This window comes from Halotia branconii CENA392 (assembly GCF_029953635.1).
In the GTDB taxonomy this organism is placed as follows: Bacteria; Cyanobacteriota; Cyanobacteriia; order Cyanobacteriales; family Nostocaceae; genus Halotia; species Halotia branconii.
The window spans coordinates 6,055,508-6,286,193 of the sequence record NZ_CP124543.1; the positions used below are offsets into that span (position 1 = coordinate 6,055,508).

The window sequence follows — 230,686 nt, forward strand, 5'->3', positions numbered from 1 at the left end:
CGGCGGTATCGCCGCCTATAAAGTTTGTGAGGTGGTTTCGAGATTATTTAAAACGGGGGTAGAAATCCGCGTCATTCTCACCCGTTCAGCCCAAGAATTTATCACGCCTCTAACTTTAGCCACTTTATCTCGTCATTGTGCCTATACAGATGATAGTTTCTGGCAGCCAATTCATTCTCGTCCTTTGCATATTGAATTGGGTGAATGGGCAGATTTATTATTAATTGCTCCTTTAACAGCGAATACATTAGCCAAGTTAACTTATGGAATGGCTGATAATTTGCTGACAAATACTGTCCTCGCTTCTACTTGTCCTGTACTGTTAGCGCCAGCCATGAATACAGATATGTGGGAACAATCAACGGTGCAGCGTAACTGGCAGCAAATATTAACTGATCGCAGATATCATGGCATGAATACAGCATCGGGTTTATTAGCTTGCGATCGCATCGGTGCTGGCAGAATGGCAGAACCCCCGGAAATTGTCGCATATATTCAATCGCTATTGCATACCCAAGGAGTCCGAGATTTAGCTGGTAAGCAAGTATTAATTAGTGCTGGGGGAACACGAGAGTATTTTGATCCTGTGAGGTTTATTGGTAATCCGTCTACGGGGAAGATGGGATTAGCTTTAGCACAAGCTGCGTTGCATCGCGGCGCTGGCGTGACCTTAGTACATGTCCCGGCTAACTGGGATGTACCATTGGGAGTACAAGCAATTCCTGTCAACACTGCTGAGGAAATGCAGCAAGTTATGCGGTCATATTTACCCAATGCTGATGTAATTTTTATGTCAGCTGCCGTTGCCGATGTCAAACCTAGAAATTACAGTCGAGAAAAATTACCCAAGCGATCGCTTCCCCAAACCTTACCCCTAGAACCTGTACCAGATATTATCGCTCAATTAGCACAACTCAAACAACCCCATCAGTGTTTAATTGGTTTTGCCGCGCAAACAGGAGATATTATCACACCAGCGATGGAAAAGTTGCAAAGTAAAAATTTGGATATGATTGTTGCTAATCCTATCGATCTACCTGATAGTGGTTTTGGTAGTGACAATAATCAAGCGATCGTTTTAGATAAGCAAAGGCGAAAGATAGAAATTTCCCATTGTTCTAAGCTACTTATGGCACATCATTTATTTGATTTTATCAAAGGAAATAGGAAAAACTCAGCCGCCACTTGAAGCTCAAGCGCTGGTTCGTCAACTAAAGTTGTTGCTAAAACTTATACACGAGCAATTTGCAGTTGATACCATTTCATCAGAACAAGGAGGAAAAATTCCCGCCATTGCCTTAACAGCGTATGCGGGAGAAATCAATCAGCAACAAGCGATCGCCGCGGGATTTCAACTTCACGTTGCCAAACCCATTGATCCAGAAAGTTTGGTAGCGATCATTGTTGAGTTAACTCAGATGACAAAAAAGTTATCGCCGCTTAACGGTGCTGCGTCGGGTTTCGCGTTTTTCGTCTTCTCGACGACGGCGATCGCGCCAATCTGCTAGCGTCAAATAACCAACACCACCAGTAACTGCTAATAGCAGCACCAAGGCAACTAAAGCCAAAATGCTCAGGAATGGACTTTCCACAATTCCTCTATAATCCGTTGCGTCCCCAAACTACCATTGCAATCGACCAAGTGAATACAACTAACAGTGATACCCAACCCAATGTCAAAATCGCCATAGTCCTAGTTTTTAAATAATTACAACACGTCTCTAATATTTATCATACTAGGAATAAGGAATAGGGAATGGTGGGTAGAGAATTTTTGTCGTACTTGATGTCCGGCTTTTTAGGCAAATGAGTTAAAGGAGGCACAAATTGAAGGTAAAAGACACAAGGGCAGATAAGTGACTCTCATTTAGTGTTGTTTCAGGTAAACTGAAGAAACACTAGTTAGACATTTATAGCAATTAATGCAATGGCTCTGTTCGTCATCATAAACTTGCATTTATTACATGGGATATTAGCACTTGATACTGTTGAACTTTAATCAAATGCTCAAAAAATAACCCTGTACTCTTTTTTTGAGAGAAGATGAGGTTAAATGTTTGTGTGGAATAAAGCACAGAATTACTAAAAAAATCAATAAAAGGGAACAGGGAACGGGCAACAGGCAACAGAAAAGCCAAGCTGCCCACAAGGGGAAGCTAGTCTCGTGGACGGGTTTCCCGACTTGAGACAACTGCCGTTAGCGTAGCGGTAGCGAGCTTGCGATAGCGAAGCGGTAGCGACGCAGGAGCGTCGCGTCACCCGAAGGGCGTTGGGATTTAAAACCATTATTTGGGGCTACTTTTTTCTTCTGTTAAAAGTTCCCTCTTGCCTGTTCCCGCCCCGTAAAGCCTACGGCATAGCTACGCTTAAGGCGCAGCCTCTCGAAGAGAAGGGGCTTAATTAAAACATTAAACATTTTTATTTAATCTTGCACCAAGCAGCTTGCTTGCTTCGAGAAAACATGACTTTCCAAGTTGTATTGCTTCAAATAGTCGATAATACCACAGTAGCGCTCTCTCGGCTGTTGCAGCTTTGGTTTATTAAATTGACTGCACAAGTGATAGATATTATCCGACATTATCAATCTCAGTTAATTAAATTCTTGGGAGCATTACTGTCCAGTAATGACAATGAAAAGCAGCAATTTCAATCTAACTCATTAGATGTTACTGTTGCGGATAATCAAGACCAATGGCGCTATCAAGCCATTGTCGAAGACCAAACCGAATTAATTTGCCGCTATTTGCCAGATACCACCATTCTTTATGTGAATGATGCCTACTGTCGTTATTTTGGCATAGATCGGGACGAACTGATTGGTAAAAGCTATACACCTGTGATTTTTGAAGCCGATCGCACCGAAGTTACCCGTTTGGTCAATTCCATGAATTGCAGCAATCCGCAAGTTACCATTGAAAACCGAGTGATTGTAAATGAACAAGTACGCTGGACGCAATGGCACAATCACTGCTTTTATGACGAACATGGACAGGCGGTAGAATGTCAATCTGTCGGACGAGATATTACTCGACTCAAAGAAATTGAAACTGAGTTACGAGAAAGTGAAGGACGCTACCGTACCCTAATCGAAACGATTCCGCAGCTTGTTTGGGTAGCACAGGCAGATGGGGTAACAAGGATTGACTATAACCAACGCTGGTTTGATTACACTGGGCAAACCCCAGAAGCAGTAATGGGCAAGGGTTGGTTATCCGTTATGCATCCGGATGACGTGGAATCTACACTAAACCATTGGCCGAATGCAGTTGCAGCCGGAACGAGTTATGAAGCAGAATACCGATTGCGGCGGGCAGATGGAGTGTATGTTTGGCATTTGAGCAAGGCAGAGCCAGTCCAGAATCAACAGGGACAAATTGTTCGCTGGTATGGTACTTGTACCGATATTAGCGAACGAAAACGCTACGAAGCTGAGCATCAGCAAGCTGAGGCGGCATTACAACAGCTAAATGAAACATTAGAACTGCGAATTGCTCAGCGCACGGCTGAACTCATTACTGTCAACGAGACATTAAGACAAGAAATTCAAGAACGTCAACAAGCTGAAGCTCTATTAAAATCCAGTGAAGAACGATTCCGACGGGCGATCGTAGAGGCTCCTTTTCCCATTTTCATCCATGCGGAAGAAGGTGAAATCCTTCAAATGAGTCAAGCAATTTTAGATATTACAGGATATTCTTCAGATGAGATTCATACGATTGCTGACTGGACAGAGCGAGCCTATGGCGAACGTCAACGTGATATTTTGGCGCAAATCAACCGCCTTTACAAATTAAACAGGCGGATTAATGAAGGAGAGTTTGAGGTCAGAACAAAGAGTGGTAAGACTCGGACTTGGCTGTTTAGCTCTGCTCCGTTGGGTCGTTTGAATGGTACACGACTGGTAATTTCAATGGCAGCTGATATTACAGAGCGCAAGCAAGCAAAAGTAGCTCTTGCCAACAGAATCAAGCAACAGGCAGCAGTTGCTCAACTGAGTCAAGTTGCTTTATCGGGTCTAGATTTAACAGCCTTATTTGACCAGACAACTCGACTGGTTGCTGATAGTTTGGCTGTAGAGTACTGTAAAGTGCTGGAACTGCTGCCTAATGGTCGTTCTCTGCTTTTGCGTTCAGGGGTGGGTTGGCAAGCCGATTTGGTAGGACAGGCGACAGTGAGTAGTGATCGCACCTCTCAAGCAGGATATACTTTATTGTCTGACAATCCTGTAATTGTTAAAGATTTACGAGTAGAAACTCGATTTAACAGCCCTCCTTTGCTCATCGAACACGGTGTGATTAGTAGTATGAGCATGATTATTCAAGGGCAAGATAACCGCCCGTTCGGAGTACTCGGAGTGCATTCCAAGCAACATCGAGATTTTACGCAAGACGATATTAATTTCTTACAGGCTGTTTCTAACTTGTTAGCAACTGCTATCCAACGCAAGCAAACTGAGCAAAAACTATATCAACTCAATCTTACTTTAGAACAGCGTGTACAAGACCGTACCCAGGCACTAGAGGCAGCTAATCAAGAATTAGAAGCGTTTTCCTATTCAGTTGCCCATGACCTACGCGCGCCTCTACGGGCAATTCAGGGGTTCGCTCAAGTGCTGATTGAAGATTATGATGCTGCCTTGGATGATTTAGGTCAAGAATACATTCACCGCATGGCAACTTCTGCTGAACATTTAGATATCCTAATTCAAGATTTGCTCACCTATAGCCGTTTAGGACGGACTGAAGTTCATTTACAACGGGTCAGTGTTGCCGCTGTCTTGGAAGGAGTTTTGGCTGATTTGCAGCCAACATTGCAATTTAAACAGCCGAAGATAAAAATAGATTCAAATTTACCAGTTGTTTATGCTCAACGCAGTGTTCTCAAGCAAGTATTGAGCAACTTAATTGACAATGCCTTCAAGTTTGTAGCGTTAGATTTAGAGCCTCAGATTCGGATTTGGGCAGAACGACAAGAGTTGTTGGGTAGTGACTCACAAGTGAATCCGCAGCGAGTCAGAATTTGGGTTGAAGATAACGGCATCGGCATAGACCCCAAGCATCAAGAGCGAATTTTCAAGGCGTTTGAACGGTTGCATGGAGTAGAAGCTTATCCGGGAACGGGTATAGGATTGGCGATCGTCAAGCGAGGTATTGAGCGTTTGGGTGGACAAGTTGGGGTAGAGTCAACACTCAACCAGGGAAGTCGGTTTTGGATTGAGCTAGCTTTGGGTTAATACCAATTTTTTATGAATCTGCATAGAATTTGATCCCCCATAACCCCTTAAAAAAGTGGGATTTAGGGGGATGAGATCATTTATGTGTACACGGTAGTTACTAATACCACTTCACGAAATTATGGATACAAATTACTTTTCTTACTCCCCCTGCCTCTGGTCACTGAGTTTCGACACTTCGACAGGCTCAGTGCAGCGCTGCGCGGTAGTTGAGCGTAGTCGAAACTCAACTACCGCGTAGCCGAAGTGCTGCTTCCCCTGCTTGCCCAAATGTATCAACTTTAAAGTGAAACGGTATAAGGGGAGGGTTCAAAATAATGTGCGGCTTCACAGAGAATTGGTATTACATGCATTGCGATGAAAAAATTTTCATTTAGACCGCCTTCTAAATAATTACATTAGCGAGTCTGCAAGCGTCATTACGAATTACGAATTATGCACAATACATTTCAATAAAGAAGTTTTTCTAAGATCATGCTGCATTTGATAGTCAGTTCTAGCAAATTCTATTTGTAAGATTAAGCGATCTTGATGAGTAGGTGAAATTCCTTTGTGAAAGCAAAGTGGGTCTTCGGCAAATCCAAAACCAGCTTGTCCACAAATTTCTACCAAAGATTCCCGACCATAATAATTGATAATATCTTGGTCTGTTTCTCGTTTACGTAGCCATAGATGTGAACTAGTTTTTTGGTTATGACTTTTACGAACACATACATGAGGGCCACTTTGATGATTTACGTTAGTTAAATAAAAGAAAAATTTGATAAAGCAATAATCATCTACATCGTAGTGAAAAAATTGAGCAGCTTGACTTTGTTCACGGTAAGTCATCTTTCCTGCGAAACTCCACCACATTTTATTTCCCTGGTGTACTGGTTGAGCATCTAAATATTTAGCAGCTATTGCTAATAGTTTTGGATCGTGTTGGAGTTTTTTAATGGCTGGACAAAATAAAGCTGTGTTGAAATAATGACCTGTAATAAAATGTTTACCAGATTGAGTTTGTGCTTTTGCCTTTTGATGATAATAAAAACCATACTCTAGCTTTTGATTACCATAACAAGGAGTAGAGTGAGCAAATTGAACTATTTCTTGAACAAAACTTTGAGGTAGATTAATACCTAAATATAGTCCTTCGTTTTTGAGACTATTCACAGCATCGTCTATATTTACATCTGCAAAACACGAATTATTTTCATTAAGCAGTGATAAATATGATTTGATTGAGCGTTTAGAGAAATATTTAACTAGCGATCGCACAATCCGAAATCGGGCAGTTTTACGCATTAAAAGCCATCGAGGATTTTTAGTCAGTCCTTTATGACATTCATGAGAAATATCATAAATTTTTGCAAAGGCCCTATGAAAATAATTATTAAACAAACTTATCAGCATAAAACTCCTGAGATGAAAACAGCAGTATGCGATCGCCACTTTGTCGTACGTAAGTATAAATATGTAAGTTATGTGATTAAATGCTAATCGATCACAATTAATTAGGCTACCGTATCACAGTAAATTTACTGTTTCTTTGTACGAAAGATTATTTTTTTAAAGAGTTAAAAATATGAATTTTTGTTGGAACCAATCAGATGAATCACCACAAAGTTACTTAGATATTTATAGAAAGTCTTGTAGACTGTTGACAGTCAACACTTAGCAACCTTTATCAATAATGATTAAAAGTGTAGGATAAAAGCTATGTCCTGTAGATTGAAAATTTTAGTAGTTACTATAGGTAAAACTTTATGTCAGTCTCACGGCAGCTAGAGCGCTTTGGAAACCACCTGATTATTGGTATTTCTGGGACTACTTTAAGTGATGAAGATAAACGTCTACTGAGTGAATTGCAGCCAATAGGGGTGATTTTTTTTGCTAAAAACTTTTTGGATGGAACTCCTTATCAGGTTTGGTTGGATAAATTCAAGGATTTGAATGACCAAATCCGAGAATATGCCGAACGTGACTCCATGTTTATGACTCTAGATCATGAAGGAGGGCGTGTAGTTCGCACACCGCAACCAATTACCCGATTTCCTCACGCTTTGTTGTTGCGATCGCGATCGCGTGAAGTTGCAAAAGCTACAGCAATAGAGCTAAAATCACTGGGGATTAATTTATCTTGGGCTCCTGTAGCAGATATTTTTTCTCATCCTCAAAATCCTGTTATTGGGGCGCGGGCTTTTGGTAATACTCCTGAAGCTGCTATTTTAGGTGTGCGTGAATATTTTCTCGGACTTCAAGAGTCAGGAATTTTGGGATGTGCTAAGCATTTCCCTGGACACGGAGACACTAGTAAAGATTCTCATATTGAATTACCAACACTCAATCTCACTTTAGATGACCTGCGAAATCGAGAACTTATACCCTTTCAAGCGCTGATAAAAGCCCAAATACCTTTAATCATGACAGCGCATATCTTGTTTCCTCAGATAGATCCTCAGTTACCTGCAACCCTTTCCCAAAATATTCTCAAAAATATACTACGGGAAGAACTTGGTTTTGAGGGAGTAATCGTATCTGATGACTTGGATATGAAAGCTGTATCAGATATGTTTATGAATAAAGGGACTGTAGCCCAAGCGTTTCATGCTGGCTGTGATTTGTTTATCGTTTCGCGCAATATTAATTCTTCATCTATTGAACGAACTTATAAAATTGCTGAAGATTTCGCCGATTCTTTGAGCGATGGTAGTTTAGACGAATCTGTAGTGTCAGCAGCTAAAGACAGAATCGAAAAATTACTAGCAGTCACACCGCAATATATTGTTTATCCTCTCGATAAAAATACATTACTACAACATGGAGAATTAGCGATCGCTTGTGCTTTTTAAGTAAAAAAAAGAGAGGACTAATACCATTTCATGAAATATTTGAAACAGATGATTGGTCTTTAATTCTTTCCCCCTGCCCCCTGCTCCCTGCTCCCCTGCTTGCCCAAATGTATCAACTTTAAAGTAAAACGGTATAAGGGTCATGAATTGTACCATCAGGCATAATAGTCTCTCTGAGCTTTGCATAAGTTATTTTTGTTTCATGGAGGTTCGCGTTACTTAAGTTTGCCTTAGTTAAGTTTGCCCAAGTAAGGTCTGCGCCAGTTAAATTCACCTCAGTTAAATTAGCCTCTAACAATATTGCTCCACATAATTTTGCTGCTGTGAGATTTGCTCTAGCTAAATTGGCTTCAATTAAGGATGCTTCAATTAATGTCGCTTCAGTCAAATCTGCTTCTCTGAAATCTACATCACACAAAGAAGCTCCCCAAAGTTTACAACCACTGCATTGCACTCTCCACAAAAAAGCTCTACACAAATTTGCGTGCGTTAAATCGGCATTCATCAAATTAGCTTCCGATAAAGAGGCTTCATATAAATTAGCTCCCTGTAGACTCGCTTGTGTTAAATTCGCTTGATTGAGATTAGCACCAGTGAGAATAGAACCACATAAATTAGCCTCTTGTAAATCTGCTTCTATCAAGTTGACACCACTTAAATCGATTCCTCTCAAGTCAATACCACTTAAATCACAGCCACTAAAATCCCGACGCTGACAAAATTTATCTTTGATTTGACTCAATATTAATTCTTGTTTGTCAGCATAATTTCTCATGGTATTTACCTCAGAGTGTAAATAATTGCAAAAGTCAATTTTGAGATTTACTGTATATCGAGAGTACACCCCAAACGACAATTAGTGGAGTCAAAAATCAGAAATAAATTGAGAAAAAACTACTTAAGTAACGGAAAACGAACTTAGTAAGTAGTTTGCCCAACAAAAAACGCTGACATAAGTCAGGAAAAATTGATAATGTAAAAAAATGTCATTTTTAAATATCAATGGCTAATAGGGTATAAAATATAAGACTCATATTTGATTTTTGAAAAAATTCAGTACGCCTCAAAGAGCCTTGTTCCCTGTTCCCTGCCTATCGCGCTTGCGCTGCGCTTCTGTGCGAGACGCTTTGCGAACGCGCACCACACAAGTAATTTCACCAAATAAAACCGGATTTTTATATAAGATTAATTACTCATTACTAATAAATAGTAAACTTTAATTTTCCAGAAAAAAATTTGCATTAAAGATTCCCAAAAACCAAAAGATTAGAGAAGGTTCAGTTGAGATACCTGTAAGTGTGATTCGTTCTGAATAAACTCATAATTTGGGAAAATTTCCAGCTTGAATATATGAAAGTTTGATTTTACAAATGATTTAGGATTACTATGTATATTAGCAGCAATATAAGTCTAATTTATGTAATAAATCTGACATTTTAACCTTAGGTAGCGCAAACAAGTAAAAGCTACATTGCGGAAAGTAAACAACTATTTCATCAAATGGTAGACGCATTTCCCTCCCTAATGTGGATGTTGGACACACATTAACTCTGTTATTACTTCGATAGAACTTGCCGGAGTTTAAAGGTCGTACAGTGGAGGAAAAAATGTGTCCTAGTTGCTTCCAAGGGGTACATCCCGATGATTTACAGCGTTATTTTGATACTTATATAAATGCGTTTAACGCTCGTCAAGAATTTAAAATGGAGTATCGGCTTCAACGTTTTGACGGCGAATATCGTTGGATTTTAGATATAGGAATGCCGCGTTTTACCTCAGAAGGCAATTTTCTGGGTTATATCGGCTCAAGTATTGATATTAACGATCGCAAACAAGCAGAAGCAGAACGTGAACTTATGTTAGCGCGATCGCAGCAACACGCCAAACAATTGCATGGGTTGACTGAGGCAGCATTGGCAATTAATTCAGTATTCTCTATTGAAGAAGTTATAAAAATAATTACAGAACAGGCACGGGCTATTATCGGCGCACACCAATCTGTTACCAGTATAACAGTAGATCAAAACTGGGCAGAGTCGATTAGTTGCATTTCCCTTTCAGAACGATATACTGCATGGAAAAATTATTTAGAAAAGCTTAATGGTTCGTGCATTAATGACTACCTTTGTCAGATGAATGCTTCTGTGCGGATGACTCAAGCTGAACTCGAAGCTTATCCTTTGTGGCAGGGTTTTGGGCAAGAAGCCGACAAGCATCCACCCATGCGGGGATGGCTAGCTGCACCATTAATTGCGCGAGATGGTCATAACATCGGACTAATTCAATTAAGCGATAAATATGAAGGCGAGTTTACTGAAGAAGACGAAGCTATTATTGTCCAGTTAGCTCAAATGGCATCAATAGCAATTGAAAATACTAGACTTTACGCAGCAGAACAGCAAGCACGTACTCAAGCCGAAGAAGCAAACAGCATTAAAGACCAGTTTCTTGCTGTGCTTTCCCACGAGTTGCGCTCCCCACTGAATCCTATTTTGGGTTGGTCTAAGCTACTCCAAAGTCGGAAATTTGATGCTTCAAAAACAGCAGCAGCCTTATCAACCATTGAGCGAAATGCCAAGTTACAGGCTCAGTTGATTGAAGATTTGCTGGATGTGTCGCATATTCTTCAAGGGAAGTTGACATTAAATGTGAATATAGTCGATTTGGTATCAACCATTTCTAGTGCTTTGGAGACAGTACGTTTAGCCGCTGAAGCAAAATCTATTGATGTCAAATTTTCGACTTTTCCCCAGTTGAAACCGCAATATTTTGATTTAAATGTTGAATCTATTGATCATCAAAAGCAATCTCCCGATTCCACATTCTTAGTAATAGGCGACCCTAATCGCTTACAGCAAGTTATTTGGAATTTACTTTCTAACGCTGTTAAATTCACACCCCCAGGTGGGAAAGTGCAAGTTTACCTAGAGCGTAATGATTCTCATATTCAAATCCGAGTCATGGATACAGGTAAAGGCATTGACTCTAACTTTTTACCATACGTATTTGATTACTTTCGCCAAGCAGATAGTGCTACTACCAGAAAATTTGGGGGATTAGGGTTAGGACTGGCGATCGTGCGACAATTAGTAGAACTCCACGGAGGTATAGTCCTGGTAGAAAGTCCAGGTGAAGGGCAAGGAGCAACATTTACAATCCAGTTGCCACTTTTACCAATAAAAGGTGAAACACCAGAAGGGCAAAAAGAAGCAGAAATAGACTTTAACTTGCGTAGCCTTCAAGGAATGAAAATCTTAGTTGTGGATGATGATATTGATTCACGAGACTTTATCAGTTTTGTGCTGCAAGAAGAGGGTGCAGAGGTAATATCAGTCTCGTCGGCTATTGAGGCATTGGAAACCTTATCAAATTTCTTACCAGATGTGCTGTTAAGCGATATTGGTATGCCAGAAATGGATGGCTATATGCTGATTCGCCAAATTAGAGCTGGGACACCAAATGAAGGCGGACAAATTCCCGCGATCGCTTTAACGGCTTATGCTGGAGAATATAATCACCAACAAGCAATTTCCGCAGGTTTTCAGATGCATGTTACTAAGCCAGCAGAACCATCTGAGCTAATTGCAGCTGTTAACAAACTGACGAAAAAGTCAATGGTTAGTAGTTAGTAGTTAGTTGTCAGTTGTCAGTAGTGTTTTTTTTCTTGCCCCCCTGCCCCTCTGCCCCTCTGCCCCTCTGCCTCCCCTGCTTCCCCCAGGGCTGTTTCATTACACAAGACGAAGCAGTTTGTCAATATCATGAGAGAGAAATCTGTGAGCAGTTGTGATGGAAGTATGACCATTTCGGCGGAGGATGTTGAGAGCGATTGCGCGAATGATGGAAAGATTTGCCGGAGCATTGCCCATACGGATTGTCGAACTATCTTCTTTCAACACAACATCTTTCAACGGCAGTCGCCTCAAGTCGGGAAACCCGCCCACGGCGCTGCCTCCCCAATGGAGGCAATTTTCGATACCCCAATGAGCGCGAATACCGAAAGCAAATTCCTTTGCTGTCCGAATCAGACTGCTAATATAACAGACAATTTCATGATATTTTTTACCTTTTCTCGTACCAATTCTTTCAACCCTAATTAAAGATTGTATTCCTGTCCATTCTGGGTCAATTCCATTGATATCATGAAAAACTTCGACAGTACGTGTTGTCAATCTATCTCTAGTCTTTTCTGTCTCAACTATACGAGAAGTTGGTTTTCTGGTGCTAGCAATGTGTTGAATATGGCGATGTAGTTTAGGTTGATTATCTTTCACAGCAATGACGTAATCATTACCGCCCTCTATAATTATTTGGCAAGTTTTTTTTGGCAATGTAAAGAATCGAAACTGAATACCACACCTTCTAGACCCAATGCTGCGATTAGCTCTTGTACAACGAGTATTTCACTTTTTTGCTGATTCTCAAATTTACCCATGCCAACAACTAGCCCTCTTTTACCAGCAAATACTGATACTATACTGACAAAATTCTGATGAGATGAATTGTAGTTTTGCACTGTACCCTTAATACTTTTCCCATCTGTAGCACACCATTCTGCTGACTCTAAATTTACATAATCTTTTGCCCATTTATGAAATTTTTCCGCAAGTTTATCAAACTCTACTCCCATCACTACTCGTCGGATTGTTGAATATGAGGGAACTCCATGTTTTTGAATGCTAAATTTCTCTATTAATACTCGACGATGCCGTTTGACAAAATCGGGAACACCCACGATATCCCATATATCCATTCATTGTTCCCATGATGACAAACAGCAATACTAACCATAGTGGATGTCTTCGTCCATCAGTCGTTCTCAAGTCTTCGACTTGCTTCAATTGTTCAATCAGAGCTGCACCCATGATTTTTATCCCCCTCAACACTTGCCATTTTACCTGTTTTAGGGAATGAAACAGCCCTGCTGTATAGCCGGGTAGGTCTTTGAGAACTTGAGTATTAATGGTTTTGAAAAGACGTTCTACAATACCACCTTCGGGTAGGCGATCGCGTAGTTCACACTGAAAATCTAGTTTCTTACCAATAGCTTTGAGATGTTTTGAATTAAAATCTTTGCCACCATCTGTAAAAAAATATTGATAAGGAAGTCCGTATATATCCCAAAACTGTCCATCTCGTGTTACCACTGTCATCCACGATCCCGAACCGGGATTTCTAACTTTTGTCTTCTTTGTATGCTGTTCTATTAAAGGAGCTAAAATTCTATAAACAGTAGCTTGATGAGGATGATCTCCTGGTTTAAGTTTAAGATCTACCCTTGCGTGGCGCTATAGACTGTTGCGACATTATTCGCGAAAAACGACATATAATCTGCGAATGTACATGTATGACCGAAAGCAGGCGATCGCACATTCCAGACCTGTCAAAATTGGTAATGCGATCGTCTTAAATCTTAACATCGCTTGCATATCTTCTGCGATCGCATACTGAAGTTAATATACTGTGGTTGATAGTCGATCTAAATAATGCCTAAGAAAATTAGGGAGTTAAAACAATGGTTACGCCAAGTAGGTTTTACTAAACTCCCAGGAAAAGGAAGCCATACTAACTGGATATATCCCTTATATGCTGGAAAGCTAACGGTTTCAGGAAAGATAGTTCGGACGCTAAACCCTACCAAGAAAAGGATGTGCAACAAGCTATAAAAGAGGTAGAGTCCAAACAACAGCAACAGAAGCAGGAAGATGAGTAACTTTAAGTATCAAATGTTAATTCAATGGTCTGTTGAAGATAACTGCTTCTTAGTTGGATTCCCTGATTTTCCCGGACAGCGTTGGCGCACTCATGGCGATACTTATGAGGAAGTTGTGGCGAACGGCATTGAAGCGTTAGAATCCCTAATTATGGCTTACGAAGCCACAAATGAACCGCTTCCACAGCCAACAGTTTATCAAGTTGCGTAATTGAGTCTGTTACTATACGTATCAGAATTGGTGATGCGATCACTCTTACTGTATGAGTGTAAAGGGATGGGTAGTGCGATCGCACATTCAAAACCTGTCAGAATCGGTAATGCGATCGCTCTTACTGTAGTGTAAAGAGATGAGTAGTGCGATCGCACATTCAAGACCTGTCAGAATCGGTAATGCGATCGCGATTACTGGATTAGTTTAAAGGCATGGAGAGTGCGATCGCACCTTCAAACCCTGTCAGAATTGGTAATGCGATCGCACATTCAAAACCTGTCAAAATTGGTAATGCGATCGCACATTCAAAACCTGTCAGAATCGGTAATGCGATCGCTCTTACTGTAGTGTAAAGAGATGAGTAGTGCGATCGCACATTCAAGACCTGTCAGAATCGGTAATGCGATCGCGATTACTGGATTAGTTTAAAGGCATGGAGAGTGCGATCGCACCTTCAAACCCTGTCAGAATTGGTAATGCGATCGCACATTCAAGACCTGTCAAAATTGGTAATGCGATCGCTCTTACTGTATGAGTGTAAAGAGATGGGGAGTGCGATCGCCTAAACATAGCTTGCATATCTCTCAGATTTATTCTCCATCTTCCACCGCACCTAATGCTTTAAGGGTAGCTTTGTCAGCTTCGGTTAAGCCTTTAACACCTGTGATGTTCATACGTTCATAAGGGCGATCGCTAAGTGTTTTGATACAATCGCCTGTTTTTATATCCCAAAACTTAATTGTGCCATCACCACTACTACTAGCAAGCGTTTTACGATCTGGACTAAAATTAACTGAAGTGATCCACTGTGTATGTCCCTGTAAAATTTTTAGGCATTTACCACTGTTGACATCCCAAAGTCTTATAGTATTGTCAAAACTACCACTAGCAAGCATTTCATCTTCTGCACTTAAGGCAATGGAGTGTACCCCTATACTCTCATGCTGCAAAGTCTTTAAACATTGCCTACTATTGAGATCCCATAACCTAATCATCGCTTCATCACCGCTACTGGCAAGAAACTGACTATTTGAGCTAAAAACAACTGAACGCACCCAATTTGTATGTCCTTTTAGAGTCATTTGGCATGAGCCAGTGTGAATATGCCATAATCTTACAGTTTGATCTAAGCCACCACTGACCAAGAATTGACCGTCTGGACTAAAGGCAATTGATAAGACTCCACCGTTAAGTCCTTGAAAAGTTTTAAAACACTCACCTGTTAAAGTATTCCAGAGCTTTACAGTACCGTCACCACTGCTACTGGCAAGAAACTGACAATCTGGACTGAAGATAACTGAACGAACCCAATCATGATGTCCTTGCATAATTTTTAGACACTCACCAGTATCGGATTTCCACAACCTTACTGTTCTGTCATGACCACCACTAGCAATCATTTTGCTGTCAGAACTAAAAGCTACTGAACGTATCAAGTCAGTTTGTTCTTGGGTAAGTTTCAAGCATTTACCTGTCTTGACATCCCATATTTTTACTATTTGATCATTGCCACCGCTAACAAGACTTTGACCATCTGGACTAAAAGCGATTGAACGTACAGCATTGTTATATCCCTGAAAAATTCTCAAACATTCTCCTGTATCCACATTCCAAAACCTAAGTGTTTGGTCTCTACTGCCACTAGCAAGAGTTTTACCATTTGAGCTAAAAGCCACTGACCAAACTGAACTTGTGTGTCCTAGCAATGTTTTCAGGCATTTTCCAGTATGAAAATTCCATAACTTCACCGTTTGATCTCCACCACCACTAGCAAGAGTCTGACCATCAGGACTAAAGACCACTGAGTTGATCCAAATATCATGCGCGTGTAAAGTTTTCAGACATTCTCCAGTATTGACATTCCATAACCTGATTGTTTTATCGGCACTGCCACTGGCAAGTATCTGATTATCTGGACTAAAAGCAACAGACTCTACAAGATAGTTATGCCCGTGTAAAATTTTCAGACATTCTCCAGTATTGACGTTCCATAACCTGATTGTTTTATCGCTGCTGCCACTGGCAAGTATCTGATTATCTGAACTAAAGCTAACAGAGAGAACGGTTTTTGTATGTCCTGTTAGAGTTTTCAAACATTCTCCTGTATGTATATCCCAAAGTCTTATTATTTTGTTAGTACTGCCACTAGCAAGAATTTTGCCATTTGGACTAAAACTAACTGAACGTAACCAACTGTCATTTTCAGTTAACGTTTTTAAGCATTTACCGTTATGAAGATCCCATATTTTTATTCTGTGATCGTAACCACCAGTAGCAAGAATTTTTTCTATGGGGCTGAAAGAAACTGACCAGACTGCGGTTTGATGTCCTTCAAGAGTTAAAATTTCTTTTCCTGTTGACACATGCCATAAGTGAACTATGCCATCTGATTCATGACCTGTAGCTAAAAGGCTTGAATCTGGATTAAATGCAACAGACAAAATAGAACCAAAAGTTTCAGCAAATAGAGAATTTATCAGATTGGCTTGTGCAAAAGTGACATCACGTAAGCTGGCATAAGTCAAATCAGCACTATTAATTACCACACATGAAAAATCTTTTCCTTCTAATGCTCCCTTATCAACTTTCACCGCCAACGTTGCCGCATTCCCGCCAACATAACCTGCTTCATCTTCAGTTTTACCCCGCGTCGCTTCAATAACCTTAATAAGGGACTCATTATTAGCTAACATCGGCAGAAGTAAATCCATTACTGCTTTCGTGAGTGGTGCTTTACCAAATGTCTCTCTCAACTTATCCAAAGATTCACTTCTAAATTCCTTCAGTAGTGCGATCGCCTCACCACTCCCTTGACGCGAAAAATAACCAGACCAAGTATAATCAACAGGGGCGACAGTTTTATCTACAAGCGATCGCCCCTGTGCCAATTCCGTAAAATCACTCGCCAAAGCCCCCAACTCTGCGGCAAATTTATACGCTACAAAAAACTCTAACAGCGACCTATGCGCCGGAGTATAATCACCATCAGCATTGCGGACAAGCATCGTCTGCGCCATCATGTCATAATGCCAGTGGTCTAAATCTTTCTCTTCTTGAACACTAGAACCAAATAAGCGGCGTATGCGTTCTGGGAACAGCCGATAATTCAGGCTCATTTGGTCATTAGATAGCATTTCCCAAGAAAGTTCGCACAAAAAGTACAGTTTATCTGCCAAAGAAGTAAAAGTACGTTCTGCTTTGATATCGCGTTCCATCTTGCGCCGCACTGCATATAAATAAACCCGTGACATATCCACAGGTTTACCCGCTTCAATATCTGGCAATGCTTCCAAGATTAAATCGGTCATTACTGGACGACGGGCTAAGTCTAATAATTGCGGATTACTCAAGACTTGTTCAACTGTCGCGGCTTCAGCTTGGTATGACAAACAGGCGCGAATTTGCTCATCGTTGAATTTTTCCAATTCCAAAACTTCAAATTGCGGTGTTTCCCCGGTTAATTTTTTAGTTGATGCTTGCAATTCTGCATTGAGTAAAGCACGTCCTTCTTTCGCCTCTGGAAAATGCTCAGTCCGACAGGTGAGAATAACTTTAGCACCGGGAACTACCACCTTTGCCAGTTCCCAAAAGTTGTTAATCATCTGTTGACGATCAACTTTTGCTGCCATTTCGTCAAAGCCATCGAAAATTAGCAGCAATTTACCCATGCGGTTAAGTTGGTCAAAAACTTCGCTGTTGATGCGAATATTATGTTGGGTAAAAAAGAATCCTGCCAAAACATTCTCCACATTTATCGCTTTGGCAAAGTCACGCAAGGTAATTACTAAAGGAAGACGAGGACGTTCAACACCGCGTTTTTGAGCATCGCGGTAACGTTGCAGTGCAGTCCAAGCATAGTGAAAGACAAACCAAGTTTTACCTGTACCAAATTCTCCCAAAATGGAAATATGCTCTTTTGCGGGGTCATCAAGCCATAAATCGATATAACCATCAATCCAGCCGTCTTCTGCTTCATATCGACTCACCCCAATTCGCCGTTTGCTAATTGGGTCAATTTCTTCTTTTGTACAAGCAAGAGGTACATATTTAGTATCAATTTTCCGGCGTTTGATTTCTGCTTCTAACCTGTCGAGATAGGCATTAAAATTTGCATCCAAGTCAATCAGTTCGTCAAAAGTGAAACAATCAAGGCGATGATTTTCTTCCTTTTTGACTTCATCCCTTGCAGCGCGGGAAATGCGGCGGGTAGTTACTAACCATCCTTCATCAGTTTTTTGCGCCTCAACAGAGGAACGCAACGCCATGACATCACTCAGTCCCACTTCTCCAGCCACACCACGGATCAGAATGCGGTCATAACTGCGACGTACTGGGATGTTAATTATCCATTCAAAATATTCTTCTGCCCAGATTTCATATTTTTCAAAGTCATAGCCCAAGGTTTCAAACCATCCTCGCATTTGTTGAGCTAAGGCTATAGCCCTACATTGATTTTCATTTACACTTCCTGGTAATGCAGGATAATTCTGTGCTGCTAACCTAGCTATTTCTGTGCGAATACCTTCCAGAGTCGGTAATCTATCCAATTGTTCTTGGATACTCGCAATTCTGTTATGCAGAGAACCGATTTTCTGGTTCATCAACACATCAGCAGGTGTGCGGCTACGTTTCGCCACTTCGATAAATACCGTCGCAAATTCAGCTACCTCTCGCCTGACATCAAGCTCTAAACTTCTAATATCATCGCCCAATGCAAAGGCATCGAGAAAAGCATCAACCTCAGACAGCAGAATTGCAGGGTTATTGTGGTCTAATGCTGTGCGAAAAGCTTGTTTAATTGCTTCTTGTCGAAATAATTCCAGTAATGGTTTTGGTTTGCCAACACCGTACTCCACTAAGGCATAGGCGTAAACACCACTAAAATCAGCTGGTGGATGCTCTGGATCTAGGTTAAATTGCTGGAGTAATTTAATTACTGTCTCACTCCGCAGAATTTTTTCTTTAATCAAAGGATTGGCAATGCTAGTTATGGCGTTAAAAACCAGATCCAGATTAATCAAGCTCATGAGGAGACTCCGAAAGCACAGAGCTATATTGCTAACTAAGGGTTAATTACTATTAAAAATGAAGTATTGCTAAAAAAAGTTTTATTTTATACTTTTTCAATCATTCTCGGAAGAATATAGTCAGGTAATTCTGGCAGTTTGCGGATTGATTAGATTAAGACTTAATCGCTTTTTTAGTCTGAGTGACGATTTTGTCCAAAGTAGGGAGTACCTAAAGCATTAGGCGGTGTAGATTTGCCCATAAATCCAGCTAATGCCAATAAAGCGATCGCATAAGGTAGCATGACTAAAAATTGGTAAGGTACATTTGCCCCTAATGCCTGGATTCGCAGTTGTAAAGCTTCTGTAGCCCCAAACAGCAAACAAGCTAAAGCACTACCTATAGGATGCCATCTGCCAAAAATTAATGCTGCGATCGCAATAAATCCTTTACCTGCACTCATCCCTTCGGCAAAAAATCTTACCTGTACCAGAGCTAAATAAGCACCTCCTAAACTTGCAAGAGTGCCACTAATTATCACAGCGATATAACGGACAAATAATACGGAAATTCCTGCCGTGTCAGCAGCTTGAGGAGATTCACCTACTGCCCGCAATGTCAGTCCAAAGCTAGTTTTAAACAAAATGTATGTAGTTAAAATAACTAAGATAAATAACAAATATACTAAAAAATCCTTCTGAAATATTAGTGGACCGATTAGAGGAATGTTGGCTAAACCAGGAATAATAATTGTCCCAATTCCAGGTAACTGCTGCGTACTACTGCCACTAAACACTAACCGAGCCAAAAACGATGTTAATCCAGCTGCAACAAGATTAATTGCTAGCCCAGATACCAATTGATCGACACGCAAAGTTACACATAAAAAAGCATGAAGTAGTCCGACTAATCCCCCAGCAATTAAGGATGCAAGGATACCAAGCCAGGGATTATTAGTGTAGAAAGTAGCCACAGCGCTAGTAAAAGTACCAGTAAGCAACATTCCTTCTAAGGCGATATTTAACACTCCTGATCGTTCCGAGTACAATCCTCCAAGAGCTGCAAATGTTAAGGGAACGGCTAGACGTAAAGTAGCTATTAAGTAATCAGAAAAGAAGTTGAGATGATTCATAAAGTTATTTTTTAATGCAGAGGTTCGCAGCAGAAAGTGCAAAGTTTCGCAGAGTTTTCTTTGTGTTCCTCTGGGTTAAACCTTCGCGTTCCTTTGCGTTTTTACTCTTATCTCTCTTTCGACTGCAAGACTAATAGCAATAAATAACACCATAAACCCTTGAATTGCGTAAACTACAGTTATCGGCACACCTGCGCTACGCTGCATCACATTCGCACCACTGCGAAGCGCTGCAAAAAACAAAGAAGTCAAGACTACACCGATAACACTACCACGACTTAAAAAAGCGATCGCAATAGCATCAAATCCATAACCGGGGGAAACTTGTTCAAATAGCCGATATTTCAACCCCATCACCTCACAACTCCCAGCTAACCCAGCTAAACCACCTGAACAAGCCATAACCAGCATGATGGTACGTTCAACAGATATGTGGGCATAACGGGCGGCAATCGGGTTAAATCCCACTGCCGTAATTTGATAACCTAGAGGCGATCGCACTAATAATACCCATAAAATGCCTGCGGTAATTAAACCGAATAAAATCCCAGCATGGGCAAGGCTTTGGGGTAATATTATCGGCAAACGGGCTGTTTTAGCAATTAATGGCGAATAAGGACTAGGCGCATCTGTTGCCATTAATGGATTTTGTACAAGGTAGCTAACTAAATTCACAGCGATATAGTTGAGCAACAATGTAGTAATTACCTCATTCACTCCGCGCATGGCTTTGAGATAACCAGGAATCCAACCCCAAACTGCACCAAAAAAAAATCCTGCCAAAAGTGCTAAGGGGATATGAATCACCGCAGGTAATCCTTGCACATATAACCCAATTAAAGTACTTCCCAATGCACCTAGATAAATTTGTCCTTCTCCACCGATATTAAATTGCCCAGCCCGCAACGCCACTAACACGCCTAAACTAGCGAACAATAGCGGTGTCATTTTGGTGAGGGTGTTACCAAATCCAAAGTAGGTAGAGAGAGATTCTTGAAATAAAATGCTGTATGCGGTGATGGGATTTGCCCCAGCCATTAGCATGAGGATAGCACCAACAATGAGGGCAGAAACAATCGCAATTAGCGGTGATAGTAGGGGTAGCAATCTAGGATGAATCCGATTAATTAGTGTCAGCACGAGCCTAACCCAATAGAACGCTTGCACTGAGGCATAACTAGGAATTTATGTGGTGGTGTTTCCAGCTTGAAAAATCTGCTCGGCGGTTAAATTCAATTCCGGGAAAGTAGGTGAGATAATGCGATCGCTCCCACGGAACTGTCTGACTTGGTATTCGCCCTCAACTAGTGAATAAATCGATATTGTAGGCTCTTTGGAATTGCCAATGAACGATTTGCCTGCCAGAGCTAGGTAATCTACAATCCAATACTCTAGAATACCAACTTCTTCATACACACCACGCTTAGTATAATAGTCAGTACGCCAATTGGTACTAACTACCTCAATCACCAAAGGAATTGATGCGGACTGAGTAACAGTAGATTCTTTTTTCCACAAAGGTTCATTTACCAGATTGGAGCGATTGATTATTAATACATCTGGAGAATAACCGGATTCATTTTCAGGTGGTTTTACGAGTGCTGTTTTTGGTATGAAGTAAGGAAGTTTAAGCCGATCATATTCGATTGGAATTTTTGTAGCTAAAAATCCTGTGATCTCTTCATGATCGCCCAATAGTTGTGTCATTTCTACAATTACTCCATCATGCAGTTCATATCGCCCCCCGTCAGGTTTCCACTGTACAAATTCTTCAAAGGTTACTAGCTTGGTTTTAGGTAAAGCTTGAGTCATAGAGTCACCTTTATGAATTTTTTCTGTTTTTAGTGTTGTTGCTAATATAACCTGAGTTTGGAATAAGCTGAAACCTTGATTCTGGCGTTAGTTTGGAAAGCCAGAAAACCTTATTATCTTGTCTTAGCAATTAAGATTAAGTCCTTAATCCGAACTGAGGTTAATTAATTCCCCCAGCCATCAACAAACCAATATCTTCCACCTTCGCCGTGGCTGCATCCAAAATAGCCACAAACTCACCTCTGTAGATTACGGCAATGCGATCGCTCATGGCCATCACTTCTTCTAATTCAGTAGAAATATACAAAATTCCGGCTCCGCGATCGCGTTCTGTTAAGATTCGAGACTGGACGGCTACTGTCGCCCCGACATCTAACCCCCTGGTGGGTTGCATAGCAATAATTAAAGCTGGTGCTTGCGCTAGTTCTCGCGCTAAAACTACTTTTTGTTGATTTCCTCCCGAAAGCTGACTTACCTTGACATCAATCCCATTCGCCCGAATATCAAACTCTTGCATTGCAACTTGGGCATGATTAGCGATCGCTTCTTGTTGTAACAAAAAACGGCGACAAAATGGTAGATATTTAAAAGCTTTTAAAATCAAATTTTGAGCGATGCTAAATTGCAACACCAATCCCATTGTTTGCCTATCTTCTGGAATATAGCCTACTAAAGAATTTCTGTGCGTAAACTCAATTTTACCCTGCTTAATAGTCTGCAAAAGAGCGATGTCTGCGACGGGCTTTGCCAACGCATCAGCTAATTCTCGCTGTCCATTGCCATCGACACCAGCAATTCCTAAAATTTCTCCCGCCCGTAGTTCAAAAGATACATTATTTACAGCAGGAATATTTCTTTGATTAGTAACTTGTAAATTTTGCACCGACAGGATGATTTCTCCTGGTAATGTAACATTTTTATTTAACTGTAAAGCTACTTGCCGTCCTACCATCAATGTTGCTAATTGCTGAGGTGTCGCCGATGAAGTTGATGTTGTTGTTACTACCTTTCCCTGGCGCAAAACTGTGACTGAATCACAAAGATTCATTACCTCTTCTAATTTATGACTAATAAAAATGATTGCATTTCCTGCGGCTGCCAATTGACGCAAGATAACAATTAATGATTCTACTTCTGGCGGTGTCAAAACTGCTGTAGGTTCATCAAGAATCAACAACTTTGCTCGACGATAGAGAACTTTGAGAATTTCTACCCGTTGTTGTGTCCCAACAGACAAACTTTCAACTTTGGCAGTGGGGTCAATTTCTAATCCATAAACTTGGGATAATGCGGCGATTTCTTGCTGTTTATCTTGTAAATTTAGCCACCAAGTTTTCTGCGTTCCTAAGATGATATTTTCTGTAACAGTCAAGTTTGGCACAAGCATGAAGTGTTGGTGAATCATCCCAATGCCTAATTTCATTGCCTTATTTGGTGAGGTAATTTTCATTGGTTGCTCTTGGAGATAAATTTCACCAGCATCGGGTTGATAAAGTCCACTAATAATATTCATTAAAGTACTCTTACCTGCACCATTTTCCCCTAATATTGCATGGATAGTTCCAGATGCAACAGAGAGATTGATATTGTCGTTAGCAATAAAAGACCCAAAGCGTTTAGTAATATTGTTTAAGCGTAAATAGTTCATGTTTGCAAAACTGATAGCTCGTAGTGAAAACTTTAGTCTTTAAAATGTCGGCTAAAGTCTTCACCACAAAAGTTTTTTAGTATAGTCTGCTAAACCTATTACAGTACAGTACAGCGTAAACAAACCACCTGTTTTAAAAATCGCCAAAAAACTTGCCCTATAAGCTTTTTGACTTCTGCCCTGCGGTACTATGTTGTTTTCTTCACGCAACGCGTATCCTTACCAGCCTCTTTGCAGTCTTCAAAAACGATTTTTTTATTAACAATCTCTTGCTTTGCATTCAATGCCTTTTGCTTAACCACTTCCGGCACAATTGCCCCAAATTTACCTAAAAATAATATATCTGGTCTTTCTAAACCAATTGTATATATTTGTCCTTTGATTTGTTTTTGTTTGACTAGTTCTGCTATGTAAACTATAGCTAAATCTAAGCGTTTCACTGCGCTAGTTAAAATAGCTTTTGGTGCAACATCTAATTGATCCTTAGTGTTACCAAAAGCATATACTCCTTTTTCGGCTGCTGTTTGTAAGACTGCGGCTGAAGCATTATCTAACCATTGATAGATGACATCAGCACCAGAAGAAATTAACGCTAGAGTTGCTTCCTTAGCTTTGGCAACATCATTCCAATCACCCGTAAAAGTAGAAGTAATTTGGATATTTGGTTTAACAGACTTTGCCCCTAATTCAAATCCCCGCAGTTCTCCCTCGGTAGCAGGAAACTTCTCTCCAGCAATATAAGCTAATTTATTAGATTTAGTCATAGAAGCACCGATTATGCCACATAAATAACTAGCTTGTAGGTGATCTATTCGTAAAGAAGCAATATTCTCAGCTTTGAGATTACCATTTACTCCCACAAAAAATGTGTTGGGGAATTGTGAGGCGACTTGTTCAATTGCAGCATCAAATTGTCCGCCATGCGCGAAGATGAGATTGTAGCCTTTACGAGCAAAATCTGTTAATACTTCTGTTTGATCTGCTTGTGCTACTTTTTCTACATAGGCGGTTTCTGCACCTAGCTTTTGTTTTGCTAGATTGATTCCTTCATAACCAGATTGATTCCAGCCTTTATCGGTAATTGTACCAGGCAGAGCGATCGCTATTTTAAACCCTTCAGTACCACCCGTTGGTGTCGTCGGCTGATTACTGCAAGCTTGCACCACTAAGCTAGTAGTAAACGCGGCTGAACCAAACAAGATAAATTCACGCCGACTAAAGTTTGTTGTCATACCTTACCTTCAAATAGATAGTTATTTTAGTTATTTCAACACTCTAAAGTCGTAGGTGGTTTTTTGGAAATAATTTCTCTTGAATTTCTCAATCAAGGCACAAAAATCTATCTTCTCAAATAAGTTATCTTGACAGCGCAGGGATAATTGGAGTGTTATTTGTTACCGTTTTTTAGCGCTTGTGTTATTTTGAAGTCTTAATCACTTCATTTGTGCAGTATAGGCTTGTAACAAATAGCACTAAAAAAAAGCTATAAAGCTACCATTGAAGGGGAACAAAAATTTCCGCACTCAAGTATGGATATTCGCGTACCAGAATGTGTTCGTCCAGTGTTAGCTGATTATTTATTGTCACTAAAAACCGAACTCCCTAATCTGATAGATGCTTGTTATATTCACGGTTCTATTGCACTTGATGCATTCAATCGACACTTTAGTGATATTGATTTTATTACCATTCTCGCGCGACGAGCTACAGCACAAGAAGTAGAAAAACTCAAAGCGGTTCATCAGCAGGTAGAAATGCTTTACCCCGAATGGAAACTAGAAGGAAGCTATTTACAATGGGAAGACTTAGGGCGGGAGCAACAAGAAATTGTCCCCTATCCCTATTACCATGACGGCGTTCTGCGTTCTGCTGGTTATCATGATGTGAACCTTGTCACTTGGTGGGTGTTGAAGCATCGAGGTATTTCCATTATGGGACTTTCACCACAGACCCTTGCATTTACAGTCGATGGGAATCTGCTGCGGACAAATATTCAGGAAAATCTCAACAGCTATTGGGTGAGTTGGACACGTCAGCCAAACAAAATAGCATATTTAGTAACGGATAGTGGTATTCAGTGGGCTGTGCTTGGCATTCTCAGACTGTTTTACACGTTGAGGGAGCATGATATCACCTCAAAAACCGAGGCTGGTCGATATGCATTGGTGCATCTTCCAACACAATGGCATCGGCTGATTACTGAAGCAATTAACCTCCGCTCAAATCGGCACGGCTCCTGCTACCGTAGTAGAGTGAATCGGGCTATTGAGGCAGTACGTTTTTTGCGATACGTAATTAATGTATGTAACAAGCAAGCGCCGTGAAATATCTCACCCCCGTTCTGGAGGCGTTACGCTTTATATAAGGAAATAAATTTAGTTAAGACCCCAAAATGTCCTCACCACAAATCCCATCCTATGCTTGTGACAACTCTCTAGACCAGCCTTTATCCACTCTGCCGTCTTGGAAAATCAAACTGCTGTATGACGGTCAATGTCCCTTGTGTCTGCGTGAGGTTAACTTTTTGAAGAACCGGGACGCGGGTCGCGGGCTGGTGGCGTTTGTAGATATTGCAGCTGATGACTACAATCCCCAAGCGCATGGCAATGTTGACTATGAAACTGCAATGGGGCGTATTCATGCTGTGTTGCCAGACGGAACGCTAGTTAAAAATGTTGAGGTTTTCCGTCGCATTTATGAAATTCTGGGGATGGGTTGGGTCTATGCTGCAACTTCCTTACCAGTTATTGGTGCTATTGCCGACTTCCTATATAGGGTTTGGGCAGATTGGCGACTTTTCCTCACCCGACGACCAGATTTAGCGACTATTGTACAGGAGCGTTCTTCTCGACAAGCTTGCCAGACCCAAAACCGTTGTCGCTTAATAGATGGAGATGACTAAACCCAGTTTCACAATAAACTTGTCCGTAAATTTATAACTCAGTCTGTACAAGGGTTTTAAAGGATGCTTATATGTCATCGCTCAACATAGCAATCAGAGTTTGTGATAGTTGATGATAGTTTTTTCAATAAACTTAACCCGATCGCTTAAGCCAGCAGATCGCGCCTTGGCTCTTGCTTTGGCAACTAGATTGGGGTCTTTTTCAATACCAACAGCCTGGATATTATAACGTTTTGCCAGAGCGATCACGCTGTTTCCTAACCCAGCAGCCAGTTCTAAAACTGTTTCATCAGCAATACCTTCGCCAAAAAAAGAGTATGAAGAGAGAGGGCGCTTTGTAGTAGAGTTGTTGTCTTCCCAAACGACAACTCAAAAGCTACAATTCGCCCATGTTGGACATCCTATCACTGTTACAATGCCTGCTACCGCAGATCAACGCTACGACGATGCGCCGAATGAACCAGATCATCATGGCCATGTTAGCAATGAGCGGCCGAGCCACCATGTTGGGAATTTCTCGTTGGACAGACATTGGTGGTAGTTATCGGACAATGTTGAGATTTTTTCATACAGTAATACCTTGGGCAACATTGTTTTGGCTGTTTTTTCGTAAACATTTATGGCGAAAGGATGAAGTATATTTGCTTGCCGGAGATGAAGTTGTAGTCAGCAAGTCGGGTAAACAGACTTATGGGTTGGATAGATTCTTCTCTAGCCTAGTAAACAAACCTATATCAGGGCTATCTTTCTTTGTCTTGTCGTTAGTAAGTGTTGAGCAAAGACAGTCATTTCCGATTCAAATAGAACAAGTAATCAAGAGTAATACTAAAACAAATATTCAGTTGTCAAGCGAAAAAATAAAAACCAAAGAAAAACGTGGACGTGGACGACCAAAAGGGAGTAAAAACAAAAATAAAACCGAAGTGATATTCACATCTGAACTATTGCTAATTAAAAAGATGATTAATTCACTATTCAAGTTAGTAGCTAATTTTATTCCCCTAACATACTTGGTAGTAGATGGTCATTTTGGTAACAACAACGCTTTACAGATGGCACGACAAGTGAACTTGCACATAATTTCCAAGTTGCGCCACGATTCAGCATTATATATCCCTTATGAAAATCCTGACTATCATAAACGCTCTCGTCGTAAATACGGTGACAAACTAGACTATAGTAATATACCTGACAAATATTTATCTAAAAGTAGCATTGAGGATGAGATTCAAAGTGATATTTATCAAGCCACTCTCCTTCACAAAGAATTTGCCCAAGCTCTAAATGTAGTGATTTTAGTCAAAACCAATCTTAAGACTAATGTTCGTAGCCATGTAGTTCTATTCTCCAGTGACCTGGAATTATCATTTGAAAAAATAATTGATTATTACAAACTCCGCTTTCAAATCGAGTTTAACTTCCGTGATGCAAAGCAGTTTTGGGGGTTGGAAGATTTTATGAATCTGAGGCAAACTGCGGTAACTAACGCTGCTAATTTCGCATTTTTTATGGTTAATTTATCTCATCATCTTCTCGCTGATTTTCGCCTCATTAATCCCGGCTCCGGCATTATTGACCTTAAGGCTCATTATCGTGGCTTTCGATATATCCATGAAATTTTAAAAATGCTTCCAGAAATCCCTGAGCCTATTTTATTAAACCAGATTTTTGCCAAGCTTACTTCTTTAGGACGCATTCATCCCGTTTCTACGGGCGTTGAACCCTCGTAATTTGGCAGAGGTATTGATCAGGTAGTTTTATAAGCCCAGAGCAAAACATTAGCTTTTATTCTGGTCGGCGATCGCTACTCGATAAGTCAAACCGCAATTGCTCGTACAGCACAACTTCTATGCAGAAGGACGACAGGTCATGACCCCTTCTTTCTGCGTGTTAGCATTGGTTTTACTGCCCATAGCTCGAATCTTTATTGTTGGTTCATAGCCGGGATAACAACGCACCAAAACAGTATCTTCAGATCGAGTCACGTACAGAACATAAACTGGTTTGCCTCCTAATACGGCAGTTACAAGACTGGGGGGAAGGGGGGCAGTTGCAACAATTGTTGAGTGCTTAAAAGAGTGTATATCTAACATTTGAGATAGAACAGATTTTGACTCAAAAAACTGCAAGCATACCAGTACTAACGCCGTAATCATGATTAGTACAACAGAGAATTTAGCGGATCGTTTGAACATGGTTTAGTTTATATCAAGGGTTTGGTATAGATGTGTCAGGTAGCCAGAAACATAGGGTTTTGTAGCAGACTAATTTTTAGTAATATTCGCCGAGTGAAGATGCCATTGACGTTGCTGTTTAGTAGAGCCAGGAACATTGTTGACTCGCCGCAGCACATAGCTACCGTGAAATCGCTGCAAAGTTCCATTAGTGGTGATAGCAGTAACAGTGACCGGAATCTTAATGTATAATGAGCCTGCTGCTCCCTCTAATTGACCCGGTTTTTCAACCTCTACAGCAACGGATGCGGTGTCGGCAAAACCCTGCTTAAACTGCTCAAATGACTGCTTACTAGCAGTACCACTTCCCTCCCAAGCCGAGTAGGCTTGTTTATAGTCTTGACGATTGATAGCAGTGTAATAGTCACGGATAACTTGGACTGCTTGCTGCTGAAGTGGCTTGTCACCAGTAGCGTTTTGTGTAAGAAAGACTGGTGGTGAGGTCGGACTGGATGTGACCAACGGATTTGCAATCGCTGGGGTATTTGCGGGAGGTTGTTGTGATGTGGTAGAGGAATTACAGGCTGTAATCGCGATCGCGAGTAGCATTGATCCAATAATCATACTTTTCTGTTTTAAGCATATACATAAAGAGCAGTATCAACAAATATCTCATCTACGCTCATTTGTGCGATTGGGGCTGATGCTGGAAATGTGGTAGTTTGATATTTTTGAAAATACTGGGGTAATCAAAAGCATGATAAAGCTTCCCTGTCAGAACATCCCGTTCGCCTAGCGCGATCAGCCGAAACATCCCCACGGCGATCGCCGCACCCATTGGCGGAGCAATTGCATAAATCCATTGATGATGCCAATTTCCACTCACCAGTGCTGGAGCGAAACTCCGCGCTGGATTGAGACTGGTTCCCGAAATTGGAGCTTCTTGCCACACCATCCCCGCAATTAACAGCCAAACTACCAAAGGTGTCCAACGCATCAGCCGATGATGACTGACAAAGATAAAAATTGTCAACACCAAGAGAAATGTAATCGTGACTTCTGATAAAAATACAATCCACAGTGGGTAATTCCATCCGGGCAGCGTCATGCCGTTACTAACACTTTTGGCATAATCTCCCCATAAAGTCACAAGCAATAACACAGCAGCGATCGCTCCGAGAAATTGTCCAATTACAAAGCCAACAAAATCTCTCAGGTGCATTTTGCCGTGTATCCAAAATGCGAGTGATACAGAAGGATTGATGTGAGAGCCACTCAGTTTGCCAATCGGCGAAACAGCTACAATCGCTCCACTTCCAGCAAAAATTAGTCCCGTAATCAGCCGCCGAATGCTGGAATCAGGTACAAGCTGTTCTATTGGCAAACCATGCCCAAAGTTCAAGACAATTGCACTCAAACCGATGAAAATATTGAAAGCGGCTCCCAAAAATTCTGCAAAGTATTCGCGCCAATGCCACTGATGGCGATCGCTATTATGCATAGCTGGTAAATTTTGTCAAAGAGCTTGCGTTAACGCCGATCGATTAACTAAAAGAGCAATTGATCACAAACTCATAAAACCTCCTCTGGTTGCTGGATTGTTTTTAATGCCCATCCGCTAATCCAACATCCCCATCCATCTATAAATATGATGAGAATAGCTGTTACATAAAAGAGTAAACCCCAACCTTCCGCAGAAACTTGAGGAATATGAGCAGGACCAATAGCTATCAAATGAATATAGATTGAGAAAAAGATAGAACCGATCATTGCACTTAGCAACAGCCAGATACCAAGGCGGTAGAACCATGTCCAGAGTAAAACGGTGGCAATGATGGGAGCGATAAAAATCACAACTACGACAAACGAACTTTGAAGCGGGGATAGAGGGACTGGAATTTTAATATGGGCTAAACCATGCAATGCATTTGCGATCTCGTGCATCACCACGATCGCAGTTCCATATTGAGCAATTTTCATGGGTTATCTCCTGATTAGAAATAATTACTGAGGCTCGTCCAAAATTGAACTGTAAGCTTGCGGTTCTTGAATGCGGTGTTGGGCATATTTCCGTCGAGCCTTGACTATTTCCTGATAAACTTTTTTACGAGCTAAATTGACACTACCTAATGGTGCGTGTTCTGGGAGGGTATGCCAAGCCATGAACGATAGACCTTCATCCAGTCGCTTTCGCTCCTCGAAGTCAAATTTCTGAGCGGGAATTTTGATGGTTGCAAGCTTGATAAACGGTGAGTCTTCCTCTTTCCACTCCTGCATCGGATCTTCAATTGGAGTTTTTTCATCGTTAACATATAGCTGCACTAAAAAGTCAAAGGTTGCATCTTTACCTTTTTCTGTGAGGTATTCCACAACTGCTTCGCGCAGGTAAGTCTCAGAAGTCGGGGGCGAACTAGGAATATCTTGCTGATCAGGTTTGACAGAAAACTTGATGGATTGAGAGCCAAGTTGATAGGGAGTTGTACTCCAATATTGAATTAGCAGTGGATTTGCAACTTGTTTGCTCGTGATTGCTTTGAGGACTTCAAACGTGGGTTGTAGCGATCGCAGTTCTTCTTCATTCGCCTGACCGACGCTTGCTTTCGTCAAGTTAGCAAACCCTTGGGCATCGCGCACAAAGAACACCGGATGATTAATCAGCAAAAAGTCTTGAGTTTCTTGCTCATCATCGAGAACTTTTTCACCTTCTACCTGTAAAAGTTTAATAGCAAGCGCGCGAACATCGGGATCGAGGTCTGAGGCGAGTTGACCGCGCTTTTGTGCTGGGGAAGCGTTGGATAGTCTCATCCAAATTGGGTAGGTTTTGGGTTGGGCAAAAACACCGACTCGCAAAGATTCGGGAATATTATCTTCAACTTTGAACTCTCCCCAAACCAAGCCGTGACTTTTAGGATGGTCTTTTCGCAAATCTGGACTTTTCTCGGCTTGAACTTTGAGATCTATATCCAGGATGGTATCAGTAGCCGCTTCTTGAGCAGTAGTGGATAAATAAGATATACTCATGGTTTTTTTTCTTTATAATGCAAGATTAATGAATTATGGGGATTTGCCTGTTTCCTGTTCCCCGTTCCCTGTTCCCTTTTAAAGCTAAGGAGTATCAAAAGACTTTCTCTGGTTGCTGGATTGTTTTCAATGCCCACGCACTAACCCAACAGCCCAATACATCGGCAATTACTATCACAATGGCTGTAATTTGGAATAGCATTCCCCAACCTGTAAAGGCAACTTGAGAAACATGATCGGGACTAATTACAAGGAAATGATTGTAGATGCCAAAAAGCAGCGATCCAGCTATTGAACTCAGCAACAGCCAGCTACCGAGGCGGTAAAACTGCGTCCAAAGTAAAACGGCGGCAATGATGGGAGCAAGAAAAATTACAATCGCCACAAACGAACTTTGAAGCCCAGAAAGGGCAACTGGAATTTCTATATGTGCTAAACCATGCAGTCCGTTGGCGATCGCATGAACAACCGCGATCGCTGTTCCATACTGAGCAATTTTCATCTTGCTTCTACCTCAAATTATTAACAAAATTTAGGGTTTGAGTTCCCTACAATTAGGTGCAGCACATTTTGTATCGGGGTAAAATCCCCATTACAAAAAGTAATTGCGTTAGCCAGTCCACAAGCTTGATTGCGAATTGTTATGAGTTAGTTGGTAAGTACTTTCTGTGCTGGCTTTGCAACTTTACCTGCTTTAATTAAATCTGCTGCTTTTTCGCCGATCATAATGGCTGGCGCGTTTGTATGTCCTGTATTGAGAGTTGGCATGATCGAAGCATCGACAACCCGCAACCCTTCAACTCCATAAACCCGCAGTTGGGGGTCTACAACTGCCATTAGGTCAGTACCCATTTTACAAGTGCCGATGGGATGAAATACCGTGCCGCAATTTGCCCGGATGTATGCTTCCAAAGCTACATCGTCAGTGACATCAGCGCCTGGAGCTACTTCTCGACCGCGAAATTCATCAAAAGCACTGGTGTGGAACAATTGGCGCATTAACTTAATCCCTTCGATAAACTTCTGCACATCGGATTGACTTTGCAGATAGTTTAGGCGAATCATCGGTGTGTCTTTGGGATCGCAAGAGCGTAAACTGACACTGCCAATGTTTTCAGGATGAACTAAAGCAATCAGACCCGTGAAACCCAAACCAGAGTTAGGATAGCCAGGAGGTGCCCACATAATTGGGCCAAAGATTAATTCTAAATCTGGTGCAGCCTCGTGATTGTTCTTGCTATGTACAAACAATCCAATTTCAGCACAGCCATTGCTGGTCTTTGCCGTATGTAAATCACAAGTTGCTTCGTAGGGAACAGGGATGAGAATGTGATCTTGCAGGTTTTGACCCACACCGGGTAAATGAGCCACCACAGAAATTCCCATTGCCTGTAATTGTGCTTTATCGCCAATGCCAGAAAGCATGAGCAGCTTGGGCGAGTCAAAGGAACCCGCACTGACAATCACTTCTTGATTAACTCTGACCTGATGCAGCATTCCCTCATGCAAATATTCCACCCCAACGGCGCGAGTGCTTTCAAACAACAACCGCGTCACTAACACACTTGTTTGCACCGTTAAATTCGGACGAGTTAAAATCGGCACGAGAAATGCCGCAGCCGTACTGTGCCGTTTGCCGTCTTTGACCGTTAGCTGAATCGGCCCTACTCCTTCTTGCTTGATGCCGTTGAAATCAGGATTGTAATCGTACCCTAATGCCACGGCTGCATCAACAAATCGTTGAGAGATGGGAGCAGGGGAGATGATATCAGTAATGCTCAACTCTCCATCTACGCCATGATATGCGTCAAATCCGCGTTGCTGGTGTTCGGATTTTTTAAAGTAAGGCAATACATCCTGGTACGACCAACCAGGATTTCCTAGTTCCTGCCAGCGATCGTAATCGTGAGCATTGCCCCGGATATACACTAAGAAATTAATCGAACTGCTGCCTCCCAAAACTTTGCCACGAGGACAAAAAATTTGGCGATCGCCCAGATACGGTTCAGGTTCAGAAAAGTATCCCCAGTCCACCTCAGTTCCAGGTAGGGTTGTGCAGTCCAACGGAATTTGAATTTCTGGTTTTGTATCTGGATTGCCTGCTTCGAGCAATAATACAGTTGTGTCAGGGTCTTCAGTCAAACGGTTAGCAACTACGCAGCCTGCTGAACCCGCACCAATTACAATGTAATCATACTGAGTCATGATAGTTTCTCCTTCTTCGTTGTCTGTATTGGATTAACGTGAGTTCAATGAGTACTGTTTTAACTACCTTGTACACACAAGTCTTTTAAAGTTGTTATGTAAGACAGAGAAAGTTATTTTTTGCGCTTCGATGCAATAAAGGTGCAAGGCAATACAATAAAGATGTAAAGCGATGCAATAAAAATGTAAAGCGATGCAGTAAAAATGCAAGGCGATGCAATAAAAATGTAAAGCGATGCAGTAAAAATGCAAGGCAATACAACAAAGATGTAAGGCGATGCAATAAAAATGCAAGTCAAAGTGAGTTAAAGCTTTAAAGCCTGTCGCGATCGCTTGTCTGACTTATCTTGGTTATGCGGTCTGTGGAAGTATCTTAACGATGAAAAATGCTGGAAAGAACAGCAGTACAAATTTTGGATTTTAGATTTGAGATTTTGGATTAAAAGACTTAATTACAAAGTTGTTTCACAAATTCAAAACAATACTTTCTCTGCCAATTTGGTGTAAGAAATTGAATATCGTTTCTTGATTCTGAGAATATAGAAATTGCTCTCACTTTGTCACATCCCCTGTGATAAGTTTTTCTACTAGCAATAGGGATAGGGGTTAACTTACTCTTAGGGCTAGAAATAACCTATCCTTAAGAGCAGGTATTTTAGACAATTATAGAAAAGCACAGTCAATGATTTGTAATAATTTTTATTTTACAAAATATTGCAATTTTATGGATAATCTTTTTGCTAAAGCAGACAAATTTAAGCTGTTCAAGATACTAGACTTAATTGGACGCTTTTCATCCCAAAAAATTAGAGAAGAATAGAACTCTATTGCTGGTGCAGAAGTCAAAAGTGCAAATGTTTGGCTAGCAATGCGTTCGTCATCAAAACTTAGAAAGTAGACAGTATCATCAAAGACAATAACTTTATCATCCATTTTACCAACCAACCGAAAATCTAGTTTTTTATAAAGTCCACAAATTGCAATCTTCCAGGGAGCGAATGTGTACGAACCAACTCCAAATATAGAAAAGCGGAAACTGTTTTGATAAATTTTGCTTTTTCTATTATCTAAATATTTTGAATGAGTCTCTAAATATTTCCAAGTTCTAGGAGCTAAGTCTCTGATTTCCTCAGTTTTCTCGCCAATATAACTTTGCGTGACTAAAACATATCGCTTAACGCTTTTTGTGCGATTATTAGCGATATCAGAACCTTTAACTAAAGGAAACAGATAAGTCTCCTCAATATCAACAACTTCTCCTAGTCCGTTGATAAAGGTATCGTTAACTTTACAAAGTTCCATTACACTAGAACAATCATGCTTAATCCCAGAGCGCCATTTTAATCCCATCTTCGGATTATGTAAATCTTGCAGTCTATCGAAAGACATCACATCTCGAATCTGAGTATTATTACGATAACCTATTCGATAATAAGTATCAGAATTAAGACTATCGAAGACATTACAAAAGTAGTTTTGCGAAGTCGAGTCAAATTTACAAAACAGAAGACAAGCATCAACAGTTGCATTAAAATATTTTTTTGCATCTATTTTGTAAGTTGCACAGTAAGCAAGATTTAAACTTTGTGAATAAAGGTAATTTAATATTTTTCTAGCAACAGAAGTTTTGCATAACATCGCCAGATAAGCTTCATGCTTTTGCAGACATTGAATTGAATGAATCAACATCCACTCAGAAATATCAAAATTGCTCTTGCCTGTAACTGCATCTAAACCTTTGTGATTCTGAAAATTAGTTTTTTGGGGCAAGTTATTACCACTAATTACACCTTGTTGAGAGTTAGTCACCCAAGGAAAGTTTCCTAGTACCAAGATTTTTCCACTAAACTCATCCCTCAATGATGACCAATCAAACTCAAAAAAATTTCCTTGCTGAACTTGGATTCTCTCATCATTTAAAAGCTGATGATTATTGACAATCTCTTGTATGTAGTCTTGATTGATTTCCAATCCAATGATTTTGCTTGCCGATGGAAACGAATATGCAGCAGCTTGAATAAAGTTACCAATACCACAAGTTGGCTCAACAATCATATCAGGACTTACACCAAGTTCTAGTAATTTATGGCAAATTTTTTCAGCTAACTCTAATGGAGTCTGAAAGTCTCCATACTCTGTTTTCAGCTTTGGAGTAACCTGAATCATAAGTTTGCTCTATAAACAGCAACTACACCTGCTTCTTGCCCAGCACGCTCAATGACTCTTCCATATTGTAGCCGCCATTGCAAAGCATTGGAAATCGTTAAAAATCCTTGAATTGGAGGATTCGCAAGTATTTCATCCGTAATGTTTGCTGCTTCAATTTCATCAACAGGCAAGTTTCGATCCAGCATAAATGCAATCAAATCATCTTTATTTCCTTCATTGTCCAAAATATTACGAATTCCGCGAGTCATCTGAAAATCTGCTGTTCTTTCAGCAGCCACAAAAATCGTGTGTAAAATACTTAAAGTTGCTGTTCGGCTTGTGCTGTTGTCTGCCTTGTCGTAAACAAAAATAATTAACGAATATCCAAGACCAAAAATCTTTTGTCGTGCAGATTTAAAAGGACATGACGACTGAGGTTGTCTAATGCTGGTTACTTTTACGTCAACAAGCAAACCGGGAAAATCGATTCCACTGGCTGAATTGCCTTCCAAAAACTCATATTTTCCTTTGAGATAAAGTCTAAACTTCTGCTCTAAATATGTTCCAACAGCTTTACCATCTGTAACACCGTAAAGAATTGGTTCTGGATGCTGAGACTCGGCTGCTGAAAAGATTGCTGCTTCAGAGCATAGGGTTTCTAACGTCAAGATTGGCATAGGCGGTTGAATTATTAAAGTGTAATAATACCGCGCTTGAGGGCAACAATCATTGCTTGAGTGCGATCGCCTACTCCCAATTTACTCAAAATATTTTTCACATGGAATTTCACCGTACCCTCAGCGATCGCCAAAACAGTGCTAATCTCTAAGTTACTCTTGCCCGTTGCCATCAAGCGCAATACTTCCAATTCGCGATCGCTTAGTTCTGGACTCCGCAATCTTTCTGCTAGTTTTGCACCCACGGCGGGAGGAATGTACTGCTGACCATTGTGAACTGCCCGAATTGCTGTCAGTAGTTCATCTGGTTCTGCATCCTTTAATACATAGCCTTTTGCACCTGCCCGCAGTCCGCGATAGATGTCTTCGTCGCTGTCGTAGGTTGTCAGGACAACGATTCGAGCCTCGGCAAACTCAGCGCAAATAGTAGCGATCGCATCTACACCACTGAGTTCCGGCATCCGCAAATCCATTAATGTGACATCGGGTTGATGTTGGCGGAAAAATTCTACTGCTTCGTAGCCGTTGCAGGCTTGCCCTATCACAGTCATATCCGGTTGATAGTCGAGTACGGCTGCTAGACCTTCTCGCATAAATGGATGGTCGTCAGCGATTAAAATGCTGATTGCAGAGGAGTTAGAAGGGTGCGTCATCGGGTTTGTACCCTCACTGTGATTTCTGTCCTTTGTTTTTTTATCTCACGCAAAGGAAGAACTAAGGGAACTCCAGAAAATAATTTCGCTCCTTGAAAACGGCTTTCTCTTCCCCCTGCCTTAAAATTATTGGGGCGGAGTAAATATTTCGAGGGTTAAACTTGTAAAATCCGATGGGTCGTAATGGCGAATAGCACGTTGTAATAAAGTATCATTACTTAGCCAATCCATTGTCAAAAAAAACATCCTTCCACTTTCTACAGATTGCGGAAAACTGACACTCACCCCGTCGTTCAAGTTTAAAATAAGGTTATTCTCCGATAGTTCATGAAGTTGAATCCATGAAGTTGTAGTTTCTGGGTATACTGTCCAATCAGGTGTCATTTTTATAAGTGTTCCTTGCCAGTTACCGTTTGAGTTATTCATCTCGGAAACAGGAGAACTTTCAGCAAAGCTGTTTAAGTTTTCTACCAGAACTGTAATGCGCTGTAAAGAGCCGCTTTCATTGTATCTGGCAATCGCAGTCGCACGCCTATCTTCATCTCTTAAACATGTATCGAAAAAAAAGGGGATGCCTGGTTCTACTCTTTTAGACCCCCAGGAAAAGCAAGTATCTAAAAATAATCCATTCGTTATTGGTTTTAAGTAGGGGCCAAAAGTCTTAGACTCTTTAGTGCCATCGGCATAAATATAATGATTTTGATGAGAAATTTCACTACAATCATCGTTGGCACGAAAACTTCTAATACATTGCAAAGATTCTCTAAATTGTTCCTTTATGTAATATCTAGTCCAAGTTCCATACAAGTCTTGTGAATAATATCGACAGAATTGGCTCCAATTTTGCAGTTGTAAGTTCATAAACTGACTTATCCCATCAAACTCAGAATCACCTCACCTATTCTTACTTTTTTTGGATGTTTTTGGACAACCGCACCACTTGTCTTGATTTACATTAGACTTCTTGCATAAATATCTTTTTGTCTCACGCAAAGGCGAGGCAGCGCGTTGGGCGGGTTCCCCGACTTGAAGCGACTGCCGTTGCAAAGGCGCAAAGAAAAGAGCGCAAGTAACGACTTTTGCAAGAGGTCTATTAAAAGGTTCTGCCGCTACTTTTACGCGAACAACTATTTTTTGTCCAAAGTCCAATTAAAAATTGCATTTGGAAGTCCCTAAATTATTTGTACCTTCACTGTGATTTCTGTCCCTTGTCCCAGATGGCTGACAATTGTTAATTCTGCTCCAATGCGTTGGGCGCGTTCGGTCATTCCCAGTAATCCGAAGCCGCGACCTACGGATAAACTTTGGCTTTCAAAGCCTTGACCATTATCTTTGATTTGCAAGATGAATTGCGATGATTCATAGCGTAATTCAATGCAAATTTCGCTGCCATTAGCATACTTAAAGGCGTTGGTTAATGCTTCTTGCCCGATGCGAAATAAATTAGTTTCTACCTCTTTGGCTAAAGCATAAGGTTCGCCGATCGCTTGACAAACGACCTGGACTGAGGTGAGAGAAAACATTTCATCTGCAAGGCGATCAAGGGCGCTATGTAAATCCCCTTCTTCTAATATCTGCGGGCGGAGTGCTTCTACCGAGCGACGGGCATCGGCTAGCCCGGAACGCGCCAAAGTGCGCCCCGTTTTTAGGTGTGACTGGGCGGCATCTGGGTCGAGGGTAAGGCGTTGGGAGGCAGCATCTAAGTGAACGATGATACTAGTAAAAGCTTGGGCTAGAGTATCGTGTATTTCTCTAGCCATACGGTTGCGTTCTTGCAAAATTGATGCTTCTTCGGCGCGTTGGCGTTCGCGGAGTGCAGCGTTGCGCTGTTCGCTAATGTCTGCAATCAAACCATAGTATCCTCTCACTTGACCATTGGCATCGACATCGGGGATATAGGTAGCACTGATATGTTTTTTGCCCGATGAATAATTAAGTTCTGTCTCATAGGTTGTAATCTGTCCCTCTAGTGCTTGCTTGACATAAGGCTCAACAACTTGATAAGCTGCTTCACCCAAAATTTCACGTTTATGTTTGCCAACAATTTCATCTCGACTACGCCCAAACCAATCCTCACAGGTCTGGTTGACAAACCGATAGCATTGATTAGCATCTGTATAAAAGATACATACTGGTAAAGCATCGGTAATTAGTCTTAATTCCTGTTCTCGATGGCGCAGTGCGGCTTCGCTTGTTTGTAAAGCTGCCGTTCGTTGGGCTACTTGTTGCTCTAAGGTGCGGTTGTAGTCGGCTAACAGTTGCTCTGCTTGTTTGCGCTCGGTGATATCTTGAAAAGCAGCGATCGCATAAACCACTTTACCCTGTTCGTCAAAAACGGGAGTTCCCCAACCTTCAACGGGAATAGTTGCATTGTCTTGGCGAATTTCTAAATCGTCAATTCTGGTGCGATCGCCTTTTAACGCCCGCATCACTGGTAGGTTTTCAATGGGATATGGTTGGTCTGTTCTTGCTAGATAAAGTTGATAAACTTCTGCAAGTTGCTCTGCTGTTGCACCAGGTACAATCCCTTTGCCTAATAGCTCAATTGCCTGTTGATTGGCGTAGTAAGGGCGACCTAGTATATCTACAACTCCAATTCCTACGGGAACCGCTTCTAAAAACTGGCTCATCTGACTTTCATTAGCGCGTAACTTGGAGTAGAGTTTGGCATTTTCAATGGCGATCGCGGCTTGGGTGGATAATAAATGTAAAACTTGCGATCGCGTAGCGTCTCCTTCGGAGAATCGCTCTGGTGTAAATGCTCCAGTTGCCAATTTATTTTCTAAATACAATACGCCGACTAGTTTACTTTTATTTAGTAGTGGCAAACATAAGATTGATTGAGTTTGATTCTGTTGAATATATGGCTCGTTGATAAAATTACCTTCACGAGTGGCATCATTTAAAATCACAGATTCATGAGTCCGCAGTACATAATTAATAATTGATTCAGGTAAGCGATTTGCTATTGGAATCGATTGCAGCACTCGCGTAGCACAGATATGTTCGCTATCATTGAGTTCGCAAGCAGCTTCAATTGCCCATTCTCCTAAATTTTCCAAAATCAAAAATCCAGTTTGTGCGCCAGCATTTTCAATTAAAATTTTCATCAAAGAATTGAGCAATGGTTCTAATTCAATTTCACTCGAAATTGCTTGTGAGGCTTTGAGTACTGCCGCTAAATCAAAAGCAATGGGCGAACTGTTAGAGGTAGTTTTGGAAACTTTAGGAATTGTTTGAGAAGTCGTGTTTAATGACTGAGAAAAAAACTGCGGATATCGGGTTTCTAAATCTCTGACTTTGGCAGTTGCTCCCCAACGTTCGTAACAGTAATGAGCTTCTTTGATGTAGGTTTGGGCAATTTTTTCTCGACCTCGTACCAAATAATGTTTTGCAGCCAATTCATAAGCTAAAGCTTCTTCTTGGATATATTCATTTTGCTTGGCTGTTTGAATTGCTTGTTCGTATAATTCTTCTGTCTCAAACAACTGACCCAAAACTCTTGCTGTCTCTGCTTCTACCAAATAATATTTATGCAAATAATTCATTGGCGCATAATCTGCCCAGTGTTTAACTTTCTCTTGATTAAGGGCAACTTTTGTGAGGATTTCTGACTGTATTTGAACGTTGCTTTCTGGATATATTGCTAGTCTTGTCAGCGAGTCATAAAGGTAGTACAAAGGAACAGAGGGTGTCGCTCTTACTTGGAGCAAATAACTTGACGCTAAAGTTGAGTTCTCAACTGCCTGATCGTACTCAGCAAATAAATAGCAGAGGATAAGTTTATTGAAATACACCAAAAAGATTGCAAATCCATCTTTTTCATGTTGTGTCGGTCTATTCTCTTCATTGTATAGTTTGCCAACCAGACGGGTTGGATTGACCGAGCCTCCGAGCAAATTTAAAATAGACTGCTGAAGTATTTCAGCCCAGTTGAGTGCTGCTTTCTGTTTGAATTGACGGATTGTTTGACTGAATAACTTCATCTCGCGTTCAACCTCAACAAGTTCCTTTCCAACGACAAAGGATTGGAGGCAATAAGTGTGAGCGCAATAAGCAGCAAACTCTATATCTCCAGTTTCTATTCCGCTTTCATAGGCTGCTAGTAATGGCGGCAATATTTCTCTAATATGTTCTTTTCTATGGATGATGAAGATATTTACAAACATCAACGTCCTAGCTTTGAGTGAATAAGTATTTGGCTGTGACAACTGTTTGAGAGCCAGCTGTCCAAACTGATAGCCAAACTCTATGTTTTTGACCATGTCACAAAGAATTAATCCACACAAGGCATAGGCAACGGGGGAGGTAAACGCATTACCATATTGGATCGACAAATTGACCTGTTTAGATGCCAGCAGAGGCATTAAATCGGGAGCCGCAATATAAGCAGCAACGGTGATACTGGATAGGATTCGCATCGCCGCCAACTTTTGTGGCTCGGTCATTTGGGGCAAACTGCTCAAGTCCTGAATTTGTTTATCTCTTAAGAGGAATGCGATCGCATCTAGTTCATGGCGAATATCTGACTGACTTGGCTGTTCGGGAAAACTAATCCCTAGTTGCTGCAAAACTTGCAATGCTGTATCGATTGCTTTCAACGGCTGGTTTTGTGCGATATAGGTTTGAATCTTGACTTCGTAAACTTTTACGGTGTCGAGAACTGTTTTTGCTGATTGCAAAGCGATGGCTACCCAAGACTCTACCTGCTCAAACTCACCACACAAATAGGCGATTTCTGTCGTAGCTGAACATATTTCTAACGTCAGGTGATAGTTTGTTTGCCAGCTTGTAGCAGCTAGCCATGCTCTGCCTGTGGCTAAATATTTTTTGGCGACATTATAGGCGATCGCTGTTTTTGCTTTCTGACCTGCAACTAAATTTAATCTGGCAATTTCATGACGTTCGGATTCCTCTGTAACCAGCTCAATGCCATGATTGAGATGATCGACAATTTCAAACAGTCGCTCTGATAATTGCTCGATTGAGGTTTTTTCTAGCAGACTGCGACCGATTTGTAAATGCACAACTTGTTTATGTGCCTCATCGATTAAAGCGTAGGCGGCTTGCTGGACGCGATCGTGCAAAAATTTATATTCCTGAACTAACAAGTTTTCATCTAATTCAGACAGAGGTTGAATTAATCCATCTTGTATAGCTGCGAATAAATCCCTAAAAACTAATTGAGGTGATTTTTCACAAACAATTGCTAATGTATCTAAATTAAATTCAGCCCCTACACAAGCTGCTAACTTCAGAATTTGTTGTGTAGTATCTGGCAGTTTCTTTAATTTAACCAGCATCAATTCTACAACATTCTCTGTGATATTTTGAGATTGAATTTTAGGAATACTCCACTGCCAACTTAAGTTTTCAGCATCAAAAGTCAACAAATTTTCACTATATAACATTCTCAAAAATTCATTGACAAAAAAAGGATTGCCCTCAGTTTTACGCAGCACTAATTCAGTTAAATAACGAACATTATCAGGATTGTGATGTAGCGTCTCGGCAATCAATTGACTTAACGGTTCTAGCGTTAAAGGTGTCAAGGTAATTTCTTGAATAACTGCTCCTTGTTTTCGCAGTTTCTCTAGTGTTAATGTTAGTAGATGCGTTGAATGTACTTCATTATCTCGATAGGCTCCGATTAAAAATAGAGCTTGGGTTTGCTCGTCTAGCAGCATCAATTCGATTAACTTCAGCGTTGCTGAGTCTATCCACTGCAAATCATCGAGAAAAATCACTAAGGGATGTTCCTGAGAACTAAACACCCGCACAAACGATTGAAAGACACGATTAAAGCGATTCTGAGCTTCTGTTGCACCAACTTCCGGTACAGGCGGCTGTTTGCCAATAATTAACTCAACTTCTGGAATAACATCAATGATAATTTGGCCATTGCTTCCCAAAGCTGCGAGCAGATGCGATCGCCACTGTTGTATTTGCTCCTCTGACTCGCCCAGGAGTTGCCGTACTAGTTTTTGCAGAGCATCGGCGATCGCACTATAGGGAATATCGCGCTGAAATTGATCGAATTTACCCCAGATAAAATAACCGCATTTTTGGGTAATTGGTTTATAAATTTCCTGCACTAATACTGATTTCCCAATTCCCGGATAGCCAGATACCAACATCATTTCTACTGGGAATTTTGAGTTACTATTTTGTTCCCGTGCAGAAATATTTTCTGAAGTAGCAACGCGCTCAAAAGCAGCTATCAACATTGCAACTTCTTTGTTTCTTCCATACAGTTTTTGCGGAATTTGAAACCGATCCCGAACGTCTTGCAAACCCAATTCAATGCTATCAATTCTACCGATTGCTGTTAATTTTTCGGCACAAATTTCTAAATCCGCCTTAATTCCCCAAGCACTTTGATAGCGATCCTCGGCATTTTTCGCCATCAGTTTCATCACAATATCCGAAATCACTTGCGGTATTTTTTCCCTGTTCCCCGTTTCCTGTTCCCTATTCCCTAATGCCACAGGCATTTTAGCAATATGACAATGGACTAGTTCCAGGATGTCAGTTGTGGGAAATGGTAGCTGTCCGGTTAGCAGTTCGTAGAAGGTGACACCCAGCGAATAGAAATCCGTGCGGTAATCGAGCAACCGATTCATTCTCCCGGTTTGCTCTGGAGACAGGTAGGGGAGGGTTCCTTTTAAAGCATAGTGACTTTTGAAAGTCGGATTCGTACGATTAAAACGGGTAGCAATTCCAAAGTCAATGATTTTGACAACACCAGTATCGGGATTGAGGACAATATTGCCAGGGTTGATATCCTGATGAATGACATTCGCTGCATGGATTCTGCCCAAAATGTCTGTAATCTCGATGGCAAGCTGGAGGAAAGTGGATAAAGGCATAGGGTAGAAAGCCTCTGGACGCTTGTGCATCCATTGTTCCAGCGACTCTCCACCAAAATCTTCTAAGAGAATTACCAGGGTGCGTTGATATTCCTGCTGGCTGTATGCTTTAATTACTCCTTTCACGTTCAAAGAGCGAGTAATTTCATATTCTTGCCTGTAGCGGATCAGTTCTTGAGTAGAAGGATAATCTTGTTTGAGCATCTTAACGATGAGCGATCGCTTATCTTGCAAACTGATACCGCGATATACTAAAGATGTCGAACTCTTATAAATTTTGCTTTGGATGGCAACTTCAGGTAGGGCAATCATAGAACTCGCTCCAGATGAGTATCATGAGCCGCAACAGCAATTATAACTTTTTACTGTTTGTAATTTGGTTTATCCATCTAATGCAACTCAAATTTATCAAGAATATAAGCACAGTCAAGTCCAGTGTAAGTATTAGTCATAGTTGCGATGAACATTTTTCCTCATTTTATTTTTTTCAATTTCTGCCTGTTTCTCTATATGCCTTTTTTATGCTAACGATAACAATGCTAAAAACTGGTCATAATTAATTCCAATTAATCTTTTTGCTTCCTGAGGATGTGATTCAATTCTTGCCAAAGGATTTATTATCTTATCTACATATAATTTTTACTCCGTTTTTGATTATCTTACTTTGTTTATATTAAGGATAAGTCTAAACACCTCTTGTTTAAGAGTTTCGCACCGGTAACTAATCTAAACTCCAGTACATAACAATGCTGATTCGTAGTTCAATTCTGGCACTGCTACTAATTTCTGCTACAAGCAGCTCAAATTTTACTCAATTTTCAGATCGGGTTTCAGGTAAAATAAAAACCTCTACCACTGCATTTTTCAATGCTCCAAAAACTAAACCTACTGATGATTTAGTGGTCAACTTAGCAGACAACAATATGGCTTTTAATCTCAATTCTTATCAATGGAAAAACCGCCTCTTGCTGGTGTTTGCCCCTTCAAAAACTAGTGACTTGTACTGGCAGCAAATGCAACTATTTCAAGAGCAAAAAGCTGGTTTTTCAGAGCGAGATTTAGTTTTAGTTGAAATGTTTACAGAAGGTGCAGGCCGTGCAGGAGACAAAACACTTGATCAGGCAGATGTTGCTCAAATGCAAAAACAGTTCAACATTGCTCCCCAAGAGTTCCGGACAATTCTTATAGGTAAAGATGGTACATCGAAACGAAGTGATAGTCAACCTGTCAAGTCAGAGGTGATCTTTCAAGAAATTGATGCGATGCCAATGCGTCAACAAGAAATGCGCGATAGCCAATAGCTCCAGCACTTAATTTAAGATGTTGATTCTTTCGTTAACATCTCTGGTGCTTCTTTACTCTCAACAGTTTTACTAGAAAAACCAGATGGAGAAAAATTATCTAAACCATCGGCGATATCTTTAATAAAACCAGCTATAGGCACTGCAATTACTAATCCCAATAATCCGCCGAGATAAGTTCCTACTAGTAAGGCAGTCAATACCCATATAGGCCTAAGTCCTGTTAAATTTCCTAAAAGACGAGGTGCGATCGCTTGGTCAATTAATTGATCTATAATGACAGCTATTACTACAATCTTTAGTGCTAACCAGAAATTATGTGAAGCTATTATTAAAGTTATTATAGTAATACTAACAATATCACCGAAGGGAATTAAACTACAAAGCCCAATTCCTAAACCAAATATTAAAGCAAACTGAATCTGAAAAAGTAAGAAAACAAGTGTTAATGAAAATCCCATTAATGAAGCTAAAGTTACCTGACCAATCAAGTAATTTTGAAAGTTTTCTTGAATAGATTGGCTGACGTGTTGGGCAAAACTCCAAGGTAACTTTTTAAATATCCCTTCCCAAAGCCTAGGGCCATCTAATAAGAGATAAAAAGTAAAAACTATTGTGATTAATGCATCAGATAAACTATCAATAGCTTCTATAATAATGCCAACAAGATTATCAGCCCAATTTTGCAATTCATCAGGTAGTCGCTCTGTAATTTGATTGATGATATGGCTAAAATTAACTTTTACTCCGTGGCTAATAGCCCAATCATCCAAAATCTTGATTTTTTGATTACTAGAATTAATCCACTGAGGAAGTATTTTAGTGATTTCGTTAAGTTGCTCTAACACAATGGGCAGTAATATGATACCCAAAGCAACTAAAATCATTAAAGCTGAGATAAAAACTAATCCTACTGCATAGCCCCGTTTAATTCCCCGGTGTCGAAGAACTTTAACAGGGTAATTTAAAATGAATGCTAGCAAAGTTGCTAATACAAAGATTGTCACTATGGGTTTAAAATATGCAAAAAAACGAAATGCTAGCCAACCATTGAGAAAGATTAGAGGAAATAGCAACGTAAAAATTAACCATTTAAGTAATTGACTCAGAGATAAATTTATCATTAATTGAAAAGTATATTATTGAATATATATTTGATTTAAAAAAGACTAATTTAATCAATTTCAAGCTTTCATCGAAAGCGACGGAAAATTCCATTCCCTTGTGGGTGGAATTTTTGATTTTTTGCCTACTACTCTGTCAAGCCAACTTTGCTGGGTTAATGGGAAAAAAGTCCAGTTCTTTTCTCCCCCTGCCTCCTCTGCTTCCCCTGCTCCCCCTGCTTGCCTCCACCCGTCATTGTTCGGTTGACAGACCACTACTTATACCTCTGCAAAAGCTGAAAACTGCTCCTCATTAATCCTACCTGCTTCATACAAAGTGTGAATAATTTCCGAGATAGTCAAAACTGCATGACCACGATAACCTTTGTCTAATAACCTCTTGTTTACTCCTTGTTCATGATCAATAAATACTACAATATCGTAAATATTTAATCCTGCTGATTGTAATTTCTCTGCACCTTCTATGACACTTTTACCACTAATGAGAATATCATCAATCACAACTATCGTTTCACCGGGATGAAAATCTCCCTCAATTACCCTGCGCGTTCCATGTGCTTTGACCTCTTTTCGAGGAAAAATCATCGGGCAATGAAGACGCAAAGCTAAACCAGTAGCAGTTGGTAAAGAACCATAAGGAATACCTGCTAATCGGTCAAAACTCAGGTTTTGCAAAATCTTTTCATAAGCATTGAGGACTTGATTAAAAATTTGAGGGTTAGAAATTATTTTGCGGAGGTCAATATAATAAGGAAAGATAGCTCCTGACGCTTGCACAAATTCACCAAACATAATGCAACCAAGGTCATAAAGTTGCAAAATCAAATCATGTTGGGGATGCTGATTTAACAAACAAACATCAGGTAACCACACAGAACAAGTAGAAGCATCACGGATAATTTTGGTTCTGGCTTGATTAATTTCTGCCCGTAAAGATTGAATTTCCTCAGATAGTTTGGGGCTTGCCAACATATCTTGAGGAACAGGAATTAATAAACCATCACCGTTATTATTTAAACCTGCTCCTAAAATGTCGTTTAAATTACCGCCTTCAGCCCAAATACTACGCGCTAAGATCATGCGTTCAGGTGCAACTGCCCGAATCAGCGCCAAAATATCAGGATTTGTAGTCCCTACTTCTAAACCTACTTGTTCGGGAGTTCCCCAATTTTTTGATTCTTTTACTACCTGCAAATAAAGAGGAGATTCATTTGTAGGATATTGTTGTAAAACTTCTGCCTTTGGATTAGAAGTACAACATAAAATAAATACCGCTTTGTCGGGATACACTAAAAACGGTGCGACGTGATCTTGTCCTGTATAAGGACTAAGAGTAATTGCATCTATACGCCATTCGTTAAATACAGTTCGGGCGAAGATAGTACTAGTATTTAAATCACTATGTTTCGCATCTAAAATGATTGGAATATGATTTGGAACGGCTGCTAAAGTTTTTTGTAATAGTTCTAGACCTGTAATACCTAATGCTTCATAAAAACCAAGTGTTGGTTTATAAGCACAAACAAAATCAGCAGTTTCGGTAATAATAAATTGCAACCACTTTTCTAAACTGGAGATGACATCTTGAGATTCGTAATTGGCAGGCATCATCTCTGGATTCGGATCAAGCCCTACAAAAAGTAGGCTTTGATTTTTCAAAATGTTATTGTATAATTTATCAAAAAAACTCATATTTTTTATATATTCCAAATTGGAAATTAATTAACTCTTTCCATCATGATTAATTTACCAAAACATTGACTCTGTAAGTTGCTCACCTCCGGCTTTACGTCCTAACAAAGAGTGAACAATCACAAATAAAATAACCATTGGTACTGAAGCGAAATGTACAATTCGCAGGGCTTGCCAACTACCAAACATATCCACAATCCAGGAAAATTGAGCAGGTTTGTACATGCCTATACCTGTCAGTAACGCTAAGAGCAAGATAGGAATAATAGCAGTATAGACGATACGATGCCAAGCATAAATTAGGCGTTGGGAATTTTGACTTTTTTGTAATGCCTTGATGTCATTCGCACCTACAAAGCGATGTCGCCAACGTTGAGTTATGAAAACATAAATTCCATACCATAAAAGATTTAAAGAAAATATCCACATGGCTGCAAAATGCCAGTGTCTGCCTCCTGCCAACCAACCTCCTAATGTAAATATGGGAGGAATGTGTAAACCTGCACGTCCACCAAACACAGGGTTGGCATTATAAATTTGTAGCCCGCTAGTGAGCATAAAAAACAAGCTCACAATATTAACAAAATGAAAAATTTTTGCTCCTATTGCTTGAGTTGGTAACTTTCGAGGTTTTGAGGAGGCGGTTGGAGTCATGATCAGTTTGGCTGTTTATCTTGAGGAAATAGTCCAGCAATGTTGAAATTAGGTATTGCTTATCCTTATTTTCCCATCCTCTGATTCAGTTGCAACTTAGAATGCGGCAGTGTCGCTCGAAACATTTTTTTCTCTGATATCTCTGCGCCTCTGTGGTTCCATAAATTATTTTGAAACCATAGCGGTCTTGGGGGTCTCCCCCATAAGCGACTGCTGCACAGAGTACACAGAGAAGTCAGAGTGGCAGTTAAAAAAGGGGTTTTTGACCGAAAGAGCTAAGATCCAGGCTTAGGAGTAGTATTTTCAGACCCAGCGGTAACAATCACTAAGTTATCCGGCTGAATTAACTCTTTGATTGCTTGTTGCACTTGAGCCATAGTAACTGCTTGAATGCGTTCGGGAAACTTGCGGATTTCCGTTCGTGGCAGCCCGAAAACAGCATTACTCAAGATGATACTAGATACATCACTAGGACTGGCTAACTCTACAGGGTAACTGCTAGTAATTGAGCGTTTAGCTGTGTTCAACTCTGCTTCAGTTACTCCTTGTTCTCGCAACTGTTTAAGTAATGCAATGGTGCTGACGATCGCTTTTTGGGCATCCCCAGGAGCAGTCTGCATCTGAATCAAGAAGGGGCCAGGATTAATTCCGGCTGCAAAGCCACTATAAATCCCATAAGTTAGACCCAGGCGATCGCGGATCTCCGTACCTAAACGACTAGACAAGGTATCGCCACCTAAAATCTGATTCAGTACCAGTGCTGCATAAAAACGCGGATCTGTCCGGGAAATACCGTTGTAGCCAATATATGTAACAGCTTCAGCTTTGCCAGGAATTTCTCTATTAACACGGGTTGAGGTTTCTGGTAATGGCACTTTAGGTAAGTTAAGCACAGGTGGCTTACCCGTAGCTTGCCAATTACTAAAAGAGTTACTGAGCAAGATTTTCACCAGAATTGGATTAAAATCACCAACTAAGGCGATCGTTGTGGTGTCTGGTCGGTAATGTTGTTTATAGAAGCCAAGCAAATCGTCACGAGTAATACTCTTTAAGCTTTCAACTGTGGGAAAGCTGTGAAAAGGATGATTTTCTGGATAGATTGCTTGCTGGAATACTTTCCTTCCTAATCCACTTGGATCATCTAATTGAACTTGTAGACTTGTCAACGCTCGTTGACGGCTTAGTTCTAACTGTTCTTTGGGGAAAGTCGCATTTTGCAGCACATCTGCCAAAGTTTGAACCAACGTTGGTAAGTTGGCTGACAGACTGTTACCACTAACGTTAACTCCCTCACGGCTAGCGCTGAAGTCTAGACTAGATCCCTGGTCTTCTAAAGTTTTCGCTAGTTCTAAAGCATTTTTAGTCTGCGTTCCGTTAATTAAGTTGGTCGCAGTCAAACTTGCTAATCCTGCTTTTTGATTCCCATCAAATTCACTTCCCGCGTCAACTTGTCCGCTGAGGTTAATCGTGGGAACACTGTGGTCAGGTAGTAGGAGAACTTGCAAGCCATTTGCTAAAGTGAACTGTTCTGGAAGTGGTTGCTTGGTGGAATCTGTAGTTGATGTCGTGGATGGGAGATATTTAGCAAGTTCTGCGGGGTCTACAGGTTTACCAGGGCTGAAATTTTCCACAGTACGCCCAGAACCAGCGCTGGAAGTTCCTGGTTGACCATCTGGTTGGGTCGGCTCAAAAAAGCCAATGGTTTGTTTAGCAGGATCAAGGTAAATTTTGGCGACTCGTTGCACTTGTTCTGGAGTGACTTTAGCGATCGCTGCTAAATATTGTTCAATAAAACGATAATCTCCTGTAACAGTTTGGTTATATCCCAACTGGCTAGCTTGACTAGTAATATCTTGATTGCCCAGTATAAAAGAAGCTTGTAGTTGTGTTTTCGCTCTGTTCAATTCTTCTGGACTAACTGGCTGCTGTTGCAGTTTTGTCAAAGCTTGCTGGAGTACTTGAGAAATTTTGGCTAATTCTTGACCTGGAGCTGCTGTGGCATTAATTTCATACCAACCCGGTTCAATTAGTTCGGCTGCACCGCCCTCAACTGAACTAGCGAGTCCTGATTCTACCAAAGCCTGATATAGTCTAGAACTGCGTCCACCTGTCAAGATCGCATCCATGACATCAATTGCTGGCACATCGGGATGCTTAATATCTGGTAAGGGATATACAGCTTGCAGTAAGGCTGCACTTCCAGGTTGTTTGAGGACAATAGGAGTTTTTTTAGTTTCAGCAGTAGAAGTAGAGACGGGAGTAGTATTTCTAGTCGCAGCTGTCTTCGGGCGTTTTGGCAGTTTCCCATAAATGTCTTTGACAACTTTTAATACAGGTTCTGTGGCAAAATCTCCTGTAATTATCAGAGTGGCATTTTCTGGACTGTAGTAAGTTTGGTAATAATTCCGTACTTGTTCTACAGTGAACTGTTCAACGTCTGCTTTGGTTCCTCCCACAGGTAAACCGTAAGCTCGGTTGGGGAAAGCAGCTCGCATCACCGCGCGACTCAAACGATAGCTTGGTGAATTTTCATACCCTTGTAACTCGGAAATTACTACCCGCTTTTCACTCGCTAGTTGCTCAGGGTTAATTAAAGCATTTTCCATGCGATCAGCTTCTAAAGTCAACAATGCTGTCAGTTTGTCTTGCTGTACTGTACCGAAGTAAGCTGTTTGGTCATAGCTGGTAAAAGCATTGAACTGACTACCTAAAGCACTGAAAAGTCGCCCAAACTGCACTGGGCGGTCAGTTGTGCCTTTGAACATCAAATGTTCTAGCTGGTGGGAAATGCCATTTTCACCTTTAATTTCGTTGCGTGAGCCAACTTTATACCAAACCTGCACACTGACTACTGGCGCAGTATGAATTTCTTTAGTTAACACAGTTAAACCGTTGTCCAATACAGTTTTTTGTACTCCTTTAGTGAGTGAAAGACCAGACACAGGTGCAACTGCTGTTGGTGTTGGTGTGGCTGCATTGAGCAAATCGCCTGAAAACGGCACAACACTCAACAAAAGGCTGAGAACAAGTCCTATAAGCATATATGAGCGTAACTTCATAAGCAGTTTAAAACTCAAAGTTGTCAAACATAATTCCTAAGACTGATGCAAAATTTAAATTTTCCACGGCTAGGAAATATTAGCACCATAAGGCGATCGCACCACTTCATTTATTCAGTTTAATCAGCGATCACCTTTGTGGACTGGTAACTATTGAATACTAACGATTGATATCATGTTCGGTAAAAGGCTTATCATTAAGACCGCAGGGGGGCAGGGAGCAGGGAGCAGGGGGAAAGAGATTTTTAATATTTTTGCATAGATGCCCGGAATCATAATTAATCAAGCGAACATGATATGAAAAGCAGTTACAATAAATGACATCACTATTTGGTTGCAACTATTACGATGAGACGTGAAGTGCGACGGCGCAGGGGATGGATTGCTCATCAACGAATTATTGCCCGCAGCGAAACTGTAAAAGCCAAAACCGGAATGCAACCAGCCTCTACAGATCTGATTCGTAGTCTTAGAGAGGACGAGGGGCGACGTGAAATACAAATTGCCTGTACAATCTAAATTTAATCCCTCTTTAATCACTATAGGGAGAGAAAAATACTGCCCCCAACCTGAACCTTAAACAAAATCATCAATTGAGCGATCGCATTCTAGTTTTCTCATTTAAGTTTAATTGTTGAGAAATTACCAAAGAACAAGGTTTAGGGATTATTCTTTCCCAAAAGTAACAAAAGAGGGTTAATGAATGATCGCCTTTACAAACTGGTAACTATTGAATACCAAATAATGTGGATTTGATCAGATCTAAAAATTGAGGATGTAATGATAGCCTGAAGGTATTCATAGGTGTTTTTTATGTGAATAGAGTTTTACCTGATGAGTGTCATAATTCCTGATGAAATCCTCCGAGCATCAAACATGACTGAGGATGAACTGAAATTAGAAATTGCCATCTTGCTTTATCAGCAAGGTAAAATTAGCAGTGGCAAAGTTCGAGCCTGGACAGGAATTACAGTACTTGACTTCCAGCATGAACTAGCTAAACGCGGTTTATACATCAACTATGATACAGAGGACTTCCAATCTGATGTGCAGACACTGCAATCAATGGGTTTGCTGTGATGAGGGTTAAGACCTTATTTTGCCGTTGTTGGATACTTTATGTCCGCCATCTGTGACGCGGAATCCAGCCTATGACTTCTTTGGCAAGTTGAGTGTTAATCAGAGCTTTGTAAGGTTCTATTTCATACTCGTAACCACCGCGCCAATCCACTTCCGGCAGTAGAAATTGAACCAATTCAAGACTTGTTCGATGCGCCGAGGAAATATCAGGAGCGCACAACAACAAGGTTACATGGCCGGGATGGGAACAGTGTAAGGCGCACCGTGCAGCTTCAGCTGCGTCTTGAACATCCAGAAAAGCGCCGTATTCCCAAAATGGATTCCACTCAAAATCGGGATTGGCTCGGCGATTGGAAATAATGAAATCGTAAGTTTCTTGATTAAATACACCCGGTGGTCGTAGACAAATAGTTGATATACCTGTGCTATTAGTAAAATATCGGCACATTTCTTCACCCAGCCGCTTGGAAATAGCATAAGGAGTCGCTGGATAACAAGGATGATTGTCATCCAAGGGAAGATAATCAGGTTTTCTCTCACCTTTGAAGATTCCCAAGGCATCAACACTACTGAAGAAAACAATACGTTTAAGTTGTGCCTCTGCTGCCGCACTGAGAATGTGCCAAGTGCCTTGAAGATTAACTGCCATGATTTCATCCGGTGTTTCTTCTGCGCTTCCAAGGAGGGCTGCTAGATGAACTACTGCATCGCAACCAACAAGTGCAGAACGGATTTCGTTAGGATTAAGAATATTATGACCACTTGCAATGTCAAAGCCAATCACTTCACATCCGTCGGCACGCAAAACTTTTTCTACAACCGAACCAATCATTCCTTCATTGCCTGTCACTAATACCTTCATTACAGTGATTATTTTTCCTCTGCACAGTCCAATTTAATGAGCGATCGCCTTTATATAATAGTAATTATTGAATACTAACTATAAATAAAATTACCGCTTAATTTGCTTAGGGAAGTTAGGCACTAACAAAGATTGTTCTAATTCACCTTGTTCATTATAAAATGTCATTTTACCTTGTTCGTTACATAACCATACTTCCAAAGCTTGAACTGCTAAATATAAATTTTTTTTAAACTCTATTTCATCCAAAGTGTTACCACTGGATTTAACTTCTATACATATTTCCGGCGCAATGGAGGCTGATACTTCATCTTCGATTTGAGCAAACCGTTCCTCAGAACACCAGACAACATCAGCAACTTTCACCCCCTCTGATGTATTGATAGCGCATTCAGGCATCACTTCCCCTGTATGCAATAAAGATTCTAATAAACGTTGGATTCTTCCTTGATAAAAAGAATGTTTAATTTTTACGGGACTCATTACAATTTGACCCCATTTATTTAATTCAATTTTGAAGGGCAAATCTTGTAATTGTTTATATTCACAAACTTCTTCCCATTTCATAGTTAATATTTGTTAAAAGTTCTTGATTGAATTTTAACTGATCTATCAATGGAGTTCAGCACTTTTAAATCTCTTGCAAAGACGCAAATTTGTTTCCTTCCTTTGCGCCTTTGCGTCTTTACATGAGGCTAAACTTCAACATCTAAAGTACGCACCAAAAAAGCCCACTTATCTGCGGCTTCCTCGATAATCTTAGCAGTAGGTTTACCTGCACCATGTCCCGCCTTTGTCTCAATTCTAATTAACACTGGTGCATCACCTACATGAGCAGCTTGCAATGCAGCGGCAAATTTGAAACTGTGAGCAGGGACAACGCGATCGTCATGATCGGCTGTAGTAATTAATGTTGCTGGATAAGCTGTACCTGATTTGAGGTTGTGTAATGGCGAATATGCATACAACGTTAGAAACTCTTCTGGATGATCTGCTGAACCATATTCGGAAGTCCAAGCCCAGCCGATGGTAAATTTATGAAACCGTAACATATCCATGACACCTACAGCTGGTAAAGCTGCACCAAATAAATCAGGACGCTGAGTCATGCAAGCACCCACTAATAAGCCACCGTTACTACCACCTGCGATCGCTAGTTTTGCAGGTTTTGTATACTTATTAGCAATTAGCCACTCAGCAGCAGTGATAAAGTCATCAAATACATTTTGTTTTTTCTGCTTCATTCCTGCCTGATGCCATTCTTCACCATACTCTCCACCGCCACGTATATTAGGTACGGCATAAACACCGCCCATTTCCAACCATACCAACATACTCACAGCAAAATTAGGAGTAATTGAAATATTAAAACCACCATAGGCATAAAGATAAGTAGGATTATTTCCATCTAATTTAATCCCCTTTTTGTGAGTCATAAACATGGGTACTTCAGTACCATCTTTACTACGGTAGAATATTTGATTAGTCTCATAATCATCAGAATTAAAATCTACCTTTGGCTGACGAAAAATTTCACTTTTACCCGTTACCATGTCATAGCGATAAATGGTATTTGGTATGATGAAACTAGTGAAACCATAAAAAGTTTCAGTATCATCGCGTTTGCCACCAAAGCCATCAACTGAACCAAGTCCCGGCAATTCTACATCACGTACAAATGCACCTGTTAAATCAAAAATTTTAATTTGGCTACGAGCATCTTGAAGATAATCAGCAATAAATTGGTTGTTAAGGATGTTGACACTTTCTAAAGTTGCCGCTGATTGGGGGATAATTTCTTTCCACATTTCCTTGGCAGAGTTTTGAATATCAATCGCAATAACTCTACCCCGCGGTGCATCTAAATCTGTGCGAAAATAAAATACACTATCATCGTAGTCAATAAAACTATAATTGGCTTCAAATTGATTAATTAGTTCTACAACTTCAGAATTATGATTAGATAAGTCTTTGTAAAAAACTAAATTTTTCGGGTCAGTTCCCAGCCAAACGGAAATAATTAGATAGCGTCCATCTTCAGTAACATCGCCACTAAAACCCCATTCTTTTTCGTCAGGACGATGGTAAATTAGAATATCATCAGTTTGGTCTGTACCTAATCGGTGATAGTAAAGCTTTTGATAATAGTTGACATCTTCTAATTTAGTTTTTTCATTTGGCTCATCATAACGACTGTAGAAAAAACCTTGATGATCATGCGTCCATGATGCACTAGAAAATTTAATCCACTTTAGATGATCTGGTAAGTCTTCTCCTGTTTCAATATCGCGCACTTTCCATTCTTGCCAGTCAGAACCAGAACTAGATAAACCGTATGCTAAAAGTTTTCCGTTATCACTGATAGACAATCCTGATAAGGCAATAGTGCCATCTGCTGATAGTTTATTGGGGTCGAGTAAAATTCTAGATTCAGCGTCAAGAGTTTTTAAAGTGTAGAGGACATTTTGATTTTGCAGCCCATCATTTTTGAAGTAAAAATAATTATCGCCTTCTTTAAATGGGATGCCATATTTTTCATAATTCCAAAGTTTGGTCAGGCGCTGTTTAATTCTCTCCCTGGCAGTAATTTCATTTAGGTAGGCAAAAGTAACTTTATTTTCTGCTTCAACCCAGGTTTTTGTTTCTTCCGAGTCAGGATCTTCTAACCAACGGTAAGGATCTTTAACTACAGTACCGTGATAATTATCAACTTGCTCAATCTTATGGCTGAGTGGGTAGGTGAAGTTTTTTTCAGAATTAGACATGGTTACGAGTCAAAAACACTTATTAACATACTATAAATATATAAGATTGCCACCAATTGATACCACCGAAATATTTTGTGGTCGCTAGCAATTTTTAGTTAAGTCATTAAAACGTTTTTGATGCTCATTTGCAGAAATACCATGATAAACAGTAATTAGAAATTCAAATCATCAAAATTTGTCTTCACCAGAACTGAGATGTAAAAGAGTTATAGTTTGACTTCTAGAAGGAAAAGCTATTTCAATTTGGCGAATTGGAACTTTACGAACTCTTGGAGTTTTCTGAGCTATTTGACCTCGTACTAAAAAATTTTTGCCATTTGAGTTTTTCCAAAATTGGTAACTACCATTTTTCAAAGGATAAAATTTATCTGTAATAACTATAAATAGACGAAGACGATTAGCTGGTAATATATTTTATAAGAACCTTTTTCACCTGGAACTAACTGATAAATTTTGCCAGTAGGAAGGGCAAATTTAATCGTTTTATCTGTTTTGTTTACAATTATATATTTAATACTAACTGTCGGTTGATTAGGGTTTTGAGGTTCTTGACAAGGTGCAGCAAAATCACCACATAGCTTTTCACCTGCTTGAAAAGACTTGATTTTTCGTTGTAAATCCTAGTTTTTGTGAATTGAAAAAACTTTTGAACTCTCTGCGGGAGAGGGAACTCTTAACGGGCAATGGGCTCCCCACCTCTACGGTGTACACAGAAGTCTTAAAATCCTATCTAAAACTGGGTTTTGAACTATGCAATAAATCTCTCCAAGCCCTGTCCGCAGCGAGGAGGAACGACGTTCACGAAGTGTTCCCGTAGGGTAGCAATCGCAAAAACCACGAGATTATGCGATTACTTCGCTGCGCTCGTAATGACAACTTAAGGGGCTTAAGGGGTCGAAACCCTTGTAGATAGTACTTGTGTGTACACCGTAGCTCCCCACCTAGAGTACCAAGTTCCCTCGGCGAATTACTAGTGACCGACTGGTGCTTTTGCTCGTGCATTACCCTTACCTAGAAACAGTAACAGAGGTAATGAACAAAGAAATGCCGTTCCTACAACTCGAAAGATATCTGCATAAGACAAAACAGCAGCTTGAGTATTAACTGTTTGACTTAATAAAGCAAGTGCTTGTTGTTGTGCTGTTGTCGTATCCATTCCCTGGCTTTGAAGGAATCCGCCTAGTGCATCGAGACGTTGATTAGTTTCTGGGTCATAAGGAGTAAGTTTGGCTAAGAGGACGGCTCGATGAAAAGCCTGTCTTCGATCTAGTAAAGTAGTGAGTAGGGCAATGCCGATGCTACCGCCTAGTTGTCGTGTCAGGTTATAAAAACCAGAGCCAGCAGAAATATCTTGTTTAGGTAGTCCTCCTAAAGTTGCTAAACTTAAAGGCAGAAACATTAATACAGTAAAAGCTCCTCGCCATACTAAAGGCCAAAACAAATCATCTGTACCGCTTTGTGGGGTAATTGCTGCCAGTTGAAACATGACTCCAGATGTTCCTACAGCACCAATTGCAATTAAAAACCTAGCATCAACTTTGGTTGAGACTTTTCCTAATATAACCATCACGATCGCAGATGCTAAAGCCCCAGGTGCTAATAACAGTCCTGTTTGTGTAGCGGTAAAGTGCAGCACACTCTGAGCAAATATCGGTATCGCAAAAAGTGCGCCATAAAGCCCCATCCCTACCAATGCGGAAAGAAGACTTCCTGCGGCTAAAGAACGGTGACGTAGAACTCTCAAATCTACAGCAGGGTGAGCTGTTGTCATCTCTTGCCAAATAAACAGCCCGAAACCAATAATGCTAGTAATAAGCAAAGTGGTAATAAAGCTGGAAGAAAACCAATCGTCTTGTTCACCTTCCTCTAATAAGGTTTGCACAGAGCCTATAGCAACAATTAAAAATAAAATTCCCCACCAATCAACAGCCTGATTTTGCGCCTTAGTCTTATCGCCATCCTTGGGCAGAAACAAAAAAGACATTGCTACTGCTAAGATTCCGAAAGGAATGTTAACAAAGAAAATCCAGCGCCACCCTAAACCATCTACTAAAAAACCTCCCAAGGTGGGGCCAATGGCCGGGCCAGCAATTACTCCTACTCCAAAGACTGCTTGAGCCAGTCCTTGTTCAGCAGGAGGAAAAGTCTCAAACAAAATTGCTTGTGCTTTCGCTAACAACCCACCACCGCATAAACCTTGAACAATTCGGGAAATAACTAGCATCGGTAGATTTAAGGAAAGCCCACATAATACCGAGGCAATTGTAAAACCGACTAACGAGAAAATAAAGTAAGTTTTGCGCCCAAAGTAATCTCCTAACCATGCAGACAAAGGAATTAAGACGACGTTGGCGATGGAATATCCTGTAACAACCCAGCCTACTTCACTAACAGTTGCACCAAGAGTAGCTTGAATGTCAGTTAAAGCAACGTTCACAATACTGGTATCAATTACTTCTAAAATCGCACCCAAGGAAGCAGTGAAAGCGATCGCCCACTTCAAATATCCTTGCACATAACCAGTTGGGTTAATAGAAGATTGTTTATTAGTGGTAGCCATTTTTACTAAAAATAGTTAAGAGAAAGATAGCCTGAGATTTAAGCACGACTTGAAAGCAAAAACTATAGCGGCTCTCGGTTGTATGCAATACACTCCAGTAATCAAAAGGGGCTAGGAATTAGAGGCTAGGGGGTAGAGTGGTGTATTTCATTTATCAGAAAACCGCTATATATTTAATTAGCATACGCTACTGTAGCGTATCGTATATAATAGGTCAAGAGTATCTTTCCTGAGGTTGAAAAGTTTGCCAGCAAATTGTCAAAATGACATTGCTTAGAGATGATAGTTTCATGAGTAAGCAGATTCACAGCATTTCTGGACGACCACGTAGTATCCATGCCGACCAAGCTATTCTGCAAGCGACCCTAGACTTGCTAGCGGAGGTAGGATATCAAAGCATGAGTATAGAAGCGATCGCTGCTCGTGCAAAAGTGGGAAAAACAACGATCTATAGGCGTTATACTTCTAAAGAAGAAATAGTTGCAGATGCGATCGAAAGTTTGAGAGAGGATTTATCAACACCAGATACTGGAAGCTTTTGGGGAGATATGGATATTCTCATTGAGAATGCTGGTAAAAAAATCAATAGTCCTCTTGGTCGACAAACACTTGCTTTAATCATTAGTACAGCATCTAGCAACCCTCAGTTTGCCGAAGTTTACTGGAAAAGATATACGCAAGTCCGACGTGAAGCATTTGCTAAAGTCCTAGAACGTGCCAAATTTAGAGGTGAAATTCACAAGGATGCAGATATTGACCTAATTATTGACCTTGTAAGTGGGTCTTTATATTACGCACTTATTTTCAAACTCACAACAGAGCCAGTAGAAGCTTATATGCACCGAACTATGGATCTTCTCCTTAAAGGCATAAGTACTGGTTAATTAAGGTTTTATGGATAGGATATATCCATTTTTTTCCTACCAAAGCATATTACATACAATTAAGCAGCACTACATTGGTAAGCTGAGATTGTAGTGATTTCCTATAACAGGCATTAATTGCGATCGCTACTTCCACAGTTCAACAGGCAGAATTATAGTATAGGGCGGCAATGCAAAAACTCATTTTCAATGGCAGAGATGGCTTTAGAGCGCAGGCCCTATTTCTTGGTAAGGAAATTAACCTACAAAGATTGGAAAATTATGACTGCTTGGCGACTATGCCACTAATGGTTACAGTTGGTGAACAGGGCTGTGCAGTATTGCTGGATTATGGTGCAGTTGTTTTGTTTAACCTTGAGCCTGTAGAAAAAACAGCTTTCTTGACCGAACTATCATCTGTAGTCAGCGAATCTTTTGCCAACCCAGAGACGGAAGAAGTGGAAGTTCATCTCAACGTGGTACAGAGTGAGCGAGTCAAAGAAGGAAAAATTTTTCTGCATGAATTTAGTATTGAACGCTTGCAGATAGTAGCTGATATACTTGCTAAGAGTGTAGTGCTGTCTCATTACGAAACTAGCATAGCCACTGTATTTGATCAAATTGAACCGTTTGCAGCGAGTCTCCAGCGTGAAAACAGAAGTAGAAGCCAGAGTCGGGAATTACTGCGTCAACTTGGTACTACCTTATTAGTTCAACATAAGATAGTCGGTCGAGTAGAAATTATCGATAAGCCGGAGTTACTCTGGGAATCTCCTCAGCTAGAAAATTTATATCTGCGCTTGGAAGATGAATACGAAATTCGTGAGCGTCATAACGCTTTAGAACGCAAACTAGAGCTAATTTCTCAAACTGCCCAAACGGTGCTGGAGTTCATGCAGCATAGCAGTAGCCAGCGAGTAGAGTGGTATGTGGTAATTCTGATTTTGGTGGAGATTCTGCTGTCATTGTACGACATTATTTTTAAACGCTAATGCTAAATTGAGATTTTGTCATGCGATCGCTCTTGAATACCTTTGTCAATTTACGAGACTTGGAAACAAGCACTTTAGAAATACCAAGCTAGAACACAAAGTTACTAGTATCATTCATTGCCTGTAATGTAACATTGTCCAACTGAATAAATGGTCTAAAAACTGCCGTACCCATGAGACCATCACGATCAATTTGGAGAATGGTACTGTTAATATTGCTACTTTGTACCAGTCGTACATAACCATCAGCGATCGCATCACTGCCGTTATAACCACCAGTGACCAGACTATCTAGTAACTGTGTCAGTACAATTTTGTCGCTACCAACAGTAAAATCGGTAATGCGATGACCGACTTCTCGAATACTGGTGTAGACAAACTCATCATTGCCAGCACCTCCTGTAATTATTTTGCTACCAGTACCACCGACAATGCGATCGCTGTCAGTAGTGCCAATTAATGGATCGCGACTGCCATTACCGTTAATAATACTTAATTGGTCGAAAATTGTCACAGTAGCAGTAGCTTGAGATGTATCGATGTCATAGTTATTATCAGTAGCCAAAGTTAGATTCACAGTTTCGTCGTTTTCTGTGAAGTCGTCAGCCACTGGATTAATAGTAATATCGACAAAGGATTCACCAACGGCGAGACTAGCGATACCAGTGATTTGGTCGTAGTCATTACCATTGTTAGCAGTACCAGCAACAGTATATTTAATAGCTAGTGCTGTATTGATGTCGCCAGTGCGACTAATGCGAAATCTTGCTGAGTCATTTTCAATCTCGACAGCGTTGGCATCAATAGCAGTAATGCTGACTGTAGATTTACTGGGAGGATTAGTATTTAATGCCCACAATTCCGGACCAGATATACCATTATCAGCAGTGAAATAGAGGATACCGTTGACGTATGTTAGGTTGGGAGGTATATCGTAGTATATCCTGTCGTTATAGTAGACAAAAGAGCTACCAGACCCTGGCTTGAGGTCATTCACCAAAACAGTACCTTCTGATGTACCGTCGCTCTTCCACAACTCTGCACCGTGTATACCATCGTCTGCAACGAAGTAGAGTGTACCGTTGACATCTGTGAGATTGGAAGTATAGTAAATATAAGTGTTATAGTCTACAAAAGAACTATCAGACCCAGTATTAATATCTTTGACTAAGACAGTACCTGCTTCTGTGCCATCGCTTTTCCACAACTCTGCACCGTGTATACCATCGTCCGCAATGAAGTAGAGTGTGCCGTTGACATCTGTGAAATTAGAAGTAAAGTTCAAGTTAGAATATACGTCTAATAAGTTTGAAAAAGAACTGCCAGACCCAGTATTAATATCTTTGACTAGAACAGTACCAGATTCTGTACCATTGCTTTTCCACAACTCTGCACCGTGTATACCATCATTGGCAATAAAGTAGAGTGTACCGTTGACATCCGTCAGGTCAGGATCGAAAATATACAATCTAGTAGAGTCTTGAAACTTAGAAACAAAGGAGACATACTTGACCAAGACAGTACCCGCTTGTGTACCATCGCTTTTCCACAATCCTGTCTGATCGGCGAAATAAAGTGTATCGTTAACGTTAGTCAGGTTGGATGCACTAATATCTTTGAGCGAGACAGTACCCGCTTGTGTACCATCACTTTTCCATAATTGAGTTTTATTGTTATTGGAAACAGTGAAATAGAGAGTGCCGTTAACATTGGTTAGTTGAGAGAAATTGCCGTTAATAACAGACCCATCAGGGCTGATGTCTATGTCTTTAACTAGAACTGTACCTGCTTGGGTACCATCGGTCTTCCACAACTCAAAGTAACCGTGGGTACTATCATTAGCCCGGAAGTAGAGAATACCATTGACATCAGTCAGTTGAGAAGGACTAGAACTACCAGATCCAGGATAGATGTCTTTGACTAGGACTGTGCCATTTTCAGTGCCATCGCTTTTCCAAAGTTCAGTACCGTTGATGCTATCGTCAGCAGTAAAGTACAAGATGCTGTTAATACTGATTAAGTTGGAGGGGTAAGAATAGTATCGTTCATAACGATCATATTCAGGGTTAATGTCTTTGACCAAGACAGTTCCTTCTGATGTACCATCACTTTTCCATAATTCTCCACCATGAATGTTGTCATTAGCAGTGAAATAAAGCTTACCGTTAACTTCAGTTAGGTTAGAAGGAATTATTATCGGATATTCATTATCATCATAATAATTACCAGGGCGGATATCCTTAACCAAATATGGTTGAGCTACTTCTGCGGTACTGGCATTGTCAGTTATGGTGACAGTAGCAGACCTCTTGGATGTATCCAGAGCATAGTTAGATAAAGTAAACAGTGTAAGAGTGACAGTTTCAGTTCCTTCTTTGTAGACATCATTGACTGGGGTAACGTTGAAGTCTACAAAGGATTCACCTGCGGCAATGGTTATAGTCTCGGTGAGTTGATTGTAATCGCTACCATTGTCAGCAGTACCACTAACAATGTATTTAACTGTTAAGGCAGTACTGATATCGCCAGTGCGGCTGATGCGGAAAACCGCTGGATTGTTATTAGTCTCGGCGGCTTCAGCATCAATCGCAGTCAAACTGACAATAGGGCTAGCTACAGAAGATGTAATATTTAATGCCCATAACTCTTTGCCGTGGATACCATCGTCAGCACTGAAATAGAGAATACCGTTGATGTAAGTCAAGTCGGTAGGATATGAGTTGCTAGACCCAGGATTAATATCTTCGACTAGGACTGTACCAGCGGTTGTGCCATCGCTTTTCCAAAGTTCAGTACCGTTGATGCTATTAGTGGCGACAAAATAAAGGATACCATCGACATTTGTCAGGTTGGAGGGTTCAGAACTACCAGACCCAGAATTAATATCTTTGACTAAAACTGTACCAGCTGTTGTGCCATCGCTTTTCCAAAGTTCAGTACCATTAATGCCGTTATCAGCAATAAAGTACAGGATATTATTAATACTAATTAAGTTGGCTGGGTTAGAACTCCCAGATCCAGAATTGATGTCTTTGACTAGGACTGTACCAGCTGTTGTGCCATCACTTTTCCACAACTCTGTACCGCTAGTACCATCGTCAGCAATGAAATAAAGAATACCGTTGACATCAGTCAGGTAGAAGTTGGGTTCTTCGTAGTAATCATAATTAGTATTACTATTGTAGAAATTCTTAAGTAGGACTGCACCCTCTAGTGTGCTGTCACTTTTCCACAATTTATAATTATTAGAGCCGATACCCCCGCCAGTCACAAAGTAAACTGTGTCATTGATGCTCAGCTGTTCCAACGGAAAAGAGTTTACGTCTGTTATAAGGACAGTACCTTCTTCTGTACCATCGGTTTTCCACAACGAATTCTCTATATTTTCTATGGAGGTTGTGAAATACAGGATACTGTCGGGGCCGATGGATGATAGAAAGAAGGACGCAAGTAAACCGCCTAAATAAGGAGATAAATCTTTTACTAAGACAGTACCCTCTGTTGTGCCATTGCTTTTCCACAACTCTATACTGGTACGACCTTGCTTAACAATAAAATAAACAGTGCCGTTAACATTAGTTAGTTCTCCCAGAGGACTATAGCCATAGTAAGAGCCAAAATTATCCTTAATTTCGGTAGTACCAAAAGTAGTACCATTACTTTTCCATAACCCGAAATCAAGACCATTACCGGCAAAAAAATAAAGAGTGTCATTTACATTTGTGAGATCGTAAGGTCTGGAATATTCACCATAAGTAGAAATGTCTTTAAGAAGGACAGTACCGCTATTAGTGCCATCACTCTGCCACACCTCGTAACCGTGGATGCCGTCATCAGCAACGAAATAAAGAGTGTTATTGACGTTGATGAGTTGGTTGAGAGAGGAACTATTAGACCCACTGTTAATGTCTTTTACCAAGTATGGTTGAGCCAATACTGCTCCATACGCCGCCAAGGTTGCCAATTCAAAGGCAAGTTCAGTAGTACTATTTGCTGTTTTTACCTCCAGTTCCCAGTCTCCCCCTAATGCGCTACTACCTGTGCGGTTCTCTGATGCCAAAACTGTAGCCCCTGTCAATTCGCTTAGGCGATGCACAAACGCTTGGCCTAACTGTGTTTGAGCAACATCGCAACCATATAACAATATCTGTGCATCAATACTTAAAGCCTCAGTCCAATGCATCAATTGACTAGCATAATGGTTGAGAGTATGTTGCCCTAGTTCTGTGTTCCCCAGGTACACTCGTCCCGGTGCGCCGTGGGAGATGATATGTAAGCTAGCAATTCTAATTCGCCCTGCCAGTATTTCGCTAATTTGCTCTACTCCATCTCGTGCAGCATTCAAAATAACAACTTCTGTATTCGGTAATACCCCTGCAACTAGACTTTGGTAGTCCTCAACTGTAGGGTCAATGAATACTAAGCAGCTTTTAGCGTTTTGTCTGTTGAAAAGTGGTGTTTGAGTGTTTTCCATTACGTGATCTCAACTTCAGAGAAAAATAATTAACACTGATATCTTTGCTTTATAGGACTTATGCAATAACTCTATGAAACGCGTAAGTCCTGTTTTATTAGTAATTGTTAACGCAATCAGTTTTAAAGCTACTAATTAAAAAAGTGGTAAGTTGTTCTAACTTGTGAACGAAATATTTATTAACAAAAGTATATTAAACAGCAATAACCTATCAGTTAAATTGCTGATATCTAAGTATTTAAAATAAGTGACTAATGCTGAAAAAGCAATGTAAAAATTTTGAGTGACAAAATATTTATATCTGCTTCACATAGATAAAGGAATCATGAAGAGACAAGCGTAGTTTTTCACTTAAGCAAGGAAATGGGTCTAAAAAGCTTCAAATATCAACTATCCATTAAATTGGTTAATACTTCCTCAATTGCTTATTGGAATCATCGTATTGCCTATTTACGTAAGGAGCGATCGCAGATCATTAGTTAAAATGTCTGTAAATTAATTCTTTGAAATCATTTATCTTTTGTGAATGTCCTCTACCCTCACATTTGCTAAATAAGCCATGCAAAACACAGACACAACCTTAAAGCTTCGCCTGTGGACAGTTGAAGAATACCACCGGATGGCTGAGGCGGGGATTTTTGGTGCAGATGAACGAGTAGAACTCCTTGAAGGAAACATTATCTGGATGATTGCGAAAGGAACAGCCCATCGTTCAGCAGTGGGAAGGACAGATTATTTGCTAAAAAACCGTTTAGGAAATCGGGCTTGGGTATCAATTCAAGAACCTATAAAGTTAAATGAACAATCTGAACCAGAGCCGGATATTGCTGTCGTTAAAGTAGACCCACTAGACTACGCAGACCACCATCCTACCCCGCCTGAAGTTTATCTGATTATTGAGGTAGCAAATAGCAGTTTGAAATTAGACTGCGAAACTAAGGCAAAAGCCTACTCAAAAGCGGGAATTGCAGATTATTGGGTGCTAGATGTTGTTAATCGGCAATTACATGTGTTTCGGGAACCAACTCAGGATGGCTATCAAAGCCAAGTAGTTTTGAAAGAAAATGCAACTATCTCACCTTTAGAGTTTCCCGATTTGCGGATTGTGGTTTTAGAAATGTTACCACCAATGCATCAGCCTCAAAATACATGAATAGGGGCATATATCTAGCATATATCTATCTATATGTACGCCCCTACAGATAATTTATTTGTGACCAAGTTTTTTGTAAATATCAGCCTCTGTTACTGTTCCAAGGCCCCCAGATAGCGAAGGTAATACCGGGAGTTTGGATGTTGACAAACATAGTCTTACCATCAGGCGAGAAACAGGCTCCAGCAAACTCATTAGTATTTAAGGCATTACGTGCAAAATTATAGAGTTCGCCATCAGGAGTTACTCCTCTTAAGAACTGCTCATCATCTCCATCTTCACAGAGAATAAGATCACCAAAAGGTGCAATGACTATATTGTCGGGGCTGTCAAGTTCGTCTACAGATGTAGATTCTACAAATAGTTCGATTGTCTCTTTTTCGGGAATGTAGCGCCAGACTTGACCTAGCCCTAAAGCACCACCACTCGTACAACAAAAGTAAATTTCACCATTGCCGTACCAGATACCTTCTCCACGGACAAACTGGGCTGCTCCCTTTTCAAAACCTTCAATTCTTACAGTATCTTCAGGTGGATTAGGATTAGTAATCGTTACCCATTCCACTTTCATCGGCTTACGCAAGGGAAAACCTTCACCTGTCATCGCCTGGGGCATATTCTTGATTTTTAGAGCTTGCAAAATGCCCCCAGCTTTGAGATTACCTGGTTGTTTGGGGATAAAACGGTAGAAAAGACTACTTCCGTTATCTTCTGTCTCATAGACAATGCCTGTTTTGGGGTCTACAGCCACAGCTTCGTGATTAAAGCGTCCCATAGCGATTAGAGGTTCAGGCTGTACAGGAGAAGTGGCGCTAGCTGGAACCTCAAAATTATAACCGTGGAAAGTTGAAACATTATTAGCGGGATTTGCTGGGTTATTTGTAGTCGGTGTAGAAGTGTTTTCTTCACAGCTAATCCATGAACCCCAAGGAGTTAGTCCACCTGCACAGTTACGATAGGTTCCACTTAAAGAAGTAAAGTGTTTGATTAGCTGACGATTAGACCCAACAACCAGCGTTGTTGTACCACCTTTGCAAAGGGGATCGTAGGGTCTTGGCCCGATGACTTGTGTACCCGAACCAGGGCTAAGTTCGTGGTTGCGGACTAAAATTACTGTGTTTCTTGGCCCACGGAAAGCCGCCATACCATCATGACCACCAGCAACTAAAGTGCCATCGTTCATGAGATCGCCTGTTAAAGAAAAAGTCCGATACTGAAATCCGCGTGGTAAATCTAACAAGCCATTCGGGTCTGGTACAAGTGACCCATATCCTCTACCAAGTTTTTGACCAAAAGCTTTTCTGGCAAGCAGACCTTCTAAAGGAGATGCCATCAAAGTACCAGCAGCGCTCGCACCCGCTATTGCAAAGAATTTACGTCTTGAAAAACTCATGAGGATATTTTGGTTACTTAAATAAATGCTGAGAAGAAAATATTTTATTTTGATTAAACTTAGGTAATGTTTTATTTAATGTGTGGTTAATTAACTAAATTAGTCTTTTGAAATTTTTTCAAAAGACTAATTTATTGAGATATTGAGGCATATAAAGCAATTAATTAGTTTTAAGTATTGGATTATAAAAAAATCCTGAAAACTTCGTTCATATTTTATTCGTTTATTTATACCTTAAAAGGTAAAAATGACTGTTAAAAAAAGATCAACAAGAATAATGCGGCGTTATTAAACAATATTCTGTTTAAGATAAGTTAAAGATTTATTTAACTCAATAAAATATAATATTTATTACGCAAACTAGATATTTTATTTGTGATTTCTCAAAAAAATAAGCATACTTTCAAGGAATTAAATTGAATTTAATGATAGAATCTCCTCAGATGTTTATTAAACATGAATCAAGTCACGTATAGACCAATCTTTATCAACGTCTGATGTATCTGGCTAGATGAAGTGACTAGCTTATATTTAATAGGCTATACATCTTTATTATATGCCTGATTTAGATACATAAATTTTCTTGATTTCGCCTTTTTGAGGCACAATTCAGTATGACATCAAATACTGATAAAAAGTTTACTGAAACATTAAAATCTACTGCTGTTTTCAAAAAAAATGAAAAGCATTTGTAATCAAATCAAAGCCACAGTAGCGATCGCTGCTATGACCTCTATTACTTTAGTTAACATTCCTAGTGCTGATGCAGCTTCTTTTGAGCTTACTTGGTTAGGAGATCAAAGTTATTCGGCTAAAGGAAAGTTCAGCTATGATGATAGTTTTTCAGGAAATATTGTTACCCAAGATCAACTGACTGATTTCGCTATTTCCTTTTTTAATCCAGAGGGGAATTTATTACAAAATTTTCAATACGATTTTCCCAATTCCAACAGTAATTTCAATTTCAACTTTGACACAGTTACCAAGACTGTTCTACAAAGTGATAATTTTGACACACCTAATGGCTTCGATTTAGGAAGTAATTTTGCCACAGATGTAACAGGTTTCTTCTTCTATACTTATGCAAATGCTGAAGAAGGATTATCAGAGGCTAAGATCTTCTTAAAAGATGACCTTTCGCCAGAAGTATGTGATACATATCCAAACTGTAGATTGGATGTTGGAGGTCAATTAACAGCAGTTGCTGTTCCTGAACCTGGAGCAATTTTAGGTTTGTTGGTAGTTGGTTCTTTGAGCCGAGTATTGAAGAAGAAGCTAGCATTATAATTCGTAATTCGTACCTCGGCTTCGCTCGACAACCTAATTCGTAATTAAGAGAGTAAAATTTATATCAATTGCAATTACGAATTAATTTGACGTTTTTTTGATAGTTGTTATCAGGCTAGTAGTTTAGATATGTAGGACTTCTATTTGATTTTTGAAAAAAACTCGGTATATTCTTATGTTTCTCCCCTGTTCTTTGTTCTCTGCCTCTAGGAATGATTCACCAAATCAAACCGGATTACTATACTTGCTGGATAGATAATTAGGTTGAAAATAAACGCTCAAATCAATTGATAGCAAAGGGCGATCGCCATACAATTAAGTAAGGGCGTGTTTCGATGCAAACAAGTTAGATGAATGCTGATGAGTTTTTCAACCAAGGGTTAGATAAAAATTTATGTGAAGATTACCAAGGAGCTATAACCAGTTATACTCAGGTAATTCAGCTGAATCCTAACTATGTAGAAGCCTACTATAATCGAGGTATTATTCTCAGCAACGTATTAGAAGATTACCACGGTGCGATCGCTGATTTCAATCGGGCAATAGAAATTAATCCCAATTTTGCTGAGGCTTACTACAACAGGGCTAACGCACGTTACTTTTTAGCAAATTATCACGGAGCGATCGCTGATCATCATCAAGCATTACAAATTAATCCCAACTTCGCCCAAGCTTATCATAGTCGAGGTAATGCCTATTTTCTTCTGGGAAACTATGACAAAGCGATCGCCGATTATTATCAAACCATAGAGCTGAGCATCAACTTAGCTGATTATATACATCTTGATATAGCCACAGCATTTTATCATCGAGGTGTTACTCATTTAGATATGGGGAATAATCTAGGAGCGATCGCAGATTTTCAGCAAGCTTTACAGTGGTATCCTCATTTTTCTGAAGCTTATACTATTCGTGGTCATGCTTACTATAATTTAGGAGAATATCACCAAGCAATCGCTGATCACAATCGCGCATTACAATTAGATCCTAATCTGATTGAGGCTTACCATAACCGGGGTCATGCTCGTTATGCTTTAGGAGATTATCAAGGTGCAATTGCAGATTATAATCAAACATTAGAAATTAGCCCAGACTTCACAACAGCTTACTACAATCGGGGTTTAATTTATTCTTATCTAAAAGACTATCAAAAAGCTATTGAAGACTTTAATCAAGTTCTGCAACTAAATCCTGATGATGCCCAAGCATATTACGAACGGGGTTTAGTTCGAGAAAGTCTAGGCGATTATTACCAAGCAATTGAGGATTACAATCAAGCATTACAGATTAATCCCAATTTAGCTTTAGTTTATGGCTTTCGGGCTACGGCTCATCGCTATTTAGGCAATTATCAAGCGGCAATTGAGGATAGCAATAAATTACTACAACTCAATCCTAATCTAGCTGAAGGATATTGCGATCGCGCTACAGCTTATCGTTGCTTAGGAGATTATCATCAAGCAATTGCAGATTACAATCAAGCATTGCAGATTAATCCCCATTTAGTAGAAGCTTATTACGGTCGGGGTATTACCCGCGAAGCTCTCATAGATTATGCAACAGCAGTAGAAGATTACACCCAAGCCATACAACTGTTTCCTGACTTTTCTTTAGCTTACTGCAACCGTGGTAATGTTCTGCGTCTTTTAGGAGCCGAACAAAGAGCCTTTGCAGATTACAATCAAGCATTACAGATTAATCCCAACTTAGCCGAAGCCTATTACAACAGAGGTTCTCTGCATTACGCTTTAGAAAATTATCAAAGTGCAGTAGAAGATTACACCTTAGCGCTACAAATAAACCCCCACTTTGCCACATTTTACAGCGATCGCGCTCATACTCGCTATGCCCAAAAAGACTATCAAGGGGCGATAGAAGATTATAATCAAGCAATTGCCATTGACCCTAGCGTTGCTGAAGATTGGTACAATCGGGGTCGTAGTCATTTTATGTTAGGAGACTTTAAAAAAGCATTGGCTGATTTAACCCAAGCGTTACAGCGTCAGCCTCATTGGGCTTGCGCTTACATGCTGCGGGCTGATATTCGCCGTAGCCTCCAAGACTATCCAGGAGCAATTGCTGATTTCCAAGAATCTGCTGCTCTTTATTCTCAAGCAGGAAATACCCAGCATTACCGTCAAATTATCACAGCGATCGCCGAACTTCAGCGATCGCTCATGTTTGATTCTGCAAATAATTTCTTTTAATACATAATTTCACAAGAGTAGTATTTTTGCCATAAAAATTAAACAGAAGTAGGGTTAAAAGTGTCGGGGATGGAGACATCTTCATAAACATCATTTAGATAACAAGAAAAATTTAGACTGGCCAACTCTAATTTTTGATTGGCTCTATAGCCATAAAGCTCCCATCTGCCCTCTGCATTATGCCGGAAACAATCAACACGTTGACGATTTTGACTGATTAAGACATATTCTTGCAACGTTTCTAATTCTTGATAATCACTAAATTTATCACCCCTATCTAAAGCTTCAGTGGAGGGTGATAGAACTTCAATAATTAAGCTAGGATAGCGTTTGAAATATTCAAAACTTGTATCTCGTTGGTCGCAAGTCACCATGATATCAGGATAGTAAAAAATATTCAGAGATTCGATGCGTACTTTCATGTCAGCAACATAAACACGACAACCAGTTCCGCGAATGTGATTTCTGAGTAGGGTAACTAAGTTAGTGGTAATTGTGACATGAGCATCACTTGCCCCTGCTATTGTATAAATCTGTCCTTGGATATATTCATGTTTAATCAGGCTAGATTTTTCAGTTTCCAGGTATTCTTCTGGTGAAAGATCAGGGTGAGATTGGCTTAGAGTCATACAACTAGCGATCGCACAAGGCTAAGTATAATTCAACGACACTATATATTTAAATACTTCTTCTCATCACACCACAAATCACACTAATCAAATCAACTGGTTCGACAGGTTTGGAAATATGGCGTTGGAATCCTGCTTTTATTGCTTGTTGTTCATTCATTTCTCCAGCATAAGCAGTTAAAGCGATCGCTGGAATATTTCCTCCCTGATCTGGTGGAAGATTTCTAATCTGCTGTATCAATATATAGCCGTTTATTTGTGGCATTCCAATATCGCTCAACAATAAATCAGGTTGAAACTGCCTCAAAGCGGCGAGTGCTTCAGTTGCAGAATCTGCCATGACTACCTCTGCTCCTTCTTGTTCCAGCAAAAAAGCAAAAAACTCGCGGCTATCAGCATCATCATCTACTACCAAAATCTTCATACCATTTAAGCCTAAAGCTTGCTCCACCGACTCACGGACTTGATTTGTCTGCTCTGGAATTAGCAATAGTGGTAGCTTCACCTCAAAAGTTGCTCCTAGTCCTTTTCCCAGACTTTCAGCCTGAATCGTACCACCATGTAACTCAACTAATTGACGCACAATTGCTAGTCCTAATCCCAACCCACCAAACTTTCTGGTTGTCGTGCTATCAGCTTGACGGAAATAATCAAATACATAAGGGAGAAACTGGGGAAGAATACCTTCACCATTATCGCTAACTGTAATTTTAGCTACCGAGTCTAAGCGTTCTAGGCGAATTTCTACTTGCCCCCCTGACGGTGTAAATTTAATGGCATTCGAGAGCAAATTCCAAACGATTTGCTGTAAGCGGCTAGAATCGCCAGCAACTTGCCCTATATTTGGTTGTAGGATCGTCTGTATTTGAATTGACTTTGCATCAGCCGCTAACCGAACTGTTTCCATCGCGTCGCTAATTATTGATGCTAAATTAACTGGGGTAATATTAAGATTGAGTTTGCCTTGCAGAATGCGAGATACATCCAATAAATCTTCAATTAATTGAGCTTGTAACTTAGCATTACGCTCGATAGTTTTTAACGCTTCTGTTGTCTTTATGGGATCTAAATTTTGGGACTGAAGTAAGCGTGACCATCCCAAAATTGGGTTTAGGGGTGTACGCAATTCATGGGACAAAACTGCCAGAAATTCATCTTTAACTCGGTTGGCAGTTTCTGCTGCACTTCTTGCTGTTTGTTCTGCTTCGTACAGGCGGGTACGAGCGATCGCCTGGGCGCATTGTTGTGCCAACGATAAAATAAACACTTGTTGCTTTCCATCCAAGTACTGCGGTTCAATAAAACCAAAAGACATGCCACCGACTGCCCGACCTTCAACCATCAACGGCACGGAAATCCAAGCATCGAATTGGTGCTGTTCATAGTGTTTTGTTAAATGTGGATAACGGATGGCTCGTGTTTGTGATGGTTCTGCCCAAATGGGCTGTCCAGTTCGTACCGCTTCTGCTAAAGGCACAGGCTCATTAATAGAAAACCGCTGCCAAGCTTTGATTTGCTCAGGTTCACAGCCTACGGCTCGAACAACTTCAAGCTCAGTGCCAGTCTCATTGACTAAAGCAACAAGGGCAAAATCAGCACTCAAAGCTGCAATTCCTTGATCTACGATTACATCTGCCACCTGAAGAGGAGTTAAAGATTCCGAAAAAGCAGCCGTCACAGACTGAAGCCGAGTCATGTGTTCAGCAGATTGCTCTGCGGCTTGTTGCGACTGCTGGGCTTCTCGATAGAGGCGGGTATTATCAATGGCGATCGCGGCTCGATGGGTAATGTCTTCGGCCAAAGTCACATCTGCTTCATTATAATGGCGATCGGATTCAGCCGTCACAAAGGAAATTGCCCCTAAAATCTGCCCACGGGCAATCAACGGTGAAACAATGGCAGATTTTAAACCTAGTTCGCGCAACATTCGCAGATGTTCAGCATCTTGAGCCACCATTACCAATGCCGCATCAGGAATTTCAGATCCCATTTCGGTTTTCCCGGTTCGCAGCACGTTAGGCACTCCCTCCAACTCGTCAATTTGTCTGGGATATTGTCGATGAAGTTTCCAGCCCAATTCCGCTTTCGTTGGATCACGATGAGCAACAGCAACCCGATGAATAAATTGATTATCTTCTAACAAATCGATCGCACACCAATCGGCAAAAAACGGCACTATTAAATTCGCAACACTTGTCAGAGTGTATTCATAATCCAAGGAAGATGCTAGCGCTGTGCTGACTTCTGCGAGAAATGCCCAACGCCGCTGGTCTGCTTCTGCTTTTAAACGGGCATTTTGCTCTTGAACTTGCTGCCGTACCAATTGCACACGTTCCGCTTCTACTTGTTTGCGTTCAGTGATGTCGTGCATCACAACGACTGCCCCTTGGTTTTCACCCTGGCTATTGGCGATCGCCTGTCCACTAGCAAGCAGCGTCTTCGCTTTTCCGTGTTTGGGCGCAATCACCATTTCCACATTCTTGATTGTCTGTCCCTGTAACGCTCGAAATAACGGAATCTCGTTTTTAGACATCCGCGTTTTGCCATCGGATAAATACAGGTCGTAGAACTCTGCCCACTCATCGGGCGGTAGTGGTTGTTCTGGCAAGCCATGAAATTCTCGCGCTGCTCGATTAAATAAAGTCAAAATCCCCTCGGCATTACACGCCACAATTCCTGCTTGCACATTATCAAGCAGCACTCTCAGTAATTCCTGTTCTTTTTGCTTAGCTGCTTCGGCTTGTTGCTTCTGTGCAATTTCCAATTGCACAATTTTATGAGCTGCTGATCGCATTTCTAGTTCATCCATCACCACTGCGGCAAGATCGGCCAAAACAGCTTTTTGCTCATCAGTTAAGGCATTACGCGGTTGTGTATCTAACAAACACAGAGTGCCTAAGTTGAAGTTATCTTGAGTAATTAATGGCGCGCCAGCATAGAACCGTAGACCGGGTTCATTTTGTACAAATGGATTATAAGCGAGACGACTGTCTTGTTTAGTATCGGGAATGATTAATATCTCGTTAGATAATAGCGCCAAACTGCAAATAGTTTCATCTCGCTGCACCTCGCTCACATCAAAGCCATAGGAAGACTTGAACCAACCTCTCGATTCATCAACCAGAGAAACCAGGGCGATCGGCATATTAAATAAACGCGCTGCCAAGGAGGTGATACGATCAAACGCAACTTCCGGTGGGGTGTCAAGAATATTATATCGCCGCAATGCCTCTAGCCGTTCTACCTCATTTGCAGGTAAAACGGCGGTTGTTACAATCGGTTTAGGGGAAGTGTCAGTCATGGACTTTGAGCAAATGAGCGAGTAAAAGCTAGAAATGCAACGTGAATGATATTATTATTACTCGACTTCAAAGATGCCTGACTAATCCAGCCTCAGTAGAGCTTAATGAAGATTTCCCCGAACAGGTATCAGACTGATAACTGAATTAGTTGTGGCTGGGCAAATTAACCTTCAATCGTTTAAACATTGCTTGTCGCGCTTGTACAGCCAGTTCGTCATTTAAAGGTTGTAAAGTGATAGGCTGCTGATATTTGAGACGCAATGCTGTTTGAATTAACCAATCAGCGACAAAGGGATTTTTGGGTAACAATGGCCCGTGGGAATAAGTAGCGATCGCATTTTGATAAAATGCTCCTTCTGTCCCATCTTCACCGTTATTGCCTAAGCCGTACACCACACGCCCCAATGCTTCTACTTTGCCTAGTTTGGTGCGTCCGCCATGATTTTCAAAACCCACTAGATAAGGTTTGCTACCTGTCATCTCTGTTAAATCTTGTGCCAAGCGGGAAGCTGTAACTTCAATTACCAAGTTGCCAATACAGCGTTTAGTATTTTCACCAGGATGAATAGAAACTAAATCGAGTATTCCCAAACCTTCAATTCGCTGTCCTAATCCTGGTTCATAATAATGTCCTAGTAATTGGGGAGAACCACAGGTAAAGACTCCTGGTGTGCCATTTTCAATTTTCTCCCGCATGGCATCGGCTTTGGCTCCTTGCAAATCACGCATGACAATTTCTTGCTGGCGGTCTTGTGCGCCACCACCAACGATGACATCTACGGTTTTAATATCTGCGGCTGTGGCGTTTTGATCTAGAGGTAAAACTTTGACAGTGTATCCCCGCCACTGAGCGCGACGTTCTATAGTAATCACATTACCGCGATCGCCATAAGTACTCATCAGCGTTGGATATAGCCAACCGATTGTTAATTCTAAATTTTGAGAACTCATAAATAACTCTTGATTAATCAATAATAATTTTTATCAGCTTATAGTGAAATAACTCTCTAGGGAGACTCCTTCGTGTACGTTTGATCCAGATTATGGAGATTTGCGATCGCACTAATAACTATTTACTCAAATATTATATTGGCTGTTTGCAAAGTAATATTAAGAACATACAGCAAATTTCATTTGATGAGGTACATTACGCTCGTCTCTAATTCCTAGTCCTTAGCCCCTCTCTTCTTAAAAGACGTACTATACGCAACCGAGAAACTTTGTAAATCTATCAATCACTTGATGATCGAGGAACGAGAAAGAGCCGATAACGATTCACCGTGGAAAGAAATATTAGAAGCTTACTTTCCCCAAGCCATGCAGTTTTTCTTTCCCCAAACAGCCGCACTCATCAACTGGGAACGTACCCACGAGTTTCTTGATAAGGAATTTCAACAAATAGCACCCAAAGCTGAACTTGGTAGAAGATACGCAGATAAATTAGTCAAAGTTTGGCAAATTCAAGGAGAGGAAATTTGGCTGTTGATTCATGTAGAAATCCAAGCTAAATCAGAAGATAACTTTGCCCAAAGGATGTTTTCTTACAGTCTGCGAATTTTTGACAAATTTGCTCAACCAGCTATTAGCTTGGCAATTTTATGTGATGCAGACTCGGCATGGCGACCAAATCAATACAGTTATAATTATCCTGATTGCGGTCTGCATTTTAGATTTGGTACTGTCAAACTGCTGAATTATCAAAATCAGTGGACAGAATTAGAAGCAAGCGATAATCCTTTTGCAACAGTGGTAATGGCACACTTAAAGACACAGCAAACCACTAAACAACCAAAAGAGCGAAAAATCTGGAAATTTAGCCCTTCGGCTCCGCTCAGGGCTAACGGTGAGCGAAGTCGAACCGTTAGCCTAATTCGGCGATTGTACGAACAAGGACTACAAGAAAAGGATATCCGTAACCTCTATCGTTTTATTGATTGGGTTATGATTTTACCAAAAGTGTTAGAAGCAGAATTTTGGCAGGAGTTTAAGGTATTTGAAGAGCAGTGCTTTGCGCGGGTTCCCCGCGTTGTAGCAACTGCGGAGCAGGAGCGTACCAGGAGCGTACCATGAGTTACATTACCACAGGTGAGCGCATTGGCTACGAGAGAGGAAAACAAGAAGGAAAACAAGAAGGAAAACTGGAACAGGCACAAGCCTTAATACTAAGGTTACTGCAAAAAAGGGTGGGAGATTTACCCGCAGAAGTTCAAGAACAAATCCAAAGCCTTTCGCTAGAACAGTTAGAAACACTAGCCGAAGCTTTATTAGATTTTAAGGAGTTCGCTGATTTAATCAACTGGCTACAAGCAAATCATCTAGTTTAGTCAATTGATTTGACCCCCACTAATTGTCTTTAATTTTTAATTAATTTGACTCCCCATTTCCTAACTTAAAGAATTTTTCGACCAGTCAAAATTTCTCGCACTTCTAGCATGGCTGAATAGGTGGGCAGAATGTGCAGAGTTTCGTTATTTGGTGTATGTTCTAATGCAGTAGCAATCGCTTGTTTTAAGTCTGCTTCAACAATTAAATTTAATGTACTTTCAGGAGACTTTTGGCTATAACGCAGACGCAGTGCCATATCATAGACGCGATCGCCACTAACTACTAAGGTTCCTCCGCGTTCGACTAATTTTTCTGTATCGACATCCCAAATCCACGATACATCAGTGCCATCGGGTGTGCGATCGTTCAGTACTAGTAATGTGGTTTTATCGGTGCTTTGAGTAACTACCCGAATTGTTTCGTTTGTCCCTACAGGATTTTTAGATAACAAAATCCGCACTCGTTTACCATTAATGACCAAGTCTTCTGCACGACCAAACGCAGCTTGAAAATTATTAATAGTATCTCTAATTATCTCCTCATCAATTCCTAATTCTTGAGCCGCAGTTACAGCCGCTAAAGTATTATATTTGTTGTACAAACCAACGAGAATTTGTGACCATTCACTACTTTCTAGAGTCGGTTTACTTTTACTAAAACCACATTTAGGACAAGTAAAATCTCCCAAATGGGACAAGTAAACACCTTGATAATCTAAAGAATGCCCACAACTAGGACAATAAATAGAATCGACGGCGTGAGGAATTGCTTCTAAATATTGTGCTGGTTCATTCAAACCAAAGAATAATACTCGTTGGGGTAACTGTTGACCGAGATAAGACAAAGTCGGGTCATCAGCATTAGGAATAACCACCGTTTCTAGTGGGAGAGTAGAGATTACCTTTGTCCAGCGCTTACTAATTGTGTCTACTTCTCCATACCTGTCGAGTTGGTCACGGAATAAGTTTAAACACAGGATAATTCGCGGCTGTAGTGGTTGCAGTACTTTGGGTACGATATTTTCATCAACTTCTAAAATGGCATAATCAACATCCAGTGTTCCCACTAAGTCGGTGCTTTCTAGTAATGCTGTCATCAAGCCATTTTCGAGATTTGCACCTGTAGCATTATGGGCAACGCGGTAGCCTTGACGCTCTAATATTGTTTTTAATAGCAGCGATGTAGTCGTTTTGCCATTAGTCCCAGCAACTAGAATTATCCCGTTTTTCACTTGCTGACTCAACAATTGTAAAAGCCGGGGTTCGATGCGACGGGCAATTGAGCCTGGTAATACACTAGCAGCACCGAGGCGCAGCGATCGCACGATAAACGTCACGTTTTTTGCCGCTGACACCGCAAAACCCAGTCTTAGTCTATCTATAAGTTTTATTGTCTTTCCCACATCCGTACCTTAGTCTGCTAGTAACTGCTAATTAATTAATCTATATTCGCAAATTTAATTTAGTGAGTGTAGCGAATCCTAATCATACTTGCAAGAACACTTCCCGCTTTCGAGAGATAATCCCAGTAGGCGTTATCTTAAAAAATAGTGTGTGGGCTTAATTATATATCTAGCCCAGTTTGCTAAATTCAGCACAACCTCACGACCAGTAGTAGCTTGCAAGGTTCCTTTTGATGAATACCATAAAGTCTGATTTTTTACATAAACAAATTACTAACTGGCGAAAGTTGGTGTTTAAGTGCCTATTACTGCTTGCTTTTTTGTTCATTACAAGTACCCAGCCGGTCTTTGCTGGTATTAATGATGATGTATTTGATGGCAATATTTTTGTAGTTTATGCTGGTAATGGTTCTCTCGTGCCTCCCAGAGAAACGCTATCACAAGCTTTAGCGGCACATAAACCCGTATTTTTGGCATTCTACGTGGATGATAGCAGCGATTGCAAAAAATATGCCATTTCCATTTCCCAGGTACAAGAATTTTACGGTCGCGCAGCAGAGATTATCCCTATCAATGTTGATACTATCCCCCCTAAACAGACATATAACCCTACAGAACCAGGATATTACTATTCTGGGGCTGTTCCTCAGGTTGTGATGTTTAATCAATCAGGTGAGGTAGTTTTAAACAAGAAGGGTCAAATACCTTATGAGGAGATTGACGATAAATTTCGGGAAGTATTCGACTTGTTACCCCGCACAGAATCAGTGCAGTTAAAGCGGCGTGCCTTTAACGAGTTCAGTAGTGAGTTAGCTAAATAACTCTTGAGGTAGACCAATTGGGTCTACCTTGATTTTTCGTGCTACCTGTTACTGCATTCGCCGGGATGCCAAGAGATAATATTTAAATATCTGCCTTATTTTAAGTGAGGAAGTTAATTCATAGTCAAAAATCTATAGTTCTTATCAAATGACTATTGATAATTGACTATTGACCAATGACTAATTAGAGTGTGTTCTGATGTCAAAGGTTTACACTACAGAAGAACTAATCCAAATTTTGGCGGCTGAACGTCAAGCTTGCCTCAAAGGAAAACGGCTAAAATTAGAAATCACAGTTTCTGGCAATCCTGTAATTGACCAGTTTCTCCAAACTGATGGGCTGCAACAGTTTACCGCCTATCAAGATTTTAAAGCTGCCATTCATGACTATCAAAAGGACAATCAAGTTTCAGGCATTGTTTGGCGGGAGGTAAGCGTCAAAGGTAAAAACTTGCGTTATCCCGAAGTAGATAGCGAATTAATTGCTTTAACTAGCGACTTAGAAATATTAAAAACTGCGAAAAACTCTATTTTAGAATTTTGGTATAAAGTAACTAAAAATATGGACTTATATTTGAGTTTTAATAATAATAAACAATACCAACAAATTGTCAAACCTGATGTAGAAAGAATTGTTCAAAGAACAGAATGGGCAAGTTTATGGAAGTGGGAGAATGCTAACTTTTTGGAAATTATTTTGCAGCTAGGATGGGGTCAACCAGAAGAAGCATTTTATAAAAGAGGTAGACCGCGGTCAGGTAGTGAGTATATTCATGCAGTGAATCCTGGTAATCGTCCTATTGGGTGAGTCGAGAATCAATTGCTTTATTTGATGAGTATACCAGCGGAGTCTGGAGTATAACGCCAGTTGCTTGGTTTGGGAAACCCTACCGCAGCACTGGACTTATACCGTTTCACTTTAAAGTTGATACATTTGGGCAAGCAGGGGAAGCAGGGGAAGCAGCACTTCGGCTACGCGGTAGTTGAGCGCAGTCGAAACTCAGTGACCGGAGGCAGGGGGAGTAAGAAAAGTAATTTGTATCAATAATTTCGTGAAATGGTATTACTTATTCTTTATTCTTTGCCCCGAAGGGGTTAGGTAATAGCAGCCATAAGAAATAAGGTGTACCAATCAGGGCGGTGACTAATCCAGAGGGTATTTCTTTTGGTGCTAAAACTACCCGCCCTAAAGTATCTGCTAAAACGACTAAAATAGCACCTAAAATTGCTGTTAGCGGTACTAACTGGCGGTGACGATAGCCGATTGTCAATCTTGCTGCATGAGGAGCTATCAAACCGACGAAGCTGATGGTTCCCACTGTTGATACTGCTGCACCCGCTAAAGCAACTGCTACTGTAACGCAGATAGCGCGGGCTGTTTGCAATCGCATTCCCAAGGTACGAGGTAAGTCTTCTCCTAATGCCATCAAATCGATTTTACGGGCAATTACCCAAGCTATGGGTAACAAAATTAACGGAAATATAATTAGCCGTCCGACTTCATCCCACTGACGAGCGTAGGTGCTTCCAGATAGCCAAACCAAGGCTTGGACTACTCGCAGCTTGGCGGCAACGATCATTAAGTTAATACCCGCAGCACAAAACGCCGAAACTGCAATACCCACTAAAGCCAGCCGTGTCGGTACTATTCCCCGTTGCCAAGCAGCTAAATATACAATGCCGAAAGCTGCAAACGCACCAATGAAAGCTGCTATTGACACCGCTTCTTGGGGGGCATTGGGGATGATAATCATTACTAACAATGCCGCAAAACCAGCACCGGAAGTAATGCCGACAATCTCAGGACCCGCAAGGGGATTTCTTACTGTTCCCTGTAATAACAAACCACTTACTGCTAATGCTGCTCCTGCTAGGGAACCAACTAAAAGACGCGGTAATCGAAGTTGAAATAAAACTTTTTGAGTAAAGGTATTTCCACCACCTTTAAATGTATCAATTAATTGGGTAAAACTAAAGTTAATATTGCCAAATAATAAACCAGCAATGAAAGCGAGTAACAAGCAAAAAATTGCCGTTGACAATACAACTGGGTAATAAAAAGCCGATTTTGATTGAATTTTGATGCTTTCGTTTCCATTACTTTTATTTAGTATTTGCTGAGAACGAGCTAACCAAATTAAAAATGGCGCACCAATCAAAGCGGTAATACTACCAGCTGGTAATTCACTTAAATTAGTTGTCAGTGCCATTGCTACCGTATCCGCAGCTAGCAGCATGACTGCACCCCAAATTGCTGTTAATGGTAGTAATAAAAAGTGTCTGCGACATCCCATTAATTTCACTAAATGGGGAGCTACTAAACCGACAAAACCGATAGAACCTACCACACTCACCGCTACAGATGCTAAAAACACTGCCACCACAGTACTGCTCAGACGATTAAACTGCACTCTCGAACCAAGGGTAAGCGCTAAATCATCTTCCAATAAAAGCGCATCTAGCTGTTTTGCCATCAAAAGGGCGATCGCCATCCCAATTAATATCCTTGGGACTGCATAAATCGTACTATCCCAATTTGTTTGGATTAAAGAACCAGCACCCCAGAAAAATAAATCGCGGGTTTCATTTTCGTAAAATAGTTGCAAAGCTGCACTTATTGCTGCCAATGTTAAAGAAACTGCGACACCTGCAAGAGTTAAGCGAATTGGCGTTATCTTTCCGGCAGCAGCGATCGCATATACTAAAAAAGCTGCCAGCAATCCACCTGTCAACGCTACCAACACAGGTGAAAGTGCAAATAATTCTGGTGCAAAAATTACTGTGGCTGTTACTGCTAGATAAGCACCCGCATTTACCCCCAAAGTCGCTGGAGAAGCCAAGGGGTTACGAGTCACGGTTTGTAATAATACCCCCGCCATTCCCAAAGCCGCACCCACGATAACAGTAATAGTGGCACGGGGTAAACGTAGATAACGCACAATGTTATCGGCATTGCTATTATTAGATGAGAAAATTGCCTTAATTACTGTATTAAAACTTAATTTTGCTTGTCCTTGGGTAATGTGGATAAAAAATAATAGGAATAGTAAAGTTATTCCTACAGTTAAAATTAAGAAAGTATTTCCTTTAAATTTGGACATAGGGAGTAGGGATAAATAATGTTATTTTCCTGCTACTTAAAAATTATCTGTATCTATTTATTTTTAGGAGCATCCCACTTTTTTGAATGTCATTGCAAGCGAAGCGAAGCAATCGCAAAATCCTCCAACTAAGAGCGAGTCGATGCGATTGCTTCGTCGTTCCTCCTCGCAATGACAGTTATTATCTCATTGGAAAATAAAAACTGGGATGCACCCTTTATTTTTTCTGTGAACCCAAGGCTATGAGTAATTCATCTTTTCCTCAAAAGCAGTTACTACTTTATTTACTAAAATTTCTGCGGACAAAGGGCCACCAAATACCCAAGTATCTGATGCAATTGGATAAAGTCGATTTTCTTTGACAAACTGCAAACCTTTCCACACCGGATTATTTTGTAATTGCTGCCAATGACTATTGTTATTTGTAGTAATATAAATAAAGTTTGCTGCTTCTACTTTTGGTAATGCCTCTATCCAAACTGTATTAAATCCAAATGAGTCAAATTTACCTGACCAAGCATTCTCTAAACCAATTTGTTGGAGAATTTGTATCACCATTGCATCATCTGTAAATAACCGCAACTGTGGCGCACTATCACTAAATTGACCTAAGAGAAATTTTCTATTTGCTATTTTTAAATCACTTATTTTTTTTTCAGCTTGTGTGAAAGTGGTCTGTATTTTTTCTAATACTGCTTTTCCTTGCTTCTCACGCTTCACAGTGTCAGCAATTTTGATAAATGTCTGCTGCATTTCTGACAATTGATTTATACTACTATCTGCTGACGGATAAGGGTTAAATAACAAAGTTGGAGCTATAGAAGCGAGAGTATCGTAAATTACTTGATGCCGCAATTCCACACCGATGATTAAATCGGGTTCTAGTTGAGCTATGGCTTCTAAATTTGGTTCGGCTCGCGTACCTATATCCGCTACAGATGCAGCTAATTGAGGCTGTATATCGACAAATTTTTGATAACCATTAATATCTGCTACCCCAACGGGCTGAATCCCTAAAGCCAGCAAATCTTCTACATACACCCATTCTAAAGCAACAATGCGAGATGGTGTTTTTGCTGATATAGATTTATCTTTCGAGGAAACAGAAGAATTATGATAGTTATTTTTGCAAGCAACTGTGAAAGCAGACATGATCATTGCAGTTAGAAAAAAGCGCCTGCTGTATCCGTTCATCCGGCTTTCCTCTGAGTTGCTAGTCTGTAATCGCAAGGTAAACAAATTGGATAACCGTTAATGGGATGGGGTATAACGGTCATGTCTACGTTAAATACTTGCTGAATATTACTGGTTGTCATCACTTCTTTGGGACTTCCGCTAGCAACTACCTTGCCTTGGGAAATCATAATTAAGTTATCGCTATAAGCCGCAGCTTGGTTTAAATCGTGGAGTACCCAGCCTACAGTAATTCCATGTTCTTGATTTAACTGCCTTACTAAAGCTAAAACATCTAATTGATGGCGGATATCCAGAAAAGTTGTTGGTTCATCTAGCAATAATACGCGGGTTTGTTGGGCGATCGCCATTGCAATCCAAGCTCGTTGACGCTCTCCTCCCGAAAGGGTATCAACAGCCCTTGATGCAAGGCTAGATAGTCCCGTAACCGTCAGCGCCCATTCTATCGCCGCCCTATCTTTTGCGGAAAGTCTGCCCAGTAAATTTTGATGAGGATAGCGTCCGTAACCGATCAATTCTTTAACGGTGATTGCTGGTGGAATCTCTGAGGTTTGAGGTAGCATTGCCAACTGTTGCGCTAACTGTTTTGTAGGCATTTTAGCAATGTTGCGACCGTTGATATAAACTACACCCTGGCTTGGTGCTAATAATCTAGCTAGAGTCCGCAATACCGTACTTTTTCCCGAACCATTTGGCCCTAATAAAGCCGTAATTTCACCTCCATGCAGCGTGATAGAGAGGTCAGAAACAATGATTGTGCGGTTATAAGCAATTTTCAGGTTATGAGCATCAATTGCTACCAATTTTTAACCTCCAATCTAATGATATAGTTTAGCAATTACAAGTTGCTTTTTCAGGTTGCCAGAAAGAAAACAACCTTATTAATAGCTAACCTAATTGAGAATCATTTTGTCAAGTAGTCATCAGAGTATTGAGAAAGTTTGGCATTAGATGCAGATAATTCACCTACTTTATATAAAGCATTATTAACTTTGCCATAGGCAGCGGCATGAGGGCGATCGCCATCGTCAGCGTAGCCATAAGTTAACAACCTGTTGCGATTCAAGCACAATTTAGTAAATTGGGGTGCAAACAAGTTAAATATTTCAAATCTGCCTTGCATTTCGGGAAAACGACTTTGATAATTTAAAATCGTCTCTCGCACTTGCAACCAAAAACTTTGTTCTGGATAGTTATGGTAATCTGCTAAGAGGTGAGAAAGATAGCGATGGTGACAGATAAATAACCCAGCAAAGATAAACTGACACAAGCCTTCTGGGGGTTCTGTAAGCAATACTGTTTTTAATTCTTCAGGTAAAGATGCTAGTTCCGGTAAGGGATGACGACTGATATTTACATCATCGACAAAATCTTTCATCGCCAAGCGGTGAGGAATACAATTCTTAAGTACCAAAATAGTGTTTTCCCCGTGGGGAGAGAACACCACACCATAGCGATAGAGATAGTGAAGTAGAGGTGGCAAGATGATGTTAAACAAACGAGATAGCCATACTTCTAAACTCAGCCCGGAACATTCTACCAACTGAGAAATAAAGGGTTTACCACTACCATCAACGTGCAGTAAAGCCGCTAAGGTAATCGGGCGTTCATCAAATTCAGTATAAGATAATACGCTTTCTCGCCACAGACAGCCTAACATTTCCTTGTATTGGTAAGGTGCGCCGGAAAATTGGCTATAGTAGGGATGGTCGTAATTGATACTGGCAATTTCTCCAGGAAGGATAAAGCGACATTCATCTTTAAGGAAAGAGTCGCGATCGTAAATTGATTTAATCCATTCGGTTACTTGGGGAGCAACTACAGTTCTTTCACCGGGTAGACCGCGATAAACTAAAGTATTTAAAATACTCAATGGCAATTTGACGTAGCATTTATGGGGATTAGTGATATTTGCAAAGGTACGGATGGATTGTTGGGGTAGATATTTATCATCGCTTTCACCGAGGGGAACAATGGCTTTGGTAGCGATTTCGCAAGCGAATAGGGGGATAATAATATTCTTCCACTGCCATCCATGAACTGGTAAGAAATAATAATTTTCTGAATCGAGATTTTGTGATTTTAAGACAGATATAAATTTCGTGAGGATTGCTTCTCCTAATTCTGCTTGCATCAAAGTTTGGTAATCTAATTCTTTGATAGCTTGAAAGTGAGCGCGATCGCGTTTCACCGCAATCCAAAATAGATTTACTGGTTGTTTTTGTTCTGGTGCATAAGCTAGGTAATCATCATAACCAAAACCGATACGTCCTTTATTAAAAGTAATCCAAGGATGTCCTTGCATTTCTCCTTCTAAATGAGGATAATCTAACTGTGTCAAGTCAATATCTTGAGTTGCTTGTTTAAACTGAATGTGGGTATCTGCCAGTAAAGTATTACTTAACTCTTTAATGAGGTGAGCAGTAGTTTCCGCTGTCATTCCTACAGCAATATGAATATCCAAAACAAATTGTAAGGGATTTGCAGCACTCAACCATTCCTTACCTTGATAACGCTGTAAAGAAGTAGGAATGACATGATAAGAATCAAACAAACGTTTTTTAGCTTGGAAACGATAAGCAATACCTCCAGGTAAAGAAAGATGGTAAATTGTCAAATCTGGCTTTTCTTCCCAAATTTCCGGTTGAATAATTTCCTCATACATAAATTCAGAAAGCATTTTTGCAAGTAAATTCTTACCTACAATTTGCCAAGTCTCTGGTTGTAATGCCTGATTTAAAGTTGATAAAGAATCCATGATAGTCTTTCCTATTTTATGAGATATTTTTCTGCAAAAACGCGCCCTTATTTTTGTGTGAGAAAAACATATAGTAATTCAATTTGATTTCTAAAGACTAAGGATGATGACTAATTTTAGAAAAAGTAAAACAAGACTTGCGAAAAACTGCTAACCGGACAAAGATTAAATTAACGCTACCAATTATCCCAGCCACTAAAAATGGCACAGCTAAACTATAAGTGTTGACTAATGCTGAAGCCATCAAGGGTGCTGCGAGATGTCCAAAATTCGCAAAGGAAGTTGTCAGGCTGTAATTAAAATGCAGACGATTAGAAGCACTACTATTAAACAATTGCAATTCTAAAGCTGCTTGTGTCACCGCAAGACAAAATCCGTAAATTACCCGCGCCAAAATTAAAACAAAAATATTTTGTGTCCAACCTTGAAAAAATAAACTAGTAACTAACAAGCATATTCCTCCTAAGTAAATAGACGGTAAAGCCTTGGGTTGACAAGCTTTGCGGATATAGGGTAAAGCGGCGATCGCCATAATACTGGGTATCAAAAACAGCAAGCTACTGGCAAGCAGATTAATGTTAAAGAAGTTGGTTGTGACGTATTCTGTAAAGTAAGGACGCACTAAATTATTTGCTAATTGAAAAGTGAGAATTGCCATCCCGATAGCAACGATAAAACTCAATTGATTGCTAGCTATGGGAGCATTTTCAATATTTTGTTTATCTTTTTTTCGGGTAAAAACACCTTGCAAAATATAGATGCAAATAATTAGTTGTACAACATCCGCAACTGCAATTAGATAAAACAACCTTAAAGGTGTTGCAAAGTTCACCATTCCCGCACCAGCAACGGTTGCAGCGATAATTGCACCGTGAAATACGGCTTGGTAAATTCCTGTAGCTGTCGCGCGCTTTGCTTCACCTGCTAGTTGGATAATCAAAGGATAAACTAATAGGTAACTGCTTTTAAACAGCAATAAAATGATGGTATAAACAAGGAACTGGGAAGCATTGTTGCTTGTCCCCATCAAAGCAGTCATTATTGCCGTACCGGCTTGACCGATGTAGAGTAGATATTTAACTTCGATATTGCGGGATAAAATACCCCATATCGGCGCACACAGCACTACAGTTAAGCGACAGATAAAGATGTAATATCCTGTATAAGCTAAATCTTCAACACCAAATACCTTGCGAAAAAACTGAGGATAAAAGGGTGAAAGTAATACCTCGTTAAATACCGCCAGGAATACGCATAAAAATAGTGCAAAAGATACCATGCTTTGGCGATGTCTCATGCTGCTATTCCAAACTGCTGAAAGATATTCTGGCGTTTTACCGGATAAACTGTTTCTCCTGCCAAAGTATTTATAATTACAGAGTTGCGATAACAGCCCAATCCTAAATCTGGGGAACCAATACCGTGAGTATGTAATTCTGCATTTTGAACAAAAATCCGGTTAGGAATATCTTTTGTTAAACCGAGGTGATAATCAAAGTTGATGTTGTAGCGTCCTTTTTCATCCCACTGCATCAAATCGCGGATATTTGCAATACAGTTTGGTACAGCATGACGATATCCCGTAGCGAGAATAATACAGTCAGTTTCATGACTAAATCGTTCGTCTTGATGGGAATGACGATAGGTAAGACGATAGCGGTTATTTGTAGTTTCGACTTCTTTAACCTCTACTCCAGATCTTAACTTGATATTGGGATAATTTTCAGCGACGGAACGCTCGTAAAGCAAGTCATATATTTTGTTAATGGTACTAAAACTAATACCTTTATAAAGTAAGTCTTGCTTTTTGATTAAATCGTCTCGCTTCTGGGGAGATAGACTGTAGAAATAATGGATATAGTCAGGAGAAAAATGCTCTAACCCTAGCTTAGAATATTCCATTGGCAAGAAGCCCGAAGAACGAGTACACCAATTAATTTCATATTGGTAGTTTTCCTGTTCTTGTAAGAGTTCGTAAAAAATTTCAGCCGCACTTTGTCCAGAACCAATTACTGTAACGGATTTTGATTGACGGAGAATTTCTCGTCTATCTAAAAATTCTGCTGAGTGAAAAAGACTCTCCGATTTCATATTTTGGAAACAAGCAGGTATTTGAGGAACAGAACCAACTCCTAAAACCAAATTTTTACAGTCATAGGTTAAACTAGTATTATTTTTGATATCTTGAGTTTTGACGGCAAATAACTGAGATTCTTCTTGCCAGTTTATACTTTCTACTTGCTGTCCAAAACAACAACTTGATAACTGTTCTGCTACCCATTGACAGTAATGATTGTATTCCCGTCGAGGAATATGAAATTCTTCCCAAAAGTAAAATTGATAAAGACGAGATTTAGCTTTTAAATAGCTAAGAAAGCTAAACTTATTGCTAGGTTCAGCCATCGTCACTAAATCTGCTAAAAATGGCACTTGAATGGAACTTCCCTCAATTAATAAACCAGGATGCCATTGAAACTTGGTTTTTTGTTCGATAAACAAAGACTTAATTTTAGTTACAGGTTCTAACAGTGCTGCTAAACCTAAATTAAAAGGTCCAATCCCCACACCAATTAAATCATAAACACGATCTTGCATTACTTCCATTTCTCCATAAAATGTTGACGTTCGCAAAACATCAAAGCCGCATTTTTATCCGGTAATAAAATTTCTCTTTGAAACACAAAGCCACATTTTTCAAAAACATGAATCATTTTTTGATTGCGAATATCTGGTTCTGCAATAATTTTTTGAGTTGCAGAATATTGAAACTGAAAAAACGTCATGGCACGTAACAAAGGTAAAGCATAACCCTTACCTAAAAAGTAGCGATCGCCAATTAACAAATGAATACCTTGGTCGCTGTTTTCTGCTGAATAATAACCGGATATAACATCATCAATTGTCCAGTATGACTCCCAATAACTCATGGGAACACCATCTATAAAACCAATGTAAAGATTTTGATGTTTATCCGCTAAAGCCTTTTGCAAATACTGCTGAATTTTATCTTTATTAAATCCTAATTTCCAAAAAGTAATTACATAATCTTGATTCATCCATTTGTGAATTTTATCTAGATCTGCCGATAAATTGGCCGGACGAAAAGCAATAACTTTATTAAGTTTTACATCCAGCTTTTGGTAAACGTAATTATCAGTAGTTGATGTCATTTGAGCGGTATATCTTTGTCGTTTATGTTTATCTACTTTTTAATTAGCAATAAAGGATTGTCAATATTCACATAAACAGATTGAGTGGCAACAGAACCCACTAACTCATCCATATCGTGAAAGCGAGTTAGAAGATTTGCTTTACAACGTAATTTAGGTTCAAACAGCAAATTTTCCAGTAGTTTTGTAGATTTTGGAGCTAAATCTATATATTCTTCTAACTTGTTTCGTAACTCTTTGAGCAATAACTTTTCATCCACAAGTCCCGCTACTCCAAAAGCATTAATTAACCCAAACAAATTGTTAATGAACAGGTAATAACCCAAACGTTCATCTACCACAGCGTCGTCACAAATAGTTTCACTCTTGTCACTAATACCCGGTAAAATATTATCTAATAACTGATGACAAGAGCGACGATAATAATATCCTTGATTATCTCGATAAAATAAACATTTGGGATAACCATTCTCTAACTGCAACACGCTATTTTGTTGATGCGCTTCTAAACCAACACCATAGGTAAAATACAGCCACAAAATAGGTTCTAAATAAACCTGTAAATAATCTCTAAACCAGTTTAAACTAACTTCCTCAGTAGAACGCGATTCTTGTTGCGCTAATTGCTGAATAACATTCTTTAAACGCGAACCATCATCAAAAATAGCATCCTGACATAAAGCAATTAAACAAGTTGCATCAGTTTCAGGATGATCTAAAAATGGATTTTCTCTTAAAATTGTGGAGAAACCGTTAATAGGTACACCATCAATTTGAATTGTAATATAAGCTGGGTCACGAATTACATGAAAATTCGGAAACTTTTGACGTAATTTTTTACCTATCTTACCCGCTAAAATTTGATAAACTTCTACACTTCTTGCTAATTCTTTATACAAATTTATTCGCAGAGAATTAGTAATTTTCACATTTAATGACAGCTTCAGCATAAATGCCGATTGTGGATGATAAACTGTGCGGATTGAAGTTGTAGGTTGATATACTTTACCTTGCTCACCCAAGTCTTGCAATAATCCCCGATTAATTAACTTTTGAATTTCCGGTTTATTAAGTAAATAGTTTGCTTCCCAAGGATGAATTGGTAATAAAGAATATTCATCTATTTGACAATATTTTTGCTTAAATTCTTCATCAATTGTTAGATCTTGAATTAATTCCGCTTTAATCAATGCTGTAGCTGTTTGTGATAGTGCAGAACCTTCCACAGTAATCGATTGATGAGCGCGAAAATAATGCAGTGGAAAATTACCTTTTAATTCTGGGGAATAAGTAACTAACTCCTGCTCAGAAAAACCTTGACGGCTTTTTGGTGTTGGATGTAAATGATGTCCAAAAACTAACGCTTGTTCTGTGTTAATAAAAGAGTTATTGAATTGATAAAGTGATTCTTTATCTTGTTTTCTCTCCCGAACAAATTTTTCAATATGACTATAGCTTTGAATCACTCTTGATAACAGTTCATCTTGATGGCTGTTACTACCACTATTTAAAGCTAACTCCTTAGTAAGCAAAGCTACTAAAGTCACATAATCTAATTCTAATAAATTACCCGTACTTGGTTGATAAAATAGTGGAAATGAAAATACATGTCTACCCGTGAGTGACCAATATTTAATTCCAATTAATAATCTTAAACATTGTTTTTTTAAGATGCAGCAAAATAGTGAATTAGCACCCGTTCGACTGAGAACTTCTGTAAATGCTATATCAGTACTTGCAACTGCCTTTGTGATCAGTTTACCAGTGTTCGTTTCTCGCAAATAGCAATTTAAGAAACTTTGAATCGTAGCTCGTTCTGCAATCTCTTTATCAGTAAGCTCTTGTGTTTGTAAACTTACTTCAAGTTTGGTAATTGTGTCTGACATCATAATTGTTACATTTGTTAATTTAAATTGGATTTTTTCTCAGACTTTGTACTTAAAAAACATCAGTCTTAAGCATTTTAAAAATTAGCTTTTTGAGTTTTGAAATTTCTTAATTTTGCGCTAAAATTAGCTATGTGTTTCTGCGATTTATTTCATTTACTACAAATTATCGCCAATTTCTTGAATCGCTTGCAAAATTTTCTTAATATCTACAAGACTTGTGCGGGGATTGAGTAAAGTAAATTTCAAATACGTCAATTCACTAATTTTGGTTTGTGCTAATACAGCTATGCCTTGCTGCATCAACTGCATCCGAATTTGACTGTTAATTTGATTTACTCTTTCACAATCGAAAGCTGTTAAAGCTTGACTGGGAAGATAACGAAAAACTACAGCATTAATCGTCGGATAATTTGCTAATTCTAACTTTGGTTGATTTTTAATTAAGCTTGCTGTTTCCTGAGCTAATTCGATTGTGCTATCAATCATCCGAGCGAATTTTTTCTTCCCTAAGTTACGAAGGGAAACGAACAATTTCAAAGCATCAAAACGTCGAGTCGTTTGCACGGATTTAGTGACTAAATCCGGTATTCCAGCATCTTGATTAGTTTGGGGATTGAGATAATCAGCGTGTAACTTAATTAATTCAAAATTTTTACGCTCCTTAACCAAAAAAGCCCCACAACTGATTGGTTGGTAAAACAGTTTATGAAAATCAACGGTAATAGAATCAGCAGTCCAAATACCATCTAATTTGTGTTTATGCTTATCGCTCAATATCAATGCACCACCATAAGCTGCATCCAGATGGAACCATAACCCATATTTTCGCGCACAATCTGCTAATTCTGGCAATGGATCTATACTGCCAAAATCCGTAGTTCCTACTGTTCCAACTAGCGCTATGGGTAACGAATCTTCTGACTGTAATTCTGCTAACTTGCGCTCTACAACATCAGCATCAAGGCAATAATTACTATCTGTCTTTACCATGACAACCGCTTGCTGTCCCAGTCCCAGCAATGAAGCAGCTTGACTAATTGTAAAATGCGACACATCAGAACAGAGAATGCGAAAGCGCTGAAATTCTGGAGGTAATCCTTGCTGTTGAATTGACCAACTCAATCTATGAAAAGCAAAAGCATCTCTAGCTAGTAATAAGCCCATAAAGTTAGACTGAGTACCGCCACTAGTAAATACACCATCAGCTTTGGTCTGATAACCAAATATTTTACACAGCCAATCGATTAACCTTTGTTCTAATAAAGTTGCAGCCGGACTCTGATCCCAAGAATCCATCGATTGATTGCTAGCACTAATTAAGACCTCCGCAGCCAGAGATGGTAAGAGGGGGGGACAGTGTAGGTGAGCAATACAAGCCGGATGGGAAATAATTGCGGAGTGATTGAGAATATTCTCACCTATGTTTGTAAGAATATTTTGCAATTGCTGGCCAAATTCTGGACAAGGTTCGATAGTTGCGAGGATTTTTGCTAAATCTTGGGGATTAACACCGCTATAGGGTTGGTTTTGACTGGCAAAAGCCTCAATTATTGCTTCTTGAGCGATCGCCATCGCTTGTTTGTATGCAGCTATACTCTGGGAAGAGTTAGTTAAAAAATAGCTGTCAAAGTTGTCTAAGTCCTCCACAACAGAGGAATTTACTGATTGCATTACCATTAGGATGCTTGGGAAAGAATGGGTAATAACTGTTGCTCTGCTGCTTTTACAGATGCTTGGAAAATCTCGCTGATGCTATCAATTTGTTCGGGAGTAACGATCAAAGGAGGTAAGAAACGAACCACACTACCAAATCTACCGCCAATTTCAATAATTAAACCCCGACGCAGACATTCGGCTTGAATGCAACTCGCTAATTGGGGATAAGTCGGATAATTTCCGCGAAAGTCCTTTTCTGCTAGGGGATTGACGATTTCTACACCAATCATTAACCCTCTTCCCCGGACTTCACCCATACAGCAAGATTCATTTTGAATTTGACGCAGATGTTCTAAAAGGCGATCGCCCACTATATCTGAATGTTCTGCAAGGCGATTTTCCAAAATATATCGCAACGTTGCACCCCCTGCTGCCATAGCTAGTTGATTTCCCCGAAATGTCCCAGCATGAGCGCCAGGAGTCCATTTATCTAGTTTTTTATGATATAGAACAACTGATAATGGTAAACTGCCACCTATTGCCTTCGATAACAGCAACACATCTGGAATTATCCCCGAATGCTCAAAAGCATAAAGTTTTCCGGTTCGTCCCAAACCAGTCTGAATTTCATCGACAATTAAGGGTATCTGACATTCGCAGGTGATGCGGCGAATCTCTCGCATCCAGTCATCGGGAGCGGGAATTACTCCCCCCTCTCCCTGAACAACTTCTAAAATCATTCCGGCTGGAGTAACAATGCCGCTTTCTGGATCGTTGAGAATCGACTCTATATAACGACTACTTATTTGATGTCCTGCTTCACCACCAAAACCAAAAGGACAACGATAATGATATGGATAAGGCAAAAAATGCACATCTGGCATTAACCCGGCGATCGCCTGCTTGGGTTCAAGATTACCAGTCAAGCTCAAAGCCCCATGAGTCATACCATGATAGCCACCATGAAATGATAATATACTGCGTCGTCCAGTAGCAGTTTTCACTAATTTCATCGCCGCTTCCACTGCATCAGCTCCCGATGGCCCGCAAAACTGGATTTTGGCATTCCGGGCAAATTCTGCGGGTAAACTAGCAAATAATTCTTCCACAAATGCATCTTTAACTGGAGTGGTCAAATCTAAAGTATGCAAAGGTAAATTCGCATCTAGACTATCTCTAATAGCATCAAGTACAACAGGGTGATTATGTCCCAAAGCTAAAGTTCCAGCACCCGCTAGACAGTCAAAATAAGTATGACCATCAACATCTTTGATATAAATTCCCTTGGCTTCTCTAATCGCCATAGAGATACGACGAGGATAGCTTCTAGCATTAGATTCCCGGATTTGTTGACGTTCTAGATAATGTTTTGATGCTGTTCCTGGTATTTCATAATAATTCTCAATTTTTGATTCTGCACGGCTAATTCCAGACACTAATGGTAAAACGACATTCTCGCCATAACAACGATGCGAACCTTTTTCTTGTGGTTGCATTTTAAATACCTCTTGATGCCTTTGACAATAAATCAATCAACTTTTTGAAAAAATTCTCAATTTTTTTAGAGGCTTTTAGAAATAAAAACAGTTACTTACAGAGCTAGGGTTAAGTCTAAGATCCAAGCTCACCAGTCTACTGAATATTTAACGCTCAAAGTTCTACCTCTAGCAGCACTATAGGAACTATCATTAGCTTGCAATTGAGAAACCACAGGAAAATATTGATTATCCAAAAGATTTTCAACGCCAATTTGCAAAGTTCCCGTACCAATTTGAATGCTGCTAATGTAGTCTAGGACAAAATAGCTATCTACAGGTCTTCTGCCAAAACTGGTATTATTTGTAAACAAATCTCGGTTTCCTGAGAATAAAGCTTGCAGACGATTACTCCATCCCGGTAAAGTTTCATTTTCTACATAAGCCGTTAACTTCAATGGGGGAATCCTAAATCCATCCAAAGCGCCGTAGTTACCATCATTATTAAGATCAATTTCACCTCCAATAAAGGTAAATGTTCCGCCCAAAGCAAAGCTCGGACTGGGTTTTACATCAACTGCCGCTTCCACACCATATATTCTTTCTGGTGCGCGGATAATTGTTCCTGGAGCTGTAAAGGTAGTACCCAATTCTGATTCGTTGTAGAAAGCAGATAAAGATGCTTGAACTTGATTCCATCTACCCCGCAAACCGATTTCGTAACTATCTACTTTTTGCGGTTCCGGACGTAATGTTTCTACAGAAAATCCTGGTGGTGCATTGCGAAGGGCTAAACCAATATCCGAAAGGGAAAATCCTTGAGAAAAGTTAGCAAATACACTTACATTATCAGTAATTGAGTATACTGCTCCAGCATTAAATAAAATTGCATCAAAATTAAGATCGCCACCCTGAATATTAACATCAGGGTTGGCTAATGTGCTAAAGTCATTAACACTAACGTCGGAGTTTTCGTAACGTACACCGCCATTTAAAACCAACTTTTCGCTAACATTCCAATTTAACTGAGCGAATACACCTAGACTACTTAAATCTAAAGGTGGAACCCAAGTACGTTCGTTATTTTTACTAAAAACCAATCCTCCACTTGCATCAAAAACAGCTCCATCAAAGGTAGAGACAATTTGAGATGTTTCTTCTTTAAAATAATCTGCACCCCAGAGTAATTTGACTTTTTCCCCATCAAATAAAGGAGTTTCAATCTGCAATCGTCCTCCATATTTTTCTGAATCTACTTCTGATTGAATAATTTCGTTACCCAAACTAGCAAATTCTCGACCATCAAAAGGGAAAAATCTGGTCAGATAATTTCGATAATATACTTGAGCCTGGACTTTACTATTTAATAAATTGTCATGATTGTATTGTAAATTCAACAGTGTGTTTTCGTTACCTGGAAGTTCGTCTAAACTCAGTCCTTCAATAGCACGAGCCTTCTGTCTTCCCGGTATAGAATTTACAGTTGGATCGCTAGCAATATCCGTATCTTGTTTTTCATCAAAGCGGTTAAACGTCAATTGCAGACGTTGATAATCGTCAAAATTGACACCTAATTTTCCGAATAAATTAATACTTCTAGCATCCGCAAAACCACCTTGAGCATTGGGATCAGAAGGAATTTTGTCTCCTTGTGCATCAAAAAAACTACCAGTGTTCGTAAATGAAATATTGCCCGTAAAATCAACCTTATCTTCGTTAACAGAAATTGTATGTTGAAAATTCGTGCTGAAACTATCTTCTTCCAATTCTCCCAAAGCTGCATTTACACCAAATTCTGTTTTTGAAGTCAATCTATTTGTATCGGCTTGTCGGGTAATAATATTAATTACACCACCCGTTGCACCATCACCATAAATCGCACTCGGACCGCGTACAACTTCTACACGTTCGATTGCAGAGGGATCAATTGTTTTCAAATCTCGGAAAGCATTGCGACTTGTAGACTGAGGAACCCCATCAATTAAAACTAAAGTATTGCGTCCCCGCAAAGATAATCCAAAATTACTACCACTTTGAGTAGGGGGTGCTAAACCGGGTACTGATTTACCAAGAATTTCAATTAAATTACGCGATAATCTAGTTTGCTGTTCAACTTCCGAACGATTGATAACGGTTATCGAACGCGGTACTTTTTGAATATCTTGCTCCGTTCGGGTTGCAGTTACTACCAGTTCAATTGGCTGGTTATTATCTGTCTCTGTTTGAGAAGTGGTAGGCTTCTGTGATGTTTGTGATTCTTGTTGTGGTGGAGTTGGAGTTGGTTTTTCTGGTGTTTGAGCAGTAGATGCTGTTGGCTTTAACCCAAAAATTAAACCCGTACTACTATCAAATAACTCAACTTGCGGTGAAGCTGTTTCTCCAATTACTTTTACTTGAATCGTGTTTGCATCTTTATTGATAACTTCTATCTCACTAATTCCCTGTATCGGCTTTAATTTAGTAAATGCATTTCCTTCAGACACGCTGAGTTGTGCGTTAGGAATTTCTGCAATAAAATTATTACCCTGACTACGATTTACAACTTGCAAATTTTGAGCCAAGTTTGTCTCTAAAATTATTTCTATACCTTGATTCGTTTGATTTAACTTTACCCCAGTTACTTTTATGACTTGAGGTAATGACTGGGCAAATTCGCGGGAACTATTAGTTAAATTGAAATTACTTACAGTTTTTTTCGTTTCTTCAATTTCAGCAAGTATTGCTTCAGCTTGAGCAAGATTATTTCCCAATGCTCCAACTAAACTAGTAAGTACAATAATTTGCAGTAATTGCTGTAGCTTCATTCTTTCCTCACATCACAAGATGAATTAAATAATTAAATGTTTAAAAACAATAACGAGTTGCAATTAGATACTACAGAAATATCCTTGACAAGCAGAATCGAACTTGCAGAAACAAAAGTGCAATTTTCTCAAAACAGTATGAATTTTCTGGAAAAAACTTCTATGACATTTACAGCAAATTGTCCCTAGTTAGGAATATTTATCAATTACTAAAAATAACATTACACTAAATTAATATTCAAAGTCTTATTGGAAACGGACTGTTTTTTATTCCAAAAGTACTTTTTTCTCTTTTGTGGTAGCGTAAGTTCGCGGACAAATACCAAATTTTTTGCGAAAAGCGGCACTAAAAGACGGTAAGCTAGCATAACCAACGCCGTAAGCAACTTGAGTTACACCCATTTGAGTTTCAGTCAATAACAACCTGGCTTGTTCCATGCGATAATCGTGCAAATATCCAAAAGCAGTAGTATCAAAACAAGCACGAAACCCTTGCTTAAGTTGGCGTTGATTCAAACCTACCTTACGGGCTAATTCTGGTAACGAAGGCGGATTTTCAAAATTACAACGTAAAATTTCTCTAGCATGATGAATTCGCTCAATGTCATTTGCACCAATAACTTTTGATGTCGAACATCTAGACTCATGCTCTGACAATACTTCTTGCAAACGTATAGAAATTAATTCTAACGCTTTACTTTCTAAATAAATTCGTTGAATTATACCTTGATAGGGACAATTTAAAATTTGATGCAAGCAAAGCTGCATTTGAGCTGTAGTTTTACCAGAATGAAAATAAAATTTTTCGTCTGTTCCTTGCAAAAGTTGGTTTAATTCTGAAGGTATTTTTTGATGATAATCACATAAGTAACTTCCTAAAATATTAGGTTCAATATGTATATCAACTTTGAGAGTTGGAGTATTTGCAGACCATTCCTGAGTTCCACTTAAACAAGGTCCTATTGCAAAGAAATTTTCTCCCGCTTGATGGTAACTTCCATCTACTAACTTGCGCTTTCCGTTGAGGTGGAAAGCAAATTCAGGTAAAAATTTTTGAGAATGGATTGATTCAACAATATTATCTATAAGTTCCAATTTATGAATATAAATAGATAAACCAGAATGCAGAAAAAATTGTTGTTGATAACCCTTACCTAGCTGATTAGAAAAACTCAAAATGTGTTCGTGGTTGTTCAAACAGCTTGTATTGTTTAATTTTTGTTGCTCTTCTTGCCAGAAATCTTCCCAATTGTTACTTGAGATAGTAATTGTCATATTGGTTTTATATATTCCTACATTATGTAAACTTAAGAAAATTAGATTTTATTTTAAAGCTAAAGCTTTGTAGAGCGTAGTATTGCTACGTCTTCATGTTTGGTAGTGAACTCACAGATGCATATAAGCTGTTAAACATTTAATTTGCACATTGATTGAGGCGGCAGGGGAGAGGGTTTGCAGCTTTTATTACCATGATGCAATTTAAATGACGATTAGCTGATTCAAGTCAACAAAATGCCAAACCAATATTGATTCAATTAGTCTCGACGAGTCGCTATAGCCAAAGATGTACCCTTTACCTGTCGCACTTTATCCATCACTGCGACAATTTTTCCGTGATTCACTGCCTCATCTGCATTCAACACCACGATTAAAGGCTGTGCGAGTTTTGCTTTTGCTTTTACTTCTGCTTCCAATCCCTCTAAACTAATTGGCTGCTTATTCAAAAATAACTTTCCAGCTTTATCTACTGTCAGCGTGACTCGTGCCGATTCAGTTGCACGCTTAGCAGAAGATGCTTGGGGTAAATTGACGGGTAAACCTTCTTCACGAGTTAGAAACAGCGTTGACATTATAAAAAATGTCAAAATCGCAAATATCACATCTATCATCGGTACAATACTAATCTGTGTTGGTATATCCGCTTCATCTGGTAGACGCATAATCAATATTTCCTCGTTCGTAATTATGACGGTAGATTAATTCCAACTCTCCACCGTATTCTGGAATTAATGCCATCTGTTTTTGTTACATTGCTCGAAATGCATTAGCAAACATAAGTGTGAAAATTGCCACAACCAATTCAGCAGCAGTATCACGACTATGCCACCTGCTAAGAACAGATTATTTGTTCCCATTTACAATTCTCAAGTACATTAATGATAATAACTACTAACTTCTACACAGGTAGATGATAATAGTTATCAACTAACTTAGAACAAATGAGAATCTATGTCAATCATTCTAAGTATACAAAATTAATGGCAGATTAAATCTAAAGGTATTTTAACCTGCTAAAGTAGTATACTTAGTAGCTGTATCTGTAAACGCCATACGCTGTTAAAAGCAGACATATCAATAGTTTGAACATTTTAATACTAAAAAATATATTTGCTGTAACAATGTCATTTAAGCTTTGAGTCAAAGGTATCTGCAAATCAGCAATTGCTATAAATTGTTAAGTAATTATCTAGAAAAATTGATTGACTTCTAGCCTAAATTATTTTAAAATTCCAAATTAATGCAAATCTATATCAATTAATGATTTGAAACTATGAGCTTTTCAAGCACGGCTCTACAGCACCGGGAAAGAGAATTAAAAGCTTTAAGACTTTTTCTCACGTGCAGTTTAATCGGATCACTGATATTTCATGTAGTGTTGCTGGCTTCCGGTATTGGCAGATATTTATTCAACAATAGGTCTGAAGTTGAGGATGAACTTGTTGAAATAACTCTTCTCGATACTCCTCCTGACGAAATTGCAGCAACAGAGGAAGTAAAACCAAAGCCAGAACCCTTACCGGAGAAAAAATTTCCAGTTATTGATACGAGTAAACCCCAACGCAACTTAGACACTACTGCGAACCAGTCTCGCGTTAGTGCTGGAAGTTCAGCAATCTCAAAATTAAAACCGATACCGACACAAGGCAAAGTCGCTGTACAAACACCACCTGTTGTAGAACAACCGATTCCCAAACCAGACATTAAACCATTCAAACAATTTAAACAAGTCGAACCATTATCACCTGCACCTGCATCTGCTGTGCGGGAAAAGCCCATTATCCCAGAATCAAAACCTGAAAAACCCGAACCCGTTGCTCAAAACAACAATCAACCACCAATACCTCAACCGAAACCAGAAACTAGGACACCACGAAAGTTCTTGACTCCCGTGACTCCTTTAGTACAACCATCTCAACCAACTCCACAAGACAGCGAAGATTTAAAAGATTTGCTCGCACAATCAAGAGATTTTAAAAGCACACCACGGGAATTTTCAACTCCTGTCACTCCTGCGATAGAATCACCAGCATCTAAACTCGATGCAAATTTAAAACGTTCCCTAACACAGGAAAGAAGCTCTAGAAGAACAGCGCGAGATTTTTCAAATCCGGTGGCTCCTTCGAGCCAATCATCAGCACCAACCCAACAAGACAGCACAGAGTTAAACAATACTCTTTCAGGAATTAGAGAAAGCCGAGACAATTCCAAACTTAGTAGCAACAATACGGCATTATCTTCACCTGATACTTCTAATATTGGCGAAAGTAGCGATAATGCTCCTAGAAGAAGACGGAGAAGTTTTGCAGGTAATATTGCAACTGCACCTAATACCGTAGATACTGGAACTAGTGGCGGCTTGGGTAACGATACGGGTGATTTAGTTGGTGATGGTGATGGACGTGCCGCTTGTCGTAAATGCGACAAGGTTTACCCAGATTGGGCAAAACGCCAAGGAATTGAAGGGAAAATAACTGTAGCTGTTGATACTGATGCCCAAGGTAATGTTATTAACGTGCGATTACTTAGTTCTAGTGGAAACAGCAGATTGGATAAGGAACATCTGGAGTTAGCACGTAACTGGAAACTCAAACCTAGTTCCAACGGAAGACAAAGTGTAAGAATTGTTACTAAATACGAAATTCACTGAAATTAACTTCTGTCTGTATTTCTGCTAGCGATCGCCAACTTCCTAGATGTATATCTATTTTAATATTGCTGTCAACTGCCCCATCCAAAAATTTTATTTCAGTTGGGCTTGATCTACAACTTTCGGTTGGGCTTCACCTACAATTTGCGCTCCTGATTCACCTAAAACTCTCGAATAGAAAATGCCTGCCAATATTGCACCCAAAATAGGAGCTACCCAAAACATCCATAGTTGCCCGACTAATTCTACACCTGCAAAAAGAGCTGGCCCCGTACTACGAGCAGGATTAACCGATGTATTAGTTATCGGAATGCTAATTAAATGAATCAGTGTTAGTGATAGACCAATAGCAATAGGTGCAAAACCTTTAGGCGCACGACCATCAGTTGCACCTAAGATCACAACTAAAAAAATGAAGGTAAGTACCACTTCTGTAATAAAACAGGCAATAAATGAATAACCTGCGGGAGAATGAACTCCATAACCATTGGTTGCGAGTGGATTGGAACCAGAAAGTGTAAATCCTGATTTACCAGTGGCAATTAAATAGACAAGACCAGCTGCTACTATTGCGCCTAATACCTGAGAAACTATATATGGAAGTAGATCAGAGCTAGGAAAACGTTTTCCTGACCAAAGTCCAAATGATACAGCTGGATTAAGATGACAACCTGAAATATGAGCAATGGCATAAGCCATAGTCATTACTGTTAGACCAAACGCCAGAGAAACACCTACAAAACCAATTCCTAATTCATTGGCGTTTGCATCAGGAAATGCCGCTGCAAAAACAGCACTGCCGCATCCACCAAGTACTAGCACAAATGTTCCAATGAACTCTGCAATACATCGGGTAAAAAGTGGTATTTTCACCATATTTATCAAATATTTCCTTAAAATTGTTTTGAGCCTAAGTATACCAGATAATTCGGCAACCAAATAAGCTTAAAAGCTCATAATATAAACCATGTAAAAGCTATTGAATTTCTTCATATAGTAGTGATGCTGCAAGGTGGCTTACCAATTCCTCAACCAACAACCATTGCTTACGAAGTTTAAGTTTTGTTTGTAAAGTGGACAATGCCAACCTACAAACAAAACTTAAAAAAAATCAACGTATAACTACTATTAAATTGCTTGCAGCTGACAAAGCAACAAACCAAACCACTGATTGGCATCAGTCCAGACATGACGCGGTATTAAACCCCATGCTGTTAGTTGCTGCTGTATAGTATTAAGGTCAAATTTGCGGGAAACTTCAGTGAGGATAGTCTCGCTTGCTGCAAAATTAACGGTGAGGTTAAGAGATTTCAATTGCACAGTTTGCGATCGCAAGCTTCGTAGATGCATTTCTATTTGATGCTCTGTTTGATTATAAAACGCCCAGTGTTCAAACTGCGTTGTGTCAAAATTCCCTTCAAACCGTCGATTTAAATGATCTAACATATTAATGTTAAAAGCTGCTGTTACGCCTTGGCGATCGTTATAAGCTGGTGACAAAATATGTTTGGGTTTTTGCAAGTCTATACCTAATAAAAAATATTCTCCTACTTGCAAAGCATTTGTAATTTGGGAAAAGAAAACATCACATTGTTGAGGCTGGAGATTACCTAAAGTGCTACCGATAAAACAAATCATCCTACTGGATAATTGCGTTGGTAAAAGTTGTGCTAAAGCTAATTCGTAAGTTCCAGCTAGTGCATGAACTTGTAGTGAAGGATAATCTGCTAGTAATTGCCTGGCACTACTTTCTAGTATGCCTGCACTGACATCAATTGGCAGATAGCGTAGGGGGTAGCCTAATTGTTGATAAGCATTTAAGAGGATACGGGTTTTGGTGGAACTACCACTACCAAGTTCTACCAATTCACAAGCACCAGTTATCTTGGCAATTTCACCAGCATACTGCTGTAATATTGATGTTTCTGTGCGCGTCAGATAATATTCTGGTAACTCACAAATTTGCTCAAATAACTCGGAACCACGGTCATCATAGAAGTACCAGGGAGGTAGGGATTTGGGTGTTTGAGTTAACCCTTTAATTACATCACTCCCAGCACTCGACGCAACTATTCGAGTTGCTTCTATTAAACGCTCTATCTGCAAGCGTTTTTCAATATTGTCTTGAGAGGTCTTGCTGATAGCAGCTTTAGACATTGACATTCAACCTCCAGATGTTCGGTGTAATAGGTTTCTTTTCAGGACTAATACCGTTTCACTTTAAAGTTGATACATTTGGGCAAGCAGGGGAAGCAGCACTTCGGCTACGCGGTAGTTGAGCGCAGTCGAAACTCAGTGACCGGAGGCAGGGGGAGTAAGAAAAGTAATTTGTATCAATAATTTCGTGAAATGGTATAACCTTTACTTCAGTCAGTGAAACACATAGCGATCGCTGATAAAATCAAGCCTGAGCTAGATTACTATAGTTTGGTAGCTATATTTACGGATTTAATCATTAAAACAGTGCCGATTGTTTTTTAATCAGCACTCAACAATTGTGCTACTAGCACAGCGAAACCCGGCGAAAATTTGGCGCACACTGGGATGATACCAGTTGCGAAAACTCGAACGCAGCGCCCAAGGGCGAGTTGCCCAACTACCACCTTTTAAAACACGGTGCTTTTGGTCAAAATAAACTTGCGAGTAACCGATGTAAGGATAACTTTGAAAACCTTTGTAGCCACTAAACCAAGAAGCTGTCCATTCCCAGACGTTGCCTAAAGTATCGTACAAGCCGTAGGCACTTTGTCCAGCCGGGTAAGCATTTACTGGTGTGGTTTTGCCAATGAGGCGATCGCAGTTACAATTTTGTGATTGAGCTGTTGGCGCTGCATCTCCCCAAGGAAAGGTGCGGCGACGATTAGCTTTAACATCCCAACTAGCGGCTTTTTCCCATTCGGCCTCTGTGGGTAATCGCTTGCCTACAAACCGCGAATATGCCTCGGCTTCGTACCAACTGACACCATAAACTGGATGATCATCCCAAACACGATTGCTAGACCAATAAAGCGGTTGTGTCACCTGCTCTGTTTGTAGCCATTGCCACCCAACTTTTGACCACCAGCGCGGATCTTGATAGCCTCCTGCCTCTATAAATGAATGATACTGCCCACAAGTCACAGGATAGCGGTCAATATAGTAAGTGTCTAAATATACTTTTGACGCGAAGCGCTCGTTATCTAAAGCATCAATTGAGTCATTACCTTGTTCAAATTCACCCGCTGGAATTTGAATCATCTCTTCAAAATTATGAAGAGTTTTTTGAGGAGCGATCGCTAAGGGTAAACTTGGAGTAATAGAGTAATCAAGAAATTGCCATTCTTGATTATTGACTTTTGATTTTTGAATATTAATCAATTCCAATACAAAACTAATAATCTCAAAGTGTTGGCTTTCATGCTGGATTAAAAACCGCCAAAGACGCTCTTGCTGTTCAATATCAGCAATCTCCAGACATTCTAAAACTTTTCCTCGAACTATATTGAGGTAATCATAAGTTTCCTCCAGGTTTGGTAATTGAACACGTTCTGATTTGGGTAAACCATCAGCCGCAAATAACTTACGGTATTGGGGAAATAAACAAGGTAAATTTGCACTATGTTCCAACAACCATAAAGACTCGGTGTAGGCAATATGCCCTAAATGCCAGCCAACGGGACTAAAATCAGGGTGAGGCTGACTACGAAATGTAGTTTCGTCCATACCCTCAAATAGCACCATAGTTTTGAGACGACATTCTCCTAAGGCTTGATAAATAGCCTCTTTAATATTAGATTTGCTCAACTTGGATATCACAATCTTCTCCCACACTGATAATGCTATTTTCTGGACAAGCAGTCCAATTACCAACAAATAGTGGCTCAGAGGCAATAATTGTAGATTTAGGGAAAGTCGGATGATCTCGTAGCCAGTACAACGAAGGCGCAGGTGAAGTACTAGCAAAGCGGGAAGCAATCAACCGATTTCCGTCGCTAAAAATTATATTTGCTGAGACTTCTACTTGATGGCGTTTTGCCATGTCTGATAGCGTTATTAATGTCATGCGTAAAGCATCTTCTGGAGGTCGATGTTGATTGATTTGTGCTTGAGAAAGTAACAACGCAAAGATATGTTCTGAATCAGTATTACCATTAATATTTTCGTAAAAATCAGGAGTTAAAGTACTGCGAATTTTTCGATGTAATGTTTGCCGAAAATTCTGGATGTAGCCATTGTGAATAAATAGCTGTTTTTGATAATTAAACGGCTGACAATTAGCAAAATCTAATGCTTGTCCGGCTGTTGCGCTGCGAACATAAGCCAGCACACATTTTGACTCAACATAGCGGCTAAGATGAGGTAAATTTATGTCATTCCAAATAGGTAACGTATTTTTATACGTAAAAGGTTGAGTATCTTTTTGACTATGATACCAACCCACACCAAAGCCATCTGCATTTACCACCCCAGAAGTCATTTCGCGGGGTTGGTAACTCTGAACTATCAGAGAATGTTCTGGTTTATATAAAAGATGTTCCAGAGAAACAGGTGAGCCTAGGTAGGCAAGTAAACGGCACATGATAGAGGTTATTAGCTCCCAATTGTTATAGAATAGGCTTTGAACGTAGGGCATGGGGCATTGGGCATTGGGCATGGGGAATAGACAGTTATCAGTTTTCATTGTTCACTGTTCACTGCCCTCTGTTCCCTGTTCCCTACCCACACCAAAAGACTTTTTTAGTAAACCCTATTTAACAAATTTATCGGCGGTTAATTATACTTTCTTGTCAACAACTGCCGTCGTAGCAAATCTAATGCTGTACTTGCACTTACATGACGAATTAAAGTACGTCCCCGCATTATTCCAAACCGATATTCAAAACTTGCTACTTCGTCTTTTGGCCCAGCTAAACCGATATAAACTAAACCCACTGGCTTGGTGTCTGTTCCCCCATTTGGGCCAGCAATACCAGTGATGCTTAATCCCCAAGTAGTTGCAAGGCGCGTTTTTACCCCAACTGCCATTTGTTCGGCAACAGTAGCACTTACTGCCCCAAATTGATCTAAATCTTCAGGGTTAACCCCCAATAGTCCAACTTTCACTGAGTTGTCATAAGATATTACCCCACCCCAAAAGTAATCAGAACTTCCAGAGATTTCAGTCAACATTTGTCCTAGTCCGCCACCAGTACAAGATTCTGCAACTGATAGCGTTTCTTTGCTTGTTCGTAACAACTGACCAACCACAGAAGCCAGAGTGTCATGATCTGCACCGTAATAATTCAGTCCAGCAATTTCTTTGATTTGTTTCTCAATTGGCGAAATCAAAGCTTCTGCTGCGGTTTCTGAAGCAGCTTTTGCCGAAATTCTTAGTCTGACTTCCCCTTTACCTGCGTAAGGCGCTACTGTGGGGTTGGGCAAGTTGAAATAGGGCGCAACTTTTTCTGCCAAAGCAGATTCACCAATGCCCCAAAACTTTAAACTCCGGCTGTAAATAATTTCTTTACCCCAGCCTTGGCTTTTGAGAAAAGGTACTGCTGTTTCTTCCCACATCCGATGCATTTCTGATGGTACACCGGGAAAAGTGAAAATTGTGACTTGGGGACGCGGTTGCCAGATGATACCGGGTGCTGTGCCGATAGGATTAGGTAAAATTTCTGCACCTTGGGGAATCAAGGCTTGTTTGCGGTTACTTGGTGTCATCACCCGACCGCGTTGGGTAAATTTTTGAGTTATATCTTCAATGATTTCTAGACGTTCTACTAAAGGGACATTAAAAAAATCAGCGATAGTTTCACATGTCAGATCATCTGGTGTGGGGCCAAGTCCACCAGTAAAAATGAGAATTTGCGCTCTGGAAATAGCAATTTCTATTACTTGCTTCAGTCGTTCTGGGTTATCTCCAACTACTGTCTGATAGTAGTGAGGAATACCTAGCTGTGCTAACTGCTGGGCGATAAATTGAGCATTACTGTTGAGGATATCTCCCAGCAGCATTTCTGTACCAACACAAATAATTTCTGCACTCATCGGAAGCAAGCGTTATCAATTATGAGTTATCAATTAAATTTAACGCTTAAACTGTTAACTTCTCTGATTTGCAAATCCTTAAGATTGTCTAGAAAGTTTCCAAACGCGCCAAATTGCATAACCTAATAGTGAAGTTGTACCACAAGCATAAACAATACCACTGGGGATGCCAGCGATCGCTAATGCTAAACTTCCCACCCACAAAGTCAAAGAGTAAATGAACAAAACCGTCCATCGATGAGATAAACCCGCCTTTAACAATCGGTGGTGTAGGTGGCGTTTATCCGCGACAAAAGGCGATTCACCACGAAAAATTCGGGCTAAAATCACTGCTGACATATCTACAATTGGCACTGCCAAAATTACATAAGGCAAAATGACGGCGGTAAAAGCAGGAATTTTTACCAGACCAATTACACCCACAGATGCTAAGGTGAATCCCATAAAATAAGAGCCGCCATCTCCCATAAAGATTTGGGCAGGGTTGAAATTGTAGCGGAGAAATCCCAGCGATGCGCCAGCTAAGGCCGCAGCAATTAAGGCCGCTTCTGGTTGATGCATTAATAAAGACACAAACAGCATCACTACGGCAGCAATTCCCGATACTCCAGCAGCTAAACCGTCTAAACCATCAATCCAGTTAATGGCGTTGACCATTCCTACCAACCAGATAATCGTAATCGGCAAACTTAGCCAGTCGAGATCAACTATCCCGACTGTGGGAATGCTAATGAAATCTATACTTACGCCTGCTTTCCACGCGCCAGCTGCCACAACTATTTGCATCAGCAGGCGTTTGAAGGCAGACAAATTTAATAAATCGTCTGCTAAACCAATTAAAAAAAAGCCAAGACCACCTAAGGTGACACCCCAAATTTGCCATTCTTTGTCAGGAGGTAGATTGGCAAATCCACCCAACCACCAAACAATCATCAAAGAGATGATAGTACCTGCAAAGATAGAAACTCCTCCCAAGCGTACCATTGGGAGTTGGTGGACTTTGCGATCGCCTGGTTGATCGACACGTCCACTTTTTATACCAATGTTTCTGACATCAGGAGTAGTCCAAAGAACGACTACTGCGGCAACAAGGAAGGCGATCAGATGATAAATCTGAGGAAGCATTTGTATCTTTAAATAAGTAGTTGGCTAAGAAAAAATGTGTGGGAGGAAGCTTTCTACCTAATATCTACTATATTTTAGATTTTGATCAGTAGGCTGTAGTGGTGGTCAGATCCCCGACTTCTTAAACAAGTCGGGGATCTGGCTCTCGCAACTTTGTCAAACTAGTGCTGGTACAGGAATTTCCAAGTGGGGGTACAAGGGAAAGCGATCGCACAATGCAGCGACTCGTCGCCGACAATCTTGAGCAATTGTTTCTGAATCTGGAGTTAACAGGCGATCGGCAATAATATCACCAATCTCGGTAAATTCTATTTTTCCCAATCCTCTTGTAGTCATTGCTGGAGAACCCAGACGCAGACCACTAGTTACAAAAGGCGACTGCGGATCAAAGGGAACAGTATTTTTGTTGGCGGTAATATTCACTTCGCTCATCAACTGATCTGCTTGCTTACCTGTCAGTCCAATAGACTGTAAATCTACTAACATTAAATGGTTATCAGTTCCATTAGATACCAGCTTTAAACCGCGGTTTTGTAGTTGACTTGCTAAGGCACGAGCATTATCAATCACTTGAGCTGAATAAGTTTTAAACTCTGGCTTGAGAGCTTCACCAAATGCTACTGCTTTACCAGCAATCACATGTTCTAAAGGCCCACCTTGAGTACCAGGAAAAACTGCTTTATCTAGCTTTTTACCAAGTTCCGCATCGCCAGTCAAAATTAATCCTCCTCTGGGACCACGGAGAGTTTTATGAGTAGTTGTTGTAACTACATCACAGTGAGGAATGGGATCAGGATGCAAACCGCTAGCAACTAAACCAGCGATATGGGCAATATCCGCCAATAAATAAGCACCAATCTCATCAGCAATACTACGGAATTTAACGAAGTCAATTATCCTGGGATAAGCCGAATAACCACAAATCAACAGCTTCGGACGTTCTTTTAGTGCCAGTTCTCGAATTTGGTCATAATCGAGTTGTTCTGTTTGTTGGCTAACGCCGTAGTGACAAACTTGGAACCACTTCCCTGAGACATTCACAGGCGAACCGTGGGTAAGATGTCCTCCGTGAGACAAATCCATCCCCATGATTTTGTCTCCAGGTTCTAATAAAGTCAGGAAAACTGCAAAATTGGCCTGTGCGCCGGAGTGGGGTTGGACGTTTGCATGAGCAGCACCAAATAGCTGTTTGACTCGGTCAATTGCGATCTGCTCGACTTGATCAATAAATTCACAACCGCCATAGTAGCGTTTCCCAGGCAATCCCTCAGCATATTTATTTGTCAATACTGAGCCTTGAGCAGCTAGTACAGCAGCAGAGGTAAAGTTTTCACTAGCAATCAACTCCAAATGGTCGCGTTGACGTTGGAGTTCTTGATTGAGTAATTGCGCGATCGCGGGGTCTGAGTTAGTCAAAAAGTCTGAATTAGTCTTAGTCACTGACAATTATCCTAAGGAAAGTTTTTACAATAGTTGATTTTGGCTGTTTAAACACTTAACCATAACAGCCCATATTTTGCTATTTAAATGCCAAAACGATAACGGTGTTAATAATCATAATTTATCAAGTTTGATCGCCCCATCGTCAATTTGATTAGTATGCAATGGATACAACTAGCTGTACATGCTCAACTCTGGTGCAAAGTTTATGTATGACTTTTTACTAAAGAATCTAATCATATAAGATACACAACATACAATAAATAATAGATGAAGGTTTTGTTGACGATTTTTAATTGCTCTCCCCATTGTTGCCCAAAAGAGAGTCAAAATAAACTCGCAGGTGTTTTTTGCGATCGCCAATTTCCATAACTCCCATCTACAGCGTCACTCCAACCCACTGAAAGTCACTTTTGGGAAGAATATAAAGCATATCTTCCCTTGACAAAATACGGGTAATAATGAGGATTTATCAGGAGGGATTCAGATGCTAGTCATTCTAACGGACAATCAAATTTTTGCCCCTGAGCAGGTTTGCCAGTCGTGCTTACTTGCTGATGGTAGCGGTCAACCCCGTTGGCGTAAAGGTCAACTGTACTGCGGCCAAGCCATCCGCAAACTTACAGAACAACAGCCAGCCCAGTATGAGTGTATGATGGGTTTCCGCATCGCCAATATAGAATAATCACATTTACGAGCAAGACCAAGTAACTGCGTTATCCTAGGCTCAAGTAACTCTCTAAATTTAGCTACAGGAGAACGCATAATGACTTGGCGTGGGTCTACAACAATTAAAGATAGAATTTTTGCTTGTTTACCTTATTTGCTTCCGATAATTGAGGTTTTTGCCTTCGGTCAATTTTTAATAGCACAATTTCCACCTCTATTGGTGCTATTTCTGCCTCTGATGCCACTGCTGAGAATTTATTACGGTGTTCGTTATGCCGGATTGATAATTTTCTTTGCTTTGTTCTTATTAGTAGTGAGAAACGAAAAAATCAGTCACTTTATTCGTTTCAACACCATGCAGGCCATTCTTTTGGATATTGTGATCTTTTTGTTCAGTATCCTAACTGATGTCGTTGGCCTAATTCCCAGTGGTGGTTTTGCCATCCAAACTTTATCTACAACAATTTTTCTCGGAATTTTAGCAGCAGTTGTATATTCGGTTATCCAGTCCTTAATGGGGCGTTATGCAGAAATTCCGGCAATTTCTGATGCAGTCTATATGCAAGTGCGCTAATGCTTAATAAGCTGCTACTGTGTTCTCTAAACGACCGATGCCTTCAATTTCAACGCGGATGCGATCGCCTCGATGCAATGGGCCAACACCTAATGGCGTACCAGTTAAAACTACATCTCCAGGTAGCAATGTCATCACCTGACTAATATAAGACACCAAAACATCAGGAGAAAACACCATCTGATCAATATAGGCAGATTGCACTGGATCAGCATCTTCATTCAAAAAAGTTTGCAATCTAGCTCCTGGATTTAATTCTCGGACGATCCAAGGGCCTAAGGGGCAGAACGTATCAAAACCTTTGGCTCTAGTCCATTGACCATCTTTTTGTTGTAAATCCCGCGCTGTCACATCATTAGCGATGGTATAGCCCCAGATTTTAGTTTGGGCTTCTTCTGGTGTGCAATTAAAGACGCGATCGCCAATTACTAATGCTAACTCACCTTCGTAGTCTACACGTTGCGACTGGAGAGGATACTTAATTTCGGTCTCTGAGGCAATCACAGCTGTAGGTGGTTTGAGAAACAGTAACGGCTCACTAGGAACTGAAGTTCCCATTTCAGCCGCATGGTCGGCATAATTCTTACCCACCGCCACAATTTTTGAAGGAGCGCAGGGAGAAAGAATTTGGTAGTTATCTGGTTCTAAATTTAAATCTGTGGGTTGCCCTTGTAACCAGGGCGGAGCATCCAGTACCTGTACACTCAGGGATAGTTGTAGCAACCCATAGTAAATCTTTCCTTCTAAATTTTGAACTCGCACATAGCGCTGCGCCATAACCTTGATTAATATCCTTTTGTCTGCGATTAAAAGCTGATAGCGGGAACACAATGTTTAGTTCATAGTGGAGGTTCTAAAAACCAATAGCTATAAACTCCATTTGGTTAGCATACCCTTTGGGTAAGCGGATAAATTGATCAATTTGCTGCTGTTCACCTCAATTAAAGATGCAAATTTTGGCAGATTAGGCTAATGATCCAAATTGAAAACTGGTAAGATTATAATTCCTTGTTGCTTCAGATGTTGATTAATACTGATATTTTCTCCTAAATATTTTGTATAAATTAATACCAGCAACCATTTTTGTCCATAAGGATACTTAAAATCATGTCCACAGTTTACGAAACAATGTACATTCTGCGTCCTGACCTAGGAGACGAACAAGTAGAGCAAGCAATTGCAAAATATCAGAATTTGCTCCAAGAGCAGGGTGCCCAAGAGATGCAAATTCAAAATCGTGGTAAGCGCCGTCTTGCTTATGAAATAAAAAAACATCGGGATGGCATCTACATCCAGATGAACTACACCAGCCCTGGAAATGCCATTGCAATTATGGAACGTGCAATGCGTTTGAGCGAAGAAGTGATTCGCTATATGACAATTAAGCAACAACTTCCAAGCGAAGAAAAAGCAGAAAGCCCTGCTGTACCTGCACCTATACCTGCTTAAAAAAGTTATCAGTTATCAGTGAAGAATGAGATGTTTATTTTTGGGTTTAAATCCCCTACAATACGCCTTGATAATTGTTCACTGTTAACTGTTTACTGTTAAGGCAAGTCTTGAATAACCAATGCTGATGCACCGAGACTCAGTGAATCAGCACTGCAAAAAAAAGATATAAGAAAAAGTTCTTCACCTTAAACAGACTAGCAATTTTGAGTTTTTTAGCTTCAATATTCAGTACTGATTAAAATAAATCTAAAAAATTTTTTACCTTTGACCTTTTTTATGGCTTGATTGGGAATGCTAAATTAACAAGTACTTGCCAAAAGCAGTACTATCGCAGTTATACCTAAAATTTGGACAAGATACGTCAATGGGAGCTGTAAGCTACTGTGAGCCAAACTGACACACCCGACATTCAAGCTCTCTCTACGGAAGTATCACAACTTCGCCAAGAGTTGCAACTTCGTGATCAATTAGTGCAACAGTTATCTCAAGAACTCTTCCGTTTGGTGAAGGGTAACACTAGTTTTATACCTCAGCGCTCTGAGCCTGAACTCGATATGAGTCAGCTGCAAGCGTTGCGAGAACAGTTGCAAGCTGTCGAACAGCAAGTAACATTTTATCAAGAACAAATTACTACTCGTGATGCCGAAATTTATCAGTTACGGCAGTCAGTCCAAGAATTAACCGATCGCAGTCGGATGTTGGAGCAAGTAGTACAAGAGTTACCTCAAATTTATCGGCGTAAATTTGAGGAACGTATGACTCCTGTGAGAGAAAAAGTGGCAACCCTACAACGGGAAAACCGTCAACTTCAGGCAGAACTGCAAAGTGTAAGTTATCGATTAGCACTTAAAACCCGCAATTCCAGCCACAGTGGTATTGACTTACCTAATTTTCCTCGCCCCATATCTAATCAAAATAATATTTCTACGGTGTAAATATTTATCGTTAAGTCAGAGCAGTTCGCCTCAGCGTTGCCCCAGACTAGTGATCTGTCAACCCAAAAATGACGAGTTGAGGCAGGCAAGGGGAGCAGGGGAAGCAGCACTTCGGCTACGCGATAGTTGAATCTCGACTTCGCTCGATTGCCGCGCAGTCGAAACTCAGTGACCGGAAGCAGGGGGCGAAAAGAACTGGACTTTTTCCCATTAACCCAGCAAACTCATCTTTACAGACTACTAGGCAGAAGGAAAGATAATTTGAGCTAACTTCACTTTTTGTTACGTACTTTGGTAGATTTACGTAACTATTTGTAAACGTAAGCAGTTGTATTATAAATAACTTTCAATTAAACAAGTATGCTGATGCTGTTCAGCAATCATAAGACAATATTTTTGTCTATTCCTGATATTGGATTTAGCTGCGTAGCATCAGCATCAATATCGGAGGGTGTTTAACCTCCTAAAACTTTAATCCGTCACCGATATAACTGGTGCAGTTTGGGTAGCAAAAAAGTGAAATTTGCTCTAGCCATATTCTACTGCACCTGCTTTAGCTAACATCAGCGTCCAATAGCCAGATTAGTTTATCTGTCATTGATACTGCCGTGCTGCAAAGCGATTGTTTTTGTATCCGAGAAATCCAGTCTTTTACGAGAAACAGCGATCGCTGATGACGAGAAAAAACTCTCATTGATTGTGAAGAATTGTAAAGATTTTTCTGGTTCACCAAATGTTTCTCTGTAAAAGTTAAAAAGTTAGCTTGCTAAGGCTAGACTGCGATCGTTGACGTTAGTGAAGATATCCTCGTAAGTGTTAAAAATTTCAAACACTGAATCTAATTGTGTCAGTTCCAAAATTAACCGCACAGGGGCTTGCACATTGCAAAGTACCAAGCGACAGCCAATTTGACGTGCAGTTGTTAACCCTTTGACTAATGGGACTAATCCAGAACTATCCATAAAATCCACATCTGTCAGATCAATAACCCAGAGTTGATGAGGCTGGGGTACTATATCAACCATCTGTTCGCTCAAAGCCATACCGCCCTCTAGATTTATGCTTCCTTGGGGCTTAAATAAAACCACTTGCAATTCTTGTGAGATAGCCATGTATTTAAGTCGGTAGTTGAAACATCTAACAAAAACAAAAATTCGACATCAATCACTGATGAGGTTTCAGTCGCAAGATGACTGTTTCATTCTCAGATTTAAGAATTTACAGCCATGCTATTGAGACGTTGCGAACCAGTATTCATGCCGTATAATTTATGTTAACTTTCATAAATATAGGCATAAACGCTTAAGAATTTCAGTATCAAACGTATCTTTTACTAGATTTTTATATTTATCTGGGATATTTATAAACTTTTTATAAATGTATTTTGCTTTAGAGTCTTAAGTATGCATTTGTGTTATTAATCGATTAAAAGGTGGTCGTCAATACTCATTAAGTAATAGATCATCTAAATCATAAGATATACGTAAACAACTTCACACCACTTGCGGTATGAAGTTTTTGGGCATAGGGCATAGGGCATAGGGCATAGGGCATAGGGCATAGGGCATAGGGCATAGGCAGTTATCAGTTTTCACTGGTCACTGTTAACTGATTTAACCACCCATGAAGGAATAGAGTTTGCCGCCGCTTTAAATAACCGCTTGATTGACACCCCAGCCAGAAACGAGCCAAGATATAGTAAAGGTAAAAAATTGTAAAGGCGGCGGTGCGGGATGTCTCTTGATCTGATTTCACTAGAGAACATCCAGGAATTTGCTCATCAGTACGGCTACTGGGCAATTTTTCTGGGAATTTTGCTAGAAAATTTAGGCATTCCTCTTCCTGGAGAAACTGTTACCTTAGTGGGTGGGTTTCTAGCTGGTAGTGATGAACTGAGTTACTGGTTAGTTCTTAGTGATGCTATTGCAGGTGCAGTAATTGGTGGTACTTGTGGTTATTGGATTGGTAAGCTTGGTGGTTGGCCTTTTCTACTACAAGTAGGTAAACTCTTTCGGATTTCCGAAGAGCGATTGTTAAGTATCAAAGAACAATTTAGTCAAAACGCTGCTAAAGCTGTATTTTTCGGACGATTTTTTGCATTACTACGAATTTTTGCTGCACCACTAGCTGGTATAGCCGAAATGCCTTTTGGAAAATTCTTTTTGTATAACTTAGCAGGAGCAACTACTTGGGCTAGTGCGATGGTGACATTAGCTTTCTTTGCTGGCAGAGTTGTCTCTCTAGAACAGTTAGTTGGGTGGGTGAGTCAATTTGCGATCGCAGCATTACTGATTCTAGTGGCGTTGATTGTTATACCTGTATGGTGGGAATCTCGCCAAGTCAAGCGTGCAACGGGAGAATAGTTAAAAATAGAGACGCGATATACGCGTCTCTATTTTTAACCCCTAATCTGCTGTGCCCAAATACGAGTAGGTAGTCCCCAAACGTAAATAAAACCCTCAGCGGCTTTATGGTCAAATTGATCTTCAGAACCGTAAGTAGCCAAGTCAGGACTATAAAGTGAGTTGTCACCCCAACGCCCAACTATGGAAGCGTTACCTTTAAAAAGTTTGACTCGCACGGTTCCCGATACTCGTTCTTGTGTCTTTTGGATAAATGCATCCAGTGCATTTTTGAGTGGGCTGTACCACAAACCGTTGTAGACAATTTGAGTGTAAGTTTCTTCAATACCTCGTTTGTAGTGGCTGACATCTGCTGTTAACGTCAAGCTTTCTAAATCCCGGTGTGCTTGAATTAGCACTAACATAGCTGGTGATTCATAGATTTCTCTGGATTTAATACCTACCAAGCGGTTTTCTATCATGTCTATTCGCCCAATGCCATGATTTCCCGCTAGCTGATTGAGTTGTTCAATTAGTTCAACTGGCTTTTGGGATATACCGTTAAGAGTGGTAGGAATACCGCTGTTAAACCCAATTTCGATATACTCTGGTTCGTTGGGAGTGTCGGCGATCGCTTTGGTCATTTCATAAATTTCTTCTGGTGGTTCAACTGCTGGATCTTCCAACACACCAGCTTCTATGCTACGACCAAGCAAATTTTTATCGATACTGTAGGGAGAAGATTTTTTAACCGGTGAGGGGATACCAAACTTTTCACCATAAGCGATGGTTTCTTCTCGACTCATTCCCCATTCCCGCGCGGGTGCGAGGATCTTCAATTTGGGGTTTAAGGCGGTAACAGAGACATCAAAACGAACTTGATCGTTACCTTTGCCAGTGCAACCATGAGCGATCGCATCAGCACCGTATTTTTGGGCAGTTTCTACTAAAATTTTGGCAATTAGTGGGCGTGCAAGAGCAGTTCCTAAGGGATAGCGATTTTCATAAAGGGCATTGGCTTGAATCGCACAAAAGGCATAATCTTTCACAAAGCTGTCTTTCACATCCGCCACTAGGGATTCACTTGCACCCGATTTCAAAGCTTTTTCTCGGATTGGTTCTAACTCATCTCCCTGACCTAAATCTGCTGCTAGAGTAATCACCTCTTCTACACCCCATTCATGCTTGAGGTAAGGGATGCAAACAGAAGTATCAACTCCGCCAGAGTATGCCAGAACAACCTTTTTGGCGCGACCCATTAATTTCTCCATTTAGGAAAACAAAGAATGAGTCATTATTATATCTAACTAATACACGTATATTTTCTTGAGACGTGATCGATTCGGCAATTTGGCTGACACTGTACAACACGACTGACTCTGAGTTAATCACCTAGAACTTACGCACTCGTGACGAAAAACTAAGCCTTTGCGATTACTTCGCTGCGTCTGTGTGGTAGCTTACGGCAAGCCCTTCGGTCTACGACTTTCCATTACCTGTGCGTAAGTCCTAATTATATATAAGTAACAATTTCTAGTTATTGATCAAATTTTCTCAGCCTTAGCTATGACAGTAATTTCACAGTCAACCCAATTTTGTTTAACCGTTTGTTTTATATTCCTTAACCTTTTGTAGTTGATTGAGAGCTTATTAAATTTAAGGGAGTTTACGTAACTATTTATTTTCTATTTTTGGAGTATTTACTGATGAAATTCGCTCAAAATCTGGGTATTGCTGCCGTTACTGCTATTTCTGTCGCTGTTGTTGGCGCTAACCCAACACAAGCTGCTGTGATTAATTATGATTTTATCGTGAATGCGATATCAGGCGATAATCCGGGTCAATATTACGGTTCTTTGAGCTATGACGATTCGACTTTAATCAAGACAGGCGAAGAAACCTTAGGAACTAACAATGGATTAACTATTGGGTTTAACTACTTGGGCAATGACTATACAGAGAGAGATGACTTGGATTATGATTCATTTCCTGTAATTAGCTTTCAAGATGGCAAACTTTCAGGACTTAGCTATTTGGTTGAAGATCAGTTTTTTATAAGTAACAATCTAGAAGATCCAGATGTGGGAGGAGCAAATTTTTATAGCATTGTCAGTGCTGATTTGACTTCCGCGACACAGGTAGGTAGTGTAACTTACTCCAAAGTACCAGAACCCATGACTGTAAGTGGTACGCTAGTCGCTGGTACTATCGGGATGTGGTTGAAACGTAAGAAAAAAGCATCCACAGTGGCAAAATAAAGGCAATTCTTTTTAACGACAGTAATTAATGGCTGGTCGCCACATATCACTTGCCATATCCTGACCTATATAGTACACTTGTACTTACAAGAGAAATCCTGATTGAATCATTCCCCACTTTACCAGTGGGGTTTTTATTTTAACGTATTTCTTTCCCTTCCAGAGGTGGGATGAGCTTAAGAATACCTTGCACAATCATCTATTTTTATTTTTTTGGTCAGACTTTTTCTCTTTTTCCTCTGCCCTAGAGTGATACAGGACTTACGCAAAAATAACGTAACTCCGTCATTACGAGCGAAGCCGAAGCCGCGAGCCGAAGGCGTGGCGGGAAGTAATCTACCCTAACGCTGGGATTGCTTCCCTACACTCCGTTCCGATCGCAATGACAATATCGGCGTTGCGTAAGTCCTATGATAAAAGAAAGTTAAAGCGGTATTAATCATTGGGTACAGTCAAAACAACTTCGTAAAGATGATGTTCGTTTTCGGCAATACCTTCCCAATATTCAGAGTCTTTGCCAAATCCTGGCTGTTTCTTGAGGTTTTCGATACTTTCTTTATCTAACCATTGTCCGTAATTGATTACACGAGTGCCATCAAGACTACGATGAAAATTTGCTGAAATTAGCCCTGGTAACTCCATTGCTTTGCCGACATTTTCTTTGGCTAGTTCTATCATGCGCGGTTGATTCTCTGGGGGCATCCGAAATTCGGCAAAATGAGTTATGTATTGCCCTTGTTTAATTTTAGGTATGCCTTCTTTCGACTCAGAAATAACTACTTCATAAATATGAACATCTGGTGGATTAAATTCTCTAAGTTTGGCTGCTTTTGCCTGTACTTTAGTATTATTAATAAAGTTATTATAGTCTGCTTGACTTTGCCATTGAGCGTAGTTGGCAACTTTTAAGCCATCAATACTTTTGTGAAGATTGGTAGAAATAAAACCAGGTTGTTGCTTGACTGTTTCTAGAAATTCAGCGATCGCATCTATCAATTCTTGCTGTTGTTCTGGCTTAACTGAAAAAATGATGATTACGGTAATAACTTCATTTTTGGTCGCAATTGTCGCCATAACTCTGTATATTTTTGATGAATTTGAGGTTAGGTTATAATTGCATCATATTTTTGTCAACCATCAAAAGTTGTATTTTCTAATTTTAGTTTGTAATTAAGCGATCGCTTCCTCTTTTAATTTTTAATGTATAGCCAAGACTTTAGTGTTGGGAAAATAAAGACTAAAGTCCTGACTACAAATAGACTGCTACAGTTATCAGTTACTATTTGCTAATAAGCCATTGTGTTTGAGCAAAGAAACTGTACTCGGTTCACGACCTCGGAAGGATTGGAATACCTCCATTGGATGCTTGCTGCCACCCAGAGCTAGTACTGTTTCTCGATAGCGCTTACCTGTAGTTTTGATTGCCTCTTCGTCTTCTAATCCAGCTTCTTCAAAAGCCGCAAAAGCATCGGCACTCAATACTTCCGCCCATTTGTAACTGTAATAACCTGCGGCATAACCACCGCCAAAAATGTGTCCGAAAGCACATAAAAAAGCATCTTCTGGCAGTGGTGGCAAGACAGTAGTAGTTTTGGCAATGCGATGGCGCACATCTGCGGGAGTTTCATTATTACCTGGGCGATAATGACAATGCAGTTCTAAATCAACACTACTAAAGTGGATTTGCCGTAATGTGCTGCTACCACTCATATAATTTCGTGCCGCTAGCAATTTTTGGTAATAATGTTCCGGTAAGGGTTCACCAGTTTCGTAATGTTTAGCCATGCCAAATAAAGTAGGTCGGTCATAGCACCAGTTCTCCATGAACTGGCTGGGTAGTTCCACCGCGTCCCATTCTACGTTGTTGATGCCTGCTGCTCCAGGGTAGTCTACCTTAGTTAGCATGTGATGCAAGCCATGACCGAACTCGTGGAACAAAGTTTCTACTTCATAAAAAGTCATCAAACTTGGTTTGTCGTCTACTGGGGGAGTTTGGTTACAGACTAAATACGCCACAGGTAAACGAGTAGTAGGCACATTATTCTCAGCCATTTTTCTACGATTGATGCATACATCCATCCAAGCACCACCGCGCTTTTCGGCTGGACGACTGTAAGGATCTAAGTAAAAGTAGGCTATGGGGCTACCAGTTTCATCAGCAATTTGGAAATAACGCACATCTTCGTGCCAGACTGGGGCTTGACCATCGGCAGAAGTCACAGTAACACCAAATAACCGCTGCACAAGTCCAAATAAACCATCAAGAACTTGAGGAAGGGGGAAGTAAGGACGTAATTCTTCGGCGGTGAAGGCAAATTTTTCTTCTCGTTGGCGTTCTGCCCAAAAACTAATATCCCAGTGTTGTAAATCTTCAGCTTCTGCTGCTTTTTTACTAGCTGCAAAAGCTTTGAGTTCTTCTAAATCTTTGGTAGCTGCATCGTAACTGGCGCGACGTAGTTCTTCTAACAGTGCCTCGACTGCCTCAACGTTGGGAGCCATTTTACTAGTTAGGCTCAACTCAGCAAAATTTTCAAAGCCTAGTAAATCATGGGCTAATTCTTGCCTTAACTCCAAAATACGCTGAATTAACGGATTATTATCCAACTCACCGGATGAGGCACGGGAAATAAAAGCTTTGTAAAGTTTTTCGCGCAAATCACGACGGGTGCTGTGCTGCATGAAAGGCCCATAACTGGGAAAATCTAAAGTGATGCGCCAAGGGCCATTTTCTGGTGTGGCGTTTTCTGACCCAGCAGCACGGGCAGCTTGTGCCGCTAAACTAAGTAAGCTATCGGGTAAGCCGTCAATTTCTGCTTTGGTTGTGAGAGTTAGGCTAAAGGCTTTGGTGGCATCTAATACATGGTTAGAAAACTTGGTAGAAAGTTCTGCCAACTCCATTTGAATGGCGTTGAAACGTTCCCGTGCTTCTCCTTGTAAACCAACACCAGCAAGTTCAGCATCACGGATAGCTGCTTCCACAATCCGCTGTTGAGCAGATTCTAAAGTTTGCCATTGTTCGCTGGCGCGGAGTTGCTTGAAAGTATTGTAAATGGGTTGACTTTGACCGAGCCTATTGACAAATTGTATTACTTGTGGCTGAACAGCTTCGTAAGCTGTGCGTAGTTCTGGGCTATTCTTCACACCCATTAAATGGTTGACTACGCCCCAACTCCAAGTGAGTCGTTCTGTTAGTTCTTCTAGAGGTTCTACTAAACCACTCCAAGTCGGTTGGAGGTTAGTTTCTAAGGTGGTTAATTGTTGGTCGAGTTCCGCCAATAATTCTTTAAAGGCTGGTACTACTTGCTCTGGTTGAATCTCTGCGAAGGGAGGTAAGCCTGAGCCTTTGAGTAGAGGGTTTTGAGAAATATTGACAGTTACAGTCATAGTTTTTTTGTTAGTCACCAATAAATATTCGCAAACAAAGATTTTTATCTATATATCTCTAATGTAGCGATCGCTGGGTAATTTGGCTTGATCAGAATGCCAAATGTGCTAAAAAAGTTCAAGTGCATCTATTCCCCTACCAATGCCAATGCTTGATTTATTACGCGGTTAGATAAATACATCCCACACAGACACAATTGTTCTAACACCGGACGTGCAGCCGGAATTATCCCTCGTTGTTTGGCGGTAATAACGATGCCTAATGTTCCCCTTGAAGGAATACCCAAGGTGGCAGCACAACGACGGGCTGCTAAATCATCCAGAATTACTTCCGTTTTAGGATTTACATAGCCCCAGGTGAGTACGGCTGACTCACCTATACCTAAATCCCAGTTTTGAATAACGTTCGGGACTGGTGGTGTTTCTTGTACGACTAACCAATCAATACTATTGAGCGCCACTGCTGTTACGTCTGTTGACCCATAAGCATCAATTTCTGCGGCTACAGCTGATGGAACAATAATTGATGGACTAACTAAAAGCAACAAATCGGTAAAGCCGCCCTTGGTCAAAAAAATTAGTGGCGATGTGTTGATAGCAGACAGTTCAGCCACGGTTTATTAACTCGCGCTGCAAATCATCAAAGTCAACAGCAAAGACATCCACTTGTTCACGGGCTAGGACAGCTAGAAAGTCTCGGCGGTTTAACCCAGCAACGTTGGCTGCTTTCTCCATTGAGATTTCCTGCTTCTGATACCAGTAGATAGCAGCAGCGAGGCGCATATCACGCACAAATTCTTCTGGATTTAGGCGACGGGCGCTAAATACTTCTTCTGGCAGGTTAATCGTGACTGATGACATAATTTATGTCCATTATTGCTGCGGTTGATTGCTGCATTCATAATATCAACCATTAAACAATGAAATCACCAATGGGACGGGACAAAGCACCCCGCCCTGCATGGTATTTTAATTTACGTCGCAACGCACTAAGATGTAGTACTTTTAGATTTAGCCTCCAAATTTTCTAAGCGGCTGACTAGTTCTTGGTTTTGTTGTTTGAGTTGATTGAGTTCCTCACGCAATTGACGCAGGGCGCTTTCTGTACCCACGTTCTTTTGCACATTCCCGATTGATTCATCAGCATAACGCCGGACACGCCCATCTGGTGTTTGATCAGCAAGCGATCGCAAAATCTTGATTGCTTTGGGAGTCTCCATTTGTGCCAAGGCTGTAACTACTGCTATTTGAGTTAAGAAGAAGGTTTCTCTAGCAAGTTCGGCTAATTTTTCTAAAATCCGTTCTAAATTGACTGGATTTTGACCGACAGAAATCTTGCCCAAAGCCCGAATTGTAGCTAGGCGCAGCGGTTGGGGAGTACCAAGTCTGGTGTATTCAAGAAGTAAATTTAAAGCGGCTTCGGAGGTTTTGAGTTCAGCTAAACCTGCAACTGCACCACTGCGTACCACTTCATTCCAACCTGCTTTTTCTTCTAAAACGGATTTTAGCAGTTTGAGAACTTTTTCTTCTTTGGGCTTTTCGTCTAAATTTGCAGCTGCAATAGTCCCAATGGTACGAGCAGCCATTGCTTCGACGTAGTAACTAGGATCGCCGTCCTGCACCAGTCCTTTGACAGCTTTGTAACTTTCATGGGTTTTGATTTGAGCTAGTGCTTCCACCACAGCGCGCCGCACCAGAGCATTTTGATCTTTCAACCCAGCAACTAATCCATCAAAGGCTTGATCTAATTTAACTTGGGCTAATTGTTTCGCTACTTCAATCCGCACACCCCAAAATAACTCGTTTTGGAGAGATGCTGATAAAGCTTTAGTCGCTTCTAACCCGCCTTTTTTGGCTAAAGCTGCTGCTGCATCAATACGAGAAATGGGATTAGGATCAAATTCTAACTGTGCTTTCAACTCTGGTAATGGATATTCCAAAGACACAGTTTTTAGGTAATGATTCCCCACATCAAAGCTAATAAACTGGGGTTTTTCTGCTAAAGGAAAGTAAAAGCTTTGTTCTTTTTCATGCACCCGCACTGTGAAAGTTTGCAGTGCTGCTACTTCTTGTTGTTGGCTGTAGCCAAAACCAATAGGAATTTTTAGGTCGAATAAATCTTTATCTGTAGTTGCTTGAGTTTGAGTTACTGTGATTTTTGCTAACTTTGCATCCCCATCCCAGGAGTAGGCGACTTTAAAATCAGGATGACCGCCACGATAAACATACTGATCAAAAAGGAAGGTAAGATTACGCCCAGTTGACTTTTCTATTGCCCTGAGTAAGTCTACTGTTTCAACAGTTTTGTGGGCATTATCCTGGACAAATATGTGAATCGCCTGCCAAAACAACTCTTCTCCCAATTCCGCCCGAATCATGTGATAAACACAAGATCCTTTTTCGTAGATATGGCGATCGTAAAGTTCAATGGCTTCACGGTAAACGTGCGTTACCATCGGTCGACGGTAGCGGCTACTATCTTCGCTTAAATAACTCCGAGCTTCTAATAACCGATAGTATGCGGCTTCTTGTTGTCCATACTCATGTTCTGTCCACATCACCTCAGAATAGGAAGCCATTCCTTCTTTGATCCAAGCATGTGACCAATGTTTGATCACCAACAAATCGCCAAACCACTGATGCGCTAGTTCGTGAACAACTAAACTTTCGGTGTTGCGATTATCTAAGGCGGCGCGTTCATCCAGCAAACATCTATCGGTTAATAGAGTTGTGGAAGTGTTTTCCATTCCTCCAAAGATAAAGTCATCAACACAAACTTGGGCGTATTTAGGAAAAGCGTAAGGATAGCCATACTTTTCACTCAAAAACTCCATCATGCGGGGAGTTTTGCCCATGCTGCGTTTAGCGTCTGATTCTCTTCCTTTTTCTACGTAGTAAGTGACTGGTTTTCCCTGCCATTCATCACGAATTTCTGCAAAGTCGCCTACTGCTAAAGTCATTAAATAAGTAGGATGAATTTGCTGTTGTGACCAGTGATAGATTTGACGATCGCCATCTTTTTGAGTATCAATTAATTCCCCGTTAGAAATGGCAACTAGGTGTTTGGGAACACTAACACGAATTTCCGAAGTAGATAGTTGTCCTGGGTAGTCAAAACAGGGAAACCAAAAACGCGAGTCTTCGTCTTCTCCTTGAGTCCAAACTTGGGTGGGTTTATGGGGATAATGTTTATCTGGTTGAATAAAGTAAATACCGCGTTGGGGTTTTTCCACCGAGTAGGCGATCGCAATTAATAATCTTTTATTAATTTGGGTTGGTTGAGCCAGTTGAATCGATAGCTGTTCGCCATCGTAATCAAAATTTTGCGCCACCTCGTCTACTTGTATAGACTGGATATTCAAATTGACAGCATCCAAAGTTAAGCGGTCAATACCATTACGGACAGGTAATAGACGGATACTGCAAGTACCTTGGTAACTTTGGTGAGGAATATCTAAATTGAGGTCAAGAAAAATATGTTCTACCTGTCCGGGGCGATCAGGATTGTAGTGTGGTTTCGCTCCTGGTAGTTCAAAAGATCTGTGTCCGTTATTCTCTGTATCAAAATAAGACTGCGACATTGATGTTTACTGACCTTTTAATCTGTGAAAAATTTGGCTTGATATATTTAAAAAATAACGCTATCTAGTTTATCTAAATTTATCTATGGGGTTTTCCCTGCTCTTTTTGTGACTTTAAATATCCTAGGATAGCTTGCCAGCGCCAAGCGTGCTGCTTTTTTTGCTTATCATTTATGGATTTACTCCTCACCGCGTTGAAGTACTTTTTGAGTCATCTTATGTATTATTACTAAGTTACTCAGTAAATACCGATAAAAAACTCCATACCACTTGCGGAAGGAATGCAAAGAAGGCAGGGGAGCAGGGGAAGAGGCAGGGGAGCAGGGAGCAGGGAGAAAAGGAGAAAGATTAAAGATTAGGTACACATCTTTAAATTCAAGGCATTTTCTTAACTTACCCCTCTGCACCCCGCACCCTGCCCCAATTCCTCTTCTCCATGCCCCATGCCCAATAAAATAGAATCTTCCACCAACTTTCAATAATTCCGAGAATTTTATAATGACGTTTTTACTAACCTCGGTGACAATTTGAGGATTAAAGAGGACACAACCATGCCTGAACGTAAATCAAAGTTTTTAATTCCTGCGATCGGTGCTGCCGTCTTGGTGACAGGAGGTGTAGTTACTTACATGTATTTAAAAGGGTCTGCTGGTGATATTTCAGACGCTCTCGGCAGTGCTAAATTAGTACCTTCAACAGCACTAATGGCAACTTATATCACAACCGATCAGCAGGCTTGGTCAAAGTTACAGCAGTTTGGCACTCCTGAAGCGCAGAAGTTACTAGCAAAAGGTCTAGAAGACTTTAATCAGGACATGTTTAAGGGTAGTGATATTTCTTATGAAAAAGATATAAAACCTTGGGTTGGTGGTGTGATGTTGGCAATGCTACCGCCAAACCCCACTAAACCCGCACAATTAAAAGAGTCTTCTAAAGAGGCGAATCCTACAATCAAATCAGAGCCAGAATCGAAGATTTTAATGGTAGTAGGAATCAAGGACAAAATCAGCGCTTTGAATTTTGCTAAAAAACTCAAAGAGCAAAAAAAAATCAAAAGTAAAGAATTTGACTATAAAGGTGAAAAAATTACAGAAACTCTAGAAGATGGCAAACCAACATATAGCGTAGTTTTAAATAATGACCACTTGGTGTTAGCTCCCGAAAAGCAAGCTGTAGAAAATGCCATTGACACCTTTAAAGGACAGCCTTCTTTTGCTAATAAAGAAGGTGCAGATAGTCTTTTGCATAAAAATGTAGATGTAAAAAATACTCTTGCCCAAATTTACGTACCAGATTATTCGGGTATGGTACAGCAATTAATCGCCGCCAGTCCTGAAGCAAAGCAACTGCCTCCACAAACATTGTCACAATTGAAACAAGTAAAATCTTTGGTAGCAGGTGTTGGCGTAGATGATGCCGGAGTGCGGCTAAAAGCGATCGCTAATTTAGATCCGCAATTAAATAAGTTTCAGTATCAAACAACTCCTGCCAATATTGTCAGGCAGTTTCCTGTTGATACCTTAGCTTTGGTTAGTGGCACTGGCATTAGCCGTGGCTGGACAACTCTAGTAGAACAGTCTCAAGATTATCCACAATTCAAACAAGTACTCGAACAGGTGCGAGGACAACTGAAATTTGTTGATCTTGACTTAGATAAAGATATTTTTGGGTGGATGGATGGAGAATTTGGCTTTGGTGCTATTCCATCTAATCAAGGCGTGTTAGCAAGTTTAGGTTTTGGCGGGGCATTAGTATTTGACACAGGCGATCGCAAAACTGCGGAAGCTACCTTTACTAAACTGGATAATTTGGCAAAAGCACAAAGAATTAACGTTGCTCAAAGAAATCTCGGCGGTAAAAATGTTACTGAATGGCAAATACCCCAACAAGGCGCTTTGTTAGCCCACGGTTGGCTAGATCAAGATACCGTCTTTTTGGCACTGGGAGGCCCCGTTGCTGAATCTTTGACAGTTGCCAAAAAATCATCTCTCGATACTAGCGACACTTTCAAGGCTGTGACTGGTTCTCTGCAAAAACCCAACGGTGGCTACTTTTACCTAGATATGGATAAAACCATGACTTTAGTAAATCGCTTTGCAGCACAAGGACAACCTCTCTCACCGCAAGCCAGCGCTATTTTAAGTTCAATTCGTGGTATTAGTGCTACTGCCACCAGCCCTGATAAGTCTATCAGTGAATTAGAGATGTTGTTAGCTCTTAAACCAAAAACTGCAAATTAGGAAATAGGGAATGGGGCAAAAGGGGCAGGGTGAAGAAAATACCTTGAATTTATCTAAAAATCTCTCTTTTTCCCTTTTTTCCTGAGTGTTGATAAAGTGCGATCGCCTACTCTTCATTTTAGAGAGCGATCGCTGTTTAGTTAGTATTTAAGTTGCAGCTACAACTACACCTTGGCGCGCATTTCGTTTGCGATCGCTTTTGCGAGTTCCGCCAGCCATTTGATATTCATGGCTATCATGACCGTATTTGTAAGCAATACCACGTAAAATTCTATCAGAATAGTCTGCTAAATTTTGTTCATTTTCAATGATCTGGGTGAGTAAGACATCAATAGTCGAGAGAGTCGTATTGTATTTCTCTATATCTTGACGGAGATATTCAATTTGTCAGTATAATCTTTAACCGTTAATCCTTCGCCAATATCAAGAGATAAACTAATAGATTTAATGCTAGCTAGCCTGACTTCAGCTTTATCGAGAGTACGTGAGCCACGTTTCCTTCTTGCCATAATTAATACTCATTCTTCTAATTTTCCATAATTCCATATTGGACAATTAGGGAAAAAGTTGTCATACGTAGAATTGTTGATTTTTATTAAAAAACCAAAATTTCAGTAATTTACTTGGAAAGGCAGAAAGAATAATTTCTGCATTCTGCTTGGTGTCTTCTTAAAAGCATTTTTCTTTGATTAAAGCTACATTCATATTTTGGAGAATTGGTGTAATTTCTATTTGCTTTAAAAAAGGAAGTTGCTACAACTTGCACGTAATACGTAAACGTTCAAGCTGTAGCTCTTGTAGGAAAAACAGAAGTTACTACAACTTGCGCGTAATACGCAAAGGTTAAAGCTGTAGCTCTTGTAGGAAAAACAGAAGTTGCTACAACTTGCGCGTAATACGTAAATGTTCAAGCTGTAGCTCTTGTACGAAAAACAGAAGTTGCTACAACTTGCGCGTAATACGCAAAGGTTAAAGCTGTAGCTCTTGCAAGGAAAACAGAAGTACAAATTGAATTTTGTTCCGCTTCTGTGCGAGTATCTAAATTTTTATTAATTTAACTATCAATTTATACTTCAAATACCAGAAGCGATCGCCTCTGGTATTTGATCTTTCTATTCCCTAAATCTCAGTATTGCGAGATTCTAATGTGTATGTCAGCCTATCCAATGCGTCAGTCAGTCTTTCTTGAGCTACAAGGTTAGGATCTGGTAGGGGATCTTCGGCGACGACTTCTTCTTGTCTTTTGAATTTTTGTAACGCTTTAATTGCCAAAAATAAGATCAAGGCAATAATCACAAAATCAACGATCGCACCGAAAAATTGACCAATAGCAACTCCTGGGCCAATTGTGATTGTTCTCCAGTTCTTACCTCCTACAGCAATTAAGGGGTTAACTAGTGGCATAATCACATCTTCAACTAAAGAAGTGACAATCTTGCCAAAAGCACCACCAATGATTACAGCGATCGCTAAATCAACTACATTACCTTTGAGGGCAAATTCCTGAAAATCTCTCAGAAATCCACTCGCTCTTCTTCTTGCTCTTGCCATAATTGACTATAAAAGAAGTTAGTTGTAATTTTTTTTTAAATGGCACTCAGCTTTTTACCAACTCCTGTGAGATAGATATTGCTGAGTACCCAAATCTTATCAGTCTGGGGTGAATCTCTTTGATAAAGATGTGTTGAGAGACATGAAGATGCATTTAGCCTATATTTGAAAATTCAACCGCCAAAAGAATGAGGCAGAAAAAACCCTAGACTAGCTTGCGGAAATTATGTCATAAGTAAAAAAGACTGTTCACGCAAACTTATGACTGTTGCTGCACAAACCTCTCCTAACTTAGCTAGCCGTTTAGTTAATGGCATTTTGGCAATTAGACCCTTAGCCAACCTAGCCAAGCACCAAGCCAGACAAATGATGATTAAACGCGCCGAAAAAATTGGCGTACCTTGGACGAAAGAAGTACAGGAATTACAAGCACTAGATTGGGCAACTAATCTAACTCAAGTCCAAAATCCTGAAATTTCCTACCCAGATTACTATCTCACCTCATTTCATGCATACGAAACCGGAAATCTTAGTTGGCAAGCTGCTTTTGAAGTAGAACCTGCTGCTCATGCTGTTCATGCTAAAATTTGGCAAGGTGCTAATGCTCAAGGCGATGCCAAACTACGCCAAAGTTACCACGATATCGTCAAAAACTCTCTTCCCTATGCTCCACAAGATATCTTGGACTTGGGTTGTAGTGTAGGACTAAGTACTTTTGCCCTGCAAAAAGTTTATCCCCACGCCAAAATTACAGGCTTAGATTTATCTCCTTATTTTTTAGCCGTTGCTAACTACCGCGCCCAAAAGCGTCAGACTAAAATCAACTGGGTTCATGCTGCGGCTGAATCTACTGGACTAGCAAACGCTTCATTTGATTTAGTCTCAATTTTTCTGGTTTGTCACGAGTTACCACAATTAGCAACCCAACAGATTTTCGCTGAAGCAAGGCGTGTGCTACGTCCGGGTGGTTATTTGGCAATCATGGATATGAATCCTCAAGCTGAAGCTTATACAAAAATGCCGCCTTACATCTTGACACTGCTTAAAAGTACGGAACCTTATTTAGACCAGTATTTTGCTTTGGACATTGAGCAAACTATGGTTGAGGCAGGTTTCCAGACCCCCACAATTACCAGCAACAGCCCTCGTCACCGCACTATAATTGCTCAAGTGAGTGGCTGATGTCTCTCTAGTGCTGTGGGCAGCAATTCCACCACTATTACTTTTAGGCTTTTATTATTGCCGTGTTCAGTTTGCCCCTTTTTGGTTAAGGTTGATTTTATTATTTATCTTTGGGGCTGTATCTGGTTTTGCTGCCCTCGGCTTAGAATGGGTTTTTGAAACTGTCGCCAACTGGGTTGTCAATTGGCAAAATACCAGATATTTGCTTCCTGGTATTATCCTGCGGCAACTTGTAGAAGTCGGGCCAATTGAAGAAGGCTGCAAGTTGGTAGCGGTTGTTATCCCCACTTGTGTTTTCCAATGCAAATATCGATTACGACCTAGTAGCATCTTTTTGTTTACTATAGCCGTTGCTTTGGGATTCACTGCGGAAGAAAATTGGATTTATCTTTTTTACGGAACAGCATCAATTCTTGATCGTATTATCGGTACGCCAATTCACGCCTTATTCTCTGCACCTTGGGGATATGCTTTAGGAATATATCTTTCCTCAACAATACGGTTAAATCAAGATAAAAGGTTAATTTATAGGGCTTGGCTAAATTCTGTGATTTGTCATGCTTTAGTAAACGTTCTTTCTAGTGCTTGGCGTTATTCAACACCGATACGTTTCCTCAGCTATGGTTTATTTCCGTTGCTGTTGTGGATGTTTTGGCGAATAGAGCAGTTATTGCGAAAAGTACAAGGCAAACGTCCTATTATCGTGATTTCTGGGCATACGCCACAGCATCGTTATTGGCAACGGGGTTTAGTAATGTTTGCTTTGATTCTAGGAGGAAATGCGCTTTTTGGATTGTTTCTATTAGCAAAAACTATTAGTCCTTTGAGTTCATCCCAACTTTTCCACTCTAATATTTTGTGGTTTATACTTAGCCGTTTATTAATCAATCTAATTTTTGCAATTGTCGCTTGGTTAATTTACCGCTATTTGCGACATTCGTCCCGTCGTCATTATCTTTAGGATAGCTGGCAATTTATTTCATCAAACTAAAGGTAATAATATTTCAAATTCAGTACCTTTACCAACTTGCGATCGCAAATTAAATTTACCACCATGTCTTGCAGTAATAATTCGATAACTAACCGCTAAACTGGTTTCTTTATCCGCCCGTTTCTCTACCGAAAAAGATTCTCTAATTTGTTGTTGTAACTCATCAGATATTCCTAAACCATTATCAGCAATACAGATTGAAACCCAGCGTGAATCTGGTGCATTTGGTTTAGTCGGTTCTTGGGAAATAACTTTTGTTGTCACCTCAATTTGTGGTTTTGTAAAAGTTTTATTAGACTCTGAATTAACTTGCTGAAGTGCAGCTTCATCAAGCAAATCATCTACAGCTTGACCGAAAATATTCATTAATACTTGATTTAACTGACCCATAAAACAAGAAACTGGAGGCAGTTTACCATAGTTTTTGATAATTTCAATTTCTCCCTTTAAACGACTTTTAATTAATAAAACAATATTATCTAAACAAGCATGTAAATCTACTGGTTTGGGATATATTTCATCAATATGACAGAAATTTTGTAAACTAGTGACAAGCTTTTTTAACCTTTCAGCTCCAGTGCGGATGCTATTGAGAGATTTTGACAAATCTTGTTCTAAAAAATCAAATTCAATCTCTTGTTTTAGATTTTCAATTTCTGCTGAACTATGAGATAAAACTTGATCGTAAGCAGCTATTAGCTTCAGCAAGTCTTGGCTGTAGTTAGAGACGTAAGTTAAATTACCCCAAATAAACCCAACTGGGTCTAAAATTTCGTGTGCTACACCATCTACCAAGCGGCCTAAACTTGCCATTTTATCATTTTGAATCATTTGGGCTTGGCTGCGTTCATAGCGCACCTGACTTTCTATTCCCTGAATTTGCCATGAAGCAAGATTCAAGTCATACATATCTAATAATCGGTAGGTATTGGCAGAGGTTTGTACTACGATTGGTTCTGCCAAAAGTTCAGGCGATCGCCTCCTCAAAGTCTGTTGCATTGCTGCCAAAATTGGTGTTGTTTCCGGCAACAACACAATCGCTGTCCGCGCATAACTGTAGAGAACACCCAAAGTTTCTTGGGTAAATAGCTCTTTTCCACGAGGGCGAATTAAAAATTCCAGCAATCGCCGCCGCGAAATCATGCCGATGAATTGTCCCTGTTCTAGCAATATTGCTCCCGGTAGCATGGAGTATTTTTCTAAATAATGAGCAACTTCGCTGCCTGTACAACTTGTTTCCACTTCAAAGGTGTACATTGGCAGTTCTTGGAGAGTTGATTCTAAATTTAGATCGCGATCGCTACCCAAAGCCAAAAATGGCGGTGAGATAAGGAAATTAAATTCTTGTGGCACTGGCAACCCTGATATATATCTACTGGCACGCAATAACCTAACATTTTAGGGGAGAAAGAGTTTGAGCCTTATTTACTTTTCGTTACATAGTTTGGTTTTATTGCACCGATTGACTTAATTTCTATAGGACTTACGCAAAACTAACGCAATTTCGTCATTACGAGCGATAGCGACGTAATCGCAAAAATCCTGCGATTGCTTCCCTACACTTCGTTCCGGTCGCAATGACGATTTGGGCTTGCGTAAGTCCTGTTCTACTTTTACGTTGCATTCAAAACTAATCCTCAAAATAATAAAGGCACAGCTTATTGTGCTGTGCCTATAAAAGTATCCATCATCCTAATTTATTAAAAACCGACCGATGGTAACTTGCCTTGTAGTAATTGAGATTTAGCTTGAATGCAACTAGCGCAACTGCAACCTACTTGATCAGTTATGGGATTAGATGCTTGAGACAAATTTGGTGTTACCAATCTAGTAGTTGGCTGCGTAGATACTATCGTAATCATTGGCATACTAGTTACAGACTTGAAACTAGATGCTTTTGCCGGATTAGCGATTAGTAGTATAGATGAGAGAATGATAGGACAAGCAAGTAAGATTAATTTGACTATGTTCATAATTAACACTATAAGTGGTATTATTGATACAGCATACTCAATTTTGTAGCTGACCTTCAACCTTAATTATGAAGTGTTAATTAAGTATGCTCCAAACATTGTCAACATAAAACTTTTGACCAAATTAATAACTCACCTTTCTCGCCGCCTGCGGCCAGCAAATCGCCTTGGGGATGCCAAGCTAGGCTAGAAAACCCTGCTGAAACACCTGTAAGAATTTGCGATACTTGCTTGGCTTGCTTCCATAAACACAACCAGCCATCAGCAGCAGCAGAAGCGAGAAGAAAGCTTTCGGGTGCAAAAGCGATCGCACAAATTACATCCACATGATTAGTTAAAACTTGCGCTTCCCAACCTAAAGAGTCATCCTCTAACTTTTCCCAGACTACAATACCTTCAACGCTAGAAGAAGCTAGCAAAGGCGCGCCTAATTCGGTGGTCGCTTCTGACCATGCTAGTTGACGAATTTTTCCCGGAAAACCACGCATTACCCAGGGATCGGGGTTGTTCCATTCTAAAACGGTGACGCTGCGATCCATGTTGCCAGAAGCTAAGAATTTGCCATCCGGCGACCAAGCCATCGCAACACTGACAGTAGTCATATCTAGGTTATATGGTTCTTCATCCCAGTTTTGACTGTGCCAAATCTTCACTCCTTTATAACCACTAATAGCTAAATATTGTCCATCTCTGCGCCAATCAATACCCAATACAGATGAGTTGTCGAAATTCAGCGTTACAACAATCTCACGAGTATCGGCATCCCAGACTTGGACATAACGCCCCAAACTAAAAGCTAGTTGGTTACTAGTGTGATTCCAAGCTAGTTGATCTACCCATGCTGGGGCATTTTCTAAAGTGGCAATTAATTTCGTTTCCTGCCAGATTTTGACTTGGCCATCTTGACCACCAACAGCTAAAAATTTGCCATCTGGGGAAAAAGCGAGACAGTCTACTGATTTACCGTTAGCAGTTTGTAAGGTTTTTAGGTTGCCATCATTCCATAATACAACTTCCCCAGCGGCGGAGGTTGCTCCTAAGATTGTATCTTGTGGCGACCAAGCGATCGCCGTTACGTAATCTGCAAGCATCCCCGAACAGTGCTCTTCAAATTCCTGAGATTGGCTAGTTGTGGAGTTCATATTCTCAATTGGGGCATGGGGCATTGGGCATGGGGCATTGGGAATAGGGATTATTTGTTACTGTTCCCTGTTCCCTGTTCCCTGTTCCCTCTTTATGCTAGACAGGCGAGAAAATCTTGCTTGAGTTGGGCTTCATTCAGGTTACGACCGATGAAAACCAATTCGTTTTTAGGGGTTTCGGTTGGTTTCCAGGGGCGGTCAGGTCTGCCATCAAATATCATGTGTACGCCTTGGAAGACAAATCGATTATCTTCTCCAGCAAGATTTAATATACCTTTCATCCGAAAAATATCCGGGCCTTGGGTACGCAATAATTCAGACAGCCAAGTGTGTAATTTTTCTCCATCAACTGCCCCTGGTTCTACCAAAGCTATAGAAAATACACTTTCATCGTGTACGTGAGCATCTTCGCCTAAGAAATTTGGATCAATTTCTAAAGCGCGATCTAAATCGAATGCTTTTACACCCAAAAGTGCATCCATTTCTAATTCGGAGTTGTGGGTACGGTAAATCTTAGCCATCGCATTCATTGACCGAATCCGCTTTTCCAATTCATCTAATTCTGCTGGAGCTACTAAATCAGTTTTATTAAGTAAAATGACATCAGCAAAAGCAATTTGCTCTTGTGCTTCGTCTGCATCCCAATGTTGCCAGATATGTTTGGCATCTACAACTGTGACTACCGCATCTAAAGCTAACTGTCCTTGCAAATCTTCATCAACAAAAAATGTCTGAATTACTGGTGCAGGATCGGCTAGTCCAGTAGTTTCAATTACTAAATGGTCAAACTTATCACGCCGCTTCATTAAGTTACCAATGATGCGAATTAAGTCACCACGCACTGTACAACAAATGCAGCCGTTGTTCATTTCAAAAATTTCTTCATCTGCATCAATAACCAATTGATTATCAATGCCCACTTCCCCAAATTCATTGACAATCACAGCAACTTTCTTGCCGTGTTCGTAGGTGAGGATGTGATTGAGTAGAGTTGTTTTTCCTGCTCCCAAATAGCCAGTTAGAACAGTAACGGGAACTGAATTTGTAATTACGTCAGCCACCATACTCTAAATTCCCCTTGTCTCACCTTATGGATAATCAATATCACTTATAATAAGTCTTTTTATTTTTTTGTGCGAATTTGACTTTAGCTCAGTTTTAGTTAGAAATACTTCTTTAAAGATGAGCGTGGTTGACAATTAGTGGTGGGTACAAGCCCCCACTAATTGTCTTTAATTTTTAATTTTGCGGAAAGTGGGCGGTGTCGGTTTCCGTCCCGCCCAACTTTCCAAGACGAATTTTTAATTTTTAATTGGTTTGACTTCCTGGCACGGTTGATAAACTGTTAGGCAGAGACTCAGATTTGTAAACTGAACGGTGTAAGGTTTTGCGCTGAGCTAATTCTTTACCTTTACGGCCAAGTTGTTTACGCAATTGTTGGTCTTTGCACAGTCTTTTAAAAGCTTGAAAAACTTCATAGCCAGATTTGGGATTGACTAAGATACCATTCTCCTCATGACGCACTATATCAATAATTGAACATAGACGAGAGGCAATTATAGGCTTACCAAAGTAACTTGCTTCTAAGTAAACGACACCAAAACCTTGTACATTCCTAGCTTTGAGATCTAACACAGTCAACATGGCAAATATATCACAAGCCGCATAGTAAGCTGCTAATTCGCGATCGCGTACATATCCAGCAAAGTGTACTCGCTTGTCTACTCGTAAGCGATGAGCCAAAGACTTGAGTTCAGATTCCGCTGAACCTTGACCACAAATTATATAGTGGACATCTACCCCAATAGTTAGCAAGAGGGGTAAATTCTCAATTACGCGATCAAAGCTTTTATGCTTGACTAAGCGTCCTACTGATAGAATGACTACAGCTGTTTGGGGAATGTTGTAGACTTGACGTAGGCGATCGCGCAAATCATCTAAATAGTTTTGATTTGTAACCGCACCAAATTTTTCCGGTCTGACTACAGGATTAATGATGTGAGTAGGAGTTGGAAAGCGGAAAGTATGTCTGAGATAATCTTGTGTACCAGAATTGTTACAAACAATCCCTTCGGCTCGTGTCAACGTCAATTTAAATAGCAACCGCCATAAGGGATTATGTGAAGCACTGAGAATATCGTTGCCATGCAAGTAAATAAAAAAGCGTATAGGTAAGATATAGCTCAATAATAACAACGCTGGAAACTCGTAGCCGTGACCCCATTCAATATAACGATAGTGATAGCGAAAATAAAGTTTGATAGCTAGTGCAAATGAACAGACCAGATTGACAAAAGGCGTAAGAAAATTCCCCATCAAACGACCTAGCCAGTATCTAGGGTTAAGCCAACGATAAATCGGAAACTGTTGAGCTTGATCAAATATTTTGTCACCTGCACAACCAGCAGCCAGAACAATTACTCGCTCTGGATCTTGAAGACAACGATTATAGAGATATTCTCCAATTACAGCCTCTTTTGGTAAGAAAAAACGGGATATAACTAAAATATCCGGGGATGCAGCTTGGTCTCTAATACTTGTTGCCAGTTGTGAGATCTGTTCCATGTTAATTTTTATAAATTTAATTCCAATAATTTGTAATTGTTCATACTGAAATTCAGATCAGGCAATGAAATGTCAGTTAATTTTCAGTAATCTTCATTACTTACTCTCCCGTATTTTATTTCTGCCAAAGTTCTCTATCTGTCTTAACATAGCTATTGCTCAAACTTTAGACTTAACCAAATTTTATTTAAGAGCTTGCAGCTTATGTATCTAATTTTCTCTTCTTTAACAAAGTTGTTGGCTACGTTGTAAAAATCAGGATTTTATATACTTTTTGTCAAAATAATTTACAATCCGTAATTAATTAATACCATTTCACGCAATTACTGATACAAATTACTTTTTTTACTTCCTCTGCCTCCCCTGGTCACTGAGCGTCCTTCGACTCCTTTCGATTGCTCCCTTCGGCTACTTCGACTACGCGGTAGTTGAGCGCAGTCGAAACTCAGTACAAATGCGCTCAGGATAAATTTAAGGCGATTTGCTCAGAAACCATAGTTGAAGTAAGCCGATTTTGAGAGAAATTTTATTAGCATCTCAAATAGAAGAAGCATCAGTAGATAGTCAAAAATCTCACGAATTGCAGCGAATGCTGTCCGAATACGAATTAATTATTGATAGTGCAAAACAAGCTATAGCAAGACCTGTAGACTATCAAGAACAAAAAAGATATTACTCTGGTAATAAAAAAATGCGTACTCTAAAAAACCAGTTTATTATCTTACCTAGTGGTGAAGATATTGTAGATATCTGGGTGAGAATGTTGGGAAAAACAAGTGATATTAATTTGTTTCGAGTTACTCAAAACAAATTTGCTGACTCACAAAGGTTAATTGGCGATAAGGCCTATATTTGGAGATGATGCCATTACCACACCTCATAAGAAACGAAAGAATACAGAAATTTCGGAATTACAACAACAATCGTAGAGTAAGATAGCGATCGCCTATTCAAGTTGAATTGCTCAAACCCATTCACAGTAAGCATTTACGTTTTGCGGATCAGTCTATTTGATCTAAAAATTGATCTATGGGAGAAAGGAGCAGAGGCTTCCACGGTTTTAAGCTAATTCTGCCAGAATTGCTGACTCGCATTTTTCAGCTTCAGCCTTGGAATCTACAGAACCCTGCCAAAAGCGAGGTTTCACCTTTACAAGCGTGCCATTCCCCCAATCAATCCTTTACTTACCAGCAACCATTGCCGGCATCAAGACTGCATCAATAACATGAATTACGCCATTATCAGCGATAATGTCTGTTTTTAAGACATTGGCATCATTCACTTTAACACCACCATCAGTAGACTCGATCGCCACAATTGATCCTTCTAGGGTCTCGGCTTCTTCAATTTGCTTTAAATCTTCAGATCTGACATCACCAAAAGCAACATGATACATCAATATCTTTTTCAGCTTGGGGATGTCTTGCAGTAGAGAATCTAAAGTTCCCTGTGGTAGTTGAGCAAAAGCTTCATCAGTAGGTGCAAAAACTGTTAGAGAATCAGGACTTTTGAGAGTTTCTACAAGTTTCGCCGCTTTAGCAGCTTCTATGAGTGTATTGAAATTTCCTGCCTTGGCAGCAGTTTCCACTATATCAGCCATGTGATTAGGTTAATTTATTAACTTACGGTTACAACACACTTATAAAATGATCACGAGTTTCTAGCCTCTATCAAGAGAATGAAGGGATGGAATTTCCCGCCGCTTTCAATGAAGAATCCCCAAAATTAGTAAGTGAGAGAAAGCGAAACTTACTCAGTTCGGGGAGTGTCAATTTTTGATATCTCTTAATTTGTTGCACTTTTAGCCCAAGCTGGATGGGATAGTAAAGAAGCAAAGACTCGAACCCCTCGCAATTGATTAGAGAGGGGTAAGTGACCTCTAGGCGCACTTAAATCCCAAGTAAACCCGTTAGGGTAACGCGTCCAGTTGTTACCGTTTTTCCAGCCAATTTTCGGCCAGAAACTATCCCAGTTTTTTCCTAAACTCAACCAAATTTCTCGTTGCACCGAAAAGCCAAATTTGCCCTCAGAGTGAACTAGCCACAAATAATTAATGGTTTGCAAGTCAACAGCAGGGGCATTTTCTACCTCAGTGAAATATAACCATTTTCTTTGGACAGCCGTTGGCCCTGCGAGTTCGCACATTTTCTGTATCGTAACGCGATCGGCTGCTTGGAAGTCTTGAGCAGCAAGTAGTTGTTGCAAAGGATTGTAATTAATCCCGCACTCTGATTTTAGAGGTACAATTCCCTCAGGAAAACAGGAAAGCAAAAATTCCTTGGCTGGGAGTGCATCAGAGTTATAGAGGACTTGGTAGGCTTTGCCATCAATCCAAGTTGCTGGGTTGTCACGACGTTTCAGCAAAAATTCCATCAATACGCTTAATCCCTCATTACCCAAATCAGCTAACTGTGGGATTATTTGCTGTTGGACTTGAAGAGACCCAGCAATTAACGTTTGTCGGAGAGAGTCGGTGTCATTAGCAGGGCCTGATAAAATCATTGGGTCTGTCATGCCATTACTCATGTTAGCGGTCAGCAGTAAAAAGCGATCGCCTATCGGGTGTTCTCGAAAGTGAAGCACTGATAGCGAAGAGTAGTTTACTATTTTTGATCGTACAAAATTGCGACAATTTCACCTGAATCCCTAAATGCTGTACAAGAGAAATAGGGGGAAAATCTGCGCCTGATAAATTCGTCAACAAAGAACACAGTAAAATTTGCAAGCCTAAAACAGCAGAATTTTTTGACTTGCGGCATCTTAATTAGGAGTGTGTGAAGTATGTATGACAAGATTACTCCCCCTACAACTGGAGCAAAAATTACCTTTAAAAAAGGTGAACCGATTGTGCCGGACAATCCAATTATCCCCTTTATTCGGGGCGATGGCACAGGTATAGATATTTGGCCTGCTACTCAAAAAGTACTAGATGCTGCGGTAGCTAAGGCATATAAAGGCCAGCGTCAAATTAGTTGGTTCAAGGTTTATGCTGGAGATGAAGCCTGTGATTTATACGGTACTTATCAGTATTTACCTCAAGATACACTCACAGCAATTCAAGAATATGGTTTAGCTATTAAAGGGCCGTTGACTACCCCAGTTGGTGGCGGTATTCGTTCTTTAAATGTGGCACTGCGACAAATTTTTGACCTTTATGCTTGTGTGCGCCCTTGCCGCTATTATGCAGGTACACCCTCACCTCATAAAAATCCTGAAAAACTTGATGTCATTGTTTATCGGGAAAATACAGAAGATATTTATTTGGGAATTGAGTGGAGACAAGGTAGTGAAATTGGCGATCGCTTAATCAAGTTACTCAACGAAGAACTGATCCCCGCCACCCCAGAACATGGCAAAAAGCAAATCCCCCTTGATGCGGGGATTGGCATTAAACCAATCAGCAAAGGCGGTTCCCAGCGTTTAGTGAGACGCGCTATGAAACACGCCTTGCTATTGCCTAAACACAAGCAACAAGTAACTTTGGTGCATAAGGGCAACATTATGAAATATACTGAAGGCGCTTTTCGGGATTGGGGTTATGAACTAGTCACGAGTGAGTTTCGCCAAGAGTGCGTTACTGAACGGGAATCTTGGATTTTGAGTAACAAGGAGAAAAACCCTAACATCTCCTCAGAAGATAATGCTCGACAAGTTGACCCTGGATATGATGCTTTAACTCCAGAGAAAAAAGCGCAAATTGTCAAGGAAGTTGAAACAGTTCTTAATTCAATTTGGTCAAGCCACGGTAATGGCCAGTGGAAAGACAAAGTAATGGTCAATGACCGGATTGCTGACAGTATTTTTCAACAAATCCAAACCAGACCGGATGAGTATTCAATTTTAGCGACAATGAACTTAAACGGCGATTACTTGTCTGATGCGGCGGCGGCAATTGTTGGAGGACTGGGAATGGGACCAGGGGCAAATATTGGCGATGCTTGTGCCATTTTTGAAGCTACCCACGGTACAGCACCAAAACACGCGGGTTTAGATAGGATTAATCCTGGTTCAGTGATTTTGTCTGGGGTGATGATGCTGGAATATATGGGTTGGCAAGAAGCCGCAGATTTGATTAAGCAAGGTTTAGGGGAGGCGATCGCTAGTAGTCAAGTGACTTATGATTTAGCACGCTTACTCGAACCGCCTGTAGAGCCTTTAAAATGTTCTGAATTTGCTGAGGCAATTATTCAACATTTTGAGTAAATAAAAACTAGTAGCCATCAAGCTAGTTTTGAGTATTTTGAGTAAGGACTTTAGTGCTGAGAAAAAAAGGACTAAAGTCCTTACTACAAACTAAATGTTACTTGAGCAAATTACTCAGCGCTGTTACTAAGGTTTGATTTTGTGACTCAGTACCAACAGTGATGCGTAATTTATTATCCAATCCTGGCTGCCGAAAGTAGCGGACTAAAATTCCTTGTTCCTTTAGCTTTTGATAGAGATATTCTGCATTTTTTTGGGGAGGCTGTGCTAGTAAAAAGTTGGTTTGGGATGGCCAAACATGGAAACCTAATTGTTTTAAGTCGGTTGCTAACTGAGTTCGTGATGCTCTAATCTTGACTACACAAGCATTTTTATAAGTTTGGTCAAGAATAGCAGCTGCTCCAACTGCACAGGCGATCGCATCAATGTTATAACTATCTTTAACTTTAAATAATCCATGCAGCAGTTGCGGATTCGCCACCCCAAATCCCAGCCGCAATCCTGCCAAAGAGTAACCTTTAGAAAGTGTCCTAATCACAATCACATTTTCGCAATCTTTAACTAAAGCTAAGGCATTTTCTTCGGCAAAATCCACGTATGCTTCATCAATTACTAAAATTCCCGATAATTGAGTTGCTAGCTGCCGCAGATCATCTATAGGTACGATATGCCCTGATGGACTATTAGGTGACGCAATAAATGTTACAGAACCATTGGCAGCAATTAATTCTGCTAAAGGTAAGCTGTAATCTTGATTATAGGGAATCTCCACAATCTCTGCGGACTGCATCTGGGTTAATGTGCGATACAGCACGTAAGTTGGCATTGGGTAGACTACTTGTCGTCCCGGTTCTGCACAGGCTCGCATCACCAAGTTTAAAACTTCATCGCTACCATTGCCTACAATAATCCAATCACTAGGCACTCCTAAAACTTGACTGATAGCTTGGCGGAATTTTTCCCCAAACGGTTCTGGATAGCGCCGCAACCACTCCCCGTCAATATTCTGTAGCACAGCTAGTGCCGCTGGGGAGGGAGGATAGGCATTCTCGTTGCTGTTGAGTTTAATAATCGCTGTCCCGGCTGGAGGCTGTTCACCAGGGACATAGCCAGCCATTGCATCAACATGGGAACGAAAGTAGTTGCTCATAGCTCGGTTTTGGATCAAACTTGGGCTTGGTTGGTGGAATGCTGCATTTATGCAAAGTTCAACTACAATTTATGACGATATCAAAAATCAGGTGTGGAAATGCAAAATCAATGATAATACCATGCAGTTAAGGCAAAACGCCTTATGTAGCGATCAATCGCGTCTGTCTGATAAGACTTTTGACTATGAGTGCTAACGAAATATATCTCCGACCTGCCCAAGAAACAGATGCATGGGCGCTGAGTGCAATTCATATTACTGCCATCAAGGCTTTACCTGCAACTTTCTATACCGAAAAAGAACTATTAGCTTGGCGCAATTACCGCGAAAAGCCTGATGGTTCAAATATTTTAAAGAGTATGAAAGTAGAAAATTTCTGGGTAGCTGTTAAAGGCGATATTATTACAGGATTTGCTAGCTTTATTATTGATGAATTAATTGGGCTTTACGTTCATCCTCATTATCAAGGCCAGGGAATTGGACGCGCTTTAGTTCAACATTTTTGCAACGAGGCTGCTGCTCAAGATATAGATAAAGTAATTACTACTGCTAGCCTTTATGCTGAAGGATTTTATTTACGATTAGGATTTACTGCTATTAAAAAAGTGCCTCATCAATTGAGAAGACAAATATTTGTTCCAGTTACTAAGATGAGTAAGTTATTAAATCAGTGAATAGTCAACAGTTATCAATAAGTATAAAAAACTGACTTTATTCCCTATCTTTTTGTTGATGAATTTGCGGTGCAAGAATTACTTGCATTTGTTTTTCTTGGCACTTTTCAGAAAAACCATATATTTTTTCTGAATCCTCACCCTCAATTAATAAAGATTTCAAAAAACCATCAAATCCTAAAAACGCTAATTCATAAATAGCTTTTTGGCTGAAACTACCTTCAAAATAGCCAGTATGGGTATCAACTCCTTGAGGATCTCTATTATTAATAGACTTCCGAATAAATGCCCAATTTAGTAGAATATAATCTCCAAAATTCAGAGCTGGCTTTTTGATAGCACGACTGACAATTCCTATTTTTTTACTGCGCTCATCTTGATAATCTGTACAATCAAAATATGTAAATAAATCTGCGGGTTGTATCTCTTGTTCGGAAATTGGAGTTATTTCTTCAAGGCTTCTATGCTCCTTACTAGAAGAACGAATTTCTAAATATTTATAAGGATTATCAAGACTATAACCTTTATTAGAGTTTTGTCTGGATAAATTAATAACTCCATATCTTGGCAGATATCCTTCTGAATCATTTTTGTTGTTAAAATGTTTAGCTGTGATATTACCAAGCCTATAACCACTAATACGAGTTCTTGCTGGGAAACTAAAATAATTTGCCGCAGTAGAATTAAATCTTAATGCTAAATCTCCTTCATTACAAAATATATAAGCTTCTTCGCAGCGACGTAAGCAAGAACGAAGAAAGTTAGCACGTCCTGGTAAAATGGTTTCTACAGGAATATCAGGTGCAACTAGTATAAGTCTGCCTAAACGAAATATATTACCAATATCAGAATCTGGTTTTTTGTTCACAGATTTAACATCAAAAACATCAGAAAGAATCCGAATTACATTTGTAATTACAAAACTCCCCATACTATGGCTAATAAAAGATAATTTAATGCGTTTATTGGTAAATAACTTTACAGTAACATCAAGCTGTCTGAGAAATTCAACTAAATCTATCACTCCATAATTACTTGCTCTATAAACATCACGAAAATAAGCAGATAATCTCAAAACAATTAATGTAAAAATAATTGAAGATATCATGCCGAATAAAATTAACATCAATGTAAAAATCTCAACTGCTATCTGACCTACAAAGCTGAAAAATAGTAAAAATATTGTAGATGCTATACTAATTATTAATCCTAAACCCAAGTTGATAGCTAGTAAAGTTGGTAAAGAAGAAAATGCATTGAGTAATTTTTGTCCAAAAGACCCAGACTCATCTTTTTGTACGGGATTTTCCGATGGCCATCTATATCCTATAAAAATATACTTATTTGGCTGCCGAATATTTGTATTTACATAATCATAAATCTTTTTACAGCCTATTTCTGTATCTGATGGCGTAGAACTATACCCATGAATATTGATCACGATTTCTGGTTCGGCACTTGATTCTAACTCTTGAGAAATCTTCTCAATCATGGCTTTGGTTGAAAGTTCAGCCTCTCCATAATTAATATTAAAAAATTCTTGATGAGTAACTCTTGTCAAATTCCTATTATAATTATCTTCTTCTGACTCAACATTTAGTTGAGCAGTACTCACCACTAGATAACCGGAAATGTTTTCTCGATCCCTTTTTTGAAATTCATAAATTTTATACGATTGATTATCTATTAAATTCTTTTTGTCAGGAGAGTCCATCATGTCTGCTTCATTTTGGAACATTGACTATTTACCCCTTCTAAAGCTAAAGCTATAGATATTGATATAGCATTTTTAATAGAATATTCACCGTTTTTCACAAGAGTTTTAGATACTAGTAGTTCACCAACCCAATATTGCCGTGTAGACCTAGCTAGCAGGGGGCAGGGCGCAAGGGAGAGAATTTTTCCCTCTGCTCCCTGCTTTCCTGCCTACCCCAGCGACGGGATATTTTTTTAGTTGCAAGTCCCTAAGCTCATCCCACTCCTGGAAGGGACGGAATTTCGTGTCTGTGGTCAGTTGTTTTTGCTACTCACTACACTTCGGCTAACGGTAGTTGAGTTTCGACTTCGCGGCAGTTGAGCGAAGTCGAAACTTAATGCATCGCTGACTGCTGACACCTAACGGCGACGGGGCGATGGTTACTGAGCGTAGTTGAAGTAAGCCGAAGTGCTATTACGGACATTCCTTGTTCGCGTCAGCGTCTCTGAAACAGAAGAAGTGGGTAACGCGATCGCCTTTTGATGAATCAAGTTTTCCAAAGTTACTTCGTTAGAGAAATCCGTTACGTTGTATCTTCTTGTTTCTCTAACATTTCAGTTGATATGGATTCAGTAGAGTTTGGGTTTTCTAATTGACATTCACCTTCCCATGAATAATTGCATATTTTACTTTGAAGTACAGTACCTAGCGTTATATTAATTGCCACAGCAAAAGAATCTATAAAAATCAAGCTTACGACTCGACTAATCATTAGCCCCTCTTGATATCTTTTCATTTCAAGTGAGATCTAACATCTTCTACATCTGGTATATTGCCTATTCCTGAAATCTACTGTTTTTGGTTTAATTTAGTTCACAATTTTAAACAAATACCTCAATCCACATTGCTTTCCCGCACTCTGGGCATTTTTTTTGAACACAATCGAGTATTTCAAACGATGTTGCCTCGCAGACTCACGTTATTTTAATGCTTGGCGTTGCGTTGCTTTCATTGTGGGATGATTTAACTCACGCACAGACGCAGCGAAAAGTTGTTAGGAGGGTTTCCAACGCCAGTTGCTCATAGGGGAAACCACGCCACTTGCTCCACTTGGTGAGGCAGCCCGCAGAAAGTTGTCCCAACAAAGAGGAGATAAGGAGTTTAAAATTCTAATGAATTAAATTTCATCCCATGATTTAGCAATACTATTCTTTTGTGTTGCCTGCGATCACTGACTTGTGCTGAACACCGTCGAAATAGCGAAGTTGCAAAAAGTCAAAATAGCTTGCGTGGCCCTAAGCTTTGCCGAAGGGTCAAAGTGTTCTCTAACTCTATGAGTGATTCAGAAATCAAACCAAATTACTATATCTTACTCACAAAGATAAATCCCCGTGACTTACCTGAACTGGTATCAGTAGTAGCCATTGCCTTCCATAAATCTTTTGCCTTAACCCAAACAGGTGGATATTTATAACGAGAAACATCCATAATTAAAAATCTGTCTGTCTGCTGATTATAAGCGGCAAGGGGAGAGATATGCCCACCTTTTTCTTGACCAATTTCTTTGCGTAAATAGTTAACTACAACGTAGTTTCCTGGTTGTTTTAAGTTTTCGGCTGCGAGTTTGCGAAACTCTTCAAAGTTGGTATCAGCAGCATGATAAACCTTCACTTTGACATCATAACTGGCAATTAATTTTCCTAGTTCTTCTAAAGTCATACCTTGACGAGCAACAACATCAGCAGTTAGTACTTTTTTAGTTTGCTCATTGCTAAAAAAGTTGTCTTGGGTAAACACTCGATATGGCTTATATTGTGGTGCTTCTGGTGCTGGAATTTGCAAGCTATTGAGGATCATGACAATACTGGCAACTCCACAATAAGCCTGATTATTTTGTGTGATAAATTGCGTGCTGAGAGGAAAAAAATCTTCTCTCGAACGACTTTCAATCAATAACTTTTCACCTTCGTCTGAGTTGAAATTAATCAAGCTAGGAGTAAGGGGTAAAGTCTGAGCTAAGACGCTTCCAGTAGTCAAACTACTACCAAGGAGCAGAAATTTAATAAATGTTTGAATAGTCTTGATTTTGAGACTTTTCATGCTCACATCTCAAAGCTAAGTGATTTTACATAGTGTACCTCAATTAAAAGAATTATCTATTAAAAAAATGTTGCAACCTCTATTTCTGAGATTGTGTTTAGTTAGTAGTGCGATCGCCTTTATTTTGTCACCGTTCCAACCTCTTTTTGCTTTAACATTGCCAAAGCAAAATTCTCAACAACCTTCTAAACTCAAACCTCACAACACAAATTCAGCAAAGTTAAAACTTTACGGTGGACTAAAAACGCGCACTCCGCTAGTACAGTGGTACTTAGAAGAGTTAGGCGTTGACTATGACTATGTTTCTCTTGATATTAGTGCCAACGAACAGCGTCAGCCGGAATTTTTAGCTATTAATCCTATGGGTAAAGTTCCTGCAATTGTGGATGGCGACTTAAAACTGTGGGAATCTGGAGCTATTTTGCTTTATTTAGCGGAAAAATATCAACAAATGCCGCAATCGCTAGCAGAACGGGCAAAAACTACACAGTGGGTGATTTTTGCCAATGCGACTCTTGCTCCGGCTTTATTTTCACCAGATAAACGCCAGAAAGAAATGCCTCGCTTACTAACACCAATTAATCAAATTTTGCAAAAACAATCTTTTATTTTAGGTGAAAAATTGAGTGCGGCAGATATTGCGATCGCTTCGTATTTGTATTATGCAAAATTACTTGTACCGCTTGACTTGAAAGAATATCCAGAAGTTGTAAAATATCTGGATAGAATGGCTGCCAGACTGACTTTTAAAAAAACAATGGGCAAGCGTTAATTTTTGATTTGTTAGAGATTTTTTATTTTGCGAAACTCCCTCACAACATCTTCGATTTTACGAAATTCGCCCTCAACTAAATAATTTAAATGCTGCATTTCATCTGCGGAAATTTTACCAGCAATTTGAGCGATCGCTGTTTTTAATTGGGGATATTTTTTTAAAGTTGCTTGTCGCACAAGGGGTACTGCTTCATAAGGAGGAAAATACTGTTTATCATCCTTTAGCACTACCAAGTCTAAACGAGAAATTTGCCCATCAGTGGAACTGCCAGCGATCATATCTACTTGTTTTTGAATTAAAGCCCGATAAATTAAACCTAAATCCATAATTTGGGGTGATTGAGCAAAATCTAAATTATAGGTTTTAGCCAATCCTGGAAAACCATCTTTGCGTTCTATAAACTCATAACTGAAACCACCACGCCATTGAGGTGTGTATTTAGCAACTTCTGAAAGAGTTTGAATATTATACTTTTTAGCATCTTCACCTCGAATAATCATTGCAAATGTATTTTCAAAACCCAAGCTGGGCATGACTTCTATATTGAATTTTTGAGCGTATATTTGCTTCAATTTTTGATAAAGTAGATTTGGGTCATTGATGACTTTTTGTTTTAAAATCCCAGTAAATGATGTGCCTGTATATTCAATATAAGCGTCAATTTTGCCAGCAATGATGGCGTTGTGACAAATAAAAGAGCCACCCAAGCGAGGACGACGAGTTACTTTTAAATTAGTGGTAGCTTCAATTTGCTGGGCTAAAAATTCGCCTAAAATATCTTGTTCGGTAAAATCTTTAGAAGCAACAACAATATCACCTTTGCTACTATTTGAATTGAAATTACAACTAGCGATCGCTACTATCAAGGTAAAAGCTAACAAACAAAGTACCAAAAATCTTTTCATGATTTCCTATTAATTAAAATTCTCTATGTACCGTCAGCAATTAGCTTGAGTACAAGACTTTTAATTTTTAACTTTTAATTTTTTCTCCAGCCAACCAATTCCTAAATCAGCAGTTAATGCAATTACCGCTGCCGGCACAGCCCCAGCTAAAATTAATTGATTATTGACTACGGCAATACCACGAAAAATAAATATTCCTAAACCACCAGCACCAATCGCCGCTGCAATAGTTGCAATTCCAATAGCAATCACTGTAGCTACCCGCACCCCTGCCAAAATTACACCCATTGCCAAGGGAATCTCTACTTGTAACAATAACTGTCTATCTGTCATTCCCATCCCCTTGCCAGCTTCCCGAATCGCTGGATCTACACCAGTAATTCCGGTATAAGTGTTACGGATAATCGGCAAAAAAGAGTATAAAGTCAGGGTTACAATTGCTGGGACTACGCCAATACCGCCAATGATCGGTACTGGTATTAGTAAACCAAACAGTGCCAAACTAGGAATTGTTTGCAGGACATTGGCAATACCTAAAATAGGTTGGCGAAGATTAGTTTTGCGTGTAATCAAAATACCCAGTGGAATCCCTACAATTACAGCGATTCCAATGGCGATGCCTACCAAAAATAAGTGTTCCAGCGTATGCTGAAAAATTTCTGGGCCGTACTTAACTAAGAAGAAGTCTTTCATAAGTTGTCTTGCAGAGAACGCAGACATGCAAGAAAAGCAACGCTTTCTGGATGTTGCGATCGCATAAATTCATCTTTTGTAGCTAATACAATCAACTCTCCCCCATACATTAAACCAATTCTTGACGCTAAAACAAAAGCTTCTTGGATATCATGGGTGACAAATACCACCGTCTTACCTAATTCTTTTTGTAACCGCCGAAACTCTTGTTGCAATTCTAGCCGCGTAATCGGATCAAGTGCGCCAAAAGGTTCATCCATCAATAACACTGGCGGATCTGCTGCTAATGCCCTAGCTACTCCTACCCGTTGTCTTTGTCCTCCCGACAGTTCATGGGGATAACGCCCAGCAAATTGTGTCGGTTCTAAGCCTACCAAATGTAATAATTCATAAACCCGTGTTTTAATTTGTTTCGGTTGCCAAGCTTCTAAAGTCGGAACTAAACCTACATTACGTTCCACAGTAAAATGGGGAAATAAACCAGTTTCTTGAATTACATAACCAATCTTGCGCCGCAGTTTAATTTCATCCCACCCAGTTGTGGGAATGCCATTAAATAATACTTCACCTTGGGTAGGTGTCAAGAGACGATTGATTAATTTCATTGTCGTAGTTTTGCCGCTACCACTGCGTCCGAGTAATACCAGTGCTTCTCCTTGGCAGATGGAAAAGTTGAGATTTGATACTAAAGGGCGGCGATCGCGGCTAAAGGTGACATCATGAAATTCTATAGTGATTTGCTGATCTTGTTGCATAATTTACTGGCTATAGGTGCTAGCTATATATAATTATCTGCTGATTTGCTACAAAGTAGTAGGTTAGGTAGAGCGCAAGCAAAACCCAACAAAACCTCAGAAATACATAGGTTTCGTTCCTCAGAAAGAGGTCGTAATTTACTATATTGTTTAATCTGCAATAGTATAGTTGAGGTTTTTGATGAATTATTTAATTGCAGTTTTACCAGACCGAATGCAAGCCGAAGCAGCTTACTCGGCGTTGGCACAAGAAGGCTTACCCAGTCAACAAATTGACATTTTGGGAAGTGGCTATAAAAGCGCTGATGAGTTTGGATTAATTGACCCTAATATACAGGCCAAAAAAGGAGCAAAACGTTTAATTTACTGGCTAGTACCCTTTGGATTTGTTGCAGGTTATGCTTTCAATTTTTTAACTGGTATTGAAATATTTCCTGTGATTGGTAACGTTGGTAATCATCTGATTGGCGGACTTTTAGGAGCTATTTCTGGTGCATTAGGTGCTTACTTGGTTGGTGGTGGTGTAGGTTTAACTGTAGGTAGTGGAGATGCTCTGCCTTATCGTAATCGCCTGAATCAAGGTAAATATTTGATCGTAGTTAAGGGTACTGAAGAATTAACTCGTCAGGCAACTCGCGTGTTGCGCCAGTTTGAACCTGAAAACATTCAAGGTTACACAGAACCAACAGGTGCTTAAAATAGAATAAGGGATGTGCAGAGAAATAAAGTACTTGGTATCTAGAATTGTGGATTTCATAATAATTTGAGTTCTTTTGTAGTAAGTAGTTCAGGGCTTATGAGATTGCTTCCTTCCACTTTGTTCCAGTCGCAATGACGGAATATCATATTTGACTGCAACTTGGGATCAATACTTCGACAAGCTCAGTGCGACGCTGCGCTCAACCCACTGGCTGAGCGTCGAGGGCTGAGAGTTAAGGGCTGAGCGTCGAGGGCTGAGCGTAGTCGAAGCCCGATCTTTTGGTACACTATTTAACCGCAAGTCCCTAAACGTATTTTTTTAAGTTGTGCCTTTGTATTAATTTCTCCTTATTGCTTTGACTAGGAAAAACAAAATACATATACCAAGAATCATTGCCAGCGCTGTCACAATCATTCCTAAACTACCAGTGTTTATACTCTGTGTTGGTGCATTGTTGACATTTTGTACAAGTTGTGAGTTTTCTGTTGCTCCCGATGCTACGGTGACTTCAAACTTGAATTTAAACGGTTTGAAACTAGCAGTATTTGCTGGGCTACCGCTCAGTTGTAGTTGATAAGCCCCCGGTTTGGGGAAGATAATATTTGCACCAGGAATACCTTGATAACGTTCAGCTGTCACAGGTTTTAAAGATGGCTCTAGCAGTGCTGGCTCTTGAGGGCTATGAGGTTCGGCATAAACAGCCAACCGACACTTGCATTGGGTGAGAGGAATTGTCTTTCCACCTTTGCGAGTCAGTGCGAACCAAGCTTGTGTGGGTTCTCCAGCACGGGGATTATCATTTGGTTCAATGTGGAGAGTCGCACCGACATCCGCCGCTATTTCTACTTTATGGGCAGAAGCGGGGTGAACATTTATTATGCTTATGACTAAGCAACTCAAAAATAATAAGTACTTGATGTTGGTTCGGTAATACCTTTGTTTTAAAATCCTTGGATGTTCACTAACAGAACTAGAGAATAAGCATAATTTACCGCGATTTAGTTGGGGGAACATAAAACTTTTCTACGCTTAACTTTGACCAAAAAAAACGCGAACGTACCAGCAATACACTAAAAGTGGCAATTCCCAGCAGTACAACTGCTAATTTATTCCCCCAAGTTGATTGTCCAGAACCCAGATAATGGGAACCAATCAACACAGCATGAATGACACTCAAAAGCAAAGCTGGCACGCTCAATAAATGAATTTGTCGCCAACGCTTGCCTAAGGATTTTTGCAATGATTCCCAACTTGTAAAAGCCGCGGGGGTCATTAATATTAATGCTACAGCACCCGCAGCCATACTCCACTGAAAGTCTATTGGCAAGAAAAACAAAGCGGCAAAATTCCATTGCAGGGAATGTTCAATCATGTGGGTGGTATGAACCACAGAAAGTACAAAGGCTCCCACTCCCAAAGCGCGGCGGTAACGTAGAGGCGAAGCCCATAAGCTGCTGATAGGACGAGCAATTAGCGCTAATATCAAACAAATCAATGCAGCATGTCCGGTGTAATCTACCATTGTGTCACCAGTCCGCAGCAAGGTAATCGTGCCGATGGTGAGTGTAACCCAACCACCTAAGCGAAATAATTGACTACGCCTATCTTTACTTACTAACGAAGTCGAGACACCTACACCCAGCATAGTAGGTAAAGTTCCCAAACCAAAAGCCAGCATGGTTGCTGTACTCATCCACAAGTTACCAGTTTCGGCGGCTTTGATTTGAGCAATATACAAAAAACCACAAGGCATCAAACCCCAAGTCATCCCCAAAAGTATTGGTGTCCACCATTTGGTTTTGAAAGAAAGTTTAATCATGCCTGTACTCAGGCGATCGTGTAAACTTTTTTGTAATAAAGGATGTAATAGAGGAATCCGAGGCAACCAATTGGGTTTTACTTGTCCCAACCCAAACCAAATCAGCATTACACCAGTAACAACAGCGATGACGCGGCGAAAGTCACTGCCAACACCCGCTAGTTGTCCACTTTTTATGAAAGCTGAACCTAATGCCCCGATACCAGCGCCAACTAGAGCATAACTCAACATCCGCCCCAGGTTGAGCAGGATATGAAATTTTAATTGCTGTTGCCAAGATACAGAATTGTCTAAGGAAGATTGTTGTGGAGTCTTTTGCTGATGAGACAAAGAAAACGCCACTGTTAGAGGACCACACATCCCAAAGCAATGCCCAAAACTGCCTAAGAACCCTAGGATTGTGATCAGCAACAAATCTAACATAAATAACTTAGCGCTCTTTGTAGTCGGAACTTTAAGTGAAATTGCGATCGCTGTCAAAAGACACATCGTCAAACTTGATGTTTACGTTACCCTAAGTCTGGAAGCCAAGGATAAATTTGCATGAAAAAATGGATTTGGCTAGTGCTGTTTGTACTAGTGGCAATTGCCGTGGTAAATAGTAGGGGTACTGTCAAAAGTGCGTTTTTTGAGCAGCGTCCTTCGCCAGAAATTGTAGAGAGTATTCCAGCGGCTAAGCCTCAACCACAGATACAAGAAATAAACAATACACCACAAGTGTCTACTGACCAGCTATTAGCTCACATCCAAAAATTGAATTTTCAACGCTACACAACAACCGAGCGATCGCTTACTCGCACTTATATCACAACTGAACTGCAAAAATTCGGTTGGAAACCTCAATTAGAAAAGTTTACTGGTGGCGTTAATATTTTTGCCGAACGACAGGGAACCGACAAAGCAGCAGGAGCAATTCTCGTTGCTGCACATTACGATACTGTGGCTTTTTCTCCCGGTGCAGATGACAATGCCAGTGGTGTAGCTGTAGTGCTAGAAGTTGCCCGACTTTTTGGTTCTCTATCCACTCCAAGGACTTTGCAGTTAACTTTTTTTGATCAAGAAGAAACAGGACTTTTAGGTAGTAAAGCTTTTGTTACCAAGACAGCACGGCTGCAAAAATTACGCGGAGTCATAGTTATGGATATGGTGGGTTACGCTTGCTACACTGTTGGATGTCAGCAGTATCCCCCAGGACTACCTATTACTCCACCCAGTGACAAGGGCGACTTTTTAGCAGTAGTTGGAGATATAGAACATTTACCTTTACTGAATACTTTTCAAAACTCACAGACTCTACCACAAGTCTTAAGAGTGCCTATTCCTCTCAAAGGTTTACTGACACCCGACACCCTACGTAGTGACCATGCCCCATTTTGGTATCAAGGGGTGGGTGCAGTGCTAGTAACAGATACAGCGAATCTGCGTACTCCCCATTATCATCAACCTAGTGATGTTCCTGCAACCATTGAGCGATCGTTTTTTACCGGGTCAGCGCAGATTGTAGTTAATGCTACCACTAAGTTGTTAAAAGAAAACGTGATCTTGAAAACTCAACCACCAAATTGACTTTTTTTGAATTGAAAATTGCAATGAGTTAAGTAAGTCGGAGAAATAAAATCAAACTATGTGAATAAAAGTAAATAAGGCTCAAACTCTTTCTCCCCCTGCCTCCTCTGCCTCCCCTGCTTGCCCAAATGTATCAACTTTAAAGTAAAACGGTATCAGAGGTCTACTGGAGTAGCAATACCGCATTTAACTAGTCCTGCTTCCAATTCTTTAATGAATCTCATATCTTGCTCTAACAAAGGTTGAGTTTCATTAACAACAGAGTCACCACTTATAGAAAATTGTCGCTTGAGAAAATTGAATGCTTGCTGGAATTGATGAGGATTTGCCTTTATTGGCGAGTCAAAGTGACAGGGAATAATCTGCTGGAAATTCCAAGTAGCGACCTTGTCTACCCAGTTAAGTACTTGCTGTGGCGCTTGGGGAAGAATTAAAACTTGTAGAATCGGTGCTACAAATGGACGACCTCCACCTCGTAAGGCATCAAAAGACTGTTTCCAGTTATCTTGCCATCGAAATGGAAATAAACCGCAGTAAGCCTTGAGTGACTTTTGTGGCGCTTTGAGAGCATCACAAAACATTTGCCCCAAACCTGTAATTTTTAGTACGCTGGGACGAAAGAAAACTGCAAATAAGGAAATGCGTTGCCATCCCTGGCGACGGTTAAGTTGATTATCCTCAATCGCTTCAGAAGCATTGTTTCTGGCATGAAACAATAAAGGATAGGGATCTAGTTGGTTAATTGCGGGTGGATCTTCTGGTACAGATAATATACTATCCGTTAAGAGTAGAGTGTGCGATCGCTTGTGAAAAACTGCAACTTCTGCAAAAGATCCTCGCCCCAAATCAATGTCTAATACAGCATATTCAAACTCATCAGCAAAAGGTGCTTGACTACTATCTTCTGGAAGTACTTGGGTGCGTTTTTGAGGAAAACCTAGCCAACTCAGGGGCAAAGTTAGTGGAAAACTCCATTGATGCGGTGCAATGAATACTTGTGCTTGAGAAAAGCATCTAGCGAAAGGACCGACAAATATTTTGTGTTCTAAACCAGAACTTGTCGGCAAAATGATGTACTTAACATCTCCGTGCTTGGCAACCAACTCCTTAACTAAACGAATACATTCAATGGTTGGTGCTACAGGTGCATAAACAAAAAGCCCGCCTGCTTCTAGCTTAATTACAGTCATCCGAATTGGCACGATGGTATAGAGAATGCCGTGCAACTGCTCAAATGTCCAAATAGTATCCTTAACAATTTCTAAGCAAAGTGTACGACGTTGACTGTAGGGATAAAGTGGTAAAGCAGGCCAAAACGGCCATAACCAATCTTGAGAATTAGTACTAGATTGCATCGATTCTGGTTGTCGTTTTTCTTTTGGTTTATGCCCCATGCCCGATTTCCTATACCCGAAAACTCCATCTTCTTAAGGGTAGAGTTTTTCATTCATCCATTTCTTTTAATGTAGCTAATGCTGAAGGAGATAACCGACTGAGATAACGGAATATCCAATATTTGAATATAGTATCTAAAATTACTGGAAAGGTAGCAATAAACATAAAGATGATGCTTCTATTGGCTTCAAGACCTAAATGTTGTGCCAACCCGTCTAAAATTACTTCCCATCCATGTGGTGAGTGAAATCCTACAAATATATCTGTGAATAAAATAATTAAAAAAGCTTTGGCGCTGTCGCTTAAACCATAGACAAGAGTATCAATAAAGGATTTGACAACCACAATTTCTCTTTTACTCTTAGCAATTACTATAGCAAAAGCAATTAATGAGAGCAAATCAGCAAAAATATTGCTAACAGCATTACTACTTTTATGACGAAATACTTCGGCTATTTCAATTGCTTTTTCTTTGATGCTTTCTTTTATAGCCTCTGACGAAATTGTTGGAGACTTATAAAGTAAACTTTCTAGTCTCAGCTTTTCTTGAAAGATATTTAATTCATCTAGAGCCTGATCTTCCATTTCAGAGTTGAGGAAAATTTGACTGATATTATCACCTCTAATGTTTTCTACTATAGGATTAATTAAAATTCTTTTAGATAGTTGATGTGTTAAGAGTGGTACAATAATTAAAGTTATCAAAAATTTTAAAGCCGTCCTAGTACGATTTCTAGAAATTCGATAATTCTTGATAAATTCTTCTTCTGCTTCGGGCGTGAAATCTGTTTTAATTTTATTAATTGTTCTGCCAATAGATCTAGGTAAGACTCCGGTTTTTTGAGAAGGAGGTTCAATCTTATCATTTAGATTAGAAGAATCAAACTGTTGCTCAGCTTCACTAGTATTATTTTTTATAGTTTTCGGAAAAGACACTAATGTACTGTTTTTAATTAAATTATATTTCCAGGTATACTTTTCTATTACTTCATCAATAAATTTCAACTTTTCTAATACAAATGACTCAGAAAGATTGAGAATTGAACGGCTCAATTGAAATTCTGTTAGTCTGATTTGAATAATAGTTAAATTTTGGTCAAGATATCCCTGCCAATAAGACATAACATTTTCAGTATAATTTGCTGATTTAGCAGATATTTTTTGATTACCAAAATGTTCTCTTTCGATATTTCTAATGACTTGAGCAGCATTGTATGCTTCTAGAAGCGCTCTTTCTGGTGTCTTCAAAAACCATTGATTCATTGTTACTTGTTTCCTTTTCATTTGTTTTTGATCTGGTTTAATACCACTCCAGATACTAAGTAATGAAGAACCTAAATTTTTATACTTTACTAGTTTTTTCTATTCCCTGTTCCTTATCATTTGCATACATGTCTGATAAACCTTGACAGCACGATCGATGCCCTTGAAACGATGATCTCCCATTTCCTGGAAATCCGATGACTTTGAAAGCATTATATAAGTAGCTTCACTGATCACGCATTCGCTAGGAGGACAAACAGCTTCCATACGAGCAGCAAGATTAATCGTAGCTCCTAATGCTGTGTAGTCAACCCTCTGAGAACTACCAACATCGCCGACAACAGCTTTACCACTATTAATTGCAATGCGTAATTGTAAGGGTTCGTGCCAAAAACTGTTAGCATTGAGACGTTCAAGACGAGTGAGCATTCCTTTAGCAGCTGCGGTTGCGCGATCGGCGTGATCTAATTGTGGTTCTGGAGCGCCAAAAAATGCCATAATACAATCGCCAATATACTTATCTAAAGTGCCACCGTAGGCAAACACTTCTTGCAACATCTCTTCAAATAAATTATTTAACAATTGAGCGATCGCAGTTGGTGTTAATCTTTCAGAAATCGCCGTAAAGCCAACCAAATCCGCGAACAAAATACTGATTTCGCTTTCTGCGGGAGCTAAACGACCATCTGGTAATCCCCCTACAGATATTAACTGCTGTACAACAGATGGCGAATGATAGCGTTCTAGTCGGTGACGAATCACCTCTTCAGTTTTGAGTTTTTCTGCCAGCAGCCAACGTTGGACACTAGAAGCTACAAGATTTGCTAAAGCCGAAAAAAAGCTGAGTTCTTCCTCTCCTTCATTTGCCCAATGGTAAGAAGAAAGATGAGCATCGGCGTAGAGAACACCAACAACTTTATTTTCATCCCATAAAGGCACAGCCATAGCACTGCGAATACCTTTAATCAAAATACTATGTTCCCCAGAAAACCGTTCATCTTTATGGGTGTCAGCGGTTTGCAGGGCTATTTTTTCTTCAAATACTTTTTGACAGATACTCCGACTAATCCAATCACCATCAGCAGCCAAAGATTCCTGCTCAGAAACATCTCTAGTACCAGCATTCACCAACTCTAACTGACCACACCCACCAACATCAATTAATAATGCCAGGCGGTCAATACTATCGAGATAACGAAAAACGACTTGTTGCACCTGGGAAAAAATCTCTTCTATAGATGCTGCTGCACAGAGGTTTTTGGCTATATCTACTAGGTCTTTAAGACGGGCAATAGTTTTGTCTTTGTTGCTGGTTTCGCCATCTTTGCCATCGGCTTCTATCCATTGCTGTTGCAGTTGTTTGACATTACGAAAAATTGTTTTTGGCTCAGAAGCTTCTGATAATACAAAATCCTTAGTCATAAACTGTGTAGCAGGATTGGCAAATAACACTACCAAATTCACATTTCCCAGCCAAACAATATCACCATGATGTAACTCTTGGGCATGACTAACAAGACATTGATTCACTTGTGTCCCGTTTTTGCTCCCCAAATCCTCAATATTCCAAACTCCATCAGCCGTTTTGACTAGCCTAGCGTGCTTACGAGAAACTCCTCCAAAAGGTAAGTACAAGTCACATTCCGGTAAACGGCCAATTGTGAACTCATTTTGATTCACTGTCACCGTTGTTTCCGTATCTCCCTGTTTTAGCCGCAATGTGAGTTCAGTCATGAGTGTGGTATGTCTATTCTGAAAATTGGGGGCGCAAGCATCTCTATAAGTAAGGGATACGCAGGGTGAATCCTTTACCTCTTCTTTATGACACTGTTAATGGCATTACGACAACTGCCCGTAGTAAATATTACATTTTCAAATATGAGTTACTCGATATTTTGAGTTTGCTGTGCCAGTAGTGTAGTCTGCTTCCGGTTGAGTAAGACTATGAATATAAGCTGCCGTGCTGATAAATTGCACTTTTTATGGTCTGGAACCCTTATTGCAACGAGAATACTATGGAAAATTAAAGATGCAACAGCTTAGTATTCTCAATAGGACTTACGCAAAACTATTTGCGTAAGTCCTGCTCAAAAAAAGAGTTTGGGTTCTAGAATAACACTAAGTTACTCAAGCTTATAGCAATTTTAAATACTCATTTGCTCAAAACCTAATCTAACAAAAATAACGTGTATGGAACGGAGAAAAATCTTAATAGCGACAAAAACTTATCCTTCAATAAGCATTAAATATAAAGAGACTGTATGTACAGCAGGAATTTTATTAGACAATGATGAAAATCCCTTGCAATGGGTTCGTATTTATCCAATTAGATTTCGAGAATTAGAAATTGATAAACGCTACCCCAGATGGAGTATTATTAGTGCTGAAATTGAAAAAAATGATAAAGATTATAGGACAGAAAGCTTTCGGCTAATAGATACTTCAATTGAAGTTATTAGAAAAGTTAGTACTGAAAATAACTGGGCAGAAATAAAAAAAATTATCTTGCCTTTTAAATTTAGATCTCCTAAAGAAATCCAAGAGCAAAAAAAATCTTTAGGTCTTATAAAACCTTTGAGTATAGAGAAATATTTCTGTAAACCTACAGAAAGAGAATGGAGTCCTAAACAGCAAGCAATACAAGATCAACTGGAGTTGCTTGATTTACTAGAACCATCTAATCCTATGTCAAATCTTGAAAAAATTCCTTACAAATTTGGTTATAAATTCACCGATGATGATGGAATTAAACATGAATATAGTATAAGCGATTGGGAAATTATGCAATTGTATAGAAACTGTAGAAATAAATCAAATTTTACTGATTTAGAATCACGAGAAAAAGATGCTTTGGAAAAAGTCAGGCAGAAATTAGAAGACAGCTTCATGTACGAGAAAGATTTACATTTTATTATTGGTAATTTAAAAAATCATGCAAATAGCTTCATGATTATTGGTCTTGTATATCCACCTATAGTAAAATATGAACAGATAAGTCTTTTTCAAATATAAAAAATGGTCAATACAGAATACAGCAATAAACATGATGATTCAGATAAATTCATCTTAACCTTTGGTTATGGTAATAGAAATACTTATGATGAATTTTTTGCTTATTTAAAAGATTTTCATGTCATTTGCGTTGTTGACGTTAGATTAAATCCTCGTGCTTGGAGCCGTAAATGGTACGGAGAGATAATAGAGACAGTTTGTTGTAAACAAAATATCAACTACATTTCTAAAGTTTCTCTAGGTAATACATCAGGTAATAATAATTGGGCTCCTCCTGATTATCAAGAAGCGGCTATTGCACTACAAGAGATTTCAGAAATAGCCCAAGTCGGAACTATTTTGCTCTTATGCGCTGAAAAGAACTCATGTCGTTGTCATAGGGTAGATATTGCACAACAACTACAAAAGCTAGTAGATAGGAAGATCAAACATTTAGAATAAAATGTTACTTTGATATTGAATTAAGTTATTAGCACAAATTTATGAAAAACGAGTTATTTAAAGATGACTCGTTTTTTTTTATAAACTAAACAGAGTTTATACTTTCTACCTACTGCCTCAAAACCTGTAACTTTATACTTCATACAAATAAAAACTAAACTGCTACAAGTAGTTACCGTATCAATGGATTTTTTTTCTGTGCTGCTGAAATGATAGTTTGTTCAATTCTCTTTAACCTAGTCTCTGGACGTTTTGCACTGTCAATCCAAAATAAAATATTCTTCTTTAATGAATTACTAAATGCGTCGAAATTATGGTTGGCTGTTGCGTTTGCTTCTAAGGCTTGCTGCAAATCTATGGGAATTGTTAATGCTTCAATTGCATCCAAAGACTTCCATGAACCATTTTCTTTGGCTACTGTAATTTTTTCCAAACCTATTTCAGTCATCAAGCCTTGTGCAATTAACTCTTCAATATATTGTTTGTTTAATTTTGACCATACACTTTTCGGTTTACGAGGTGTGAAAATTTGCTGATAACGGTCTTTATCTAATGATTTGATTTTACTATCAATCCAACCAAAGCATAGAGCTTCTTTGACTGCTTCGCTGTATTTAACGCTTGGTTTACCGCTTTTGACTTTGTAGTAAATCAACCATATACCAATAGAGGTGAGATGATTCTTTTTTAACCATTCTCGCCATTCTTGGCGATCGCTAGCATAAATAGTTTCCAGTTGGTCGTCAAATTTTGGCATTACCTGTTTCCTTAAAGTCGAGATTAGCAAAGATTCAGACGATAAATAAGTTCATCCGAAAGTTTTCCTTTGACAAATTCTGCATCTTTATTGGCTTTATGCAGCTCAAAACCTAGCTTCTCCAGCACCTTACGAGAAGCTAGGTTTTGCTCGTTCACAGAAGCGTGTAATATGGGAAAATTAAAACGCTCTTTGGCTAAGGCGATCGCTCTTGAACAATAACCAAAAGCATACCCTTGTTTTTGGAAGTCGGCAAAAGTCATAAAGCCGATTTCTGCATATCCATCATCGAAAATACCGATTTCAACAACTCCAACAAACTGGTGTTGTGGGAGTATTGCAACCCACTTTAACCAGGTCATTGTGTTATTGTCGGGCGATTTTTCTAGGGCGGCGAACTGATACTTTTGCTTTAGTTGCGAGAACGTCGGTATCTCTTCTTCTAGGTACTCGTATAATATCGGATTGCTCAGATGAAAGTACAGCAAATCGGCGTGATATTCCGTCACCTTTTCTAAGTGCAAGTTTACCCCAGCTTTCTCCATGTCAAGACGACTATTTTGGAAATATTATCACAGTAAATTTTCACCACGTCGATAAATTTCACGGGCGTAATCAGTCCAAGCGCCTTGTCCCCAATACCGGAAACAGCTAGTTTGCAGCAAAAGATTATACAGCAGAGCATGACGATATTTAGATGAATCCGTTGGCAGCAATTGATCGAGTTTTTGATGAAATAAACTGCTGAATTGATTCATTGGAGACAAAACATTTTCATATCCTTGTACCCAACTGATATGATTCGTCCACGAAGCACCATCAACATGGAAATTAGAATTGCTTTGTTTTAATTCTGCAATGGCATTTTCTACTGCTTCAGGTTGCAAATTTTCTAATGAAACTTGCTGCCAAATTTGGTGTTGTCCTGCTGGCTGACAAGTTGGGTAATCTTCTGGTTTACAACCAGCTGCTTCAATCAATTCTAAATATTCTGTACCACATACCCCAACAACACCGGATTTTCCTCCGCCTTGATTAGCCATCTCATGCCAAGCTTGTTTGAAAGCACCGGGAAATTCATTCATCATCACCCCACCATTTTCGCCATCACCAATTTGACTGACGATTGGTGGGATCAATACATTACCTACTTGTTGTGGAGATAAAGTTTTGGCTTCATAGTATGGTTGCATCTGAGCAACTAATTTAGTATCTGAACCTTGGGTTTTAATCAAAGCTGTGATGCTAATTGTTTCACCTTGGGAATTACGGGCAATTAAACGGTGTGGTAAATGTTTGTGACTAATTGGTTGACCTGTAAGAGTTTCTATAGAATGTTCTTGTACAAGTAGCCAACGATATCCACATTCTTTTAAGGCTTTGACAAATTCAAATAAAGTATCAGGGTGATTTGGCAGGTGCATTTCTGGAGGAGAAAAACCTTTAACTCGTGCCAGTGCAGACCAACCAAAAATTGCTGCAAAATATTGTTGCCATGCTAAGATGTGCAATTTAATATCTGGTATAGGCGTGGAAGGAATCACGGCATGACTCCACATTGTACCCAACCACTCTACATAAGGTTGATAGGTGGGATCGCAAGTGATGCGCTTGAGGTTGTCTAAAATATCAACCCGTCCCATTTGTCTGAGTCCCCATAAAAGATTGCCAGAGTAATCCAACATCACACGGGGATTGCAACCTTGACTGACGAGTTCGGGAATAAAGTCTCCCATGCGACTATAACAATAGGCAAAAGGCCCGGCGTTGTGGTTATCTCCTTCGTTGGGATGTTCAAACATGTATTGCAGATTGCTAATCAATCCACCGTCACCTCCCGCAGGGATAGTTGGTTGATGCATGTGCAAAGCGATCGCAAATACTGCTTTAATATCTTCTAAGCGGATATTCGTTGAGGGTAAGAATACGGGCGCATCCTGGTTAACAACGGCGAGTACTTCTGTTTCTTGACCAGAAATATTTGGCAAGCCATCAATGATTTCGGGCAAAGAAGAAAGAGTAGCAGGTGATGAAAGCATTTCTGATTGCTCCGAAACAAGGTATATCTAATTATGCGATCGCAGTAGCAATCTTGATTTTTAATATGCATTACTCAACAATCCCACGACTTTTAACCGTAGGATTGCCAGTTTTAACACTCCTCATCTATGAATTTCACGCTTAGAACTTCCGTGCAGAGACAAAATGAGCCATGTTTCTAGAAAAACCAAAATCGCTAAAACGTTGGATTTTACTCCAGAAACTCAGTTTTTGCTGAGGTTGTGGTCGTCTTGGCGCTGGCGGAGTTGCTATATGTAAAATCAACTCTAGCAACCAAGGAGCTAAACGTTGACACCACACAGCTAAATGACTTTGCCATCCTACTAAAATTTCTGGTGCATCATTTTGTAATCCAATGATCAATGCTTGCGCTACTTTTTGGGGAGTCATGGGGATCACCCAGCGAAATAATTTCAAGTCGCGCACCATGTCTGTATCTGTCAAAGAAGGCAGTAATGCTTTGACCTCAATGTTGTGTTCTGCTAATTCGCGCCGCAAGGCTTGGGTAAATCCTAAAATGGCAAACTTCGTAGCAGAATAAGTCGCCATTGTCGGTGCGGCTACTTTCCCCATCAAGCTTGATACGTTCACAATTGTCCCTTGTTTTTGACTAGCCATGCGTCGAGCGATCAGACTAGTGAGGGTGTACATTCCCAATAAATTCACAGAGAGTTCTTCTTGAACTTGGGGGAGTTTTGAACGCAAAAATGAAGTTTGATATGCGACTCCTGCACAATTCACCAAAAGATGAATCGGCCCATAATTGCGCCATAGTTGGGCAATGGCTATATTGACTTCAGCTGTACGAGTCAAATCGATTGCTAATATCGTCGCTTGGACACCCATCGCTTCGATTTCATTGGCTACTTCAACCAACTTTTGGCGATCGCGTGCTACTAATATCAACCGCTGCATTCTTTGTTGCGCCAATTCCAGCGCGATCGCTCTGCCAATTCCACGAGAAGCCCCAGTAATTAGGGCAACTTTACCTTGAATATTCATCGGTTTTCACCTCCATAATCTCAGCCTTACCGCATTTTTCGTCTTGCATCCTGGGTCAGGTAAGACAAATCAATCAACATGAAAATAAGCCTTTGGCAACAAAATACTCTTGGGCTAATCTGCATTGCTCATCCAAATCAAATTAGCCGCATTTCCCAGATTGAAAATTAACACTTCACGCCGTTAGTTTGGATGGATATAGCTCATAGGTTTTACCTCTCTTTAGATTTAGAGCGCTCACCAGTATCGCTGCCAAACACACGCTAACAATTAAATCAAGAGATTGCAATATTTTTTAATAAGTATTTCTTAATACTTGTTAACAAACAGTATATATATAAGCAACGGTTTGAGAAATAAGTTTTTATAAATAGCGGCTGGATAAATTTAGAAGTTTCCTGACAATCAGCCTAAAGGTATGCAAAAACCTGAAAAATTGTCATCCCTAAGTCATAGTTGAGACGCAAAAAAGTTATATAGTTTTGGAAACTTTATAGAGCAAATTGTCGTCAGCAGATTTACTGAATTTATATAATTAACATTTCCAGTCATCCCATGAGGAATTTGTTGATTTTGAAACAACAGATACAAAATTAGGCAAGCTATGCAATTTTTATCGGTGCAATCTTGTTAAATACTCTTATAAACTTTTATCTTGGCGTTCTTGGCGTTCTTGGCGGTTCGTTTATTTACTTTGTGGCGATCGCACTTTCATCAAGGGCTATTAATAGCAGTTAATCAATTTTATTGATTAGGGTATTTTAAATTTTATTTAGTAGGTCGTTCAACATAAATCACCATTAGTCAGCTTGAAAAGAAATGAGCCACAAATAAATGTGAGAATCTCTTACTTAACCTATAGCTATTTGTGAACAACAAGATCCCCGACTTCTCAAAGAAGTCGGGGATCTGAACCTCTCAATTTTCATACTTTCAAGTAATGGATTGATCCCTGATATGATTACATCAAAACTGCTTATTTAGCAGCACAGTAACCTTTAATCTCCTTAATTATTGCAGTTTCCTCGTTAGTACTCTTTTTCAAGGATGCTAAAAATTTATTTGCAGCGGGGATATTTTTTTTATCTATAGCTATGGCTGTCTGGTTCAAATTCCTGCTACTGTCTTGATAAAGTTTAAGAAATCGCCCCTGAAAGCTTTGCAGTTTTTCATCTTTGATTTCGAGTGCTTTCATTTGTGTAGCTATTTGGTCTATTTTAGTAGCAGTTTCAGTTAAGCCTTTAGTGCTTTTTGCAGACTGAGAATTTTTGCTAAGTTCTTGACCTAAGACAGTTGCCTGATTTGCAACTTTGATGAGTTTATTACATTGGACAACTTTACTTTCACCACAACCAGTAAATAACAATGCGATCGCAGCAGCAAATAAAAGTATAGCAGTTCTTTTAAGTATACTTAGCATTTTTTCTTTGACACTCCGCATTCTTAAATTGATCCCCGGATTCAGCAACGCCGATTATTGAGGAATCAACCTCAATTTTGCAACATTATTAATTTGCTGTTTCCATAGCATTGGGTGATATTCAATCTTACGCCAGGGATCAACCAGATCCGTGTAATGTCTATGGAAAGCATGACCTGATTGTCCAGGAGTATGAACAGCGAGGGAGTTTTCCAGATTCCCCAAATCTACTATCATCCGCATAGAAGGAATATCAGTTACTGCAAAAGAAGATTGGTCTGCCTTCCAGCGGTTAGCATTTAGGGTTTCCCCATTCCCCGCAGTTATAAAAGCACCACGATTAAATAAAGCTTCAATCGGTGCAACTCCAGATTTGCCTAAAGTTGCATTGCGAAAAGTAATAGTGTGCAGCTTACCCCAATGCCAATTTTTTGGGTCTTTACTTTGTAGGTGTTCTAATTCATCTACTGCTTCGATGAAAGCTTGTTGTAGAATTTGATCCCGGTTTTCAACTTTTGGAGTGTTGCGATGATCCCACCAAATGCTATTGGGTTGTTTAACAATATTTTGGATTACAGCATACCAGCGATCGCCTCCGTCAGGAAAGTATTCTTGCGGCAACTGATCGTGGAAGGTATCTGCTAGCAAGTGCTGCCAAAATGTTTCAAACAAAGCAGCAGCAGGTGATGTCATTTCTAGTTGTAAATCCCAATCCAGCAGTAATTTTCGTGCTGCTTCCTGACGGGGTGTATTTAAAGAGATTGCTGGCAATAGTGGGATTAATGTTTGTGCATTCAGGGTTTGATTGTCGCCTTGCATCTGTTGTATATAAGCAACAGAAATAGGTTGAGTTTGCTGTTCTAGCATTTCAACAATACGCTTGGCACGGTAGCCATAAACCCAATCAGTAGTAATTAAGTAAGGATATTCACGAGCAACTAAATTATTAGCGGTAGCAATATAACCTTGAGATGGATTAAAACTTGTAGGTAACTGCTCAAAGTCTATATAACCTTGCCACTCGTAAGCATCTGTCCAACCAGGAACGGGATAGCGTCCTTGCCCCTTAGCCCGGATCGGAAATTTTCCAGGCATAAGGTAGCCAATATTACCTAAAATGTCAGCATAAACTAAGTTTTGCGAAGCAATATCAAAGTTGCTGGCAGCCGCCCGGAACTCTTGCCAATTTTGGGCGCGATTCATTTGGAGAATTGCATATACCAGTTTTGAAGGTTCTAAGGCTGTCCAGCGTAAAGCAACAGCATAGTTTTGTGGTACTTCTACTTGTTGATTTTGGTTAAACTGCTTGAGATTGGGTGAAACATCCGAGAGAATTGGTCCGTGTCGAGTGTAGCGAATTGTTTGGGTAATCGGCTGGCTGTCGGCAACTTTTAGTGTCTCGTTAACAAGTTGCATATCTACCCATTGTCCATTTACTTCGTACTGATTGGGGTTATTAGGATTAATTTTTTCGATGTATAAATCCATGACATCCGCTTGTGCATTAGTGACACCCCAAGCAATGCGATCGCTATGACCAACAATCACCCCTATCATCCCCGCAAAAGAAAAGCCAGTGACGTTATAGGGACATTCGGTATTTTTTGGGGTGCAATGCAGACCAATCTCATACCAAATGGAAGGCAGCTGCACAGCTAAGTGAGGATCATTCGCCAGAATTGGTTTACCTGTAGCTGTGCGTTGACCTGAGATCACCCAACTATTTGAGCCGACATTAACTCCGGTTTTACCAATGAGTTTTTCTAAAGCGGTGATTGGTTTGGTAATTGATTTGAGAGAAGCTATAGCTTCAGTTGGAAAGGTGGGGATCTGGGTTGATAAATTTAAGTTGTTTTTTGTATCTACTGAAGACTGAGGCAAAATTACAGGTAAATCTTGAGGATAGGGTGGAAAAAGTTCTTCTACTTGAAATGGTGTGAGGGTTTTGAGCAAGATAGTACGTTCAATTTCTCTTTGGAAATTTCTGCCCAAGTCGTAAGCCATCACCTTACCCCAAGTGAGGGAGTGTAGGGGTTGCCAAGGTTCTGGTTTGTATCCAGGATTAAGCAACTTTAGTACAGCATATTCTAGACTTAATGCACTGCCTTGATGCTTTGCCAGATAAGCATTAACACCATCAGCATAAGCTTGTAAGTTGGACTTTATCTGTGCATCCATTTGTTGGATTTCTTGTTTAGCGATCCCCGCCCAATTCATTGTTCGCAGATATCGATCAGTTTCCACTTGAGAAGAACCAAACATTTCTGCTAGTCGCCCAGAACCAATGTGTCGCCAGAAATCCATTTGCCAGAAACGATCTTGGGCGTGAATATAACCTTGCGCCATGAACAAATCATGGGAATTGTCAGCCCAAATGTGAGGAATACCCCATTTATCGCGCTGGACTGTGACTTCAGCCTGAATTTTGGGTAATGCGATCGCCCCACTTTCTACAGGAAAGGAACGCCGTACACTATAAATAATAAATCCTACCAGCGATAGCCCCACTATTAGCAGCACAACTAAAGTAACTTTCAGTCCCTTTCGCAACCAACGTTTTTTAGGGCTTTTCATCGGTGGGTGTCGTGAATTAATCACGCGACATTATACAGTTTTTGGGGCATGGAAAAGAGGCAGTGTTTCGACTACGCTCAACAACCGGGGCAGGGTGCGGGGTGCAGAGGTGAGTTAATAAAATGCCTTGAATTTAAAGATGTGTACCTGATCTTTCTCCTTTCCCCCCTAGTCCCTAGTCCCTATATTTTGGATCAGATTTACTGATTTTACAGTTGTGGCGAAAATAACTGTCCAATACAAGGGTTAGATGGGATGATAAGATAACTTAAAAAAAGGAGAACAATTATTATTTTTCCCCATTGTCTTCTTGTTGGAGGATAGCATCACAATATTTGAGTAGAGTTGTCAAGCGATCGCCTATGGTTTGAAGTCTGGCTTGGGCAGTAGCTGGCTGCCGCGCTCCTTGGAAAAACATCACGTCTATTTCCAATAGGCGCAGTTGCTTACTCATCTCCGTGCGGTAAGACTGCTCTTTTGAGTCTGCATCAGCCAAAGGTACAATTTGTTGTCTAAAAAATTGCTGTAAAGAAGCTAAATGCTGCTTCAGTTGGACTGCATCTAGCTCGGTAGTAATAGCATCAGAGCGTAATTTTTCTAGCAATGTTGCTAGTCCCTGATATTTTTCATGTTTTAGAGACATCCAGTGCTAGTTAAGATAGTATTAATGTCAAGAAAATTTTCTTCTACAATAGACTTTACTCAGTTTCTCATTCAAATTACAAGCCTCAAGTCATGCTTTGAGGCTTTGTTTGCCATAAATGGATTTTCAGTATTATGATTCCTTAATCCCGGAATGGATGATTAATCAGTAACTGATAACTGATAACTAATCACTTTTCAAACCTATCCACCGATCCCCCTGTAGTCTTAATTGTATGAGCAGCATAGCTATAAGTTCCTCGACTGATCTTGCCATTCCGGAATGGTTAAAAAAGTGTTTGAAGGAGTCATCGGCAAATAGCAGCGTCACAGAAGAAGACCGAAGGCATAATGATCTGGCCTTGATTGGTCGAGCATTTGAATTTGCTTACCAACTACATCAAGGTCAATACCGCAAATCAGGAGAACTGTACATTAGTCATCCCGTTGCTGTGGCTGGATTGCTGCGTGACTTGGGAGGTAGTCCTGCCATGATAGCAGCTGGATTTCTTCATGATGTAGTTGAAGATACAGAAGTTACAAGCGAAGAAATAGAAGAGCGTTTTGGCCCAGAAGTGCGGCTGTTGGTAGAAGGTGTCACCAAACTTTCTAAAATTAACTTCAATAGCAAAACCGAAAGCCAAGCCGAAAATTTCCGGCGGATGTTTTTGGCAATGGCGCAAGATATCCGAGTAATTGTGGTGAAACTGGCAGACCGTTTGCATAATATGCGAACTTTACAGTACATGTCAGAAAGTAGTCGCCGCCGTAGCGCTCAAGAAACGCGAGATATCTTTGCTCCCCTAGCTAATCGCTTGGGGATCTGGCGGATTAAATGGGAACTGGAAGATTTGGCGTTTAAATATCTCGAACCAGAAGCTTTCCGCGAAATTCAGCACCATGTTTCCGAAAAACGGACAGCGCGGGAAGAAAAATTGACCAAAGCTACAAAGATTTTGCAGGAGCGTTTGCGGCAAGCTGGGATTCATTGCCAAGATATTAGCGGCCGTCCCAAGCATCTTTATAGCATTTACCAAAAAATGCAGCGGCAGCAAAAAGAATTTAATGAAATTTATGATTTGGCAGCTTTGCGGATTATTGTCCAGACCAATGAGGAATGCTATCGGGCTTTGGCAATAGTTCACGATGCTTTTCGTCCAATTCCTGGTAGATTTAAAGACTACATTGGATTGCCCAAACCTAACCGTTACCAATCGTTGCATACTGGTGTGATTGGGTTGACAGGTCGTCCATTGGAGATACAAATTCGGACGATAGAGATGCATCATATTGCCGAGTATGGAATTGCAGCTCATTGGAAGTACAAAGAAACAGGTGGTTCTAATAGCCAATTAACAACGACAGATGAGAAGTTTACTTGGTTGCGTCAGCTCCTAGAATGGCAAAGTGATCTCAAAGACGCACAAGAATACCTTGATAGCGTCAAAGACAATCTATTTGAAGATGATGTTTATGTCTTCACCCCTAAGGGGGATGTTGTACCGTTAAGTCCTGGTGCTACTACCGTAGATTTTGCTTATCGGATTCATACAGAAGTTGGAAATCATTGTACTGGGGCGCGAGTCAATGGGCGGATGGTATCTCTATCTACGCGGCTGCAAAATGGCGACATTGTGGAGATTATGACCCAAAAGACCGGCCATCCGAGTTTGGATTGGTTGAACTTTGTCAGAACATCGGCAGCAAAATATCGGATTAAACAATGGTACAAGCGATCGCGCCGCGAAGAAAATGTTGCCCGTGGTCGAGAATTGTTAGAAAAAGAACTGGGTAAAACAGGTTTTGAAAGCTTATTGAAGTCAGAAGCCATGCAAACCGTCACTGAAAAGTGTAATTATCACAGCGTGGAAGATTTACTCGCTGGTTTGGGTTACGGAGAAGTAACACTGAACTTAGTATTAAATCGTTGGCGAGAAGTAGCAAAAGGACAACAACCTGCTACCACTGCTATCCCATTTCTGCCCAAAGATTCAATTACAGCTAAAGCCTTACGAGAAGCTCCTCCGGTGACCTCCCGCGCGACTGATTCGCCAATTGTGGGAGTGGAAGGATTAGTTTATCATATCGTTGGCTGTTGTAGCCCGATTCCCGGCGAACCAATTATTGGCGTAGTTACCAGAGGCAGAGGAATTTCAATTCATCGCCAAGGCTGTCATAATTTAGAGAATGTGGAATATGAGCGCTTAGTACCAGTGAGTTGGAACTCAACCATCGAAAATAGCGGTCGTCCTCACACTTACCCAGTGGATGTTCAAATCGAAGCCCTTGATCGTGTGGGAGTATTAAAAGATATTTTATCACGGTTAAGTGACCAAGGGATCAATGTGCGTCATGCTCAAGTGAAAACTGCTATTGGTCAACCAGCATTAATCGACTTAGGAATAGATATACGCGATCGCTCTCAATTGGAACAAGTGTTTATCCAAATTAAAAAAATGAGTGACATTCTCAATATCCGCCGCCTAGGTCAGATAGACGAGTAGTATAATAATTTTTGTATGACAACTACACTAAATTCTGTAATTAAACCAAGAACTGAAGATAGTTTTGCCATTACTTTTGCGCCATTATCTCTTGAAGAGATTTATGCCAAAGCTGACGACCCAGCCAATGGTGCAGTAGTAGTTATGAGCGGGATGGTTCGCAATCAAACCGATGGACAACCTGTAGTTGCTTTAGAATATCAAGCATACGAACCAATGGCATTGCGAGTATTTTATCAAATAGCTGCTGATATTCGCTCTTCTTGGTCTGATGTCAAACGGGTAGTAATTTATCACCGTACTGGGCGTTTGCAAGTTGGCGAAATTAGTGTTTTAGTAGCTGTTGGTTGTCCTCATCGCGGTGAAGCATTTGCAGCTTGTCAATACGCTATTGATACCCTCAAACACAATGCTCCTATTTGGAAAAAGGAATGGTATGACGGGCTAAATGGTCAGTTGTCTAGCACTTGGGTAAGTATTAATGCTTGTGAACAGTCAACCCCCTAGGGAATTAAAAATGTAAAATTAGTCTTGGAAAGTTGGGCGGGACGGAAACCGACACCGCCCACTTTCCGCAAAATGAAAAATTAACAGGACTTACGCACAGGTAACGGACTTGCGTGAAAATAAAATAATAGTAAACCGAGTTTCGACACTATCAACTCGCAGTTTCCTAACGGAAAATCTAACCGCAGAGAAGCCAGTGCGTTGGGCGGGTTCCCCGACTTGTAGCAACTGGCGCGACGCTGAGTACACAGAGAAATAGGAGTTTCAGAGAGTTATTTGCGTCCTATCTCTGCGAGTTCCGCCTTAGCGGTATGCGGTTCGTTTTTAAAGCGCATCTTGATACAGAATTGGTATTAGTTTCTGACTATTATATGCATCTTTATATTGAATAGCAGATATCGAATATTTTACAGGCGTACAAGTTTCCCGCAGCAGTCAACAAAGATTGGTGCATCGTCAAAACTTTGAATTGCCAATACAAGAAGACTTGGTTGAAGAATTAAGCGTCGATGGTGAGTCCAGCCACACGTGCGGCTATGCCGCCAAGTGGACTGGCGAACCCCGAAGGGGTGGAAACATTCGTGTTCGCACTACTGAAGGTGAAATATCCGCTTGGCTTGGCTATAAAGCAATTAGCTTACATCACAATGGAATGGTTGGAACGTCCTTTCAAGACAATCAGGTTGTAATTGATTGGGTTAATAACCAACCGCTGGCTAACACAGTTACTTGTGTTGGTGATGGACATGATGGAATTTGGAATATTGTTGACCAACTAGCCCCTGATGTACAGTGTCGAGAAGTACTTGATTGGTTCCATTTGATAGAAAACTTACATCAAGTTGGGGGTTCGCTAAAACGCTTGAAACAAGCACAAGCTCTACTATGGAAAGGCCAAGTTAACGCTACTATTGCCCTATTTACCAATTGTAAAGGTAAACAAGCTCAAAACTTTTGCCATTATCTGGATAAACATCGCAATCGCATTATTAACTACGAATATTATCAAGCTGAAGAAATTTGTTCGATTGGTTCTGGTTCAGTTGAATCTGCCGTTAAACAGGTTGACCGCCGAACGAAAATTTACCGGGCACAATGGAAACGAGAAAATGTGCCTCAAGTCCTCGCCCATCGCTGTGCCTACCTCAATGGATTATTGTCGGTTTGAGCCACTTCAAAAACTGAGATACTCCCCATATTAACAAGCTACTGTTAAACTAGAAACAGGGCTTGATGAATACCGCAGCAAAAACAAGCCGAAACTGTGGAACTGCATGATCTTAATATCCTAGTCAAATCAACAACAAATTAAAGTTAAATTATGCAACTTCGGCAACTATTTGATCAAGAATCAAGTACCTATACATATTTGCTTGTTGATAAAAATACCAAACAAGCTATTCTAATTGATTCTGTGGTTGAGCAAGTAGAACGCGACATAAAATTATTACAAGAATTAGGGTTATCTTTATGTTATTGCTTAGAGACTCACGTTCATGCTGACCACATTACAGGTACAGCCAAACTGCGAGAGTTAACAGGTTGCTTGGGTGTTGTTCCAGAAAAGGCACAGGTAAGTTGTGCAGACCGCTTAATTAAAGATGGCGAAATTTTGCAATTAGGAAGTATTAAGGTTGAAGCTATAGCTACTCCTGGACATACAAATAGCCATTTAACTTACAAAGTTAATGACAAAATATTTACTGGAGATGCATTATTTATTCGTGGTTGCGGGCGTACAGATTTTCAAGGTGGCGATGCAGGAACTTTGTACGATTCAGTAACACAACGGTTGTTTACCTTACCAGATGAAACTTTTGTATATCCGGCTCACGATTATCGGGGTCACACTGTATCAACAATTGGTGAAGAGAAACAGTGGAATCCACGTTTTGCTGGACATAGCCGAGAAGAATTTATTGAATTGATGGAAAACCTGAATTTACCAGATCCTAAAAAAATTATGGAAGCTGTTCCTGCAAATAAACGTTGTGGTAATGAAGCTAAAATCTTCTGAAGGTCAGTTTAGTAAAGAAGTAAAATATCTTAAAAAATAGAGTGATTTTGAGTTAGTGTTTGATGACAATTAGACAGAATTTGCTGGGAATATATTTCAATAATTTAATATATAGCAGGACTTACGCAAAAATAATATAACTCCGTCATTATGAGCGATAGCGAAGTAATCTACCCTAACGCTGGGATTGCTTCCCTACACTCCGTTCCGGTCGCAATGACAATATCGGCGTTGCGTAAGTCATATATAGTTTTAAATCATTCGTGAATAACAAGATCTCCGACTTCTTTAAGAAGTCAGGGATTTGGAATGTCTCGATTTTTAATTTGTTCAATACTGATACAAAAATAGCTAATAAAAGTTTTAGGTATTTAAAGCTGACATTAATATTGGCAATTTCCCCCTAGAAATTTATCAATAGATTGTTTTATAGTAAAAAAATTGATTCACTCAATTCCAGGGAACCAAGAATTAGGAACTGGGAAATTACCCAATCCCCAAACTCGACTCAAGCCTGCGTAAATCATGATGCCCCTAATTTAGATGCGATCGCGTGTCTTAATCTTTTGTAGGCATTGACAAACTCAATTCCCCCATTGGCTAGAGTACGGTAGTTATGACCCCCAGCATTACAGATTCAGCAGTAAAGGCAGCGATCGCCGCCATTGCCTCGGAGTCAGCTACGGTTGCAGAAAAAATCCAAATGCTGATCGAGATGGCACAAGGCTTTCAAAAAAAGCCCAAAACTGCCCAAGACTTGCGAAATGCAGTTTCTCTTTATTACCGGGCTGACGAATTGTGTGGTGAGGAGTATCCCCTACTGAAAGCCCGCGCCCAGATAGGTATGGCAGGAACGTTACAGACAATACCGGATGCGGGAACTCAACTGTTAATGCAAGCGAAAGCAGGTTATGAAGAAGCGTTGCCGATTTTACAAGAGTTGGCTTCACCAGAAGAAGTGGCAGAAGCGCAGATGAATTTCGGGCTAGCGTTGCAGTCCCTTGTACCGTTTAATTTGGCACGCATAACCGACAGCATCCAAGCTTATCACGAGGCTTTGCGGGTGTTTACCTGGGAGGATTATCCCCAAGAATACGCGATTTTATATAACAATATTGCGATCGCTTATCTTTCTATGCCAATGGCATCAGAACGGGAATACTTGCGTCAGGGGTTAGCTGTACAGTCTTTTGAAGTGGCGCTGAAGCATATTAACTTGATTGATCATCCTAGAGAATATGCGATGTTGCAAAACAATTTGGGTAATGCTTTGCAATATCTAGTGAGTTCTCATCCTGTAGAGAATAACTTGCGGGCGATCGCAGCTTATGATGAAGCGCTAAAAGTGCGTAACTCTAAAGATACACCCATAGAATATGCTAACACAATTTCTAACAAAGCTAATGCTTTATTCAACTTACCTGATGAGCTAGAAAAACCAGAAATTGGTAATCCTAAAAATCTCCTCAAAGCGTATAATTATTATCAACAAGCTTGGGAAATTTTTACTCAACACCAACAAATGGAACAAGCAGAAGTAATATCACAAGCAATACAAGATCTAGAAGCAGAAATGGGGATTAGTTAACAATAAAAACTCCAACAACAAAAATAAATAGGTAACTAGGGGAAGCCAGAATAATAATAACTAATACCATTTTAGTTTAAAGTTTATACATTTGGGCAAGCAGGGGAAGCAGGGGAAGCAGCACTTCGGCTACGCGGCAGTTGAATCTCGACTTCGCTCGATTGCCGCGTAGTCGAAACTCAGTGACCGGAGGCAGGGGGAGTAAGAAAAGTAATTTGTATCAGTAATTTCGTGAAATGGTATAACAACTGACAACTAACCCCCGTAACGTAAATCAATATTTTTTACAGCGTTTTTCAGATGAATAGACCACAGTGAGCAAACCAACCCCAAGCATTGTCGGATGAGATTCAATACTTTTTGGTTAAGGATTATAGCGGTTTTCTGATGAATGAAATACACCACTCTAGCCCCTAGCCTCTAGTTCCTAGCCTCTTTTATTTCTGGAGTGTATTCCATGCAACCGAGAAGCGCTATAATTCCTAATTCTCAATGATTAACAAGGAGATAAAAACAACATGAAGGATGTTTTGACCAGTCCTGCTATCAGTGATTTTCTCACAAACATGGCGACTGGTGACTTGAACCTAGTTACAGGATTATTGTGGTTAGTTCTAGCAACAGCTATGTCTATGATTGGCGGTGCAATTGGCGGCATGATATTGGCTGGTAAAGACATCGGTTATGCTTTTTCAGCAATGTTGGGAGCATTATTCGCTCCGGCTGGTGCAATTCCCGCCATACTTTTAGGATTAGCTGTACTAACCTTATTACAAAACTATTAGGAGTAATTATGTTGGAAATAGGATGGTTTTCCGCTAAGTTATTTTTTAAAGGAAAGCTACTACGTGACCCGATGTATTTTGTCCAGCAAACTGCTATTGGTATTACTGGAGGTTTGATTTTATTTGTATTATTAGCACAAGTAGAAATACCTTTTTATTTACCAATTATATTATCCAGTTTGGTAACGGGTATGATGATGCCATTTCTCCTTAAAGACTTCAAAATGAAGTAAGTCGTTAGTTGTTTATTATTCACTGTTGACTAATGACTAATCTGGAAGAATTAATTGAAGAAATCAACCGCTTTGAGGCAATTATATCTGATTGGGATGAAAGCCAGCGGTGTGTAGTGGTAGGACTCAAAAGAGTAATTGAAGCTTTGCATAAAGAAGCATTGGCTCGTTTGATTAAAAATCTCAAACAAGAATCAATGCCAGCTTTGCGTCATGCTGTTGAAGATGAAGTAATATATGCAGTACTGCTTTATCATGAATTAGTTAAACCACCAAAGCCACCTCTAACAGAACGTATTCAAACTGCCCTTGAAGAAGTTCGTCCAGGCTTACAAAGTCATAAGGGAGATGTAGAATTAATAGGAATTAAACTACCAGATACAGTAGAAGTAAAATTGATTGGAACTTGTAGCAGTTGTCCAGCTTCTACTTTAACTTTATCTCAAGGAGTAGAACAAGCAATTAAAAAATATTGTCCTGAGATTACTCAAGTAATTGCTGTTAACAAAAATCTTTCTATTGATAATGCTAATTCTGGTTTAGTCAGCCCCTTTTCTCCAACAGTAACTTCGACTTGGTTTAAAGTCGCAACTTTTAATCAAGTTCCTGAATCTAGTGTATTAGCAGTAAAAATTGCTGGTAAATCACTGCTTTTATATCGTCAAGGTGTAAATATTACCTGTTACCGTAATGCTTGCGCTCACTTAGGATCTCCTTTAGAAGCAGGGAAAGTTGAAAATGGTATTATCACTTGTCCTGCCCACGGATTTCAGTACAATTTAGAAACAGGTGAATGCTTAACTGCCCTTGATGTTTCGCTTCAGCCATATCAGCTACAAATTAAGGGCGATAAGATTTTTGTGAAATTATAAAAACTATTTGGTAGGTTTTAACCCGTCGTCGAAATCGCATTGACATCGCATTAGTACAGTAAAGTTGAGTTGAGATTCAGAAATTCTATGATTTTTTCTGGGCTGTATGATTGAGCCATTCAATTAAAGGTCTCAAAGTCCCTGGTAATGCTGTCTCACTTACAGTTACCGTATGCTGCTTACCGTTGTCTTCTATTGTCAATTTATACTGAAAGCGATCGCTCTGGGGATGAGAGGAAGTAATTTTTTCCGGTAACTGAAATAAATCGGCAGCTTCGACCAGCACAGGCAGTTCCTTAGCTTCTTTGGGCGGTAAAGTAGCCGTGTCAAGTGTTGTTTTCTTACTAATCCCAGCAAAACCGCCCGTGCGTTCAAACGAGATCCGCATTTTTGCTCTCCGTTATTGTCAAAAGGGGAGAAATAAAAAGACTGGGAGGTGAAAGTTTTCATCTCCCAGTTTAGCAACATTAGTAACTGATGACTGATAACTGGTAACTGATAACTGTTAAAGAACTCCTACTTTGTGCCAAGCGTTCTGCACTGCTTTTTGCTCATGACTGCTGATACCGTAAAGTTCACCAGCAATTTGAATAGTTATATTAGCAGCTTTTTTAAAATCTGATTTAGGACGCAAGCGATCGCGTAAAGCAATATACCAGATCTTACCAGCCTTTTCCCACGCGTAGCCACCAATCTCAACTGCTGCTAGATAAAAAGCATAATTAGGGATACCTGAATTGATATGCACCCCAGCATTATCCTCATCACCAGTATATTTATCTTGCATGTGACCTGGCTGTGGATCTTTACCCAATACGGCATCATCGTATGCTGTTCCTGGTGCTTTCATAGAACGAATGCCTACACCCTTGACATTCGATGTTAACAAACCTTCCCCAATGATCCAATCTGCATCTTCTGCTTTGTGGTTTTTTACCTTTTGTTTTACCAAGGAACCAAAAACATCAGACATAGATTCATTTAACGCCCCAGGTTCGCCGTAATACTGTAAACCAGCTTCATACTGAGTTATACCATGAGTTAGTTCATGTGCGATTACATCAATTGACGTGGTGAAGCGTTGAAATAGTTCTCCGTCGCCATCACCATAAACCATTTGGTCGCCATTCCAGAAGGCGTTATCATACTTGACACCGTAATGCACAGTAGAGTCTAAACGCAATCCTTTATCATCGATAGAATTGCGATCAAATATTTCATAAAATAACTCATAAGTCGCACCAGCAGAATCGTAGGCTTCATTCACACATTCATCACTGCTAGGAGGATCACCTTCACCCCGCACTATAGTACCAGGGAGTTGTTGACTATTTTTAGCATCATAGATAGTACGGCGCTTCTCGCCAGGAGAGGGTGCAAAGGAAACACCACCTATAATATCTCGCCGTCCACGAAACTGCGCTGAAACATTTAATGTCCGAAAAGCCCAAGCACGTTGCTGGGGGTTGCCATTCACCACAACATTTTCTAGGATATGTGGCGGGACTATGCAACAAATAGGGCATCTATTATTTAATGGATGCTCACACTTAAACTCAGACGATTTTCTTTTATTTCGAGCCATCCAAGATATTCTCCTTTGAAAACTAAGTCATGGCAGACAGCGGCATTAACTCCACTGTGGAAAGAAGCAGAAAAACTAATGCAAAAGGCATTTTCCTAGTGGTCTGTCTCACTAGTTATCAGGAAATAATTAAGTTCGTAGTCAGGACTTTAGTCCTGATTTTTAAGCCCTAAAGTGCTTACTACGAACCAATCAAAATTAATGAGACAGACCATTAGATTGTCTTCTGAAAATATGTTTTACTCTTGATTGTCGGATATGTCTGTTGATAGTGGACAGTACCTCAATTTTTGCATTAGTTGCCAAGTCTGTTTTACAAACCCAATGGGTTTATATAATAGTTCCTGTCTTGGATGATTGTGCTATTTATTACTGTTTTGTTATATATAGGACTTACGCAACGCCGATATTGTCATTGCGACCGGAACGGAGTGTAGGGAAGCAATCCCAGCGTTTGGGTAGATTACTTCGCTATCGCTCGTAATGACGGAGTTACATTATTTTTGCGTAATACCATTTCACGAAATTATTGATACAAATTACTTTTCTTACTCCCCCTGCCTCCGGTCACTGAGTTTCGACTACGCTCAACTGCCGCGTAGCCGAAGTGCTGCTTCCCCTGCTTGCCCAAATGTATCAACTTTAAAGTAAAACGGTATAAGTCCTGATATAAATAGATTGATGGGAGCAGCAATTTTCTAGCCAGCCACCAAACACAGCTAAACCATAATATTTCCAAGGTACTGCTATTGTCTTAAATCCGGCTGTTGTCAGCATTTGCAACTGAGTATCTAAAGTAGCAAGTTGGTCTTGACTAGAGTGTCCTTGAGTGTCCTTGAGTAGTGCTAGTACCGACTTTCGCGCGAACTTCTGTCAACATAATTCGTAATTGATAATGGGCTACGCCCCGCTACGCTCCTTTGGTTTTGAAGACGAGTAACATTAAAGCAGACATTAGCTATACCCCATAAAGAGCAACCAGAATCTGCTTAATACTGTAAATTTTCGTCCTTGAAATCTGTTTCTTTCCAACTCAGTGTTGCTGAGTTGTTTCTCGTTGCCTAATCCAAACTCCAGTATGTGTGTAATACTAGTTAAAGTAACTTAATATTTCTACATAGTTTGAGTTTTTAAACACTGTTTAGTGCAGAACGCTAACCGCTAAGAGAGGTTTTTAGCAAGTTGTTAGTGCTTTTTGTGTTGAGTATATTTTGGTATTTTTAACGTGAATACTACGCGGAGTAAGTGCGTGATCCATTTAGAACCACTACCTAGTTATCAGATAGAATTGAATCCAGAAGTGAAAAGTAAATTTTTATTTAAAGGACTTTTTATTGCTTCTGCTATTATTAGCATTTGGGTAATTAGCTTAGGTTTCTTACTTTCTATAGACATATCCCAAGTTAATTTTTTGATTTTGTTACCTATTGTAATTTGGCAAACATTTTTATATACAGGATTATTTATTACATCTCATGATGCCATGCATGGGGTAGTTTTTCCTCAAAATCCTAAAGTCAATCATTTTATTGGTTTATTGTGTATATCTCTTTATGGTCTTTTACCATATAAAAAATTACTAAAAAAACATTGGTTACATCACCATAACCCTGCTAGTAATATAGACCCAGATTTCCACGATGGTATACATAAAAACTTCTGGGGTTGGTATTTTCATTTTATGAAGAGTTATTGGAGTTGGCGACAAATTATCATCATAACTATTATTTATAATTTAGCTAATCACTATTTCCATATTCCTGCCTATAATTTAATTTATTTTTGGGCAGTTCCTTCGCTTTTAAGTTCGCTACAATTATTTTATTTTGGAACTTTTCTACCACATAGTGAACCAATAGGAGGTTATATTCAGCCTCATAATGCCCAAACTATCAACCGTCCTATTTGGTGGTCATTTATCACATGCTATCACTTTGGCTACCACAAAGAACATCACGAATACCCTCATATTCCTTGGTGGCAACTACCAAAAGTTTATAAAATGCATAAACAATAATTCCTCATAAAAAACTCTTAACCTTTGCGTTTACCTGCGGGAACGCCTAACAGCGAATGCGTGGTAGTCGCTACAAGTCGGGGAAACTGCTCAACGCGCTGCCTTGCTTTTGCGTGTTAGCGTAAAGCCTACGGTATAGCTTCGCTTAACGCAGAGCGTAGCCCGATAAATTCATACCGCCATTATGCAACACTAAAAAGACTTTAATTGGCTGCTTGCTGTTTAGATATTATATCTGCATTTACTTCTGGTAAGGGTGGACGCACACATAAATAAATCAAAGAACCAAACAGTGGAATCAAACCGATTAACCACAACAACTGGGGATTTTTCGAGTTACGACGTGCTATATCATCTTTTAGTAATGTTGGGAATAATAAGCAAAGTAAGCAAAAATCCAAACTCATTACATGAATAAAACGGCTGGTTTGCCACTGTTGTATAAAATTTCCCCAATCTCCTTTTTGTAACCCAAAGGTGACTAGAATAAGTGTTGCTATAATCAGCACAATGCCAGTTATGCGAGAATCTAGCAGCTTAAGTAAAGCATTCTTGCTACCGATAAATTGTTTATTTGGTTCTCTTAAAGCTAAATAAGGCAATAAAGCAAATGCACCCACTGCAAAAGAGAACGTAGCAAACGGCCAAGCGGGTATTTTTTGATTTCTGCCATCAATAAAAATGACTGCGCTGTAGATTAAAGGCCAAATACCCATCAGATTAAATAGGGCTATGACTAAGGGATTAATGCCTTGCCATTGACCAATAGATAAATTTTTGATCAACATGAATGTGTCAGGTTGATCGGGAGGGGCAAGGAGAAAAGCATAGGTAATCAACCCTAACCACAGCATCCCCAAGATGATTTTTCTCACGTTTTTGATTAACACTTTTAAAAATCAGGAATTGAAATAACCAAATGCTTCTGAGAGGTAATCAGCGGCACTAGCCACAACTGCGATCGCACTTTCATAATCTAAGCGTGTTGGCCCCAAAACTCCTACACTTCCTACTGGCACAGAACCTCGACGATAGGTCGAAGAAATCAAAGTGCAGGTGCGTATCGGTTCTAGAGGATTTTCTGCACCAATGCGAACTGTTACCCGTTGTTTGCCCGTTTCTTCTACCTCAGGCTCCTCGAATATTAATCGCCACAGTTGGTCTTGTTCTTCTTCCAAGAGGTGGATAATCGTTTTTACTTGCTCTAATTGAGAAAATTCTGGCTGACGCAATACTTCTGCCACACCTCTAACCATAATTTGTGTTGCAGCTGGTGCTAAAGTTCGACGAGTTAATTCTGCTACCGAACTCTTCAAAAACTCGCCATAGCGTTGGAACTCAAGATCTAATTGGCTCCAATCAAGATTACCCAATTCCAACAAACTCCGCCCCCGCAAATGGGTATTCAAAAAGTTAGAAACTATCTGCAATTCCCGATCAATTACTTCTGGATCGCGTTGTGTTTCTTCCCGGACTGGAGGCAAATCCATCAACTTAGAATGGGTTTCATAAGCATCTGTCACCACAATCAACATAATCCGCCCGGCTTCAATTTGCATTAATTGCAGATGTCGCAAAATTGCTGTGGTGGTTTGTGGCATGGTAATCAAGCTAACGCACCCACTCAAAGTTGCTAAAATTTGAGCTGCTCCTTGCAACAAAGCTTCTAGACTCCAATCTTCCCAATGAAGGCGTTGTTGCAGTGTTAGTTCTGTCTCTTTGGCTAAAACTTCCATTCGCGTAATGTCTCGCAGAGAAGGTGTAATCAACTGGTCAACATAAATGCGATAGCCTGAGTCTGAAGGTACTCTACCAGCAGAGGTGTGTGGTTGGTAAAGTAACCCAGACTTTTCTAAAACGCCCATCACATTACGAATAGTGGCTGAACTAACACCCAAATCGTACTCCTCGACTAAAGCTTTTGAACCAACAGGCTCCGCTGTAGCAATATAGTGACGTACCGTTGCCCAAAGTATATGCTGTTGTCGATTTGTTAACTGAACTTCCATAGGGTATGTTTTGCTGGAGGCAAATTTTAATCAAAAGATTGGGAAGAATTTTTAAATTTGACTATTAATAATAGTTAATTAAGGTGGCAAAATATTTATTTTTATTGTAATAGCTAAGAGTAATGTTTTGAAATTGCTATCTTATAGAGCTTGACTTTTGCTAGCAAATCAGCGTTTATCAAGTATAATCATGAGATCATTTAAGTATATTTGCATAAACTTTATATAAAAATTGTATATGAAATTACTGATTTTTGTAACTGTTTTAGATCTGTTGACAGCAGCAAATTCTCTGAATTTCGAGAATTGCGGGCGTTCGCCAATAGACTATCAATTTACACAATATTGCATTAAGAATAGCATTGCTTTTATGGAAGAGTAAGTCCTAAATAAGCAATGCTATATTTCATAAACGATGGACTAATATTGGGGAATTGAAGAGTCAACTAATAAAGAATAGGCATCAATACCGCCTACAATATTTTTAACATTTGTAAATCCTTGAGCCAATAACCACTGGCACATCTGGGCAGAACGGATGCCGTGGTGACATAATACAAGGGTCTCAGCATGGGGATTGAACATAGTAGGGACTTGATCGCCCCATTCCACAAATTCACTCAAGGGTAAGTTGACAAAGCCATCAATGCTAGCGATCGCTAGTTCTTGTGGTTCTCGTACATCTACTAGCTGAATATTTGCATCGCCAGAAGACAGCCGTTGTGCTAATTCTTCTACACTAATCTGGATCATAGGTTGACCTAAAGATTTCCCTGTCATGAAGTTTTTCTGAACAATCCTATATGATTTATGGTGACAGAAAATCTGTATCCTAGCATGAGTATTTGTTTACGCTACGCGGGTTAGTTGTCAGTTGTCAGTTGTCAGCGATGCACTGACTTGTACTGAGCGTAGTAGAAGTAGCTTGTCGAAGTGTTGTCAGTTGAATGAGAGAAATACCAGCTTATTCAGTTATCGTAAAGCTATTTTTAAGAGTTAGCGATCGCTCTTAGCATTCAAATTTATCAGTGCTAGTATTGGCACATATACCGAAATATTTATATCGAAACCTAGAACTATCGGATTCTACCCGTTAAACCCATTAACGATTTGCTTACCCCCAATGTAAAAATGGGGGTATTTTTATGGCTATGGGGCATGGGTAAAAAGTTATTCATAAAGTTGAAAACTATTTTTGATAACAAGCGATCGCCTACGTAATTGTATCTCCAGTTACCAGAAGAAGCGGAGGGGCAGGGAGCAGAGGGAAAGAGGTAATTCCTCTTCTTCATTTCTCCCTTGCACCCCGCACCCTGCCCCAATTCCTCTTCTTCATTTCCCCCTTGCGCCCTGCCCCCTTCTCCCCTGCCTCTTTTGACCCACTCGATCCGATACAATCATCTGCTATATTCAAGTCTCAAATTGCACCTTAGGCAAAGTTCCTGTGGTGAATTATTTATCTAGCAAAAATTTCCCCTATACTTGGCAGCTACATGAGTTCACAATCTCCTCGCTCTGATAAGATTCTGGTTGTCGATGACTCTCCTGATAATGTGTTTTTAATCAAAACCATTTTGGAGGAAGAAGGCTACACAGTTAGCACGGCAGAAAATGGCATTTCAGCATTGGCACAACTTCAAGCCTCACCTTGCGATTTAGTATTACTAGATTTGATGATGCCAGGAATGGATGGTTACGAAGTTACTAAACGGATTCGCGGCGATCTAAAGATGCAGCAGTATATCCCAATTTTGCTCATTACTGCCCATGATGCTCCTAATGTGGCACATGGATTAGATTTAGGTGCTGATGATTTTATTCGCAAACCTGTGACAGTAGACGAATTGCTAGCACGGGTGCGATCGCTTTTGCGGTTGAAGCGTAGTATCGATGAACGTGATGAAATTGCCCGTCAGCGAGAAGATTTTGTCTCCCGCCTCACCCACGATTTACGTACTCCCTTAGTAGCAGCTGATCGGATGTTGATGCTGTTCCAGCAAGGTGCTTTAGGCAACTTATCACCACAAATACAAGAAGTGATTACGATCATGGCTCGCAGTAATGTTAATCTGCTGACTATGGTTAATACCTTGTTGGAAGTTTATCGCTTTGAAGCAGGTCGTAAAACACTAGCTTTTCAAGCGGTGGATTTGAATAAATTGTTAGAAGAGATAGTCGGGGAACTGACACCTTTAATCAAAGACAAAACCTTAGCCATCAATCTGGATATTGCTGAGGCTGTAAACGCAAGTACAATTATGGGCGATCGCTTAGAGTTGCATCGTCTGTTTACTAACCTAATTGGTAATGCGATTAAATTTACTGAATCTGGCTCAATAACTATCCGCATTACTCCTGTAATTTTAAGTAGTAAAATTAACAATAAGGAATTTTCTTTACCTTCCACAATCACTGATTACATTACCATTGAAGTAGCTGATACAGGCTCTGGTATTCCTTCTGAAGAACAAGCCGTCTTGTTTGAACGTTTTCGGCAAGGAAGTCACAAAAGTTCTGGTAGTGGCTTAGGATTGTACCTTTCTCGGCGAATTGTTGAGGCGCATCAAGGAACTATTTTAGTCAATTCTGAGTTAGGTAAAGGCACTACATTTATTGTTAGTTTGCCAATGAAACAACCAATGGAAGGGAACAAGGAACAGGGAACAGGTAAAACTAGGTTTTAAAAAAAAGCGAGTTTCAACTTAACTTTCAATCAATTTATGAGTAAAACAAATGATTAATACTGACTTATCTAATTCCAATATTGCAGAAACCATTCATAAACAACGTGATTTTTTTCAAACAGATAAAACTAAAGATATTGCTTTCCGGATTGAACAGCTTAAAACCCTCAAGCAATTAATAGTTGATAATAAACTAGCAATAATTCAAGCATTACATGCTGATTTGCATAAACCAGAATTTGAAGCCTATGCTACAGAAATCAGTACTGTTAAAGAAATTGATTATGCTATTAAACATCTTAAAAACTGGGTAAAGCCCAAAAAGGCAGCAGTTTCTTTCGACTTCTTTTCTTATTCAGCAAAAATATATCCAGAACCGCGAGGAGTTGCATTAATTATTGGTGCTTGGAATTACCCATTTAATTTAATTATCTCTCCATTAGTAGGTGCGATCGCAGCCGGAAATTGTGCAATTATCAAACCTTCAGAACTTGCCTCTCACACTTCTAATTTGTTAGCCAAACTTATTAGCAAATATTTTGTACCAGAGTATATTGCAGTTTTAGAAGGAGGTGTAGAAACAAATAAAAAAATACTAGCAGAAAAATTTGACCATATCTTCTTTACTGGTAGTACAGCTGTAGGTAAAGTTGTCATGGCGGCGGCGGCAGAACACCTCACACCAGTTACTTTAGAATTAGGTGGTAAAAGTCCTTGTATCGTAGATACTGATATTAATCTTGAACACACTTTAAGACGCATTACTTGGGGCAAATTTATTAATGCCGGACAAACTTGTATTGCGCCTGACTATATATTAGTTAATCAAAAAATCAAACAAGATTTTATCGATGGTTTGAAGAAATGTTTAAACGAATTTTACGGAGATCATCCAGAAAAAAATCCTGATTACGCCAGAATTATCAGTCAAAAACATTTTGAAAGGTTGGCTAACTTGCTCAAAAGTGGTGAAATTATCATTGGTGGAGAAACTAACCCATCAGAACGTTATATTGCCCCGACAGTGATTGATAACGTTTCTGTGGAAGATTCTGTAATGCAAGAGGAAATTTTTGGCCCAATTCTGCCTGTAATTGCATACACCAATATTACAGAGGCGATCGCCTTAATTAACTCTAAACCAAAACCTTTAGCTTTATACTTATTTTCGCAAAATAAACAACTGCAAAAGCGAGTTTTGCAAGAAACTTCATCTGGTGGAGTTTGTTTTAACGACACAATTATGCAGTTTGGTGTTTCATCTTTACCATTTGGCGGCGTTGGTGATAGTGGTATTGGTACTTATCATGGTAAAGCTAGTTTTGACACCTTTTCACATTACAAAAGTGTATTACAAAACTCATTCTGGTTAGATTTAAATTGGCGATACGCTCCTTATAAAGGCAAATTATCCCTATTAAAACGAATTATTGGCTGAACTAACCAATAGCACTGCTGTAACGCTCCTCCGCCCAAGGTTCACCACGATGATGGTAGCCATTGCGCTCCCAAAAACCAAGTTCCTCTTTATTAAGAAACTCCAAGCCATTAATCCATTTAGCACTTTTCCAGGCGTAGAGATGGGGTACAACGAGTCGCATGGGGCCACCATGTTCAGCTGGTAATGGCTCACCAAATAATTCAAAAGCAAAAAAATTTTCTTCTCTGACAAAGTCTTCCATTGAGATATTAGTAGTGTAGCCACCGTAGCAGTGTTCCATAATATGAACAGCTTGGGGTTCTACCTCAATCAGACTCATAAAGTCCGTTACTTTAATACCAGTCCACTTGACATCTAGTTTTGACCAACGAGTTACACAGTGAAAGTCATCTGTAAATTCATGGTGAGGCATTTCCATAAAATCTGACCAATTTAGCACGGCAGATTTTGCTAAACCCCAAACTCGAAACTCCCATTCTTCTATTTTGACTTGGGGCGTTGCACCGTAGGTTAATACAGGGAATCCTTTAGCTAGATGTTGTCCAGGGGGAACACGTTCGCTTTCTTGTTGATTTGGTTTTTGAAAAAATTTTCCTGGCATATTTTCACAAAAAGAAGTCTGATCAAACTGACTTGAAAATACTTGGTGTCTTAGTGACTTCGTGGTAAAAATATCTTCAACCACTAAGACACTAAGACACAAAAAAAGTTTTTTATTATTCTTCTTCCTCTTCTTCGGCAGTTGGATAGACAAATGTAGAACGTCCAGTCAAAATTGATTTGCCTAAAGAAAGAGCTTTTTGTGCTTCTACAGCAGCTTTGTGTCTCCAGGTAGCTCGACGTTTATCTCGTTTGGATTTGGATGTTTTCTTCTTAGGAACAGCCATGTTAGCGGATATCGCAATTCTTGACAACCTTTCTATTCTAAGCGATCAATATCGAACAGCCGAAAATTAAATGGGAATAAGGAATAGGGAACAAAAGGAATTGGGGCAGGGTGCGGGGTGTACGCTTCGGCTACGCGGCAGTTGAGCGTAGTCGAAACTTAGCGTTCAGGGGATGAAGAAAAATTAGCTCTTTCTCCTTTTCTCCCTGCTCCCTGCTCCCCTGCTTCTTCACTGTTGAACGGGAACTGGATTGGTAGGTGGCTGTTCTGGTGCTTTTGCGTCTGGTGTTGCGGTTACTGGGGGAGCAGTGGGAATAGTCAAAGCTGCTTGACCTGGGTTGGAAGTTTGCTGATTTGTGTCAAAAAGTAGTAGCGATCGCGCTGTCTTGAAGTAAGTTGCCCAACGTTGTGCATCTGGACGGGTACGCCATTGCTGACGACTGACATCTAACACCAAAATTGGTGCGATCGCTCCATAACTTTGTACGGATACAATAACTGAAGCATCTGTAACTAAAATATCTTGGTCAAAACTTCGTTGAGCAGCAGCCCTGGCAGTTGCTTCTGCTCTTCGGAGTATGGTTTCGTAGTTTTCATCTGGTAAGCGATCAATAGTCAAGTCGACTCTGGCAGTATAAGCTCGTACTACCTGGGGCGCGAGTAGTTCTGTTACAACCCATACTGGGACTGTAGAAAAAAGCAAAACTATTAATGGAAGTATCCGGATCTTCTTGGCAATTTGGCTAATAAATGGAAAGGGAATGATCGATGATAGTTGGTGAACAACTCTTTTAGTCATGACCTTATAGCTCCTAAATGATCAACTGTATTTTGAATGTTGTACAAGTATTTTTCGTTAATTTAGATGTAATTTAAAATACTTAAAATCTAAAAGTTCAATCAGAAACTCCTAGACTATAAGACATAGGTTAGCTTTGTTTTTTCAGCAAAGCCAACCGCAATTTTAGGCAAGCAAACAACAATTTACCAAAAGCGGGATGGCAAATTACTGGGCGATCGCTATTGGCATCAATCAATATCAGTTATTTCAACCTTTACGTTGTGCCCAAGCAGATGCCGAAGCGCTAAATAACTTTTTAATTCAAGATGCAGGTTTTGCACCCCAACGCTCCCTGCTGATGACAGATACTTCACCGCCGATTGGAGATAGATCCACCTATCCGACTAAAGAAAATATTCTTTTACTGCTTGAGGATTTGAACGCGGCGTGTTGGCAACCACAAGACCATCTGTGGTTATTCTTCAGTGGTTATGGGGTAAACTACGACGGCAAAGATTACTTAATGCCAATCCAAGGAGATCCTGAATTTGTGCAGGATACTGGCATAGAAGTGCGATCGCTAATGCAAAGTCTGCAACTAGCTGACTTAAATGTAGTGTTAGTGCTTGATATTAACCGTGCTTTCGGCACTCAGGCTGATGCTGCTGTTGGGCAAGAAACGCAAGAACTAGCCCAAGAACTCCAACTTGCTACGATTCTTTCTTGTCAGCCAAATCAGTTTTCCCATGAAAGTAGCGAATTAGGTCACGGATTCTTTACAGCAGCGTTATTGGAAGCTTTGCGTTCTGGTAATGGCAGTAACTTGACGGATCTAGAAAGCTACCTCAGCAGTCTGACCCCAGAATTATGTCAAAATTACTGGCGACCCATACAAGATCCTTTAATAGTTATCCCATCTAAACAGCAAGTTATCTTGCCGCAATTGGAGAGCCAAAATAATAGTCAAGCAGTCCCTAGCACAGTACAACCCAGCGAAGTAGAACCAATTATTTTTCCAGAAGAATCTTTTGCTGTGGCACTTGCAGCCCCCTCCCTCGCAGAAAAATCCCCAAAAATTTTAACCACGGTACAAAAATCAGGTATTTGGGAAGAAGCCCAAAAAAGAGAAACTAGTCTTAGTGCTAGAGCTGAGCAAATGCCGCCAACCTTTACATCTAGGGTAGAAAGATTTGAGGAGCAAAAATTCCCTAATAATGTAGTTACGAAAGAGCAGCATTTTAACCAGTCGTCTGTAGCAGTGGCAACATCTCCACAAGCAGGTGAAGGCAGGTTTATCCCGAATGCTCCCCAGCCTTACGTATCTCGTTTGCCTCAACAAAAAGCCTATGCTCCTTTATGGAAACAATTTGTATTGTGGGGTGGAGGCACTATGGTAGTGGTGGCTTTGATGATCATAGTTATTCTTCGCAATCAAGCTAGATTTTTGAGAGAGAAACAGATATCACCAGCATTACCCAATACTACTGCTAGAGATTCCCCAATTCCTCAAACACCCCCAATAACTCCACCAAAAAATCAATCAAACGCCCAAATAGTCTCTAGTTCTGAGTCAAAAAAGCAAAATCAGGCGGTTTTAGACTTGGCGAAAATGTCCCTGAGACAAACTCAAGCTAGTGATTTGCGTTTAGCGATCGCCACTGCTCGTAAAATTAAACCGGGTGAACCACTCTACGAACAGGCTCAGGAAAATATTAAGATTTGGAGCCGGATGATTTTAGATTTAGCAGAGGGACGTGCCAAGCAAAGGCAATACGCAACTGCCATTGCCGCAGCCCAATTAATTACTAAAAATGAAGCTCTTTATGCCAAAGCCCAAGCAGCAATTAACCAGTGGCGCTTAGAAGCCAAACAGTATCTAGGCAACAAAACTGTTTTGGATGCAGCTAATGCGTTAATTAAGCCTGAACAAGCATCTACTTATAATCGTGCGATCGAAGTTGCTAAAAGAGTCCCACCGAATCAACCAGGCTTCGATATGGCACAGAAATCGATTAATAAATGGAGTGAAAAAATTCTCAATTTAGCCAAGAGCCGGGCTAACCAAGGAAATTTCACAGCAGCAATTGAAACCGCTACTTTAGTCCCAGAGTTGACAGCTGTTTACGAAGATGCTCAAGAAGCCATCCAAAAATGGCAATCAAGAAAAAGTAAAAATTAAACACATAGTATAAAGTGCAAATCACCAAACGTAATATTGATTTGAGAGTTGACGACAGTTTAATGCGCGTTTATGTCGCATCTCCTAAACCACCAGGACTTTACCCAGGTATTTTGTTCTATAGCGATATTTATCAGTTAGGCGGGGCGATGATTCGTCTAGCTAATTACCTAGCTGGATATGGTTATGTCGTAGCAGCTCCAGAAATTTTTCATCGTTTGGAACCAATTGGTTTGATGATTGAGCCAGATGATCTTGGGCGAATGCGGGGTAATGATGATGCTCGTCGGACTGCGATCGCAGATTATGATGCGGATTGTCGGGCTGTGATTGATTTTCTCAAAGCCGAAAGTTCGGTTGCTCCTAATAAAATAAGTACGTTGGGCTTTTGTATTGGTGGACATTTAGCTTTTCGAGCAGCTTTTGAAAGTGAAATTAAAGCTTCTGTCTGCTGTTACCCGACTGGCATCCCCAGTGGCAAACTAGGTAAGGGGATAGCCGATACAATTGATCGTGTGAGTGAAATCAATGGTGAGATGCTGATTGTATTAGGAACTCTTGATCCTCACGTACCGGAAAATGACCGTCAAACCTTAATTAAAGCTCTAGAAAATGCTAACGTCACTCACAAAGTAGTTTTATATAAAGCAGAACATACCTTCATGCGTGACGACGGTTATCGTTACGATTCTGCTGCCACTACCTCTGCTTGGTCTGAAATAACAGCTTTTTTGGCGGGTATATTTGCAGATAATTCGTAATTAATTCAGATTGACTTAAACCTAATGTTATATCATGAGTGCCAGAACTAGAATTAGAATTAATATGATGTTCTCCAGCAGCTAAAGTGACAGAATCTCTGCCATTGCGCGATCGCTATCTCGCTTTAATCGACGAAATCGTTCAACTCACCCTCCAGGGCAAAATTAGCTCTGTAGAGTTGGTGTACCAAATGTTGCAAAAAAATATAACTTCCGGTACAGGGGAAGTTTTTGAACTAGTTTTGAGCGATCGCTTCAGTGCCATCCAAAACCAAGTAGATAGTGAAACAGATGAACTCAAGAAAGCTAAGGCTAATCGGAGTTTAAGGGCAATTAAGACGATTCAAAGTCAATGGCAACGTTATTCAGAACAAAACAAAGCCACAGAAGCGATCGCCTCAGCAGCCAAAGAAATCACCACAGCTGCTGCTGATGAACGTCTAGCGATATTTTTACGTTTTACTGACCCCAATCAAAAGCAACCGCTGAATATTCAACAATTACAGCAGTTGTCTAAAGCTTTACAACAATTTGCCCAGGCAGATACTGATTTACAGCAAATATCCCAAGGAATTACCCGTGGTTTGGCAGCTTGGCAGCGACTCCAAGAGCATTTGGTCAGTTGGATGTATGAGCAAAATCGACAATTGGGATTTGGCGGCGTACCTGGAGAACATGGTCCGTGGGCAACTTGGGCAAAACAAGTTAATAGTGAGTTACCCCAAACACTGTTTCGTACCTTAGCAATGGAGCAGTCTGCAATTGAATTTGCCGAAAAACAAAGTGGTGTTACCCTCAGTGATTGGGTAGAAATGGCCTTGATTTTACAATATGTACAACGGGGGTTAGTCAACTGGTTTGACCAACAAGCTTACAATGTGCAAGCAGGCTCAAAATTGTCAATTTCTACTTTTTTGACATTTGCAGTCATTTGGAGTCAATTAGCAAATGGTTTTGGTAGTACGGCTGTTTACAGCAATGCAGCTGCTCAAATCATGCTCCAGATTTTGCGAACCTTTGCTCTGCGTCCATATTTTCCGCTTTATGGCGGGATTTTTGCCTCTTTCGCTGGTAACTCTTTGCGAGATGCCCTAGATTATTTAGATGAGCCACTGCGGCGAGTTGATGGAACCCAGGAAAAGGCGCGAATTTTGACGCTTTTAGGCTATTCGCAGCGGGCATTAGGACAATATCGGCGTTCCATAACCTTTCATCAACAAGCATTAGAGATAGCTAGAAATGCAGGCGATCGCCCCTGTGAAATTGCCAATTTCAACCACCTCAGCCGTACTTATGTCCAAGAACAAAACTATGCTGAGGCGATTAATTACAGTCAACGAGCATTAATTTTAAGTCGGCAAGTAGGCGATCGCACCGGAGAAGCTAATGCCCTAGTTAATTTAGGTTACAGCGAAGTTATGCAGGCACAAAAGCAAGAACAAGTAGAACCAGAAAACTATGAAATGCCCATTAATTATTTAAAACAAGGTTTGAAACTATCAGAACAATTAGGCGATATTCAAAGTAAAGCCTTATGTTTTAGTAGCTTAGGTGTTGCCTATCTAGTTATAGAAAAGCCACAAGATGCAATTCAATATTTAGAAAATGGCTTTAAAACAGCCCAAGTTTCTGGTGATTTATATCTCCAAGGACGGAATTTAGCTTATTTAGCTGAAGCTTATTATCATCTACAAAATTCTGAGAAAGCCGTTTACACTGGCAGTTTAGGAATGTATCTTTTAGAGCAAATTTCTTCTAATGAATGGCGGCAGTCGGCGGGTTTATTAATAATTCTCCAAGGGCAAATAGGAATAGAAGCTTTCCAAAATTTATTACAGCAACACCGACCTAAAATTATGGCGATTATTGGTGTAGATGGATATGATTATATTCCGCAGTTGTTAGAAATCTACAAGCAAGATATGTAGGTAGTAATGCTGGCATAGTTGGCAAAATGTTCTCATAAGACAAAGAAGTAGTTAAGCTCATCCTGCCCCGTAATACCATTTCACGAAATTATTGATACAAATTACTTTTCTTACTCCCCCTGCCTTTGGTCACTGAGCGTCTTGTACTGAGTTTCGATTGCGCGGCAATCGAGTTTCGACTACGCTCAACTGCCGCGAAGTCGAGATTCAACTACCGCCGCAGGATTTTTGCGATTACGTCGCTATCGCTCGTAATGACGAAATTGCGTTAGTTTTGCGTAAGTCCTAAGTATGAAAAATTATGATATTTATTATGCCTTTTTTGTTCTAATAAAAACATATCGCCTGTGTTAAAAAGCAGATATTTTAATACTATTCCTGTAAAACTGTCTTTGATACAATTCGGGTTTTCTTCAAATCTGATTGTGAAAGTTGTTCTCCAGCTTGTAGGCGAGTGGCGGAAGATTGCAAAACTGTGGCTGCACCAGTATCTCCGATTTGTAAAGCAGTTTTAGCTGCTGTTTGCAGCATAGTAGCTGCACCAGTGCGATCGCCTTGTTGTAATTTCGCTTCCGCTAACTGAGTTTGGCGATACTTCGCTAATGCCAAAATGGATTGTTGTACTTGAGGATTCACAGCAGGTTGATATGCCTTGACCACATTTGCATATACAGGAATCATGGGGGAAACTAGACCCTGCTTATTCACTGCCGGATCATCGTAGCGGATTTGCAAATGTCCAATAACCTGTTGTCCTTCTGATAACTGTCCCAGATAAAGATTAGCTAAAACCACCCGTTCCACATCTTGCATCAAATCTCCCAAACGCACAATAAAACCGCCATGCGCTTCTTGTTGTACTGGTAACTCAATTGTGTCTGGGTAAACTTGAGCAATGGGTTTGAGTTCTGCTAGTCGAACATTTGGCACTAAAGACAACAGCAAGTAGGCATTAGTTAACCCTACTGATTGAATGCGCCTAAACAAACGGCTAAATTCATCTACTACTTGTTCAGGACGCTCAATATGAGCTAAAGTCCCACCACCAGCATCGGCAATTTTTTCTAAAAGATCCTGGTTCCACTCACTACCAAAACCAAGAGTATTAATAGTCAAATTGATTTTAGTTGCCTTGTGGGCAAGTTCCAGACAGCGCTTGTCGTCGTCTTTACCTAGTTCCCACTTCCAAATCCGTAAACTGCTTTCACCATGACCATCTGTAAGTAGGAATGCTTGGGAAACAGCGCCTTTTGTTCCCTTCATCAATTCTGTAATTCCAAGTTGCAAACCTTCAGCAATTACCGTACCACCACTAGCCTTGAGTTTCTTTTTAATTTGAGATTTGATGCTTTCAGGGTCGTTGATGATTTGGTTAGGGATAATGACTTGTGCAGCACCCGCAAAGGCGACAATACAGATGCGATCGCCTGGCTGCAATTTGTCCAATAATTGTTCTACTGCTTGGATTACAGTTGATAATGGTTGTCCATGCATGGAACCACTTTGATCGAGAATCAAGCATAAATTAAGTGGTACATGCTGTTCAAGTTCACCCGCAACTGCCGAAATTGTAATTGCCAATTGACGTTGATTACTCAATTGAGCCACATCAACATTAGGATCATTTAGTGTCGATAACAATTGAACTTTCATGAAGATGGGGTATCTTTCAACACGGTTTTTGAGACAATTCGGGTTTTTTTGCGATCGCTTTCGGATAAATCTTCACCAGATTGCAGTTGGGTAGCAGAAGTTTGTAACACTGTTGCCGCACCTATATCTCCCATTTGCAGAGCTGTTTTGGCGGCAGTTTGCAGCATTGTGGCAGCACCAGACCGATCTCCCTGTTGCAATTTTGTCTCCGCTAACTGAGTTTGTCGATATTTAGCTAATGCTAGAATTGACTGCTGCACCTGGGGATTGATGTCTGGCTGGTAATCCCTAACTACATTAGCGTACACGGGGATATTGGGCGTAAATAAACCATTTTGGTTTTGAGTAGGGTCATCGTAGCGGACTTGGACATTAGCGATCGCCTGTTTACCCGCTGGCAATTGTCCTAAATAAATATTAGCTAAAATCACCCGTTCTACATCTTTCATTAAATCTCCTAGGCGGACAGCAAAACGTCCATCAGCTTCTTGCTGCACTGGTACTTCAATTGTATCTGGGGCAACTTGAGCAATAGGTTTGAGTTCTGCTAACCGGATATTGGGCATCAAGGAGAACAGTAAATAAGCATTATTTAAACCTACCGTTTGCATTCGGTTAAACAAGCGACTAAATTCATCTACAGCTCGTTCTGGTTTTTGAATATAAGACAAAGTACCTAGACCAGCATCAGCTATTTGTTCTAAAATATCTTGATTCCAATTATCACCAAAACCTAAAGTATTCAAAGTCAAATTATAGCCAGCAGCCAACTCGGCAAACTTCAAACATCGATTGTTATCACCGTGTTCATTTTCCCCATCAGTTAACAAAAAGGCATGGGAAATTGTTTCTTTTTTGCCCTTGGCTAATTCCTCAATTCCCAAGCGTAAACCTTCATCGATCGCAGTTCCACCATCGGCAGATAAACGATTAATTTGCTTTTTGATTTTTTCTGGTTCTTCGATAATTTGATTAGGTATTAAGACTTTGGCTCTGTGATCGAAAACTACAATACTCAAGCGATCGCCTGGTCTAAGTCTATCAACTAATTGATTCGCCGCTTTTTTAACAGTTTCTAGCGGCCGTCCATTCATCGAGCCACTGTGGTCGAGAATTAAGCATAAATTCAGTGGTACATTTCGGTCAAGATTTTCCGCGATCGCCGAAACCGAAATCGCCAACTGACGCTGACTACTTGGTTGATGCGCGTCTAAATTACCATCATTTAAAACAGGTTGCAAGTTAACTTTCATAACCCAAACTTCCTAATTAAGATATACATAATTTGTAAATAACTTCAAACCGTAACATCAACGCTACGGAAAACCTCAACAATACAGAATCCATTAATATATTCAGAATATCTTAGGATTGGGGATTAACTTAAGATAGAGAATTGTAAGTTGGGTATTGCGATCGCCATACTCAAAAAGTAAAGGATATTGGTTTATCCTACGATACGTAGCCTTAATTCTTTAGTGCATTAGAGAGAAATCCGCACTTGAAGAGAGCTTGCATCACGCTAGGATGTATTACAGTTAACGGCATAGTTTCAGGCGATCAGTTGCTATGGACATTTCCCCTATCAAGGCTGTTCAAGCCCCTTATTACGGTGATAACTCTTACCGGACACCGCCGCCAGATTTGCCTTCCTTATTGTTAAAGGAAAGAATTGTCTATCTGGGAATGCCACTGGTGCCAGCTGTCACGGAATTGATCGTGGCCGAACTACTGTATTTGCAGTCCGACGACCCCGAAAAACCGATTAAAATTTACATCAACTCGACCGGCACTTCCGGTTACAGTGGCGATCCTATCGGCTTTGAAACCGAAGCTTTCGCCATATTCGACACCATCAAATACATCAAGCCTCCCATTCACACCATCTGTATTGGTTCAGCGATGGGTATGGCAGCGATGCTTCTTAGTGCTGGCACAAAAGGATGTCGCGCCAGTTTGCCTCACTCCAACATTATCCTGCATCAGCCCAAAAGTTACGCCCAAGGCCAAGCAACGGATATTCAAATTCGGGCTAAAGAAGTTTTGGTAAATAAAACCGCGATGGTTGATATCCTTCATCGCACCACCGGACAGCCTCCAGAAAAAATTACCAAAGACATGGATCGGCTGTTATATATGACACCCTACGAAGCGAAGGAATACGGTTTGATTGACCGAGTTTTTGAAAAAGAAGAACTCGCCAATCCACCCCTACCCGCTAGTGTCCTTTAATTTGTTCTTTGTTAGTTGTTAATTGTCAGTTATTTTTTACTATTCACTACTGACTAATGACCACTGACTATTAACTAATTGCTAATTATCAAACGGAGTAACGAAAATGCCTATAGGCGTTCCTAAAGTTCCTTACCGGATGCCCGGAGGGCAGTATACAGACTGGATTAGCATCTATGATCGCCTTTACCGAGAACGAATTATTTTCCTAGGTAAAGATATTGATGATGAGATTGCCAACCAAATTATTGCTGTAATGCTGTATCTGGATTCAGACGATCCAGGTAAGGATATTTACTTATATATCAATTCCCCCGGTGGTATGGTTACGTCTGGCTTGGCAATTTTTGACACCATGCAACACATCAAATCAGATGTGGTGACAATTTGCGTTGGTTTAGCCGCCTCAATGGGATCTTTCCTATTGACCGCTGGCACTAAAGGCAAACGTATGGCATTGCCTCACTCACGGATTATGATTCACCAGCCTTCTGGTGGTACGCGTGGGCAAGCTACTGATATCGAAATTGAAGCTAAAGAGATTCTGCGGATTCGTCACCAACTCAATGAGATTTATGCTCAAAATACTGGTCAAGCCATAGCCAAGATAGAAAAAGACATGGATCGTGACTTTTTCATGTCTGCTGCTGAAGCTAAGGAATACGGTTTAATTGACCGTGTAATTGAAGAACGTCCGTAGATTAGAGGAGCAGGGGAGACAAGGAGACAAGGAGACAAGGGAACAAGGGAACAGTTCTTTTCCCAATTCTCCAATTCTCCTTGTCCCCAATGCCCAATGCCCAATGCCCAATGCCCCATGCCCAATGCCCAATGCCCCTAAAAAAACTGCCAAATATGAACTATAAAATAGAAAATTAGTCTTTATAATAAAAACCTTAAGGCTGGAAGCGAATAGCCGAAAGCTGCATATTTTCAATCGCTATATAGATCAAAATGGATCTTGGAGATTGCTACCGTTTACTAGGTTTAAGGTCGGGAGCCTCTTTTGCCGACATCAAAACGTCTTATAGACGTTTAGCCCAGCAATATCATCCCGATATTAACCCAAATGACAAAAAAGCTAAAGATAAATTTATTGCCTTGACAGAGGCTTACAGACTGCTTTTAACTGTAGTACCTCCAGAGGAGACAGTCCCACAGCCACGTCAGCCATCCGCATCTGAGCGTGATATTCCCAAAGCAAAAGCCACCCACCGAGAAAAAGCACCAACAACCACGGTGACAACCGAAAAGCCGCCAACGCCAAAGCCCCCTAATTTGGTGGAAATAGAACAACGGCTGAAGTGGAAAACTTACGAGCAACTGCAACGGTTTTTGAAAGAAAGACGATTTCCCCAAGCGATCGCCCTCGCGGAAGCTTTAGCAGAACGCCTACCAGGGGATACAGAAGTACGTCAATGGCTGGCGGTTGCTTATCAAATTTGGGGACGAGCTTTAATTACCGAAAACCAATTACTTAAAGCCAGAATTTATCTCAAAAAGGCTTTGAAAACAGACCCTAGTAATAAGGCTCTGTGGCTTGAGGTGCAACGCGACTTTCAGCGCTTGGAGCAAATTTTTTAAGATTTTATGTAAATTCTGAATGATTAAGTGTTTTAGCGTAATTTGAGCCACCTCACCCTAATTACGTATTTTTTCTCTGTAAAATGTATTTTTTAATAGTTAGCCTGATAACAAAGCACTGATGCCAGACAAAGCTAAGTAATCAGGCAACTTCCTTATGTTTTATCGTCTCGCATTGACTTCTAGTTTGATGCTAGCAAGTGCGATCGCTCTAGATCAAGCTGCGCTAGCTCAAAGTGCAGACGTTCCTTTCAATGGAACTGTTCCTATTCAAACTACCTTTAGTAATTCTAGTGGCGGTACTGCACAATCGACAGGAATAGTAGGTGTTAATGGAAATGCCAATAGGTATGAATCAATAACTCCTGCAACAGTCAGTGTTCAATCCACTACGCCTGCCACTATTACTGTTTCACCACCCCGCCTTGTCTCTGGAGAAACTGAAGATCCATCTGGAACAAAGCACACAGCTTTTGTCAAGTTTGGTTCGACTAACTTTCGCAGTGATGTTGGCGGTGGAAGTGCGCCTTTACCTGCTGGTAATACGAACTTAGAGATAAGTATGTTAATAGAGCGACCACAAGCTTTTACACCAGGAACTTATATCTACGTTGTTACCTTAACCATTACACCATAACTCTGGTTTTTGTTTTGATTCGTTCAACCCTAATTTTTGGAAGAAGGATTTAAATATGATTCGTCGTTCATTATTAACCGCAGTTTTGGTTATTGTCGGTTCCGTTGTTCTTGCACCCAAAACAATGGCTCAAACCGTAGATGTTCCTTTCACTGGAAGTGTAAATGGTGCTTGCACCTTTGGACAAGTGACTCCTGGTAAGTTAGGACTCAATCAGCCTACTAGCCCCACTGCTCTAGCGGGAGGGTTTTCTGGAGGAGTATTTGGTCAAGTTAGTGTTAGCTGTAACCAACCTGCCAGAGTGAGTATATCTCAACCACAGCAAACTGGAGGCCCTGCATTTACGCCTATGTTCTCTGCTGGACACATAAACTCACCTGTTGGCAGCACAGATTCCAATAGCGGTTCTCCTTTACCATTACCTACTGGTGGCTCTGTACCTTTGAGTGTTGACATGATTGTAGACAAAGGCAGTCCGCTGGTTCCAGGAAACTACAGCTACATAACAACTTTGACTATCGTGCCATAAGGCAGCAATTCAAGTTACCTGGAAAATCAAACTTTAACAGTTTGTTTAGGACACTTGTCTATGAGGTTTTTCTTGTTGAGCAAAGTGTCCTGAACACAAAAATTAAATTTACTATCTTGGGCTAATAAATATGTTTGATGACAAATGGTTGTCAGTAGCTGCTTCTAGCATATTCTTATCCGCTTTGGTTCTGTTTCCCAGTACTGCTAAAGCACAAATGAGTGTTTCCCCAATGGTAATTGAAGCCAAAGCAGAGCGAGGACAAGCCCAAGGAATGATCACTATTTCAAATACTAGCAATGCTCCGTCTCGCGTTCGTGTTTACGCTGAACCTTTCACCTATAGCCGAGATACTGGGTTTAAAACCTTAGCTTCTAGCCCCAATGATTTGACTAAATATCTGCAATTTTCACCTCGTGAATTGACTATTAAGCCAGGAGAAAGCCGCCGGGTACGCATTATCAGTCGATTGGCTCCTAGTTTACCAGATGGAGAATATCGAGCAGTAGTTTTTAATGAAACTCTCACCGATGCTAAGGATAATGTTGGCAATAATGTTAGCTTAGTAGCACGAATTGGCGTGACTCTTTATGTTAGAAAAGGTAATCTTTCTCCTAATTTGGCAGTAAATGATGCTAACTTCAATTCACAACAAAAACAAATTCAACTTTTGATTCGTAATACTGGTAAAGCAACTGCCCGCCCCAGTGTTAATTGGACGCTACGCCGTGGAGATACTGTAATTAAAACTGGTCAAGCAGATGCTAGTGCTGTTATAGCAGAAAGCGATCGCTATTTTTTATTAAGCTACCCCCAACAAGATACAGCAGCGCTTTCTCCTGGTAGTTATCAATTAAGTGGTGAGTTAGTCTGGTCAGCAGATGATAATAAAAAGAAATTGCCATTTAATTTAAATGTTACTATCCCTTCTCAAACTGCTGCATCAGAAAAGAAATAAAGTGTAGTTTGGAATACATCACTAATCACGTTAATTTTGGACTCATAGCGGGAATTATACGTTTGTCAAGGCGTTGCAATCAACGCCTTTCTGTTTATGCGTAATTATACTGGTAAATTTGGAGTATTGTGCGACCTTGGTTATTATTCACCAACATTAGATATTTGCTAGCAGCGATCGCTATTATTTGCCAAATTATTGTCACCCCAGCTGCTGCAAATACTGCGGAAATTACTACCCCATTAACTGATGAGTCCAAAAGTTTTGGGGTGTTTCCTGTGGGCTTGAATGTAGGCAAACGCAACGTTAATCCTAGTATCTTAATACGTGGTCAAGAAAATGGTTCCCAAGCAATTAATTTTGCTAATTGGCTATTGCCTTATGATGCTGTAATTTCAGCTTTGAAATTGAATGTCACTACATTACCAGATGGACAATTAGAAGTGCGATCGCCTGGTATTGTCACTCGGATTAATCCTCAAAAACTTCGCACCGATTCAGAATTGGGACTAGTATTTTCTATTCAAGATTTACAAACTTTGTTTGGAGTAGCGGCGACATTTGATATTAACGAATACGCCATTGTTTTAGAAATTCCTTGGCTGAATCAATCCAGCGGGGAATTAACCCAAACAGAAACCGCTATTCAACTCCAAGGATTACCGCATATTGCACCTGCAAATTTTAATATAGCAACAATTGAACAAAAGGTGAATGCTAGCGGCACTGCAACTACGTCAGCGAGTTATCGAGGTGACGTAGTTGCTGTTGGTAGTGCTTTTGGCGGTTCATGGTTTATCCGTACCGATCAACCAAACTTACAAAATCAGCAAACTTGGAATATTGCCGAGGCGCAGTTTTTACGGCAAACTAATTTAGCTGATTATTTTATTGGTTCCCAGCCAACTTTTTGGCAAAATCAAGGAACCGGAGATTATTGGGGTTTTACCTATATTCAAAGACAGGGGTTTGTACCTCCTCAATTTTTTGGTGGTGGTTTTTCTGATCCTCGCCAACGCTTACAAGCCGCCGCAGTTGGCCGTACGATTTCTGGTAAAACTGAGCCAGGTACATTAGTACGCCTAGTACAAGGTTTAGGCGATCGCGTCATTGCGGAAATTTTAGTTGATTCTTCTGGCATTTACCGCTTTGAAAATATTAAGAGCGATAATCAATTTCTGGGTAATAATTATCGTGTCTTACTGTATCCCCAAGGGCGACTCACAGCCCAACCAGAAATTCGAGAGGCAACTTTTTCTATAGTACCAGGGCAATTGCCAGCAGGTGCTTCAGCATTAGTTGTTTCTGGTGGGTTGCGACGAGAATTTTCTGAAAATCCCAGTTTTTTAGGAAACTTTTCGGAATTTAGGGGTGGAATTGCTCAAAGGTGGGGTTTGTCAGAAAGCCTTACAGTAGGTTTAGGTGGAGTGTACGATGAATCTGCCAGAGCTTTAGCAGAGTTATTTTGGCGTTCTGGCGATTTGCCTTTACAGGTAGCAGTTTCAGCACTTACAGGTAACAAGTGGGATATAAATGCAGATATTCGTTATGATCCATTTCCTAACTTGAATGCTGTATTTACCAGCGATCGCTTTTCTAGTCGATTTAATTTAGATTGGCGAGTTTCTTCTAATTTCAGTTTATTCACTAATACCAGCACACGAGATGCTACATTTGGCGGAGTACAAATTAATTTTAGTGGCAAAGATGCCTTTACTTTTGCCCGTGTCAGCTTAGATACTGAAAATCGCTGGCGGTGGAATTTACTGCAACGTCTAGGCAAATTAGAACTGACGCAGCGGGGAAACGAAATTGGTACTTTGTCAGAACTCATCTACAAATTATCTGCAAATAGCTGGGTAGATTCCGGTAACTCATTGCTGTTAAGTTACGAAACACTGAATCAAAATCGCGCTGATAACTTACTTGTCTTGGGTTGGCGTTATCGTTCTCCCCAAAGAGTAATTGATGGTAATTATCTTTGGGAATTTCAGCTTGGTTATGGCATTGGTTCTCAGGCTACAGGACTAATTGCTACATTATCAACAACGGTTTTACCCGGTTTACAGTTGCGAGGACGTTATCAGGGTGTGTCAGTCAATTCCGATCAAGCAACTTTTAGTGTAGATTTAGTTTCTAGCCTTGGTTTACAAAAAGGTTTTACCCCAGGCGATCGCCGTTCCCAATACTTCCGCACTCAAGGCGGTTTATTAATTCAACCATTTTTTGACCGCAATAATAACGGTAAGCGCGATCAGGGCGAAGAATTTTATACCAAAAATCCCGAATCACTATTGGTAATTAACAATCGCTCAATTAAATCTTTTCAACCAGATATTAGAAGCGATCGCATTTTAGTGCGTATGCCTACTGGAATTTATCGCCTAGAACTCGATCCAGCAGGTTTTCCCCCCGACTGGCAAGCTACGGTTGATGCTTTGGCAGTTGATGTGGTTGCTGGCAGTTATACTCCTGTAATGGTATCGCTGATTCGCTCTTACACGCGATTAGGAGTGATAACGGATGCTCAAGGTAATGTAGTTGCAGGCGCACGAGTAGAAGCCATACAACCAAATCAGCTAAATCGGCGATTTTCTGTCACCAACGGTGCAGGAGTATATTATTTAGAAGGTTTACAAAAAGGTCAATACATCTTGCAAATTAATGGCAAATCAGCTGGTAGTTTGCAATTAGAAGAGTCTTCAGAACCATTTCAAGAATTGAATCTGCAACAGCCATCTAGTTAGGCCAACTCTTCACCATGCCCTTTGATGTATAATAATTTTCAGAAATTATACCAATTCTTTACTTCTTAGAATTACAAATTACGAATTACGAATTTGCTATTACCAAAGCATATTATATGTCTAAGTCTGCGATCACAGTTACTGTCAAATTGTTTGCTGCTTATCAAGAAGCTTATGGAGTTTCGGAACTAGCGCTAGAATTTCCTGATGATACACCAGTTAGAGCAGTGTGCGATCGCCTCATCGCTGAACACCCAGAACTTACCCAATGGCGTGACATTACCCGCTTTGGCATCAACTTGACATTTGTAGAACCAGATACCCTACTGCAAGAAGGCGACGAAGTAGTATTAATTCCCCCAGTTAGTGGTGGGTAAAGTCTCAAAAAAGTTACCTAATTTTAGGCTTTTCATCTTAGTGTCTTTGTGTCTTAGTGGTTAAAAATTGACTATTTAACCACCAAAAAACCAAAAATAAATATTTTATTTCACCTTAGCTCTAAAGCGAACAAAACCATAAGAATTAGTAGGTGTACCAGATCCAGTTGCTTTTGGTAGATTAGGCAAATCTGGACTCCGCGTAATATTGACTACCACAGCCCCATTGATATTAGTTCCACAGTACGACGGTGTAGCGGAATCGTTGGCAGGATAAAAACGTCCACGATCTGCATCTGCTACATTGCTGAAGTAAACCGTAGGCGTGCTAGCACCAACAGCCAGAGCAATACCTTGATTTGCTCCTGGTAAACCACCATCATTGGAAGTCATACCATTAAAAGCAGTAGGAGTAAAACTAGTACTTACAGGAACTAAATCACAAAATCTTACATTAGTTGCATTACCTAAACCATTAGAAAGAAAATAGATAGTGTATTCCAATTCATCTCCTGGTTTAACAGTGCCAGCATTAATTAATCCTTGTAAATAACCACTAGGCCATTTAGGATCGTTATCATCAGTATCTCGTGGTGTAGCTACGTAGTTAGTAGCATTAGTAGGAACATCGCTACGACCATCAACAATATCAGTTAAATCTTGGTTATTGATGCGGGTAATACGTTTAACTAACACTAAGGTTGGTTGAGTAACAGCAGCACCGTTATTATTTTCGCCCACACTAGTCACACGACTGCCTATAGTATCTGTGTTTCTAGTTGGTAAATAGTTTGTACATCTAGTAGCGGCATTACTACTAGTTGTTGCTTCCCAACAAGCACTAGCATTAGTGTCTTGCCCATTTGGAGTCAAGCTGATAGATTGGCCTGTATTAGCCCCAGCCAAAGAAGATTGATAGGTATTATCCCAAAGATTTAAAACACTTGAGGGAGGCGTATTAACCTCATTGCCTGTGCCATAGGCGATATAGTCAATAATCTGATCTTGATTATCGTATAACCAAACATCATCACCAGAGTTATTGAGTTTGGGAGTTTGTCCTAACCAATATTGCAAAGTGGCTTTTGTGGCTTGATGATTGACATTGTTATCTCCAATCCAAATCACAGCATATTGCCCTGGCTGTAAAGTTGCACCATTAGGAAATATATGAGTCAATCCGTTAGTGCCATCATTGTCACTAGCAGTTAAATGTCCATCTGCCAATTTAAAACCACTTAAATCTACAGCAGACGTAGAAGCATTATATAGTTCAATAAATTCATCGTTAGTGTTAGTACTAGTTCCTGTTTCTTTGTACAACACTTCGTTAATAATAATTTTACCAGAGTTAGCTGAAACTCTATCAATAATATTCAATGGAGTTGGTTGAGTTACACCAGGATAATAAGTCCACAAATCCAGTCCTTTGGTATCTCCAAATGAACCGGTGGAATCGCATAATTTATTAGCATTACCATTGTTACCAGATTGACCAAATTTCCGGTCATTACTTGCGGTGTCAAAGCCATTAATTGGGTCACTGAAGGCTGGGCTTGGTGGACCTTTACCACAAAGTACTTGACCCAACGTACCAACTTGAGTACCACCGATGGTTTTATAACCACGGTCGTCATAAAATCCTCTTGTATTGCCTATAGGATTAATAGCATTCAGCATTGTAATGGTAGGACCACCGGTAAAATTATTTTCCGCATCCAATAAAGGAAAGTGATATTCACCTCCAAAAGTTCTAATACTGACTTTATAATTACTGCCAACCGGGAAAAAATTCCCACTGTTATCTTTACCATCCCAACTAACTGATTGCTGTCCCGTTACAGTCATCCCCCCTCGTAAAAGGCGGTTTTGTGAGTTGCTGGGATCAAAATTACTACCGTCTCGACTGATAATGAGTTCGTAAGTACCTGTAACGTTGCTACTAAAGCTGAAAGTACCACCTGTACCAAAAGAACTATTGTTTCCCGTAACTGTGCCGTTGAATTGCAAATTTTTGACTTCGGGAATAATTGGATTAAGAGGAATGCCTATTCCCTCTAAAGTGCCATCTGATTTATATCGATCAATGTATGGAATTACGTTAGAGTCGATGGGGTTGAAAAAGGTAGCATATTGGGGACGAGCCAAGCTAACATTACCTAGAGGATTTGCAACCTGACCATCCGCCCCTAATATGTCGTGGTAAAGAGGCGTTTTTCCATCACTGTCAAAAAAGCCTACCTGATTACCATAGACAACAAATCCATTGGGATCTGTGCCTCTAAGTTCTACTTTGTATCGGAAGCCATCTGTCGTTATAGGATAAATTGGGAAGTTGAGATTTCGACCATTACTGCCAGTGTAGAGGGCAAGATAGTAGCTAAATAACCGTCCCTCTTTGTCAGTTGTGGAAGTTTGGTCGCTGCTGCGTACCGTTACATCCCAAGCTGCAACACTAGTTCCTTGTTGAGTACCAAAATTGCTGCTACTACTCAAATTAATTTCACCAGTCGGAGCGACATTATTTGCGGCGTTACCCCCATCAGGTCCGTAGAAAACGATGTCATAAACTCCAGGGGATGGAGCTTGATAGTAACAGGGAATATAGCCGTTGGGATTACCTGTGCCAGAAATCGCGCGGGGGCCATTTAATTCCTGTTGGCGAGTTGAGATAACACCCCGCCCAGGTTGAGAGGAACATTGAAAATCTGGTGTCGTGGGAATCGTTTCGCTGCCAATGCTGCCACTGACACGATTAGGGTTGTAAACCCTGATATTACCGCTACCTACCCCAACTGCACTGGAACCCAAAAGAATATACTCTCCTTGGTTGGCATAGACTTTTAGTAAAGTTCGTCGCAGCACCAAGCCGCCATAAGTATCAGTACGCCACTCTAGGTTAGCTCTGCTACTTCCGGCAGGGGCGGTACTGGGATACAGAGTGCGACTACCTTCAGCTTGAGCAGTATGTGTCCAGGAACTCAGGACGCACAGTGATAAAGCAAGGCTACCTAATAATTTTCTATAGCGGTTGAAGGGGTTTTTATGGGCCGCTAAAAGACCTTTTAACAGTAGACTCATTTATGCTTGACTAGCTCCTGATATTATTTGGATAACAGCGATCGCATTGTTTCTTCCATTTTTTAACTTGCCCAAAGCAACGTATTTACAATCAGCATTTACTTTGAAATTTAATTTATTAGTAAAATTACATAAAAAATTTCGTATAAATAAATTCATATCTTTAGCTTGCCTACCTCCTTTACTTGATTGACTGCTGGTTGTGATTGAGATTCCTGTTGCTGGCGTGGTACAGGCTTCTGCTGTCCAAAACCTTCAAATAACTCATTGAGTTTGAGAGTGATACCCAAGTAAGGACCGCCTGCGGAACGCGTACCCGAAAAATCTCGGTCATCGACTTGACCAAACACATAGCCAGCAGCAAGACGCAGATTAGGACTCAAATAGTAACCCGTCTCTACAACAAAGCCTGTCTCAGTGTAGTTAGATTGACCAATCCAACGAGCTTCACCCACCAAATCCATACTGTATCCGAGGCGGTAAGTAGCCCGAATTTGCGCTAGATTAACCGTGCTAGTACCAGCTAAATCACTAGCTATATAAGAAGTGCTGTTACGCAGGGCATACTTACCGTAAAATTCCCATTGCCAGTTAGGAGCATAAATAGTTTCCAAAGCGAAGGTATGATCCTCAGAACCCGTACCACTACCTAAAAAAATAGTGTCAGGAATCAACGCCGGATTTTTGCGATATTCATAACGCAACAAAGCATTAAATTTATCGTTTTTGGGGTCGCGGTAGGCTAAACCTAGCTTGAGGTTAGCGGTATCCCCCAATCCAGTCAGCTTTTGATTGGAAGACCCAGCTTGTTGATAACGCACTAAAGCCGTTAAAGCTGGAGAAATCTTACCCGTAGCGGCTGCTGAGATTACAGTGTTAGAACCACCAGAAGAAGTACGATATTCATAACGAGCGCTGGCTTGAAACTGAGGATTATCACTATATTCCAACCCGACACTATAGCTATCTCCACCGTTAAACCCAATAGAAGAGGCGCTCTGACCAAAAGCAAAGGGTTGGGCGTATTGTTGACCTGTTGCAGTGCGTCCGAAGAAGTTACCAAATACATGTTCGTAAGCGAGATTTAGCCGTAAACCAGGAGCAATAGACCAACGGTTATTTAGACCAATTGCGCCTTGTGTAGTAACTTCGTTAGCACCACCCAAAATTGAATAACGACCAGTCAAGGTCGTATCTGAGCCAAGTTTGTGTTCGCCGTTGACACTTAAACTAGTGATGGAATTACCCGAAAATTGACCACTGGTGTAGAACTGTTGAGCAAGACTGATATTGACACCAGGCATTGCTGCCCAATTTAAACCCAAGATGGTACGGTCTGGGTAAACAGTATCTTGATCAGAAGATAAAGTCAGTTCATTTTGCGCTTGGAAAGTCAGATTTTTAGCGATAGGAACTGAAAAACGCGATCGCAATTGATCAGAATTACTGCTCAATGCACTGTTGGGGATACGATCTTCTCGATTGCGGTGAATCCAATCCACATCAAAAATAGCTTTACCCAAGCGTTGTTGAATACCGGCAGAAATTGTCGTCAGAGAATTATTAACTTTACTACCGGGAATCGCTTCTAAACGTGGTGAAAAGAGTTCTTCAAAGGTATCTAGAGGTTGGGGTGCAATCCCAAAATTATCTTCGTGGTCATACTGCACCCTAGCGTTAGTACTTGAGGTTAATTTGGCTGTCAGCTGCGCTCCATAACGAGTTTGACCGGGTACAAAGCTAATGGTGGCATTATTAGCAAAGCCTGTATCGGCATAGCGATAATAGGCACGACCTTGAATTGCATTGGTAACTTTTCCCTCTGCTTCCAAACGATAAGCTTCACCACGTACCCGTCCCATCAGGTCAGAGTCATTAGTGGAATGAGCATATTCTGCCGTTAATTTGCCCTGAGAACCCAGAGAAATCATGGTATCTGCGCCGTAGAGTTCAAAGCCACGCACACCTTGATTTTCTTTAACGTAGGTTGCACCCAACCAACTTTCATTGTTCAGATTACGAGAAAGGTTATATTGCAAACGACCAGCATAGATATTGCTATCAGAGTCTTGACTGTCGTATTGATAGCTAACAACAAGCCGCCGTACCAATACTTGACCAGTTGCATCAATATCGGTACGAAGGATAGGTTCACGGAATAATAGAGTACCGCGATCGTAATCAATTTCGTAGTCAGAACCTCGATTGAGCTGTTCGCGTTGCAATACAGTACCAGGGCGATTCAGTTCTTCTAATTCAATAAAGACATTTTCACTACCTGGAACAAGAATCCGACGAGAAAGAAAGTAATAGCCACTAGTACCATCGGGAGCAATAGTATCTCGTTGAAATCCTTCTAGATGGTTGCCATAAAAGCCTGTAATCTGAAAGTTTCCTAAATTATAGTTAGCTTTAAAGCCGTGGAGTTGGCGAGTAATGCTAGTAAATTGCTGCGATGAACGAGCAAACTCTTCGGTGTTGTAATCACCCCACATTGCATAATCGGGAGTAGTTCCAGGAATACCAGTCGAACGCTCAAACCGGAGATATACGCTATCAATTGAAGGTGTGGTTACATCAACCTGAGAGCTATCACCGTAAACAGGATAATTTTGTTCACTAAATTGATAGCTTCTAAATAAGCGATTATTACAATCGCAATCTTCGTTAAGGCTGCGAGAACTGTTATATGCCCCTGTAAACAACCACTCGCCGATCGCACCAGTGGCAAAGACGGCTGAATTAAAATCTAATTGGGTGCTGGTGTCTTTGTCAGGACGCAGAAAATCACGAAAACTACCGTAATAATTTGTACCTCTAGCCCCCAAACGGACATCTACAACCCCAGTCACCAAACTAGGACGTAGGGCGGTTTCAAATTGCAGTTGAGTAAAGGCTTCTAAGTCATTAGTTGTTGCCCGAATTGTTACAGTTTCGGCCTCAAGATGCGATCGCAAATTCGCTGTAAATTGCCCTGCTTTCGCCTCCACCTGAAATCCCGGTTGGTCAGGCTTGAAGTCTGCCCCTATAAACTTCCCAGCCGTGGCTGTCAAAGTCACAACTGCATCCCGATTGGAGCGATTACCACTTGCATCAATCAGTTGACCTTTGATGGTAGCTATAGAACGTCCATCAGCAGGAATACGAGACTCAACTGTAGCTAATTTGAGTTGTTGTGGCGCTCCTCGTACTACTACCTGCACTGTTGTAGGCGGTTCTGCACTTGCTACAATTTGTGCGGAAATGGTGTTTGCTCCTTCTTGTAAAGAGACACCATACCATGTCTGCGTTATCAAGTTGGTAGTAGCATCAGTTTCCGTTCGTCCCACCAAAGCAGGATCTACTAAAGTACCATTTACTCGCAATTCCACCTGACTATCAGCAGGAAATTGTAACATCACTGTAGTAGCTGGAATATCTACTACAGTGTTAGCCATTGGTGTGAGGATTTTAACTGCTGTTGAAACAGAGGAAGTAGAGGGAATTGTTTCTTTGTCTTCGGCTATTTGTGCTATTTTGCGTAAGCCTCTGGGTAATGGAGTAGAAGTTGTTGGTTGAAATGGTTGGATTTCTATTGATGAAGCTGGAGAAAAAAGAGCAGGTTGTATGTTATTTTTCTTTTCCTCTAGCTTCGCTACTTTACGTAAGCCTTTAAGTAATTGAATAGAATTTTCTGATTGAAATGGTTGTATTTTTGTTTTAGTTAACTCAATATCTGAAGTTGAAGTATCAGCCAGATCAATAGATATTGAAGAAGTTGCAGGAGATTGAATATGCGGAAATTGCTGCTGAGAATTTTCTAGAAGATCGGGAGAATTTGAATCTATGCTATTTTCAGCAAGTTTATTCTCCTGTTCTTGAGCTTCGATGGTTGTGTTTGCTGGCAAAGATAAATTAGCAGCTAGAGATTCATTATTGGGTTCCGCCTTGACTGTTGCAGGATACAAAACAAGGCTGAGAGCTACTATCGGCATCGCCCCCATCAATTTCAGATTCAAGGTATTTGCATGGTGCAGTCTAGGGTTCATTTGCCTTGCTCCTGGAAGGTGGGGGTAACTGCAAAGTTCATGCGTACCAATCCGCCAGGCTCTAAACGCACCAAGCGAGATTGGCTATTGCGTTCACGGAATTTGTGGTTGGGAGCGAGAGTATAACCAGGAACACTGCTGAGATCTAAAACACCTGTATGGTTTCCCGGTAAGGCATTGGCTAAGGAGAACAAACCATTAGGATCTGTGGTGATGCGGTTGCCGTCTTCGGTGTAAATCACTGCATTGGGAATCCCAGGCTCACCAGATTGCTGTTCACCGTCAAAGTTTTTATCAACAAACACACGACCAATAATCGTGCCGCAATCAGAAACAATTCCTGGTCGAATTTTTAATTGGTGAGTTGCAGGGCCGTCCTTGATACTAAAACCGTTGTCAACTCGTAAGGCATTAGCGATCGCACTATTGCGGCCAGTACCACGCAAAGCATCGGCTGTAAGTTGAGCAGCGTAGGCAATATTTAGAACTTTCTCTGTTGGGATGGTAATATCTGTGCGGAATGTCACAGTAGACCCATTGCGTTCTGAGATGATGGCGACTGGCTGACCATCTAATTCTCCCCGTACAGTTTTAGATGAAAAGTTAAATCCTAAAGGGAGGTTATCGGTAATTACTACATTATTCAAACCAATATCAGCGAGATTTTTTATTGACAAGCGGTAGATCACCGTATCTCCAGGTTCCGCAGCCGCGCGATCGCCTGTTTTAATAATCTGCAACTGATTCGCTTGACACATATTTGTGGTGAATTGAAACGCTAATAATTGCAGCCCCACAACTTCGGCATTAGGAACTAAAACAATTGAGCTTTCTACCCTGGTCTGACCTGTAAGATTAATCGGCTGACCATCTAAAGAAGTAGCTACATACCTGACAATATCGTTACCTTGTGTGCCAGTGCTATCAAGAATTTGAATTTTGATACGTCGTTGTTTATAAATAGAATTTGACGGAGGATTGACTACAAAAATATAAGTTTTACCTGGATTAGTTTGACCATTATTTCGATCAAGTAAAAAATTGTAAGCACCAGCAGGATTATTTGTCAGGAAGTAAGGATTACTATTTTCAATATTTGGCGTTTTACCACCAGGAATCTTATTATTAGGAATATCAGGTAATTCTGTGCGCGTCAGGGAAACTAATTGTCCTAATTCTGTTTTTGTGGTATCACCTGGATTAGGTTCATAAAGACTGACTGAAAAACCTGTATAGTTAGGTAAAACTATCCCAGCACAACCTAATATTTGTCCTAATGGATCAATTAATATATTTGTATTCAGATCAACCTGAGCAGAAATTCCTAGATATTTATATGTAGTAGCCGGATCTGTATATGTATAACTAGCTTGGTTAATTATGTTTCGAGTTTCAAATTCTTGTGCTTTTGCTGGTGTATTTATGTGTAATAAACTTCCGATAAAAATAGTAATTATCAACCAAATACGATAGCTATTATTAAAAATAATTTGCTGTTTTTTTTGAGGATGTAACACTTAATTAATCTCCTCTAATACCAATTCTATATAAATTTGTACTTATTCTTCCTTGGCTTCTTCTCTAACGAGACGCTGCGCGATAGCGGTTCGTAATTAAAAAATTTAGTGCATCTTCATAAGGAATTGATATAAGATGCCTTATTGATTAATAACGACATTTTTGGGTATAAATACATAAATTTAAATTGCCTTATTCTCCCTTTCCAAATAAAAAAGGGAGTTGGGAATTAAGCTGATAAACATCAGCGCACCTGAGTTTGATAAGTCGCTTTGACTGTAGTCTTAGCTGCAACAGTTGGAACTAGCAAGCGAATGTGGGTGTAAGCACTTGCTGGCGCTGGTTTAGTTTCCACCTTGCCGTTAGGAAGAGTAACTTTAATGGTGGGATTCTCTACAAAGCTGCGTCCACCATCAATGCTATAAGTCACTTTTGCATTATTGGTGACATTAGCAGACCTCAGTACGTATACCATACCTTTAGGAATGGGTTGATTAAGAGTTAAATTTTTAATCAGGCGATCGCTTTTATTTTCGCCACTGAGGGTATAACGCAATACATCTCCAGGTTGGACTACAGCTTGACCTTTTAAAGGTTGCCATTTTTTGCTTTGTTTACCCTGCTGATCTTTCATTACCACTTGCTTTTCAGCATCTAGATGTAATTGTATTTGCCCTTGAGTTTTAACATTTTGAGCAACAGCACTTCCTGGTTGCCATACAATTGGTATTCCGGGGATTTGACTAACAAATGGTACTATAGTAACGAGAGCAAAAGCTCCTAAACTTGCAATGAAAATACCCTTCATAAATTAATAACCTCAAACAACTTGCAAAATGTTGATTGCTGATTTATAGTTCCCTATTTTTGCTAGAGAATGTCGTATTAGTCTGTCAAGATTAACTTCATAAATTTGTAGTTATAAAACGCCAACCACAAATGTAGACTTTCCCTCTCAGAAAGCTGAGAGGAAAAGAAATTAAACTATCTAGTTAACCTTGCGTTGGAAAGTAAATGTTCTTTGAATACCAGGTGCAACCTGACCAGTTACAGTATTCACATACTTAGTAACATCAGTGTTTACCGTTGTTCCAGTTTGGTCAATGCTAGAGGTACTAGCTGGATTACCATTGAAGAATTGGACAGTGGAAGCACCCGAATCCTTAGCCGAACCGACAATATTACTAGTATCAATTTGACTGTTGCTATCATTGTCTAGCGCCCAGTTATTGGGGCTTTGCGTACCATCTTCAGTAATCGCAACTTTGTCAGCATTCAAAATCACGTTACCAGTTCCAGCTTGGGCATCAGAGATATTCTTGTACCGAATCTGGTACTCAACAATGTTGCCCGGAGCAGGTTTTCTGGGTACATCAGCAACTCCTGGATTCGGATCAATCACAGTGGTGGTCATAGGATTTGTGTAAGCTGGTGTAGACTCAAAACTATCTTGACCTGCACCAACTGCTGGTCCAGTTCCTTGTAAAATCCGTGACACTTTCACCAGTTGTAAGAAGCCAGTGTATACGCGATCAATAGTGATATTTTGACCATCTGGTGTACCATCTGCATTGGTATCAATAGAAGCAGTGATTGGTACTGGGAAGCCTCTATTAATATCAGTAGATAATGCTGTACCTGGAGGTAAATCAACTTCCACACCATAGTTGATACTTGCACCAGCAGCAACGTTAGGAATACTCACTGCACCGCTGACTAAGGCAAATCCTCCTGCTTGAGTATAGTTATAGACAGCAGACTGACTATTATAGGTAACAGTTACTTTGGTATTATCTGGTAAATCTGCGCTATTCGTTGGTGGTGTTGGTACTAATGTGATCGTTCCAGGATTAGTACCACTGTTCCTAATTGTGTTAGTGAAGCCAACTGACTGTGGGTCAATCGTACTACCAGGTGCTATACCAGCAGGAACGAGAGAAGATTTGTTAGTGAAATCATCGTTGGTTAGACCTGATGGACCAGTAGCATCTGGCGCATTTTGTGGCCCGTTGAGTATAGCTGAGGCTACAGGTGTTTGCACTGTGAAGACGTTTGCTTCGCCACCAGTACCAACACCACTATTGTTATTGCCTGTATCAACTCCTGTTTCAGGAGTTGTCGGGTTATCAATATAGCCATCATCAACATCAGCTGACAATAGAGTATCAGGAACACCATCACTATTGGTATCTGTACCCGGAGGAGGTGTCATATTGCCTATAGGCCCATCATAGTTACTGGGATTTTGATCACCGGATTCGTCGTATACTGGGGCATTAGTACCAGGGGTTTGACCAAACAACTGGGCAATATTAGCAATAATCAAAGGTGAAGTTGCATTTGATTCAACAGCTAGCTGAATCGAGAAGCCATTTACCGTTGTACCTGGAGCGATAGAAGTAATAGTAGCTGGATTATTGATAAAACCAACGCGAGTTACCGAAGCTAACGAGGCTGGTACTGTTGTAGTCCACGCAGCTGTATTAGCATCAATGGAAATTAGGCTTGTGGTGTAAACAGTTTGCCAACCAGGCAGTGGAGTTGGTGCAGCCGCCAAATCTGTACCCGCAGGAATCGCATCAGAAATCAGGATACGATTGACTGGAGTCCCATCAACAGTGATGCTTGTCCCTGTCAAAGCTGCTGGTATAATTCCTTGTCCTGTTGGGTCATTAGACTCAACTCGTAAACTCAGACCGTAAGTTAGCTTGTCATCTGTAATTGCAGAAGTACCAGCATTGTTGTAAGCAGTGCGAGTCTTGAGGATGGTTGCTAAAGCGTATGTTTTTACACTAGAACCAACTTTAATTTGCTCTGTGGCGCTAGCTTCACGAGTACCATTAACTGGTGCGCCAGCTACCTCGCCAGGACTACCATCGGGGTTATCTACAGTGTAAACGTCACCACCATCAGGACTCCGCAGTTGGTTTTGAGCATTACCAGGAGTATTACCAAGAGTGACGGTGATTATATCGTTGGTTTGAGCGCCATTCTGAACGGTAACTGGCACACGTACCAACACAGTGCCGCCAACGGGTACTGATGATGTGTCTACGCCGCCTGGAGCCACGTTTGTCCAGGTTGCACCTCCATCAGTGCTGTATTGTAACTGACCACTAGCTGGTGCTTGACCATTTTTATCATTAGGTAATACGCCAGAAACTGTACCTGGGCCTGTTGTTGTCGCTTGGTTGGGAATATGGAATTTGGTAGGGTCATTACCTACGTTTGTTAGGGTGTAGGTGTAGGTTAGTAAATCACCAACCTGAACTGTTGTATTGGTAGCGCTAGCGGTGTTATCCGTTACACCAGAAGCCGAAACGGTAATACCAGCAACTTCTGCCACGGTTACAGTTACAGTATTAGAGGTGGCATTAATTGTTGTCCCTGGATTGTTAGGATCTTCGTAGGTTGCAGTTGCTGTGTTACTTATAGATGTACCTGCTGTAGTACCCTCTGCTAATACAGGCGCGAGAAATTGAAAAAGGCTACCAGTTAATAATGCTGTTGCTATTAACGATTGATAACGCTGACGTTGCTTGTTTACAGACTTGTTTTGTTTTACCATATAAGTAGTTTGTTTGTTTGCTGAACTTCTGTCCTGAATCTTCAAGCAGGATAAAGTTCGGCAATTCCTTGAAGAATTACCGTTTATATCAACCTAAAACTTGAATGTTCCAGGAATGCACTTAAAGGGAGTAAAATAATTTGCTCCCTTTAAAAAAATATACTTAGGCAACGCATAGAAATGAATTGCTGTTGTATTTGTATTTAACCCTGATATTTAAGGCTTATGGGCATAAATGAAAGGAAAGCAATTTCTTCTTATGTGCTATCTAAATAAACTATACAAATAGAATGTAACTTTTGCTGCTATAAAAATCTTCCGTATAAATAAGTAACTTCTCTAGCAGTAAATGCGTGATGGCAGTGTAGCAACTAACTTTATATTTGAAGATTGGATAAGAGTTTTAGTAATTAATTGCGCTGTTGAGAAATGCTAAAATCTATATCTAACAACAGTTATAGATATTTGCTGTAATATCTGTTTACTATCTTATAAAGACTATTGGGGTAGAAAAGACGAAGTAATGGAGATAAATAATCAGTGATCTAGATCACGACAAAAGTCTAGTAAACAATATATATGCAAAATCATCTATAAATATGCAAATTTATCATTACGTTTCTCAGTGTTAAAACTAGGTAGCTTTGCTTCATTTAATCATTTATTTTGATTTGAAACCGCAAAAAAACTAAGTAATAATACTAAGTACATTTGCTAATTTACAGGGTGATTCGCCAAAACAGAATGCTCCCTGTTCGTTTGTAGTTAGGATTTCAGTCCTGGCTTTTGAGGACTACAGTCCCCACTACAAACTATGACGACTTTGCATCCGTTCCGGACTACCAGTAGGAATCGAAGCGATTAATTTTTGTGTATACTCTTCTTGCGGTTCACGGTAGATGCTTTCGGATGTACCTTGTTCAACAATTTGACCACGATTCATTACCAAAATGCGATCGCTCATAAATTTTACTACACTTAAATCATGGGAAATGAAGATATAAGTTAGCTGAAACTCATCTTGCAATTCTTTCAAAAGATTCAATACCTGCGCCTGTACCGATACATCCAACGCGGAAACTGATTCATCACAGATAATAAATTTTGGATTTAATGCCAAAGAACGAGCAATACAAACCCGCTGACGTTGACCGCCAGAAAACTGATGAGGATAGCGGTTCATAGCATCTGCACTCAATCCCACTCGTTCTAAAAGTTCCGCAACCCGTTCTTGTCGTTGTTTTTTTGTCTTCCCTACAGAGTGAATTAACAACGGTTCCACCACTGCATCCCCAATCTTCATCCGCGGGTCGAGAGAACTAAAGGGATTTTGGAAAACTATTTGCATTTCTCGCCGCAGTTTTTGTAACGGTTCGCCTTTAAGAGTTGTAATATCTTGGCCATCAAAAATGATATGACCACTCATGGGTTCAATCAATCGTAGCAAAGTTCTACCAAGAGTAGTTTTACCACAACCAGATTCTCCCACCAAACCCAAGGTTTCCCCTGGTTTGACATCAAAAGAAACACCATTGACTGCCATAGTGTAGCGCTTTGTACCGCCAAATGCGCCCCGCACTGGAAAGCCAACTTTAAGGTCACGGATTTGCAACAGAGGTGGCTTTTCGCTGAGATTGTTCAATCTTGCAAATATCTCTTCGGCTGTAACTTCTACGGGTTGGGGTGGTTCTTTGGCTTGAATTACTACCTCTCCTGTAGATGTTTGCTCTGCATTCATATAATCGGAGACGGTGAGGAGTTTTTGAGGACGGCGGTTGAGTGTAGGACGACAAGCTACCAATCCCTTGGTATATGGATGCTGGGGATTACTAAAAATTTGCGCTGCTGCACCATATTCCACTACTTTACCTTTGTACATTACCGCTACGTAGTCGGCAATTTCCGAAATCAATCCCAAGTCGTGGGTGATGAAAATCATCGCCATGTCACGGCTTTTTTGCAATTCTCCCAGCAAGTCAACAATAGTGGCTTGCACTGTAACATCTAAAGCTGTAGTTGGTTCATCTGCAATTAATAGCAAAGGGTTACAAGAAATTGCCATTGCAATCATCACCCGTTGCAATTGACCCCCAGAAAGTTGGTGTGGGTAACGTTCTAAGATGGCTTCTTTGTGCTGCTTGACCAGTTGAGACAACTTTGCTTGATGCCCTGTTTCGATATACTGTTGTTCGATTAGTTCATCGCTAGGTAAAAGTTTAACTTCTTGCAGACCTGCGATCGCAATTTGTTTTGCTTGTTCTGTTGACACATTTTGGTGTCGCATAATCGCTTCAGTGAGCTGAAACCCAATCGTGTAAACTGGATTCAGTGAACTCATTGGTTCTTGAAAAATCATCGCGATATCGCCGCCTCGGTGGAGCTGCATTTCTTCAGGCGGTAACTCTAGTAAATTGATTGGGTTAGCATTCGCCTGGGTGCTAAACCAAATTTCACCACCGCTAACTCTACCCGGAGTCTGCAATAAACCCATTACACCCAGTGCTGTAACTGATTTGCCACTTCCAGATTCTCCGACTATTCCTAGAGTTTCACCTCGATTTAGCTGAAAAGAAATACCATCCACGGCTTTGACAATACTGTAATCGCCGGAAAATTCAACTTGGAGATTGCGAACCTCTAGTACAGTTTCACTCATAGGAGTCTGGTAGAATCAGGACTAAAAAATTAATTGGATTTTAACAGTAGTTCTGATACTATGCCCAGAAATTTAGCTTTTGTATTCCTGAATGGATAAAGTCGAGCCGAGAGTTAACGAAGATTTCGTGACTGTGGCTGAGTTGGAGAATATAGACGAGTAGGAACGTGATTACGCAGCCAGAGTAAAGGAATACTGAGAAATCCTAAAACAATGACTACTCCAGTCATAATCCAAACTGGCAAACGGTTGGGTCGATAGTCGCCTCGTTCAATTTGCCAAAAAACTTGGTTATATCGCCATGCTGCTAAAGCGATCGCAATAATACCAAAAATTACTAAAACAACGCCCAAATTTTCCGAGTTAAACAAGGGATTGACCGGAGAGTCTTGTCGTGTTATTGCAGTATTCAGCTGACGCAAAAATAGACCAAATCTAGCTATGGCAAAACCAAAGCCAATTAATGCAATAGAAGTCCGTAGCCAAGCTAGAAAAGTACGTTCGTTTGCTTGATGCTCACGTTGACGATCTACTTTTGGTATATTATTCATCTATCTCAGCTTCTATCGTACCCCTAACCTCAAAATCTCTTCTATTTTTTTCTCTGCGCCTCTGTCTTGAAAAGTTTCCTACGCCGGGAAACCCGGCTTCGAGGAACTTTTCGCTGCGCCTCTGCGGTTAGAAAGTAATTATAACCACACAGATAAAAAGTTAAAACGGAATATCATCTGGATCTGGTTCTTCCTCTTTGACTGGGGGGTAAGCAGTTGGTTCAAACTTGCTAGGTTGAGGATTTGTCACTGGAGGAACAACGCCAACGGCACTTGTAGCTGGGGTAGTTACTGGTGGACGTTGTGATTCGTAACTAGGAATCTCGACTGCTGGAGTAGTTTGACGAAAAGAAGTTTCTGTAAATGATGTATTTACCGAGGAATTAAGTTCAAAATTACCTCCGACAACTTGAATTTGCTGTACTGTTAATTCAGCCCGTTTTTCTTTAAAACCTTCTTGACGGTCTACAGTATTCATGCTTAAGCGTCCTGCTAAAATGACGCGATCGCCTTGATGATAGTTTTGCTGAATTTCTGTAGCTATATTTCCCCAACCGACAACTTTCAAAGTCGCTGGCGCATCATCAGACTTCTGGGAATTTTGAAACTGTACCAGCATCTCAGTGATTGCCAAATTATCGGATGTATAACGTAGTTGCGGTTCTTGAATAATTTCCGCCATTAAAACACAACTGTTCATTCAATCCTCCTAAGTAGTTAATTAGATATGTTTAACTGTTGGCATTTTTAATATTGCTGGAATCGATTATCTACCTTTACTTTTTAGCCATTCTTAGCATAAAAGCCAAGCGATCGCTCTGAATAGCACCTAAAATGCTATTCGCTGCTTCCGCCTGACTATAATGAGCATTCAATTCTGCATGAGTAGTATAATTGTACCATTAAATCCCAGAAAAAATACTTGCCACCAATTTAAATTTCAACATGAACTGGAAACACACCCAAAGCAATCAACCGCGCTGGGAAATCGCGCAAAATGGGCAAACGCAATAAAACAGGTGTTTGAAAGGTACGATTTGATTGCAGAACCGGAGCAAAAATCTGTTTTTGAATAAAAGTCTGAAATGCTTGAATAATTCGTGTCGGTAACTCCCGTTGACGCTGGACTTTTGCTAAATCACTCAGTTGCACATATCGGTTTTTCAGCGACTTACTCAAGACATTCGCCGCTACTACAGCATCTTGAATGGCGTAATTAATGCCGACTCCCCCCACTGGAGACATGATATGAGCTGCATCACCAATAAGTAACAGTCCTGGACGATACCAGCGCTGAACACGGCTGGATTCTACTGAAAGAAAGGCTATCTGCGACCAATCTTGTAAATTTTCGATGCGTTCGCTTAGTTCTGAAACAACTTCCACAATAGATTTTTTTAATTCCTCCAAACCAGCAGCCCGTAATTTTTGATAGCCACCTTTGGGAATAACGTAGGCAATTTGCCATTCGTCACCACGGTCAAGCATGGCGACAATGTGTCCAGGAGCAAAGCGTCCCATTCCTCCTTCAAATTCTTCTGGGTTTCTGGGTAGGCGAAACCAGAGAATATCCATCGGCGGCGAAGTTTCAACAGACTCAAAATCACCCAGTAGTCTTAACCTTGAGTGGCGACCATCTGCGCCTACTGTGAGTATTGCCCGAACTTCCTGCCAACCACCGCCGCCTCGATAACGCACACCTTGAGTTACACCATTTTCAATAATTAATTCTTGGACATTTGCACCCATTACCAGTTGAAAATGAGGGTATTTTTGCGCTTCTTGGGTGATAAACTCCAAAAATTTCACTTGGGGAAGCATCGTAATGTAAGGATATGGTGTTTTCAGATGACTAAAATCTGCTAGTGTTACCGTATCTTCAGGAGTTTTAACTTTAACTTGGCGCATCTTTGCATGAGGTAATTGTAGCAAGCGATCGCTTAAACCCAATTCCTCCATAATCTGCATCACCGATGGGTGAATTGTATCTCCCCGAAAGTCGCGGTCAAAGTCTTTGTGTGCTTCCAATAGCATGACAGGAATACCTTGACGTGCCAACAGCAGCGCCAAGACGGCTCCTGCTGGGCCACCACCGACAATGCAACAATCGGTAGTTTGTACGTCTACAATGTCATGAGCAGGATTAACGCTAGGCTCTTGGGAAGGATTCTCAGTTACATAGGTAGTCATAACAATACCTAAATGACAGCCCTAACATTTAGGTTAATTCGCTTTTCATGCTTGAAACTGTTTTTTTACTTTTCGTATTCAGATGAAACGTGTATCATGAGCGCTAATCTATAATTTATTTTTTGTCTCAAGCTAATGACCAACGACAATAATTAATAATCGTGGCACAAGTTATTTTAGAAAACGTTTATAAAAGTTTTCCCCCACGTAAAGGGGAACATATTACCTTACAAACCCAACTTCCAGCCAAATATGGGAATAACATTGATGTATCACCAGAGCGTGCAGAAAACATTAATGTCCTGCGGCGGATTAACTTAACGATCGCCGATGGGGAATTTATGGTGTTGGTTGGCCCTTCTGGTTGTGGTAAAAGTACCCTGCTGCGGTTAATCGCTGGGTTAGAGACGATGACTGGCGGCAATATTTTGGTAGGCGATCGCTTAATTAATGATCTACCTCCCAAAGAACGAGATATTGCAATGGTATTTCAAAATTACGCCCTGTATCCTCACATGACGGTGTATGATAACATTGCTTTTGGATTGCGTCGTCGGGGAAAAGAGAAAGCAGGGGGAGCAGCACTTCGGCTTCGCTCAGTGACCAGGGAGGCAGGGGAAGAAATTAGTTCTTCATCTTCCTATTTTCGGATGTGGGCTGAAAATGCATTTGTGGGAATGACGCGATCGCTTCCCAAAGGACTGCGTTATGTTTCTCCCAAAGAACGAGAGATACATCAACAAGTCAGGAATGTAGCTCATTTATTACAAATTGAAACTTTACTGAATCGCTTACCCAAACAGCTTTCTGGAGGACAAAGGCAACGAGTGGCATTAGGACGAGCGATCGCCCGCAATCCGCAAGTATTTTTGATGGATGAACCGCTTTCTAACTTGGATGCCAAACTCCGGGCAGAAACCCGCGCCCAGATTGTCAAATTGCAACGCCAATTAGGGACAACAACAATTTACGTTACCCATGACCAAACAGAAGCCATGACAATGGGCGATCGCATTGCCATTATGTCCGAAGGTCAAATTCAGCAAGTTGCCTCTCCATTAGAACTTTACAATCGTCCTGCTAATCGCTTTGTGGCAGAATTTATTGGCTCTCCGCCGATGAATTTTATACCTGTAAAATTTCATGCGCCGCTGTTAATTACCCATTCCCAATTTCGTCTCACTCTCTCAGAAAGTTGGGGAAGCGCCCTGCAAAAATATGATGGACAAACCCTCATTTTAGGTGTTCGCCCAGAACACTTAAATGTGAGTTTGCCCGCTACTAAAAATATACCAGTGCAAGTAGATTTAGTCGAGAACCTTGGTAATGATTCCTTTGTTGCCGTTAAACTGACTGAGCCGGAAAATATAGTTAATAATTTACAAGTGCGAGTACCACCAGAAAGATTAGTAAGTATTGGTGAACAACTATGGTTATCATTGAACCAAGATAAAATTCACTTTTTTGACCCACAAACTAACTTAGCAATTTTCAGTCACTAGATACTACTTAGTACTTAAAATTTGCTTTTTTATCTAATACAGTGTCAAAACTCCCAAACTAGGATTTTTGTCAAAAGCTTGGATATTTTCTACATGCGATCGCAAAATTTCTTCAATTTGTCTGGCTGAACAATTGCCATAACGAATCCAAATTACTTTCGGCGGAAATCCTCGCAAAATACTCAACTCATTAAAATCAGCATCTCTCGTTACAACAGTAAATTCATTTTGTCGGGCGTATTCCCAAACAGTTAGATCATCTGCTTGATCTAAGCTTATAAGAAAAAGATGCTGAGAGTTTGGGTACTATCAGCTAGTCGATCAATTAACCGAGGTGATAGGTTATGGTCAAATAATAACTTCATGCTTGCATTGTCAGCATTTGCCGTTCTCGATCAGCCGCATAGCTGAGGCAAGCCAAAATATCCTCTTGCGTCAAATAAGGAAAGTCATTAAATACTTCCTCATAGGTCATCCCAGAAGCAAGATAAGATAACTACATCATATACAGTAATTCGCATCCCACGAATACAAGGTTTACCACTTCGCTTTCCAGGTTCAATAGTAATAATGTTGTGATAATTTACAGCCATTTATCTTTTAATGAGAAACTTAAACCGATGATTGCCATAAGTGATATGTTCAACCAAATGTTTTTCAGGGTCAAGTTCTTCCCGTTGTCTAGCAACTTCCAACCAACCTCGAATCGCATCTTGCAGCATTTCTAATAGATGTTCGTAGCTGTTTCCTCAAGTGTGACATCCTGGCAAAGCTGGTACAGAACCACACCATACATCGTCTTCTTGCCAGATAACTGCTTTAATTTTCATTGCTAATCATCTCTACAAGATTGCGATTAGTATTTTAACGTTAAGTAGACCGCGATCGCCTGTCTGTCGCACCGAGGTTTTAAGGGAAGATAAAGGCGATCGCAAAATTAATAGAGTTGCCAACTGTATCATAGAGTTAAATGAAATTACTTGATATTCAAAGATTGAATGAACTCAAGGGCTAATTTGTTGATTCGTATTACTCAAACACCTGGTCAATGTGGTGGCCGTCCTTGTATTCGAGGCATGAGGATTCGTGTGAGTGATATTTTAGAAATGCTGGCTGAGAATGTCAGCTTTTCTGAGATTTTAGAAGATTTTCCCGATCTTGAGTTTGAAGATATCCAAGCCTGTCTATTGTTTGCAGCGCGGCGAACAGACTTTCCTCGACTGACAGCATGAAAATTTGGATTGATGCTCAGTTGCCTCCTACATTATCTAGGCGAATTGTAATTCGAGTTTTGCCTGTTGGTGTTGGTTCAATTGCTCCTTGCTTACCGTTGCTAAAATCATACTCAGTTTCCATTCTTTATTTCAGAGGTTGAGTAAGCTTTGTGTGCTTCTGCATAAATCTTTAATGCGACAGCCATCTGTTGTTCAGCAATATCTCCCTGTGACTGTAACCAAGCAAAAGTTTCAGGATCTATCTGAACTGTAATTTTTACACTTGACTTAGGCATTCGCAATTGTGCTTTCGCAAAAAATTCATCTGATAATGGTGGAATATCTGAGCTATCGATATCTTCATCGCTCATAGCATCGATTCTATCCCAATCGGTTCTTGAGGTATTGTTCATAGCGTTTTCGTTCGTAAGATAGTGCTTTTCGCAATGAGACGAGCCGAACTTTTTCTTCATCAGGCTCGGTGTAAACAACTACAACGATTCGTCCATCAAGTAATCCAATGCCAATATACCTATCTTCACCATAATCCTCTTGCTCATCAAGATTTATGAGCATTACCATAATCCTCTTGCTCATCAAGATTTATGAGCATTGGTAAATTAAAGATACGAGAAGCGTCAGCAAAGTCAAAACCATGCTTTGTTATGTTGCTTTGGTTTTTACGCTCATCCCACTCAAATTGCATGAATACAATAGTAAATTAATTAACCTGCATTCATGGGCAATTGATTTGATGCATCAAAAATCTTCATCATCAACAAAAAACTCGGCATCATCTTCAAATCGAGAATTACTCCGCCGAGAACCAGCTAAACTCCATAGCGGTTGTAATACAGCCATGCCAATCAACCCAATACCAGCACTAAAAGCCAACACTAAACCCACTGGTATTTGAATTGATTGGAATGTTAAAAATTTTAACGATACTGGTGTAGCATTTTGAACTGAAATAATTGCGATCGCCACTACCCAAATTGCTATTACTAAAGATGTCAAAAAAGGAGCTAAGGTTTTCATACTTTGATCAAAGTTAAATATTAATAAGTTAAGAATTGTTAACTTATTAAGCTACTACTATTTCTAGCTTAACAATCACTTTTGAGTAACTTTGGTGAGTTAATTTGCACGTAAACGCGTACCTATTGAACCTAATGGGCTACGACTGGGCAATTCATTTAATGTACTTTTAATATTTGCCACAATAGTATCAGTAATCTCTGGAGTGGCAGAATCTGCATAATCAGAGATATATTTAATCCCACAGTTAGGAGTTGGATTATGGCTGGCAGTTAACATCAATGCCTTAGCAAAACTTAGGTAACTGGCGTTGTAGGCAATAACTGATATGGGAAAATCCCCATCAGTAATTCTTGCATTTCCTCCTCAGTCTGCTAAAACTTGAGCCGTTGTATGGTCAAACTAGTCAGCTAAAAAGCGAGTATCGTAGGCAATAAGAACTGGTCTATCTTTTGTGTAGGCTGTTTCCAAGTAACTTGCGATCGCTATTGTTATTTTCCATACATCAGGAAAAGCAATAATCCCTCTTTGCCCGTCAAAGCCAAACTTATTTTGCTGGAATTGCCACTAGCACTTATTTTTGTCACTTTCTTGCAATGCTATTAGGAAGTTCCCGCAAAGCGATTATCTCAACTGTGACTTCCCTTACAGCTATTTAGCAATGTCAACCCCTGATCGACCTTTTGCCAGTTATCACCTTTGGTCTTTAGTTGCCCCAGCTAGAGGGCAAGAACGCTGGCATTGCCAGATGAGACGGGGGTTTATCAAAGCGCGTCAACATGAACCACAAGTTAAAGCACTATTAGGACAAGCGACTGCACCTCAGCGCATTGGCATACTCGCTCAAAAAGGCGTTTACGAATTTCATCATCATAGACATCTCCTGCACCAATCAGATGGGGTAGAACAAGTTGCCCAACTACTGAAATTAAGTAAATCTACTGAACAAGTGCAACAGCGTGTGCTACAAATTCTGCAAAAGTATCACGATGATCCTTTGCTGTTGGATAAAAATATTGTCCAATTAACTCCGGGTGATGAAGGCTTCCCCAAACCAATTTTAGTGGAACAAGAAGATTATTGTTTCCGCTTGTATGCAGCTATGGACTGTGTTTTTATTGAAAGCGATCGCACTTTGCATATTTTAGATTTTAAGACTGGTAAATCCGCTTTTGACCAAAGACAGGCATTAGTTTATTTACTGGCAGCTCGTTATCTTTATCCTGGGCGTAAAGCTGTCGCATCCTTTTATAATTTAGAACTGTGTAAAAAATCGGATTTGATTAGCATCAACAATGGCGAATTAGAATCTTTAAAATTTGAGTTGGCTAATATTGCCCATAAACACCAGCACGATTTGCAAAAATATCAAGAGAAAACTAGTAACTTTAGCAAGATTTTTCCACCTAATCCCGGAAATCACTGTCGTTTTTGTCCATTTCAATCAATTTGTGATTTTTCTCATCAGCCAACTCAATCGTACCCAATGCCAAGTTTAAGAACTAATGTTTAAAGAATGGGGCATTGGGCATGGGGTATGGGGCATGGGGAATGAACAGTTTAAAAAGGTGGCAATTCTTTGAGAATCGTAAACCGGATATGATTAATTGCTAAGTCTCCTAGGGGAATATTTTCTTTGGTAAGCCTTGTACCTTGACTTGTTAAGGTTTCAAAAGATATGCCTTTACCGATTTCAATGTGATACCAGCATAAGCCCATAAAAAAGCGCGTAGGATATGGGCCATCATTACCCACATCATCTGGGTTTGATTCCATTGGCAACCAACCAAAACCAGGGATGTAGAACTCTAACCACACATGATTAAAGTCTGGTTGTAAAGGTACATTTTGCTGTTCGCCATTGGGAGGACATTTATATCTACCTACGGTGCGGCAGGGAATGTTATTTAAACGACATAAAGCTAGTAAAACACCTACATACTCTCCACAAGAGCCAATACCTCGTTCTAAGACGATATCTGGGGTGTCAATATGGGGTTTGATACCATAAGATAACTCATCATAAACGTAGTTGCGGATACTATACATTTTCCGCAGTAAATTCGTCTCTGAACCAATTGCATCCTCGGCAGCACGACGAACAATGGTAGTGTCCATTGCTAAATCATCATCATCTATCAAATAGCGTTTTTCAAATTCTGGTGATTGTTCGGGAATATCTTCTACATCTCTGGGTGTGATGCGATACTTGATGCCTCTAACTTCTAATAAAGCTTTCCAGCCAAATATATGCCGTTCGCCTGGAGTCAGGGCATCAAATTTAAATACTGCTACTTTTTGCCCATCTATTACTTCTTCGCTAAACGGTATACCTATGGGTTCAATATGTTTGAGCTTTTGACGCTCAGTTTCTGATGGCAAGGCGATACGCCATTCTACATCCGGTAAATATACCTCTTCTAAGGGGGCAATTTCTTCGGCGTAAGACATTTCAATTAGATAGCCGTTAGAAAGAGCGTAGTGTTTATCTGGCTGGTAATGATAATACAGGGGATGAATAAAAGTGCGATCGCGATATGTTAACTCATGATTGGGGTCAGCATTGGGATTATCCCGGATATACGGCTCCTCAGATGAGTAGGCAACATAAAGGTTTTCTGCGCCTGTCTCAGCATTTTTATGTAAAGCAATGCCTGTTGGAGATGCAAACGGGGTGAGGACGCTAAAATTAATTTCTCCAGTTGCCCTGTCTACAGAATAAACTGTTTGTTCTGTGCGATCGCAAACCCAAAGAACTTCTTGACTTACTACCAAATTTTCTACGCCTACCCCTGGTGCATAAAACTTAGTAATTTCTTTACGCGTATTGCGGTCATAAACTAGAATATAGCCCAGCTTTTGACAGCTAATATATACTGTCGATTCCCAAACGGCAACTCCATCAGCAGCATAAGGCAAGGTGGTAAAATGCTCTAGCCCTAAAGAGGTGAGCTTGGATAAATAAATACTATTTTCACGAGTCACCCACAGGGTATCTTCCCACACTGCTAAACCAGTGACATCACTAAATTCTCTAACTTGGTGAGGATTAAGAATTTTGCTGTTGTCAGAGGTAGGGTCAATCTCTAAGAGATGCCCTTTGATACTATCAATTGCAATCAGCGTATCTTTGATAAAAGCAATGCCACTTAGGGTAGCAGCGGTAAGCGGTCGAATTGTCCTTTGCCCAAACATCTGGCTAGCAGTCAAACTAGGGAGTGCAAAACTCATATTAAGCTTATTTGTTCAATGGTTTAGCACCCCATAGGATTAATTTACGCTACGCTGGTCAGTTGTCAGTGGTCAGTGGTCAGTTGTTTTTGATCTGGTTTAATATCCCCAAGGCGCAGCGGCGTGATTTTAAAACATCTTCTTAAAAAGTTCTGCGCCTGAAGTTGCTCCTCTGGGGTAGAAACGCTAAATCCTCCACTTGGGAAGACCCCATCGCTTTTAGCATCTCCCCTTGGGAGAAGACTGCACTTTTCGCTTTACTACTAACGACTGACCATTGATATATCAGTACAGTGTATTGAGAAAAACTATTTTATCAGAAATAATACTCACCAACTAAACAAGAAAATAGTTGTAATTATCAAGAATCACATTTACACTTGTACAGTTTAACAGTGAACAGCGATGTATTTATCTTGGGTTGAAGTCTTCGACTGAATCAGTAAACAGTGATAACTGATTTAACCATCAGTCTATTGTAACTTTAGTTGATGTTTTTCCAGTCATCACTAAATTATGATCGAATTTTGTAACTATCTTCCTGTAACCTAACACGATGTCTGCTAACTCTCTGCCTGAAGATGCTGCCATGTGGCACAGTTTGGAAATTAATAAAGCGCTAGACCTGCTTGATAGTAACGCAGACAGTGGCTTAACATCCTCAAAAGTTGAACAGCATTTCCAAAAATACGGCCCCAATGAACTAGAGGAACATGGCGGTCGCAGCACTTGGGAAATTTTGCTAGATCAGTTCAAGAACATTATGTTATTGATGCTGATTGGCGTAGCTTTGATTTCCGGGTTTTTAGATTTCGTAGCTTGGCAAGCAGGAACCTTAAAGGCCGGTGAAGTGCCATTTAAAGATACGATCGCAATTATGGCGATTGTTATCCTCAATGGTATCCTCGGCTATGTGCAAGAAAGCCGTGCTGAAAAAGCTTTAGCAGCACTGAAAAAACTCACCTCTCCTTTAGTACGAGTCCTGCGTGGTGGCAAATTAGAAGAGGTCGCAGCTAAAGAACTAGTTCCAGGCGATGTGATGCTGCTAGAAGCGGGAATGCAAGTGGCCGCAGATGGTCGCTTGATTGAACAATCTAATTTACAAATCCGAGAATCAGCACTGACTGGGGAAGCCGAAGCTGTCAATAAACAAGCAACTCTATTATTGCCTGAAGATGCATCATTAGGCGATCGCCTGAATTTGGTCTTTCAAGGCACTGAAGTAGTCCAAGGACGCGCTAAGGTGCTTGTAACCAACACTGGTATGACAACCGAACTAGGCAAAATTGCTGCCATGTTGCAAGCGGTGGAAACTGAACCTACTCCGTTGCAGCAGCGCATGACTCAACTGGGTAACGTCTTAGTTACTGGTTCTTTGATTTTAGTGGCGATTGTTGTTATTGGTGGTGTCATCCAAGCCAGAGGTTTTAGTAACAT

At 40.2% G+C, this 230,686-nt stretch carries 185 protein-coding genes and 8 pseudogenes (2 of these 193 cut by a window edge); 68 read left to right on the forward strand and 125 right to left on the reverse strand.

From position 1 onward, the window contains the following. Positions 1-1,189, forward strand: the 3' portion of a protein-coding gene (gene coaBC, locus QI031_RS26545) for a bifunctional phosphopantothenoylcysteine decarboxylase/phosphopantothenate--cysteine ligase CoaBC (protein WP_281482570.1). It extends 47 nt beyond the left edge of the window; only the last 1,189 of its 1,236 coding nucleotides appear in the window; the start codon falls outside the window, past its left edge; the stop codon is at positions 1,187-1,189. After that, entirely contained in the window at positions 1,146-1,508 is a 363-nt protein-coding gene (locus QI031_RS26550; RefSeq protein ID WP_281482571.1) for a response regulator, read from the forward strand. The genes coaBC and QI031_RS26550 overlap by 44 nt, the downstream gene beginning before the upstream one ends. A gap of 91 nt (positions 1,509-1,599) precedes the next feature. Here the strand turns inward: QI031_RS26550 and petN are convergent, their stop codons facing one another. Next, the gene (gene petN / locus QI031_RS26555; RefSeq protein WP_010998401.1) at positions 1,600-1,689 is read right to left on the reverse strand and encodes a cytochrome b6-f complex subunit PetN; all 90 of its coding nucleotides are present in this window, start codon (positions 1,687-1,689) and stop codon (positions 1,600-1,602) included. 772 nt (positions 1,690-2,461) lie between these two features. Here petN and QI031_RS26560 point away from each other — a divergent pair. Beyond that, positions 2,462-5,233: a PAS domain S-box protein gene (locus QI031_RS26560; RefSeq protein WP_281482572.1), complete on the forward strand. Its 2,772-nt coding sequence runs from the start codon at positions 2,462-2,464 to the stop codon at positions 5,231-5,233. A gap of 426 nt (positions 5,234-5,659) precedes the next feature. On the opposite strand, the gene QI031_RS26565 is transcribed toward QI031_RS26560, so the two are convergent. Then, positions 5,660-6,520: a hypothetical protein gene (locus QI031_RS26565; RefSeq protein ID WP_281482573.1), complete on the reverse strand. Its 861-nt coding sequence runs from the start codon at positions 6,518-6,520 to the stop codon at positions 5,660-5,662. Positions 6,521-6,981: 461 nt separating this feature from the next. On the opposite strand from QI031_RS26565, the gene nagZ reads away from it, so the two are divergent. Beyond that, the gene (gene nagZ / locus QI031_RS26570; RefSeq protein ID WP_281482574.1) at positions 6,982-8,067 is read left to right on the forward strand and encodes a beta-N-acetylhexosaminidase; all 1,086 of its coding nucleotides are present in this window, start codon (positions 6,982-6,984) and stop codon (positions 8,065-8,067) included. 118 nt (positions 8,068-8,185) lie between these two features. On the opposite strand, the gene QI031_RS26575 is transcribed toward nagZ, so the two are convergent. Beyond that, complete coding sequence (locus QI031_RS26575; protein ID WP_281482575.1) at positions 8,186-8,842, reverse strand: pentapeptide repeat-containing protein; 657 nt, start codon at positions 8,840-8,842, stop codon at positions 8,186-8,188. 832 nt (positions 8,843-9,674) lie between these two features. Here QI031_RS26575 and QI031_RS26580 point away from each other — a divergent pair. Beyond that, entirely contained in the window at positions 9,675-11,696 is a 2,022-nt protein-coding gene (locus QI031_RS26580) for an ATP-binding protein (RefSeq protein ID WP_281482576.1), read from the forward strand. A 99-nt stretch (positions 11,697-11,795) separates the two neighbouring features. Here QI031_RS26580 and QI031_RS31815 read toward each other — a convergent pair. Then, a pseudogene (locus QI031_RS31815) lies at positions 11,796-12,817 on the reverse strand (ISAs1 family transposase). Next, positions 12,744-13,217 (reverse strand): transposase family protein, encoded by a 474-nt coding sequence (locus tag QI031_RS26595; protein WP_281482579.1) that lies wholly within the window; start codon positions 13,215-13,217, stop codon positions 12,744-12,746. Before QI031_RS26595 ends, QI031_RS31815 begins: the two are co-directional and overlap by 74 nt. Positions 13,218-13,550: 333 nt before the next feature. Between QI031_RS26595 and QI031_RS31820 the strand changes: the two are divergent. Both QI031_RS31820 and QI031_RS26605 read left to right on the forward strand, forming a co-directional pair. Continuing rightward, positions 13,551-13,777, forward strand: a pseudogene (locus QI031_RS31820) (type II toxin-antitoxin system HicA family toxin). Continuing rightward, positions 13,770-13,988: a type II toxin-antitoxin system HicB family antitoxin gene (locus tag QI031_RS26605; RefSeq protein ID WP_281482580.1), complete on the forward strand. Its 219-nt coding sequence runs from the start codon at positions 13,770-13,772 to the stop codon at positions 13,986-13,988. Before QI031_RS31820 ends, QI031_RS26605 begins: the two are co-directional and overlap by 8 nt. Positions 13,989-14,190: 202 nt before the next feature. Here the strand turns inward: QI031_RS26605 and QI031_RS26610 are convergent, their stop codons facing one another. The 8 genes from QI031_RS26610 to QI031_RS26645 all read right to left on the reverse strand — a co-directional run bounded on the left by QI031_RS26610 (position 14,191) and on the right by QI031_RS26645 (position 24,822). Further along, positions 14,191-14,367, reverse strand: coding sequence for a hypothetical protein (locus QI031_RS26610; RefSeq protein WP_281482581.1), 177 nt, complete (start codon positions 14,365-14,367; stop codon positions 14,191-14,193). 44 nt (positions 14,368-14,411) lie between these two features. After that, the gene (locus tag QI031_RS26615) at positions 14,412-14,570 is read right to left on the reverse strand and encodes a hypothetical protein (protein ID WP_281482582.1); all 159 of its coding nucleotides are present in this window, start codon (positions 14,568-14,570) and stop codon (positions 14,412-14,414) included. An 11-nt stretch (positions 14,571-14,581) separates the two neighbouring features. Further along, positions 14,582-19,018: a WD40 domain-containing protein gene (locus QI031_RS26620; protein ID WP_281482583.1), complete on the reverse strand. Its 4,437-nt coding sequence runs from the start codon at positions 19,016-19,018 to the stop codon at positions 14,582-14,584. A gap of 173 nt (positions 19,019-19,191) precedes the next feature. Beyond that, complete coding sequence (locus QI031_RS26625; RefSeq protein WP_281482584.1) at positions 19,192-20,130, reverse strand: ABC transporter permease; 939 nt, start codon at positions 20,128-20,130, stop codon at positions 19,192-19,194. Between the two features lie 75 nt (positions 20,131-20,205). Then, positions 20,206-21,267: an ABC transporter permease gene (locus tag QI031_RS26630; RefSeq protein WP_425526047.1), complete on the reverse strand. Its 1,062-nt coding sequence runs from the start codon at positions 21,265-21,267 to the stop codon at positions 20,206-20,208. A 48-nt stretch (positions 21,268-21,315) separates the two neighbouring features. Then, positions 21,316-21,942 (reverse strand): Uma2 family endonuclease, encoded by a 627-nt coding sequence (locus tag QI031_RS26635; protein WP_281482586.1) that lies wholly within the window; start codon positions 21,940-21,942, stop codon positions 21,316-21,318. A 160-nt stretch (positions 21,943-22,102) separates the two neighbouring features. Further along, complete coding sequence (locus QI031_RS26640; protein ID WP_281482587.1) at positions 22,103-23,590, reverse strand: ABC transporter ATP-binding protein; 1,488 nt, start codon at positions 23,588-23,590, stop codon at positions 22,103-22,105. A gap of 188 nt (positions 23,591-23,778) precedes the next feature. Further along, complete coding sequence (locus QI031_RS26645; protein WP_281482588.1) at positions 23,779-24,822, reverse strand: BMP family protein; 1,044 nt, start codon at positions 24,820-24,822, stop codon at positions 23,779-23,781. 297 nt (positions 24,823-25,119) lie between these two features. On the opposite strand from QI031_RS26645, the gene QI031_RS26650 reads away from it, so the two are divergent. After that, positions 25,120-25,914 (forward strand): aminoglycoside adenylyltransferase domain-containing protein, encoded by a 795-nt coding sequence (locus tag QI031_RS26650; protein WP_281482589.1) that lies wholly within the window; start codon positions 25,120-25,122, stop codon positions 25,912-25,914. 68 nt (positions 25,915-25,982) lie between these two features. Beyond that, complete coding sequence (locus QI031_RS26655) at positions 25,983-26,492, forward strand: thiol-disulfide oxidoreductase DCC family protein (protein ID WP_281482590.1); 510 nt, start codon at positions 25,983-25,985, stop codon at positions 26,490-26,492. Between the two features lie 93 nt (positions 26,493-26,585). On the opposite strand, the gene QI031_RS26660 is transcribed toward QI031_RS26655, so the two are convergent. Continuing rightward, positions 26,586-26,789, reverse strand: coding sequence for a methyltransferase domain-containing protein (locus QI031_RS26660; RefSeq protein ID WP_281486130.1), 204 nt, complete (start codon positions 26,787-26,789; stop codon positions 26,586-26,588). A gap of 92 nt (positions 26,790-26,881) precedes the next feature. On the opposite strand from QI031_RS26660, the gene QI031_RS26665 reads away from it, so the two are divergent. Further along, complete coding sequence (locus tag QI031_RS26665) at positions 26,882-28,222, forward strand: transposase (protein ID WP_281481729.1); 1,341 nt, start codon at positions 26,882-26,884, stop codon at positions 28,220-28,222. A gap of 534 nt (positions 28,223-28,756) precedes the next feature. Here QI031_RS26665 and QI031_RS26670 read toward each other — a convergent pair. From QI031_RS26670 to QI031_RS26720, 11 genes are all read right to left on the reverse strand, one after another. Next, the gene (locus QI031_RS26670) at positions 28,757-29,290 is read right to left on the reverse strand and encodes a hypothetical protein (protein WP_281482591.1); all 534 of its coding nucleotides are present in this window, start codon (positions 29,288-29,290) and stop codon (positions 28,757-28,759) included. A 58-nt stretch (positions 29,291-29,348) separates the two neighbouring features. Next, positions 29,349-30,167: an MIP/aquaporin family protein gene (locus QI031_RS26675; RefSeq protein WP_281482592.1), complete on the reverse strand. Its 819-nt coding sequence runs from the start codon at positions 30,165-30,167 to the stop codon at positions 29,349-29,351. A 71-nt stretch (positions 30,168-30,238) separates the two neighbouring features. After that, the gene (locus tag QI031_RS26680; protein WP_281482593.1) at positions 30,239-30,646 is read right to left on the reverse strand and encodes a hypothetical protein; all 408 of its coding nucleotides are present in this window, start codon (positions 30,644-30,646) and stop codon (positions 30,239-30,241) included. A 24-nt stretch (positions 30,647-30,670) separates the two neighbouring features. Further along, positions 30,671-31,687, reverse strand: a complete 1,017-nt coding sequence (locus QI031_RS26685; protein ID WP_281482594.1) for a catalase family protein — start codon at positions 31,685-31,687, stop codon at positions 30,671-30,673. Between the two features lie 94 nt (positions 31,688-31,781). Next, positions 31,782-32,189: a hypothetical protein gene (locus QI031_RS26690; RefSeq protein WP_281482595.1), complete on the reverse strand. Its 408-nt coding sequence runs from the start codon at positions 32,187-32,189 to the stop codon at positions 31,782-31,784. A gap of 146 nt (positions 32,190-32,335) precedes the next feature. Continuing rightward, a complete protein-coding gene (locus QI031_RS26695; protein ID WP_281482596.1) occupies positions 32,336-33,892 on the reverse strand; it encodes a GMC family oxidoreductase in 1,557 nt (518 codons plus the stop codon). Positions 33,893-34,591: 699 nt separating this feature from the next. Beyond that, on the reverse strand, positions 34,592-36,058 hold the full coding sequence (locus tag QI031_RS26700) for a class I SAM-dependent methyltransferase (protein ID WP_281482597.1): 1,467 nt from the start codon (positions 36,056-36,058) through the stop codon (positions 34,592-34,594). Then, positions 36,055-36,717: a type II restriction-modification system restriction endonuclease gene (locus QI031_RS26705; protein WP_281482598.1), complete on the reverse strand. Its 663-nt coding sequence runs from the start codon at positions 36,715-36,717 to the stop codon at positions 36,055-36,057. The genes QI031_RS26700 and QI031_RS26705 overlap by 4 nt, the downstream gene beginning before the upstream one ends. 14 nt (positions 36,718-36,731) lie before the next feature. Next, complete coding sequence (locus tag QI031_RS26710) at positions 36,732-37,370, reverse strand: response regulator (RefSeq protein WP_281482599.1); 639 nt, start codon at positions 37,368-37,370, stop codon at positions 36,732-36,734. A 126-nt stretch (positions 37,371-37,496) separates the two neighbouring features. After that, positions 37,497-38,231, reverse strand: coding sequence for a DUF3598 family protein (locus tag QI031_RS26715; RefSeq protein WP_281482600.1), 735 nt, complete (start codon positions 38,229-38,231; stop codon positions 37,497-37,499). Between the two features lie 311 nt (positions 38,232-38,542). Next, the gene (locus QI031_RS26720; RefSeq protein ID WP_281482601.1) at positions 38,543-44,551 is read right to left on the reverse strand and encodes an AAA family ATPase; all 6,009 of its coding nucleotides are present in this window, start codon (positions 44,549-44,551) and stop codon (positions 38,543-38,545) included. A 434-nt stretch (positions 44,552-44,985) separates the two neighbouring features. Between QI031_RS26720 and QI031_RS26725 the strand changes: the two genes are divergently transcribed. Continuing rightward, complete coding sequence (locus QI031_RS26725) at positions 44,986-45,540, forward strand: DUF4174 domain-containing protein (protein ID WP_281482602.1); 555 nt, start codon at positions 44,986-44,988, stop codon at positions 45,538-45,540. 14 nt (positions 45,541-45,554) lie between these two features. Here the strand turns inward: QI031_RS26725 and QI031_RS26730 are convergent, their stop codons facing one another. From QI031_RS26730 to QI031_RS26745, 4 genes are all read right to left on the reverse strand, one after another. Beyond that, positions 45,555-46,661, reverse strand: a complete 1,107-nt coding sequence (locus QI031_RS26730) for an AI-2E family transporter (RefSeq protein ID WP_281486131.1) — start codon at positions 46,659-46,661, stop codon at positions 45,555-45,557. Between the two features lie 261 nt (positions 46,662-46,922). After that, positions 46,923-48,356, reverse strand: a complete 1,434-nt coding sequence (locus tag QI031_RS26735; RefSeq protein ID WP_281482603.1) for a bifunctional orotidine-5'-phosphate decarboxylase/orotate phosphoribosyltransferase — start codon at positions 48,354-48,356, stop codon at positions 46,923-46,925. A gap of 54 nt (positions 48,357-48,410) precedes the next feature. Further along, positions 48,411-49,010: a cytochrome b/b6 domain-containing protein gene (locus QI031_RS26740; protein WP_281482604.1), complete on the reverse strand. Its 600-nt coding sequence runs from the start codon at positions 49,008-49,010 to the stop codon at positions 48,411-48,413. Positions 49,011-49,285: 275 nt separating this feature from the next. Continuing rightward, on the reverse strand, positions 49,286-52,051 hold the full coding sequence (locus tag QI031_RS26745; protein WP_281482605.1) for a M16 family metallopeptidase: 2,766 nt from the start codon (positions 52,049-52,051) through the stop codon (positions 49,286-49,288). Positions 52,052-52,399: 348 nt separating this feature from the next. On the opposite strand from QI031_RS26745, the gene QI031_RS26750 reads away from it, so the two are divergent. Both QI031_RS26750 and QI031_RS26755 read left to right on the forward strand, forming a co-directional pair. Continuing rightward, positions 52,400-52,588: a hypothetical protein gene (locus QI031_RS26750; RefSeq protein WP_281482606.1), complete on the forward strand. Its 189-nt coding sequence runs from the start codon at positions 52,400-52,402 to the stop codon at positions 52,586-52,588. A gap of 315 nt (positions 52,589-52,903) precedes the next feature. Continuing rightward, a complete protein-coding gene (locus tag QI031_RS26755; protein WP_281482607.1) occupies positions 52,904-53,149 on the forward strand; it encodes a UPF0175 family protein in 246 nt (81 codons plus the stop codon). Between the two features lie 37 nt (positions 53,150-53,186). Here QI031_RS26755 and QI031_RS26760 read toward each other — a convergent pair whose 3' ends face one another. The 4 genes from QI031_RS26760 to QI031_RS26775 form a co-directional block, all read right to left on the reverse strand. Continuing rightward, positions 53,187-54,011: an NAD-dependent epimerase/dehydratase family protein gene (locus tag QI031_RS26760; protein WP_281482608.1), complete on the reverse strand. Its 825-nt coding sequence runs from the start codon at positions 54,009-54,011 to the stop codon at positions 53,187-53,189. Between the two features lie 90 nt (positions 54,012-54,101). Beyond that, positions 54,102-54,578 (reverse strand): Uma2 family endonuclease, encoded by a 477-nt coding sequence (locus QI031_RS26765; protein WP_281482609.1) that lies wholly within the window; start codon positions 54,576-54,578, stop codon positions 54,102-54,104. A gap of 128 nt (positions 54,579-54,706) precedes the next feature. Then, entirely contained in the window at positions 54,707-56,776 is a 2,070-nt protein-coding gene (locus tag QI031_RS26770; RefSeq protein WP_281482610.1) for a prolyl oligopeptidase family serine peptidase, read from the reverse strand. Positions 56,777-57,749: 973 nt separating this feature from the next. Further along, on the reverse strand, positions 57,750-59,339 hold the full coding sequence (locus QI031_RS26775; protein ID WP_281482611.1) for a DHA2 family efflux MFS transporter permease subunit: 1,590 nt from the start codon (positions 59,337-59,339) through the stop codon (positions 57,750-57,752). 263 nt (positions 59,340-59,602) lie between these two features. On the opposite strand from QI031_RS26775, the gene QI031_RS26780 reads away from it, so the two are divergent. Both QI031_RS26780 and QI031_RS26785 read left to right on the forward strand, forming a co-directional pair. Beyond that, the gene (locus QI031_RS26780) at positions 59,603-60,223 is read left to right on the forward strand and encodes a TetR/AcrR family transcriptional regulator (protein WP_343217826.1); all 621 of its coding nucleotides are present in this window, start codon (positions 59,603-59,605) and stop codon (positions 60,221-60,223) included. Between the two features lie 170 nt (positions 60,224-60,393). After that, positions 60,394-61,194, forward strand: a complete 801-nt coding sequence (locus QI031_RS26785) for an RMD1 family protein (RefSeq protein ID WP_343217827.1) — start codon at positions 60,394-60,396, stop codon at positions 61,192-61,194. A gap of 88 nt (positions 61,195-61,282) precedes the next feature. Here QI031_RS26785 and QI031_RS26790 read toward each other — a convergent pair whose 3' ends face one another. Continuing rightward, positions 61,283-65,668: an ELWxxDGT repeat protein gene (locus tag QI031_RS26790; protein ID WP_281482613.1), complete on the reverse strand. Its 4,386-nt coding sequence runs from the start codon at positions 65,666-65,668 to the stop codon at positions 61,283-61,285. Positions 65,669-66,227: 559 nt separating this feature from the next. Here QI031_RS26790 and QI031_RS26795 point away from each other — a divergent pair. After that, a complete protein-coding gene (locus QI031_RS26795) occupies positions 66,228-66,821 on the forward strand; it encodes a Uma2 family endonuclease (RefSeq protein ID WP_281482614.1) in 594 nt (197 codons plus the stop codon). An 82-nt stretch (positions 66,822-66,903) separates the two neighbouring features. On the opposite strand, the gene QI031_RS26800 is transcribed toward QI031_RS26795, so the two are convergent. Continuing rightward, a complete protein-coding gene (locus QI031_RS26800) occupies positions 66,904-68,214 on the reverse strand; it encodes an alkaline phosphatase PhoX (RefSeq protein ID WP_281482615.1) in 1,311 nt (436 codons plus the stop codon). Between the two features lie 678 nt (positions 68,215-68,892). Between QI031_RS26800 and QI031_RS26805 the strand changes: the two genes are divergently transcribed. Next, on the forward strand, positions 68,893-69,501 hold the full coding sequence (locus tag QI031_RS26805; RefSeq protein WP_281482616.1) for a PEP-CTERM sorting domain-containing protein: 609 nt from the start codon (positions 68,893-68,895) through the stop codon (positions 69,499-69,501). Between the two features lie 350 nt (positions 69,502-69,851). Continuing rightward, positions 69,852-71,708, forward strand: a complete 1,857-nt coding sequence (locus tag QI031_RS26810; RefSeq protein WP_281482617.1) for a tetratricopeptide repeat protein — start codon at positions 69,852-69,854, stop codon at positions 71,706-71,708. A gap of 38 nt (positions 71,709-71,746) precedes the next feature. On the opposite strand, the gene QI031_RS26815 is transcribed toward QI031_RS26810, so the two are convergent. The 3 genes from QI031_RS26815 to QI031_RS26825 all read right to left on the reverse strand — a co-directional run bounded on the left by QI031_RS26815 (position 71,747) and on the right by QI031_RS26825 (position 76,590). Continuing rightward, on the reverse strand, positions 71,747-72,337 hold the full coding sequence (locus tag QI031_RS26815) for a Uma2 family endonuclease (RefSeq protein ID WP_281482618.1): 591 nt from the start codon (positions 72,335-72,337) through the stop codon (positions 71,747-71,749). A gap of 49 nt (positions 72,338-72,386) precedes the next feature. After that, positions 72,387-75,638: a GAF domain-containing protein gene (locus QI031_RS26820; protein WP_281482619.1), complete on the reverse strand. Its 3,252-nt coding sequence runs from the start codon at positions 75,636-75,638 to the stop codon at positions 72,387-72,389. A 145-nt stretch (positions 75,639-75,783) separates the two neighbouring features. Beyond that, complete coding sequence (locus QI031_RS26825) at positions 75,784-76,590, reverse strand: type 1 glutamine amidotransferase (RefSeq protein ID WP_281482620.1); 807 nt, start codon at positions 76,588-76,590, stop codon at positions 75,784-75,786. Positions 76,591-76,881: 291 nt separating this feature from the next. On the opposite strand from QI031_RS26825, the pseudogene QI031_RS26830 reads away from it, so the two are divergent. Continuing rightward, positions 76,882-77,963: pseudogene (locus QI031_RS26830) on the forward strand (DUF4351 domain-containing protein). A gap of 65 nt (positions 77,964-78,028) precedes the next feature. Here the strand turns inward: QI031_RS26830 and QI031_RS26835 are convergent. Then, a complete protein-coding gene (locus tag QI031_RS26835; protein WP_281482621.1) occupies positions 78,029-79,366 on the reverse strand; it encodes a MurT ligase domain-containing protein in 1,338 nt (445 codons plus the stop codon). A 233-nt stretch (positions 79,367-79,599) separates the two neighbouring features. Here QI031_RS26835 and QI031_RS26840 point away from each other — a divergent pair, with 233 nt between their 5' ends. From QI031_RS26840 to QI031_RS26850, 3 genes are all read left to right on the forward strand, one after another. After that, positions 79,600-80,187: a thylakoid membrane photosystem I accumulation factor gene (locus tag QI031_RS26840; protein WP_281482622.1), complete on the forward strand. Its 588-nt coding sequence runs from the start codon at positions 79,600-79,602 to the stop codon at positions 80,185-80,187. Positions 80,188-80,386: 199 nt separating this feature from the next. Further along, on the forward strand, positions 80,387-80,995 hold the full coding sequence (locus tag QI031_RS26845; protein WP_281482623.1) for a hypothetical protein: 609 nt from the start codon (positions 80,387-80,389) through the stop codon (positions 80,993-80,995). Beyond that, complete coding sequence (locus QI031_RS26850; RefSeq protein WP_281482624.1) at positions 80,992-81,174, forward strand: hypothetical protein; 183 nt, start codon at positions 80,992-80,994, stop codon at positions 81,172-81,174. The genes QI031_RS26845 and QI031_RS26850 overlap by 4 nt, the downstream gene beginning before the upstream one ends. 80 nt (positions 81,175-81,254) lie before the next feature. Here QI031_RS26850 and QI031_RS26855 read toward each other — a convergent pair whose 3' ends face one another. The 14 genes and pseudogenes from QI031_RS26855 to QI031_RS26920 form a co-directional block, all read right to left on the reverse strand. Next, entirely contained in the window at positions 81,255-83,288 is a 2,034-nt protein-coding gene (locus QI031_RS26855; protein ID WP_281482625.1) for an iron ABC transporter permease, read from the reverse strand. A gap of 240 nt (positions 83,289-83,528) precedes the next feature. Next, positions 83,529-84,440: an ABC transporter substrate-binding protein gene (locus QI031_RS26860; RefSeq protein WP_281482626.1), complete on the reverse strand. Its 912-nt coding sequence runs from the start codon at positions 84,438-84,440 to the stop codon at positions 83,529-83,531. A 38-nt stretch (positions 84,441-84,478) separates the two neighbouring features. After that, positions 84,479-85,285 (reverse strand): ABC transporter ATP-binding protein, encoded by an 807-nt coding sequence (locus tag QI031_RS26865; protein WP_281482627.1) that lies wholly within the window; start codon positions 85,283-85,285, stop codon positions 84,479-84,481. A gap of 101 nt (positions 85,286-85,386) precedes the next feature. Continuing rightward, on the reverse strand, positions 85,387-87,240 hold the full coding sequence (locus QI031_RS26870) for an IucA/IucC family protein (protein ID WP_281482628.1): 1,854 nt from the start codon (positions 87,238-87,240) through the stop codon (positions 85,387-85,389). A gap of 97 nt (positions 87,241-87,337) precedes the next feature. Continuing rightward, a complete protein-coding gene (locus QI031_RS26875) occupies positions 87,338-88,537 on the reverse strand; it encodes an MFS transporter (RefSeq protein ID WP_281482629.1) in 1,200 nt (399 codons plus the stop codon). Further along, the gene (locus QI031_RS26880) at positions 88,534-89,835 is read right to left on the reverse strand and encodes a lysine N(6)-hydroxylase/L-ornithine N(5)-oxygenase family protein (protein WP_281482630.1); all 1,302 of its coding nucleotides are present in this window, start codon (positions 89,833-89,835) and stop codon (positions 88,534-88,536) included. Before QI031_RS26880 ends, QI031_RS26875 begins: the two co-directional genes overlap by 4 nt. Beyond that, entirely contained in the window at positions 89,835-90,410 is a 576-nt protein-coding gene (locus tag QI031_RS26885; protein ID WP_281482631.1) for a GNAT family N-acetyltransferase, read from the reverse strand. Before QI031_RS26885 ends, QI031_RS26880 begins: the two co-directional genes overlap by 1 nt. 32 nt (positions 90,411-90,442) lie before the next feature. Then, positions 90,443-92,299 (reverse strand): IucA/IucC family protein, encoded by a 1,857-nt coding sequence (locus tag QI031_RS26890; protein WP_281482632.1) that lies wholly within the window; start codon positions 92,297-92,299, stop codon positions 90,443-90,445. 156 nt (positions 92,300-92,455) lie between these two features. Further along, on the reverse strand, positions 92,456-93,976 hold the full coding sequence (locus tag QI031_RS26895) for a pyridoxal phosphate-dependent decarboxylase family protein (RefSeq protein WP_281482633.1): 1,521 nt from the start codon (positions 93,974-93,976) through the stop codon (positions 92,456-92,458). Then, on the reverse strand, positions 93,976-95,451 hold the full coding sequence (locus QI031_RS26900; protein WP_281482634.1) for an aspartate aminotransferase family protein: 1,476 nt from the start codon (positions 95,449-95,451) through the stop codon (positions 93,976-93,978). The genes QI031_RS26895 and QI031_RS26900 overlap by 1 nt, the downstream gene beginning before the upstream one ends. A 128-nt stretch (positions 95,452-95,579) precedes the next feature. Then, positions 95,580-98,234, reverse strand: coding sequence for a TonB-dependent receptor domain-containing protein (locus tag QI031_RS26905; RefSeq protein WP_281482635.1), 2,655 nt, complete (start codon positions 98,232-98,234; stop codon positions 95,580-95,582). Positions 98,235-98,501: 267 nt separating this feature from the next. Then, complete coding sequence (locus tag QI031_RS26910) at positions 98,502-99,509, reverse strand: helix-turn-helix transcriptional regulator (protein ID WP_281482636.1); 1,008 nt, start codon at positions 99,507-99,509, stop codon at positions 98,502-98,504. A 260-nt stretch (positions 99,510-99,769) separates the two neighbouring features. Next, positions 99,770-100,174: an ExbD/TolR family protein gene (locus QI031_RS26915; RefSeq protein WP_281482637.1), complete on the reverse strand. Its 405-nt coding sequence runs from the start codon at positions 100,172-100,174 to the stop codon at positions 99,770-99,772. Next, positions 100,158-100,325, reverse strand: a pseudogene (locus QI031_RS26920) (MotA/TolQ/ExbB proton channel family protein); the annotation flags it as partial. The pseudogene QI031_RS26920 and the gene QI031_RS26915, both read right to left, overlap by 17 nt. A gap of 562 nt (positions 100,326-100,887) precedes the next feature. Between QI031_RS26920 and QI031_RS26925 the strand changes: the two are divergent. Then, entirely contained in the window at positions 100,888-102,162 is a 1,275-nt protein-coding gene (locus QI031_RS26925) for an energy transducer TonB (RefSeq protein ID WP_281482638.1), read from the forward strand. A 93-nt stretch (positions 102,163-102,255) separates the two neighbouring features. On the opposite strand, the gene aqpZ is transcribed toward QI031_RS26925, so the two are convergent. The 7 genes from aqpZ to glyA form a co-directional block, all read right to left on the reverse strand. Continuing rightward, a complete protein-coding gene (aqpZ, locus tag QI031_RS26930; RefSeq protein WP_281482639.1) occupies positions 102,256-103,038 on the reverse strand; it encodes an aquaporin Z in 783 nt (260 codons plus the stop codon). Positions 103,039-103,290: 252 nt separating this feature from the next. Further along, complete coding sequence (gene egtD / locus QI031_RS26935; RefSeq protein ID WP_281482640.1) at positions 103,291-104,325, reverse strand: L-histidine N(alpha)-methyltransferase; 1,035 nt, start codon at positions 104,323-104,325, stop codon at positions 103,291-103,293. A gap of 318 nt (positions 104,326-104,643) precedes the next feature. Then, positions 104,644-105,957, reverse strand: coding sequence for an ergothioneine biosynthesis protein EgtB (gene egtB, locus QI031_RS26940; protein ID WP_281482641.1), 1,314 nt, complete (start codon positions 105,955-105,957; stop codon positions 104,644-104,646). Beyond that, on the reverse strand, positions 105,932-106,720 hold the full coding sequence (egtC, locus tag QI031_RS26945) for an ergothioneine biosynthesis protein EgtC (RefSeq protein ID WP_281486133.1): 789 nt from the start codon (positions 106,718-106,720) through the stop codon (positions 105,932-105,934). The genes egtB and egtC overlap by 26 nt, the downstream gene beginning before the upstream one ends. 191 nt (positions 106,721-106,911) lie before the next feature. Beyond that, positions 106,912-108,171, reverse strand: coding sequence for a competence/damage-inducible protein A (locus tag QI031_RS26950; protein ID WP_281482642.1), 1,260 nt, complete (start codon positions 108,169-108,171; stop codon positions 106,912-106,914). 78 nt (positions 108,172-108,249) lie between these two features. Continuing rightward, on the reverse strand, positions 108,250-109,296 hold the full coding sequence (locus QI031_RS26955) for a glycosyltransferase family 4 protein (RefSeq protein WP_281482643.1): 1,047 nt from the start codon (positions 109,294-109,296) through the stop codon (positions 108,250-108,252). Positions 109,297-109,452: 156 nt separating this feature from the next. Then, on the reverse strand, positions 109,453-110,736 hold the full coding sequence (glyA, locus tag QI031_RS26960) for a serine hydroxymethyltransferase (protein ID WP_281482644.1): 1,284 nt from the start codon (positions 110,734-110,736) through the stop codon (positions 109,453-109,455). A 487-nt stretch (positions 110,737-111,223) separates the two neighbouring features. Between glyA and QI031_RS26965 the strand changes: the two genes are divergently transcribed. Next, positions 111,224-111,421, forward strand: a complete 198-nt coding sequence (locus QI031_RS26965) for a hypothetical protein (protein ID WP_281482645.1) — start codon at positions 111,224-111,226, stop codon at positions 111,419-111,421. An 81-nt stretch (positions 111,422-111,502) separates the two neighbouring features. After that, the gene (locus QI031_RS26970) at positions 111,503-111,979 is read left to right on the forward strand and encodes a Tic20 family protein (protein WP_281482646.1); all 477 of its coding nucleotides are present in this window, start codon (positions 111,503-111,505) and stop codon (positions 111,977-111,979) included. Positions 111,980-111,982: 3 nt separating this feature from the next. Here the strand turns inward: QI031_RS26970 and QI031_RS26975 are convergent, their stop codons facing one another. Continuing rightward, positions 111,983-112,756, reverse strand: a complete 774-nt coding sequence (locus QI031_RS26975; protein ID WP_281482647.1) for a fumarylacetoacetate hydrolase family protein — start codon at positions 112,754-112,756, stop codon at positions 111,983-111,985. Positions 112,757-113,086: 330 nt separating this feature from the next. Here QI031_RS26975 and rpsF point away from each other — a divergent pair, with 330 nt between their 5' ends. Next, on the forward strand, positions 113,087-113,428 hold the full coding sequence (rpsF, locus tag QI031_RS26980) for a 30S ribosomal protein S6 (protein WP_281482648.1): 342 nt from the start codon (positions 113,087-113,089) through the stop codon (positions 113,426-113,428). 386 nt (positions 113,429-113,814) lie between these two features. Next, the gene (locus QI031_RS26985) at positions 113,815-114,366 is read left to right on the forward strand and encodes an Npun_F5560 family protein (protein ID WP_281482649.1); all 552 of its coding nucleotides are present in this window, start codon (positions 113,815-113,817) and stop codon (positions 114,364-114,366) included. Positions 114,367-114,919: 553 nt separating this feature from the next. Here the strand turns inward: QI031_RS26985 and QI031_RS26990 are convergent. Both QI031_RS26990 and QI031_RS26995 read right to left on the reverse strand, forming a co-directional pair. Beyond that, positions 114,920-115,096, reverse strand: coding sequence for a hypothetical protein (locus QI031_RS26990; RefSeq protein ID WP_281482650.1), 177 nt, complete (start codon positions 115,094-115,096; stop codon positions 114,920-114,922). A 28-nt stretch (positions 115,097-115,124) separates the two neighbouring features. Further along, positions 115,125-115,478, reverse strand: a complete 354-nt coding sequence (locus tag QI031_RS26995; RefSeq protein ID WP_281482651.1) for an STAS domain-containing protein — start codon at positions 115,476-115,478, stop codon at positions 115,125-115,127. A 621-nt stretch (positions 115,479-116,099) separates the two neighbouring features. Between QI031_RS26995 and QI031_RS27000 the strand changes: the two genes are divergently transcribed. After that, a complete protein-coding gene (locus QI031_RS27000; RefSeq protein ID WP_281482652.1) occupies positions 116,100-116,729 on the forward strand; it encodes a DedA family protein in 630 nt (209 codons plus the stop codon). A 35-nt stretch (positions 116,730-116,764) separates the two neighbouring features. Here the strand turns inward: QI031_RS27000 and QI031_RS27005 are convergent, their stop codons facing one another. Next, positions 116,765-117,967 (reverse strand): argininosuccinate synthase, encoded by a 1,203-nt coding sequence (locus QI031_RS27005; protein WP_281482653.1) that lies wholly within the window; start codon positions 117,965-117,967, stop codon positions 116,765-116,767. A 447-nt stretch (positions 117,968-118,414) separates the two neighbouring features. Between QI031_RS27005 and QI031_RS27010 the strand changes: the two genes are divergently transcribed. Further along, a complete protein-coding gene (locus QI031_RS27010; RefSeq protein WP_281482654.1) occupies positions 118,415-118,966 on the forward strand; it encodes a PEP-CTERM sorting domain-containing protein in 552 nt (183 codons plus the stop codon). 435 nt (positions 118,967-119,401) lie between these two features. Here the strand turns inward: QI031_RS27010 and QI031_RS27015 are convergent, their stop codons facing one another. The 5 genes from QI031_RS27015 to QI031_RS27035 all read right to left on the reverse strand — a co-directional run bounded on the left by QI031_RS27015 (position 119,402) and on the right by QI031_RS27035 (position 125,931). Further along, positions 119,402-120,040: an antibiotic biosynthesis monooxygenase family protein gene (locus QI031_RS27015; protein ID WP_281482655.1), complete on the reverse strand. Its 639-nt coding sequence runs from the start codon at positions 120,038-120,040 to the stop codon at positions 119,402-119,404. Between the two features lie 198 nt (positions 120,041-120,238). After that, positions 120,239-122,350 (reverse strand): M3 family metallopeptidase, encoded by a 2,112-nt coding sequence (locus tag QI031_RS27020; protein ID WP_281482656.1) that lies wholly within the window; start codon positions 122,348-122,350, stop codon positions 120,239-120,241. A 128-nt stretch (positions 122,351-122,478) separates the two neighbouring features. Continuing rightward, positions 122,479-122,964, reverse strand: coding sequence for a PIN domain-containing protein (locus QI031_RS27025; protein ID WP_281482657.1), 486 nt, complete (start codon positions 122,962-122,964; stop codon positions 122,479-122,481). Then, positions 122,957-123,211, reverse strand: a complete 255-nt coding sequence (locus tag QI031_RS27030) for a UPF0175 family protein (protein WP_281482658.1) — start codon at positions 123,209-123,211, stop codon at positions 122,957-122,959. Before QI031_RS27030 ends, QI031_RS27025 begins: the two co-directional genes overlap by 8 nt. Positions 123,212-123,339: 128 nt before the next feature. Continuing rightward, complete coding sequence (locus QI031_RS27035; RefSeq protein ID WP_281482659.1) at positions 123,340-125,931, reverse strand: M1 family aminopeptidase; 2,592 nt, start codon at positions 125,929-125,931, stop codon at positions 123,340-123,342. A gap of 551 nt (positions 125,932-126,482) precedes the next feature. Here QI031_RS27035 and QI031_RS27040 point away from each other — a divergent pair. Beyond that, on the forward strand, positions 126,483-128,171 hold the full coding sequence (locus QI031_RS27040; protein WP_281482660.1) for a DUF3352 domain-containing protein: 1,689 nt from the start codon (positions 126,483-126,485) through the stop codon (positions 128,169-128,171). Between the two features lie 359 nt (positions 128,172-128,530). On the opposite strand, the gene QI031_RS27045 is transcribed toward QI031_RS27040, so the two are convergent. After that, entirely contained in the window at positions 128,531-128,680 is a 150-nt protein-coding gene (locus tag QI031_RS27045; RefSeq protein ID WP_281482661.1) for a hypothetical protein, read from the reverse strand. Between the two features lie 610 nt (positions 128,681-129,290). Next, positions 129,291-129,722 (reverse strand): large conductance mechanosensitive channel protein MscL, encoded by a 432-nt coding sequence (gene mscL / locus QI031_RS27050; RefSeq protein WP_281482662.1) that lies wholly within the window; start codon positions 129,720-129,722, stop codon positions 129,291-129,293. A 261-nt stretch (positions 129,723-129,983) separates the two neighbouring features. On the opposite strand from mscL, the gene QI031_RS27055 reads away from it, so the two are divergent. Both QI031_RS27055 and QI031_RS27060 read left to right on the forward strand, forming a co-directional pair. After that, the gene (locus QI031_RS27055) at positions 129,984-130,904 is read left to right on the forward strand and encodes a class I SAM-dependent methyltransferase (RefSeq protein ID WP_281482663.1); all 921 of its coding nucleotides are present in this window, start codon (positions 129,984-129,986) and stop codon (positions 130,902-130,904) included. Beyond that, positions 130,897-131,865: a PrsW family intramembrane metalloprotease gene (locus tag QI031_RS27060; protein ID WP_281482664.1), complete on the forward strand. Its 969-nt coding sequence runs from the start codon at positions 130,897-130,899 to the stop codon at positions 131,863-131,865. Before QI031_RS27055 ends, QI031_RS27060 begins: the two co-directional genes overlap by 8 nt. A 21-nt stretch (positions 131,866-131,886) precedes the next feature. Here the strand turns inward: QI031_RS27060 and QI031_RS27065 are convergent, their stop codons facing one another. The 5 genes from QI031_RS27065 to QI031_RS27085 all read right to left on the reverse strand — a co-directional run bounded on the left by QI031_RS27065 (position 131,887) and on the right by QI031_RS27085 (position 137,575). Beyond that, positions 131,887-133,248 (reverse strand): ATP-binding protein, encoded by a 1,362-nt coding sequence (locus tag QI031_RS27065; RefSeq protein WP_281482665.1) that lies wholly within the window; start codon positions 133,246-133,248, stop codon positions 131,887-131,889. 347 nt (positions 133,249-133,595) lie between these two features. Continuing rightward, positions 133,596-133,868 (reverse strand): hypothetical protein, encoded by a 273-nt coding sequence (locus QI031_RS27070; RefSeq protein ID WP_281482666.1) that lies wholly within the window; start codon positions 133,866-133,868, stop codon positions 133,596-133,598. A 101-nt stretch (positions 133,869-133,969) separates the two neighbouring features. Continuing rightward, a complete protein-coding gene (locus QI031_RS27075; protein WP_281482667.1) occupies positions 133,970-135,010 on the reverse strand; it encodes a WD40 repeat domain-containing protein in 1,041 nt (346 codons plus the stop codon). Between the two features lie 92 nt (positions 135,011-135,102). Further along, entirely contained in the window at positions 135,103-136,074 is a 972-nt protein-coding gene (locus QI031_RS27080) for a CobW family GTP-binding protein (RefSeq protein ID WP_281482668.1), read from the reverse strand. Between the two features lie 244 nt (positions 136,075-136,318). After that, the gene (locus tag QI031_RS27085; RefSeq protein WP_281482669.1) at positions 136,319-137,575 is read right to left on the reverse strand and encodes a glycosyltransferase family 4 protein; all 1,257 of its coding nucleotides are present in this window, start codon (positions 137,573-137,575) and stop codon (positions 136,319-136,321) included. Positions 137,576-138,089: 514 nt separating this feature from the next. Here QI031_RS27085 and QI031_RS27090 point away from each other — a divergent pair. Further along, positions 138,090-138,437 (forward strand): transposase family protein, encoded by a 348-nt coding sequence (locus tag QI031_RS27090; RefSeq protein ID WP_281482670.1) that lies wholly within the window; start codon positions 138,090-138,092, stop codon positions 138,435-138,437. 318 nt (positions 138,438-138,755) lie between these two features. Here QI031_RS27090 and QI031_RS27095 read toward each other — a convergent pair whose 3' ends face one another. Beyond that, the gene (locus QI031_RS27095; RefSeq protein ID WP_281482671.1) at positions 138,756-139,175 is read right to left on the reverse strand and encodes a fasciclin domain-containing protein; all 420 of its coding nucleotides are present in this window, start codon (positions 139,173-139,175) and stop codon (positions 138,756-138,758) included. A 185-nt stretch (positions 139,176-139,360) separates the two neighbouring features. Next, complete coding sequence (locus QI031_RS27100) at positions 139,361-140,089, reverse strand: GUN4 N-terminal ARM-like repeat domain-containing protein (protein WP_281486134.1); 729 nt, start codon at positions 140,087-140,089, stop codon at positions 139,361-139,363. Positions 140,090-140,356: 267 nt separating this feature from the next. Here QI031_RS27100 and QI031_RS27105 point away from each other — a divergent pair, with 267 nt between their 5' ends. After that, on the forward strand, positions 140,357-141,778 hold the full coding sequence (locus tag QI031_RS27105) for an NADP-dependent isocitrate dehydrogenase (protein WP_281482672.1): 1,422 nt from the start codon (positions 140,357-140,359) through the stop codon (positions 141,776-141,778). Positions 141,779-141,875: 97 nt separating this feature from the next. Here the strand turns inward: QI031_RS27105 and hisC are convergent, their stop codons facing one another. After that, complete coding sequence (gene hisC / locus QI031_RS27110) at positions 141,876-142,928, reverse strand: histidinol-phosphate transaminase (protein WP_281482673.1); 1,053 nt, start codon at positions 142,926-142,928, stop codon at positions 141,876-141,878. A 185-nt stretch (positions 142,929-143,113) separates the two neighbouring features. Here hisC and QI031_RS27115 point away from each other — a divergent pair, with 185 nt between their 5' ends. After that, positions 143,114-143,602 (forward strand): GNAT family N-acetyltransferase, encoded by a 489-nt coding sequence (locus tag QI031_RS27115; RefSeq protein WP_281482674.1) that lies wholly within the window; start codon positions 143,114-143,116, stop codon positions 143,600-143,602. Positions 143,603-143,639: 37 nt separating this feature from the next. On the opposite strand, the gene QI031_RS27120 is transcribed toward QI031_RS27115, so the two are convergent. Continuing rightward, entirely contained in the window at positions 143,640-145,340 is a 1,701-nt protein-coding gene (locus QI031_RS27120) for an alpha/beta hydrolase (RefSeq protein WP_281482675.1), read from the reverse strand. A 1,320-nt stretch (positions 145,341-146,660) separates the two neighbouring features. Beyond that, positions 146,661-147,398, reverse strand: coding sequence for a phytochelatin synthase family protein (locus tag QI031_RS27125; protein WP_281482676.1), 738 nt, complete (start codon positions 147,396-147,398; stop codon positions 146,661-146,663). A gap of 67 nt (positions 147,399-147,465) precedes the next feature. Here QI031_RS27125 and QI031_RS27130 point away from each other — a divergent pair, with 67 nt between their 5' ends. Next, positions 147,466-148,170 carry a glutathione S-transferase family protein gene (locus tag QI031_RS27130; RefSeq protein WP_343217828.1) on the forward strand — a complete coding sequence of 235 codons (705 nt, stop codon included), beginning with the start codon at positions 147,466-147,468 and terminating at the stop codon, positions 148,168-148,170. Between the two features lie 11 nt (positions 148,171-148,181). Here the strand turns inward: QI031_RS27130 and QI031_RS27135 are convergent, their stop codons facing one another. Genes QI031_RS27135 through QI031_RS27145 form a run of 3 tightly spaced genes read right to left on the reverse strand, consistent with a single transcriptional unit; the run spans position 148,182 to position 150,526 of the window. Beyond that, positions 148,182-149,078, reverse strand: a complete 897-nt coding sequence (locus QI031_RS27135) for a glycine betaine ABC transporter substrate-binding protein (protein ID WP_281482677.1) — start codon at positions 149,076-149,078, stop codon at positions 148,182-148,184. 60 nt (positions 149,079-149,138) lie between these two features. Then, positions 149,139-149,771, reverse strand: a complete 633-nt coding sequence (locus tag QI031_RS27140) for an ABC transporter permease (protein ID WP_281482678.1) — start codon at positions 149,769-149,771, stop codon at positions 149,139-149,141. After that, positions 149,768-150,526, reverse strand: coding sequence for an ATP-binding cassette domain-containing protein (locus tag QI031_RS27145; protein WP_281482679.1), 759 nt, complete (start codon positions 150,524-150,526; stop codon positions 149,768-149,770). The genes QI031_RS27140 and QI031_RS27145 overlap by 4 nt, the downstream gene beginning before the upstream one ends. Positions 150,527-150,707: 181 nt before the next feature. Here QI031_RS27145 and QI031_RS27150 point away from each other — a divergent pair, with 181 nt between their 5' ends. Next, positions 150,708-151,223: a hypothetical protein gene (locus tag QI031_RS27150; protein ID WP_281482680.1), complete on the forward strand. Its 516-nt coding sequence runs from the start codon at positions 150,708-150,710 to the stop codon at positions 151,221-151,223. A 339-nt stretch (positions 151,224-151,562) separates the two neighbouring features. On the opposite strand, the gene QI031_RS27155 is transcribed toward QI031_RS27150, so the two are convergent. Both QI031_RS27155 and QI031_RS27160 read right to left on the reverse strand, forming a co-directional pair. Further along, the gene (locus QI031_RS27155; protein ID WP_281482681.1) at positions 151,563-152,240 is read right to left on the reverse strand and encodes a hypothetical protein; all 678 of its coding nucleotides are present in this window, start codon (positions 152,238-152,240) and stop codon (positions 151,563-151,565) included. After that, complete coding sequence (locus QI031_RS27160; RefSeq protein ID WP_281486136.1) at positions 152,215-153,468, reverse strand: urease accessory protein UreH domain-containing protein; 1,254 nt, start codon at positions 153,466-153,468, stop codon at positions 152,215-152,217. Before QI031_RS27160 ends, QI031_RS27155 begins: the two co-directional genes overlap by 26 nt. Between QI031_RS27160 and QI031_RS27165 the strand changes: the two genes are divergently transcribed. Next, complete coding sequence (locus tag QI031_RS27165) at positions 153,446-153,592, forward strand: hypothetical protein (protein WP_281486186.1); 147 nt, start codon at positions 153,446-153,448, stop codon at positions 153,590-153,592. The two genes, QI031_RS27160 and QI031_RS27165, sit on opposite strands and share 23 nt — an antisense overlap. Then, complete coding sequence (locus QI031_RS27170; RefSeq protein ID WP_281482682.1) at positions 153,589-154,611, forward strand: M20/M25/M40 family metallo-hydrolase; 1,023 nt, start codon at positions 153,589-153,591, stop codon at positions 154,609-154,611. Before QI031_RS27165 ends, QI031_RS27170 begins: the two co-directional genes overlap by 4 nt. 155 nt (positions 154,612-154,766) lie before the next feature. Here QI031_RS27170 and QI031_RS27175 read toward each other — a convergent pair whose 3' ends face one another. The 3 genes from QI031_RS27175 to QI031_RS27185 form a co-directional block, all read right to left on the reverse strand. Next, on the reverse strand, positions 154,767-156,005 hold the full coding sequence (locus QI031_RS27175; RefSeq protein ID WP_281482683.1) for a DUF4336 domain-containing protein: 1,239 nt from the start codon (positions 156,003-156,005) through the stop codon (positions 154,767-154,769). 49 nt (positions 156,006-156,054) lie between these two features. After that, on the reverse strand, positions 156,055-157,290 hold the full coding sequence (locus tag QI031_RS27180; protein ID WP_281482684.1) for a proton extrusion protein PcxA: 1,236 nt from the start codon (positions 157,288-157,290) through the stop codon (positions 156,055-156,057). Between the two features lie 78 nt (positions 157,291-157,368). Next, a complete protein-coding gene (locus tag QI031_RS27185; protein WP_281482685.1) occupies positions 157,369-159,003 on the reverse strand; it encodes an adenylate/guanylate cyclase domain-containing protein in 1,635 nt (544 codons plus the stop codon). A 456-nt stretch (positions 159,004-159,459) separates the two neighbouring features. On the opposite strand from QI031_RS27185, the gene QI031_RS27190 reads away from it, so the two are divergent. Together QI031_RS27190 and QI031_RS27195 are read left to right on the forward strand one after the other, a co-directional pair. Continuing rightward, positions 159,460-160,281, forward strand: coding sequence for a hypothetical protein (locus QI031_RS27190; protein ID WP_281482686.1), 822 nt, complete (start codon positions 159,460-159,462; stop codon positions 160,279-160,281). A gap of 3 nt (positions 160,282-160,284) precedes the next feature. Further along, positions 160,285-160,722: a DUF488 family protein gene (locus QI031_RS27195; RefSeq protein WP_281482687.1), complete on the forward strand. Its 438-nt coding sequence runs from the start codon at positions 160,285-160,287 to the stop codon at positions 160,720-160,722. A gap of 172 nt (positions 160,723-160,894) precedes the next feature. On the opposite strand, the gene QI031_RS27200 is transcribed toward QI031_RS27195, so the two are convergent. From QI031_RS27200 to QI031_RS27210, 3 genes are read right to left on the reverse strand one after another with little or no spacing between them, the layout of a single operon-like run. After that, entirely contained in the window at positions 160,895-161,479 is a 585-nt protein-coding gene (locus QI031_RS27200) for a YdeI/OmpD-associated family protein (RefSeq protein ID WP_281482688.1), read from the reverse strand. A 23-nt stretch (positions 161,480-161,502) separates the two neighbouring features. Beyond that, entirely contained in the window at positions 161,503-162,024 is a 522-nt protein-coding gene (locus QI031_RS27205) for a GNAT family N-acetyltransferase (RefSeq protein WP_281482689.1), read from the reverse strand. A gap of 27 nt (positions 162,025-162,051) precedes the next feature. After that, a complete protein-coding gene (locus tag QI031_RS27210; RefSeq protein WP_281482690.1) occupies positions 162,052-163,518 on the reverse strand; it encodes a glycosyl hydrolase family 57 in 1,467 nt (488 codons plus the stop codon). Here QI031_RS27210 and QI031_RS27215 point away from each other — a divergent pair. After that, entirely contained in the window at positions 163,509-163,664 is a 156-nt protein-coding gene (locus QI031_RS27215; RefSeq protein WP_281482691.1) for a hypothetical protein, read from the forward strand. The two genes, QI031_RS27210 and QI031_RS27215, sit on opposite strands and share 10 nt — an antisense overlap. Here the strand turns inward: QI031_RS27215 and QI031_RS27220 are convergent. The 4 genes from QI031_RS27220 to patD all read right to left on the reverse strand — a co-directional run bounded on the left by QI031_RS27220 (position 163,661) and on the right by patD (position 169,179). Then, positions 163,661-164,542: an SDR family NAD(P)-dependent oxidoreductase gene (locus QI031_RS27220; RefSeq protein WP_281482692.1), complete on the reverse strand. Its 882-nt coding sequence runs from the start codon at positions 164,540-164,542 to the stop codon at positions 163,661-163,663. The genes QI031_RS27215 and QI031_RS27220 overlap by 4 nt on opposite strands. A 976-nt stretch (positions 164,543-165,518) precedes the next feature. Beyond that, complete coding sequence (locus QI031_RS27225; RefSeq protein ID WP_343217829.1) at positions 165,519-165,983, reverse strand: hypothetical protein; 465 nt, start codon at positions 165,981-165,983, stop codon at positions 165,519-165,521. Positions 165,984-166,016: 33 nt separating this feature from the next. Continuing rightward, the gene (locus tag QI031_RS27230; RefSeq protein WP_281482693.1) at positions 166,017-168,536 is read right to left on the reverse strand and encodes a penicillin acylase family protein; all 2,520 of its coding nucleotides are present in this window, start codon (positions 168,534-168,536) and stop codon (positions 166,017-166,019) included. 289 nt (positions 168,537-168,825) lie between these two features. Further along, entirely contained in the window at positions 168,826-169,179 is a 354-nt protein-coding gene (gene patD / locus QI031_RS27235) for a heterocyst frequency control protein PatD (protein ID WP_281482694.1), read from the reverse strand. Positions 169,180-169,414: 235 nt separating this feature from the next. On the opposite strand from patD, the gene QI031_RS27240 reads away from it, so the two are divergent. The 8 genes and pseudogenes from QI031_RS27240 to QI031_RS27275 all read left to right on the forward strand — a co-directional run bounded on the left by QI031_RS27240 (position 169,415) and on the right by QI031_RS27275 (position 177,684). Then, positions 169,415-171,682 carry a RelA/SpoT family protein gene (locus QI031_RS27240; protein WP_281482695.1) on the forward strand — a complete coding sequence of 756 codons (2,268 nt, stop codon included), beginning with the start codon at positions 169,415-169,417 and terminating at the stop codon, positions 171,680-171,682. Positions 171,683-171,697: 15 nt separating this feature from the next. Next, entirely contained in the window at positions 171,698-172,189 is a 492-nt protein-coding gene (locus QI031_RS27245; protein ID WP_281482696.1) for a molybdenum cofactor biosynthesis protein MoaE, read from the forward strand. Between the two features lie 391 nt (positions 172,190-172,580). Continuing rightward, a pseudogene (locus QI031_RS27250) lies at positions 172,581-173,357 on the forward strand (ISKra4 family transposase); the annotation flags it as partial. Positions 173,358-173,510: 153 nt separating this feature from the next. Further along, complete coding sequence (locus tag QI031_RS27255) at positions 173,511-174,206, forward strand: MBL fold metallo-hydrolase (RefSeq protein ID WP_281482697.1); 696 nt, start codon at positions 173,511-173,513, stop codon at positions 174,204-174,206. Between the two features lie 616 nt (positions 174,207-174,822). Beyond that, positions 174,823-175,794 (forward strand): hypothetical protein, encoded by a 972-nt coding sequence (locus QI031_RS27260; RefSeq protein ID WP_281482698.1) that lies wholly within the window; start codon positions 174,823-174,825, stop codon positions 175,792-175,794. 518 nt (positions 175,795-176,312) lie between these two features. Further along, positions 176,313-176,579, forward strand: coding sequence for an asr0689 family protein (locus QI031_RS27265; protein ID WP_281482699.1), 267 nt, complete (start codon positions 176,313-176,315; stop codon positions 176,577-176,579). Between the two features lie 8 nt (positions 176,580-176,587). Further along, the gene (locus tag QI031_RS27270; RefSeq protein ID WP_281482700.1) at positions 176,588-176,812 is read left to right on the forward strand and encodes a hypothetical protein; all 225 of its coding nucleotides are present in this window, start codon (positions 176,588-176,590) and stop codon (positions 176,810-176,812) included. Positions 176,813-176,844: 32 nt separating this feature from the next. Then, positions 176,845-177,684, forward strand: a complete 840-nt coding sequence (locus QI031_RS27275) for a NifU family protein (protein ID WP_281482701.1) — start codon at positions 176,845-176,847, stop codon at positions 177,682-177,684. Positions 177,685-177,769: 85 nt separating this feature from the next. On the opposite strand, the gene QI031_RS27280 is transcribed toward QI031_RS27275, so the two are convergent. From QI031_RS27280 to QI031_RS27290, 3 genes and pseudogenes are all read right to left on the reverse strand, one after another. Beyond that, the gene (locus tag QI031_RS27280; protein WP_281482702.1) at positions 177,770-178,072 is read right to left on the reverse strand and encodes a protealysin inhibitor emfourin; all 303 of its coding nucleotides are present in this window, start codon (positions 178,070-178,072) and stop codon (positions 177,770-177,772) included. A 117-nt stretch (positions 178,073-178,189) separates the two neighbouring features. Beyond that, the gene (locus QI031_RS27285; RefSeq protein ID WP_281482703.1) at positions 178,190-179,269 is read right to left on the reverse strand and encodes a M4 family metallopeptidase; all 1,080 of its coding nucleotides are present in this window, start codon (positions 179,267-179,269) and stop codon (positions 178,190-178,192) included. A 642-nt stretch (positions 179,270-179,911) separates the two neighbouring features. Further along, positions 179,912-180,143: pseudogene (locus QI031_RS27290) on the reverse strand (hypothetical protein); the annotation flags it as partial. Between the two features lie 375 nt (positions 180,144-180,518). On the opposite strand from QI031_RS27290, the gene crtW reads away from it, so the two are divergent. Then, entirely contained in the window at positions 180,519-181,286 is a 768-nt protein-coding gene (crtW, locus tag QI031_RS27295; protein WP_281482704.1) for a beta-carotene ketolase CrtW, read from the forward strand. Positions 181,287-181,489: 203 nt separating this feature from the next. Here crtW and QI031_RS27300 read toward each other — a convergent pair whose 3' ends face one another. The 3 genes from QI031_RS27300 to QI031_RS27310 all read right to left on the reverse strand — a co-directional run bounded on the left by QI031_RS27300 (position 181,490) and on the right by QI031_RS27310 (position 184,075). Then, a complete protein-coding gene (locus tag QI031_RS27300; RefSeq protein ID WP_281486138.1) occupies positions 181,490-182,140 on the reverse strand; it encodes a DUF2834 domain-containing protein in 651 nt (216 codons plus the stop codon). Between the two features lie 45 nt (positions 182,141-182,185). Beyond that, positions 182,186-183,295, reverse strand: a complete 1,110-nt coding sequence (hrcA, locus tag QI031_RS27305; RefSeq protein ID WP_281482705.1) for a heat-inducible transcriptional repressor HrcA — start codon at positions 183,293-183,295, stop codon at positions 182,186-182,188. 420 nt (positions 183,296-183,715) lie between these two features. After that, positions 183,716-184,075, reverse strand: a complete 360-nt coding sequence (locus tag QI031_RS27310) for a rhodanese-like domain-containing protein (protein ID WP_281482706.1) — start codon at positions 184,073-184,075, stop codon at positions 183,716-183,718. A 713-nt stretch (positions 184,076-184,788) separates the two neighbouring features. On the opposite strand from QI031_RS27310, the gene QI031_RS27315 reads away from it, so the two are divergent. Both QI031_RS27315 and QI031_RS27320 read left to right on the forward strand, forming a co-directional pair. After that, positions 184,789-185,979: an ATP-binding response regulator gene (locus tag QI031_RS27315; RefSeq protein WP_281482707.1), complete on the forward strand. Its 1,191-nt coding sequence runs from the start codon at positions 184,789-184,791 to the stop codon at positions 185,977-185,979. A 49-nt stretch (positions 185,980-186,028) separates the two neighbouring features. After that, positions 186,029-187,417 (forward strand): aldehyde dehydrogenase, encoded by a 1,389-nt coding sequence (locus tag QI031_RS27320; protein WP_281482708.1) that lies wholly within the window; start codon positions 186,029-186,031, stop codon positions 187,415-187,417. A gap of 1 nt (position 187,418) precedes the next feature. Here QI031_RS27320 and QI031_RS27325 read toward each other — a convergent pair whose 3' ends face one another. The 3 genes from QI031_RS27325 to QI031_RS27335 all read right to left on the reverse strand — a co-directional run bounded on the left by QI031_RS27325 (position 187,419) and on the right by QI031_RS27335 (position 189,105). After that, positions 187,419-188,021, reverse strand: coding sequence for a sulfite oxidase-like oxidoreductase (locus QI031_RS27325; protein ID WP_281482709.1), 603 nt, complete (start codon positions 188,019-188,021; stop codon positions 187,419-187,421). Positions 188,022-188,136: 115 nt separating this feature from the next. Beyond that, the gene (rpmF, locus tag QI031_RS27330; RefSeq protein ID WP_281482710.1) at positions 188,137-188,307 is read right to left on the reverse strand and encodes a 50S ribosomal protein L32; all 171 of its coding nucleotides are present in this window, start codon (positions 188,305-188,307) and stop codon (positions 188,137-188,139) included. Between the two features lie 228 nt (positions 188,308-188,535). Continuing rightward, the gene (locus tag QI031_RS27335) at positions 188,536-189,105 is read right to left on the reverse strand and encodes a hypothetical protein (protein WP_281482711.1); all 570 of its coding nucleotides are present in this window, start codon (positions 189,103-189,105) and stop codon (positions 188,536-188,538) included. 199 nt (positions 189,106-189,304) lie between these two features. Between QI031_RS27335 and QI031_RS27340 the strand changes: the two genes are divergently transcribed. The 3 genes from QI031_RS27340 (at position 189,305) to QI031_RS27350 (ending at position 193,955) form a co-directional block, all read left to right on the forward strand. Next, positions 189,305-191,266: a caspase family protein gene (locus QI031_RS27340; protein ID WP_281482712.1), complete on the forward strand. Its 1,962-nt coding sequence runs from the start codon at positions 189,305-189,307 to the stop codon at positions 191,264-191,266. A 14-nt stretch (positions 191,267-191,280) separates the two neighbouring features. Further along, entirely contained in the window at positions 191,281-192,027 is a 747-nt protein-coding gene (locus QI031_RS27345; RefSeq protein WP_281482713.1) for a dienelactone hydrolase family protein, read from the forward strand. 86 nt (positions 192,028-192,113) lie between these two features. Continuing rightward, a complete protein-coding gene (locus tag QI031_RS27350) occupies positions 192,114-193,955 on the forward strand; it encodes a tetratricopeptide repeat protein (RefSeq protein ID WP_281482714.1) in 1,842 nt (613 codons plus the stop codon). A gap of 372 nt (positions 193,956-194,327) precedes the next feature. On the opposite strand, the gene QI031_RS27355 is transcribed toward QI031_RS27350, so the two are convergent. After that, a complete protein-coding gene (locus QI031_RS27355; protein WP_281482715.1) occupies positions 194,328-195,608 on the reverse strand; it encodes a vWA domain-containing protein in 1,281 nt (426 codons plus the stop codon). Beyond that, positions 195,605-196,861, reverse strand: a complete 1,257-nt coding sequence (locus QI031_RS27360; RefSeq protein ID WP_281482716.1) for a vWA domain-containing protein — start codon at positions 196,859-196,861, stop codon at positions 195,605-195,607. The genes QI031_RS27355 and QI031_RS27360 overlap by 4 nt, the downstream gene beginning before the upstream one ends. A gap of 316 nt (positions 196,862-197,177) precedes the next feature. On the opposite strand from QI031_RS27360, the gene QI031_RS27365 reads away from it, so the two are divergent. The 8 genes from QI031_RS27365 (at position 197,178) to QI031_RS27400 (ending at position 204,672) form a co-directional block, all read left to right on the forward strand. Continuing rightward, the gene (locus tag QI031_RS27365) at positions 197,178-197,840 is read left to right on the forward strand and encodes an ATP-dependent Clp protease proteolytic subunit (RefSeq protein WP_281482717.1); all 663 of its coding nucleotides are present in this window, start codon (positions 197,178-197,180) and stop codon (positions 197,838-197,840) included. A gap of 106 nt (positions 197,841-197,946) precedes the next feature. After that, entirely contained in the window at positions 197,947-198,540 is a 594-nt protein-coding gene (locus QI031_RS27370) for an ATP-dependent Clp protease proteolytic subunit (protein WP_214441916.1), read from the forward strand. A gap of 254 nt (positions 198,541-198,794) precedes the next feature. Then, on the forward strand, positions 198,795-199,424 hold the full coding sequence (locus QI031_RS27375; protein WP_281482718.1) for a J domain-containing protein: 630 nt from the start codon (positions 198,795-198,797) through the stop codon (positions 199,422-199,424). A 157-nt stretch (positions 199,425-199,581) separates the two neighbouring features. Then, complete coding sequence (locus tag QI031_RS27380; RefSeq protein WP_281482719.1) at positions 199,582-200,061, forward strand: hypothetical protein; 480 nt, start codon at positions 199,582-199,584, stop codon at positions 200,059-200,061. Positions 200,062-200,116: 55 nt separating this feature from the next. Continuing rightward, positions 200,117-200,590: a hypothetical protein gene (locus tag QI031_RS27385; protein ID WP_281482720.1), complete on the forward strand. Its 474-nt coding sequence runs from the start codon at positions 200,117-200,119 to the stop codon at positions 200,588-200,590. 130 nt (positions 200,591-200,720) lie between these two features. Continuing rightward, entirely contained in the window at positions 200,721-201,548 is an 828-nt protein-coding gene (locus QI031_RS27390) for a fimbrial biogenesis chaperone (protein WP_281482721.1), read from the forward strand. A gap of 128 nt (positions 201,549-201,676) precedes the next feature. Beyond that, positions 201,677-204,295 (forward strand): carboxypeptidase-like regulatory domain-containing protein, encoded by a 2,619-nt coding sequence (locus QI031_RS27395; RefSeq protein ID WP_425525992.1) that lies wholly within the window; start codon positions 201,677-201,679, stop codon positions 204,293-204,295. 116 nt (positions 204,296-204,411) lie between these two features. After that, positions 204,412-204,672, forward strand: a complete 261-nt coding sequence (locus QI031_RS27400; protein ID WP_281482722.1) for a MoaD/ThiS family protein — start codon at positions 204,412-204,414, stop codon at positions 204,670-204,672. Positions 204,673-204,777: 105 nt separating this feature from the next. Here the strand turns inward: QI031_RS27400 and QI031_RS27405 are convergent, their stop codons facing one another. The 9 genes from QI031_RS27405 to QI031_RS27445 form a co-directional block, all read right to left on the reverse strand. Further along, on the reverse strand, positions 204,778-207,753 hold the full coding sequence (locus QI031_RS27405; RefSeq protein WP_281482723.1) for a lamin tail domain-containing protein: 2,976 nt from the start codon (positions 207,751-207,753) through the stop codon (positions 204,778-204,780). Between the two features lie 155 nt (positions 207,754-207,908). Next, positions 207,909-211,781, reverse strand: coding sequence for a TonB-dependent receptor (locus QI031_RS27410; RefSeq protein ID WP_281482724.1), 3,873 nt, complete (start codon positions 211,779-211,781; stop codon positions 207,909-207,911). After that, positions 211,778-213,298, reverse strand: coding sequence for a DUF11 domain-containing protein (locus QI031_RS27415; RefSeq protein WP_425525993.1), 1,521 nt, complete (start codon positions 213,296-213,298; stop codon positions 211,778-211,780). Before QI031_RS27415 ends, QI031_RS27410 begins: the two co-directional genes overlap by 4 nt. A 245-nt stretch (positions 213,299-213,543) precedes the next feature. Next, positions 213,544-214,107 (reverse strand): hypothetical protein, encoded by a 564-nt coding sequence (locus QI031_RS27420; protein WP_281482725.1) that lies wholly within the window; start codon positions 214,105-214,107, stop codon positions 213,544-213,546. A gap of 180 nt (positions 214,108-214,287) precedes the next feature. Continuing rightward, complete coding sequence (locus QI031_RS27425) at positions 214,288-216,867, reverse strand: beta strand repeat-containing protein (protein WP_281482726.1); 2,580 nt, start codon at positions 216,865-216,867, stop codon at positions 214,288-214,290. Between the two features lie 805 nt (positions 216,868-217,672). Further along, positions 217,673-219,523, reverse strand: a complete 1,851-nt coding sequence (locus tag QI031_RS27430; RefSeq protein ID WP_281482727.1) for an ABC transporter ATP-binding protein — start codon at positions 219,521-219,523, stop codon at positions 217,673-217,675. A 113-nt stretch (positions 219,524-219,636) separates the two neighbouring features. Then, positions 219,637-220,074 carry a YidH family protein gene (locus QI031_RS27435; RefSeq protein ID WP_281482728.1) on the reverse strand — a complete coding sequence of 146 codons (438 nt, stop codon included), beginning with the start codon at positions 220,072-220,074 and terminating at the stop codon, positions 219,637-219,639. A 160-nt stretch (positions 220,075-220,234) separates the two neighbouring features. After that, complete coding sequence (locus QI031_RS27440; protein WP_281482729.1) at positions 220,235-220,774, reverse strand: single-stranded DNA-binding protein; 540 nt, start codon at positions 220,772-220,774, stop codon at positions 220,235-220,237. A gap of 233 nt (positions 220,775-221,007) precedes the next feature. After that, positions 221,008-222,264 carry an FAD-dependent oxidoreductase gene (locus tag QI031_RS27445; RefSeq protein WP_281482730.1) on the reverse strand — a complete coding sequence of 419 codons (1,257 nt, stop codon included), beginning with the start codon at positions 222,262-222,264 and terminating at the stop codon, positions 221,008-221,010. 161 nt (positions 222,265-222,425) lie between these two features. Between QI031_RS27445 and QI031_RS27450 the strand changes: the two genes are divergently transcribed. Next, positions 222,426-223,766, forward strand: coding sequence for an ABC transporter ATP-binding protein (locus QI031_RS27450; RefSeq protein WP_281482731.1), 1,341 nt, complete (start codon positions 222,426-222,428; stop codon positions 223,764-223,766). A 33-nt stretch (positions 223,767-223,799) separates the two neighbouring features. On the opposite strand, the gene QI031_RS31655 is transcribed toward QI031_RS27450, so the two are convergent. From QI031_RS31655 to QI031_RS27470, 3 genes and pseudogenes are all read right to left on the reverse strand, one after another. Then, entirely contained in the window at positions 223,800-224,045 is a 246-nt protein-coding gene (locus QI031_RS31655; RefSeq protein ID WP_343217878.1) for a DUF5615 family PIN-like protein, read from the reverse strand. A gap of 82 nt (positions 224,046-224,127) precedes the next feature. Beyond that, a pseudogene (locus tag QI031_RS27465) lies at positions 224,128-224,359 on the reverse strand (DUF433 domain-containing protein). Further along, positions 224,360-224,488 (reverse strand): hypothetical protein, encoded by a 129-nt coding sequence (locus QI031_RS27470; protein WP_281482733.1) that lies wholly within the window; start codon positions 224,486-224,488, stop codon positions 224,360-224,362. A 276-nt stretch (positions 224,489-224,764) separates the two neighbouring features. Here QI031_RS27470 and QI031_RS27475 point away from each other — a divergent pair, with 276 nt between their 5' ends. Next, complete coding sequence (locus QI031_RS27475) at positions 224,765-224,998, forward strand: DUF433 domain-containing protein (RefSeq protein ID WP_281482734.1); 234 nt, start codon at positions 224,765-224,767, stop codon at positions 224,996-224,998. 113 nt (positions 224,999-225,111) lie between these two features. Here the strand turns inward: QI031_RS27475 and QI031_RS27480 are convergent, their stop codons facing one another. The 5 genes and pseudogenes from QI031_RS27480 to QI031_RS27500 all read right to left on the reverse strand — a co-directional run. Next, positions 225,112-225,393 carry a hypothetical protein gene (locus QI031_RS27480; RefSeq protein ID WP_281482735.1) on the reverse strand — a complete coding sequence of 94 codons (282 nt, stop codon included), beginning with the start codon at positions 225,391-225,393 and terminating at the stop codon, positions 225,112-225,114. Beyond that, positions 225,362-225,562 (reverse strand): BrnT family toxin, encoded by a 201-nt coding sequence (locus QI031_RS27485; RefSeq protein ID WP_281482736.1) that lies wholly within the window; start codon positions 225,560-225,562, stop codon positions 225,362-225,364. The genes QI031_RS27480 and QI031_RS27485 overlap by 32 nt, the downstream gene beginning before the upstream one ends. Then, positions 225,540-225,686, reverse strand: coding sequence for a BrnT family toxin (locus QI031_RS27490; protein WP_281482737.1), 147 nt, complete (start codon positions 225,684-225,686; stop codon positions 225,540-225,542). The genes QI031_RS27485 and QI031_RS27490 overlap by 23 nt, the downstream gene beginning before the upstream one ends. A 53-nt stretch (positions 225,687-225,739) precedes the next feature. Beyond that, on the reverse strand, positions 225,740-226,018 hold the full coding sequence (locus QI031_RS27495; RefSeq protein ID WP_281482738.1) for a LapA family protein: 279 nt from the start codon (positions 226,016-226,018) through the stop codon (positions 225,740-225,742). 123 nt (positions 226,019-226,141) lie between these two features. Next, positions 226,142-226,596 (reverse strand): annotated as a pseudogene (locus tag QI031_RS27500) (phosphoglucomutase/phosphomannomutase family protein); the annotation flags it as partial. Positions 226,597-226,679: 83 nt separating this feature from the next. Here QI031_RS27500 and QI031_RS27505 point away from each other — a divergent pair. Then, complete coding sequence (locus QI031_RS27505) at positions 226,680-227,531, forward strand: PD-(D/E)XK nuclease family protein (RefSeq protein ID WP_281482739.1); 852 nt, start codon at positions 226,680-226,682, stop codon at positions 227,529-227,531. Between the two features lie 47 nt (positions 227,532-227,578). Here the strand turns inward: QI031_RS27505 and QI031_RS27510 are convergent, their stop codons facing one another. After that, complete coding sequence (locus QI031_RS27510; RefSeq protein ID WP_281482740.1) at positions 227,579-229,249, reverse strand: transglutaminase family protein; 1,671 nt, start codon at positions 229,247-229,249, stop codon at positions 227,579-227,581. A gap of 556 nt (positions 229,250-229,805) precedes the next feature. Between QI031_RS27510 and QI031_RS27515 the strand changes: the two genes are divergently transcribed. Next, a protein-coding gene (locus tag QI031_RS27515; RefSeq protein ID WP_281482741.1) for a cation-translocating P-type ATPase crosses the window boundary here: on the forward strand, positions 229,806-230,686 show its 5' end (the start). The gene runs 1,978 nt beyond the window's last position; 881 of the gene's 2,859 nt are visible here — the first part of the coding sequence; its start codon is at positions 229,806-229,808; its stop codon lies off the right edge, out of view.

Coding starts and splice junctions, on each gene's coding strand:
- QI031_RS27440 (WP_281482729.1), bottom strand. CDS start 220,774: ATGAACAGTTGTGTTTTAATGGCGGAAATTATTCAAGAACCGCAACTA.
- QI031_RS27070 (WP_281482666.1), bottom strand. CDS start 133,868: ATGAACATAGTCAAATTAATCTTACTTGCTTGTCCTATCATTCTCTCA.
- QI031_RS26915 (WP_281482637.1), bottom strand. CDS start 100,174: ATGCGTCTACCAGATGAAGCGGATATACCAACACAGATTAGTATTGTA.
- QI031_RS27095 (WP_281482671.1), bottom strand. CDS start 139,175: ATGGCTGATATAGTGGAAACTGCTGCCAAGGCAGGAAATTTCAATACA.
- QI031_RS26780 (WP_343217826.1), top strand. CDS start 59,603: ATGACATTGCTTAGAGATGATAGTTTCATGAGTAAGCAGATTCACAGC.
- QI031_RS27425 (WP_281482726.1), bottom strand. CDS start 216,867: ATGGTAAAACAAAACAAGTCTGTAAACAAGCAACGTCAGCGTTATCAA.
- QI031_RS26595 (WP_281482579.1), bottom strand. CDS start 13,217: ATGACAGTGGTAACACGAGATGGACAGTTTTGGGATATATACGGACTT.
- QI031_RS27485 (WP_281482736.1), bottom strand. CDS start 225,562: ATGGTAATGCTCATAAATCTTGATGAGCAAGAGGATTATGGTGAAGAT.
- QI031_RS26840 (WP_281482622.1), top strand. CDS start 79,600: ATGAATACCATAAAGTCTGATTTTTTACATAAACAAATTACTAACTGG.
- QI031_RS27225 (WP_343217829.1), bottom strand. CDS start 165,983: ATGCGGAGTGTCAAAGAAAAAATGCTAAGTATACTTAAAAGAACTGCT.
- QI031_RS27240 (WP_281482695.1), top strand. CDS start 169,415: ATGAGCAGCATAGCTATAAGTTCCTCGACTGATCTTGCCATTCCGGAA.
- QI031_RS27405 (WP_281482723.1), bottom strand. CDS start 207,753: ATGAGTCTACTGTTAAAAGGTCTTTTAGCGGCCCATAAAAACCCCTTC.
- QI031_RS26695 (WP_281482596.1), bottom strand. CDS start 33,892: ATGACTCAGTATGATTACATTGTAATTGGTGCGGGTTCAGCAGGCTGC.
- QI031_RS27335 (WP_281482711.1), bottom strand. CDS start 189,105: ATGACTAAAAGAGTTGTTCACCAACTATCATCGATCATTCCCTTTCCA.
- QI031_RS27245 (WP_281482696.1), top strand. CDS start 171,698: ATGACAACTACACTAAATTCTGTAATTAAACCAAGAACTGAAGATAGT.
- QI031_RS27340 (WP_281482712.1), top strand. CDS start 189,305: ATGGCAAATTACTGGGCGATCGCTATTGGCATCAATCAATATCAGTTA.
- QI031_RS27255 (WP_281482697.1), top strand. CDS start 173,511: ATGCAACTTCGGCAACTATTTGATCAAGAATCAAGTACCTATACATAT.
- QI031_RS27130 (WP_343217828.1), top strand. CDS start 147,466: ATGTTGCAACCTCTATTTCTGAGATTGTGTTTAGTTAGTAGTGCGATC.
- QI031_RS26975 (WP_281482647.1), bottom strand. CDS start 112,756: ATGGCGCAGCGCTATGTGCGAGTTCAAAATTTAGAAGGAAAGATTTAC.
- QI031_RS27265 (WP_281482699.1), top strand. CDS start 176,313: ATGAAGGATGTTTTGACCAGTCCTGCTATCAGTGATTTTCTCACAAAC.
- QI031_RS27300 (WP_281486138.1), bottom strand. CDS start 182,140: ATGCTGTGGTTAGGGTTGATTACCTATGCTTTTCTCCTTGCCCCTCCC.
- rpmF (WP_281482710.1), bottom strand. CDS start 188,307: ATGGCTGTTCCTAAGAAGAAAACATCCAAATCCAAACGAGATAAACGT.
- QI031_RS27285 (WP_281482703.1), bottom strand. CDS start 179,269: ATGGCTCGAAATAAAAGAAAATCGTCTGAGTTTAAGTGTGAGCATCCA.
- QI031_RS27085 (WP_281482669.1), bottom strand. CDS start 137,575: ATGGAACAGATCTCACAACTGGCAACAAGTATTAGAGACCAAGCTGCA.
- QI031_RS26790 (WP_281482613.1), bottom strand. CDS start 65,668: ATGGAAAACACTCAAACACCACTTTTCAACAGACAAAACGCTAAAAGC.
- QI031_RS26755 (WP_281482607.1), top strand. CDS start 52,904: ATGAGTGTCATAATTCCTGATGAAATCCTCCGAGCATCAAACATGACT.
- QI031_RS26910 (WP_281482636.1), bottom strand. CDS start 99,509: ATGACAATTACTATCTCAAGTAACAATTGGGAAGATTTCTGGCAAGAA.
- QI031_RS26825 (WP_281482620.1), bottom strand. CDS start 76,590: ATGAGTTCTCAAAATTTAGAATTAACAATCGGTTGGCTATATCCAACG.
- QI031_RS26870 (WP_281482628.1), bottom strand. CDS start 87,240: ATGGATTCTTTATCAACTTTAAATCAGGCATTACAACCAGAGACTTGG.
- QI031_RS26725 (WP_281482602.1), top strand. CDS start 44,986: ATGCTGATTCGTAGTTCAATTCTGGCACTGCTACTAATTTCTGCTACA.
- QI031_RS27045 (WP_281482661.1), bottom strand. CDS start 128,680: ATGGCAAGAAGGAAACGTGGCTCACGTACTCTCGATAAAGCTGAAGTC.
- QI031_RS26855 (WP_281482625.1), bottom strand. CDS start 83,288: ATGTCCAAATTTAAAGGAAATACTTTCTTAATTTTAACTGTAGGAATA.
- QI031_RS26815 (WP_281482618.1), bottom strand. CDS start 72,337: ATGACTCTAAGCCAATCTCACCCTGATCTTTCACCAGAAGAATACCTG.
- patD (WP_281482694.1), bottom strand. CDS start 169,179: ATGTCTCTAAAACATGAAAAATATCAGGGACTAGCAACATTGCTAGAA.
- QI031_RS26760 (WP_281482608.1), bottom strand. CDS start 54,011: ATGAAGGTATTAGTGACAGGCAATGAAGGAATGATTGGTTCGGTTGTA.
- QI031_RS27075 (WP_281482667.1), bottom strand. CDS start 135,010: ATGAACTCCACAACTAGCCAATCTCAGGAATTTGAAGAGCACTGTTCG.
- QI031_RS26665 (WP_281481729.1), top strand. CDS start 26,882: ATGTTGGACATCCTATCACTGTTACAATGCCTGCTACCGCAGATCAAC.
- QI031_RS26740 (WP_281482604.1), bottom strand. CDS start 49,010: ATGACTCCAACCGCCTCCTCAAAACCTCGAAAGTTACCAACTCAAGCA.
- mscL (WP_281482662.1), bottom strand. CDS start 129,722: ATGGCAAGAGCAAGAAGAAGAGCGAGTGGATTTCTGAGAGATTTTCAG.
- QI031_RS26715 (WP_281482600.1), bottom strand. CDS start 38,231: ATGAACTTACAACTGCAAAATTGGAGCCAATTCTGTCGATATTATTCA.
- QI031_RS27220 (WP_281482692.1), bottom strand. CDS start 164,542: ATGAATATTCAAGGTAAAGTTGCCCTAATTACTGGGGCTTCTCGTGGA.
- QI031_RS27360 (WP_281482716.1), bottom strand. CDS start 196,861: ATGAAAGTTAACTTGCAACCTGTTTTAAATGATGGTAATTTAGACGCG.
- QI031_RS26895 (WP_281482633.1), bottom strand. CDS start 93,976: ATGGTAATGCAATCAGTAAATTCCTCTGTTGTGGAGGACTTAGACAAC.
- QI031_RS27190 (WP_281482686.1), top strand. CDS start 159,460: ATGGAACGGAGAAAAATCTTAATAGCGACAAAAACTTATCCTTCAATA.
- QI031_RS27115 (WP_281482674.1), top strand. CDS start 143,114: ATGAGTGCTAACGAAATATATCTCCGACCTGCCCAAGAAACAGATGCA.
- QI031_RS26820 (WP_281482619.1), bottom strand. CDS start 75,638: ATGACTGACACTTCCCCTAAACCGATTGTAACAACCGCCGTTTTACCT.
- QI031_RS26640 (WP_281482587.1), bottom strand. CDS start 23,590: ATGAACTATTTACGCTTAAACAATATTACTAAACGCTTTGGGTCTTTT.
- QI031_RS26685 (WP_281482594.1), bottom strand. CDS start 31,687: ATGAGTATATCTTATTTATCCACTACTGCTCAAGAAGCGGCTACTGAT.
- QI031_RS27270 (WP_281482700.1), top strand. CDS start 176,588: ATGTTGGAAATAGGATGGTTTTCCGCTAAGTTATTTTTTAAAGGAAAG.
- QI031_RS27510 (WP_281482740.1), bottom strand. CDS start 229,249: ATGAGTTTTGCACTCCCTAGTTTGACTGCTAGCCAGATGTTTGGGCAA.
- QI031_RS27210 (WP_281482690.1), bottom strand. CDS start 163,518: ATGCTTTCATCACCTGCTACTCTTTCTTCTTTGCCCGAAATCATTGAT.
- QI031_RS27435 (WP_281482728.1), bottom strand. CDS start 220,074: ATGAATAATATACCAAAAGTAGATCGTCAACGTGAGCATCAAGCAAAC.
- QI031_RS27140 (WP_281482678.1), bottom strand. CDS start 149,771: ATGAAAGACTTCTTCTTAGTTAAGTACGGCCCAGAAATTTTTCAGCAT.
- QI031_RS26690 (WP_281482595.1), bottom strand. CDS start 32,189: ATGAAAATTGCTCAGTATGGAACAGCGATCGCGGTTGTTCATGCGATC.
- QI031_RS26950 (WP_281482642.1), bottom strand. CDS start 108,171: ATGAGTGCAGAAATTATTTGTGTTGGTACAGAAATGCTGCTGGGAGAT.
- QI031_RS26650 (WP_281482589.1), top strand. CDS start 25,120: ATGGATATTCGCGTACCAGAATGTGTTCGTCCAGTGTTAGCTGATTAT.
- QI031_RS26560 (WP_281482572.1), top strand. CDS start 2,462: ATGACTTTCCAAGTTGTATTGCTTCAAATAGTCGATAATACCACAGTA.
- petN (WP_010998401.1), bottom strand. CDS start 1,689: ATGGCGATTTTGACATTGGGTTGGGTATCACTGTTAGTTGTATTCACT.
- QI031_RS27160 (WP_281486136.1), bottom strand. CDS start 153,468: ATGTTAGATTTGTTGCTGATCACAATCCTAGGGTTCTTAGGCAGTTTT.
- QI031_RS27135 (WP_281482677.1), bottom strand. CDS start 149,078: ATGAAAAGATTTTTGGTACTTTGTTTGTTAGCTTTTACCTTGATAGTA.
- QI031_RS27010 (WP_281482654.1), top strand. CDS start 118,415: ATGAAATTCGCTCAAAATCTGGGTATTGCTGCCGTTACTGCTATTTCT.
- QI031_RS26670 (WP_281482591.1), bottom strand. CDS start 29,290: ATGATTATTGGATCAATGCTACTCGCGATCGCGATTACAGCCTGTAAT.
- QI031_RS26765 (WP_281482609.1), bottom strand. CDS start 54,578: ATGAAATGGGAAGAAGTTTGTGAATATAAACAATTACAAGATTTGCCC.
- egtC (WP_281486133.1), bottom strand. CDS start 106,720: ATGTGCCGTTTACTTGCCTACCTAGGCTCACCTGTTTCTCTGGAACAT.
- QI031_RS27320 (WP_281482708.1), top strand. CDS start 186,029: ATGATTAATACTGACTTATCTAATTCCAATATTGCAGAAACCATTCAT.
- QI031_RS26710 (WP_281482599.1), bottom strand. CDS start 37,370: ATGACGCACCCTTCTAACTCCTCTGCAATCAGCATTTTAATCGCTGAC.
- QI031_RS26635 (WP_281482586.1), bottom strand. CDS start 21,942: ATGACTCAAGCTTTACCTAAAACCAAGCTAGTAACCTTTGAAGAATTT.
- QI031_RS26605 (WP_281482580.1), top strand. CDS start 13,770: ATGAGTAACTTTAAGTATCAAATGTTAATTCAATGGTCTGTTGAAGAT.
- QI031_RS27495 (WP_281482738.1), bottom strand. CDS start 226,018: ATGAAAACCTTAGCTCCTTTTTTGACATCTTTAGTAATAGCAATTTGG.
- QI031_RS27365 (WP_281482717.1), top strand. CDS start 197,178: ATGGACATTTCCCCTATCAAGGCTGTTCAAGCCCCTTATTACGGTGAT.
- QI031_RS26785 (WP_343217827.1), top strand. CDS start 60,394: ATGCAAAAACTCATTTTCAATGGCAGAGATGGCTTTAGAGCGCAGGCC.
- QI031_RS27380 (WP_281482719.1), top strand. CDS start 199,582: ATGTTTTATCGTCTCGCATTGACTTCTAGTTTGATGCTAGCAAGTGCG.
- QI031_RS26970 (WP_281482646.1), top strand. CDS start 111,503: ATGACTTGGCGTGGGTCTACAACAATTAAAGATAGAATTTTTGCTTGT.
- QI031_RS27260 (WP_281482698.1), top strand. CDS start 174,823: ATGACCCCCAGCATTACAGATTCAGCAGTAAAGGCAGCGATCGCCGCC.
- hisC (WP_281482673.1), bottom strand. CDS start 142,928: ATGAGCAACTACTTTCGTTCCCATGTTGATGCAATGGCTGGCTATGTC.
- QI031_RS26805 (WP_281482616.1), top strand. CDS start 68,893: ATGAAAAGCATTTGTAATCAAATCAAAGCCACAGTAGCGATCGCTGCT.
- QI031_RS26885 (WP_281482631.1), bottom strand. CDS start 90,410: ATGACATCAACTACTGATAATTACGTTTACCAAAAGCTGGATGTAAAA.
- QI031_RS27145 (WP_281482679.1), bottom strand. CDS start 150,526: ATGCAACAAGATCAGCAAATCACTATAGAATTTCATGATGTCACCTTT.
- QI031_RS27195 (WP_281482687.1), top strand. CDS start 160,285: ATGGTCAATACAGAATACAGCAATAAACATGATGATTCAGATAAATTC.
- QI031_RS27055 (WP_281482663.1), top strand. CDS start 129,984: ATGACTGTTGCTGCACAAACCTCTCCTAACTTAGCTAGCCGTTTAGTT.
- QI031_RS27035 (WP_281482659.1), bottom strand. CDS start 125,931: ATGTCGCAGTCTTATTTTGATACAGAGAATAACGGACACAGATCTTTT.
- rpsF (WP_281482648.1), top strand. CDS start 113,087: ATGTCCACAGTTTACGAAACAATGTACATTCTGCGTCCTGACCTAGGA.
- QI031_RS26875 (WP_281482629.1), bottom strand. CDS start 88,537: ATGAGACATCGCCAAAGCATGGTATCTTTTGCACTATTTTTATGCGTA.
- QI031_RS26860 (WP_281482626.1), bottom strand. CDS start 84,440: ATGTCTGCTTTCACAGTTGCTTGCAAAAATAACTATCATAATTCTTCT.
- QI031_RS27275 (WP_281482701.1), top strand. CDS start 176,845: ATGACTAATCTGGAAGAATTAATTGAAGAAATCAACCGCTTTGAGGCA.
- QI031_RS27430 (WP_281482727.1), bottom strand. CDS start 219,523: ATGAGTGAAACTGTACTAGAGGTTCGCAATCTCCAAGTTGAATTTTCC.
- QI031_RS27230 (WP_281482693.1), bottom strand. CDS start 168,536: ATGAAAAGCCCTAAAAAACGTTGGTTGCGAAAGGGACTGAAAGTTACT.
- QI031_RS27280 (WP_281482702.1), bottom strand. CDS start 178,072: ATGCGGATCTCGTTTGAACGCACGGGCGGTTTTGCTGGGATTAGTAAG.
- QI031_RS27390 (WP_281482721.1), top strand. CDS start 200,721: ATGTTTGATGACAAATGGTTGTCAGTAGCTGCTTCTAGCATATTCTTA.
- QI031_RS27200 (WP_281482688.1), bottom strand. CDS start 161,479: ATGCCAAAATTTGACGACCAACTGGAAACTATTTATGCTAGCGATCGC.
- QI031_RS27315 (WP_281482707.1), top strand. CDS start 184,789: ATGAGTTCACAATCTCCTCGCTCTGATAAGATTCTGGTTGTCGATGAC.
- QI031_RS26615 (WP_281482582.1), bottom strand. CDS start 14,570: ATGCAAGCTATGTTTAGGCGATCGCACTCCCCATCTCTTTACACTCAT.
- QI031_RS26900 (WP_281482634.1), bottom strand. CDS start 95,451: ATGCAACCACAAGAAAAAGGTTCGCATCGTTGTTATGGCGAGAATGTC.
- QI031_RS27410 (WP_281482724.1), bottom strand. CDS start 211,781: ATGAACCCTAGACTGCACCATGCAAATACCTTGAATCTGAAATTGATG.
- QI031_RS26645 (WP_281482588.1), bottom strand. CDS start 24,822: ATGACAACAAACTTTAGTCGGCGTGAATTTATCTTGTTTGGTTCAGCC.
- QI031_RS26955 (WP_281482643.1), bottom strand. CDS start 109,296: ATGCTTCCTCAGATTTATCATCTGATCGCCTTCCTTGTTGCCGCAGTA.
- QI031_RS26810 (WP_281482617.1), top strand. CDS start 69,852: ATGAATGCTGATGAGTTTTTCAACCAAGGGTTAGATAAAAATTTATGT.
- QI031_RS26905 (WP_281482635.1), bottom strand. CDS start 98,234: ATGAAGCTACAGCAATTACTGCAAATTATTGTACTTACTAGTTTAGTT.
- QI031_RS26735 (WP_281482603.1), bottom strand. CDS start 48,356: ATGAGTTTTTTTGATAAATTATACAATAACATTTTGAAAAATCAAAGC.
- QI031_RS27205 (WP_281482689.1), bottom strand. CDS start 162,024: ATGGAGAAAGCTGGGGTAAACTTGCACTTAGAAAAGGTGACGGAATAT.
- QI031_RS27370 (WP_214441916.1), top strand. CDS start 197,947: ATGCCTATAGGCGTTCCTAAAGTTCCTTACCGGATGCCCGGAGGGCAG.
- QI031_RS27125 (WP_281482676.1), bottom strand. CDS start 147,398: ATGAAAAGTCTCAAAATCAAGACTATTCAAACATTTATTAAATTTCTG.
- QI031_RS26625 (WP_281482584.1), bottom strand. CDS start 20,130: ATGAATCATCTCAACTTCTTTTCTGATTACTTAATAGCTACTTTACGT.
- QI031_RS26675 (WP_281482592.1), bottom strand. CDS start 30,167: ATGCATAATAGCGATCGCCATCAGTGGCATTGGCGCGAATACTTTGCA.
- QI031_RS27005 (WP_281482653.1), bottom strand. CDS start 117,967: ATGGGTCGCGCCAAAAAGGTTGTTCTGGCATACTCTGGCGGAGTTGAT.
- QI031_RS26720 (WP_281482601.1), bottom strand. CDS start 44,551: ATGATTGCCCTACCTGAAGTTGCCATCCAAAGCAAAATTTATAAGAGT.
- QI031_RS27325 (WP_281482709.1), bottom strand. CDS start 188,021: ATGCCAGGAAAATTTTTTCAAAAACCAAATCAACAAGAAAGCGAACGT.
- QI031_RS27215 (WP_281482691.1), top strand. CDS start 163,509: ATGAAAGCATTTCTGATTGCTCCGAAACAAGGTATATCTAATTATGCG.
- QI031_RS27105 (WP_281482672.1), top strand. CDS start 140,357: ATGTATGACAAGATTACTCCCCCTACAACTGGAGCAAAAATTACCTTT.
- QI031_RS27385 (WP_281482720.1), top strand. CDS start 200,117: ATGATTCGTCGTTCATTATTAACCGCAGTTTTGGTTATTGTCGGTTCC.
- aqpZ (WP_281482639.1), bottom strand. CDS start 103,038: ATGGTGAAAATACCACTTTTTACCCGATGTATTGCAGAGTTCATTGGA.
- QI031_RS27375 (WP_281482718.1), top strand. CDS start 198,795: ATGGATCTTGGAGATTGCTACCGTTTACTAGGTTTAAGGTCGGGAGCC.
- QI031_RS26800 (WP_281482615.1), bottom strand. CDS start 68,214: ATGAGTTTTTCAAGACGTAAATTCTTTGCAATAGCGGGTGCGAGCGCT.
- QI031_RS27020 (WP_281482656.1), bottom strand. CDS start 122,350: ATGACTGTAACTGTCAATATTTCTCAAAACCCTCTACTCAAAGGCTCA.
- hrcA (WP_281482705.1), bottom strand. CDS start 183,295: ATGGAAGTTCAGTTAACAAATCGACAACAGCATATACTTTGGGCAACG.
- QI031_RS27150 (WP_281482680.1), top strand. CDS start 150,708: ATGAATTATTTAATTGCAGTTTTACCAGACCGAATGCAAGCCGAAGCA.
- QI031_RS26965 (WP_281482645.1), top strand. CDS start 111,224: ATGCTAGTCATTCTAACGGACAATCAAATTTTTGCCCCTGAGCAGGTT.
- QI031_RS27155 (WP_281482681.1), bottom strand. CDS start 152,240: ATGTTCCCCCAACTAAATCGCGGTAAATTATGCTTATTCTCTAGTTCT.
- QI031_RS27185 (WP_281482685.1), bottom strand. CDS start 159,003: ATGACTGAACTCACATTGCGGCTAAAACAGGGAGATACGGAAACAACG.
- QI031_RS27100 (WP_281486134.1), bottom strand. CDS start 140,089: ATGACAGACCCAATGATTTTATCAGGCCCTGCTAATGACACCGACTCT.
- QI031_RS26680 (WP_281482593.1), bottom strand. CDS start 30,646: ATGAAAATTGCTCAATATGGAACTGCGATCGTGGTGATGCACGAGATC.
- QI031_RS26655 (WP_281482590.1), top strand. CDS start 25,983: ATGTCCTCACCACAAATCCCATCCTATGCTTGTGACAACTCTCTAGAC.
- QI031_RS26770 (WP_281482610.1), bottom strand. CDS start 56,776: ATGTCTAATTCTGAAAAAAACTTCACCTACCCACTCAGCCATAAGATT.
- QI031_RS27170 (WP_281482682.1), top strand. CDS start 153,589: ATGAAAAAATGGATTTGGCTAGTGCTGTTTGTACTAGTGGCAATTGCC.
- egtD (WP_281482640.1), bottom strand. CDS start 104,325: ATGTCAATGTCTAAAGCTGCTATCAGCAAGACCTCTCAAGACAATATT.
- QI031_RS26880 (WP_281482630.1), bottom strand. CDS start 89,835: ATGCAAGATCGTGTTTATGATTTAATTGGTGTGGGGATTGGACCTTTT.
- QI031_RS26700 (WP_281482597.1), bottom strand. CDS start 36,058: ATGATTCAGGTTACTCCAAAGCTGAAAACAGAGTATGGAGACTTTCAG.
- QI031_RS26845 (WP_281482623.1), top strand. CDS start 80,387: ATGTCAAAGGTTTACACTACAGAAGAACTAATCCAAATTTTGGCGGCT.
- QI031_RS27505 (WP_281482739.1), top strand. CDS start 226,680: ATGTCAACCCCTGATCGACCTTTTGCCAGTTATCACCTTTGGTCTTTA.
- QI031_RS26620 (WP_281482583.1), bottom strand. CDS start 19,018: ATGAGCTTGATTAATCTGGATCTGGTTTTTAACGCCATAACTAGCATT.
- QI031_RS26795 (WP_281482614.1), top strand. CDS start 66,228: ATGCAAAACACAGACACAACCTTAAAGCTTCGCCTGTGGACAGTTGAA.
- QI031_RS26775 (WP_281482611.1), bottom strand. CDS start 59,339: ATGGCTACCACTAATAAACAATCTTCTATTAACCCAACTGGTTATGTG.
- QI031_RS27040 (WP_281482660.1), top strand. CDS start 126,483: ATGCCTGAACGTAAATCAAAGTTTTTAATTCCTGCGATCGGTGCTGCC.
- QI031_RS26745 (WP_281482605.1), bottom strand. CDS start 52,051: ATGCTTATAGGACTTGTTCTCAGCCTTTTGTTGAGTGTTGTGCCGTTT.
- QI031_RS27355 (WP_281482715.1), bottom strand. CDS start 195,608: ATGAAAGTTCAATTGTTATCGACACTAAATGATCCTAATGTTGATGTG.
- nagZ (WP_281482574.1), top strand. CDS start 6,982: ATGTCAGTCTCACGGCAGCTAGAGCGCTTTGGAAACCACCTGATTATT.
- QI031_RS27120 (WP_281482675.1), bottom strand. CDS start 145,340: ATGTTCCAAAATGAAGCAGACATGATGGACTCTCCTGACAAAAAGAAT.
- QI031_RS27480 (WP_281482735.1), bottom strand. CDS start 225,393: ATGAACAATACCTCAAGAACCGATTGGGATAGAATCGATGCTATGAGC.
- QI031_RS27470 (WP_281482733.1), bottom strand. CDS start 224,488: ATGCTGCAAGATGCGATTCGAGGTTGGTTGGAAGTTGCTAGACAACGG.
- QI031_RS27175 (WP_281482683.1), bottom strand. CDS start 156,005: ATGGGGCATAAACCAAAAGAAAAACGACAACCAGAATCGATGCAATCT.
- QI031_RS26995 (WP_281482651.1), bottom strand. CDS start 115,478: ATGGCTATCTCACAAGAATTGCAAGTGGTTTTATTTAAGCCCCAAGGA.
- QI031_RS27445 (WP_281482730.1), bottom strand. CDS start 222,264: ATGACTACCTATGTAACTGAGAATCCTTCCCAAGAGCCTAGCGTTAAT.
- QI031_RS27000 (WP_281482652.1), top strand. CDS start 116,100: ATGTCTCTTGATCTGATTTCACTAGAGAACATCCAGGAATTTGCTCAT.
- QI031_RS27490 (WP_281482737.1), bottom strand. CDS start 225,686: ATGCAATTTGAGTGGGATGAGCGTAAAAACCAAAGCAACATAACAAAG.
- QI031_RS26575 (WP_281482575.1), bottom strand. CDS start 8,842: ATGAGAAATTATGCTGACAAACAAGAATTAATATTGAGTCAAATCAAA.
- QI031_RS27015 (WP_281482655.1), bottom strand. CDS start 120,040: ATGGCGACAATTGCGACCAAAAATGAAGTTATTACCGTAATCATCATT.
- QI031_RS27030 (WP_281482658.1), bottom strand. CDS start 123,211: ATGTCATCAGTCACGATTAACCTGCCAGAAGAAGTATTTAGCGCCCGT.
- QI031_RS26565 (WP_281482573.1), bottom strand. CDS start 6,520: ATGCGTAAAACTGCCCGATTTCGGATTGTGCGATCGCTAGTTAAATAT.
- QI031_RS27400 (WP_281482722.1), top strand. CDS start 204,412: ATGTCTAAGTCTGCGATCACAGTTACTGTCAAATTGTTTGCTGCTTAT.
- QI031_RS26580 (WP_281482576.1), top strand. CDS start 9,675: ATGTGTCCTAGTTGCTTCCAAGGGGTACATCCCGATGATTTACAGCGT.
- QI031_RS27420 (WP_281482725.1), bottom strand. CDS start 214,107: ATGAAGGGTATTTTCATTGCAAGTTTAGGAGCTTTTGCTCTCGTTACT.
- QI031_RS26705 (WP_281482598.1), bottom strand. CDS start 36,717: ATGCCAATCTTGACGTTAGAAACCCTATGCTCTGAAGCAGCAATCTTT.
- QI031_RS26890 (WP_281482632.1), bottom strand. CDS start 92,299: ATGATGTCAGACACAATTACCAAACTTGAAGTAAGTTTACAAACACAA.
- QI031_RS27080 (WP_281482668.1), bottom strand. CDS start 136,074: ATGGTGGCTGACGTAATTACAAATTCAGTTCCCGTTACTGTTCTAACT.
- QI031_RS27180 (WP_281482684.1), bottom strand. CDS start 157,290: ATGAAAAGGAAACAAGTAACAATGAATCAATGGTTTTTGAAGACACCA.
- QI031_RS27310 (WP_281482706.1), bottom strand. CDS start 184,075: ATGACAGGGAAATCTTTAGGTCAACCTATGATCCAGATTAGTGTAGAA.
- QI031_RS27475 (WP_281482734.1), top strand. CDS start 224,765: ATGAACTCAAGGGCTAATTTGTTGATTCGTATTACTCAAACACCTGGT.